This is a genomic window from Streptomyces sp. NPDC014991 (assembly GCF_043080665.1).
Classification (GTDB): Bacteria; Actinomycetota; Actinomycetes; order Streptomycetales; family Streptomycetaceae; genus Streptomyces.
On sequence record NZ_JBIBVY010000003.1, the window covers coordinates 114,642 to 338,356 of the forward strand.

Annotated in this window: 169 protein-coding genes and 11 pseudogenes (1 of these 180 only partly in view); 89 read left to right on the forward strand and 91 right to left on the reverse strand. The window is 74.3% G+C overall.

The window, feature by feature from the left end; all coding sequences use genetic code 11:
* A protein-coding gene (locus tag ACF1BE_RS06980; protein WP_392197935.1) for a GNAT family N-acetyltransferase crosses the window boundary here: on the forward strand, window positions 1-48 show its end. Its footprint begins 438 nt before the window's first position; the window shows 48 of its 486 coding nt (coding positions 439-486); the start codon falls outside the window, past its left edge; the stop codon is at window positions 46-48.
* 18 nt (window positions 49-66) lie between these two features.
* On the opposite strand, the gene ACF1BE_RS06985 is transcribed toward ACF1BE_RS06980, so the two are convergent.
* Window positions 67-1,464 (reverse strand): amidase, encoded by a 1,398-nt coding sequence (locus tag ACF1BE_RS06985; RefSeq protein WP_392197936.1) that lies wholly within the window; start codon window positions 1,462-1,464, stop codon window positions 67-69.
* Between the two features lie 296 nt (window positions 1,465-1,760).
* Between ACF1BE_RS06985 and ACF1BE_RS06990 the strand changes: the two genes are divergently transcribed.
* Entirely contained in the window at window positions 1,761-4,781 is a 3,021-nt protein-coding gene (locus tag ACF1BE_RS06990; RefSeq protein WP_392197937.1) for an alpha-mannosidase, read from the forward strand.
* Between the two features lie 69 nt (window positions 4,782-4,850).
* Here the strand turns inward: ACF1BE_RS06990 and ACF1BE_RS06995 are convergent, their stop codons facing one another.
* A complete protein-coding gene (locus tag ACF1BE_RS06995; RefSeq protein ID WP_392197938.1) occupies window positions 4,851-5,552 on the reverse strand; it encodes a FadR/GntR family transcriptional regulator in 702 nt (233 codons plus the stop codon).
* Between the two features lie 262 nt (window positions 5,553-5,814).
* Between ACF1BE_RS06995 and ACF1BE_RS07000 the strand changes: the two are divergent.
* Together ACF1BE_RS07000 and ACF1BE_RS07005 are read left to right on the forward strand one after the other, a co-directional pair.
* A pseudogene (locus ACF1BE_RS07000) lies at window positions 5,815-6,093 on the forward strand (aldo/keto reductase); the annotation flags it as partial.
* A 251-nt stretch (window positions 6,094-6,344) separates the two neighbouring features.
* A complete protein-coding gene (locus ACF1BE_RS07005; RefSeq protein WP_392197939.1) occupies window positions 6,345-6,587 on the forward strand; it encodes an amidohydrolase family protein in 243 nt (80 codons plus the stop codon).
* Here the strand turns inward: ACF1BE_RS07005 and ACF1BE_RS07010 are convergent.
* Window positions 6,479-7,900 (reverse strand): lipase maturation factor family protein, encoded by a 1,422-nt coding sequence (locus ACF1BE_RS07010; RefSeq protein WP_392197940.1) that lies wholly within the window; start codon window positions 7,898-7,900, stop codon window positions 6,479-6,481. The two genes, ACF1BE_RS07005 and ACF1BE_RS07010, sit on opposite strands and share 109 nt — an antisense overlap.
* Window positions 7,901-8,027: 127 nt before the next feature.
* Here ACF1BE_RS07010 and ACF1BE_RS07015 point away from each other — a divergent pair, with 127 nt between their 5' ends.
* From ACF1BE_RS07015 to ACF1BE_RS07025, 3 genes are all read left to right on the forward strand, one after another.
* Window positions 8,028-9,074 carry a DUF6777 domain-containing protein gene (locus ACF1BE_RS07015; protein ID WP_392197941.1) on the forward strand — a complete coding sequence of 349 codons (1,047 nt, stop codon included), beginning with the start codon at window positions 8,028-8,030 and terminating at the stop codon, window positions 9,072-9,074.
* 168 nt (window positions 9,075-9,242) lie between these two features.
* Window positions 9,243-11,312, forward strand: coding sequence for a SpoIIE family protein phosphatase (locus ACF1BE_RS07020; RefSeq protein ID WP_392197942.1), 2,070 nt, complete (start codon window positions 9,243-9,245; stop codon window positions 11,310-11,312).
* 55 nt (window positions 11,313-11,367) lie between these two features.
* Complete coding sequence (locus ACF1BE_RS07025; RefSeq protein ID WP_392197943.1) at window positions 11,368-12,231, forward strand: Fpg/Nei family DNA glycosylase; 864 nt, start codon at window positions 11,368-11,370, stop codon at window positions 12,229-12,231.
* 39 nt (window positions 12,232-12,270) lie between these two features.
* Here the strand turns inward: ACF1BE_RS07025 and ACF1BE_RS07030 are convergent, their stop codons facing one another.
* From ACF1BE_RS07030 to ACF1BE_RS07040, 3 genes are all read right to left on the reverse strand, one after another.
* Entirely contained in the window at window positions 12,271-12,924 is a 654-nt protein-coding gene (locus ACF1BE_RS07030; RefSeq protein WP_392197944.1) for a zf-HC2 domain-containing protein, read from the reverse strand.
* A 151-nt stretch (window positions 12,925-13,075) separates the two neighbouring features.
* On the reverse strand, window positions 13,076-13,591 hold the full coding sequence (locus ACF1BE_RS07035; protein WP_392197945.1) for a hypothetical protein: 516 nt from the start codon (window positions 13,589-13,591) through the stop codon (window positions 13,076-13,078).
* Between the two features lie 159 nt (window positions 13,592-13,750).
* Complete coding sequence (locus tag ACF1BE_RS07040; protein WP_392197946.1) at window positions 13,751-14,299, reverse strand: sigma-70 family RNA polymerase sigma factor; 549 nt, start codon at window positions 14,297-14,299, stop codon at window positions 13,751-13,753.
* Between the two features lie 214 nt (window positions 14,300-14,513).
* Between ACF1BE_RS07040 and ACF1BE_RS07045 the strand changes: the two genes are divergently transcribed.
* On the forward strand, window positions 14,514-15,668 hold the full coding sequence (locus tag ACF1BE_RS07045; protein WP_392197947.1) for a CapA family protein: 1,155 nt from the start codon (window positions 14,514-14,516) through the stop codon (window positions 15,666-15,668).
* On the opposite strand, the gene ACF1BE_RS07050 is transcribed toward ACF1BE_RS07045, so the two are convergent.
* Both ACF1BE_RS07050 and ACF1BE_RS07055 read right to left on the reverse strand, forming a co-directional pair.
* The gene (locus tag ACF1BE_RS07050) at window positions 15,669-17,093 is read right to left on the reverse strand and encodes an amino acid permease (protein WP_392197948.1); all 1,425 of its coding nucleotides are present in this window, start codon (window positions 17,091-17,093) and stop codon (window positions 15,669-15,671) included.
* 418 nt (window positions 17,094-17,511) lie between these two features.
* The gene (locus ACF1BE_RS07055; protein WP_392197949.1) at window positions 17,512-17,982 is read right to left on the reverse strand and encodes a universal stress protein; all 471 of its coding nucleotides are present in this window, start codon (window positions 17,980-17,982) and stop codon (window positions 17,512-17,514) included.
* A gap of 124 nt (window positions 17,983-18,106) precedes the next feature.
* On the opposite strand from ACF1BE_RS07055, the gene lysX reads away from it, so the two are divergent.
* Both lysX and ACF1BE_RS07065 read left to right on the forward strand, forming a co-directional pair.
* On the forward strand, window positions 18,107-21,385 hold the full coding sequence (lysX, locus tag ACF1BE_RS07060; protein ID WP_392197950.1) for a bifunctional lysylphosphatidylglycerol synthetase/lysine--tRNA ligase LysX: 3,279 nt from the start codon (window positions 18,107-18,109) through the stop codon (window positions 21,383-21,385).
* Window positions 21,386-21,477: 92 nt separating this feature from the next.
* Window positions 21,478-22,314, forward strand: coding sequence for a polysaccharide deacetylase family protein (locus tag ACF1BE_RS07065; protein WP_392197951.1), 837 nt, complete (start codon window positions 21,478-21,480; stop codon window positions 22,312-22,314).
* 53 nt (window positions 22,315-22,367) lie between these two features.
* Here the strand turns inward: ACF1BE_RS07065 and ACF1BE_RS07070 are convergent, their stop codons facing one another.
* A complete protein-coding gene (locus ACF1BE_RS07070) occupies window positions 22,368-23,039 on the reverse strand; it encodes a class F sortase (RefSeq protein WP_392197952.1) in 672 nt (223 codons plus the stop codon).
* A gap of 333 nt (window positions 23,040-23,372) precedes the next feature.
* On the opposite strand from ACF1BE_RS07070, the gene ACF1BE_RS07075 reads away from it, so the two are divergent.
* Window positions 23,373-24,419 carry a hypothetical protein gene (locus tag ACF1BE_RS07075; protein ID WP_392197953.1) on the forward strand — a complete coding sequence of 349 codons (1,047 nt, stop codon included), beginning with the start codon at window positions 23,373-23,375 and terminating at the stop codon, window positions 24,417-24,419.
* Between the two features lie 168 nt (window positions 24,420-24,587).
* On the opposite strand, the gene ACF1BE_RS07080 is transcribed toward ACF1BE_RS07075, so the two are convergent.
* Together ACF1BE_RS07080 and ACF1BE_RS07085 are read right to left on the reverse strand one after the other, a co-directional pair.
* The gene (locus ACF1BE_RS07080; RefSeq protein WP_392197954.1) at window positions 24,588-25,352 is read right to left on the reverse strand and encodes a hypothetical protein; all 765 of its coding nucleotides are present in this window, start codon (window positions 25,350-25,352) and stop codon (window positions 24,588-24,590) included.
* Between the two features lie 34 nt (window positions 25,353-25,386).
* Entirely contained in the window at window positions 25,387-25,515 is a 129-nt protein-coding gene (locus tag ACF1BE_RS07085; RefSeq protein ID WP_392197955.1) for a hypothetical protein, read from the reverse strand.
* Window positions 25,516-26,321: 806 nt separating this feature from the next.
* Between ACF1BE_RS07085 and ACF1BE_RS07090 the strand changes: the two genes are divergently transcribed.
* The 3 genes from ACF1BE_RS07090 (at window position 26,322) to ACF1BE_RS07100 (ending at window position 30,539) form a co-directional block, all read left to right on the forward strand.
* Window positions 26,322-27,287 (forward strand): SCO0930 family lipoprotein, encoded by a 966-nt coding sequence (locus tag ACF1BE_RS07090; protein ID WP_392197956.1) that lies wholly within the window; start codon window positions 26,322-26,324, stop codon window positions 27,285-27,287.
* Window positions 27,288-27,588: 301 nt separating this feature from the next.
* Window positions 27,589-28,401, forward strand: a complete 813-nt coding sequence (locus ACF1BE_RS07095) for an SAM-dependent methyltransferase (protein WP_392197957.1) — start codon at window positions 27,589-27,591, stop codon at window positions 28,399-28,401.
* Window positions 28,398-30,539, forward strand: coding sequence for a putative bifunctional diguanylate cyclase/phosphodiesterase (locus ACF1BE_RS07100; protein ID WP_392197958.1), 2,142 nt, complete (start codon window positions 28,398-28,400; stop codon window positions 30,537-30,539). The genes ACF1BE_RS07095 and ACF1BE_RS07100 overlap by 4 nt, the downstream gene beginning before the upstream one ends.
* 126 nt (window positions 30,540-30,665) lie before the next feature.
* On the opposite strand, the gene ACF1BE_RS07105 is transcribed toward ACF1BE_RS07100, so the two are convergent.
* Window positions 30,666-31,550: a LysR family transcriptional regulator gene (locus tag ACF1BE_RS07105; protein WP_392197959.1), complete on the reverse strand. Its 885-nt coding sequence runs from the start codon at window positions 31,548-31,550 to the stop codon at window positions 30,666-30,668.
* Window positions 31,551-31,669: 119 nt separating this feature from the next.
* Between ACF1BE_RS07105 and ACF1BE_RS07110 the strand changes: the two genes are divergently transcribed.
* From ACF1BE_RS07110 to ACF1BE_RS07130, 5 genes are all read left to right on the forward strand, one after another.
* The gene (locus ACF1BE_RS07110) at window positions 31,670-32,341 is read left to right on the forward strand and encodes a succinate dehydrogenase (protein ID WP_392198220.1); all 672 of its coding nucleotides are present in this window, start codon (window positions 31,670-31,672) and stop codon (window positions 32,339-32,341) included.
* A gap of 1 nt (window position 32,342) precedes the next feature.
* Window positions 32,343-34,301 carry a fumarate reductase/succinate dehydrogenase flavoprotein subunit gene (locus tag ACF1BE_RS07115; RefSeq protein ID WP_392197960.1) on the forward strand — a complete coding sequence of 653 codons (1,959 nt, stop codon included), beginning with the start codon at window positions 32,343-32,345 and terminating at the stop codon, window positions 34,299-34,301.
* A complete protein-coding gene (locus ACF1BE_RS07120) occupies window positions 34,298-35,044 on the forward strand; it encodes a succinate dehydrogenase/fumarate reductase iron-sulfur subunit (RefSeq protein WP_392197961.1) in 747 nt (248 codons plus the stop codon). Before ACF1BE_RS07115 ends, ACF1BE_RS07120 begins: the two co-directional genes overlap by 4 nt.
* Before the next feature lie 341 nt (window positions 35,045-35,385).
* Window positions 35,386-36,156 (forward strand): GNAT family N-acetyltransferase, encoded by a 771-nt coding sequence (locus tag ACF1BE_RS07125; RefSeq protein WP_392197962.1) that lies wholly within the window; start codon window positions 35,386-35,388, stop codon window positions 36,154-36,156.
* Window positions 36,156-37,070, forward strand: coding sequence for a lysophospholipid acyltransferase family protein (locus tag ACF1BE_RS07130; RefSeq protein ID WP_392197963.1), 915 nt, complete (start codon window positions 36,156-36,158; stop codon window positions 37,068-37,070). Before ACF1BE_RS07125 ends, ACF1BE_RS07130 begins: the two co-directional genes overlap by 1 nt.
* A 68-nt stretch (window positions 37,071-37,138) precedes the next feature.
* On the opposite strand, the gene ACF1BE_RS07135 is transcribed toward ACF1BE_RS07130, so the two are convergent.
* The 3 genes from ACF1BE_RS07135 to ACF1BE_RS07145 form a co-directional block, all read right to left on the reverse strand.
* Window positions 37,139-39,469: an ATP-binding cassette domain-containing protein gene (locus ACF1BE_RS07135; protein ID WP_392197964.1), complete on the reverse strand. Its 2,331-nt coding sequence runs from the start codon at window positions 39,467-39,469 to the stop codon at window positions 37,139-37,141.
* Window positions 39,470-39,498: 29 nt separating this feature from the next.
* Complete coding sequence (locus ACF1BE_RS07140; protein WP_392197965.1) at window positions 39,499-39,693, reverse strand: antitoxin; 195 nt, start codon at window positions 39,691-39,693, stop codon at window positions 39,499-39,501.
* Between the two features lie 75 nt (window positions 39,694-39,768).
* Window positions 39,769-40,776 carry an LLM class flavin-dependent oxidoreductase gene (locus ACF1BE_RS07145; protein WP_392197966.1) on the reverse strand — a complete coding sequence of 336 codons (1,008 nt, stop codon included), beginning with the start codon at window positions 40,774-40,776 and terminating at the stop codon, window positions 39,769-39,771.
* 133 nt (window positions 40,777-40,909) lie between these two features.
* Here ACF1BE_RS07145 and ACF1BE_RS07150 point away from each other — a divergent pair, with 133 nt between their 5' ends.
* Window positions 40,910-41,401 carry a hypothetical protein gene (locus ACF1BE_RS07150; RefSeq protein WP_392197967.1) on the forward strand — a complete coding sequence of 164 codons (492 nt, stop codon included), beginning with the start codon at window positions 40,910-40,912 and terminating at the stop codon, window positions 41,399-41,401.
* Between the two features lie 96 nt (window positions 41,402-41,497).
* On the opposite strand, the gene ACF1BE_RS07155 is transcribed toward ACF1BE_RS07150, so the two are convergent.
* The gene (locus ACF1BE_RS07155) at window positions 41,498-41,719 is read right to left on the reverse strand and encodes a dodecin (protein ID WP_392197968.1); all 222 of its coding nucleotides are present in this window, start codon (window positions 41,717-41,719) and stop codon (window positions 41,498-41,500) included.
* A gap of 210 nt (window positions 41,720-41,929) precedes the next feature.
* On the opposite strand from ACF1BE_RS07155, the gene ACF1BE_RS07160 reads away from it, so the two are divergent.
* A complete protein-coding gene (locus ACF1BE_RS07160; protein ID WP_392197969.1) occupies window positions 41,930-43,186 on the forward strand; it encodes an extracellular solute-binding protein in 1,257 nt (418 codons plus the stop codon).
* A gap of 1 nt (window position 43,187) precedes the next feature.
* On the opposite strand, the gene egtD is transcribed toward ACF1BE_RS07160, so the two are convergent.
* From egtD to ACF1BE_RS07190, 6 genes are all read right to left on the reverse strand, one after another.
* A complete protein-coding gene (gene egtD, locus ACF1BE_RS07165; RefSeq protein WP_392197970.1) occupies window positions 43,188-44,147 on the reverse strand; it encodes an L-histidine N(alpha)-methyltransferase in 960 nt (319 codons plus the stop codon).
* Window positions 44,144-44,923, reverse strand: coding sequence for an ergothioneine biosynthesis protein EgtC (gene egtC, locus ACF1BE_RS07170; RefSeq protein WP_392197971.1), 780 nt, complete (start codon window positions 44,921-44,923; stop codon window positions 44,144-44,146). Before egtC ends, egtD begins: the two co-directional genes overlap by 4 nt.
* Window positions 44,923-46,260: an ergothioneine biosynthesis protein EgtB gene (gene egtB / locus ACF1BE_RS07175; RefSeq protein WP_392197972.1), complete on the reverse strand. Its 1,338-nt coding sequence runs from the start codon at window positions 46,258-46,260 to the stop codon at window positions 44,923-44,925. Before egtB ends, egtC begins: the two co-directional genes overlap by 1 nt.
* Window positions 46,257-47,603: an ergothioneine biosynthesis glutamate--cysteine ligase EgtA gene (gene egtA / locus ACF1BE_RS07180; RefSeq protein WP_392197973.1), complete on the reverse strand. Its 1,347-nt coding sequence runs from the start codon at window positions 47,601-47,603 to the stop codon at window positions 46,257-46,259. Before egtA ends, egtB begins: the two co-directional genes overlap by 4 nt.
* 799 nt (window positions 47,604-48,402) lie before the next feature.
* On the reverse strand, window positions 48,403-48,849 hold the full coding sequence (locus ACF1BE_RS07185) for a type II toxin-antitoxin system PemK/MazF family toxin (protein ID WP_392197974.1): 447 nt from the start codon (window positions 48,847-48,849) through the stop codon (window positions 48,403-48,405).
* A gap of 55 nt (window positions 48,850-48,904) precedes the next feature.
* Window positions 48,905-49,339, reverse strand: coding sequence for a cupin domain-containing protein (locus ACF1BE_RS07190; protein WP_392197975.1), 435 nt, complete (start codon window positions 49,337-49,339; stop codon window positions 48,905-48,907).
* A 116-nt stretch (window positions 49,340-49,455) separates the two neighbouring features.
* Here ACF1BE_RS07190 and ACF1BE_RS07195 point away from each other — a divergent pair, with 116 nt between their 5' ends.
* Window positions 49,456-50,127, forward strand: coding sequence for a helix-turn-helix transcriptional regulator (locus ACF1BE_RS07195; protein ID WP_392197976.1), 672 nt, complete (start codon window positions 49,456-49,458; stop codon window positions 50,125-50,127).
* A gap of 106 nt (window positions 50,128-50,233) precedes the next feature.
* A complete protein-coding gene (locus ACF1BE_RS07200) occupies window positions 50,234-50,662 on the forward strand; it encodes a hypothetical protein (RefSeq protein ID WP_392197977.1) in 429 nt (142 codons plus the stop codon).
* A gap of 370 nt (window positions 50,663-51,032) precedes the next feature.
* Here ACF1BE_RS07200 and ACF1BE_RS07205 read toward each other — a convergent pair.
* Both ACF1BE_RS07205 and ACF1BE_RS07210 read right to left on the reverse strand, forming a co-directional pair.
* Window positions 51,033-51,237, reverse strand: a pseudogene (locus ACF1BE_RS07205) (hypothetical protein); the annotation flags it as partial.
* Window positions 51,238-51,264: 27 nt separating this feature from the next.
* A complete protein-coding gene (locus ACF1BE_RS07210; RefSeq protein WP_392197978.1) occupies window positions 51,265-52,689 on the reverse strand; it encodes an amidase in 1,425 nt (474 codons plus the stop codon).
* A gap of 280 nt (window positions 52,690-52,969) precedes the next feature.
* Between ACF1BE_RS07210 and ACF1BE_RS07215 the strand changes: the two genes are divergently transcribed.
* On the forward strand, window positions 52,970-55,000 hold the full coding sequence (locus ACF1BE_RS07215) for a TerD family protein (protein ID WP_392198221.1): 2,031 nt from the start codon (window positions 52,970-52,972) through the stop codon (window positions 54,998-55,000).
* 76 nt (window positions 55,001-55,076) lie between these two features.
* Here the strand turns inward: ACF1BE_RS07215 and ACF1BE_RS07220 are convergent, their stop codons facing one another.
* Both ACF1BE_RS07220 and ACF1BE_RS07225 read right to left on the reverse strand, forming a co-directional pair.
* The gene (locus ACF1BE_RS07220) at window positions 55,077-56,042 is read right to left on the reverse strand and encodes an alpha/beta hydrolase (RefSeq protein ID WP_392197979.1); all 966 of its coding nucleotides are present in this window, start codon (window positions 56,040-56,042) and stop codon (window positions 55,077-55,079) included.
* A 249-nt stretch (window positions 56,043-56,291) separates the two neighbouring features.
* Complete coding sequence (locus ACF1BE_RS07225) at window positions 56,292-56,855, reverse strand: NAD(P)H-dependent oxidoreductase (protein WP_392197980.1); 564 nt, start codon at window positions 56,853-56,855, stop codon at window positions 56,292-56,294.
* A gap of 99 nt (window positions 56,856-56,954) precedes the next feature.
* Here ACF1BE_RS07225 and ACF1BE_RS07230 point away from each other — a divergent pair, with 99 nt between their 5' ends.
* Window positions 56,955-57,635 (forward strand): TetR/AcrR family transcriptional regulator, encoded by a 681-nt coding sequence (locus ACF1BE_RS07230; RefSeq protein ID WP_392197981.1) that lies wholly within the window; start codon window positions 56,955-56,957, stop codon window positions 57,633-57,635.
* A gap of 125 nt (window positions 57,636-57,760) precedes the next feature.
* Here ACF1BE_RS07230 and ACF1BE_RS07235 read toward each other — a convergent pair whose 3' ends face one another.
* Entirely contained in the window at window positions 57,761-58,078 is a 318-nt protein-coding gene (locus ACF1BE_RS07235; RefSeq protein ID WP_392197982.1) for a hypothetical protein, read from the reverse strand.
* 151 nt (window positions 58,079-58,229) lie between these two features.
* Here ACF1BE_RS07235 and ACF1BE_RS07240 point away from each other — a divergent pair, with 151 nt between their 5' ends.
* Window positions 58,230-59,231, forward strand: a complete 1,002-nt coding sequence (locus ACF1BE_RS07240; protein WP_392197983.1) for a LacI family DNA-binding transcriptional regulator — start codon at window positions 58,230-58,232, stop codon at window positions 59,229-59,231.
* A gap of 23 nt (window positions 59,232-59,254) precedes the next feature.
* Here ACF1BE_RS07240 and ACF1BE_RS07245 read toward each other — a convergent pair whose 3' ends face one another.
* The gene (locus tag ACF1BE_RS07245; RefSeq protein ID WP_392197984.1) at window positions 59,255-59,632 is read right to left on the reverse strand and encodes a thioredoxin family protein; all 378 of its coding nucleotides are present in this window, start codon (window positions 59,630-59,632) and stop codon (window positions 59,255-59,257) included.
* 141 nt (window positions 59,633-59,773) lie between these two features.
* Between ACF1BE_RS07245 and ACF1BE_RS07250 the strand changes: the two genes are divergently transcribed.
* Window positions 59,774-61,204, forward strand: a complete 1,431-nt coding sequence (locus ACF1BE_RS07250; protein WP_392197985.1) for a dihydrolipoyl dehydrogenase family protein — start codon at window positions 59,774-59,776, stop codon at window positions 61,202-61,204.
* 8 nt (window positions 61,205-61,212) lie between these two features.
* Here the strand turns inward: ACF1BE_RS07250 and ACF1BE_RS07255 are convergent, their stop codons facing one another.
* From ACF1BE_RS07255 to ACF1BE_RS07275, 5 genes are all read right to left on the reverse strand, one after another.
* The gene (locus ACF1BE_RS07255; RefSeq protein WP_392197986.1) at window positions 61,213-61,857 is read right to left on the reverse strand and encodes a peptide deformylase; all 645 of its coding nucleotides are present in this window, start codon (window positions 61,855-61,857) and stop codon (window positions 61,213-61,215) included.
* A gap of 120 nt (window positions 61,858-61,977) precedes the next feature.
* Complete coding sequence (locus ACF1BE_RS07260) at window positions 61,978-62,325, reverse strand: tetratricopeptide repeat protein (protein ID WP_392198222.1); 348 nt, start codon at window positions 62,323-62,325, stop codon at window positions 61,978-61,980.
* Window positions 62,326-62,376: 51 nt separating this feature from the next.
* Window positions 62,377-63,231: a cytochrome c oxidase assembly protein gene (locus ACF1BE_RS07265; RefSeq protein WP_392197987.1), complete on the reverse strand. Its 855-nt coding sequence runs from the start codon at window positions 63,229-63,231 to the stop codon at window positions 62,377-62,379.
* A complete protein-coding gene (locus tag ACF1BE_RS07270; RefSeq protein ID WP_392197988.1) occupies window positions 63,231-63,791 on the reverse strand; it encodes a DUF2243 domain-containing protein in 561 nt (186 codons plus the stop codon). The genes ACF1BE_RS07265 and ACF1BE_RS07270 overlap by 1 nt, the downstream gene beginning before the upstream one ends.
* A 188-nt stretch (window positions 63,792-63,979) precedes the next feature.
* Window positions 63,980-64,849: an alpha/beta fold hydrolase gene (locus ACF1BE_RS07275; protein WP_392197989.1), complete on the reverse strand. Its 870-nt coding sequence runs from the start codon at window positions 64,847-64,849 to the stop codon at window positions 63,980-63,982.
* A gap of 162 nt (window positions 64,850-65,011) precedes the next feature.
* Here ACF1BE_RS07275 and ACF1BE_RS07280 point away from each other — a divergent pair, with 162 nt between their 5' ends.
* Window positions 65,012-65,869, forward strand: coding sequence for an MBL fold metallo-hydrolase (locus ACF1BE_RS07280; protein WP_392197990.1), 858 nt, complete (start codon window positions 65,012-65,014; stop codon window positions 65,867-65,869).
* A gap of 93 nt (window positions 65,870-65,962) precedes the next feature.
* On the opposite strand, the gene ACF1BE_RS07285 is transcribed toward ACF1BE_RS07280, so the two are convergent.
* A complete protein-coding gene (locus ACF1BE_RS07285; protein WP_392197991.1) occupies window positions 65,963-67,621 on the reverse strand; it encodes a catalase in 1,659 nt (552 codons plus the stop codon).
* Window positions 67,622-68,007: 386 nt separating this feature from the next.
* Between ACF1BE_RS07285 and ACF1BE_RS07290 the strand changes: the two genes are divergently transcribed.
* The 3 genes from ACF1BE_RS07290 to ACF1BE_RS07300 all read left to right on the forward strand — a co-directional run bounded on the left by ACF1BE_RS07290 (window position 68,008) and on the right by ACF1BE_RS07300 (window position 70,431).
* Entirely contained in the window at window positions 68,008-68,892 is an 885-nt protein-coding gene (locus ACF1BE_RS07290) for an SGNH/GDSL hydrolase family protein (protein WP_392197992.1), read from the forward strand.
* A gap of 222 nt (window positions 68,893-69,114) precedes the next feature.
* Complete coding sequence (locus tag ACF1BE_RS07295) at window positions 69,115-69,540, forward strand: DUF6003 family protein (RefSeq protein WP_392197993.1); 426 nt, start codon at window positions 69,115-69,117, stop codon at window positions 69,538-69,540.
* A 207-nt stretch (window positions 69,541-69,747) separates the two neighbouring features.
* Window positions 69,748-70,431 (forward strand): chaplin, encoded by a 684-nt coding sequence (locus ACF1BE_RS07300; RefSeq protein WP_392197994.1) that lies wholly within the window; start codon window positions 69,748-69,750, stop codon window positions 70,429-70,431.
* A 609-nt stretch (window positions 70,432-71,040) separates the two neighbouring features.
* Here ACF1BE_RS07300 and ACF1BE_RS07305 read toward each other — a convergent pair.
* Entirely contained in the window at window positions 71,041-71,577 is a 537-nt protein-coding gene (locus tag ACF1BE_RS07305; protein ID WP_392197995.1) for a GNAT family N-acetyltransferase, read from the reverse strand.
* A 297-nt stretch (window positions 71,578-71,874) separates the two neighbouring features.
* Between ACF1BE_RS07305 and ACF1BE_RS07310 the strand changes: the two genes are divergently transcribed.
* On the forward strand, window positions 71,875-73,812 hold the full coding sequence (locus ACF1BE_RS07310) for an acyltransferase family protein (RefSeq protein WP_392197996.1): 1,938 nt from the start codon (window positions 71,875-71,877) through the stop codon (window positions 73,810-73,812).
* Window positions 73,813-73,935: 123 nt separating this feature from the next.
* On the forward strand, window positions 73,936-74,091 hold the full coding sequence (locus ACF1BE_RS07315; RefSeq protein ID WP_392197997.1) for a DUF6131 family protein: 156 nt from the start codon (window positions 73,936-73,938) through the stop codon (window positions 74,089-74,091).
* Window positions 74,092-74,331: 240 nt separating this feature from the next.
* On the opposite strand, the gene ACF1BE_RS07320 is transcribed toward ACF1BE_RS07315, so the two are convergent.
* Window positions 74,332-74,634, reverse strand: a complete 303-nt coding sequence (locus ACF1BE_RS07320) for a helix-turn-helix domain-containing protein (protein WP_392197998.1) — start codon at window positions 74,632-74,634, stop codon at window positions 74,332-74,334.
* A gap of 66 nt (window positions 74,635-74,700) precedes the next feature.
* On the opposite strand from ACF1BE_RS07320, the gene map reads away from it, so the two are divergent.
* A complete protein-coding gene (gene map, locus ACF1BE_RS07325; protein ID WP_392197999.1) occupies window positions 74,701-75,483 on the forward strand; it encodes a type I methionyl aminopeptidase in 783 nt (260 codons plus the stop codon).
* 194 nt (window positions 75,484-75,677) lie between these two features.
* Here map and ACF1BE_RS07330 read toward each other — a convergent pair whose 3' ends face one another.
* The 4 genes and pseudogenes from ACF1BE_RS07330 to ACF1BE_RS07345 all read right to left on the reverse strand — a co-directional run bounded on the left by ACF1BE_RS07330 (window position 75,678) and on the right by ACF1BE_RS07345 (window position 79,398).
* Window positions 75,678-76,094: a (2Fe-2S) ferredoxin domain-containing protein gene (locus ACF1BE_RS07330; protein ID WP_392198000.1), complete on the reverse strand. Its 417-nt coding sequence runs from the start codon at window positions 76,092-76,094 to the stop codon at window positions 75,678-75,680.
* A 217-nt stretch (window positions 76,095-76,311) separates the two neighbouring features.
* Window positions 76,312-77,628: a N,N-dimethylformamidase beta subunit family domain-containing protein gene (locus ACF1BE_RS07335; RefSeq protein ID WP_392198001.1), complete on the reverse strand. Its 1,317-nt coding sequence runs from the start codon at window positions 77,626-77,628 to the stop codon at window positions 76,312-76,314.
* Between the two features lie 520 nt (window positions 77,629-78,148).
* Complete coding sequence (locus ACF1BE_RS07340) at window positions 78,149-78,496, reverse strand: MerR family transcriptional regulator (protein WP_392198002.1); 348 nt, start codon at window positions 78,494-78,496, stop codon at window positions 78,149-78,151.
* A 22-nt stretch (window positions 78,497-78,518) separates the two neighbouring features.
* Window positions 78,519-79,398 (reverse strand): annotated as a pseudogene (locus ACF1BE_RS07345) (aldo/keto reductase).
* A gap of 247 nt (window positions 79,399-79,645) precedes the next feature.
* Here ACF1BE_RS07345 and ACF1BE_RS07350 point away from each other — a divergent pair.
* Entirely contained in the window at window positions 79,646-80,131 is a 486-nt protein-coding gene (locus ACF1BE_RS07350) for a VOC family protein (protein WP_392198003.1), read from the forward strand.
* A 332-nt stretch (window positions 80,132-80,463) separates the two neighbouring features.
* Window positions 80,464-80,877, forward strand: coding sequence for an NAD(+)--rifampin ADP-ribosyltransferase (gene arr / locus ACF1BE_RS07355; protein ID WP_392198223.1), 414 nt, complete (start codon window positions 80,464-80,466; stop codon window positions 80,875-80,877).
* 100 nt (window positions 80,878-80,977) lie between these two features.
* Here the strand turns inward: arr and ACF1BE_RS07360 are convergent, their stop codons facing one another.
* Both ACF1BE_RS07360 and ACF1BE_RS07365 read right to left on the reverse strand, forming a co-directional pair.
* Window positions 80,978-81,943, reverse strand: coding sequence for a pirin family protein (locus tag ACF1BE_RS07360; RefSeq protein WP_392198004.1), 966 nt, complete (start codon window positions 81,941-81,943; stop codon window positions 80,978-80,980).
* Between the two features lie 129 nt (window positions 81,944-82,072).
* On the reverse strand, window positions 82,073-82,768 hold the full coding sequence (locus ACF1BE_RS07365; RefSeq protein ID WP_392198005.1) for a type 1 glutamine amidotransferase domain-containing protein: 696 nt from the start codon (window positions 82,766-82,768) through the stop codon (window positions 82,073-82,075).
* A gap of 148 nt (window positions 82,769-82,916) precedes the next feature.
* Between ACF1BE_RS07365 and ACF1BE_RS07370 the strand changes: the two genes are divergently transcribed.
* Entirely contained in the window at window positions 82,917-84,005 is a 1,089-nt protein-coding gene (locus tag ACF1BE_RS07370; RefSeq protein ID WP_392198006.1) for a LysR family transcriptional regulator, read from the forward strand.
* 220 nt (window positions 84,006-84,225) lie between these two features.
* Window positions 84,226-84,582: a cupin domain-containing protein gene (locus ACF1BE_RS07375; RefSeq protein WP_392198007.1), complete on the forward strand. Its 357-nt coding sequence runs from the start codon at window positions 84,226-84,228 to the stop codon at window positions 84,580-84,582.
* 206 nt (window positions 84,583-84,788) lie between these two features.
* Here ACF1BE_RS07375 and ACF1BE_RS07380 read toward each other — a convergent pair whose 3' ends face one another.
* From ACF1BE_RS07380 to ACF1BE_RS07390, 3 genes are all read right to left on the reverse strand, one after another.
* On the reverse strand, window positions 84,789-85,763 hold the full coding sequence (locus tag ACF1BE_RS07380) for a D-cysteine desulfhydrase family protein (protein ID WP_392198008.1): 975 nt from the start codon (window positions 85,761-85,763) through the stop codon (window positions 84,789-84,791).
* 121 nt (window positions 85,764-85,884) lie between these two features.
* The gene (locus ACF1BE_RS07385) at window positions 85,885-87,237 is read right to left on the reverse strand and encodes a VWA domain-containing protein (RefSeq protein WP_392198009.1); all 1,353 of its coding nucleotides are present in this window, start codon (window positions 87,235-87,237) and stop codon (window positions 85,885-85,887) included.
* Entirely contained in the window at window positions 87,234-88,091 is an 858-nt protein-coding gene (locus ACF1BE_RS07390; protein WP_392198010.1) for an AAA family ATPase, read from the reverse strand. Before ACF1BE_RS07390 ends, ACF1BE_RS07385 begins: the two co-directional genes overlap by 4 nt.
* Window positions 88,092-88,275: 184 nt before the next feature.
* Between ACF1BE_RS07390 and ACF1BE_RS07395 the strand changes: the two genes are divergently transcribed.
* The 4 genes and pseudogenes from ACF1BE_RS07395 to ACF1BE_RS07410 form a co-directional block, all read left to right on the forward strand.
* Window positions 88,276-88,863 (forward strand): TetR/AcrR family transcriptional regulator, encoded by a 588-nt coding sequence (locus ACF1BE_RS07395; RefSeq protein WP_392198011.1) that lies wholly within the window; start codon window positions 88,276-88,278, stop codon window positions 88,861-88,863.
* A 126-nt stretch (window positions 88,864-88,989) separates the two neighbouring features.
* Window positions 88,990-89,670, forward strand: a complete 681-nt coding sequence (locus ACF1BE_RS07400; RefSeq protein ID WP_392198012.1) for an ABC transporter permease — start codon at window positions 88,990-88,992, stop codon at window positions 89,668-89,670.
* A gap of 28 nt (window positions 89,671-89,698) precedes the next feature.
* On the forward strand, window positions 89,699-90,370 hold the full coding sequence (locus tag ACF1BE_RS07405; RefSeq protein ID WP_392198013.1) for an ABC transporter permease: 672 nt from the start codon (window positions 89,699-89,701) through the stop codon (window positions 90,368-90,370).
* Window positions 90,367-91,305, forward strand: a pseudogene (locus ACF1BE_RS07410) (ABC transporter substrate-binding protein); the annotation flags it as partial. The gene ACF1BE_RS07405 and the pseudogene ACF1BE_RS07410, both read left to right, overlap by 4 nt.
* An 11-nt stretch (window positions 91,306-91,316) precedes the next feature.
* Here the strand turns inward: ACF1BE_RS07410 and ACF1BE_RS07415 are convergent.
* Together ACF1BE_RS07415 and ACF1BE_RS07420 are read right to left on the reverse strand one after the other, a co-directional pair.
* Window positions 91,317-92,471 (reverse strand): ABC transporter ATP-binding protein, encoded by a 1,155-nt coding sequence (locus ACF1BE_RS07415; RefSeq protein WP_392198014.1) that lies wholly within the window; start codon window positions 92,469-92,471, stop codon window positions 91,317-91,319.
* A gap of 9 nt (window positions 92,472-92,480) precedes the next feature.
* Window positions 92,481-92,669 (reverse strand): hypothetical protein, encoded by a 189-nt coding sequence (locus ACF1BE_RS07420; RefSeq protein WP_392198015.1) that lies wholly within the window; start codon window positions 92,667-92,669, stop codon window positions 92,481-92,483.
* Between the two features lie 136 nt (window positions 92,670-92,805).
* Here ACF1BE_RS07420 and ACF1BE_RS07425 point away from each other — a divergent pair, with 136 nt between their 5' ends.
* The 4 genes from ACF1BE_RS07425 (at window position 92,806) to ACF1BE_RS07440 (ending at window position 98,389) form a co-directional block, all read left to right on the forward strand.
* Window positions 92,806-93,831 carry a LacI family DNA-binding transcriptional regulator gene (locus tag ACF1BE_RS07425; RefSeq protein WP_392198016.1) on the forward strand — a complete coding sequence of 342 codons (1,026 nt, stop codon included), beginning with the start codon at window positions 92,806-92,808 and terminating at the stop codon, window positions 93,829-93,831.
* A gap of 108 nt (window positions 93,832-93,939) precedes the next feature.
* Complete coding sequence (locus ACF1BE_RS07430; protein ID WP_392198017.1) at window positions 93,940-95,241, forward strand: alpha/beta fold hydrolase; 1,302 nt, start codon at window positions 93,940-93,942, stop codon at window positions 95,239-95,241.
* A gap of 181 nt (window positions 95,242-95,422) precedes the next feature.
* Window positions 95,423-97,420: a glycosyltransferase gene (locus ACF1BE_RS07435; RefSeq protein ID WP_392198018.1), complete on the forward strand. Its 1,998-nt coding sequence runs from the start codon at window positions 95,423-95,425 to the stop codon at window positions 97,418-97,420.
* 126 nt (window positions 97,421-97,546) lie between these two features.
* The gene (locus ACF1BE_RS07440; protein WP_392198019.1) at window positions 97,547-98,389 is read left to right on the forward strand and encodes a pentapeptide repeat-containing protein; all 843 of its coding nucleotides are present in this window, start codon (window positions 97,547-97,549) and stop codon (window positions 98,387-98,389) included.
* Here the strand turns inward: ACF1BE_RS07440 and ACF1BE_RS07445 are convergent.
* A complete protein-coding gene (locus ACF1BE_RS07445) occupies window positions 98,351-100,021 on the reverse strand; it encodes a cytochrome P450 (protein ID WP_392198020.1) in 1,671 nt (556 codons plus the stop codon). The genes ACF1BE_RS07440 and ACF1BE_RS07445 overlap by 39 nt on opposite strands.
* Window positions 100,022-100,141: 120 nt before the next feature.
* Between ACF1BE_RS07445 and ACF1BE_RS07450 the strand changes: the two genes are divergently transcribed.
* Window positions 100,142-100,750 carry a TetR/AcrR family transcriptional regulator gene (locus ACF1BE_RS07450; RefSeq protein WP_392198021.1) on the forward strand — a complete coding sequence of 203 codons (609 nt, stop codon included), beginning with the start codon at window positions 100,142-100,144 and terminating at the stop codon, window positions 100,748-100,750.
* A 71-nt stretch (window positions 100,751-100,821) separates the two neighbouring features.
* Window positions 100,822-101,090, forward strand: a pseudogene (locus ACF1BE_RS07455) (YciI family protein); the annotation flags it as partial.
* A gap of 44 nt (window positions 101,091-101,134) precedes the next feature.
* Here ACF1BE_RS07455 and ACF1BE_RS07460 read toward each other — a convergent pair.
* From ACF1BE_RS07460 to ACF1BE_RS07480, 5 genes and pseudogenes are all read right to left on the reverse strand, one after another.
* Window positions 101,135-102,370 carry a lactonase family protein gene (locus ACF1BE_RS07460; RefSeq protein ID WP_392198022.1) on the reverse strand — a complete coding sequence of 412 codons (1,236 nt, stop codon included), beginning with the start codon at window positions 102,368-102,370 and terminating at the stop codon, window positions 101,135-101,137.
* A gap of 157 nt (window positions 102,371-102,527) precedes the next feature.
* A complete protein-coding gene (locus ACF1BE_RS07465) occupies window positions 102,528-103,640 on the reverse strand; it encodes a hypothetical protein (RefSeq protein WP_392198023.1) in 1,113 nt (370 codons plus the stop codon).
* Window positions 103,641-103,683: 43 nt separating this feature from the next.
* Window positions 103,684-104,937 (reverse strand): aromatic acid exporter family protein, encoded by a 1,254-nt coding sequence (locus ACF1BE_RS07470; RefSeq protein ID WP_392198024.1) that lies wholly within the window; start codon window positions 104,935-104,937, stop codon window positions 103,684-103,686.
* 722 nt (window positions 104,938-105,659) lie between these two features.
* Window positions 105,660-106,154: an FBP domain-containing protein gene (locus ACF1BE_RS07475; protein ID WP_392198025.1), complete on the reverse strand. Its 495-nt coding sequence runs from the start codon at window positions 106,152-106,154 to the stop codon at window positions 105,660-105,662.
* 128 nt (window positions 106,155-106,282) lie between these two features.
* A pseudogene (locus ACF1BE_RS07480) lies at window positions 106,283-106,420 on the reverse strand (diguanylate cyclase); the annotation flags it as partial.
* On the opposite strand from ACF1BE_RS07480, the pseudogene ACF1BE_RS07485 reads away from it, so the two are divergent.
* Together ACF1BE_RS07485 and ACF1BE_RS07490 are read left to right on the forward strand one after the other, a co-directional pair.
* Window positions 106,414-106,981: pseudogene (locus ACF1BE_RS07485) on the forward strand (reductase); the annotation flags it as partial. The pseudogenes ACF1BE_RS07480 and ACF1BE_RS07485 overlap by 7 nt on opposite strands.
* A gap of 225 nt (window positions 106,982-107,206) precedes the next feature.
* Entirely contained in the window at window positions 107,207-108,496 is a 1,290-nt protein-coding gene (locus tag ACF1BE_RS07490) for an ROK family protein (RefSeq protein ID WP_392198026.1), read from the forward strand.
* 32 nt (window positions 108,497-108,528) lie between these two features.
* Here ACF1BE_RS07490 and ACF1BE_RS07495 read toward each other — a convergent pair whose 3' ends face one another.
* The gene (locus ACF1BE_RS07495; RefSeq protein WP_392198027.1) at window positions 108,529-108,792 is read right to left on the reverse strand and encodes a hypothetical protein; all 264 of its coding nucleotides are present in this window, start codon (window positions 108,790-108,792) and stop codon (window positions 108,529-108,531) included.
* A 49-nt stretch (window positions 108,793-108,841) separates the two neighbouring features.
* Window positions 108,842-109,873, reverse strand: coding sequence for an SDR family oxidoreductase (locus ACF1BE_RS07500; RefSeq protein ID WP_392198028.1), 1,032 nt, complete (start codon window positions 109,871-109,873; stop codon window positions 108,842-108,844).
* A 184-nt stretch (window positions 109,874-110,057) separates the two neighbouring features.
* On the opposite strand from ACF1BE_RS07500, the gene ACF1BE_RS07505 reads away from it, so the two are divergent.
* A complete protein-coding gene (locus ACF1BE_RS07505; RefSeq protein WP_392198029.1) occupies window positions 110,058-110,936 on the forward strand; it encodes an alpha/beta fold hydrolase in 879 nt (292 codons plus the stop codon).
* Window positions 110,937-111,168: 232 nt separating this feature from the next.
* On the opposite strand, the gene ACF1BE_RS07510 is transcribed toward ACF1BE_RS07505, so the two are convergent.
* Window positions 111,169-111,831 (reverse strand): HAD family hydrolase, encoded by a 663-nt coding sequence (locus tag ACF1BE_RS07510; protein ID WP_392198030.1) that lies wholly within the window; start codon window positions 111,829-111,831, stop codon window positions 111,169-111,171.
* 16 nt (window positions 111,832-111,847) lie between these two features.
* A complete protein-coding gene (locus ACF1BE_RS07515; RefSeq protein ID WP_392198031.1) occupies window positions 111,848-112,915 on the reverse strand; it encodes a PHP domain-containing protein in 1,068 nt (355 codons plus the stop codon).
* Window positions 112,916-113,050: 135 nt separating this feature from the next.
* Here ACF1BE_RS07515 and ACF1BE_RS07520 point away from each other — a divergent pair, with 135 nt between their 5' ends.
* The 3 genes and pseudogenes from ACF1BE_RS07520 to ACF1BE_RS07530 all read left to right on the forward strand — a co-directional run bounded on the left by ACF1BE_RS07520 (window position 113,051) and on the right by ACF1BE_RS07530 (window position 115,170).
* Entirely contained in the window at window positions 113,051-113,857 is an 807-nt protein-coding gene (locus ACF1BE_RS07520; protein ID WP_392198032.1) for an SDR family oxidoreductase, read from the forward strand.
* Window positions 113,858-113,864: 7 nt separating this feature from the next.
* Window positions 113,865-114,889, forward strand: a pseudogene (locus tag ACF1BE_RS07525) (DNA topoisomerase IB).
* A gap of 35 nt (window positions 114,890-114,924) precedes the next feature.
* Window positions 114,925-115,170, forward strand: a complete 246-nt coding sequence (locus ACF1BE_RS07530; RefSeq protein ID WP_121790868.1) for a hypothetical protein — start codon at window positions 114,925-114,927, stop codon at window positions 115,168-115,170.
* Between the two features lie 9 nt (window positions 115,171-115,179).
* Here ACF1BE_RS07530 and ACF1BE_RS07535 read toward each other — a convergent pair whose 3' ends face one another.
* The 5 genes from ACF1BE_RS07535 to ACF1BE_RS07555 all read right to left on the reverse strand — a co-directional run bounded on the left by ACF1BE_RS07535 (window position 115,180) and on the right by ACF1BE_RS07555 (window position 119,505).
* Entirely contained in the window at window positions 115,180-116,415 is a 1,236-nt protein-coding gene (locus tag ACF1BE_RS07535) for an RICIN domain-containing protein (RefSeq protein WP_392198033.1), read from the reverse strand.
* 99 nt (window positions 116,416-116,514) lie between these two features.
* Entirely contained in the window at window positions 116,515-117,078 is a 564-nt protein-coding gene (locus tag ACF1BE_RS07540) for a VanZ family protein (RefSeq protein ID WP_392198034.1), read from the reverse strand.
* Between the two features lie 148 nt (window positions 117,079-117,226).
* Window positions 117,227-117,877: a DUF4230 domain-containing protein gene (locus ACF1BE_RS07545; RefSeq protein WP_392198035.1), complete on the reverse strand. Its 651-nt coding sequence runs from the start codon at window positions 117,875-117,877 to the stop codon at window positions 117,227-117,229.
* 67 nt (window positions 117,878-117,944) lie between these two features.
* On the reverse strand, window positions 117,945-118,286 hold the full coding sequence (locus ACF1BE_RS07550) for an anti-sigma factor antagonist (protein ID WP_392198224.1): 342 nt from the start codon (window positions 118,284-118,286) through the stop codon (window positions 117,945-117,947).
* A gap of 268 nt (window positions 118,287-118,554) precedes the next feature.
* A complete protein-coding gene (locus ACF1BE_RS07555; protein WP_392198036.1) occupies window positions 118,555-119,505 on the reverse strand; it encodes an NADP-dependent oxidoreductase in 951 nt (316 codons plus the stop codon).
* Window positions 119,506-119,680: 175 nt separating this feature from the next.
* On the opposite strand from ACF1BE_RS07555, the gene ACF1BE_RS07560 reads away from it, so the two are divergent.
* Window positions 119,681-120,532 carry a hypothetical protein gene (locus ACF1BE_RS07560; RefSeq protein ID WP_392198037.1) on the forward strand — a complete coding sequence of 284 codons (852 nt, stop codon included), beginning with the start codon at window positions 119,681-119,683 and terminating at the stop codon, window positions 120,530-120,532.
* Between the two features lie 219 nt (window positions 120,533-120,751).
* Entirely contained in the window at window positions 120,752-121,144 is a 393-nt protein-coding gene (locus tag ACF1BE_RS07565) for a VOC family protein (protein ID WP_392198038.1), read from the forward strand.
* Between the two features lie 9 nt (window positions 121,145-121,153).
* Here ACF1BE_RS07565 and ACF1BE_RS07570 read toward each other — a convergent pair whose 3' ends face one another.
* Together ACF1BE_RS07570 and ACF1BE_RS07575 are read right to left on the reverse strand one after the other, a co-directional pair.
* Window positions 121,154-121,456 (reverse strand): DUF4235 domain-containing protein, encoded by a 303-nt coding sequence (locus tag ACF1BE_RS07570; RefSeq protein ID WP_392198039.1) that lies wholly within the window; start codon window positions 121,454-121,456, stop codon window positions 121,154-121,156.
* A 28-nt stretch (window positions 121,457-121,484) separates the two neighbouring features.
* The gene (locus ACF1BE_RS07575) at window positions 121,485-122,501 is read right to left on the reverse strand and encodes a glutathione S-transferase family protein (RefSeq protein ID WP_392198040.1); all 1,017 of its coding nucleotides are present in this window, start codon (window positions 122,499-122,501) and stop codon (window positions 121,485-121,487) included.
* Between the two features lie 327 nt (window positions 122,502-122,828).
* On the opposite strand from ACF1BE_RS07575, the gene ACF1BE_RS07580 reads away from it, so the two are divergent.
* Window positions 122,829-123,755 carry a cation diffusion facilitator family transporter gene (locus tag ACF1BE_RS07580; RefSeq protein WP_392198225.1) on the forward strand — a complete coding sequence of 309 codons (927 nt, stop codon included), beginning with the start codon at window positions 122,829-122,831 and terminating at the stop codon, window positions 123,753-123,755.
* A gap of 104 nt (window positions 123,756-123,859) precedes the next feature.
* On the opposite strand, the gene ACF1BE_RS07585 is transcribed toward ACF1BE_RS07580, so the two are convergent.
* The gene (locus ACF1BE_RS07585) at window positions 123,860-124,309 is read right to left on the reverse strand and encodes a nitroreductase family deazaflavin-dependent oxidoreductase (protein WP_392198041.1); all 450 of its coding nucleotides are present in this window, start codon (window positions 124,307-124,309) and stop codon (window positions 123,860-123,862) included.
* A 191-nt stretch (window positions 124,310-124,500) separates the two neighbouring features.
* Between ACF1BE_RS07585 and ACF1BE_RS07590 the strand changes: the two genes are divergently transcribed.
* The 3 genes from ACF1BE_RS07590 (at window position 124,501) to ACF1BE_RS07600 (ending at window position 126,577) form a co-directional block, all read left to right on the forward strand.
* Window positions 124,501-124,959: a nuclear transport factor 2 family protein gene (locus tag ACF1BE_RS07590; RefSeq protein WP_392198042.1), complete on the forward strand. Its 459-nt coding sequence runs from the start codon at window positions 124,501-124,503 to the stop codon at window positions 124,957-124,959.
* A gap of 184 nt (window positions 124,960-125,143) precedes the next feature.
* Window positions 125,144-126,373, forward strand: coding sequence for a cytochrome P450 (locus ACF1BE_RS07595; protein ID WP_392198043.1), 1,230 nt, complete (start codon window positions 125,144-125,146; stop codon window positions 126,371-126,373).
* Window positions 126,374-126,385: 12 nt separating this feature from the next.
* Window positions 126,386-126,577: a ferredoxin gene (locus tag ACF1BE_RS07600; RefSeq protein WP_392198044.1), complete on the forward strand. Its 192-nt coding sequence runs from the start codon at window positions 126,386-126,388 to the stop codon at window positions 126,575-126,577.
* 95 nt (window positions 126,578-126,672) lie between these two features.
* Here ACF1BE_RS07600 and ACF1BE_RS07605 read toward each other — a convergent pair whose 3' ends face one another.
* The gene (locus ACF1BE_RS07605) at window positions 126,673-127,479 is read right to left on the reverse strand and encodes an endo alpha-1,4 polygalactosaminidase (RefSeq protein WP_392198226.1); all 807 of its coding nucleotides are present in this window, start codon (window positions 127,477-127,479) and stop codon (window positions 126,673-126,675) included.
* A gap of 182 nt (window positions 127,480-127,661) precedes the next feature.
* Between ACF1BE_RS07605 and ACF1BE_RS07610 the strand changes: the two genes are divergently transcribed.
* Together ACF1BE_RS07610 and ACF1BE_RS07615 are read left to right on the forward strand one after the other, a co-directional pair.
* Entirely contained in the window at window positions 127,662-128,630 is a 969-nt protein-coding gene (locus ACF1BE_RS07610) for an aldo/keto reductase (RefSeq protein ID WP_392198045.1), read from the forward strand.
* A 275-nt stretch (window positions 128,631-128,905) separates the two neighbouring features.
* Window positions 128,906-131,095 carry a ricin-type beta-trefoil lectin domain protein gene (locus tag ACF1BE_RS07615; RefSeq protein WP_392198046.1) on the forward strand — a complete coding sequence of 730 codons (2,190 nt, stop codon included), beginning with the start codon at window positions 128,906-128,908 and terminating at the stop codon, window positions 131,093-131,095.
* A gap of 4 nt (window positions 131,096-131,099) precedes the next feature.
* Here the strand turns inward: ACF1BE_RS07615 and ACF1BE_RS07620 are convergent, their stop codons facing one another.
* The 5 genes from ACF1BE_RS07620 to ACF1BE_RS07640 all read right to left on the reverse strand — a co-directional run bounded on the left by ACF1BE_RS07620 (window position 131,100) and on the right by ACF1BE_RS07640 (window position 136,670).
* The gene (locus tag ACF1BE_RS07620) at window positions 131,100-131,624 is read right to left on the reverse strand and encodes a universal stress protein (protein ID WP_392198047.1); all 525 of its coding nucleotides are present in this window, start codon (window positions 131,622-131,624) and stop codon (window positions 131,100-131,102) included.
* 33 nt (window positions 131,625-131,657) lie between these two features.
* Window positions 131,658-132,911, reverse strand: coding sequence for an SLC13 family permease (locus ACF1BE_RS07625; protein WP_392198227.1), 1,254 nt, complete (start codon window positions 132,909-132,911; stop codon window positions 131,658-131,660).
* A 62-nt stretch (window positions 132,912-132,973) separates the two neighbouring features.
* Complete coding sequence (locus tag ACF1BE_RS07630; RefSeq protein ID WP_392198048.1) at window positions 132,974-134,212, reverse strand: hypothetical protein; 1,239 nt, start codon at window positions 134,210-134,212, stop codon at window positions 132,974-132,976.
* Window positions 134,213-134,401: 189 nt separating this feature from the next.
* The gene (locus tag ACF1BE_RS07635) at window positions 134,402-135,127 is read right to left on the reverse strand and encodes a DUF4232 domain-containing protein (protein ID WP_392198228.1); all 726 of its coding nucleotides are present in this window, start codon (window positions 135,125-135,127) and stop codon (window positions 134,402-134,404) included.
* A gap of 148 nt (window positions 135,128-135,275) precedes the next feature.
* A complete protein-coding gene (locus ACF1BE_RS07640; RefSeq protein WP_392198049.1) occupies window positions 135,276-136,670 on the reverse strand; it encodes a serine/threonine-protein kinase in 1,395 nt (464 codons plus the stop codon).
* A 47-nt stretch (window positions 136,671-136,717) separates the two neighbouring features.
* Here ACF1BE_RS07640 and ACF1BE_RS07645 point away from each other — a divergent pair, with 47 nt between their 5' ends.
* Window positions 136,718-137,266: an RNA polymerase sigma factor gene (locus ACF1BE_RS07645; protein WP_392198050.1), complete on the forward strand. Its 549-nt coding sequence runs from the start codon at window positions 136,718-136,720 to the stop codon at window positions 137,264-137,266.
* A 4-nt stretch (window positions 137,267-137,270) separates the two neighbouring features.
* Here the strand turns inward: ACF1BE_RS07645 and ACF1BE_RS07650 are convergent, their stop codons facing one another.
* Window positions 137,271-139,652, reverse strand: coding sequence for a SpoIIE family protein phosphatase (locus ACF1BE_RS07650; RefSeq protein ID WP_392198051.1), 2,382 nt, complete (start codon window positions 139,650-139,652; stop codon window positions 137,271-137,273).
* 342 nt (window positions 139,653-139,994) lie between these two features.
* Here ACF1BE_RS07650 and ACF1BE_RS07655 point away from each other — a divergent pair.
* A pseudogene (locus tag ACF1BE_RS07655) lies at window positions 139,995-141,231 on the forward strand (DUF4982 domain-containing protein); the annotation flags it as partial.
* A 41-nt stretch (window positions 141,232-141,272) separates the two neighbouring features.
* Here the strand turns inward: ACF1BE_RS07655 and ACF1BE_RS07660 are convergent.
* Window positions 141,273-141,791 (reverse strand): methylated-DNA--[protein]-cysteine S-methyltransferase, encoded by a 519-nt coding sequence (locus tag ACF1BE_RS07660; RefSeq protein ID WP_392198052.1) that lies wholly within the window; start codon window positions 141,789-141,791, stop codon window positions 141,273-141,275.
* A gap of 160 nt (window positions 141,792-141,951) precedes the next feature.
* On the opposite strand from ACF1BE_RS07660, the gene ACF1BE_RS07665 reads away from it, so the two are divergent.
* From ACF1BE_RS07665 to ACF1BE_RS07675, 3 genes are all read left to right on the forward strand, one after another.
* On the forward strand, window positions 141,952-142,191 hold the full coding sequence (locus ACF1BE_RS07665; protein WP_373912126.1) for a hypothetical protein: 240 nt from the start codon (window positions 141,952-141,954) through the stop codon (window positions 142,189-142,191).
* Window positions 142,192-142,194: 3 nt separating this feature from the next.
* Window positions 142,195-142,572 carry a toxin Doc gene (locus ACF1BE_RS07670; protein WP_121785572.1) on the forward strand — a complete coding sequence of 126 codons (378 nt, stop codon included), beginning with the start codon at window positions 142,195-142,197 and terminating at the stop codon, window positions 142,570-142,572.
* A gap of 390 nt (window positions 142,573-142,962) precedes the next feature.
* The gene (locus tag ACF1BE_RS07675) at window positions 142,963-144,693 is read left to right on the forward strand and encodes an RICIN domain-containing protein (RefSeq protein WP_392198053.1); all 1,731 of its coding nucleotides are present in this window, start codon (window positions 142,963-142,965) and stop codon (window positions 144,691-144,693) included.
* Between the two features lie 100 nt (window positions 144,694-144,793).
* Here the strand turns inward: ACF1BE_RS07675 and ACF1BE_RS07680 are convergent, their stop codons facing one another.
* Window positions 144,794-145,963 (reverse strand): lactate 2-monooxygenase, encoded by a 1,170-nt coding sequence (locus tag ACF1BE_RS07680; protein ID WP_392198054.1) that lies wholly within the window; start codon window positions 145,961-145,963, stop codon window positions 144,794-144,796.
* Window positions 145,964-146,381: 418 nt separating this feature from the next.
* Between ACF1BE_RS07680 and ACF1BE_RS07685 the strand changes: the two genes are divergently transcribed.
* Window positions 146,382-146,816, forward strand: a complete 435-nt coding sequence (locus ACF1BE_RS07685; RefSeq protein ID WP_392198055.1) for a protease inhibitor — start codon at window positions 146,382-146,384, stop codon at window positions 146,814-146,816.
* A 205-nt stretch (window positions 146,817-147,021) separates the two neighbouring features.
* On the opposite strand, the gene ACF1BE_RS07690 is transcribed toward ACF1BE_RS07685, so the two are convergent.
* The 4 genes from ACF1BE_RS07690 to ACF1BE_RS07705 all read right to left on the reverse strand — a co-directional run bounded on the left by ACF1BE_RS07690 (window position 147,022) and on the right by ACF1BE_RS07705 (window position 149,172).
* Window positions 147,022-147,219, reverse strand: a complete 198-nt coding sequence (locus ACF1BE_RS07690) for a CDGSH iron-sulfur domain-containing protein (RefSeq protein ID WP_392198056.1) — start codon at window positions 147,217-147,219, stop codon at window positions 147,022-147,024.
* The gene (locus tag ACF1BE_RS07695) at window positions 147,200-147,829 is read right to left on the reverse strand and encodes a HemK2/MTQ2 family protein methyltransferase (protein ID WP_392198229.1); all 630 of its coding nucleotides are present in this window, start codon (window positions 147,827-147,829) and stop codon (window positions 147,200-147,202) included. The genes ACF1BE_RS07690 and ACF1BE_RS07695 overlap by 20 nt, the downstream gene beginning before the upstream one ends.
* A gap of 45 nt (window positions 147,830-147,874) precedes the next feature.
* Entirely contained in the window at window positions 147,875-148,936 is a 1,062-nt protein-coding gene (locus ACF1BE_RS07700; RefSeq protein ID WP_392198057.1) for an iron-containing redox enzyme family protein, read from the reverse strand.
* A gap of 68 nt (window positions 148,937-149,004) precedes the next feature.
* Window positions 149,005-149,172, reverse strand: a complete 168-nt coding sequence (locus tag ACF1BE_RS07705; protein WP_392198058.1) for a hypothetical protein — start codon at window positions 149,170-149,172, stop codon at window positions 149,005-149,007.
* 242 nt (window positions 149,173-149,414) lie between these two features.
* On the opposite strand from ACF1BE_RS07705, the gene ACF1BE_RS07710 reads away from it, so the two are divergent.
* Genes ACF1BE_RS07710 through ACF1BE_RS07720 form a run of 3 tightly spaced genes read left to right on the forward strand, consistent with a single transcriptional unit; the run spans window position 149,415 to window position 152,008 of the window.
* Window positions 149,415-150,269 carry an SDR family NAD(P)-dependent oxidoreductase gene (locus tag ACF1BE_RS07710; protein WP_392198059.1) on the forward strand — a complete coding sequence of 285 codons (855 nt, stop codon included), beginning with the start codon at window positions 149,415-149,417 and terminating at the stop codon, window positions 150,267-150,269.
* A gap of 6 nt (window positions 150,270-150,275) precedes the next feature.
* Window positions 150,276-151,202 carry a DMT family transporter gene (locus tag ACF1BE_RS07715; protein WP_392198060.1) on the forward strand — a complete coding sequence of 309 codons (927 nt, stop codon included), beginning with the start codon at window positions 150,276-150,278 and terminating at the stop codon, window positions 151,200-151,202.
* Window positions 151,203-151,240: 38 nt separating this feature from the next.
* Complete coding sequence (locus ACF1BE_RS07720; protein ID WP_392198061.1) at window positions 151,241-152,008, forward strand: polysaccharide deacetylase family protein; 768 nt, start codon at window positions 151,241-151,243, stop codon at window positions 152,006-152,008.
* A gap of 84 nt (window positions 152,009-152,092) precedes the next feature.
* Here the strand turns inward: ACF1BE_RS07720 and ACF1BE_RS07725 are convergent, their stop codons facing one another.
* Window positions 152,093-153,139 (reverse strand): galactosyldiacylglycerol synthase, encoded by a 1,047-nt coding sequence (locus ACF1BE_RS07725; RefSeq protein WP_392198230.1) that lies wholly within the window; start codon window positions 153,137-153,139, stop codon window positions 152,093-152,095.
* A gap of 229 nt (window positions 153,140-153,368) precedes the next feature.
* Here ACF1BE_RS07725 and ACF1BE_RS07730 point away from each other — a divergent pair.
* A pseudogene (locus ACF1BE_RS07730) lies at window positions 153,369-154,148 on the forward strand (ribonuclease BN); the annotation flags it as partial.
* 184 nt (window positions 154,149-154,332) lie between these two features.
* Here ACF1BE_RS07730 and ACF1BE_RS07735 read toward each other — a convergent pair.
* The 4 genes from ACF1BE_RS07735 to ACF1BE_RS07750 form a co-directional block, all read right to left on the reverse strand.
* Window positions 154,333-157,149: an NHLP bacteriocin export ABC transporter permease/ATPase subunit gene (locus ACF1BE_RS07735; RefSeq protein WP_392198062.1), complete on the reverse strand. Its 2,817-nt coding sequence runs from the start codon at window positions 157,147-157,149 to the stop codon at window positions 154,333-154,335.
* Window position 157,150: 1 nt separating this feature from the next.
* Window positions 157,151-159,373, reverse strand: coding sequence for an NHLP family bacteriocin export ABC transporter peptidase/permease/ATPase subunit (locus ACF1BE_RS07740; RefSeq protein WP_392198063.1), 2,223 nt, complete (start codon window positions 159,371-159,373; stop codon window positions 157,151-157,153).
* Window positions 159,370-160,176: an HlyD family efflux transporter periplasmic adaptor subunit gene (locus ACF1BE_RS07745; protein ID WP_392198064.1), complete on the reverse strand. Its 807-nt coding sequence runs from the start codon at window positions 160,174-160,176 to the stop codon at window positions 159,370-159,372. The genes ACF1BE_RS07740 and ACF1BE_RS07745 overlap by 4 nt, the downstream gene beginning before the upstream one ends.
* Window positions 160,177-160,284: 108 nt before the next feature.
* Window positions 160,285-160,500: a type A2 lantipeptide gene (locus ACF1BE_RS07750; RefSeq protein WP_362152332.1), complete on the reverse strand. Its 216-nt coding sequence runs from the start codon at window positions 160,498-160,500 to the stop codon at window positions 160,285-160,287.
* A gap of 666 nt (window positions 160,501-161,166) precedes the next feature.
* Between ACF1BE_RS07750 and ACF1BE_RS07755 the strand changes: the two genes are divergently transcribed.
* On the forward strand, window positions 161,167-162,708 hold the full coding sequence (locus tag ACF1BE_RS07755) for a S1 family peptidase (protein WP_392198231.1): 1,542 nt from the start codon (window positions 161,167-161,169) through the stop codon (window positions 162,706-162,708).
* 105 nt (window positions 162,709-162,813) lie between these two features.
* Here the strand turns inward: ACF1BE_RS07755 and ACF1BE_RS07760 are convergent, their stop codons facing one another.
* A complete protein-coding gene (locus ACF1BE_RS07760; RefSeq protein WP_392198065.1) occupies window positions 162,814-164,964 on the reverse strand; it encodes a SpoIIE family protein phosphatase in 2,151 nt (716 codons plus the stop codon).
* Window positions 164,965-166,376: 1,412 nt separating this feature from the next.
* Here ACF1BE_RS07760 and ACF1BE_RS07765 point away from each other — a divergent pair.
* The 10 genes from ACF1BE_RS07765 to ACF1BE_RS07810 all read left to right on the forward strand — a co-directional run bounded on the left by ACF1BE_RS07765 (window position 166,377) and on the right by ACF1BE_RS07810 (window position 213,936).
* Window positions 166,377-167,585 (forward strand): cytochrome P450, encoded by a 1,209-nt coding sequence (locus tag ACF1BE_RS07765; protein ID WP_392198066.1) that lies wholly within the window; start codon window positions 166,377-166,379, stop codon window positions 167,583-167,585.
* A gap of 99 nt (window positions 167,586-167,684) precedes the next feature.
* Window positions 167,685-169,037, forward strand: a complete 1,353-nt coding sequence (locus ACF1BE_RS07770) for a serine hydrolase domain-containing protein (RefSeq protein WP_392198067.1) — start codon at window positions 167,685-167,687, stop codon at window positions 169,035-169,037.
* A gap of 325 nt (window positions 169,038-169,362) precedes the next feature.
* Complete coding sequence (locus ACF1BE_RS07775) at window positions 169,363-188,295, forward strand: non-ribosomal peptide synthase/polyketide synthase (RefSeq protein ID WP_392198068.1); 18,933 nt, start codon at window positions 169,363-169,365, stop codon at window positions 188,293-188,295.
* A 13-nt stretch (window positions 188,296-188,308) separates the two neighbouring features.
* Window positions 188,309-208,279, forward strand: coding sequence for a non-ribosomal peptide synthase/polyketide synthase (locus ACF1BE_RS07780; protein WP_392198069.1), 19,971 nt, complete (start codon window positions 188,309-188,311; stop codon window positions 208,277-208,279).
* A 131-nt stretch (window positions 208,280-208,410) separates the two neighbouring features.
* Window positions 208,411-208,614, forward strand: a complete 204-nt coding sequence (locus ACF1BE_RS07785; RefSeq protein WP_067045059.1) for an MbtH family NRPS accessory protein — start codon at window positions 208,411-208,413, stop codon at window positions 208,612-208,614.
* A 154-nt stretch (window positions 208,615-208,768) separates the two neighbouring features.
* On the forward strand, window positions 208,769-209,380 hold the full coding sequence (locus ACF1BE_RS07790) for a GNAT family N-acetyltransferase (RefSeq protein ID WP_392198070.1): 612 nt from the start codon (window positions 208,769-208,771) through the stop codon (window positions 209,378-209,380).
* Complete coding sequence (locus ACF1BE_RS07795; RefSeq protein ID WP_392198071.1) at window positions 209,377-210,624, forward strand: MFS transporter; 1,248 nt, start codon at window positions 209,377-209,379, stop codon at window positions 210,622-210,624. Before ACF1BE_RS07790 ends, ACF1BE_RS07795 begins: the two co-directional genes overlap by 4 nt.
* A 53-nt stretch (window positions 210,625-210,677) precedes the next feature.
* On the forward strand, window positions 210,678-213,125 hold the full coding sequence (locus ACF1BE_RS07800; RefSeq protein WP_392198072.1) for a SpoIIE family protein phosphatase: 2,448 nt from the start codon (window positions 210,678-210,680) through the stop codon (window positions 213,123-213,125).
* Between the two features lie 85 nt (window positions 213,126-213,210).
* Complete coding sequence (locus ACF1BE_RS07805; protein ID WP_392198073.1) at window positions 213,211-213,480, forward strand: hypothetical protein; 270 nt, start codon at window positions 213,211-213,213, stop codon at window positions 213,478-213,480.
* Window positions 213,481-213,582: 102 nt separating this feature from the next.
* On the forward strand, window positions 213,583-213,936 hold the full coding sequence (locus ACF1BE_RS07810; RefSeq protein ID WP_392198232.1) for a DUF6479 family protein: 354 nt from the start codon (window positions 213,583-213,585) through the stop codon (window positions 213,934-213,936).
* A 317-nt stretch (window positions 213,937-214,253) separates the two neighbouring features.
* Here the strand turns inward: ACF1BE_RS07810 and ACF1BE_RS07815 are convergent, their stop codons facing one another.
* From ACF1BE_RS07815 to ACF1BE_RS07825, 3 genes are all read right to left on the reverse strand, one after another.
* Window positions 214,254-214,838 (reverse strand): hydrolase, encoded by a 585-nt coding sequence (locus tag ACF1BE_RS07815; RefSeq protein WP_392198074.1) that lies wholly within the window; start codon window positions 214,836-214,838, stop codon window positions 214,254-214,256.
* 420 nt (window positions 214,839-215,258) lie between these two features.
* Complete coding sequence (locus tag ACF1BE_RS07820; protein WP_392198075.1) at window positions 215,259-215,696, reverse strand: MarR family winged helix-turn-helix transcriptional regulator; 438 nt, start codon at window positions 215,694-215,696, stop codon at window positions 215,259-215,261.
* 63 nt (window positions 215,697-215,759) lie between these two features.
* Window positions 215,760-215,948, reverse strand: coding sequence for a hypothetical protein (locus ACF1BE_RS07825; RefSeq protein WP_392198076.1), 189 nt, complete (start codon window positions 215,946-215,948; stop codon window positions 215,760-215,762).
* A gap of 183 nt (window positions 215,949-216,131) precedes the next feature.
* On the opposite strand from ACF1BE_RS07825, the gene ACF1BE_RS07830 reads away from it, so the two are divergent.
* The 3 genes from ACF1BE_RS07830 to ACF1BE_RS07840 all read left to right on the forward strand — a co-directional run bounded on the left by ACF1BE_RS07830 (window position 216,132) and on the right by ACF1BE_RS07840 (window position 218,334).
* Window positions 216,132-217,142, forward strand: a complete 1,011-nt coding sequence (locus ACF1BE_RS07830) for an SDR family oxidoreductase (RefSeq protein ID WP_392198077.1) — start codon at window positions 216,132-216,134, stop codon at window positions 217,140-217,142.
* A 9-nt stretch (window positions 217,143-217,151) separates the two neighbouring features.
* The gene (locus ACF1BE_RS07835; protein ID WP_392198078.1) at window positions 217,152-217,652 is read left to right on the forward strand and encodes a metallophosphoesterase family protein; all 501 of its coding nucleotides are present in this window, start codon (window positions 217,152-217,154) and stop codon (window positions 217,650-217,652) included.
* A gap of 67 nt (window positions 217,653-217,719) precedes the next feature.
* A complete protein-coding gene (locus ACF1BE_RS07840) occupies window positions 217,720-218,334 on the forward strand; it encodes a GNAT family N-acetyltransferase (RefSeq protein ID WP_392198079.1) in 615 nt (204 codons plus the stop codon).
* Between the two features lie 253 nt (window positions 218,335-218,587).
* Here the strand turns inward: ACF1BE_RS07840 and ACF1BE_RS07845 are convergent, their stop codons facing one another.
* Window positions 218,588-219,841: a YncE family protein gene (locus ACF1BE_RS07845; protein WP_392198080.1), complete on the reverse strand. Its 1,254-nt coding sequence runs from the start codon at window positions 219,839-219,841 to the stop codon at window positions 218,588-218,590.
* Window positions 219,842-219,985: 144 nt separating this feature from the next.
* Between ACF1BE_RS07845 and ACF1BE_RS07850 the strand changes: the two genes are divergently transcribed.
* Together ACF1BE_RS07850 and ACF1BE_RS07855 are read left to right on the forward strand one after the other, a co-directional pair.
* The gene (locus ACF1BE_RS07850; protein ID WP_392198081.1) at window positions 219,986-220,648 is read left to right on the forward strand and encodes a TetR/AcrR family transcriptional regulator; all 663 of its coding nucleotides are present in this window, start codon (window positions 219,986-219,988) and stop codon (window positions 220,646-220,648) included.
* A 97-nt stretch (window positions 220,649-220,745) separates the two neighbouring features.
* A complete protein-coding gene (locus ACF1BE_RS07855) occupies window positions 220,746-221,771 on the forward strand; it encodes an alcohol dehydrogenase (RefSeq protein ID WP_392198082.1) in 1,026 nt (341 codons plus the stop codon).
* 45 nt (window positions 221,772-221,816) lie between these two features.
* On the opposite strand, the gene ACF1BE_RS07860 is transcribed toward ACF1BE_RS07855, so the two are convergent.
* The 3 genes and pseudogenes from ACF1BE_RS07860 to ACF1BE_RS07870 all read right to left on the reverse strand — a co-directional run bounded on the left by ACF1BE_RS07860 (window position 221,817) and on the right by ACF1BE_RS07870 (window position 223,095).
* Window positions 221,817-222,044, reverse strand: coding sequence for a hypothetical protein (locus tag ACF1BE_RS07860; protein ID WP_392198241.1), 228 nt, complete (start codon window positions 222,042-222,044; stop codon window positions 221,817-221,819).
* Between the two features lie 7 nt (window positions 222,045-222,051).
* Window positions 222,052-222,481 (reverse strand): annotated as a pseudogene (locus ACF1BE_RS07865) (tetrahydrofolate dehydrogenase/cyclohydrolase catalytic domain-containing protein); the annotation flags it as partial.
* 248 nt (window positions 222,482-222,729) lie between these two features.
* A complete protein-coding gene (locus ACF1BE_RS07870; protein ID WP_392198083.1) occupies window positions 222,730-223,095 on the reverse strand; it encodes a nuclear transport factor 2 family protein in 366 nt (121 codons plus the stop codon).
* A 170-nt stretch (window positions 223,096-223,265) separates the two neighbouring features.
* Between ACF1BE_RS07870 and ACF1BE_RS07875 the strand changes: the two genes are divergently transcribed.
* Window positions 223,266-223,568, forward strand: a complete 303-nt coding sequence (locus tag ACF1BE_RS07875; protein WP_392198084.1) for a hypothetical protein — start codon at window positions 223,266-223,268, stop codon at window positions 223,566-223,568.
* The last annotated feature ends 147 nt before the right edge of the window (window positions 223,569-223,715 follow it).

Genomic DNA, 223,715 nt, shown 5'->3' on the forward strand with positions numbered 1-223,715 from the left:
CGGTACGGCCGGGTCGGGCTGCACATCATGTACCGGGCGCTGGACTGAACCCGCCGCACCACCCCCTCACCGCCCCTCCTCGACGGCCGCGGCCCCCGGTGCCGCCCTCCGCTCCGGCCGGTCCGGCACGGGGGCCGTCCGCTGCCACGGGCTCAGTTCCTCCAGCTCCTGCGCCAGCTCCAGCAGGACGCCCTCCGTGCCCGGGCGGCCCACCAGCTGGACGGCGCACGGGGCACCGGACGGCAGGGTGCCGAACGGGACGGACATCGCGGGCCAGCCCGTCAGGTTCCACGGCGGAGTGAACGGTGAACAGGCGGTGTTGACGAGGACGTTGCGCAGCCAGCCGCGTTCGTGCCACGGCCCGGCCTGCGGGGAGCGGCGGGCCAGCGCCGGGGTGAGCAGGACGTCGTACGCGGTGAGGAAGGGGGTCATCCGGGCGCGCAGCCGCTCGCGGGCGTCGCCGGTGCGGACCGGGCCGACGAAGCGGCGGCCCACGGTCGCGTGCACCCGGGTCCGGCGGGCCAGCCGCCCCCGGTCCAGGCCCTCGGCGTCCACCGCCGTCCCGGCCGTCCAGTGCTGGAGTGCCGTCACCCCCAGGGACAGCGGGTACGGCGGTTCGGCCCGCCGCACCTGGTGCCCGGCCCGCGCCAGCACGCCGGCGGCCTCCCGCACCGCGGTCGTGTACGGCCGGCCGACCCTCACCCCGGCGAGCGGGCTGCGCACGGCGGCGGCGATCCTCCGGGGTGTCCGCTCCTCCCGGCGCTCGAAGACCGCGTCCGCGAGGACGGCCAGCATCAGCCGCAGATCCCCGACCGTCGTGGCCAGCGGGCCGTTCTCCGACATGCCGAACCAGTCACCGTTGCCGATCCCCGCAGGCACCACGCCGAGCCCCGGCTTCAGCGTGACCAGCCCGCAGTTCGCGGCCGGGATGCGCAGCGAGCCCATACCGTCGTTGCCGAGTGCCAGCGGCACCAGGCCCGCGGCGACCGCCGCCGCGCTGCCGCCGGAGGAGCCGCCCGCGGTCCGGGAGAGGTCCCACGGATTGCGGGCGGTGCCGAACGGGCCCTCCGTGGTGCCGAACACGCACAGCTCCGGCACGTTCGTCAGGCCCACCACCACCGCGCCGGCCGCCCGCAGCCGGGCCACCGTGACATGGTCCTCGGGGGCCGGGGTGTCCGGGGTGGCGACGGAGCCGTCGCGGTGGGACTCGCCGCGCACCGCCAGGTTGTCCTTGACCGCCAGGGGCACGCCCGCGAGTGGCAGTCGGTCCAGGTCGTCGCGGGAGGCCACGGCGTCGGCCTCGGCGAGCGCCGCCTGCGCCCGGACCTTCCGGAACGCGCCGACCCGGCCGTCGAGCCGGTCGATCCGGGCGAGGTGATCGGCCACCACCTCGCGGGGCGTGACCCGCTTCTCGCGGACGGCGGCGGCGATCTCGACAGCGGTCCGGCCGGCCCAGCTGCTCACGGGCGCTCCTCGTTACTGATCGGTACGGAAGTCGGGCAGGGAGAACTCTGCCCGCTCGGGGTGCCGTGCGTCGAGAGGGCGGGGCGACCGTCCGCCGCGCGGGACCGGCCGGCGGTCCCGTTCCGCTTCGGCGCGGCCCGGTCCTCCCTCCGGCCGGGCGGTACGGGAGAACGGGCGGCACGGTTCGAAGGGCGCGCCGTAGGGGAGCTGTAGACCTCGTCGGCCCCCGCGGCCGTCACGCACCCCCGGTAACCCGCGCAGCCCCGGTATCCGACGCAGCAACGGAGTATCCCGCCATGCATGACGACCGCACTCTGGTGGAGGCCCGCCTCGGGCGTGTCCTCGCCGAACGCATCCGCCCTGCCGTGTATCCCGAATCCGTGCCGCTCCAGGTCGCGGTGTGGCACGCGCCCGACGAGCCCGTGCCGGTCGCGGAAGGCCTCGCCGCCGAACCCGAGCCGATCGAGGTGGGCGCCCGCTGGGGTGCGCCGTGGGGCACCAGCTGGTTCCGGGTGACCGGGACCGTGCCCATGGCGTGGGCCGGGAGGACCGTCGAGGCGCTGCTGGACCTGGGCTTCGACGAGAACATGCCCGGATTCCAGTGCGAGGGCCTGGTCCACCGGCCCGACGGCACCCCGGTCAAGGGCCTCAACCCGCGCAACCAGTGGGTGCGCGTCGGCACACCCGTCGCGGGCGGCGAGGAGGTGCGCCTGCACATCGAGGCCGCCTCCAACCCGGTCATCCTGGACCACCACCCTTTCCGGCCCACCCCGCTCGGTGACAAGGAAACGGCCGGGCACGAGCCGCAGTACACGCTCACCCGCATGGATCTCGCCGTGTTCGACGAGGACGTCTGGCAGCTGGTGCAGGACCTGGAGGTGCTCGGTGAGCTGATGGCCGAGCTGCCCGTGGACGCCGCGCGCCGCTGGGACATCCTGCGCGCGGTCGAACAGGCCCTGGACGCCGTCGACCTCCAGGACGTGAACGGCACCGCCGGCCGGGCGCGGGCGCGACTGACCGGGGTGCTGTCCGCTCCCGCCGTGCCGTCCGCGCACCGGATCAGCGCCGTCGGGCACGCGCACATCGACTCGGCCTGGCTGTGGCCGCTGCGGGAAACCGTCCGCAAGGTGGCCCGTACGACGGCGAACATGACCGCGCTCGTCGAGGACGAGCCGGAGTTCGTGTTCGCCATGTCGCAGGCGCAGCAGTGGGCCTGGGTGAAGGAGCACCGGCCCGAGGTGTGGGCGCGGGTGAGGAAGGCGGTGGCTCAGGGGCGGTTCGTGCCGGCCGGCGGGATGTGGGTGGAGTCGGACACCAACATGCCCGGCTCGGAGGCGATGGCCCGGCAGTTCGTGCACGGCAAGCGGTTCTTCCTCGAGGAGTTCGGCATCGAGAACCAGGAGGCCTGGCTGCCGGACACGTTCGGCTTCGCCGCGGGCCTGCCGCAGATCATCAGGGCGGCCGGCTCCCGGTGGCTGCTGACGCAGAAGATCTCCTGGTCGCAGACGAACAGCTTCCCCCATCACACGTTCTGGTGGGAGGGCATCGACGGCACCCGGATCTTCACCCACTTCCCGCCCGTCGACACCTACACCTGCTCGATGAAGGGCGGCGAGATCGCCCACGCGGCCCGCAACTTCAAGGAGAAGGGCAGGGCCCGGCACTCCCTCGCGCCCACGGGCTGGGGCGACGGTGGGGGCGGCACGACCCGCGAGATGGTCGCCAGGGCGGCCCGGCTGCGCGACCTCGAAGGCTCCGCGACCGTCGCGTGGGAGACCCCGCGCGCCTTCTTCGAGAAGGCCGAGGCCGAGTACCCCGCACCACCCGTCTGGGTGGGCGAGCTGTACCTCGAACTGCACCGCGCCACCCTCACCAGCCAGGCCCGCACCAAGCAGGGCAACCGGCGCAGCGAACACCTGCTGCGCGAAGCCGAACTGTGGGCCGCGACCGCCGCGGTGCGCGTCGGATTCCCCTACCCGTACGAGGAACTGGACCGCATCTGGAAGACGGTCCTGCTGCACCAGTTCCACGACATCCTGCCCGGCTCGTCCATCGCCTGGGTGCACCGCGAGGCCCGGGCGACGTACGAACGTCTGGCCGCCGAGCTGACCGCGGTCATCGAGTCCGCCCAGCGTGCGCTGGCCGGTGACGGCACCCTCCCGCTGCTCTTCAACGCGGCCCCGCACACCCGCCACGGCGTCCCGGCGGGCGGCGGCGCCACCCCGGCCGTCACCGGCGGCACGACGGCGGCAGCCCGCGAGGGCGGCGGGTTCGTCCTGGACAACGGCCTGCTGCGGATCGCCGTCGACGCCCGGGGGCTGATCGTCTCCGCCCACGACCCCGGAGCCGACCGCGAGTCGATCGCCCCCGGAGCCGCCGCGAACCTCCTCCAGCTGCACCCGGACTTCCCGAACATGTGGGACGCCTGGGACGTCGACGCCTTCTACCGCAACACCGTCACCGACCTCACCGACGCCGAGTCGGTCACGGCCGGCCCGGACGGGACGTCGGTGCGGGTCGTGCGGACCTTCGGCGCGTCCCGCGTCACCCAGGTGCTGTCCCTGCCACCGGGGGAGCGGCGGCTGCTCATCGACACCGAGGTCGACTGGCACGAGACGGAGAAGTTCCTCAAGCTGGCCTTCCCGCTGGACGTGCGTGCCGAACGCTACGCCGCCGAGACGCAGTTCGGGCACGTCCACCGTCCCACGCACACCAACACCTCCTGGGAGGCGGCGAGGTTCGAGGCCTGCAACCACCGCTTCGTGCACCTGGAGGAGCCCGGCTGGGGCGTGGCGGTCGTCAACGACTCGACGTACGGCCATGACGTGACCCGCACGGTCCGCACCGACGGTGACCGCGGTACGACGACGACGGTCCGGGTGTCGCTGCTGCGCGCCCCGCACTTCCCCGACCCGGAGACCGACCAGGGCGTCCACCGGTTCCGGCACGCCCTGGTCCCCGGCGCCTCGATCGCCGACGCGGTCCGCGAGGGCTGGCGGATCAACCTGCCGGAACGGCGCGCGACGGGCGCCCGCGCGGTCGCCCCACTGGTCACGGTGGATGACGACGCGGTGGTCGTCACGGCCGTGAAACTCGCCGACGACGGCAGCGGGGACGTCGTCGTCCGCTTCCACGAGGCCCACGGCGGCAGGGCCCGCGCCACCCTCACCGCGGGCTTCGGGGTCGCGGACGTCACGGTGACGGACCTGCTGGAACGGCCGGGCGGTGACGGACGGCCCCCGGTGCGCGAGGGTGAGCGGATCACCGTACGGCTGCGGCCGTTCGAGCTGATGACGCTGCGGCTGCGCAGGAGCTGACGGGAGACCGTGCGACGCCGGCCGTGCGAGCCGGGTTGCGGCCCGTTCGCGTCGGGGACCCGTGCGGGGTCAGCCGTCGAGCTGGGAGCGCAGCCACTGCTCCACCCCGCCGACGTGGGCCGTGGCCGCCGCCCGTGCCGCCTCCGGGTCGCGGGCGGCGAGGGCGCGGTGGATGGCGGCGTGCTCGCGGCGGGTGCGGGCGAGGGCGCCGTCCTCCTGGTGACCGCGCCGGACGCGGGCGCGGAAGGTGCGTGAGGACAGGCCGTCCAGGAGGGCGGCCATGGTCTCGTTGCCCGCGGCCGAGGCGATCTCGCGGTGGAAGGCGAGATCGTGGGTGAGGACCTCCTCGGGGTCCTCGGTGGCGTTCATCGCCGTCAAGTGCTGCTCCACCGCGATCAGTTGCTCGTCGGTGATCCGTGCGGCGGCCAGCGCGGTCGCCGTCGCCTCCAGGCTCCGGCGCACCTCCAGCAGCTCCACCAGCCGCGGCCCCCGGGACAGGCCCGCGACCACCCCGAAGGTCTCCAGCAGGTCACCGGCCTCCAGCGCGGTGACGTAGATCCCCGAGCCGTGGCGGGCCTGAAGGACGCCGAGGACCGTCAGGGCGCGGATCGCCTCCCGTGTCGAGCTGCGCGACATGCCCAGCCGGACGGCGAGTTCACGCTCGGTCGGCAGCCGCTGGCCCGGCTCCAGCCGGCCCTCGGCGATCATCGCCTTGATCTCGTCGATGGCGCGCTGGGTCACCGTGCCCTTCTGCGGGGCCGCCTCGTCCACGCCAGTCCTCCAGTCACCGGGTGCGTCGCAGTCTAGCCAGCCCAGTGGTCCGACCACTGCACGCCGACGCCGCGCTCTTTCCCCCGCAAGATGCTGTTCTGCCACCCCGGTGGTCTGATAAATCCGCTCGCCGTCGCCCCTACGGAGAACCGCAAGCCGCCACCACCGTCACCGGAAAGGGCCTCCGTGCCCCACGCCCCTGCCCGCGTCACCGCGGTCGACACCCACGACATCCGTTTTCCCACCTCGCGCGAGCGGGACGGGCCGCTACACCCGGCTCGACCAGAGCGCGGCGGCCGAGCTGCTGCCCGAGGCCGCCCGGCGCGGGGTGTCCGTCGTCATCGGCGGCCCCTTCAACTCCGGTCTGCTGGACGATCCCACCCCGAGGTCGACGTACAACTACACGCCGGCGTCACAGGACCTGCTGGACCGCGCCCTGCGGCTGAAGGCGGTGGCGGAGCGGCACGGCATCACCCTGCGCGGCGCCGCCCTGGCCTTCTGCGCCGCGCACCCGGCCGTGGCGAGCGTTCTGGCTCAGGCCGGCTTCGAACCGTCCGACGTCCGGGAGCCGCCGTCACCGTCGACGCGCACCACCACGTCCGGGATCTGCCCGTCCGCGACCAGGACTGGCTCCACATCCCGGACTCCGGCCGCTGCGGCGGAACTTCGGCGCCGCCGGCCTCGAACGCGAGGCCCGGGCCGCGGGAGTCGACCGTACCGTTCTCGTCCGGACGGTCACCGCTGCGCCCGTACACCGACACGGCCCTGGACGCCTTCGGCCCCGGCCGGCTGATGTCCGGCTCGGACTGCCCGGTGTGCACGCCGGTGCGGCCGTACGGCGAAGTGCACCGCCTCACCCGGGAGCTCACCGCCGAGCTGGGGGAGGCGGAGCGCACGGCGCTCTTCGGGGGCACCGCACGGCGCGTCTACGGGCTCCGCACCGCCCCGGCCAGCCGCGTGGGCGGCAGATACTCCCGCACGTACGTCCGCTCCCAGCACGCCCCCGTCTCCCGCCACTCCCGAAGGCTCGTGTAGCGGTACCGGAACAGCCGGGCGCGGACGTAGCGGGGCGGGGTGTCCGGCGGGAACGGGGAGCGGCGGAGCAGCCTGAGCGTGTCACGGTCGTTCTCCAGCAGGCGTTCCACCAGGCCGCCGAACCACTCCCCGGCGTAGCCGGGGGACAGCGCCGCGAACCACATCAGCCAGTCCAGGCGCAGATGGTACGGGGCGAACTGGCGCGGCCAGTGCCGCGGATCGCCGGGCTTGCCGCGGAACGCGTACTCCCGCCAGTCCGCGTCCTCGCGCGGGCTGCCGTCCAGCGTGCCCTCGACCACCACCTCGTAACGGACCCGGCTGACGCTGCCGAACGCCCCGTACGTGTTCACCAGGTGCAGCGGGTCGAATGAGCGGTTCATGACCTGGCGGCGGGAGACCATGTTCACCACCGGGCGGTGGCTCAGGAACAGCAGCAGCACGGCGACCGCGAGCACCAGCACCTCGTACCACAGCGGTGCCGGACTCACGGACGGCGCGGACGCCGGCAGCCACAGCGCGGACAGGGCCAGCACGATCGTGATCCAGTTCAGCCAGGAGAAGTTTCCGGACAGCACCAGCCACAGCTGGGTGACGATCATCAGGGCCGCCGCGGCCGAGGCCACCGGCTGCGGAGTGAAGAGCAGGAACGGTACGACCAGTTGGGTGACGTGGTTGGCGGCGGCCTCCGCCCGGTGCAGGGGCCCCGGCAGATGGTGGAAGAACCAGCTCAGCGGCCCCGGCATCGGCTGCGTCTCGTGGTGGTAGTACAGACAGGTCAGCTGCCGCCAGCACGCGTCGCCGCGCAGCTTGATCAGCCCGGCGCCGAACTCCACCCGGAACAGGATCCAGCGCAGCAGGAACAGCACGACGACGGGCGGCGCCACCTCGTCGTTGCCGAGGAACGCGGCCAGGAAGCCCGTCTCCAGCAGCAGCGACTCCCAGCCGAACGCGTACCACGTCTGGCCCACGTTGACGATCGACAGATACAGCGCCCACGGCACCAGCCACAGCAGGATCCCCGCCCACAGCGGCACCGCGGAGTCCGCCCCGGCGAGCAGGGCCACCGACACCGCACAGCCCGTCCACGCGCAGGCCGCGAAGAACCGGTCGGAGTAGTGCAGCTGGAACAGGCTCGGGGCGCGCCGGAAGCGGACCCGGGCCGTGAAGCGGGGGATCGGCAGCATGCCGCGCTCACCCAGCAGGGCCCGGAACTGGAGGGCCGCCGAAAGGAACGCGACCAGGTACACGGCGGCCAGAGCCCGCTGGAAGACCAGCCGGCTCAGCCAGTAGCCGGATGCGCTGAACCAGTCCACGGCTGTGCGCGCCCTCCCGTGCGGCGACACCGGTGCCGCTCTCACGACGATGTTCCCCGAGTTGCCAGTCGAACGCGGGCAATGCCAACAATAGGAAGGAACTACCCGGAGTGATGCGGAGTGTACGGTGCGGATACCTCCCCGATCCATCGTCACGGCCTGCGTGCTTCCGGCCGCACTCCTCGCCGCGGGCTGCGCGGGCATCGGCGTCAAGCAGGACCGGGTGGGCGAGGCGGTCTACCTCCAGGCCGCCACCGACCGCGGTCCCGAGCCCTTCACCGAGTCCGCGTCGGAGCCCACGGCCACCACCGCTTCCAGCCCCGCTGCCCGCACCGGCGCCCCGGCCACCGCCGCCACCGGCCCGGCACCCGACCGGCCCGGCACCATGATGCGGCTCCCGTCGGCGCCGGCCCCGTCCGCGCCGCTCTCCTCCGCGCCGCCCCCGTCCGCCGTGCCGACGGGCGGGCGGCCCCTGGTCCCGCTGCCCGCGGCGCACACCCTGTCCGGGGCGACACCCGGCCTGTACCGGGGCACCCCCCACGTCGCCGGCTGCGACGTCGAGCGGCACATCGGCTCCCTCACCGCGGACCGGGGCAGAGCGGGCGCCTTCGCCCACGCGGTGGGCGTCCCGGCGTCCGCCCTGCCCGGCTATCTGCGCGGCCTGACCCCGGTCGCGCTGCGCCGGGACACCCGGGTCACCAGTCACGCCTACCGCGACCGGCGGGCGGCCGGGTACCAGGCCGTGCTCCAGGCGGGCACCGCCGTCCTGGTCGACGACCGCGGCATGCCCCGGGTGCGCTGCGCCTGCGGCAACCCGCTGAAGGCGCCCACGGCGGCCCACGACGGTGTGGACGCCCGTGGTGCCGCCTGGCCCGGTTACCGGCCGAGCCAGGTCATCGCGGTGGCCCCGGCACCCCGGACCGTCACCAGCATCACGATCGTCGACGTCGACGCCCGCGTCTGGATCGAACGCCGGACCGGCCAGGACGTCGGCCGCGACCGGGTCGTGTCCCCGCCCCCGTCGGCCACGGTGAGCCCGACCGGACCCGACCCCGACCGCACCGGCTCCGCGAACCCAGGCCCCGACCGCACCGGCTTCCCGCCCACCGGCCGACCCCCGGGCTCAGGCGCCGCCGCCCGGCGGCTCGGGGGCGGCGCCGGGACGGTCCGGTGACACGGGTGCGGCAGCGGCAGGCGGCGTACGCGTGACGCCCCGGGCGGCAGCAGACGGCGCACCGGTGGCACCGCGGGCGGCGTCGCCCGAGGTGCTCCGGGCGCCCGGTGGCCGGACCGGACCTGGGCCGCAGTCGAAGAATCAGGCAAATGCTGACAAAGTGGGCCCATGGCTGATCGGGGAGCGAGCGCCTTGTCACTCCCGCAGGACTGGCCCGCCCACCCGGACCCGATCCTGGCGCTCAACCGCATGGGCAGCTTCGACTGGGACCTGGACGCCGGTCTGTTCCACATGGACGCCCAGGCCTTCAAGGTGTTCGACCTGCTGCCCGAGGAGTACGACGACCGCCCGGAGACCCTGGCCCTGCGGGTGCCGCCGCCGGAGGCCGCCCGGCTCGACGCGGTGGTCTCCCGGGCCATCAAGGACGGCAGCGAGAACTACGGCGTCTACTTCCGCATCCGCTGCCGCGACGGCACCTCGCGCTGGACACACACCCAGGGCTACATCCGGCGTGACGACTCGGGCCGCCCCCGCCGGGTCGTCGGGATCGTCCGGGACGCCACCGAGGAACTCGCCGACAGCGAGGCATGCAGTCACCGGGCCGCCCAGCACGAGGCCTTCCGGCAGCAGACCGGCGTCGTCCAGGTCATTTCCGCCGCCCTCGCCCACGCCCGCAGCATCCAGGACGTCATCGACGTCCTCAAGGACACCCACGGCGTCCGTCACCTCGGCGCGGCCAGCCTCGTGATGGGCCTGGTGGAGGCCGGCCGCATCCGGCTGGTCGCCGAGGGCCCCGCGGGCAGCTTCGTCCCCGGCACCCGCGTCACCCGGATCGACGAGCCGTACCCGATGAGCGAGGTCGTCCGCACACTCAGCCCCCGGTTCATCGAGTCGCCGGAGGAGTTCGCCGAGAGCTACCCGATCCTCTGGCCGCACCTCCACGACCTGCACATCACCTCGGCCGTCTACCTGCCCCTGATCGCCCAGGCCCGGCCGATCGGTGCGATGGGTCTGCTCTACGACGACCGGCGGGGCTTCTCCGCCGAGGAGCGCGCCGTCCTCGTCGCGCTCGGCAGCAGCATCGCGCAGAGCCTCATGCGGGCCAGGCTCTACGAGCAGGAGAAGGACCTCGCCCAGGGCCTCCAGCAGGCCATGCTGCCCCGCACCATCCCCCGCGTCCGCGGCGCCGACATCGCGGTCCGCTACCGCTCGGCCGCGCTCGGCCGGGACATCGGCGGCGACTGGTACGACGTCATCCCGCTGCCCGGGGGAGGCCGGGTCGGCGCGGTCATCGGTGACGTCCAGGGCCACGACACGCACGCCGCGGCCGTCATGGGCCAGCTGCGGATCGTGCTGCGCGCCTACGCCGCCGAGGGCCACACCCCGGCCACCGTGATGGCCCGCGCCTCCGTCTTCCTCCACGAACTCGACACCGACCGCTTCGCCACCTGCCTGTACGCCCAGGCCGACCTGGCCACCGGCGTCATCCAGATGGTCCGCGCCGGACACATCGACCCGCTGGTCCGGCGCAACGACGGCACCTGCGACCGGGTCCCCGTCGAGGGCGGACTGCCGCTCGGCCTGTCCGCCGAGTTCGGGCGGCTGGAGTACCCCGTCTCCACCCTCGAACTGGACCCCGGGCACACCCTGCTGCTGTGCACCGACGGACTCGTCGAGCAACCCGGCACCGATCTCGACGACAGCATGCGCGGCCTCGCCACGCTCATCGGGAACGGCCCGGACGAGGTACGCGACCTCGCCGACCGGCTGATCCGGCTGGCCGAGGAGCAGGCCGGCGACGACGACGTGGCCCTGCTCCTGCTGCGCCGCCGCGTCCCCGATGCCGCGCGCGCCTGCGGCCGGCTCCGGCAGCATGTGGCGCCCGGCGACGCGGAGGCCCTCATCCAGGCCCGGCACATGATCCGGGCCGCGGTCCGCGCCTGGGGCGCCCGCGACCGCGCCGACGAGATCGAGCTGGTCGCCGACGAGCTGATCACCAACGCGCTGATCCACACCGAGGGCTCCGCGATCGTCACCCTGCGGGCCCTGGACGGCAGCGACCACAGGCTGCGCATCGAGGTGGAGGACTCCTCCAGCGCCCTGCCGCGCCGCCGGGAGGCGGGGGAGCAGGGCGTCTCCGGCCGCGGTCTGCTGCTGGTGGACCGGCTCGCCGACGTGTGGGGCGTGGAGGCTCGCGGCGGCGGCAAGGCGGTGTGGTGCGAGTTCCGGATACCGTAGTGGCCGGCCCGGCGCAGCGCAGGGCGTTGTCGGCACCGGATGGCACTCTGGACGTATGCCGGAACTGCCCGAGGTAGAAGCGCTGACGGACTTCCTCACCGAGCACCTGGTCGGCCTGCGGATGGTGCGTGTGCTGCCGGTCGCCGTCAGCGTCCTGAAGACGTACGACCCTCCGGTCACCGCCGTCGAGGGTGCCCAGGTGACGGCCGTGCGCCGGCACGGCAAGTTCCTGGACATCGGGACGGACACCGGACTGCACCTGGTCACCCATCTGGCCCGCGCCGGCTGGCTGCACTGGAGGGACCGGATGCCGGACGGCCCGCCGAGGCCCGGCAAGGGCCCGCTCGCGCTGCGCGTCGCGCTGGAGACGGGTGAGGGCTTCGACCTCACCGAGGCCGGTACCCAAAAACGCCTCGCCGTGTACGTCGTCCGCGACCCGCGCGAGGTGGAGGGCATCGCCCGCCTCGGCCCGGACCCGCTCGCCGACGACTTCGACGAGGACCGCTTCGCCGCGCTGCTGGCGGACGAACGGCGGCAGCTGAAGGGCGCCCTGCGCGACCAGTCGCTGATCGCGGGCGTCGGCAACGCCTACAGCGACGAGGTCCTGCACGCCGCGCGGATGTCCCCGTTCAAGCTCGCCGCGTCCCTCACCCCGGAGGAGACCCACCGGCTGTACGAGGCCCTGCGCGGCACGCTCGCCGAAGCGGTCGAGCGCTCCAGGGGTGTGGCCGCCGGGCGCCTGAAGTCGGAGAAGAGGAGCGGTCTGCGCGTGCACGGCCGGACCGGCGAACCCTGCCCGGTGTGCGGCGACACCATCCGCGAGGTGTCCTTCAGCGACTCCTCGCTCCAGTACTGCCCCACCTGCCAGACGGGCGGCAAGCCCCTCGCCGACCGCCGGCTGTCCCGACTGCTGAAGTGAGGCCGCCCCGCCCGCACCGGCCGCCGGGGCCCGGCGCCGTCATCGCGCGGCGACGGTGACCAGCCGCTTGCCGTCGTCCGTGCGGACCTCGTACCGGGCGATCTGGCCGGGGTGCAGCGCGGCGGCGCCCATCGCGCTCGTGGGCCGGCTGCCGTCACCGGGATTCGTCCAGCCGGCGACGACCTGCTCGGTGCCGTCGCGGCCGACCGCGACCAGCCGGCAGGTGTGCCGCCCGGAGCCGTCCCTGATCTCGAGCCGCAGATCGCTGCCCCAGTCCGCGTCCGCCGAGGTGACCCGCGCCCACACCCCGGTGTCCGGATCGGTCGCCGCCATGATGTGCGCGGCCGGTTCCCCGTGGCCGGCGAAGGCCACGATCCCCGGGCCCGCCACGGCCAGCGCCACCGAGGCGGCCAGGCCGTACAGCAGCCGGCGCCGCCGCGCCCGGTGCCGCTGCGCCAGCTCGCCCAGCAGCCGCTCCAGCAGCCGCGGGCCGGGCCGCGTCATGGGGTGCACGAAGCGCGGTGTGGCTCGCCGGTACAGCAGCAGCTGCCGGGCCGTGGGCCCGAACCCGGTCACGTGTGCCGCGCACTGGGGGCACTCCATGAGGTGATCCTCGAAGCGGAAGGCCTCCGCCTCGTCCAGCACGCCGAGCGCGTACGCGCCGACGTCGCGATGCCTTTCCAGGGACCTCATGCCGAATCCTCGTGCCTATGGGTGCGGGTGGGGTTACTCCTTGCTCCCACCCGTACGCAGCCCACCGCCGAATCACTCAAGCCGCGCACAGAATCGCGGACAGGGGATTCGGAGCGGTCCGGCCCGCGGATTGGTGTGAATTCCGGTCGGTTCAGAAGAGGTGGATCGCGAGGTGCCCGAGGGGCAGTCCGAGCCGCCAGGCCGGCGTCCACACCTTGGGCCCGTCGTCCTCGCCGGACACCGCACCACCGCCCGGCACGGCGTCCAGATCGGGCGCGAGCAGCTCGGTCTCCTCCAGCCAGCGCCAGGCGTCCGCCGCCAGCGCCAGATCGGGGCAGGAGGCGTCGGAACCGGCCGCCCGCTCGGCCAGCTCGGCCATGCGGGCCCGCACCCACTCCTGCCACGGCTGGTCGTAGGCGGTCAGCGACAGCCAGTTCTCCAGCTGCGAGATCACCCGGATGCCGGAGAGCTCGCCGTCGGTGTCGGACAGGAACACGGTCAGCGCCAGCGCGTCCCGGCCGGCCCGGAACTCGAAGGACGTCGGCGGCATCAGATCGCCGGTGCGCAGCAGCTCGTCGGCGATGTACTCGGCGTACAACCAGGCCATGGGGACGGTCAGTTCACCGTCGTCGGTACCGTCCCTGCTCTCGTGACCCCTGTGCTGCATCCCTTCCTGCCCTTCCTCCGGTGCGTGCGCGCCGCCCGACCTCCGGGGCCCGGAACCTCCCCGGCCCGGCCCCCGCTCGGAACGCGGATGAGGACAGCCCATGCCCGAAGGGGGTCCGGCAGCAAGGCGCTTTGCCGAGCCTTGACCGGACTTCCGGTTTCACCGCAGGTCGGCCGTGTAACCGGGAAGGACCCGGCGCAGGGCGCGCAGTGCGTAAAAGGCGCGGGACTTCACGGTACCGGGTGGGATCCCCAGGGTCTGCGCCGCTTCCGCCACGCTGGCCCCGTGGAAGTACACGAGTACCAGGACGTCACGGTGCTCCGGCGTGAGTGTCTTCACAGCCTCCCGGACGTCGAGCATCGCGGCGGCCCGCTCGGCGTGGTCGGCGGTCACCCGCGCGTCCTCGGGGACCGCGTCGCCGACCTCGGGCGGCCGGGCCCGCCGGGCCCGCCGCGCGTCGATGGCGAGCCGCCGCGCGACGGTCAGCAGCCAGGGCCGTACGGAGTCGAAGCCCTCGGCGTGCAGCGCCTCGGGATGCTGCCAGGCGCGTACCAGGGTCTCCTGGACGAGGTCCTCGGCGCGCTGCCGGTCCCCGTCGCAGAGTCTGAGCAGCAGGGCGAACAGGGGACCGCCGTGCTCGCGCTGGAGCGCGGCCAGCTCGTGCCCGGCGGTCGTCGTCCCGTGGGTGAGTGAGGTTCCGGCCGTCATGGCCGTATGGCAGCGCAGGGCCCGGCCGGCGGACAGGGGGTGGACCCGATTGTGCGACGGACGGTCGATCGCGTCGGCGAACGGTCGGACGAGTGGTCCATGCGGCACCGGACGGGCTAATCAGAGGCCCCGGACTGTTTATCCGGTACATCAGATTCATACCCATATGCCGTCACGGCCTTGTCTGCATATACGACAATCCTGGGGTGAGTTGATGATCGGACGCAGACAGCAGGTGGCCCTGGCCCTGACCGCCGTTCTCACGGCGGCGGCCGCCTGCCAGAACCACAACCGGCAGGACCCCGGCCCGCAGCAGGGGCGCCCGGCGCCCTCCGCGGCCCGCGGGTTCACCCTCGTCGCCTCCGGAGACGTCCTGCCGCACACCTCCGTCATCGAGCGGGCCTCCTACGACGCCGGCGGCAACGGCCACGACTTCCGCCCGATGCTCTCCGGCGTCGCACCACTGGTGTCGCACGCCGACCTGGCGCTGTGCCACATGGAGACCGTCTACGGCGTCAAGGGCGCCTACACCGGCTACCCGGCCTTCAGGTCCCCGCCGCAGATCGCCAAGGGTCTCGCCGCCACCGGCTACGACGGCTGCTCCACCGCCTCCAACCACGCCCTGGACGACGGCACCGCCGGCATCCGGCGCACCCTGGACGCCCTGGACGCGGCCGGCCTGCGGCACGCCGGAACCGCCCGCAGCGAGGCCGAGGCCCGCTCTGTGACGCTCCTGCGGGCGGGTCCGGCCAAGGTCGCCCACCTGTCGTACACCCTCGGCACCAACGGCAAGGCACTGCCGCACGGCGCGCCCTGGGCGGTCAACATGATCGACGCGGACCGGATCATCGCCGACGCCCGCGCCGCCCGGCGGGCCGGCGCCGACGTGGTCGTGCTCTCCGTGAACTGGGGCACCGAATGGCAGGACGAACCCGACCGGCTCCAGCTCACCCTCGCCCAGCGGCTCACCGCCTCCGCCACCGCCGGCCGCCCGGACATCGACCTGATCCTCGGCACCCATGCCCACGTCCCGCAGGCGTACGAGAAGGTCAACGGCACCTGGGTGATCTACGGCATGGGCGACCAGATCGCCGGCGAGATGTACAACCGCGAGGGTGCCCAGGACCCGCGGGGCAACGAGTCCACGCTCGGCCGCTTCACCTTCGCCCCGCCCGACCGGCCGGGCGAGGCCTGGCGGGTCACCAAGGCCGAGTTCGTCCCGCAGCTCTACGACCTCGACGCCGGCCGGGTCGTCGACCTCGACCGGGCCGTCGCCCAGGGCGCCGACCTCGAAGGGGTGCGCGACCGGATCCGGGACGTGGTGCTCAGCCGCGGAGCCGGCCAGGACGGCCTGGTCATGGCCGAGTGATCACTCGGCGGACCGCCGCGCGGCGAGCGCCGAATGCCGGTAGGAGTAGCCGAAGTAGATCACGCAGCCGATCACGAACCACACCACGAACCGGACCCAGGTCTGCCACTGGAGGCGCGTGACCAGCCACACGGAGAAGAGGATGCCCAGGGCGGGCAGGAACGGCATCCACGGGGTGCGGAAGGCGCGCGGCAGCTCCGGCCGCCGGTAGCGCAGCACGATCACCGCCGCGCACACCACCACGAAGGCCAGCAGGATGCCGATGTTGGTCAGTTCGGCCACCTCGCTGATCGGGAGGAACCCGGCGATGACGGCCGAGGCCACCCCGACGATCCAGGTGACCCGGGTCGGCACGTGCCGGGTGGGGTGCGTCTTGGCGAACCAGCGCGGCAGCAGCCCGTCCCGGGACATGGAGAACCAGACGCGGGTCACGCCCAGCATGAAGGTGAACATCACGGTGAGGATGCCGATGATCGCCCCGACCGCGATCACGTCCGCGAGCGCGCCGAGGCCGACCGACTTGAACGCCGTCGAGAAACCGCTCTCCTTGTCGATCTGCTGGTAGTTCTGCATGCCCGTCAGCACCAGACAGGCCGCCACGTACAGCACCATCGAGATCGCCAGCGAGTAGATGATCGCCCTCGGCATGTGCCGCTGCGCGTCCTTCGACTCCTCGGCCGCCGTGGACATCGCGTCGTAACCGAACACCGCGAAGAACACGAGCGCCGCGCCGTCGAACGCGCCGCTGACGCCGTACGGGAAGAACGGGTGGTAGTTCTCGGTGTTGATGTGGAACGCTCCCACGCCGATCACCAGCAGCACCACCAGCACCTTCAGGGCCACCACGAAGGTCTCGAAGCGGGCCGCGCTGCGCATGCCCAGGTTCAGCAGCCAGGCGATGAGCAGGCACAGCACCGCCGCGAACAGGTCGACGCGGTGCCCCTGCCCGGTGCCGGGCGCGCCCAGCATCCAGTCCGGCAGCTGCGCGCCCATGTCCGTCACCAGGAAGCCGAAGTAACCGGAGATGCCGATGGCGACCACCGCCACGATCGCGGTGTACTCCAGCAGCAGGTCCCAGCCGATGAACCAGCCCGCGAACTCGCCGAGCACCGCGTAGCCGTACGTGTACGCCGAACCGGCCTTCGGGATCATCCCGGCGAACTCGGCGTACGACAGGGCCGCGCAGGCGCTCGCGAGACCGGCGATCAGGAAGGAGATCACCACCGCGGGCCCGGCCGTGCCGTTGGCCACCGTACCGGCGAGGGTGAAGATGCCCGCGCCGATGATGCCGCCGACCCCGATCGCGGTGAGCTGCCACAGCCCGAGCGTCCTCTCCAGCCGGGGGCCCTCGGTGACCTCGGTGTCCTCGATGTGTTCGATGGGTTTGCGGCGGAGAATGCCTTCACCCGCGCGGAGCTTGTCCATGCGCCTCACCTCTTCGCCGACAGCAAACGGCTGACGGCGGATCATGATGGCGCAGGGCCGCCCCGCAGGGAAGACGCCACGCTCGGCCCGGGCCGGAGTCCACGCACGGCCCAGTACCCACCCCGCGCGCGAGCCACCCGGCGGCCGGCGGCGGCTCGCGCGGGTGCGGCGGGTACGCCCCCGCCGACGGCCGGCGCGGCCCCGCGCGCGCCCGCCCCGCCGGCCGTGCGCCCCGGAAGCCTGGTGGCGGCGCTCGAGCTGGGCCCGATCACCTGCGGGGGCGTGTTCGACCCGTCGGCCGGAGTGCGGGCAGGCGCTCGGCGGCGAGCACCGGGCGAGTGCGGCGGTGGTGGCCTCGCCGGTCACCGGCCAGGCGGCGGGGGCGCCACCCCGTCGCCGCTGCCCCGCTCCCGCGCGGCTACGGTACGACCGTCACCGGCCAGCGTCCCGCCTTCACCAGCCGGACCGCCACCGAACCGATGATCCGGTGCCCGGCCTGCTCCGAGGCGCCCACCACCACCGCGTCCGCCTTCAGCTCGTCGGCCGCCGTCACCAGACCGTTGTACGGGTCGCCGCGGAAGGTGTGGAACTCCCAGCGCAGGTCGAATATCCCCTTGACCCGCTCGGCGGCCGCCCGGATCTGCGCCACCAGCTCGTCGGCGATCTCGTCGGTGGTGTCCGCCACCGGTGCCCCGAGCGCCGCGCCGGCCGCGAGCACCGGCTGCACGTACACCACCGCGAGCAGCGCGTGCTGGCGCCGGGCAAGTCCACCCGCGTACGCGGCGGCACGCATCGAGGACTCCGAGCCGTCCACCCCGACCAGGACGACCTTGGGACCGTCCGTGCCCCGCTCGAACTGGTGCGAACGCCGTTCGTGCTGTTCCGTCACGGCCGTGAGGCTATCGGAACCGCCCCCTCCCCCCGGGACGCGGGGCCCCGTGCCCGGTCCGCCCGCCGGGCACCGCCGGCCGCTCGACGCGCGGGCCGTGCCGCCCCTTCCTACAGTCGGAACCATGACCGCCAGCGCCGAGCCCGTCGCACGGAGGGGCGCCACGGCCCCGCCCCGCCCGCCCGCCGGCGGGCACCTCGGCCGGGTCCCGGAGGCCTTCGGGGCCCTCTTCGCCGCCCTCGGCCTGCTGTGCGCCCTGCTCGCGTTCATCCCGCCCCTGCGCCGCCTGCTCCGCCCGGTCGTCCGCACCCTCGACCTGCTCCTCGTCCCCATCAGCGCCAACCTGGCCTACGCCGTCTTCCTGTTCCTGCTGGCCGGCGCCACCGCCGCCCGCAAGAAGGTCGCCTGGTGGCTGGTCGTCGTCTACCTCGGACTGCTCGTCCTCACCGACGCGCTCGCCGCGGCCGCCGGCCTGTACGCCGAGTCACTGCCGTCCCTCGTGCTGTGCGCGCTGCTGCTGCTCCTGCTGCTGACGGCCCGCCGGGAGTTCTACGCCGCCTCCCGCCGCGGTGCCGTGCGTCAGGCGCTCACCGTGCTGCTGGCCGGGCTGGCCGTGGCGATCCTGCTCGGCTGGGGACTGGTGCTGCTGTTCCCGGGCACCCTCCCGGCGGGCCAGCACCTCGCCTGGGCGGCCGACCGGGTGTGCGGCGGGCTGGTCTCCAACAGCTCCTTCGACGGCCGGCCGCCGCGCCGGGTCACCTTCGCGCTCGGCCTGCTCGGTGCCCTGGCCCTGCTCAACGCGGCGGCCACGCTGTTCCGCTCCCAGCGTCTGGAAGCCGCCCTGCACGGCGACGAGGAGGCCCGCATCCGCGCCCTGCTCACCGCGTACGGCGACCGGGACTCCCTCGGCTACTTCGCCACCCGGCGCGACAAGGCCGTCGTCTTCTCGCCCAGCGGCAAGGCCGCCGTCACCTACCGCGTCGAGGCCGGCGTCTGCCTGGCCAGCGGCGACCCCGTCGGCGACCCGGAGGCCTGGCCGCCGGCCATCGCCGCCTGGCTGGACATGGCCCGCCGGTACGCCTGGGCGCCCGCCGTGATGGGAGCCTCCGAGGACGGCGCCCGCGCCTACGCCCGCGCCGGACTCGGCGCCCTCCAGCTGGGCGACGAGGCGATCCTGCACGTCCCGGGCTTCGACCTCGACGGCCGCGACATGCGGGTCACCCGGCAGGCCGTGCACCGGGTCCGCCGCACCGGCGCCACCTGCCGGGTCCGCCGCCACGCCGCCCTCACCCCGGGGGAGATGGAGGAGATCGTCCGCAAGGCCGACGCCTGGCGCGACACCGAGACCGAACGCGGCTTCTCCATGGCCCTGGACCGGCTCGGCGACCCGGCCGACGGCGACTGCCTGCTCGTGGAGGCCCTGGGCGACGACGGCCGGCTCCTCGCCCTGCTCTCCTTCGTCCCCTGGGGCCGTGACGGCGTCTCGCTGGACCTGATGCGCCGTGACCGGAGCGCACCCAACGGGGTGATGGAGTTCATGGTCGCCGAACTCTGCGCGGCCGCCCCGAAACCGGGCGTGCGCCGGATCTCGCTGAACTTCGCCGTCTTCCGGTCCGTCTTCGAGGAGGGCGCCCGCATCGGCGCCGGCCCCGTCCTCAGGCTGTGGCGCCGCCTGCTGCTGTTCTTCTCCCGCTGGTGGCAGCTGGAGGCGCTGTACCGCTCCAACGCCAAGTACCACCCCGAGTGGTACCCGCGCTTCATCTGCTACGCCGACACCGCCTCCCTCGCCCGCATCGGTCTCGCCTCCGGCATCGCCGAGGGTTTCGTGTCCGTACCTTCCCTGCGCAAACTCTGGGGCAAGGGGCACGCGAAGTCCGGACAGCGGCCCGCCACCACCGAGGGGCTGCCCTCCCTGACGGCGCCCGGCCGGGACGGAGGGGACCAGGCGGGGCCCCCAGCCCCGGACGCCGGCCTGCCCGACCAGGTCCGCGTCCGGCACCACACGCTCGACCGGCTGCGCGCCACCGGCACCGACCCCTACCCGGTCGCCACCGGCGCCCCGACCCACGCCCTCGCCGACGTACGGCCCGGCACGGACGTCACCGTCGCCGGACGCGTCATGCTGGTCCGGGACTTCGGAGGCATCGTCTTCGCCGTGCTGCGCGACTGGTCCGGCGACCACCAGATCGCCCTCACCCGCGACGGCTCCGGCCCGGAACTCGACCGCTTCACCGCTGACACCGATCTCGGCGACCACATCACCGCCACCGGCCACGCCCGGCCCAGCGACCGCGGTGAACCCACCGTCTTCGTCACCACCTGGCAGCTCACCGGCAAATGCCTGCGCCCGCTGCCCGACAAACGGCGCGGCCTCACCGACCCCGAGGCCAAGGTCCGCCGCCGTTACCTCGACCTCCTCACCAGCCCCGACGCCCGCGAGGTCGTCCGCGCCCGCTCCGCCGCCGTCCAGGCCCTGCGCCAGGGCCTGCTGGAGCGCGGGTACCTGGAGGTCGAGACCCCGATGCTCCAGCAGATCCACGGCGGCGCCAACGCCCGCCCCTTCACCACCCACATCAACGCCTACGACCTCGACCTGTACCTGCGCATCGCCCCCGAGCTGTATCTGAAACGGCTGTGCGTCGGCGGCCTGGAGAGGGTCTTCGAGCTGGGCCGCACCTTCCGCAACGAGGGCGTCTCCCACAAGCACAACCCCGAGTTCACGATGCTGGAGGCCTACCAGGCCCACGCCGACTACGACGTCATGCTCGACCTCACCCGCGAGCTGGTCCAGGGTGCCGCGACCGCCGTCTTCGGGTCCCCGGTGGCCCGCAGGGACGGCAGGGAGTACGACATCTCCGGGGCGTGGCCGGTGAAGACGGTGTTCGGGGCGCTCTCCGAGGCGCTCGGTGAGGACATCGGCCCCGGCACCGAACTGCTGCGGCTCCACCGGCTGTGCGACCGTGCCGGGGTGCCGTACACCCCCGACGACGGACCCGGTGACATCGTCCTGGAGATGTACGAGCGGCTGGTCGAACACCGGACCGAGCAGCCCACCTTCTACAAGGACTTCCCGACCGACGTCTCCCCGCTGACCCGGCAGCACCGCGCCGACCCGCGGCTCGCCGAACGCTGGGACCTCGTCGCCTTCGGCACCGAACTCGGCACCGCCTACTCGGAGCTGACCGACCCCGTCGAACAGCGCCGCCGGCTCACCGAGCAGTCCCTGCTGGCCGCAGGCGGCGACCCGGAGGCCATGGAACTGGACGAGGACTTCCTGCAGGCCCTGGAGTACGCGATGCCCCCGACCGGCGGCCTCGGCCTCGGCGTCGACCGGCTCGTCATGTTCCTCACCGGCCTGACCATCCGCGAGACGCTGCCCTTCCCGCTCGTCCGGCACCGCTGAGCGCGCCGCCCGCTCGGCTGTTCGGGTGCAATCGGGCCGCCGCACCGGTGTCGTTGGAGTGCGCCGGAGCCCGGCCGGGCGACTGATGAGTCATGCAGAAGGATCAGTTGCCCACACGGCGCCGGATGCTGTTCGCAGGCGCCGCCGCTCTGGGCGCCGCGGGCGCCGCGGGCGCCGCCGGCGCCGTGCTGGCGGGAGGCGGCGGGGAGGCGGCCCCGGCCCCCGTCGCCGGCCCGCAGGCCCGCCAGGTGCTCAAGCCCTCCGCCTTCCGGCTCCAGCCGCTCACCGGATACGGTCCGCCACGCGCCGCGCCCCGCAAGCTCAAGGTGCGCAGGGAGCCCTTCCTGCGGATCTCCGGACGCGGCCGGCGCATGATGCTGACCTTCGACGACGGCCCCAACCCGAACTACACCCCGCACATCCTGGACACCCTCGCCAAGTACGACGTCCGGGCGATGTTCTTCGTGTGCGGCGAGTGCGTCGTCGAGAACAGGGAACTGCTGGCCCGGATGGCCGACGAGGGCCATGTCGTCGGCAACCACACCTGGACGCATCCGCTGCTGACCAGCCTCGGCCGCCGGGAGATCCGCTCCGAGATGGAACGCACCAGCGACGTCATCGAGGACACCTACGGTGAACGCCCCCAGTGGTTCCGCGCGCCCTACGGTGCCTGGAACCGGGCCGCCTTCCAGCTGGGCGCGGAGATGGGCATGGAGCCGATGGCCTGGACCCTGGACACCACCGACTGGACCGTGCCCGGCACGGACGCCATCGTCGACCAGGTGGTGGAGGGTGCCGCTCCCGGTGTCGTGGTGCTCTCCCACGACGCCGGCGGCGACCGATCGCAGAGTGTCCGCGCGATCCGCGAGTACCTGCCCTATCTGCTGGACTCCGGATACCACCTCACGGTGCCTCCCCGGCGCGTGTGACGGACGCCCGGCAACGCCGTGACGCCCGCCTTCCGCCCGCCGGCCGCGGTGGTTCAGCCGACCGAGGCCAGGCGGGCGAAGACGACCACGTTGCCGTCGTAACCGTTCTGCTTGGAGAAACCGCCGCCGCAGGTGATGACGCGCAGCTCCGGCGTCCCCTTGGATCCGTACACGCGGTCGCCGGGGAAGTTGTTCTTCTCGAAGACCTCGACCCCGTAGACCTCGAAGACCGCGGTCCGCCCGTCCTGCCGCACGACCTCCACCCGGTTCCCCTTCTTCAGTGCCCCCAGACCGTAGAACACTGCGGGGCCCTGCTTGTTGTCGACATGGCCGACGATGACGGCGGTGCCCTTCTCCCCGGGGGAGACCGCGCCGGTGAACCAGCCGGCCGTGCCGGGGTTCTCCGGCGGCGGCGCGGCGACCCAGCCGTCCGCGTCGAGACCGACCGGCGTGACCGGCGCGTCCACCTGGATGGCGGGGATCCGGACCCGGTCGACGGCGGAGAACGGCAGCGTGACGGGCGCGGCGGCGAAGGTGTCCGGGGCGGTGCTGCTGTCCGGGGCCGCCGCGGACGCGGGCTGCGGAGGGCCCACGTCGAACTCGCCGGAACCGTTGCGCATGAGCGCCAGGCCGGTCAGCAGAACGAGCGCTATCACCCCCCAGGGTGCGCGCTTCCTGCGCCGTTCCTCCTCCTCGGCCAGCTCGGACAGCCTGGACGCAGACATTCGCCAACCCCTCTCCACGTTGCCGGCACCACGTCCCTCGCGCATGGGAAAACGCTAAGTCCCGGGCGCGCGACGGGCGACGGGGCAGGAGGCGAACGGGTGACCCGCGGGCTTTCGGGTGCGCCATCCGAGTTGCCGTCCTGAGGATTTTTCTGACGGTCCGTGACCTGCAGCAATATCAGATTGTGTGGATATCCGTCGGCGTGTCGGCTCACCAGGACGGACCATTCTCGACATGCGGGCGTGTTCCGCACGTCGGAGGGTCGGTCCGGGAGGTGCTTTCTCGCCGATCCACCGGGAACGGGACCCGGGGCGCCTTCCGCGGAGGATCACATGCGAAACCAACGTGCCCTCGCGGCGGCGTGCGCCGCGGTCGCCGCGCTCGGGCTCGCCGCCCCCGTGGCCGTCGCGGACGGCATGGGCAACGGGGGCGGGCCGAGCAGCACCGACACCACCGTCATCGTCCCGGGAACCGGCACCGGCACCGGCATCTGGAACGGCAACGGCAACGGCAACGGGAACGGGAACGGCAACGGAAATGGCCGTGGGGACGGCGGCTTCGGGAACGGCAACGGCAACGGGAACGGTAACGGCAACGGGAACGGTAACGGCCGTGGGGACGGCGGCTTCGGGAACGGCAACGGAAACGGGAACGGGAACGGCAACGGAAATGGCCGTGGGGACGGCGGCTTCGGGAACGGCAACGGCAACGGCCGTGGAGGCGATGGGTTCGGCAACGGGAACGGCAACGGGAACGGTAACGGCCGTGGGGACGGCGGCTTCGGGAACGGCAACGGCAACGGAAATGGCCGTGGGGACGGCGGCTTTGGCAACGGGAACGGAAATGGCAACGGCAACGGGAACGGCCGTGGGGACGGAGGCTTCGGGAACGGTAACGGTGGCTTCGGCAACGGGAACGGGAACGGGAACGGCCGTGGGGACGACTTCGGCCGCGGCGACGACTTCGGTGGCCGCGGGGACGACGGCGGTCCGCGCAACATCGTCGCCACACCCGGCGTCATCGCCGCCGGGGGCCGTCTCACCGTCACCGTGAACGGCTGCCGGGGCGGGACCATGACCTCCCGGGCCTTCGGCACCGCGCCGCTGACGTCGTTCCGCGACGACACCGCGCGCGGTGTCGCCACCATCGACCGCGACGCCCGTCCCGGCCGGTACGACGTCACCGTCCGCTGCGACGGCCGCACCCTGACCCGCCCGGCGGCCTTCAGCGTGCTCGGCGGCGTGCAGGGCGGTTTCGGCGGCAGCCGGTCCAGCGGCGCGACCCCTACCGACATGGCCATCGGCGGCGGTCTGGTGGCCACGGCACTGATCGGCGGCGGTGCCTTCTGGCTGCGCCGGCGGCACGAGAAGCGCGTCTGAGCCCCCGGTCCGCCGAGCCACGGGTCCGTCCCGGCGGCCGGGCACAGCGAACCTCGACATGCCCTCGCCCCGGTCCCTCGCGGGAGCGGGCGCGAAGGCCTGCCGTGCGGTGCCGGGGCCGTGACCGGCGACGGCGGCCGGAAGGCGGCCGTGCACGCGGCCGGCGGGCTATCCGGTGATGGTCGGGAAGAGGTTCAGGAACGGTTCCGCGGTCACCGCGATGCCCCGGCTGTACGGGGCGTCGAGGTCCCAGATGAGGAACAGCATGAAGGCGATGGTGGCCGAGAACAGTCCGGCCAGGACCAGCTCGCGCCCGGTCCGGCGGATCTGGAGCGCGAACACCATGCCGATGGTGATCAGACCCCCGGTGATCAGCCCCCACCACACGACCGACGGCATGGTGGCCCCGGTGGAGTCGGCACGCGCGTTGCGCGCCTGGTCGGCCGCGCCGAGCTGGTCCAGCAGCGGCTGGTAGGTCTGGGCCTCGAAGTCGTTCCCCGGCCGGTAGTCGGTGACATCCTCCCGGATCTTGTGCAGCAGGGCGGCGCCGCGGTCCGTCACCTGTTCGTCGTCGGCCATCGCCGTCCACTCGGTGTGCACGACGTAGCCGACGTAGGCGTCGATGTCACGGCGGACGCGGTCACGGACGTCCGGCGGGTAGACCCGGACCCGCTCCGAGATCTCGTGCAGTGCCTGGGCCTCGGACTGCACGTAGTCCTGGGCGGCGCTGCGGGCCTCCCAGACGCCCGCGATGGCCAGGCCCAGGACGATGGCGTAGATGACGCCGATCCACATCGTCATGTACTCGATGACGTCCGGGGTCTCGCTGGGGTCCTCGTCCTCGGCCGCGGCCCGGTGCCGTAGCAGCGTGATGACGACCACCACGGCGCAGGCCCCCAGGATCGCGAGGACGAGAACAAGCCAATCCGACAACTGGTGCCTCCACAGGGTGAGCGGGGCCGGCGCGTCAGCGCGGGCGCAGTGCCGCGACGGCGACGATCGCGGGAACGGTGATGAGCAGGACGTACGTGACGGGCGTGGTGCGGCCGCGCGCGTGGTGGCTGACGTGGTGCGGGTGGTACGCCGGGTAGGTCACCGGCTTCACCGGGGGCCGTGGCGTGGGCGTGGGCGCCGGCTTCGGTGCGGGCTTCGGTGCGGGCTTCGGCCGGGCCGGCGGTGGCGGAGCGGGCGCCGGTGCCGGTGGAGGCGCCGGGGGAGCGGGCCGGACGGGCGGTCGTGGCCTGGGCGGTGCCGGTGTCGGCGTGGGGCGCGGACGGGGCGTCGGCGGGGGTGGGGGCGTCGGCGTCGGCTCGGGCGGCGTCGGCTCGGGCGGCGTCGGCTCGGGCGGCGTCGGCTCGGGCGGAGGCGGAGGCGGCGGAGGTGGTGTGGGTGTGGGCGTCGGTGTGGGCGGGCACGGCGGCGGGGGCGGCTCGGGGCAGGGCGGGTCCGGCCAGTGCCGGCCGCCGGCGTGGGCGACCGCCACCGTGCCCCCCGGTCCGGTCGAGGCGGACGCGCAGGCATCGGCCGAGGCGCTGCCGGCCGGACAGCCCACCAGGGTCCAGGTCAGCGTCAACAGGGCCAACACCCTTGTGGTGGGTGCGCATCGGGTCGCTTCGAGTCCATGCACGACGAAGATCATGGAGGGTGAGAAGCCGTTGTGCGCCGTTGTGCGCCCACAATGCTCCGAAGGGGGGACATGGTGCGATCAATGGTTTGACGGCGGGATGGGCCCCACCGGGGCGATGCGCACGTCCGTACGACCCCGCTGAGGGCCGGACGCGTCGCAGGCCCGGAAAGAATTTCCGGCCGCCGTTGAACGCTGCGGCCCCCGTGCCGCGTACCCATGGCCGTGCGGCATCGCGGCAGGCGCTGCGATATCCAGGCGATATTGGGGAGTTACGGATGAAGACCTCCTGGCGGACCGCCTCACTGGTGGCCACGGCAGCCTCGGTGCTGGCCCTGACGACGGCGTGCGGTCAGGACAACAGCGCCGCTCCCGCGGCGGCGGCCCAGAACGTCGGGGCCACGGCCGCGGCCGGTGACTACGGCAGCCCGGGCGCCGGGACCGCGACCGCCGCGGGCAACGGGTACGGCGCCGACGGCAGCCAGAGTTCCAGCTCCCCGACCGCGGCGGCGCCCGCGGGGAAGCTGACCGTGGCCAGCAATCCCGATCTGGGCAGCGTGCTGACCGACGGCTCCGGTCTCACCCTCTACCGGTTCGACAAGGACACCGCCAACCCGCCCAGCTCGAACTGTGCCGGGGACTGCGCCACCACCTGGCCGCCGGTCCCCGCCGACGACGCCAGTGCCGGCGCCGGCATCGACAAGGCGCTGCTCGGCGAGGTCACCCGCGCCGACGGCACCAAGCAGCTCACCGTCGGCGGCTGGCCCGCCTACCGGTATGCCAAGGACGTCAACTCCGGTGACGTCAACGGCCAGGGCGTGGGTGGCAAGTGGTTCGCGCTGGCCCCCACGGGCAAGAAGGCCAAGGTGTCCGATCTGCCGGGCCTGTCCGTCCGCAAGGACCCCAAGCTCGGTGAGGTCGTCGTGGACAAGAACGGCATGACGGTCTACCGCTTCCTGAAGGACCAGGCCTGGCCGAAGTCCGTCTCCAACTGCACGGGCGCCTGCCTGGAGAAGTGGCCGGCCGTCGGTCCGGTGAACGCGGACGACACGGAGGGCGTCAAGAAGAAGGGCCTGATGCCTTTCACCCGCCCCGACGGCGTCCGGCAGATGTCGGTCAACTGCTGGCCGATCTACACCTTTTCCGGGGACAAGGCCCCCGGTGACACCAACGGTCAGGGCGTCGGCGGCACCTGGTACGCCGTCTCGCCCGACGGCAAGCCGGTCGGCGCGCCGGGCAAGTAGATCACCTCCCCAGGGTCGATCGTCCCGCCCGGCCCGGCGCTACGACCGAAGGTCCGCCCCCTCCGCACCGCACGGAGGGGGCGGACCCTTGTGCGTTGCGCCGCAGGCGCCGGTCGTGGCGACGGCCGTGCCGGCGGCTGCCGTGGGGCCGTCACACAGCGGGGCCGTACGGGCATTTGCCGCAGGCAGTGACCGGGAACGGATGGTCAATTTCCGTTTCAGGTCGCTCCTTTGGCGGGCGATCAGTAGCCTCAGCTCGAACACCGGATCGCCTACACCTGTCCACGCCTTGGAGACATACATGGAGCGTCCCGCCTGGGCCCCACGGAGCATCGACATCTCGGTGCCGAGCGTCTCACGGATCTACGACTACTACCTGGGCGGTTCGCACAACTTCGAGGTCGACCGGGAAGCGGCCCGCAAGGCCATGGAGTTCATGCCGGGCCTGCCGAAGATCATGCAGGCCAACCGGGCGTTCATGCGCCGGGCCGTGCGGTTCGCGGCCGGGGAGGGCATCACCCAGTTCCTCGACATCGGCTCCGGTATCCCCACGTTCGGCAGCGTCCACGAGGTGGCCGGGGCCGCCGTGCCGGGCGCCCGCGTGGTCTACGTCGACCACGACCCGGTCGCCGTCGCCCACAGCGAGGCGGTCCTCGCGGGTCACGAAGACGCCGGCGTCATCGCCGCCGACCTGCGCAAGCCGCAGGAGATCCTCTCGGCGCCCCGGCTGGAGCAGCTGATCGACCTGAATCGGCCAGTGGCCCTCCTCCTCGTTGCCATACTGCACTTCGTGGAAGACGCGGACGACCCGTACGGTGCGGCGGCCGAGTTGCGCGAGGCACTCGCGCCCGGCAGCCTGCTGATCCTCACGCACGCCTCGTACGAGGGGATCCCGGTGCCCGCCGAGCGGGCCGAGGGTGCCGTGGACGTGTACAAGGACATCCGCAACCCGCTGATCATGCGCTCGCGCGAGGAGATCGCGCGGTTCTTCGAGGGGTACGACATGGTGGAACCCGGACTGGTGCCGATGCCGCACTGGCGCCCGGACTCGGCTCCCGAGGACGAGGATCCGTATGCCTTCTCCGGCTTCGCCGGCGTGGGGCGTACGGCGTGACCGCGGAGCCGGACGGGCCGGAGGACAGACTGCGCCGGCTGACGACGATCTGGAGCCGGGCGGTCTTCCCCGTCACCTCCACCTCGCTGACCCGCCCCGAGTTCGAGGAGCGACTTCTGCCGCTGGCCCGCCGGTTGAGCCGACTGCTGCGGGCCCGCAGCTTCGACGCGGACGCGGCGAAGGCCGTCGGCGCCGCCCTGGTCGGGGCGCACTGCACCGACCCGGAGGCGCTCACCCGCACCCTGGACTGCGTCGACGCGTACCTGGTCCTGTACTGCGGCGAGGACGGCCCCCAGGACGAACTGCGCATGCGTTCCTCACGGTTGCAGCATGCGATGGCCGCCGGCTACGCCCAGGCACTGCGGGAACGCACCCTCGCCGAGCAGCAGGCCATCGCCCAGGCCGCGTTGCAGGCCCAGGGCCTGGTCGCGCAGGCGCTGCACGCCAGTGAGGCCCGTTTCCGCGCGGTCTTCGAGGGCGCCGCCATAGGGATCGGCATCGCCGCCCTCGACGGCACCGTCCTCCAGGTCAACGAGGCGCTGCTGCGGATGTTCGGGGCCTCTCCGCAGTCCCTGCGCGGCCGGCGCGTCCAGGACTGGGTGCACCCCGAGGACGCCCCGCAGACCTGGCGTCTCTACGACGAACTCGTGCGCGGCGAGCGCGAGCACTACCACATGGAGAAGGCGTTCAACCGCCCCGACGGCACCGTCCTGTGGACCAACCTGACGGTCTCGCTGCTGCGCGACGCCGACGGCAACCCGCAGTACCAGCTCGCCCTGATGGAGGACACCACCGAGCGCCGGCTGCTCAACCTCCGGCTGCGTTACGAGGCCACGCACGACGCCCTCACCGGCCTGCCCAACCGCACCCTGTTCTTCGAGCGGCTGGAGAAGGCCCTGAACGCGGGCGAGGGCCAGCGCTTCGGGCTGTGCTACCTCGACCTGGACGGCTTCAAGACCATCAACGACAGCCTCGGTCACGCGGCCGGCGACCGGCTGCTGGTGGAGGTCGCCGACCGGTTGCAGTCGTGCGCCACCGCGCCCGGCGAGATGGTCGCCCGGCTCGGCGGCGACGAGTTCGTGGCCCTGACCACCGGTCCCGGCACCGACCACGAGGTCGACGAACTCGCCGAGCGCATCATGAACGCGCTGGTCACACCGGTCAGCATCGACGGCCGTGACCTGCTGGTCCGCGGCAGCCTCGGCATCGTCGAGGGCCCGGCGGGCGAACGCACCGCGGCGGAGGTCCTGCGCAGCGCCGACATCACCATGTACCGGGCCAAGTCGGCGGGCGGCAACCGCTCGGAACTCGCCGACCCCGAGGCCGACGCCCGCGCCATCACCCGGCACGGACTGACCACGGCCCTGCCGACCGCCCTGGAACGCGGTGAGTTCTTCATCGAGTACCAGCCCCTGGTCCACCTCGGTGACGGCAGCGTGCGCGGCGCCGAGGCGCTGGTGCGCTGGCTGCATCCGCAGCACGGCGTCCTCGGCCCCGACCGGTTCATCCCGCTGGCCGAGCACACGGGCCTGATCGTGCCGCTGGGCCGCTGGGTGCTGGAGGAGTCGATCTGCCAGGCCCGCGCCTGGCGCGAGCGCCACGCCGGACAGGCCGCCGGCCCGCTGCGCATCAACGTCAACCTCTCGCCCTGCCAGCTCACCCATCCCGGGCTGGTCCAGGACACGGTCGACATCCTGGAACGCGCGGGCGTCACCCCGGACGCGCTGTGCCTGGAGGTCACCGAGTCCGCCCTGATCGGCGCCGACGACGACCTGCTCAAACCGCTGCGCCGGCTCGCGGAGATGGGCGTCGACATCGCCCTGGACGACTTCGGCACCGGCTATTCCAACCTGGCCAACCTGCGCCGTCTGCCGGTGAGCATCCTCAAACTGGACCGCTCCTTCACCCAGGGCATGCAGCAGTTCCCCGCCGACCCCGTCGACCTGAAGATCGTGGAGGGCATCGTCTCCCTCGCCCACAGCCTGGACCTCGCGGTCACGGTCGAGGGCGTGGAGACCGGCGCGCAGGCCGAGCAGCTGCGGATCCTGGGCTGCGACACGGCCCAGGGCTGGTACTACGCCCGCCCGGGCCCGCCCGAGCGTCTGCACGACCTGACCCTGGTGGACGCGACCGGCTGACCGTGCGGCGGGGACGCGCCGTGCCCTCCTACCAGCGTGAACCGCGCGGCGTGTCACGGCGGGGGAGGTCCCGGCGCGCCGGGCACCGGGCCGACGTGCCCCGGCCCGCGCCCCTTGCCGCCCGGGTCAGCGTTCGAGCAGCATCCGCTGAAGCTCCCGGGCGGCCCGGGGCGGCGCCACGTCGCTGCGGTGAGCCAGGGCGATGGTCCGGTGCAGTCCCGGCCGGGTCAGCGGGGTGACCCGTAGCCCCTGCCCCGCCCGGGCGGCCACCATCCGCGGTACCACGGCGATCCCCAGCCCCGCCCGCACGAAGCCCAGCACCGCGTCCATCTCGCCGCCCTCCACGGCGAAGTCCGGCTCGAACCCGGCGGAGCGGCACGCGGCGACGGTCAGCTCCCGCAGGTCGTACCCGTGCCGGAACATGACCAGCCGTTCCCCCTCCAGCTCGGCGATCTCCAGGACCCGACCGCCCCGGCCGGGCACCGGCGCCTCCGGTGAGGACACCACCACCAGGTCCTCCCGCAGCAGTTCCACGGTGGTCAGCGCGGGCGCCGGCGTCGGCAGCGGCAGGACCACGAGCGCCAGGTCGAGGGCGCCCCGCGCCAGCTCCCGCACCAGGTCGTGCGAGCCGCCCTCCTCGATCAGCAGGCGGATTCCCGGATACAGGTCGTGGAACGCGCGCAGCACGTCCGGCAGCAGGCCCGTGCACAGGCTCGGTGTCGCCCCGAGCCGCACCCGCCCGCGCCGCAGCTGCGCCAGCTCCTGCACCTCCTGCCGGGCGGTGTCCGCGTCGGCCAGGATGCGCCGGGCCAGCGGCAGCAGTGCCGCACCGGCGTCGGTGAGCGTGATGTTGCCCCGGGCGCGCAGGAACAGATCCGCGCCCAGCTCCCGCTCCAGCGCCTTGATCTGCTGGGACAGCGAGGGCTGGGCCACATGGACCAACTCGGCGGCCCGGGTGAAGTGCCGGGTCTCGGCGACGGCCACGAAGTACTGGAGCTGCTGGAACTGCATCCCACCAGCATAGCCACCGCCTATCGAAACGAGCCGGACCATGTCTTGGACCGATCGCGTGCGCCGGGCCTAGCGTCTGTCTCATGGCTCTGGCAACGCGGACGGACCGGCGACCGTCCATGGCACGCACGCTGTGGGACTCCACGGTCGGCAAGAAGACGGTGATGGCCGTCAGCGGCGTGATCATGCTGCTGTACCTGGTCGCCCACGTCATCGGCAACCTCAAGATCTTCTTCGGTCCGGCGGAGTTCAACCACTACGCCCACTGGCTGCGCACGGCCGGCGAACCCTTCATGCACTACGAGTGGACGCTCTGGCTCGTCCGGACCGTCCTCCTCGCCGCCGTGGCCGCCCACGCCACGTCCGCCTACCAGCTCAGCCGCCGCGACCTCAGGGCACGGCCCAGCGCGTACGTGCACAAGAAACCGAGGGCGAGCTACGCCACCCGCACCATGCGCTGGGGCGGTGTGATCCTCGGCCTGTTCATCGTCTGGCACGTGCTGGACCTGACCACCGGCACCGTGCACCCGGGAGGCTTCCAGCAGGGCCACCCGTACCAGAACGTCGTGGACACCTTCTCCACCTGGTACGGCAACGTCGTCTACATCGTCGCGATGCTCGCGCTCGGCCTGCACGTCCGGCACGGCTTCTGGAGCGCCGCCCAGACCCTCGGCGTCGGCAGCCGCACCCGCGACCGCGCCCTGAGGGCCGTCGCCGACATTCTCGCAGCCGCGCTCACGGCCGGCTTCATCGCCGTACCCGTGGGCGTCATGACCGGAGTGGTGAGCTGACATGACCGTTTCCCCGGAGTACACCGACTACGCGACCGGCGCGCCGGTGACCGACACCAAGGCCCCCTCCGGGCCCGTCCACGAGCGCTGGGACAGGCGCCGCTTCGAGGCGAAGCTGGTCAACCCCGCCAACCGGCGCAAGCACACGGTCATCGTCGTCGGCACCGGCCTCGCCGGCGGCTCCGCGGGCGCCACCCTCGCCGAACAGGGCTACCACGTCGTCCAGTTCTGCTACCAGGACTCCCCGCGCCGCGCCCACTCCATCGCCGCGCAGGGCGGCATCAACGCGGCGAAGAACTACCGCAACGACGGCGACTCGGTCCACCGGCTGTTCTACGACACCGTCAAGGGCGGCGACTTCCGCGCCCGGGAGTCCAACGTCCACCGGCTCGCGCAGATCTCCGTCGAGATCATCGACCAGTGCGTCGCGCAGGGCGTGCCCTTCGCCCGCGAGTACGGCGGCCTGCTCGACACCCGCTCCTTCGGCGGCGTCCAGGTCTCCCGCACGTTCTACGCCCGCGGCCAGACGGGCCAGCAGCTCCTGCTGGGCGCCTACCAGGCGCTCTCCAGGCAGATCGCCGCCGGGAACGTGGAGATGCACCCCCGCACCGAGATGCTGGACCTGATCGTCGTCGACGGCCGGGCCCGCGGGATCGTGGCGCGCGACCTCGTCACCGGCAGGATCGACACGTACTTCGCCGACGCCGTCGTGCTGGCCAGCGGCGGCTACGGCAACGTCTTCCACCTGTCGACCAACGCCATGAACTCCAACGCGACCGCCGTCTGGCGGGCGCACCGGCGCGGCGCGTACTTCGCCAACCCCTGTTTCACCCAGATCCATCCCACCTGCATCCCGCGCACCGGCGACCACCAGTCCAAGCTGACCCTGATGAGCGAGTCGCTGCGCAACGACGGCCGGATCTGGGTGCCCAGGGCGAAGGGCGACGACCGCCCGCCGCACCAGATCCCCGAGGACGAGCGCGACTACTACCTGGAGCGCATCTATCCCTCCTTCGGCAACCTCGTGCCCCGGGACATCGCCTCCCGCGCCGCGAAGAACGTCTGCGACGAGGGCAGGGGAGTGGGCCCCGGCGGCCAGGGCGTGTACCTGGACTTCGCCGACGCCGTCCGGCGGATGGGCCGGCAGGCCGTGAAGGACAGGTACGGCAACCTCTTCGACATGTACCAGCGGATCACCGACGAGGATCCGTACCAGGTGCCGATGCGGATCTACCCGGCCGTGCACTACACGATGGGCGGACTGTGGGTCGACTACGACCTCCAGACCACCGTCCCCGGCCTGTTCGCCGTCGGCGAGGCCAACTTCTCCGACCACGGCGCCAACCGGCTCGGCGCCTCCGCGCTGATGCAGGGCCTGGCCGACGGCTACTTCGTGCTCCCGGCCACCATCAACGACTACCTGGCCCGCACCCCGCACCAGGAGCCGGTCACCGGCGCACACCCCGTCGTCCAGGAGGTGCTCGCCGAGACCGAGGACCGGCTGAACCTGCTGCTGGCGGTGGACGGCGACCGAACCCCGGACTCCTTCCACCGTGAACTCGGCGAACTGCTCTGGGAGTTCTGCGGCATGGCCCGTACGGACAGTGGGCTGCGCAAGGCCCTGGAGCGCATCCCCCAGATCCGCGAGGAGTTCTGGCGGCGCATCAGGGTGCCCGGCACCGGCGCGGAGTTCAACCAGTCGTTGGAGAAGGCCAACCGCGTCGTCGACTACCTGGAACTCGCCGAGCTGATGTGCCTCGACGCGCTGCACCGCACCGAGTCCTGCGGCGGCCACTTCCGCGAGGAGTCCCAGACCCCGGACGGCGAGGCGGCCCGCAAGGACGACGTGTTCTCGTACGCCGCCGCCTGGGAGTTCACCGGCACCGGCCAGGCACCCGTCCTGCACCGGGAGGACCTGGTCTTCGAGTACGTCCACCCCACCCAGCGGAGCTACGCATGAAGCTCACCCTGCGCGTCTGGCGGCAGAAGAACGCCGACGCCGAAGGCGCCATGTCCACCTACGAGGTGGACGGCATCTCGCCCGACATGTCCTTCCTGGAGATGCTGGACGTCCTCAACGAACGGCTCATCCTCTCCGGCGAGGAGCCGGTCGCCTTCGACCACGACTGCCGCGAGGGCATCTGCGGCGCGTGCTCGCTCGTCATCAACGGCGACGCGCACGGGCCCCAACGCACCACCACCTGCCAACTGCACATGCGGTCCTTCCAGGACGGCGACACGATCGACGTCGAGCCCTGGCGGGCGTCCGCCTTCCCGGTGATCAAGGACCTGGTCGTGGACCGGTCGGCGTTCGACCGGATCATCCAGGCCGGCGGTTACGTCACCGTGCCCACCGGTTCCGCGCCGGAAGCGCACGCCACCCCGGTGCCGAAGGCCGATGCCGACCTCGCGTTCGAACACGCGGAGTGCATCGGCTGCGGCGCGTGCGTGGCCGCGTGCCCCAACGGGGCGGCGATGCTGTTCACCTCGGCGAAGGTCAACCACCTCAACGTCCTGCCGCAGGGCGCGCCCGAGCGGGAGACACGGGTGCTGGACATGGTGGCGCAGATGGACGCGGAGGGCTTCGGCGGGTGCACGCTGGCGGGGGAGTGCGCGACCGCCTGCCCGAAGGGCATCCCGCTCGTCTCCATCACGCGCATGAACAAGGAGTGGCTGCGGGCCACCCGGAAGGTCGGACGGTAGCGCCGTCAGGGGGAAGGGGAGGACCGGGGCCCGGCGGACGCCGGCCGCCCACGGCTCCCCGCGCCCCCGGGACGCTTGGTGAACGTTCGCCCACATACGGGCGGACGGGCGGGGCCGGGTAGGTGCTCACCCGGCCCCGTCTGATTACCCCGGCGGCACACCCGGCCCGCCGGACGGGCCCCCGAGGACGGCTGACCCTGCCGTTCAGCATCCCCACATGCGCTCTCCCGGCACCCGTCACACGTCCGCCAACCGGCATCGGAAGAACAGGGGACGGCGGGCCGCACGCACCAGGACCCGCCTCCGCTGTCGCCGACCCGGCCCGTGACCAGGAGAGTGCCATGACCGGCGTGTCCACCCTCGACCGTCCCCCGCAGCCCGCGGCACCCGCCCGCTACACCGTCACCCTCGCCCGCGACGAGGCCGGCGTGCGCGCCGCGCAGCGCCTGCGGCACGACGTCTTCGCCGGCGAGCTGGGCGCCCTGCTGACCAGCCCGGAGCCCGGCCTCGACGTCGACGCCTTCGACGCGTACTGCGACCACCTGCTCGTCCACGACATCGCCACCGGGCAGGTGGTCGGCACCTACCGGCTGCTGCCGCCGGAGCGGGCCGCGGTCGCCGGCCGCCTCTGCTCCGAGAGCGAGTTCGAGCTCGGCGCGCTCGACCCGATCCGGCCCGGCCTGGTCGAGGTCGGCCGCTCCTGCGTCCACCCCGACCACCGCGACGGCGCGGTCATCGGCCTGATCTGGGCCGGCATAGCCCGCTACATGACCGACCGGGGGCACGAGTGGCTGGCGGGCTGCTGCTCCGTGCCGCTCGCCGACGGCGGCGCCCTCGCCTCCGCCACCTGGGACCGGGTCCGTTCCCGGCACCTCGCCCCCGACGCGTTCCGGGTCCGGCCCCTGCTGCCGTGGGTCCCCGACGCCGGCCTCCCGGCCACCCGCGCCGAACTCCCCGCCCTGCTGCGCGGCTATCTCCGCCTCGGCGCCTGGGTCTGCGGCGAGCCCGCGCACGACCCCGGTTTCGGCGTCGCCGACCTGTACGTCCTGTTGTCGATGCGCCGGATCGACCCGCGCTACCTGCGGCACTTCCTCTCCCTCGTGCCGGCCTGATGGGCGGCTGGCTGCCCGGCGCGCCCTGCACCCCGGGCGCCTGCGTGGACCGGGCCGGGACCGTCGTGGCCGTGCCCCGCGCCCTGCTGCGGCTCGCCGCGCTCACGGCGCTCGTACTGGCCGGGGTGGTGCTGTCCCCGCTCGGCCGGCGGTGCCCAGGCCTGCGGGGCGGAATCCCCGCCGACTGGACCAGACGGTGGTGCCGGGCGATCGTGCGGGCCGCCGGAGTGCGCGTCGGCATCACCGGCACCGCCCCGCCGGCCGGCGGGCTGCTGCTGGTCGCCAACCACGTCTCCTGGCTGGACATCCCGCTGCTCACCGCCGTACGCCCCGCCCGGCTGCTGGCCAAGAGCGAGATCCGGCGGTGGCCCGTGGCCGGCGCCCTGGCCGGGCGCGGCGGGACCCTGTTCATCGAACGGGACCGGCTGCGCGCCCTGCCGGAGACCGTGGAACGGATCTCCGGCGCCCTCCGGACGGGCGCGGCCGTCACCGCCTTCCCCGAGGGCAGCACCTGGTGCGGGCGCGCCCACGGCCGCTTCCACCGCGCCGTCTTCCAGGCCGCGCTCGACGCGGGCGTGCCCGTCCAGCCGGTCCGCCTGCGCTACCGGCAGTGGGACGGCCGGTCCGGCACCGCGGCGGCCTTCGTCGGCGAGGACACCTTCCTCGCCTCGCTGTGGCGGGTGGCCCGCACCCGGGGCCTGGTCGCCGAGGTGGACGTCCGGCCGGTGATCCCGCCGGGCGCCCACCCCGACCGGCGGGCCCTCGCCCACGCCGCCCAGCCGGCCGGCCCCGAGCCCGCCTGGACCCACGCGACCCTGGTCGCCGGCGTCCGGCACGGGCCGTACACCGGCGCCGGCCCGCTCACCACACCGATGCCCCGGGTCCCGGCGGACCGCGCCCGGCGCGGGGCGTGACGTGTGCCGGGTACGGCGCTGCCGGGTCGACCACCGGTGCCCCAAGTTCCCGGGGGGCCGCTGGTGGCTCAGGGCATGACGCGCGCCAGGTACGGCGCCGTCGCACTGGTCCGGGTCCTGGCCACCCGCTCCGGCGGGCCGGCCGCCACGATCCGGCCGCCCCGGTCGCCGCCACCCGGACCGAGGTCGATCACCCAGTCGGCGCCGGCGACCACCGTCATGTCGTGCTCGACGACCACCACCGTGTGCCCGGCGTCGACCAGCCCGTGCAGCCGGTCGGTGAGCACCTCCACATCGGCCGGGTGCAGTCCGGTCGTCGGTTCGTCCAGCAGATACAGGGTGTGGCCGCGGCGCCCGCGCTGCAGTTCGCTCGCCAGCTTGATCCGCTGCGCCTCCCCGCCGGACAGTTCGGTCGCGGGCTGGCCCAGCCGCAGATAGCCGAGGCCCACGTCGAGCAGCGTGCCCAGACTGCGCGCGGCGGCCGGGATGTCCGCGAAGAACTCCGCCGCCGACTCCACCGTCAGATCGAGCACCTCGGCGATGGTCCGGCCCCGGTACGGCACCCGCAGGGTCTCGGGGTTGTAGCGGGCCCCGCCGCAGTCGGGGCACGGCGCGTACGTGCTCGGCAGGAACAGCAGCTCGACGCTGACGAACCCCTCGCCCTGACAGGTCTCGCAGCGCCCTCCCGCCACGTTGAAGGAGAACCGCCCGGCCCCGTAGCCGCGCGCCCGCGCCTCGTCCGTGCCGGCGAACACCTTGCGTACGACGTCGAACAGGCCCGTGTAGGTGGCCAGGTTGGAGCGCGGGGTGCGCCCGATGGGCTTCTGGTCGACCCGGACCAGCCGCTCGACGCCCGCCGGCCGCTCCGCCAGCTCGCCGACGAGCGTGGACTTCCCCGATCCGGAGACACCCGTCACAGCGGTGAACGCGCCGAGCGGGAACTCGGCCGTCACACCGCGCAGGTTGTGCCGGGTCACCGGGCCCACGGTGAGCCAGCCGCGCGGCCGGCGCACCTCGCGCACGGGTCCGGGGGACTCGTCGAAGAGGTACGCGGCGGTCGCCGACTCCTCGACCGAGGCCAGTTCGGCCACCGGCCCGCTGTACAGCACCCGCCCGCCGTGCTCGCCCGCGCCCGGACCCACGTCCACCAGCCAGTCGGCGCCGCGCACCACCTCAAGGTGGTGTTCCACCACGAACACCGAGTTGCCCGCGGCCTTCAGCCGCTCCAGTACGGTGATCAGCGCCTCGGTGTCAGCCGGGTGCAGTCCGGCGGACGGCTCGTCCAGCACGTACACCACGCCGAACAGTCCGGAGCGCAACTGGGTGGCGAGCCTGAGTCGTTGCAGCTCGCCGGCCGAGAGCGTGGGGGTGGCCCGGTCCAGGCTGAGATAGCCGAGGCCCAGTTCGGTCACCGGCTCGATCCTGGACGTCAGATCCGCGGTGAGGACCCGGGCCGTCTCCGTGTCGCCTTGGAGGAACCGGGCGAGGTCGGTCAACGGCAGCGCGGCCAGGTCGGCGATGGTCCGGCCGGCGAAGGTGACCGCGAGCGCCTCGGGCCGCAGCCGGCTGCCTCCGCAGTCGGGGCAGGGGGCGCTGGTGAGGAACCGCTCCGCCTTGGCCCGCAGGGTGGGTGAGCGGGTGTCCGAGAACGTCTTCAGCACATACCGGCGGGCGCTCATGTACGTGCCCTGGTAGGGCCGTTGGATGCGGTCGGCGTCCCGGACGGGGTGGACGGTGACGACCGGCTGTTCGTCCGTGAACAGGATCCACTCGCGCTGTGCGGCGGGCAGGTCGCGCCAGGGCCGGTCCACGTCGTACCCGAGCGTGTCGAGGATGTCCCGCAGGTTCTTGCCCTGCCAGGCGCCCGGCCAGGCCGCGACGGCGCCCTCTCGGACGGACAGCGACGGATCCGGGACCAGCAGCCCCTCCGTCGTCTCGTGCACCCGGCCGAGACCGTGGCACCCGGGGCAGGCGCCGGCCGCGGTGTTCGGCGAGAACGCGTCCGAGTCGAGCCGTTCGGCCCCGGGCGGGTACGTCCCGGCGCGGGAGAAGAGCATGCGCAGCGAGTTGGAGAGGTTGGTGACCGTGCCCACCGAGGAGCGCGAGGTGGGGGCCGAGCGGCGTTGTTGCAGCGAGACCGCGGGCGGCAGCCCGCTGATCTCTCCGACCGCCGGAGCCCCCACCTGGTGGATCAGCCTGCGCGCGTAGGGTGCGACCGACTCGAAGTACCGCCGCTGGGCCTCGGCGTAGATGGTGCCGAACGCCAGGGACGACTTCCCCGAGCCGGAGACGCCGGTGAACACGGCCAGCACGTCCCGGGGGATGTCCACGTCGACGCCCTTGAGGTTGTGCTCGCGGGCGCCGCGGACGCGGACGTACGGGTCATGGGGGCTGTGCATCGGGAGGAGACTCTAGCCGCCCCCGCGGGTCACCCCCGCGGCGGGTCGCCCTGGTCGCGTGGGGTGCCGAACTCGTCCCTCAGCTTGTCCTGCCCGGTGTCGACCTGCGACTGGTACTTGTTCCCGGTCCGCTGGTCGATCTGGTCGCCGCCCTTGTCGATGCCCTTGCCGGCCATGTCCTCGTGGCCCTTGAGCATGCCCTTGATCTTGTCCATGAAGGACATTGACAAGCCTCCTCGTCGTTCGGAATGTGCCCTCCCAGGGTCACCGGCCCCAGCCCGGTCCGCATCTCGGGCACCTCACCGCCGCGGCGCGAGGAGTGCGGCGAGCCGCCGGTGGGAGTCCAGCAGGGCCGTACGTTCGTAGGTGCTGGTGGTGACCAGCACCTCCTGCGCGTCCGTCTCCTTCAGGACCGCCTCCAGTTCGTGGGCGACCTGTTCCGCGGTGCCGGCGATGTGCCCGGCGAGAGCGGACTCGTAGAGGTTCCGTTCCCTCGCGGACATCGGCCGGGCCTCGACGGCCTCGGCTGGGGCGAGTGGCGGGAAGGTGCCGTGCGTGCGGGAGTACGCCATCGACCACGCCTCGGGGATCAGCAGCCGGCGTGCCTCCGCCTCGGTACCGGCGACCGCGACCGTGCCGGAGATCACCACGTACGGCTCGGCCGCCCAGGGGGAGGGGCGGAACAGGGAGCGGTACCGGTCGATGCCGCGGAGCATCCGCTCGCGGTCGCGCAGGTCCCCGATCACCATCGGCAGGCCCGCGCCGGCCGCGGTCCGGGCCCCCTCGCCCGTCGCCAGCACGAACGGCGGCACCGACAGTCCCTCCGCCGGGCGGGCATGCACCCCGGTGGGTGAACCGCCCGTGAACCAGTCCAGCAGCTCGCCGAGCTGCGCCCCGAAGTCCTCGGCGTCCCCCTTGTCCCGGCCGAGGGCCCGGCGCACCCCGTTCGTGAAGCCCACGGAACGGCCCAGCCCCATGTCGATCCGCCCGGGGAACAGTGACTCCAGCACGCCGAACTGTTCGGCGACGACCAGCGGCCGGTGGTTGGGCAGCATGACGCCACCGGTGCCGACCCGGATCGTGCGGGTGGCCGCGGCGACCGCGGCGGCGAGCACGGTGGGCGCGGAACCGGCGACGCCCGGCACGCCGTGGTGCTCGGACACCCAGAACCGGTGGAAGCCGAGCACCTCCGCCTCCCGGGCCAGCGCGACGGTGTCCCGCAGCGCCTCGGCGGGCGGGCGCCCCTCGCGGGTGCGGGAGCGGTCGAGGAGGGAGAAACGGGTCCGGGCGATCACTGAGCTGCTCACGCAGGGTTCAACGCCCCGGGGGGCCCAGGATTCCCGCGGTCACCGCGATCAGCGCGTACTCCGGCGAGCTGGGGTGGACGGTCGCCGGGTCGCCGGGGTTGCCGGGGCCCGGCGGCTGGCTAGGGTGTCCGGTGTGACCGACAGCAGCCGTCGCCCGCTCGCCGTGTTCGACCTCGACAACACGCTCGCCGACACCGCTCACCGGCAGCACTTCCTGGCCGGCCGGCCGCGCGACTGGGACGCGTTCTTCGCCGCCGCGCCCCAGGACCCGCCGCTCGCCGAGGGCGTGGCGCTGGCCGTGGAGAGCGCCCGCGAGTACGAGGTCGTCTACCTCACGGGCCGTCCCGAGCGGTGCCGCCGGGACACCCTGGAGTGGCTCGCGGACCACAATCTGCCCGAGGGGCGCGTGCACATGCGGAGCGACGCCGACCGCAGGCCCGCCCGGTTCACCAAGCTGCGGATCCTGCGGCGGCTCGCCCGGGACCGCGAGGTGCGCTTCCTGGTGGACGACGACGAGCTGGTGTGCGACGACGCCGAGCGTGCCGGGTTCACCGTCGTGCGGGCCCGCTGGGCCGCGAAGTCGGCCGCGCTGGAGGAGGCGCAGGAGCGGGACGGCCGCACCTGACACCGGGACGGCCGCACCTGACACCGGCCGGCTCCACCTGCCGCCGGCCGGATCGCGTCCGCCGCCGGGACGGCCGTGGCGCGTGCCGGCGGCGGCTCAGGAGCCGCCCTCGTCCTCGAGGCGGAAGCCGACCTTCATGCCCACCTGATAGTGCTCGATGCGGCCGTTCTCGATCTGGCCGCGGACCTGGGTCACCTCGAACCAGTCCAGGTTGCGCAGCGTCTGGTCGGCCCGGGCGATGCCGTTGCGGATGGCCTGGTCGACGCCCTCGTGCGAGGTGCCGACGATCTCGGTGACCCGGTAGGTGTGGTTCGACATGCGGTGCTCCTCTCGTCTCACGCGTACTCCACCGTGCCGTATCCGCGCCCCGGCCGCACGCGCGTCGCGGGCGTACCGCCGGGTAGCCCTTGACCTCCGTATTGGTCCATACCAAAATCCAGCACACCCGTACGAGCATCCGCGCTCGTCCCCCCACGCCGGGCCCCCACCCCTGTCCGCAGTACCGTGCCAGACAGAACAGGACCCTCCGTGAGACGTCGTCTGATCGCCCTACTCTGTGCCACCGGATCCCTCGTCAGCGGCTGCGGGATGCTGCCCGGCGGACACGACCGGAAGACCGTCACGGTGTGGCTGATGAAGGACAGCGCGTCCAGGGATTTCCTGCACCGGTTCACCGAGGACTTCGAACGCACCCACGAGGACCTGCGGTTGGACATCCGCATCCAGGAGTGGACCGGCATCGTGGCGAAGGTCCGCGCCGCGTCGAGACCGGGCGCGGACGACGGACCGGACGTCATCGAGGTGGGCAACACGCAGGTGCCGCTGTACGCGGACGACGGCCGGCTCGTGGACCTCACGCTGGAGTCGATGCGGGACTGGGGCAAGGAGAAGTGGCTGCCCGGCCTCGCCCAGCCCGGCAGGGACGGCAACAAGCAGTACGGCATCCCCTGGTACGCGGCCAACCGGGTCGTCATCTACCGCAAGGACACGTTCGAGCGAGCCGGCATCACCCGCCCGCCGAAGACCCGCGACGAGTGGCTCACCGACACGGAAAAGCTCAACTCCGGTGACACACAGGGCATCTACCTGGCCGGACAGGACTGGTACACGCTCTCCGGCTTCATCTGGGACGAGGGCGGTGAACTCGCCCGGGAGAAGGACTACGAGTGGCGGGGCACCCTGGACACGCCCGCCGCCCTGCGCGGCATGAACTTCTACCGGCGCCTGCAGGCACTGGGCGAGGGCCCCGCGGACGCCGACGAGGAACACCCGCCCCAGGCCGGTGTGTTCGCCGGTGGCAAGGTCGCGCAGATCATCGCCGTACCCGGTCTCGCCCAGTCCATCGTGCGGCAGAACCCGGACCTGAAGGACGAGCTCGGCTTCTTCCCGGTGCCCGGCCCGACCGCCGGCCGGCCCGGCACCGTCTTCACCGGCGGCTCCGACCTCGTCGTCCCGCAGAACACCGACGACCAGTTCGCCGCCACCACCGTCGTCGGGGCGCTCACCGGCGCCAAGTGGGACACCGAACTCGCCCGCACCATGAACTACGTTCCCAACAAGACCTCGCTGGCCGGTGCGGTCGCCGGTGAGGAGGGGGTCGCCGCCATGGCCGCGGGCGCGGCGCACGGCAGGGCGACCCCGAACACCCCTCAGTGGGCCGACGTCGAGGCCGACAACCCGATCAAGGAGTACATGACCCGGGTGCTGAACGGGGCCGACCCCGCGGCGGAGGCCCGCAGGGCCTCCCGCGCGATCAGCGGCAAACTCGCCCCGGACCTCGGCTGACTCACCGCGCCACGCTCAGCGACAGCGCGAACCGGCCCGGTTCGTCCGTCCACCAGTGAGTCAGCTCCAGTCCGGCGCCGGCCAGTTCGGCCGCCACCCCGTCCTTGCGGAACTTCGCCGACACCTCGGTGCGCAGGTCCTCGCCCGCCGCGAACTCCACGGCGAGGCCCAGCGCGGGCACCTTCACCGTCTGCGCGGTACGGGAGCGCAGCCGCATCTCGATCCACTCCCGCTCGGCGTCCCACAGGGCCACATGGTCGAAGGCGTCCGGATCGAAGTCGGCGCCCAGCTCCCGGTCGATGACGGCCAGCACGTTCTTGTTGAACGCGGCCGTCACCCCGGCCGCGTCGTCGTACGCCCGGACCAGCACCGCCTCGTCCTTGACCAGGTCGGTGCCGAGCAACAATCCGTCGCCCGGGGCGAGCAGGGCCCGCACGGAGGCCAGGAAGGCGGCGCGTTCGGCCGGCAGCAGGTTGCCGACCGTGCCGCCGAGAAAGGCCACCAGCCGGGGCCCGGGCGTGGCCGGCAGGGCCAGCGGGGCGGTGAAGTCGGCGATCAGCGCGTGGACCTGGAGGTCCGGACGCTCCTCGACGAGGGCCCGCCCCGCCTGGCTGAGGGCGCTCTCGCTGACGTCCACCGGGACGTACGCCGACAGGGGGAGCGCCTCGATCAGATAGCGGGTCTTCTCCGAGGAGCCCGAACCCAGCTCGACCAGCGTACGGGCACCGCTCGCGGCGGCGATCTCGCCCGACCGGGCCGCGAGGATCTCCCGCTCGGCGCGGGTCGGGTAGTACTCGGGCAGTTCGGTGATCTGCTCGAACAGCTCGCTGCCACGGGCGTCGTAGAACCACTTGGGCGGCAGCCGCTTGGGGGTGGAGGTGAGACCGAGCAGGACGTCGGCGCGCAGCGCGGCGCCCGTCGTGTCCTCGGGGAGGGTGCGGGTGATGTGCAGGGGACTCAACGGCAGGGCTCCTTCGGTGATTCGGATGCCGGATCCTCCAGCAGGGCGAGCAGAACACCGGCGCGGCTCCCGGTGAGCACGGTCCGGTCGGGAACCTCCTGCCAGAGCGGGTCGTCGTCGTACGGCTCCGACGCGACGACCGTGTTCCGGCCGGGCTCCGTGCGGTACCAGAGCGAGTCGCCCCAGGTGGTGGCGGCGATCGTGGCACCGTCCGTGAGCAGCAGGTTCAGCCGGGAGGCGGGGGCCGCCTCGGCGAGGGCGCGGACGGTTTCGCCGAGGGCCCGGGCGGGCTCGTCGCCGGTCCGCAGCCGGTGCAGCACCAGCGCCCAGACGAACGCCGAGTCGGTACGGGCCTGGAGGGACAGCAGGTCGACCGGGGGCAGTGCGGACGCCAGCGGCGCCGCCGCGTCGGGCCAGCCGGCGATCGCGCCGTTGTGGCTGAACAGCCACCGCCCGGCCGCGAAGGGCGCCGCCGCGGCCTCGGCGTCCGCGCCCGCGAGGGTCGCGTCCCGTACGGCCGCGAGCACGGCACCGGAGCGCACGACCCGCGCCAGGTCGGCGAAGGACAGGTCCGCCCAGACCGGTCCGGCCCGCCGGTAGCGCGCCGGCACGGGGTCTCCTGGGGCGTACCAGCCCACTCCGAACCCGTCGGCGTTGACCGTCCCGTACCGCTGCCGTCGCGGCGCCCAGGACTGACGCAGCAGGCTGTGCGGGGGCTCGACCAGGACCCGGCCCAGCGGTTCCGCCGCTCCCAGGTAGGCGAGGTGACGGCACATCAGACGGTTTCCGAGCGTGCGGTGCGGAACCCGGAGAAGATCTGCCGCCGGACGGGGTGGTCCCAGTTGCGGAACGTGCCCCGGCAGGCCACGGGGTCCACGGCGAACGAACCACCGCGCAGCACCTTGTAGTCGGAGCCGAAGAACACCAGTGAGTACTCGTCGTACGGGAAGGCCCTGAAGCCCGGGTAGGGCAGGAAGTCGCTGGCCGTCCACTCCCACACGTCACCGATCAGCTGTCGTACGCCGAGCGGCGACTCACCGGCCGGGTAGCTGCCGGCGGGGGCGGGCCCGAGATGCCGCTGGCCGAGGTTGGCGTGTTCGGGCGCGGGGTCGGCGTCGCCCCAGGGGTAGCGCATCGAGCGGCCCGTGTCCGGGTCGAAGCGGGCCGCCTTCTCCCACTCCGTCTCGCTGGGCAGCCGCCGTCCGGCCCAGCGGGCGTAGGCGTCGGCCTCGTACCAGCACACGTGCAGCACCGGCTCGTCCGGCGGCACCACCTCCGTGACCCCGAACCGGCGCCGCAGCCACTGGCCGCCGTCCCGCCGCCAGAACAGCGGGGCGGTGATGCCGTGCCCCTTGATGTGCGCCCAGCCCTCCGGCGACCACCAGCGTTCCGTGTCGTAACCGCCGTCCTCGACGAACGCCAGGTACGCCGCGTTGGTCACCGGTGTCGTGTCGATCCAGAACGGCGCCACCTGACGCGGATGCGCCGGACGTTCGTTGTCCAGGGCCCAGGGCTCGTCGGAGGTGCCCATGGTGAACGGGCCTCCGGGCACCAGGACTTCGGCCGGACCGGTGAACGGGGGCACCGGGTCCGGGTCCGGGGCGGTCAGGGCCCGGGGCCCCCGCCGGAGCTGATGGGTGATCAACATGGTCTCGTCGTGCTGCTGTTCGTGCTGCGCGACCATCCCGAAGGCGAAACCGGCCTCGGTCAGCCGGGAGCCGTGGAAGTCCGCCCCCGCCAGCAGGTCCAGGGCCCGGCCGCGCACGTCGGCCGCGTACCGGCGGGCCTCGGCGGGCGGCAGCAGCGGCAGCGAGGGCCGCTCGGCGCGCGGATGCTCGAAGGCGTCGTAGAGGGGGTCGATGTCGGGGCGTATCGCCTCCCGGCCGCCGACCGCCCGCAGCAGCCACAGCTCCTCCTGGTTGCCGATGTGCGCCAGATCCCACATCAGGGGCGACATCAGCGGGGAGTGCTGGGCGGTGAGGTCCGGTTCGTCGACGCACGTCGTCAGCAGGGTCGTGCGGTCACGGGCGGCGGTGAGGGAGGCCAGCGCCCGCTGACGCAGGGCCTCGCTGTCCGTCTCGGTGGTCGTGATGTCGGTCTCCGGGGCGGTCATGCGCGGATGTCCTTCCTCCCGTGCGCGGCGGGTGTGTCTCCGGCCGGGCCGGGCCCGGAGCGCGGCGGGCCGGCGGGCAGCCGGTCCAGCAGGTCGTCGGCCGGACAGCGGCCGCGGGCGACATAGCGGTCCCGGTACGCGGCCACGGCCTCGGTGACCCGGGCGGTGGCCCCGAGCCGGGGCAGCGCCTCCAGCGCCGCCTCGAAACAGACGGCGGCGGCGTCCCGCAGCTCCGGGTCGGCGAGCCCCCGCCGCGCCGCGTCGACCCACAGCGGGTTGTGCGGGGCCGGCCGGTTCAGGGTCCGTTCGGTGAGCGGCTTCACGGTGCGGTAGGCGGTCTCGGCGGCCTGCGGGTCGTCGAACAGCGCCGCCGTCACCGCGAGCGGCACAATCCAGCCGTGCTCGCCGGGCTGCGCGTCGATCATCCGCAGTTCCAGGTGGCCACGCGGCCGGACCGGTGGGAACAGTGTCGTCAGGTGGTAGTCGAGGTCCGCCCGGGTGGGCGGCCGGGGCGACCGGGAGCGGGTCCACTCCCGGAAGGTGAGATTTTCGGGCACCTCCCAGGGCCCCCTGTCCCGGCGGACGCACATCACCGGGGAGTCCAGTACATGCCGGGCCCAGGCGGCCCGGGGCTCGGCGTCCAGCGGGGGAGCGCCGGCCCGGCCGGCACCGATCTCCGTCCACACCAGCTGCCGGGTGGACATCCAGCCCGTGGGCCGTTGCCCGGCCAGGGGGGAGTTGGCGAACGCGGCGACCAGGACCGGGCCCAGCTGGTGCGCCAGCCACCAGCGCCGGATGTACCCCAGCGGGCCGGGCTCCTCGTGGCCGGCGTCCACGCAGACCTGGACGGAGGCCGAGGCGCACATCATGTGCCGGCCGGCCGGACCGGTACGATCCAGGCACGCCTCCATGGCGTCGTAGCGCGGCTCGCGCAGGAACCTGCGGGGTGGGTGCCACGGGTCGTGGCCGATGCCGACGAGACCGAGACCGTCCTCGTCCAGCACGGCCCGGACGGCGTCCAGGTCGGCGGCGACGGTGTCGATGCACTCCATCAGGGAGGCGGCGGGCGGCGAACTCAGTTCGAGCTGGCCGCCGGGTTCGACGGTGAGCGCCGATCCCAGGGGTACGGCACGCAGGGCGGCGTAGGCCGCTTCGAGCCGTTCGGGTGTGACGGGGAGCTGTGGCCGCTCCCGCTCGTGGACGAGCCACTCCAGCTCGACCCCGAGCACGCGGGGCGGTCCGGTCTTGAAGCAGATACCCCGGACCAGGGCCTCCACCTCGGCTTCGGTGACGGCGGTGCGGTGCTCGGTACAGTCACCACCGTCGTTCTTCGGTTCGGACATGTCGGGATCCTCCTGAGATTCCACCATGTCACCGGCCGTGGTCTGCCGTGGGGCGGGGCCGGTACTCGTTCCACCCAAGACCCTTGAGCCCGTTCGCACAAGGGCGCCCGGCAGGACGTTCCGGATCGGTCACTTCCGTTTCCTTCCTGGGTCCCGGGCCGTTTCCCGGGCGGGAAACTCCGTTGCACCGCTCACCAGCATCACCCAGGATGCGTGCGTGAGCACGACGGGGGAGACCCCGCAGGCGGCGGTCGCGGCACCCACGGGGGTGGCGCCGGGAGCGCGCGCCTGCGCGGGCTCGCCCCGCGGACGTGCGCGACGCATCGTGACGGTGGGGCGGTACGGCACACCGGACGGGCCTGCAGGCACCGGCCGCGGACGCGCTGCCCGCGGCGCGAGCGAGTGCGCGCAGCTCCGCGCCGGCGCCGGTGCCGAGCGCCGCGCAGGCCGGCCGTCTCCCGACGGCCCACAGGCACCGGGGGAGGCGCTTGTGCCCGCCGGTGGTCCCGTGACTTCCGCGACCACCGTCGCACGGGCGCGCTGACGACCGTCGCCGCCCTCGCGCGGGCTGCCGGCGGCCGTGGCCCACGGTTACCGGTGTGCGCCGTCCGGTGGCCGCGGCTGTGGCACCTCCCGGGCCTCGCCGGTGCCCGGCGGCCGGGTCGTGACGCTCCCCGGCGTACGGGGTGTCCGCGGGCTGAGCGGGACACCCGGACCGGCGGCACGGGAGGCGTCCGTGCGGGTGCCCCCCGAAGCCCGGGTGCGTCAGCCGCCTCCCCGCCTCGGGGGAGCGGAGCGGTCAGGTCCAGCCGTAGCGCTCGTGCAGCCGTCGCCGGACCAGGTCGAACCGCAACCGGTCCAGCGCGCACGCCTCCCGGCGCATGCCCTCCTCGTGCAGCCGCAGCACACGGTCCACGGCCACCCACGAGTCCCGGCCCGACCGGTCCCACGGGCCGCCGCCGATCGGAACCCACTCCCGGTCGCCGTCGTGCCGCTTGCTGGAGAGCCGTACGGCGAGGAGGGTGCCCGCCGCCTCCCGGGCCACGACCAGCACCGGCCGGTCCTTGCCCCGGCCGTCGTTCTCCTCGTACGGCACCCACGTCCACACGATCTCCCCGGGGTCCGGGTCGCCGTCGTGGGCCGGGGAGTACTCGGTGCGCACCCGGCCGACCTCGCGCGGGTCCGCCTCGGTGGTGGCGTGGGGGCCGTACCGGCCCGGGACGTTCTCTTCGGTGGACGTACTCACGCGGGCACCCTAGTGGTCCGCTCCCGGGACGCGACAAGCGCCCGTCACCGCGATGTCACTCCGGTGCCGCGTCCGTGCCCGGAGCCGGTGCGCCGCCGATCCACATGCCGGGGCGCCGGCGGTGCACGGTCAGATACGTCAGGCCGCCCGCACCTGCGGACAGGCCGCGAGGGGCACCGTGCGGCAACCAGACGAGGGAGCCCTCGGTGAGCGGCTCCTCCTCGTCGGACGGGCCCTTGCCGAGCACGCCGTCGCCGGCGACGACCAGGAGCAGGACGTCCAGCTGTGCCTCGGTGTGGACGGTGATCCGCTCGCCCGGAGCGAGCCGGACCACGTTGGCGTCGAGCTGGCGTCCGCTCTCGGCCAGCTTCCACAGCACGCCGGCCGGCACCAGCGGTGCCTCGGCCAGCGCACCCGTGTCGCACAGGACACGTGGGTCCGCCGCCGTGCGGCCGGCCGGCGCGGCGTCCATCGCGGACGGCGACGTCATGGAGTTCCCCTCGGCTCTTGCGTTCTCCTGTGCCCCCTGGGGCCCCGTCCAGCCTACATTTAATACAGGTAGGGTTCGTGAAAAAGAGGCCGGCAGGCAGGAAGAGGTGTCCGGGCGTGACCACGCGGGAGAGCCCACGGCGCCGGGAGGTACTGGACGTGCTGCGCGCCGCTCCCTCGCCGCTCGGTGTCGCCGGGACGGCCGAGCGGATGGGCCTCCATCCCAACACCGTCCGCTTCCACCTGGACGGTCTGGTGGCCGACGGCCTGGTCGAACGCCGTACGGAGGCACCCGTGGGGCGCGGCCGGCCCCGCACCGTCTACACCGCACGCCCCGGCATGGACCGCGGCGGCCCCCGCGACTACCGCCTCCTCGCCCGCATGCTGCTCAGCCGTTGGGCCACCGCCGACCCGGCCGAGGCGCGGGCGGAGGCGATGGAGACGGGCCGCGTCTGGGGCCGCTCGCTGGTGGATCCGCCGCCCCCGCACGAGTCGCCGGCGCCCGAGCGTTCGGTGACCCGGCTGCTCGCCCTGCTGGACGGCCTGGGCTTCGCGCCGCGGCCGGAAGGGGACGGCGAGCCCGGCCGGCCGGCCCGTCGGATCCGCCTGCGGCACTGCCCCTTCCTCGAACTCGCCGAGGAACGGAGCGACTTGGTGTGTCCGCTGCATCTCGGTCTGATGCAGGGCGCGTTGGCGACGCTGGGCGCGCCGCTGACGGCCACCGCACTGGAGCCGTTCGCCGAACCGGAGTCCTGCCTCGCCCACCTGACCCCGACAGCCCCGCTCTGAACCGACCGCCCCCGTCGAGCCACCGGAACCGGCCGGCCCCCGAGAGAGCCGTCCGGTCACCCGTCGTCCGAACCCGTCGGCCCCGGCGGAGAAAGGCCCCGCACAGATGAACGCCACGTCCGCCGCCACCGCGAGCGCGGTCACCTTCGTATGGCTCGGGATGGTGCTGGCGATCTCCTTCCTGGAGGCGCCGCTGAAGTTCCGTGCCCCGGGGGTGACGATCCCCGTCGGCCTGGGCATAGGGCGGCTGGTGTTCCGTGCGCTGAACGCCGTCGAGGCGGTCCTCGCGGTCGTCGTCCTCGCCCCGGTCGCCGTGGGGGACGCTCCCACCGAGGTCGTCGTGCCGGCCGTTGCGGTGGCGGCGCTGCTCCTCGGCCAGGTGGCCGTCGTCCGGCCCCGCCTGAACCGCAGGTCCGACCGGGTCCTCGCCGGGGAGGAACTGCCCCGCTCGCGCAGCCACCTGTGGTACGTGGCCCTGGAGGTCCTGAAGGCCGCGACCCTGGTGGTCCTGGGCGTCACCCTGCTCACCGTGTGATCCCGCGGCCGGGACACCGGGCGGACCCCGCCGCACGGATCACCGCCGTCCCAGCCCTCCCGCTCCACGGGCACCTTCTGCGAGGCCGGCGTCACCACGCCGTCGTGCGCGGGTGGAAGCCCGTCCACCTGCTGCCCGTTGACGCCTGTCCGAGGCCGGCAGTCCACGGGCGAGGCGCAGGCCCGCGCCGCCCAAGGCGAGGGCCTCGGCGAACAACTCGCGCATGCCGTCGGCGCGGTCGAGCAGCACCATGTTGTCCGCGTTGCCGAACGCGGACACGCCCGCCTGGACGATCTCCGGTCATCTCCCGGCGAGTTGCCGGGCGACGACGCCGGTCGCGCCGGCCGGGGGCCGAGCGGGCTCGACCGCCGTACGCGGCCGTGACGCAGACCGTTCCCGGCGGCAGGTACTCCACCGCCGTCACCACCGTGCCCGGGGTGAGCCGGCCCCGTGCCACCGGCCGGGTGGGCGAGGAAGTGCTCCGCGCCGCCGCGCACGACCACCTCGCCGACCGGACCGGGTCCGACCGCCCCCGTCACCCGGCCCATCGGCCCGGCCGTCGACGCGTCGCCCATGGCCGCAGCGTACGGGCGGGAACGCCGTCACACGGCCGGCCGGTCCGCGTCCGCCCGCTGCGGCGGCCACCGCTCGTGCCAGCGCAGCTCCGCCTCCAACTGGGCGGCCAGCGACACCAGAAGCGGCTCACTGTGCGCCGGGCCGAGCAGCTGTGCACCCACCGGTAGGCCGGGTCCCGCGAACCCGGCGGGCACGTTGACGCCCGGCCAGCCCAGCACGTTCCACGGCCACGCGTAGGGGCAGGCGGCGATGATCGCGCGGTCGGTGGCCAGCCCGCCGAGCCCGGCCAGCGCGCCGATCCGCGGCGGCGGAGCGGCCGTCGTGGGCGCGAGAATCACGTCGTACGACCGGAAGAACGCGCCGATCCGCCGGTGCAGCACCGCCTCGGCGCGCCGGGCCACCCGGAGCGGCGCCCCGGCCAGCAGCCGCCCGAGCCGGGCCGTGTCCCGGGTGCGCGGGTCGAGCAGCGCGGGGTCGGGGGCCTCGCTGACCCGCTCGGCGATCCCGGCGGTGGCCCGCGGCAGAAAGGTCAGCCCGATCTGCCCGTACGGCGGATCGGCCTCCTCGACCTCATGTCCCAGGTCGGCGAGTTTCCCGGCCAGTTCCACGACCCGGGCGCGGATCTGCGGGTGCAGACGGGCCGGTACGGCGGTGAACGGCGGCTTCAGGGAGAGGGCGACGCGCAGCCGGCCGGGGTCCCGGCCGACCGCGTCCGCCACGGTCAGCGGGGGCGGCCGGTGCGGGTCCCGGTCGTGGTTGCCGCTCGCCGCGTCCAGCAGCAGGGCAGCGTCGGCGACCGTCCGGGCGAGGGTGCCGTGGACCGTGATGCCGTGGAAGGACTCGCCGCGCGGCCAGGTCGAGATACGGCCGCGCTGCGGTTTGATGCCGATCAGGTGGGTCCAGGAGGCCGGGATCCGCACCGATCCCGCGCCGTCGGAGCCGAGCGCGGCCGGGACGAGCCCCGCGGCCACCGCGGCGGCGGAACCGCCGGAGGACCCGCCGGGAGTGTGCCCGGTGTGCCACGGGTTGCGGGTGTCGCCGAACGCCGGGCCCTCGGTGAACGGCCACTGCCCCAGCTCACACGTGTTGGTCTTGCCGACGATCACCGCGCCGGCCGCGCGCAGCCGCCGTACCGCCTCTCCGTCCGCCGCCGCCGGCGGGAAGTCGCCCCGGCAGCCGAACGCGGTCGGCTCGCCGGCCACGTCCATGTCGTCCTTCACCGCCACCGGCACGCCGAGCAGCGGGCGCCGCGCTCCGGCCGCCAGCTCCCGGTCGGCGGCGTCCGCCTCGGCGAGGGCGGCCTCGGCGCGCACGATCCGGAAGGCGTTCAGCGACGGCTGCGTGGCCTCGATCCGGGCCAGGGTCCGCTCCACCAGCGCGCGGGAGGACACCTCCCCGTCGGCGAGGGCGCGTCGGGTGTCCGCGAGACCCGCGGCGCGATCGGGCGTCATGGGGGAGCACCTCCGGGAGGCTCCGGGCACGATGTCTACCGCACGGTAACGTCGAAACGGTGGCCGGGGTGCGGATTTCGCGCGGGAGTCGCGCCACGCAAGCCCCGTGGCCCACGACCGCCACCCGGCCGCCCCATGATTCCGGTTCCGGGGCCGTCCCGGTGATGCTTGCACGCTACAGTTTCCGCTGTGGGCCACGTCACAGCGGCGGCGGGCGGGCTGGTGGTGACCCACGTCCACGCGTAACCGCAGCAGTCTGGGGGGATTGATCGTGCGTGAGATGGTGAAGGGTTCGAACGCGACACTGTCGGATCTGAGTGATCATGTCGCGTCGGTGATCGTCAGCCTCCGCTGGGCGAGCCCGAGCGGCGAGGGCGACGCGGACGTGTCGGTCCTGCTCCTGGGCCCGGACGGCAGGGTCCGCAGCGACGCCGACTTCTACTTCTACAACAACCCGGTCGCCGCCGACGGAAGCGTGCAACTGCTGGGCAAGGTCTCCGCGGAGCAGGGCGACGAGGACCGGATCGGGTTCGACCTGACGGCGGTGCCGGACGACGTCCACCGGATGCTGGTGGCCGCCAGCCGCTACGAGGGTGCCTCCTTCGGTGAACTGGAGGACCTGACGCTGACGTTGTCCGACGGGACCGGTGAGGGACTGCTCCGGTTCGCGGTCGACGACGTGGCGTCGGTGAGCGCGGTGATCTTCGGCGAACTGTACCGGCGCGACGGCGCGTGGAAGTTCCGCGCCGTCGGGCAGGGGTACGCCGACGGGCTGGCCGCCCTGGCGACGGACTTCGGGGTGGACATCGACGACGACGCGGCGCTGGAGTACGCCCCGGAGGAGGGCCCGGCCGGCACGGAGGGCCCGACGGTGGACAGGGGCGTCGGCACACCGGACGGCACGACGGCGCCGGCCGCCGTTCCCTCCCCGCGTCGGTCCGAGGAGGCGACCCGGGCGCCCAGGGCGACGACGCGGCCCCGCACGGCCAAGCGGAAGATCACGCTGCCCCGGGTGGCCGGGCCGTCGCTCGCCGAGAACGAGTCCTGGCGCGAGGCCAGGCTGTTCCCCGTCTCGGCGCTCAAGAGCGACCGGGACCGGGAGACGCGGGCCACCTCCGTCCTGCTGTCGGTGATGGCACAGGTGCCCGAGTTCGGCAGAAGGCTCATGGCGGCGTTCGGTGCGCCGGCGGGCCGCATGGAGACGTTCGCGGAGGTTTCCCTGCCGCACGGGGACACACCGCGGCGCCCGGACGGCGTCGTCCGCGTGGAGCGGGCGGGCAAGCTGTGGACCGCTCTGGTCGAGACGAAGACCAACGGCAACGCGCTCAGGAGCGACCAGGTGCAGGCGTACATGGACATCGCCGCGCGCCGGGGCTACGAGGCCGTGATCACGCTGTCGAACGACGTGGCCCTGGAGGGAAGTCCGCTGGTCGACGTCAAGGTCGACGGACGGCGCAAGCACAAGGTGGCCCTGTGGCACCTGTCCTGGGCGGAGGTCGCGTACCAGGCACAGGTGCTGATCCGCCATGAAGGCGTCGGCAACGCCGCGCACGCCTGGCTGCTCCAGGAACTGCTGCACTACCTCCAGCACGAGAACTCCGGCTGCCACGGATTCCAGAACATGGGCCCCGCCTGGGTCCCGGTCCGCAACGGAATCGACGACGAGACCCTGTGTCAGGGCGACGCGAGGGCGCTGGAGGTCGTGGAGAGCTGGGAGCGGCTCATCCGTCAGGTCTCCCTGGGGCTCGGAGGCGAACTCGGCCGCAAGGTGCTCCCGGTGCAGCGGGGCAGGCGCGGCGGCGATCCCCGCGAACGACGACAGGCGCAGGCCGACCGGCTCTGCCTGGAGGGGCGGCTCCAGGCAGAACTCCGCATCGACGGAGCGCCCGGTGTGCTCTCGGTGGGCGCCGACCTGCGCACCGGGAAACTCCGTGTGTCCACGGACCTCCCCGCGCCTGAGCAGGGCTACCCCCTCACCTGGGTGAAACGGCTCGTCCGGCGGCTGGCGGAGGCGCCGGCCGACCTGCACGTGGAGACCCTGGTCGACGGTGACACCGCAGGCCCGCGGGGCACGCTGGAGCGGCTGCGCCCCGAGCCGGCGGACCTCCTGCCCCGGGCCGACGGCGCCCGGATCACCGGCTTCCGCCTCTCGCTGTTCAAGGGCATGGGCAGTGGCCGGGGCAGTGCCGAGACCGGGTTCATCCGCAGCGTCGACCACGCCGTACAGCATTTCCTCGGCACCGTGGTGGTGCACCTCGACCGCACCCCGACGCGCCGGGCGGCCGGCAGGGAGGCCGTGGCATCCGGCTGAGCACCGGCCCCGCGAGCCGCGCCCCGGGGGCATCGGACGGGCGGTCGTCGGGCTGTCCGGGGGCGCGGTCGGCGGCTCAGTCCGCCAGCAGGCGCCGCAGCCATCCGATCCTGGCCGCGCGGGCCGCCCGGGACAGGGCCGCCTCGGGGGCCAGGGCGTCGAAGCCGTGGCAGCCGCCCGGCCAGACGTGCAGTTCGGCCACCCCGCCGGCCTGCCAGATCCGGGACGCGTAGGCGACCACCTCGTCCCGGAAGGTCTCCGCCGAGCCCACGTCGAGGAAGGCGGGGGGGAGCCCGGAGAGGTCGGTGGCGCGGGCCGGGGCGGCGTACGGGGAGACGTCCGGGCCGCCGCGCCGGTCGCCCAGCAGTGCCGTCCAGGCGGTGTCGTTGGCGGTGCGGTCCCAGACGCCCAGGCCGGCCATCTGGCGGCTGGACCCGCTGTCGTTGCGGTCGTCCAGCATCGGGCCCATCAGCAGCTGGCCGAGCGGGCGCGGGCCCTGCCGGTCCCGGGTGAGCAGGGCGAGCGCCGCGGTCAAACCGCCGCCCGCGCTGGCGCCCGCGACGACGATCCGGTCCGGGTCGCCGCCGATCTCCTTCGCGTGCCCCGCGGTCCACAGCAGCCCGGCGTACACGTCCTCGACCGGCGCGGGGTGCGGGTGTTCGGGCGCGAGCCGGTACTCCACCGACACGACCACCGCGCCCAGTTCGTCCGCCCACGCCAGGGCTTCGGTCACACCGGCCCGGTTGGAGCCGGCCACCAGGCCGCCGCCGTGCACGTGATAGACCACCGGCAGGGCCGCCGTGGTGGGGGCGGACGCGGGGCGGCACACGAGGAGGGAGACGTCGGGGGCGCCCGCGGGGCCGGGCACCGTACGGTCCTCCGTCTCGAAGGCGCCGTCCAGGGTGGGGTCGACCAGCTCGACGGCCGCGCTCTGCCGGGCGCCGTCGAGGTCGTCCAGCGTGAAACCGGGCGACAGCACCTCCCCGTACCCCTCCAGCACGGCGGCGAGTTCCGGGTCGAACGGCGGCGGAACCAGGGGCATGCCTTTTCCTCCCGTGAGACGTCCGGCGGCCGGAGGTCCGGTGCGGCGCCGGGTGATCGGTCGTACGCCGGCCCCCGGCACCCCCTGGAGCGGCGGTGCCGGAACCCGGCCGGCGTACGCGGTCACGACCCGCCTACCCCGCCGTGGCCGGGTCACCTGCGCCACAGGCCGCCCACCGCGCCGCCTCGCCCCGAGGACGGCGAAGGGCCGGAGCCGTGGCAGGCTCCGGCCCTTTCGCGGGTCGTACGGTCAGGCCGCGGCGGCCTCGCCCACGTTGCTGTGCAGACGGGCCACGACCTCGGTCAGCTGGGCGGCGACCTCGGCGTCGTCGGCCGGGTGGGTCGCGGCGAAGCGGGTCACGGAGCCGGGGATGGAGAGCTTGATGTCCTCGATCACCTTGCCGCCGGCGATGCCCACGGCCTTGCGGGTGTCGTCCTGCGCCCACACGCCGCCGTACTGGCCGAAGGCGGTGCCGATCACGGCGACGGGCTTGCCGCCGAAGGCGCCGGCGCCGTAGGGGCGGGACAGCCAGTCGATGGCGTTCTTCAGGACGGCCGGGATGGTGCCGTTGTACTCGGGGGAGAAGAAGAGGAAGGCGTCGGCGGCCTGGGCGGCCTCGCGGAGCTTCGCGGCGGCGGCCGGCACGCTGCCCTCGACGTCGATGTCCTCGTTGTAGAAGGGGACGTCGGCCAGGCCCTCGAACAGCTCGACCTCCGCGCCCTCGGGCGCGAGCTTGGCGGCCGCCTCGGCGAGCTGGCGGTTGTGCGAACCGGCGCGCAGGCTGCCGACGAGCGCGAGGATGCGAACGGACATGAGAACTCCAAGAGGCTGAAACGTCGCTGGCACGATCCGGACCGAAGTCCGTTTATGGTTCTATCACCTCAAACGGACCGCGGTCCAGTTTTCTTCCCGATGCTTTACGCTGTCGTCATGTCCCGCGCGCTGCCGCCTTTCCCGAACCCCGAGGAGCCCCTCGGCGAACCCAGGTTGCTGGACGTCGGCACCGCCCCCGACGAGCCGTGTCTGCGCGCCGACGCCGCCCGCAACCGGGCCCGGCTGCTGGAGGCCGCCGCCCGGCTGATCGCGGAGCACGGGGTCGCCGGGGTCACCATGGAGGCGGTCGCCGCCGCGGCCCAGGTCGGCAAGGGCACCGTCTTCCGGCGTTTCGGCGACCGCACCGGACTGCTCATGGCCCTCCTCGACCACTCCGCCCGGCAGCTGCAGGCCGACTTCGTGGGCGGCCCCCCGCCGCTCGGGCCCGGCGCGCCGCCCCTGGAGCGGCTGCGGGCGTTCGGTGTGGCGGTGCTGTACCGCTCGGCCGAGCAGCTGGACCTGCAACTGGCCGCGCAGGCCGAGCCGGCCCGCCGGTTCGCCCATCCCGCGGTCGAGGCGCTGCGCGTCCACGTCGCGATGCTGCTCCGGCAGATCGTGCCGGACGGCGACTGCGACCTGCTCGCCCAGACACTGATGGCCTCGCTGGACCCGGCACTGATCCACCACCTGACCCGGCAGTGCGGCATGCCCATGGAACGCCTGGAGGCCGGCTGGACCGACCTGGTCGCCCGGGTGACCCGCACGGGGCCGTATCGCTAGGGTTTTCGTTCGCATCAGGGCGAGCCCGCCTGATCCCGACGACAGGCCCTGAGCCGTGCCGCCGAAGGGGAGCGTCCGAGCGGGGCGGCGAGTGCCGGGGAGAGGTCCTGGCGTCGGGGCGGACGTCAGTTCGCGCCCGGTGTGTGGCGCGCCGCGGCGAGTGCGGCCATCCTCCGCAGTCTCGTGAAGCAGACCGTGCAGTAGTCGTCGTCGATCAGGGGCAGGACCCGGTCGAGCCCCGCGATGCACGCCCAGAGGTTCGCGACGACCTCATGGCCGAGCCCGCCGTCCAGCTCGAGCCGGGTGAGGCCGGCGACGTCCGCGTCGAGCAGGACCAGATCCACCCCGTCGAAGTCCACACCGCGGAAGCCCCCCGGGAACGGCGCGCGCATGTGCTCCTCCCACAGCAGGGAGAGCCGGCCGTGAGGGTGTTGTCCGCTCATACCCCTGATCATCCTCTCCGGCGCTACCCGGCGCGGAGGAGGACGTGCGCAACCGTGTCCGTCGGCGCACCGGTGCCGGTTCTGTGGAACGGTGAACCACCCTGCCCCGGCGGCCTCCCGCACCCTGGGCTCTGCCAGGATGCGGTCTGTCATGGTGCAGATACCGAACACGCCCACGAGTGCCGACGTGGCCCGCCTGGCAGGCGTCTCCCGGGCGACCGTCTCCTACGTCCTCAACAACACCGGCGCGGTCCGCATCAGCGAGCCGACGAGGAATCGCGTGCGCGAGGCCGCCCGCGAACTGGGGTACGTGCCGCACGCCGCCGCCCGCAGCCTGCGCGCCGGCCACAGCCGCATGGTCCTCATGCCCGCCCCGGCCGTCCCGGCCGGGCCCCTCTACAGCGCGTTCCTCAACGAGCTCCAGTGGGCGCTCGGCCACCTGGACTACACGGTCGTGCAGTACGGCAGCGTCGGCCTGGAGGGCGACGAGGCGGCCCGCGCCTGGGCGGAGCTGCGGCCGGTCGCCGTCCTGGTGCCCGGCACGGGCCTCGGCCCGCAGGGCGTCGCGGTGCTCAAGCGGTCCGGAGCCCGGGCCGTCGTCACCCTCGGCCCCGCGCGCGTCGACGGCGCGCACGCCCTGCTCATGGACCACGACGCCGTCGGCCGCTGCGCCGCGACCCACCTGTACGCCCGCGGCCGGCGCCGGATCGGTGTGGTCGTGCCCGCCGAGTCCGGGCTGGAGGCGTACGCGCGGCCCCGGCTCGCGGGCGTCCGCGAGGCACTGCGCGGCACGGACGCGACCGTGACCGAGCTGCCGCTCGCCCACACCGAGGAGGCCGCCGCCCGACTCGCCGCCCGCTGGCCGGGGTCGGGTCTGGACGCGGTGTTCGCCTACAACGACGAGTACGCCATGCTCCTGATGCGCGCGTTGCAGGACGAGGGCGTACGCATCCCCGAGGACGTCGCCGTGATCGGCGCCGACGATCTGATGCTGGGCCGGCTGCTGCGACCGCGGCTCAGCACGGTCCACATCGAGCTGCCCTCGGGCCGCGACCTCGCCGGACTGGTCGACCGCGCCGTGCGCGATCCCGGCGGCGAGCCCGAGGTGCACACCGTACTGGGGGCCTCGGTGGTGCGGCGCGAGTCGAGCTGACCCGGTACCGAGGCCCCGCAGAATTACTTCTGCGTCTCGCCCTGCTGGGCGGCGATGCTCTTGCGGACCTCGTCCATGTCCAGGCCGCGGGCCTGTCCGATGAGGTCCGCGAGGACCGGTGCGGGCAGGGCACCCGGCTGGGAGAAGACCGCCACCTGGTCGCGGACGATCATCAGCGTCGGGATCGACTGGATGTCGAAGGCCGCGGCCAGCTCCGGCTGGGCCTCCGTGTCCACCTTGCCGAACACCAGATCGGGATTCTCCGCCGCCGCCTTCTCGTACACGGGCGCGAACTGCCGGCACGGGGGGCACCAGGTGGCCCAGAAGTCGATGAGCACGAACGAGTTCTCGCTCATCGTCTGGTCGAAGTTCTCCTTGGTCAGCTCCACGGTGCTGCTCATGGCGTGATTCCCTCTTCCTGGTGTAGGGGTGTGCCGACGGCGGAAACACGGTCGCCGGTCCGCCTATTCCAGGCGCGCACGCCTGTGTTCCGCGCGCGTACCCCTGTGGCCACGGCGCACACCACCCACCAGACTGGCCCCATGACGGAAACGGAATCCATCGCGTACGACGTCGTGGTGCTCGGCGGCGGCCCCGTCGGCGAGAACGTCGCCGACCGCACCCGCGCGGCCGGCCTCACCACCGCGGTCGTGGAGAGCGAACTGCTCGGCGGCGAGTGCTCGTACTGGGCCTGCATGCCCAGCAAGGCCCTGCTCAGGCCGGTCATCGCCCAGGCCGACGCCCGCCGCCTGCCCGGGCTCGGCCAGGCCGTGCGGGGCCCCCTCGACACACCGGCCGTGCTGGCCCACCGGGACGAGTACGCCTCCCACTGGAAGGACGACGGCCAGGTCGCCTGGCTGGAGGGTACGGGCGCCGACCTGTACCGCGGCGACGGCCGCCTGGCCGGCCCCCGTACCGTCACCGTCACCGGACCCGACGGTACGGTCACCACCCTCACCGCCCGGCACGCCGTCGCCGTCTGCACCGGCACCCGCGCCCAGCTGCCCGACCTGCCGGGACTCGCCGGGGTCGGGCCGTGGACCAGCCGCGAGGCCACCAGCGCCAAGGCGGCACCCGGCCGGCTGATCGTCGTCGGCGGTGGTGTCGTCGCCGCCGAGATGGCCACGGCCTGGCGAGCCCTCGGCTCCCGGGTCACCCTGCTGGTCCGGGGCAAGGGCCTGCTGAACCGGATGGAGCCGTTCGCCGGCGAGCTGGTCGCCGACGCGCTCGCCGAGGCGGGCGTCGACATCCGCACCGGCACGTCCGTGGAGTCGGTCACCCGCGAGAACGGCACCGTCGTGGCCGTCACCTCCGCCGGCGACCGCGTCGAGGCCGACGAGATCCTCTTCGCCACCGGCCGCGTCCCGCGGACCGAGGACCTCGGCCTGGACAGCGTCGGCCTGGAACCCGGCTCCTGGCTGGACGTCGACGACAGCCTGCGGGTCACCGGCACCGACTGGCTGTACGCGGTCGGTGACGTCAACCACCGCGCCCTCCTCACCCACCAGGGCAAGTACCAGGCCCGCGTCGCCGGTGCCGCCATCGCCGCCCGCGCCGCCGGCGGCCCCCTGACGGACGAGCCCTGGGGTGCGCACGCGGCCACCGCCGACCACGGCGCCGTACCCCAGGTCGTCTTCACCGACCCCGAGGCCGCCGCGGTCGGCCTCTCCCTCGCCGAGGCGGAACAGGCCGGCCACCGTGTCCGCGCCGTCGACGTCGAGTTCTCCTCCGTCGCCGGGGCGGGCCTGTACGGCGACGGCTACAAGGGCCGCGCCCGCATGGTCGTGGACCTGGAGGACGAGACCCTGCGCGGAGTCACCTTCGTCGGCCCCGGCGTCGGCGAACTCATCCACTCGGCCACCGTCGCGGTCGTCGGCCGCGTACCGCTCAGCCGGCTGTGGCACGCGGTCCCGTCCTACCCGACGCTGAGCGAGGTGTGGCTGCGGCTGCTGGAGGCGTACCGGGACAACTGAGCCGCGGGCTACGGGAGTCGGAAGCCGAGGGCGTCGGCGGCGGCCTCCGGCGACGGCTGCGCCCACAGGGCCGCCACCGCCTCGTCGGTCGACAGGGACCGCGGTTCGGCGCGGTCCAGGTACAGCGTGCCGTCGAGATGGTCCGTCTCGTGCTGGACGATCCGGGCGGGCCAGCCGGTGAACACCTCGTCCAGGGGGCGGCCCCGCTCGTCCTCGCCGCGCAGCCGTACCTCGGCGTGCCGGGCCACCACCGCCTGCCAGCCCGGTACGCTCAGGCAGCCCTCGAAGAACGCGGCCCGGGCGCTGCCGGCCGGCTCGTACACCGGGTTGACCAGGACCCGGAACGGCTGCGGGACCCGGCCCCTGACCGCGGCGACCTCCTCCGGCACCGGCGCCGGATCCTCGATCACCGCGATCCGCAGCGGTACGCCGACCTGTGGCGCGGCCAGGCCCACGCCGGGCGCCGCGTGCATGGTCACGCGCAGGGCCTCGATGAACCGGGCCAGGAGGGCGGGGCCGAGCTGGCCGTCGTAGGGCTCGGTGCCGCGCCGCAGCACGGGCCGTCCGGCCGCGACGAGGGGCAGGGGACCGCCGGCGGCGAGGAGTTCCTCGACCCGCTCGGCGAGCGGTGCGTGTTCACGGTGAGGTGCCATCGCGTCAGGATGTCATGCCCGTGCACGGCTCCCCGTGGCGCGACCGGCCGCCCGGGGGACCCGGCCCGGGGCCGGACCCGGCAGCCGGGTCCGGCGTCCGGCCGGCCGGGTCCGGTCGTCTCACCGCCCCGGGAAGTCGCCCGCGAACGCCGAGGCGATCCGCAGGTGCCGGTCCGCCTCCTCGTGCCGGCCCTGCCGCTGGAGGGTGCGGCCGAGCATCAGCCGGGCGTAGTGCTCCACCGGGTCCCGCTCCACGACGGTACGCAGCTCCGCCTCCGCGCGGCGCAGCTGGGCCGAGTGGTAGTAGGCGCGGGCCAGCAGCAGCCGCGGCCCGGTCTGCTCCGGCGCCTCCTCGACCAGTCCGGCCAGCACCCGCGCCGCACCCGCGTAGTCCTTCGCGGTGAAGAACAGCCGCGCGCGCTCCCAGCGGTCGGCTGCGGTGCCGTGGTCGTAGTACGTGGTCTCCACTTGCGTCTCCACTCCGGCCTCCTTGTCGCGGCCATAACGGAGCGCAGTCGTTCAATATTCCACTACTTCGGCCGTCTGGCCGGGCCGGGGCCGCGGCAGTACGCGGCGTTCGGGGCGCCAGGTGGCGACAAGGGCCGCCGCCAGCAGCAGTTCGGCGATGTCACCGCCGTAGTACATGATCATCGCACCGCCCTGGACCTGGGGGACGGGAGCGTGGACGTCCACCCAGAAACCGCCGTACATCAGCTGCGCGACGACCGCGTGCACGGCGATGGCACACCCCAGGTACACCAGCCGGGTGCGCACACCGGGGCGGGCCGGGGCCGGGTCGGGGCCGGCGACGGCGTACGCGAACAGGCAGCCCGACAGCAGGAAGTGGGCGTGCAGCAGCCAGTGCCCGGCCGGGTGGGCCGTCGCGGTGGCGTAGAGCGGGGTGAAGTACAGGACCACGAGGCTGCCCGTGGACAGCAGCAGACCGGCCGCCGGATGGGCCGACAGGCGGGCCGGCCCGCTGTGCAGCAACGCGGTGAGACGGCGGGCACCCGGTGCCGGCAGGGCGCGCAGCAGCAGCGTGACCGGCGCTCCGAGCACCAGGGCGAGCGGCGCGTACATGCCGATGAGCATGTGCTGGGCCATGTGCCCCCGGAAGTCACGGTGGGCGAGGCCGGCGACGGGCGGCAGCAGCGCCGCCGCCAGCAGCACCGAACCGGTGCCGAAGGCGGCGGTACGCCAGGGATTCCAGCCCCGGACCGGGTTGCGGCGGCGTGCCCGGCGCACCAGCAGCAGATAGCCGCCCGCGCACACCAGCAGGGCCAGCACGGGCAGCACGATCTCCAGCGGGCCGCCGCCCTCATGGTGGTGCGGGGGGAGGGTGCCGTGGTGCGGATGACGGATGCCGTGGTCCATCAGACGGCGCGGTCCTCTCCGCCCGCGTGGGAGGCCGCCGGATCGACGGGCCGTCCACCGCGTTGCAGAAGCCACCCGCCGGCCAGCAGCAGCGCGCCCAGGAGCAGGAAGCCGATGTCCCACCACACCTGGTGGGGCCCGCCGTGGACGTGGTGGATGCCCAGGACCTGATGATCCAGGATGCCCTCGACCAGGTTGAACAGGCCCCAGCCGGCCAGGATCCAGCCCCACAGCACCCGTGAGGTCCACACCCGGCGCCGGCCGGTGGTCACCCGGGCGTACAGGACCGCGAGGCCGCCGAGCACGGCGAGCCAGCACACGGTGTGGAAGACGCCGTCCCACACGGTGTTCATCCGCAGCCCGGAGACGGTGTGCGGGTCGTAGTACCTGACACCGATGTGATCGTGATCGGTGCTGGTGAGCATGTGGTGCCATTGCAGGAGCTGGTGCAGCAGGATGCCGTCGACGAATCCGCCGAGCCCCACCCCCAGGAGTATCCCCGGCAGTTGAAGACCGGGCGGCGCGGTCTCGGTCCTGCTCTCGCGCACGGTGGTCGCCATCGCTCCTCGTCTCGGTCGGTTTCCGGGTCCGGTTCCCCCGGGGGTTCGGTTCCCCGTATCGGCTGCCCTACCGACAGCTACCAGTTCCCCGGCCCCACCGCTGCGGCACGCTCGGCCATCTGTGGCCGGCGCGTACCGCGGCACGGCCGGACCGGGCGGCTGCGCCGGTCCGGCCGTGGCACGGCCTCTCAGGCCGTCCGCCCCGCGAAGAAGTCGCCGAGCACGGACGCGAGCGCGTCGGGCGCCTGTTCGGCCACATGATGGCCGGAGTCGATGCCGTGGCCGCGCACGTCCACCGCCCATCGCCGCCAGACCCGCAGCGGATCCCCGTGCAGGTCCTCCAGGTCGTCCCTGAGGGACCACAGCACCAGCGCCGGGCACCGGATCAGGTTCCCGGCGGCACGGTCGGCCTCCTCGTGCCGCAGGTCGACGGTCAGCCCGGCCCGGTAGTCCTCCAGCATCGCCCGCACCACCTCGGGGTTCCTGGTGGCCTCCCGCCACTCGTCGTGGTTCTCCTGCCCCATGCTCCGCGGGTCGCCGCGGTACCAGCTGTCCGGATCGGCGTTGATGACCCGCTCCGGGACGTCCGGCTGGGCGAGGAAGAACCAGTGCCACCACCGGGTGGCGAACTCGGTCGTCAGCGGCGACAGGTGCTCGCTGATCGGGAGGCAGTCCAGCAGCGCCACCCGGGAGACGGCGTCGGGGTGGTCGAGCGTCAGCCGCAGTGCCACGGCGCCCCCGCGGTCGTGCCCGGCGACCGCGAACCGGTCGTGGCCGAGCGCGCGCATCACCTCGGCCACGTCACCGGCGACGGCCCGCTTGGAGTACCCGGCGTGGTCCGCCGTGGGCGCCGGACCACGCGAGCGGCCGTAGCCGCGCAGGTCGGGACAGACCACGGTGAAACCGCTGCGGACCAGCAGCGGGGCGACCCGGTGCCAGGTCGCGGAGGTGCGCGGATGACCGTGCAGCAACACCACCGGCGGACCCTCGCCGCCGTGGCGTACGAAGACCGACGCGCCGTCCGTCCGCACCGTGCGTACCTCGAAACCCTCGAACACGGTCCACCCCTCCGCTCCTCCCGCCGACAGATCGCGGAGCCGCTCCGGCCGGCTCGCCGGGGCTGTTCCGCCCGCCAGGGGTACCCGCTCGCCACGGGAGGAACCCGACACGCCCGCGGTACCGCGGACGTGCCCCGGATCGGACGGAAGGCGGCTGATCACATGCCCGGGACCACGGAAGGCCTCACCGACGACACGGTCGACCTCCACTTCATCGGCAACGCGACCGTGCTGCTGCGCTACGGACCGCTGACCCTGCTCACCGACCCGAACTTCCTGCACCGCGGCCAGTACGCCCACCTCGGCTACGGGCTGCTGACCCGGCGCCTGACCGAGCCCGCCGTGCAGCCGTGGGACCTGCCCCGCCTCGACGGGATCGTGCTCTCGCATCTGCACGGGGACCACTGGGACCGCCGGGCCCGACGGCACCTGGACCACGCGGTCCCGGTGATCAGCACACCGCACGCCGCACGCCGGCTGAGAGTGCTGCACGGATTCGAGCGGACGGCGGGACTGCGGACCTGGCGGGGACTCACCCTCCGGCAGGGCCGGGCGCAGGCCACGATCACGGCACTGCCCGGACGGCACGCCGGGCAGGCGGTGCTGCGCGGGCTGCTGCCGCCGGTGATGGGCAGCATGATCGAGTTCGGGCCGGTGGGCGGGCCGCCGCGGCTACGGCTGTACGTCTCCGGCGACACGCTGCCCTACGACGGCCTGGACGAGATCTCCCGCCGGTTCCCGGCCGCCGACCTGGCCGTCCTGCACCTGGGCGGTACCCGCCTCCCCGGCGGGTTCGTGGTCACCATGGACGGCGCGCAGGGCGCGGAGCTGGCCCGGCGACTGGACCCCCGGGCCGTCCTGCCCGTGCACTACGGGGACTACACGGTGATGCGCTCGCCGCTGTCCGCCTTCCTGGCCGAGGCCGGCCGGCTCGGCCTGGGCGACCGCGTCGTCCACTGTCCGCACGGCAGCCGCGCCCGCCTCTCCGCCGAGCACGGGGCGGCCCCCGTCGTCATCTGACCGGCGGCCTCGCGCCGTCCCGGCCCGCCTCCGTCCGGGCACTGGCCCCGACCGGCGGGCGCGGGACGGCTCGGGAATCCCGTCCGCTCGTGTTCAGCGGGTCACCACATGGCGCTCGTCGGGCACGCAGTGCGTCATGGTGAGGCCCTCCACGTCCCGCGGCGGGTTCTTGCCGAGGTTCGCCAGCCGCTCCTTGTCCTCCTCCGTGAAGTCCTGGCCGGCGAGCGGCTCCAGGTCCGCGACGTCCTCCGGGCGGATGCCGAGGCCCTCGCCGATCCGGAGCCCGAGGTCGTTCTCCACCAGCAGGAAGTGCCACACCATCCGCTCCTGGACGGGGCGGTCGCACCGCGAGAGCTGGCCCACCAGGTTGCGCACCAGGTCGTCGCGCTCCCACTGCTCCATGAGCAGGTACCGCTGGCCGGCCTGGAGGTAGTCGTTGGTGCGCGGGATCCGCCTGCGGGTGAGCCGGCCGCGGATCTCCGGGCCCTGCTCGTCGTGTGTCGGACACTCCGCCTCGCGCAGCCCGCCGCGGATCGACGGCTCGTAGTTGACGGTGGGGTTCTCCCCGCCGCCGTCCACGTGGTAGGTCATCTGCCCGTCGCGCTGGTTGGTGCGCACGTGGGCGTTCTTCGCCTGGTTGACGGGCAGCTGGAGGTAGTTCGGGCCGACCCGGTAGCGCTGGGTGTCACTGTAGGAGAAGGTGCGGCCGACCAGCATCTTGTCGTCGGAGAAGTCCAGTCCGTCGACGAGGACACCCGTGCCGAAGGAGATCTGCTCGTTCTCCGCGAAGAAGTTCTCCGGCATCCGGTCCAGCACCATCCGGCCCACCGGCTTCGGCGGGAACTCCTGCTCGGGCCATGTCTTGGTGTCGTCCAGCGGATCGAAGTCCAGTTCGGGGTGCTCCCCGTCGTCCATGATCTGCACGAGCAGCTCCCACTCGGGGTGCTCGCCGCGCCCGACGGCCTCGTACAGGTCCTTCGTGGCGTGCCCGAGGCCGTCGGCCTGCACGTGGGCGGCGTCCTCCTCGGTCATCGAGCGCACGCCCTGCTTCGGCATCCAGTGGTACTTGACGAGCACGGTGTTGCCGTCGGCGTTCACCCACTTGTACGTGTTCACGCCGAAGCCCTGCATATGGCGGTAGTCGGCGGGGATACCGCGCGGGCTGAACAGGTTGACCAGCATGTGCATGGCCTCGGGCGTCTGCGACATGAAGTCGAAGATCCGGTTCGGCTTCTGCTCGAAGTCCACCGGGTCCGGCTTCAGGGCGTGGATCACGTCGGGGAACTTGATGGCGTCCCGGATGAAGAAGACGCCCAGGTTGTTGCCGACCAGATCCCAGTTGCCGTCCTCGGTGTAGAACTTGACGGCGAAGCCCCGCGGGTCCCGGGCGGCCTCGGAGGAGTCACGGCCGCCGATCACGGTGGAGAACCGGACGGCGACGTCGGTGTGCCTGCCGCGCTCCTGGAACAGCTTCGCCCGCGTGTAACGGCCGACCGGCTCGTCCCCCCAGGCGCCGTACGCCTCGAAGAAGCCGTACGCCGTGACGCCGCGCGCGTGCACCACCCGCTCCGGGATGCGTTCCCGGTCGAAGTGGCTGATCTTCTCCAGGAACTGGTAGTTCTCCAGCGTCGCCGGCCCGCGGGCGCCGACGGTGCGCTGGTTCTGGTTGTCGTGGACGGGGTGGCCCTGCCGGTTGGTCAGGGTCCTGCGGTCGTCTCCGGAGGCGGGACCCGTGTTCGCTGCGTCCGTCATGATCGAGGGCTCCTTGGAACGGGGGAGGCGGTACGGCAAGCGTCGCCATAACCGGGGCCGGGTACCCGCAGGCGCGCGGCCATGCCCGTGCCGTCCCCCCGTACGGCTCCCGTGCACGGCGGCTTCGCCACGGCGACAGGTGAGTGTTCCAGGAAGTTCGGTCAGCACCGTTGACGCGGCGTACCGGCGCCCGCACATTACCTAACGGTAGTACCCGCGGTAATCCCGCGACCGGTACCTCACGGCCGTCGTCGTACGTACGCCTGCCCGGCCAGGCCCGACGGCCGGCGCTCCCCCCGGCTCGAGCCGCCGCACTCTCACGCACAGCACGTGCGGGCACCCCCGGCCCGCACGCCCGTGTTCCCCGCCACGAGAAGAGACAGCACATGCCCCTGCCTGCCCTGCGCCCTGCCCTGCGCCGCGTCCTCACCGCGGCCTCCGCAGTCACCGGCGCGCTGGCTCTCGGCCTCACCCCCACCCCCGCCCACGCCACGACACCCCTCAAGTACGCGGCCCTCGGCGACAGTTACAGCGCGGCCTCCGGCGTCCTGCCCGTCGACCCGACCAACCTGCTCTGCCTGCGCTCCACCGCCAACTACCCGCACGTCGTCGCCGCGCGCACCGGAGCGCGGCTGACGGACGTCACCTGCGGGGCCGCCCGGAGCAAGGACTTCACCGAGGCCCAGTACCCCGGGGTCGCCCCCCAGGCCGACGCCGTCGCCCCCGACACCGACCTCGTCACGCTCACGATCGGCGGCAACGACAACGGCACCTTCATCAACGCCGTGACCGCCTGCGGCACCGCGGGCGTGCTCAGCGGGGGCGCGGGCAGCCCCTGCAAGGACAAGTACGGCACCTCCTTCGAGGACGCGATCGAGGCGAACACCTACCCGGCGCTGAAGACCGCTCTGCGTGCCGTGCGGGCCAAGGCGCCCGACGCCCGCGTGGCCGTCCTCGGCTACCCGTGGATCACCCCCGCCACCGCCGACCCGTCCTGCTTCGCGGAACTGCCGATCGCCTCCGGTGACGTGCCCTACCTGCGTTCCCTGCAGACCCACCTCAACGCCGTCGTCCGGCGCGCCGCCGAGGAGACCGGGACGACCTACGTCGACTTCGCCCGGGCGTCCGAGGGGCACGACGCGTGCAAGGCCGTCGGCACACGGTGGATCGAGCCGCTCCTCTTCGGCAGCAACATCGTTCCGGTGCACCCCAACGCCCTCGGCGAGCAGCGGATGGCCGAACACGTCGTGAGCGCCCTCGGCCTCGGCTGAACGGCTGCGGGTCTGCGGGTCTGAAGGTCTGCGGGTCTGCCGGTTCGTCGGCTCGCGGGACCGACGGCCCGCCGGTCTCCCGGCCTCCGTGACCGCGCCGCCGTCGCTCTCGCACGACGGCGGCGCGGTCCTCCTCCGGATGGCGGATCCGCAGCGCTATGCGGACGCGAACGGGGTAAGGGGACGGCGACCGGCCGACGAGTCTGTGACGAGGAGTGAACCATGACCGACGACGCCTACCTGTTTCTCGCGGACGACCCGGCCGACACGCTCGGCGTGCCACCGGCCGCGACGGAGCCGCTCGCCTGCATGGACACATCAGCGGTGCGTGCGTGGCTCGACGCACAGGGCGTGTCGGCGACGTCCCCGCGGCTGCGGGTGGTGGCTCCGGAAGACACCGCGGCCATTCCCGCGGAGGCGGAGCGGCTGCCGGTTCCGCTGAGCGACGAGGAACTGAGCCGGCTGCGCCACCGCACGGCTCCGGAGACCCTGGCCGCGGTCGAGACCGACCTGCTCGCCTACCGCGACTGCGCGCACGGCCGCGACGAACTGCTCGCCCGCGCGGTGGCCGCGGGTGTCGCGCCCCACCGCATCGCCGAACTCACCGGTGAGGACCCGGCTGTGGTCAGGGCGGCGGCCATCCGCTGAGCGAACGCCCCGCCGGCCGGGGACCTCGGGACCTTCTCCGCGCGCCTTCGGGCCGCGTCTCGCCACCCGGCCGTGTCCCTCGTGCCGGGCAAATGGCTGAGCAGCCATAACCCTTCCGGTACCCCGTCCGTTTCATCGGGTGCGGGCGAGTGCCCGCGACCGTGTCTGAAGGGCTGGGAACCGATGAAACGGGCTACCCGTAACAGTGTGATCGCCGTCGCCGCCGTCTCCGGTGCGATGGCAGTGGCGGGGCCGGTGCACGCCGACTCCTCCGCGAACGGTTCCGCGGGCGGCTCGCCCGGGCTGATCTCCGGCAACGGAATCCAGTTGCCGGTGCACGTCCCGGTGAACGTGTGCGGGAACACCGTGAACGTGGTCGGGTTGCTCAACCCCGCGCTGGGCAACCGCTGCGCCAACGAGGGCGGCGGCACCGCCGGGAAGGAACGGTCCGCGCCGCAGGCCGAGGCCAGCGCTGAGGGCGTCACGCGGAACTCGCCGGGCGTGGTGAGCGGCAACGACATCCAACTCCCGGTCGATCTGCCCGTGAACGTCAGCGGCAACAGTGTGAACGTGGTGGGCATCGGCAACCCCGCCGTCGGCAACACGTCGGTGAACGGTTCGGCCGACCGGCCCGACGAGCCCCAGCGCAGCACACCGCCCCGCCACGAACCGCCGGTGCGCTCCGAACCCCCGCGCCGGTCGCACGAAACGCCCCCGGTCCGCTCGACGCCGAGGCCGGCCCCCGTCGTGCACGAGCGGGCGACCGGCACCCTCGCGCACACCGGAACGGACAGCACCTTGGCGGTGGCCGCCGCGAGCCTGGCCTCGCTGATGGGCGGAACGGTGCTGTACCGCCGCTCCCGCTCGAAGGCGTTCAGCCGGGAGGGATGACCGAGAACGCGGCGGGACGGTAGGGCCACGCGGTCTCCGACAGGGCCGACCGGCCGGACCCGGCTCGTGCGCACGTACCAAGCGGCCACGCCCACCAGCACCACGGGGCGTGGCCGCTTCGCGCCGCAGGTGGGACGTGAGGTCGGACTGCCGCCGGCGTCCGGCCGCGGTGCCCGCGAGGCTCGACGTCGCGAACCGTCGCGAAGGAACAGTGGCCTGGCGACCGGTGGCAGCCGGGGTAGCGGTGCTGCCGTCGCGCTACGGCCGGCCGGCGAGAGCGCGGACTTCGCCCTGACCTACCGGAACAGCGTGGAGCGTGCCACCGAGGGTCGTCGGACGGATCAAGGCCGGGGCCGCCGGGCCATGGCCGTCCGAGCCGACAGCGCCGTGCCCGGGCCCTGACCGCCGCGGTGGACGAGACCGCCACGACGCTCGGGCCTCGGACATCTTGGTCAACAGCGCGGAAGTCTTCCTTCGGCACGACCAAGGGCCTGGCCCGGGAGCGACCCGGTCTCCGTACCCCCGGCGGGCGAGGACACCCGTGATCCACGCCCGTCGGTGCCCGCCGCACCGGCAGCGAACACCCCTCCCAGCGGCTGCGGGTGCCCGTCACATCGGCAGCGAGCGCAGGCGGACCGGCCCCGGCGGCCAGTGGGCGTCGTCGCGCAGGGGGGTCACCATGGTCCGCAGCGGCATGGTCACCAGGCGGGCTCCGGGCTGTTCGACGCGTACGTCCGTGTCGAGCGGGTGCCATCCGAGGCGCCGGTAGAGCGGCACGAGGGGCGGCCGGCAGAACAGGAGTGCGTGCCGAGGCCCCATCGTGCGGGCGTGCTCCAGCGCGGCCGCGACGACGAGCCGCGCCAGCCCCTGACCGCGCAGGCCGGGCGCGACGGCCACCCCCCCGACGCCCACCACCTCCGTCTCGGCGTCACCGATCGCGACGGGCAGCCGCAGCAGACCGGCGTGTGCGACGAGCCGGTCGCCGTGTCTGACGCCGAAGTGCTCGTCCTTGGGCAGCCAGGACAGACCGGCCGAGGCGACGCCGAAGGGATCGTCGCCGTCGCCGAGGATCTCGTCCTGGTCCGCCCTCGTGTACCGGGGGAGCCGCACCACGGTCGGTGCCACGGATGTTCGGTTCTCCGACATGCCCTCATGATGATCTCTCCGCCGGGCACCGGCCAAGCCCGGGCCCGACCCGCCGCGGCCCGGACCCCTACGTCCTCCGTCTGCCGGGCCCGGCGCGCGAGGCGGGTGGGGTGGTGCCAGCGTGGAGGGGCAAGGAGCGGCGCACGCGTCCGCCGATGCGGCCGCGGCACGTGGCGGGGAGCGTGCCCCCGGGTGGTACGGACGGGACTGATCACATGTCGGCTGGCGATGAGCCGGGAACTCGGCGGTAGGCCGGCTCCGGCGGCCTCGCGCGACCGGGCCGCCGGTGCACCGAGGGTGCGCGCTCTCGACGGACTGCGCGGCCTTGCCGTGGCCGCGGTGCTCGCCTATCACGGCGGCCTCCCCTGGGCATCGGGCGGATTCCTGGGAGTCGACGCGTTCCTCGTGCTCAGCGGATACCTCATCACCACCCTGCTGCTCACCGAGTGGGAGAGGACGGGCGGGATCGCCCTCGGGCCCTTCTGGGCACGCCGGATGCGCCGGCTTCTGCCCGCCCTGATGGCGATGCTCCTCGTGGTGTGCCTGCTCGGCCCGCACCTGATGCCCGCCCAGGACCTGGAAGGCATGCGCGGTGACGCCCTGGCCGCCCTGGCGTACGTCGCCAACTGGCGGATGATCTTCCACGGCACGGACTACTTCGCGCAGACGGCGGCACCGCCGCTGTTGCAGCACACCTGGTCCCTGGGCATCGAGGAACAGTTCTACCTCCTGTGGCCGCTGCTGCTGGCCGGGGTGCTGCGGGCCCGCCGCGGCCGCGGCGCCGCGACCAGGGCGCTCCTGCTGCTCACCGCGGGTGGTGTGCTCGCATCGGCCGCCGTGTGCCTGGCGCTGGACAGGGGCCCGACCGGTCTGCCCCGGGTGTACTTCGGCAGCGACACACGGGCACTGGCGCTCCTGCTCGGCTGTGCCGTCGCGGTCCTGTCGGCCCGCTCACCGACGTCCACGGCGCACAGGACGCGTCAGCATGCTCCGGCGGGCACGGCAGCGCTGGGAGCGGTCGCCCTCGGCGTGCTGTGGTCGCACGCCGACGGCTCGGACCCCCGGTTGTATCCAGCCGGTCTCCTGGCGGGTTCGCTGGCGACGGCGGCCGTGCTGACGCACACGGTCACGGTGCCCGACTCGGTCACCGCGCGGCTCATGTCGCTGCCCCCGGTGGCTGCTCTGGGCCGCGTCTCCTACGGCGTGTACCTCTGGCACTGGCCGCTGTTCGCCTGGATCGACGCCGAACGCACCGGGCTGCGCGGGGCCGCGCTGTTCGGCGTACGTGTCGTCGTCACCCTCGTGGTCGCGGTGGTGTCGTTCGTCCTCATCGAACGGCCGGTGCAGCGCGGGCGTCCGCGGTTCCTCCGCCGGCGGCTTCCCGCCCTGGCGGCGACCGCGGCGTGCATGGCCGCAGTGGCCGCCACAGCCGTCGTCGCTCTTCCGTCCGGGCCGCCGCTCACTGCGTCCACGGTCGCCGCACCGGAAGAAGCCACCGCGCCCGCCGAGCCCGGTCACCGCTCCGATCAGGTCCCTGACCGCTCGACCGACCGCCACCGTCGTGCGGGCACGCCCGTCTCCGCTGTGATCATGGGCGATTCGATCGCCTGGACCCTGGTGAACCACCTGCCGCCGACACCGGGCGTCACCCTTCACGACAGCACCCGCCAGGGCTGTGGTCTGGCGCTGGACAGCCCCTACCGCTACTTCGGCACCGAGCATCGTGTGTCCCAGCAGTGCCGGCACTGGCCGAGCGACCTCCGCGAGGCGGTGACGCGCCATGATCCCGACACGGTCGTCCTCCTCTTCGGCCGCTGGGAAACCATGGACCGCATGCATGACGGGCGCTGGACCCACACCGGGGAGAAGACCTTCGACGCGTACCTGCTCGCGCAGCTCGACCGGGCGGTCGACATCGCATCGGCACAGGGTGCCAGGGTCCTGCTGGCCACGGAGCCCTACAACCACCGGGGAGAACGCCCCGACGGCGGCGTGTGGCCCGAGGACCAGCCGGAGCGCGTCGACCACTGGAACCAGTTGCTCCGGCGGGTGGCCGACGGGCATCGCGGCACGGCGGACATCCTCGACCTGGGGCGCCGGCTGTGCCCGCACGGCGCCTTCACGTGGCGGGTCGACGGCGTGCAGGTGCGCAGTGACGGGGTTCATCTCACCCCTGAAGGCGCACGCTGGCTGCGACCCTGGCTGGTCTCCCGGCTCAAGGCCGCGGCCCGCTGAGGTCCCGGCGGGTGGAGCCGCGGAAACGGGGGACACGGATACAGCGCGCCGACAGGCGTGCGGGCTCACCGGCAGGGCATACGCCTGATAGGGCCGTTGGCTCAATCCCGTTGGAGGGACATCATGATCGCTCTCGGCGTTGTGCTACTCATCATCGGGTTCCTCTTCCACCTCTCGATTCTGTGGACGATCGGAATCATCCTCCTGGTCATCGGCGCGATCCTCTGGCTCCTCGGATCCATGGGGCACGCTGTCGGAGGCCGACGCCACTACTGGTGAAGCAGCCGCTGCCACGGCCGGACGTGGCTCCGGCCGTGGCCGGCGCGCCTGTGTCCAGCCTTCCGTGGCGGTGCCGCCCAGCAGGCGGCGCACCGCCGTTCGGTCCGCCTCGCCCGTCGCGTCGGGGGGCGTTGAGACGGCCGACCAGGTACGGCGACAGGCGCCGGCGCGGATCGCGTGGAGGCATTCGGCGGCCCGTCACCGGCCGTGCCGCGGCGCCGAGGTATGACGGAGCAGGGCTTACGAGGTCAACTGCTTGCGTGCGGTGTCACCGGAGCCGGCCGGTCCGGCGCCACTTTCGGGCCGGCTGATCTCGGCCCACAGCGCGTCGAGGGAAAGGCCCAGGACGTCGGCGATCGCCGCGACGGTCGGGAAGGCAGGGGTGGCCACGCGGCCCGACTCGATCTTCCGGAGAGTCTCCGGTGAGACACGTGCGTCGAGCGCGGTATCGAGCATCGAGCGCTCTCCTCTGGCACGACGCAGGAGGGCGCCGAGGCGCTGTCCGCGTTCGACCTCTGCGGGAGTTAGCGGCAACCTGACCATGAATCCGATTCTAGTACCGGTATAGTATGGCCGGTATAGTTATTGGGTGTGTGAGAAGGGCGCCGCATGATCGAGATCTTGAACCCCACCCTGCTGGCCCGGGCGAAAGACACAGGCGCCCTGGTCGCGGACATCCTGCAGTCGCTGAGGAGCCGAAGCGCGGTCGGCACGAACCTTCTCGACATCGACCGGTGGGCCAAGGCCATGATCGTCGAGGCGGAAGCGCTGTCCTGTTACGTCGACTACGCGCCGTCGTTCGGACGCGGACCGTTCGGCCACCACATCTGCACGGCCGTCAACGACGCCGTGCTCCACGGGCGGCCGTACGACTACACGCTTGCCGACGGCGATCTGCTGACACTCGACCTCGCCGTCTCCCGAGGCGGAGTGGCCGCGGACGCCGCCATCAGTTTCGTCGTGGGCGACGCGAAGCCCGCGGAGAGCGTCGCGATGATCAGTGCGACCGAACGCGCGCTGGCCGCGGGGATAGCCGCTGCCGGACCCGGGGCTCGCATCGGCGACATCTCCCACGCCATCGGCACGGTCCTCAGCGAGGCGGGGTACCCGATCAACACCGAGTTCGGAGGTCATGGCATCGGATCGACGATGCACCAGGACCCGCACGTTCCGAACACCGGACGGCCCGGCCGTGGATACAAACTGCGCCCCGGGCTGCTGCTGGCACTGGAGCCGTGGGTCATGGCGGACACCGCTGAACTCATCACTGATGCCGACGGGTGGACGCTGCGCAGCGCGACAGGCTGCCGGACTGCGCACAGTGAGCACACGATCGCCATCACCGACGACGGAGCCGAGATCCTCACCTTGCCGAAGCAAGCGCGGCCTTGAGGCCCCAGCCCCGTGCGGCGCGGCCCTCGGCGCGACCAGGCTCGGTGCGGAGGCCGAGATCGTGGCGCCAGGCCCTGGCCGTACACGGCATGCCGCCGGCACGGACGGATGCGCGCGGGTCCGCGCAATCCCCGCACGCCGGGTAACCGTCGGCCGGCTTCTGGCAGCGGTTCGGGACGCCGCAAGCCGAGGGTCTACTCGTCGAGTTCGGCGCGTACGCGGCGCGATGGGCTGAAGGCGTAGAGGTCGAGGATGCCGGGTGGTTCGGTGAGGCCGGGGCCACCGCCCTCGATCCAGGTGGCGATGTCGGCGGTGGCGTCCGGGTCGTTGACCAGGCCGAGCCAGACCGGACGCCCGCCGGCCCTGCGGCCGGCAGGGGAGGGCTGGACGACGACCACGTTGGCGCGCTCGCATGCGTCGAGGCAGTCGGTGACCCGTACGGTCGCCGTCCCGTCCAGGGCCTCGCGCAGACCGCGGAGTTGGGCGGTGTGGTCGAGGCCGGGGACCTTGGGTGTGCCGCAGCAGCAGCCGCGGCAGACGGTGACCGTGGGTCGTGCTGTTCCCGCCCCGGCGGCCGGGGCGGAAGCGTTACGGCGGGAGCGCTTGCTCACGCGGTGCCTCCTCGGGCGGCGTTGTTCCAGGCCGTTCTACCACGTGGAGCACCTGCGGCTCGGGCCGCGACGGCCCTGCCGACGGTACCCGAGCCCGCCGCCGCCGACTGAGGGGTGCGACCACCCGTCTCTCGCGGCGACTTCGCAGCGCGCTCCGGGTGGGCGAAGGCAGGAGCGCCTCCACGCCGGAGTCCCGTCCGGCTCGTCGGACGCCGCCTCATGCCCTGGTCCTGTACACCTCGCTGACGTTCGGGCGTGCTGCCGGGCGGTGATGGGCGGCGGGGCCCTCCGCGAAGGCTCGCAGCGCGTTCTCCGTCGTGCGGGTCACGAAGGTGCGGGTTCGGGCGTCCATCCCGTGGTCACGGCCCCCGTCGGGGGTGCCGGCCATGAGGGCCTCCACCCAGCGCATGGTGCCGGTGGCGAACACGCCCGCGCCGCTCGGGGCCGTGTAGTAGGCCGAGTCGCTGTGGCTGCGGCGGCCACCGCACACCAGGGGAGAGTGAGCCGTTATCTCCAGCGGCTCGGGGACGGGCGCACCGGGTGTGACCCGGTCGTACTCGACGCCGACCAGGTGGTCGAAGCCGTCGCCGGGCCGTACGCCCGTTCCCTCGTACAGCCAGTGGTCCGCCGCGTGGACGACGTACGGCGCGTCCGTCGGGTAGCCCTCGTACAGCACTCCCGTGAGCGACGACTCGGGATCCGCCGCCGGAGCCCGGCGGAAGTCGGTGGTCACCAGGGCCGGCCGGGTGGTGTAGCAGGGGTCGGCCCGGACGGACGACTTGTAGCAGACCACCGTGCGGTCCGGCTGCGTCTCCCCCTGCTCGAGTCGGACCCGGCGGAAACAGGTGTTGGCGCCGAGGAGGACCACGTTGGTGCCGGCGTCGCGGGCCTCGGTGACATGCCGGCGCTGCTCCGAGGTCCAGTACTCGTCGTGCCCCAGACAGACGACCGCGGCCGCGCCGCGCAGGACCTCCGGGTCGCGGTGCACATCCGTCCCGGTGGTGTAGGCGAGGGGTATGCCGAGCCGTTCCGCCAGCACCACCGCCGCCCGTTCGTACACCATGAACTTCTCCGCGCCTTCGGCGTCGTAGGGCCGGTCGAAGCTGACGGCCAGGGAGCGGGTGGCGTACGCGCCGGAGGCGCCGGCGTAGAGGCTGTGGCCGCCCCACCGGTTGTAGGCCTGCCAGGTGGCCGGGGCGTGTATCAGGACCGTTCGGCCCGTGCCCTGCGTGGAGCGCACGACCAGCGGGATGTGGCGCTGGTGACCGCTGTCCGCCTCCAGCCGCAGCAGGTACGCGCCCTCCGGCCAGCCGGCCGTGCCGAACGTGAGCGTGCGCGGCCAGTCCGCGCGGACGGTGCGGGTGTCCGGCAGGAAGCGGGGTTCCGGCTGGACGCGGCCCGGTACGCGCTCCGACGACCACACGAGCCGGGCCTGGGCCCCGCCGTACCAGCCGACGCGGAAGGCCGAGACCCGGAAGGACGACGCGGTCGTCGAAACGTACAGGCCGCACTCCTCGCCCGGCGTCACGCTCACCCGGTCCGCGTAGCCGGCGACGGCCGGGGCGGGACCCCGGGAAGTGATACGCCAGTCGGGTGTCCCGGGCCGGTCCCGTTCCGTTTCCGGCCGGTGGGAAACAGCCGCCCGGTGATGCCCGCGCCGGGGAGCGGACGCGTCGCAGGCCGCGGCCGTCACCGAGGCGAACCCGAGGCCGGCGCACGTTCCGAGGAAGCGCCTGCGCACCAGCCGCCGTGCGGATGCCGTCCCGTGGTCCGGCACACCCTGCCGGGCAGGACCCATACCCATAGCGCCTCCCGTACCTGCGGCTCGCCCGTCACCCGCTCTCCGGGCCAAGGTGGCACAGCAATGCGGGCCGCGCGCCCTGCTCCCGGCCGCGGGTGTCATGGGGAGGGGCGCGCCGCAGCGCCTGTGGCACCGCCCGCGCCCTTCCCGGTCAGCAGGGACCTCGACACCGCGTCCTCGCCGCCGCTCCGCGCCCGGTCGTCCGCCCGGAGCCGCGAGGGACCGGGCGGGCTGTGTACGGGGCCCTCCGCGCTCAGCTGTAGTACGCGATCTTCTCGTCGAGGACCGCCATGGCGCGGGACAGCGCCGACACTCGCTGTTCCAGGGCGGCACGGCGTTCGCGGAGGAAGGCGACCCGGTCCTGCGCGGAGTGCTCGGCACGCAGGATGGCGACGAAGTCCCGCAGATGCGCGATCCCGAGACCGGCGTCACGGAAGCACGTCACCAGGCCGATCCAGAACAGATCTTCCTCGCTGTACTCCCTGCGCCCGCCGGCGGAGCGCCGGATCGGGCCGATGAGGCCTTCGCGCTCGTAGTAGCGCAGCGTGTCGATGGAGACGCCGGTGCGGTCGGCGGCCGCTGCCGGGGTGACGGTGGTCATGGGGCCCCTTTCGTGACCGGCGCTACCGCGCTTCGGCGAAGCGCGCCATGTGCTCGTCACCGAGCGGCAGTTGACGTGCGGCGAGTGCCTGCTCGATGTGCTCCACCCGGCTCGCGCCGACGATGGGGTCGATCCCCTGCCGCATCAGCCATGCGAGGACGACCTGGTTCCTCGTCGCCGAGAGCTCGCCGGCCACGTCGTCCAGGACCGAGAGCACTCGGGTGGTCCCGGGATGACCGTAGGCTGGCGGAAGCGGCTTGTCCGCGCGCACGTAGGAACCCCACAACAGCGAACTGTACGACCACACGGTGAGCCCTTCGGACCGCGCGAGGTCCAGATCCTCGGGGGTGAGCATGCGGTGGCCGGCCTCCGTGAGCGGGGTGAGCGGGCGCGGCTGGACGAGTGAGTGGCGCAGTTGCAGGGCCGTCCACGGTTCCACGCGCTGCTGCCGTGCGAGCGACCGAGCGCGCTCGACACGCCAGGCGGCATGGTTGGCCGCCCCGACCCGCAGGGCCACCCCCTTCGTGACCAGCTCGCCGAAGGCGCCGACCGTCTCTTCCAACGGCACCGTGCGGTCCTCGGCGTGGGCCCAGAGCATATCGACGTGATCGACTCCGAGACGCCCCAGGCTCTCCTCGACGCCGGCGTGGACGGCGGGGGCGGAGAGGCCTTCGGCGCTCTGCGGCCAGGAGTGCGGGACGAGCGGGTTCTGCCGGACCTTCGTCGCGATCCGAACCGCGTCGCGCGCGCCCGGACGGCCTCGGAGCCACGCGCCGATGAGACGCTCGCTGGCGCCGCCGACGCCGCTGGGGTCGGCCCAGAAGGAGTAGCAGTTGGCGGTGTCGAGCCCGGGTGCCGAATTCCATCGTCCCGAGGACGATCCGGGGGTCGGTGATGTTCATGCCCCCATGCTCGGATCTGGAGCGCGCTCCAGGTCAAGTGCGGTTGTGGGAACGGTCCGGGAGCCGGCTGCGCGGCCCGCCGGGCAGGTCGCACCGGGCTGCCGGCCACCGTGTCCACATGCCGGTGGTGACGACGACCGTGCTTCGGACGGTGCTGGTGGCACTTGACCTGAACCGCACTTGAGTTCCTAGGTTCCTTCTCAGTGCCGCGGGAACCGACCGGCGGTGCTTCTCAAGGAGGTTCACCATGGCCGAGCGCACAGCCCGCATCGAGATCCCCGACCGCTACCGCTATGCCGTGGTCCCGCACATCATGGTCGACGACGCCGCCGCGGCGATCGGTTTCTACCAGCGAGCGTTCGGCGCCCGTGAGGACTTCAGGATCGACGCTCCGGGCGGCGGGATCCTGCACGCCGAGATCACCATCGGGCGGTCGGCCCTGATGCTGGGCGACGCCAGTGTGGGCGAGGCGGAGGGCGCGTCCTTCGCGGCGCCGACCTCGCTCGGCGGAGGCACGTCCGTCACGCTGCATGTCTTCGTGCCGGACGTCGACAGCCTGGCGGAGCGCGCGAAGGCCGCCGGCGCCGAGATCCTCCAGCCGCCGACGGACATGTTCCACGGTGACCGCACCGTCATCCTCAAGGACCCTTCAGGTCACATATGGGTGTTCCTGACTCACATGGAAGACGTCTCGGAGGAGGAGCTTCGGCGCCGTCTGGCCGCCGCCGGGTGACCGGTCGTCGTGCGTGCGGTGGTCCGGACCGTACCGAGCGCCGTACCTGACGGAACCCGCCGACCGAGGCGATCGGTCATGCCTGGGCGGCTTGCCGCCGGTAGGCAGGTGAGGGGGATGAGGTGGTCCGGGGCCTGCGAGCAGCAGCGGTGGTGGGCGAGTTCTGGTCGTGCGGTTGCGGCGGATCAGCGGCTGACGGCTGCCAGGCGCGGTGTCGGCCAGGCCGACGGCGGCCTGTTCGCAGAAGGAGCAACTCCCGGTGCAGCTCACATCACTGGAGATACGATGGCCCGGACTGTCGAGTCGCGAGGGGGCGCAGGGTGAGCGAGCCGATCCGGTGGGGTGGCGAGGATCCCGGTCCTTTCTTCCACGGCACCAAGGCCGACGTGGCCGTCGGGGGGCTGCTGGAGCCGGGTTACGGCTCCAACTACGGCAAGGGCAGCAGGGCGAACTTCGTCTACCTGGCCGCCACGCTGGACGCCGCTGTCTGGGGGGCCGAACTGGCAGCGGGCGAGGGACGCGAACGGATCTACCTCGTCGAACCCACCGGCTCCTTCGAGGACGACCCGAACCTGACGGACAAGAGGTTCCCTGGCAACCCGACCCGCTCCTACCGCACACGCGAGCCCCTGCGCGTCGTCGCGGAAGTCCAAGGCTGGCAGGGACACTCGCCCGAGGTCCTCCAGCACATGCGGGACCACCTCGAAACACTCAAGGCCCAGGGCGTCGAGGCCATCAACGACTGATCAGACGGCCGTGGGGCCGCCCGGCCGGCCCGGAGGGCGGTAGCGCTGGGCAGGCGGAGGTGCTCAGGACCTCGGCCGGCGCGGCCCGTGTTCCAGCCGTTCAGCGAACCCTTCCGCGCGGTTTCAGCGGTACCGGCGGTAGCTCGGGGGCGGGCAACGGATCTCCGTCGTAGCCCCTCACCTCGCCGAAACGAGACCCTTCCGTCCAGTCCGCGCGGGCCTGTTCGATCTCCGCCTGGGTGCGGGCCACGAAATTCCACCACATCAGGAGTTCCTCGGCGAACGGCTCGCCGCCCAGGAGCATGACCCCGGCGTCCGACTCGGCGCGCAGCGGGAGTTCGGACCGTCCGCAGCCCAGGTAGAGCATCGAGCCGGGCAGCACCGGCACCCCGTCCACGCGCACCTCTCCGGACATCGCCAGCACGCCGTACTCGAAATCCGGTTCCAGCGGCAGACGTACGTCGGTGCCCCCGGCGAGGGCGAGATCGGCGCCGACGATCGGGGTGAACGTCGTACCGGGCGACCGGGAGCCGTCCAGCTCGCCCAGGATCACCGTGGCGGTCAGCCCGGGCGCCGTGACCTCGGGCAGCTCGGGGTGGTACTCGAACCGCGGGTCGGTGTGCCGGTGTTCGTCGGGCAGGGCGACCCACAGCTGGGCCCCGTGCAGGAAGCGGGCATGCGGGCGCGGGGTCTCCTCGGAGTGGCTGATCGCGCGGCCCGAGGTCATCAGGCCCAGCTGCCGGGGCCCGATCGTCTGCCGGCTGCCCGTGGAGTCCCGGTGCAGCACCTCGCCCTCGTGCAGCCAGCTGACCGTCTGGAGTCCGATGTGCGGGTGGGGCGGCACCTGCATGCCCGGCTCGTCGGCGATGTCGTCGGGGCCGTAGTGGTCGACGAAGGCCCACGCGCCGATCATGCGCCGCCCGAGGTTCGGCAGCAGCCGGCGTACCTCGGTCGACTCGCCCAGCTTCACGTGCCGGGGGCTCAGCAGCTCACGCACGGGCTCGGCGACGACGAAGCCGCGGCCACCGCAGACGCTGGGCACGGGGGCGCGGTCAAGATTGCTCATGCCGCCCAACTTAGCGGTGCGCGGGCTGGACGGTGCGTGCGGTATCCGGGATGTCGCTCCGTGTGCCCCGGCAACCCCTCCCGGGGCTCCGCTGCGCCGCCCGGCCCCGTACCCCTCGGCCCAACCGCATCAGCCCAGCCGCTTCAGCAGCTCCTCGGCCACCGGAGCGGAGGAGGCCGGGTTCTGGCCGGTGACCAGGGTGCGGTCGACCACCACGTGCGGCGCCCACGGCTCGCCCGCCCGCACCTCGACGCCCGCCTCGGTCAGCCGGTCCTGGAGCAGCCACCTGGCCTGCCCGGCGAGACCGCCCTGGGTCTCCTCCTCGTTGGTGAAGGCCGCCACGCGGTAGCCGGCGAACCCGTTGACGCCGTCCGGTCGGACCGCGGCGAGCAGGGCGGCCGGACCGTGGCAGACCACGGCCAGCGGCTTGCCCGAGTCCAGGACCGCCAGCAGCAGCCTGCCGGAGTCGGCGTCCACGGCCAGGTCCTCCATGGGGCCGTGCCCGCCCGGATAGAAGACGGCGGCGAAGTCGGCGAGGTCCACCTCCGCGAGCTTCACCGGCGTGCGCAGCTCGGCCATCTCCTCCACGGCGCGGGCGATCTCGTCGGCCTTCTCCTGTCCGCCGTTGACCTCGGCGGCCAGGCTCGCCCGGTCGACCGGCGGGACCACGCCGCCCGGGGTGGCGACGACGACCTCGTGACCGGCGGACCTGAGGGCGCGGTAGGGGACGACGGCCTCCTCGGCCCAGAAACCGGTCGGGTGCGCGGTGCCGTCGGCAAGCGTCCAGTGGTCGGCACCGGTCATCACGAACAGGATCTTCGACATGGGATCTCCTGGGTTCTGTCTTCGAAGCGGTCGGGTCTGTGAAAGAGAACGTAGGCGACCGTACCCATAGACATCCAATGCGGTAACGAATGAGAGGCATTGGATATCCTATGGCTCTCAGGGAATACCGGGCGGTGATACTCGGTCCGTGGACACCCCCGCACTCGACCTCAACCTGCTGCGCACCTTCCTCGCGGTCTACCGCTCCGGCTCCTTCACCGGCGCCGCCCGTCTGCTCGGACTGTCGCAGCCGACGGTCACGACGCAGATGCGCGCGCTGGAACGGCAGACCGGCCGCGAGCTGTTCGAACGGCTGCCGCGCGGGGTCACACCCACCCCGGTGGCCGACGAGCTGGCGGCCCGGATCGCCGCGCCCCTGGACGACCTGGCCGTCGTCGCCGGCCCCACCCCGCCGGCCGGCGCCCGCGCCGAGCCCGTCCACCTGGCCGGCCCGGCGGAGTTCCTCTGCACCACCGTGCTGCCGGCTCTTGCCCCGCTGGTCGCCGAGGGCCTGCGGCTGCGGGTGTCGACGGGGCTGACCGATCCGCTGCTGGAGGAACTGCGCGCCGGCCGCCACGACCTGGTGATCGCCACGACCCGCCCGCGCGGCCGTACACTGCACGCCGTGCCCCTCGCGGACGAGGAGTTCGTCCTGGTCGCCGCCCCGGCCTGGGCCGAGCGGCTGCCTGCACGGCAGGGCGAACGGAAGGCCGCCGCCGGGGAGTCCGTCGCCGTGGACTCCGCCACGCGTGACGCCGTCACCCCGGGCTCCGCCGCGTGGGACTCCGGCCCCCGGGGTTCCGCCACCCCGCTGCCCGCCTCCCCGGAGGCTTCCGCCCCAAGGACGCCGGCCCCGGATACTCCCACCCAGGGCTCCTCCGTCCTCCTGGACCCCGCCGTCCTGCACGCTGTCCCGCTCGTCACCTACGCCGAGGACCTGCCGATCGCCCGCCGGTACTGGCGGCACGTCTTCGGCCGGCGGCTGTCCCGTACGGCCGCCGTGACCGTGCCGGATCTGCGCGGCGTTCTCGCGGCCGTGGCCGGTGGCGCCGGGTTCAGCGTGCTGCCCCGCTACCTGTGCCAGGACCTGCTGTCCTCCGGCGCGCTGGTGGCGCTGCTGGAACCGGAGGATCCGCCGATCAACACCAGCTTCCTGGTCCAGCGTCCCGGCGCCTCGGACAACCCGGCCGTGGCCCGCGTCCGCGAGCTGCTGCTGCGGGCGGCCCGCAGCTGGTAGCCGGCCCGCCCGGTCCTCCGCGGGACCGTGCCCGAACCCACCGGAACAACCTGTCGGCCGACATCGATGTCCTGTACACCCTGAATGGCGCGGGCGAATTGCGGGACCGACGATGGAGCCGTGGGGTACGGCCGCCGCCGCAGCGCCGGTGCCGTCCGAGGCCGCCGGGGGACGGAGGCCGGCCCCGGCCGCGGTCCGCGGCCGGAAGGAGGACACCGTCATGCTGGAAGTGAAGACGGTCGAGAAGCCGGACGAGCGGCGAGACTTCCCCCGTGGGCACATCGAAGCGCTCCATCTGACCGGGCTCGACTTCGCGGTGGGCACGTTCGAACCGGGCTGGCGCTGGTCGGAGTCCGTGGCGCCGATCGCGGGCACCGGGAGCTGCATGGTCCCCCACAACGGATACGTGGTGCAGGGACGGATGCGCATCCGCATGGACGACGGCGGCGAGGCCGAGGTCGGTCCGGGCGACGTCTTCGTGTGCGCGCCCGGTCACGACGCCTGGGTGGTCGGTGACGAGCCGGTCGTCGTCCACGACTTCGCCGGGACGATGGCGAACGAGTACGCGAAGGGCTGACCCGACGGCGGGTCCGCCGCCAGTCCCCGGCCGGGCCGCCCCACGCGCGACCCGGCCGGCCCGTGCCCCCGTCCCGGCCCTGACCTGATGTCGGCCCTGACCGACCCCGGTCCGGCCCCGCACCCCGGCTCAGCCCCAGCTCGCCCCCGCCCCGACCCGCCCCCACCCCGGCAGCCGGCAGACAGGGACCCCCTCGCCCACAGCCGTCAGCCGCCGAACGTCTCCACCCCGCCCTCCGCGTAGGCGAGCGCGTCCGCGTGGCCGAACAGGCCCGGCAGGCCGCCGGTGTGGACGAGTACCGTCTTCTCGCCCGGCCGGACGGTGCCGTCCCGCACGGCCGCGTGGAGGCCGGCCAGAGCACGGCCCGTGTACGTCGGGTCCAGGACCAGTCCCTCCGTGCGGGCGGCCAGCCGGAGTGCTTCGCGCACCGGGCCGGTCAGCACCGCGTACCCGTCGCCCACCTGGTCCCGGCGCACCCGCAGCCCCTGCGCCGTGACCGTCTCCGGAGTGAGCGGAGCCGCGAACTCCGCCACCGCCGCGGCCGGGTCGGGCAGCGCGCCGACGTCGACGCCGAGCACCGACGCGGCGCCCAGGGCCGCGACCAGCCCGGCCATGGTGCCGCCCGAGCCGAGGGCGACCACGGCCGTCCGCAGGTCCGGCACCTGCTCGCGCAGCTCCTCGCCGCAGCGGACGTAGCCCCGGGCGCCCAGCGTGCCGGAGCCGCCGAACGGGATGAGCGCCGGTCGGGCACCGGCCGCCCGCAACCGCACGCACACCTCGGCCGCCGCCGCGTCCAGCCCGGCCCGGTCCACCTCGCCGGCCCAGGCGAGCCGTGCCCCGAACAGGCCGTCCAGGGCGAGGTTCCCGGAGCGTGAGGAGCCGGGCGAGCCGCGCAGCACGAGGACGACGTCCAGGCCGAGCCGGGCGCCCGCGGCGGCGGTCAGCCTGGCGTGGTTGCTCTGCGGGGCGCCCGTGGTCACGAGGGTGTCGGCGCCCTCGGCCAGGGCCGCCCCCGCCGTCCACTCCAGTTTGCGGATCTTGTTCCCACCGGCGCCGAGGCCGGTCAGGTCGTCGCGTTTCACCCAGAGGTCGCCGGGTCCGAGCCCGAGCGCGGCGGCCAGCCGAGGTGCCGGTTCGACGGGGGTGGGGAAGGTGCCGAGCGGCACGGGTGGGTGGCTCATGGCGGCGTCCTTGGATGAGTGGTCGGCGTGGCGGCCAGTCGATCACGGCCGCTGAGGACCTCGATCAGCAGCCCCTCCGTTTCGGCCTCCCCGACGTCGGCTCTTTCCGGGCTGCCCGGCATCAGACCGGCAGCAGGCGGGCGATCAGTGTGCCGAGCTGCCGGGCCGTGCGGCACTCGTGCATCTCCACCAGGTCCGCGTAGGCGGGTGCGGCCGAGTCGCCGGTGCCCCACCGGTCGCGTGGCTCGGGGTTCAGCCAGTAGACGCGCCGGGCCCGTCGGGCCAGGTCCCGGACGGCGGGGAGGTTGGGGTCGCTCATGTTCGTCCGGGCGTCTCCGAGGACGAACACCGTGGTGCGGGGGCCGGCCGCGCCGCCGTACCGCTCGCTGAACTCGCCCAGCGCCACGCCGTAGTCGCTGCTGCCGTGCCAGCCGGTGAGCGTGGCCTCGGCGCGGATCCGGGCGCCGAGCCCGGCCGGGTCGGCGCGGCCGTGGCCGAGCAGGCCGGTCACCTCGTCGAGCCGGTTGACGAACGCGAACACCCGCACCTTGCTGAACTGGTCGTGCAGCGCCTGCACCAGCAGCATCGTGAAGTCGGAGAAGCCGGACACCGAGCCGGAGACGTCGCACAGCAGCACCAGTTCGGGCCGGGCCGGGCGGCGTCCGCGCAGCACCGGCCGGATCGGCACCCCGCCCGTGGACAGCGAGGAGCGCAGCGTGCGGCGCAGGTCGATCGTGCCGCGCGCGGCCCGGCGGCGGCGGGCGGCGAGCCGGGTGGCCAGCTTGCGGGCGAGCGGCCGTACGACCCGGCGCAGCTCGGCGAGCTGGTCCTGGTTCGCGAACAGGAAGTCCACCCGGTCGGCGGTCGGACGGACAGCGCGCCGTGCGATCTCGTCCCGTCCGCGCCGTTCGGCCACCCGGCGCCGCGCCTCCGCGCCGACCATCCGCCGGAACTCCTCGATGCGGCGCCGGATCTCGTCGTCGAGCAGCCGGTCCGCGAACCCCGTGCCGCCGCCGTCCCGGCCCCGCGCGTCGGCCCGTACCCGCGCCAGGAGGGTCTGGGGGCGCAGCCGATCCAGGGTCTGGTACGCCGACCAGCCGTCCGAGCCCGCCGAACTCCCGTAGGTGCCCAGGGCGTCGACCGCCTCCGCCGCCAGCCGGGCCAGCAGCGCCCGGTCGTCCTCGGCCAGTGCCTGCGCGAGCCGGTCGCGCAGCGTCTCCCGGTCCGGCGCAGTGCCGTCGGGTCCGCCGACGCCGCGCGGGAAGTACAGGTCGAACACCGAGTCGAACAGCGCCCGTTGGCCCGGTCCGTGCAGCAGCGTCGCGGCCAGCCCCTCCCGCAGCAGCTCCCGGTCCGTCAGTCCCAGTGCCTCCACCGCGCGGGCCGCGTCCACGGTCTCCCCGGTGCCGATCCGCGCCCCGTGCGCGCGCAGCGCCCCGACCAGGCCGGTGATCCGGCCGGCCACGGCGCTCACAGCGCGTCCAGGTCGAGCTTGGCCGCCGCCTTCCGGATGTCGTCCTCGTGCTTGAGGATCACCCCGAGGGTGTCCAGGACGACCGTCTCGTCCAGCGTGCCGGCGCCCAGGGCCAGCAGGGTGCGCGCCCAGTCGATGGTCTCGGCGACGGAGGGGACCTTGCGCAGGTCCATCGCGCGCAGCGCCCCGACCACCCGGACCACCGACTCGGTCAGCGCCTCGCCGAGGCCCGGCACCTTCAGCCGTACGATCCGCCGCTCCAGTTCCTCCTCCGGGAAGCCGATGTGCAGGAACAGGCAGCGGCGGCGCAGCGCCTCGGACAGCTCCCGGGCGGCGTTGGAGGTGAGGACGACGAAGGGGCGGCGGGTCGCGGCGACCGTGCCCAGCTCGGGGACGGTGATCTGGAAGTCGCTGAGCACCTCCAGCAGCAGTCCCTCCATCTCGACGTCGGCCTTGTCGGTCTCGTCGATCAGCAGCACGGTCGGTTCGTCACCGCGGATGGCGGTCAGCAGCGGGCGGGGGAGGAGGAACTCCTCGCTGAAGATGTCGGTGCGGGTATCGTCCCAGCTCTCGTCGCGGGCCGCGCTGATGCGCAGCAGCTGCTTGGCGTGGTTCCACTCGTACAGGGCGCGGGACTCGTCCACGCCCTCGTAGCACTGGAGCCTCACCAGCCGGGCCCCGGCCACCTGGGCGACGGCCTTGGCCAGCTCGGTCTTGCCCACCCCCGCGGGCCCCTCGACCAGCAGCGGCTTGCCCAGCCGGTCCGCCAGGAACACGGTGGTGGCGACGGCGGGGGAGGCGAGGTAGCCGGTCTCGGCCAGGCGGGCGGAGACGTCGTCGACGGATGTGAACAACGGGGCCTCCGGCGGGTCGGGGTGCGATGCGTCCTTCGGCGGCCTATCCAAGCGCTTGTTCAGCGTTCCTGTCACGCGGTCCGGTCGGGGGCGGGCGCGGACACGGATGAGCGGCACCGACCACCTGCGCCGACGTATACACCGATCGGTTTCCATCCCGCCCTGGCGCGGCAACCTTCCCCGTATGGCCACATCGGAGAGGGCGTCCCCCCGCGACCGGCTGCTCGACGCCGCCGCCCGGCTCTCCTACCGCGACGGCGTCTCCGTCGGCATCGAGGCCCTGTGCCGGGCGGCGGGCGTGTCCAAGCGGTCGATGTACCAGCTGTTCGACAGCAAGGACGCCATGCTCGCCGCGAGCCTGGAGCGCGGCGTCCCGTGGTACGAGGCCCGGTTCACCCATCCCGCCCCGGAGACCGCGACCCCCCGCGAGCGCATCCTGTACGTCTTCGAACGGCTGGAGCAGGCCTCGTCGGACGCCGGCTACCACGGCTGCCCCTACCTGGCCGTGCTGGTCGAGCTGAAGGACCCGGAGCACCCGGCGAGCAAGGTCGCCCGCGAGGTCAAGGAACGCCTGGCCGCGGTCCTCCGCACCGAGGCCGACCGGGGCGGCGCCCGCGATCCCGACCTGCTCGCCCGCCAGCTCCTGCTGGTCTTCGACGGCGCCGGCGCCCGGGCCAGCGCCGGAGTGGAGCAGCTGGCCGACGGCCTCGCCACGGCCACGGCGACCGCCCTGCTGGACGCGGCCGGCGTGCGCGGGGCCGACCCGGCCTGAGGTCCGCTCCCGGATCAGGCCGGCTCCCGGCCGGCCGCGTCACCCACCTGTGCGAACAGCCCACCGGGCCCCCGTACGGGCCACCACAACGCGCGCGCCCGATGCTCCGCCCGGTCCAATGGACCCGTGACCGCGCCCCCGGACGACTGCCTCACACGCAACGAGTGGATCTGCGGCCTCTATCTGACCACCCGCCGCCAGATCCTCCTCGACGCGGTCCTCCAGCACCTGAGGCTGACCACGCTGTCCGTCCTCATCGCCGTGGCCGTCGCCCTGCCGCTCGCGCTCCTGGCCCGCCGCCGGGGCTGGGCGGCCGGCCCGCTCCTCGCCGTCACGACGGTGCTCTACACGATTCCGTCGCTGGCCATGTTCTCCCTGCTCCTGCCCCTCTACGGCCTGTCGGCCGCCCTCGTCGTCGCCGGGCTCGTGCTGTACTCGCTCACCCTGCTGGTACGGAACATCCTCGCGGGCCTGCGCGCGGTCCCGGAGGAGACGCGGCAGGCCGCGCGCGGCCTCGGCTACGGCCCCCTCCGCCTGCTCCTCACGGTCGAACTGCCCCTCGCGCTGCCCGCCGCGATGGCCGGCCTGCGCATCGCCACGGTCTCGGCGGTCTCCCTGGTCACGGTCGGCGCGATCGTGGGCTTCGGCGGCCTCGGCAACCTCCTCTACGCGGGCATGAACACCTACTTCAAGGCCCAGGTGCTCACCGCGTCCGTCCTGTGCGTGCTGATCGCCGTCGCCGCCGACCTGCTCCTGCTCGGCGTGCAGTGGCTGATCACCCCGTGGACCAGGGCCGGCCGCCCATGAGCCCGGCCGGGACGCGGACGGCCTCCGCATGAGCACCCTCACCGCCACCTGGGACTGGCTCACCGACCCCGCGCACTGGTCGGGCGACGACGGCATCCGGCACCGGCTGCTCCAGCACCTGCTGCTCACCGTCGTCTGCCTGTTCGTCAGCTGCCTGATCGCGCTGCCCGTCGCACTCGTCCTCGGTCACCTCGGCAAGGGCGGCGCGCTCGCCGTCAACCTCGCCAACGCCGGACGGGCCGTGCCCACCTTCGCCGTCCTCGTCCTGCTGCTCCTGACCCCGGTCGGCCGGTGGGGCGAGGGCCCCACGGTGGTCGCCCTCGTCCTGTTCGCCGCGCCGCCGCTGCTCACCAACGCCTACGTCGGCGTGCGCGAGGTCGACCGGAGTGTGGTGCGGGCCGCCCGGGGCATGGGGATGACCGGCCGGCAGCTGCTGTTCCGCGTGGAACTGCCCCTGTCGCTCCCCATGATCCTGACCGGGGTGCGGATCGCCGCCGTCCAGCTCGTCGCCACCGCCACCATCGCCGCGCTCGCGGGCGGCGGCGGCCTCGGCCGGATCATCACGGCCGGCTTCAACCTCGCGAGCACGCCCCAGGTCGTCGCGGGCGCCCTGCTCGTCGCGGTGTTCGCCCTCCTCGTCGAGGGCGTCTTCGAGATCGCCGGACGGCTGGCGCCGGCGTGGATCCGGGGCGGCCGATGACAGCCCGTACGACACTCGCCGCCCTCGCCCTGCTCCTCCTCCTGAGCGCCTGCGACACCGGCCCGTCACTGGAGAAGCGCGGACAGGTCACCGCGCCGCCCGGCGACCGCCGTCACCTGGTGATCGGCTCCGCCGGCTTCACCGAGAGCGACCTGCTCGCCCAGATGTACGCACAGCTGCTGAACCAGGCCGGCTACCACACGTCCCTGCTCACCGTCGCCAACCGCGAGCTGTACGAACCCGCCCTGGAGTCCGGCCGGATCGACGTGGTGCCCGAGTACGCGGCCACCTTCGCCGACTGGCTCGACGCCAGGACCCACGGCCCCGGGGCACCCCCGGCCGGCTCACCCGACCCCGGCGCCACCCTGCGGGCCCTGCGCGCCCTCGCCGCGCCCCGCGGCCTCACCGTGCTCCCGCCCGGCCGGGCCGTCGACCAGAACGCCTTCGCCGTGAGCGCGTCCTACGCCCGCCGGTACGGCCTGCGCACCCTCAGCGACCTGGGCGCCTCGCGGCTCGGCGTGCGGCTCGCCGCCGGGGACGAGTGCGTCCAGCGGCCGTACTGCGCGCCCGGCCTGAGAAAGGTGTACGGCATCCACCTCACCGGCATCGATCCCAAGGGGGTCGGCACCACCCAGGCCAAGCGGGCCGTGCAGGACGGCCGGGACCAGATGGTGCTGACCACCACCACCGACGCCACCCTGGACTCCTTCGGCCTGGTCCTGCTCGCCGACGACAGGCACCTTCAGAACGCCGACCTGATCGTCCCCGTCGTCAACCGCTCCCGCGCGGGCGGCGCCGGTGTGACGAAGGCCCTCGGCACCCTGAACGGCGTCCTCACCACCGGCGACCTGGCCGCCCTGAACCGGCAGGTCGACAACTGGCGCCGGCTGCCGGCAGACGTGGCCCGCGCCTACCTGACGGACAAAGGGCTGCTGAACGGCCCGGCTCAGGCATCCGACACCGAGTCGAACGGCACCTGCCCGCGCGCCACCCCGCGGGCGTCCGCGTCCACCGAGCGGCGCAGCGCCTCGTGCAACCGCGCCGGGGTCAGCACGCCGAGGAACCGCGCCCCGTCCAGCACGGCCACCCACCCGGCGTCGTACTGGAGCATCACCCCGAACGCCTGTTTCAGCGGCGCGCCCACCGGCACCCAGGCGGTCATCCGGTGGGCCAGGGCCGCGACCGTGCCGCCCGCCGCCAGCTCCTCGATGCCGACCCAGCCGTGCAGGTCACCGTTCGTGTCCAGGACCACCGCCCAGCGCGCGCCCTCGGTCCGCAGCCGCTCCAGCGCCCGGCCGGCGGGCTCGTCCACGCAGGCCACGGGCGGCTGCTCCAGGTCCCCCGGCTCGATGGCGGTGACCGACAGCCGTTTCAGCCCCCGGTCCGCGCCCACGAACCCGGCGACGTACGGCGACGCGGGCGCCCCGAGCACCGCGCCCGGCGTGTCGAACTGCTCGATACGGCCCTGCCCGTACACGGCGATCCGGTCGCCGAGCCGGACCGCCTCCTCGATGTCATGGGTGACCAGCAGCACCGTCTTGCGCACGGCGGCCTGCATCCGCAGGAACTCGTCCTGCAACTGCTCGCGCACCACCGGGTCGACCGCGCCGAACGGCTCGTCCATCAGCAGCACCGGCGGATCCGCCGCCAGGGCCCGCGCCACGCCCACCCGCTGCCGCTGCCCGCCGGACAGCTGCTCCGGGTAGCGGGACCCGTACGTCCGCGGGTCGAGTCCCACCAGATCCAGCAGTTCGGCCGCCCGCGCCCGTGCCTTCGCCCGCTTCCAGCCCAGCAGTGCGGGCACGGTCGCCGTGTTGTCCAGGACCGTGCGGTGCGGGAAGAGGCCGACCTGCTGGATGACGTAGCCGATGCGGCGGCGCAGCCGCACCGGGTCGACGGTCGCGATGTCGTCGCCGTCCACGAAGATCCGGCCGGAGGTCGGCTCGACGAGCCGGTTCACCATCATCATGGTCGTCGTCTTGCCGCACCCGGACGGGCCGACGAGTGTGACGAGTTCACCCTCGGACACCTCGAACGAGAGGTCGTCCACGGCCGTCGTACCGTCCCGGTACCGCTTGCCGACCTGCTCGAACCGGATCATTCCCTCACGCTACGGCAGGGCGCCGGACACCTCGCCCCAGCCTGCTCCGACCGGCGGACGGCCGAGCACCGCGCCGGCCGGCGCCGCGCCGGGTCGGCTCAGCAGCGTCACCTCCGGCGTCCGCGGGCCACCGTGGTCGACGCCCGCCGGCAGCGGGAGGCGGACGGCACCCGCCCGACCGGGCCAGGAACCGCTCACCGAGGTGTTCCACCCCCCCCTGAGCCCCTGGGGACCCCGCGGGCGGCCCCCCGCACACGCCCGGCTCCGCCCTGCCGGCGTGCCGGTAATGTGAAGGTCGTCCCGCCGTCCTCACCCCGATGGAGGTCCCCGCCCGATGGCCCAGCCGGTGGGAATCAAGGACGTCGCCCGTGCCGCCGGAGTGTCGGTGGGCACGGTGTCCAACGTCATCAACCGTCCGGACAGCGTCGCCGGCGAGACCCGGGCCCGGGTGCTGTCCGCGATCGACCGGCTCGGCTACGTCCGCAGCGAGTCCGCGCGCCAGCTGCGGGCGGGCCGCAGCCGGATCATGGGGCTGCTCGTGCTGGACATGGGCAACCCGTTCTTCGTGGACGTGGCGCGCGGCGCCGAACGGGCGGCCCGGAAGGCGGGGCTCGGCGTGATGGTCTGCAACAGCGCGCAGAACGCGGCCGAGGAGGCGGACTACCTGTCCCTCTTCGCCGAACAGCGGGTGCGGGGCGTGCTGCTCACCCCGGCCGACGCCACCGGCCGCAACATCGCGGCCTTCCGCCGGCACGGCATCCCGTTCGTCCTGGTGGACCGGGTCGCCGAGGGCACCGCCGAGTGCTCGGTCTCCGTGGACGACATCGTGGGCGGGGCGCTCGCGGTGCGGCATCTGGTGGACGCCGGGCACCGCTCGATCGCCTACGTCAGCGGGCCGCCCGGGCTCAACCAGGTCCGCGACCGCCGCACCGGCGCGTCGCGCGCCCTCGCCGAGGCGGGGCTCGGTCCCGAGGCGCTGCGTGAACTGCCCACCGAGCGGCTCGACGTCGCCGCCGGCCGGGACGCGGGCGCCCGGCTGCTCGGCCTCGCCGACCGGCCCACCGCCGTGTTCTGCGCCAACGACCTGCTCGCCCTCGGCGTGCTCCAGGCCGTGTACGCGGCGGGTGTCACCGTCCCGGACGACCTCGCGATCGTCGGCTACGACGACATCGAGTTCGCCGCCGCCGCGGCCGTACCCCTCACCTCCGTACGACAGCCCGCCGTCACCCTGGGCGCCCTCGCCGCCGGACTGCTGCTGGAGGAGACCGGGCAGAGCGAGGGGACAGGGGCCCACGAACACCGGCGGGTGGTGCTCCAGCCGGAGCTGGTGGTGCGCCGTTCCAGCCTCCCCGCACGCTGACCCGCGCTGACCGGCCGTTCAGTGACGAACCGTGATCCCGGGGGTCGGCTCCGGCGCGGTCATGTGCTGAAGTGGGACCCGTCCGTCCCATCCGTCCCGGGAGATTCGTTGAGCCTCAGCTACCGCCAGCCCGGTGTCGTCCTCACCGACCGTCACTTCACCGTGCCCCTCGACCACGCCGACCCGGACGGCGAGACCATCGAGCTGTACGCCCGCGAGGTGGTGGCGAGTGAGAAGGCCGGGCAGGAGCTGCCCTGGATGCTCTACCTCCAGGGCGGCCCCGGCTTCGGGGCGAATCGTTTCGTCGGACGTCAGGCCTGGCTCGGCCGGGCGCTGGAGGAATACCGCGTCCTCCTGCTCGACCAGCGCGGCACCGGCCGCTCCACGCCCGCCACCCGGCAGACGCTGCCGCTGCGCGGCGGCCCCGCCGAGCAGGCCGATCACCTCGCCCGCTTCCGCGCCGACTCGATCGTGCGCGACTGCGAGGCCGTCCGCCCCCAGGTCACCGGCGGCGCCCCCTGGACCGTGCTCGGCCAGAGCTTCGGCGGCTTCTGCACGGTGACGTACCTCTCGCTGGCCCCCGAGGGCATCGACACCGCGCTCGTCACCGGCGGCCTGCCCTCCCTGCACGCCCACGCCGACGACGTCTACCGGGCCGCCTATCCGCGCGTCGAACGCAAGGTCGCCGCGCACTACGCCCGCTACCCGCAGGACGTCGAGCGGGCCCGCCGGATCGCCGACCACCTCCTCGGCCACGACGTGGTCCTGCCGAACGGCTACCGCCTCACCGTGGAGGCCTTCCAGTCCCTCGGCCTGATGCTCGGCGCGAGCGACGGCAGCCACCGTCTGCACCACCTACTGGAGGACGCCTTCGTGCGTACCCCGGCGGGCCTCGAGCTGTCCGACGCCTTCCAGGAGCAGGCGCAAGCGCTGCTGTCGTACGCCGCGCACCCCCTGTACGCCCTCGTCCACGAGGCGATCTACGGCCAGGACACCCGCCCCACCGCCTGGGCCGCCGAGCGCGTCCGTGCGGAGTTCCCGCAGTTCGACGCCGCCAAGGCGCTCGCCGGCGACGCGCCCGTCCTCTTCACCGGCGAGACGGTCCACCCCTGGATGTTCGACACCGACCCGGCGCTGCGCCCCCTGCGCGAGACCGCCGAGCTGCTCGCCGCCCGCACCGACTGGCGCCCGCTGTACGACCCCGCCCGCCTCGCCGCGAACGAGGTCCCGGCCGCCGCCGCCTTCTACCACGACGACATGTACGTCGACACGGCGCACTCGCTGGAGACGGCCGCCGCGATCCGCGGCCTGCGCCCCTGGGTCACCAACGAGTACGAGCACGACGGCCTGCGCGCGGGCGCCCCGCACGTCCTGGACCGGCTGCTGGCGCTCGTCCGCGACGAGGCGTGACGCGGACGCCGGCCATCGGACGAAGCTCGCGGGAATTCCGCGTGCGGAATCGGGTATTCGCTTCGAGGAGCCGCCCCAGTAGTTATTTCACTGCGCAACCAATCAGTGCCGATTCCGGTCCGTGGTAGGTTCACAGAAACCCGAAATCTCCCGCTGAGCAGTGAATTTGGAGCGCATTCCCATGTCGGGCGCAACCGTCTCGGTCATCATCGCCGCATACAACGCGATGCCGTATCTGACGCGTTGCGTCACCTCGGTGGCCGAGCAGAGCATCGGCCGCGACCGGCTCGAGGTCATCGTCGTCGACGACGGCTCGACGGACGGCACCGCCGCTGAGCTGGACCGGCTGAACGCCCTCTACCCGGGCCTGCTGCGCGTCTTCCACCAGGCGAACTCGGGCGGTCCGTCCGCGCCGCGCAACACCGGACTCGACCACGCCACCGGCACGTTCGTGTTCTTCCTGGACGCCGACGACCATCTCGGCCCGGAGGCACTCGAACGCATGGTGGCGATGGCCGAGGAGAACGGCACCGACATCGTGCTCGGCAAGATGGTGGGACTCGGCGGACGCGGGGCGCCCACGTCGATGTTCCGGCGGAACCAGCCGCGCACGGACGTCTTCTCCTCCCGCGTGTACTGGACGCTGAATCCGATGAAACTGTTCCGGCGGGACCTGCTGGAGCGGCTCGGACTGCGTTTCCCCACCGACCTGGCGATCGGCGAGGACCAGCTGTTCGTCGGCGCCGCCTATCTGCACGCCTCCGGTGTCTCCGTGGTCGCCGACTACGACTGCCTGTACTGGGTGCTGCGCGAGGACGAGGGCAACATCACCCGCCGGCTCAAGGGCTCCGGACTCCGGCTCCGGTTCCTGCCCCGCATGGTCGACCTGATCCTGGACAACGTGCCGCCCGGCCCCGGCCGCGATCACCTGGCACACCGGCATCTGACCGTGGAAGTCCAGCAGATGCTCGCCGACCAGCTCGTCCACGAGCCCCGCGAGACCCAGGAAAAAATGCTGGACCAGCTCGCCGGAACCATCGAGCCGCTGTGGCACGAAGGGCTGAACGGACGGCTCTCGGCCATGGCCCGGCTGCGGCTGCACCTCGTACGCCACCGCATGCTCGACGAACTGCTGGAACTCGTGGAATTCGAGAAGGGGCTCGCCCGGTCCGGGGTCGCCACCCCCGTCCTCGTCGACGGCGGCCGGGCCCTCGCCCGCTATCCCTTCCTGCGCGACCCCGCCCGCGCGATCCCCGACCTCTGCTACGACGTCACCGCTCAGCTCGGGATCCGGCACCTCGTCACCCGTGCCGGGATGGACGGCGGCACGCTCCACCTGGCCGGCCACGGCTACGTCCACCGCGTGGAGACCCGCGACGTCACCACCGCCCTGGTCCTGCGCGAGCGCGACAGCGGCACCGAGTACCGGCTGCCCGTCACGCACACGCCCACCCCCGGGCTCGGCGCCCAGGACGACGAGGGCCGGTACAGCTACGACCTCGCCGGGTTCGAGGCCACCGTCGACCTCGCCACCGCCGCCGACGGCAAGCCGCTCGCCGACGGGCTGTGGGACATCTCCCTCGCGATCGGCGCCCAGGGGCTCACCAAGGAGGTCCGGATCGGCAGCAAGCGCGCCGACGGCGTCTCCGGCGCGGCCACCACGCGGGTGCTCGCCACACCCGAGGGGCTGCGCGCCGTCACCCTCTACACCACCAGGCCCCACGGCAACTTCACGCTCGACCTGGGCGAGACCAGACACCGGGTGCCGCCTCTTCTCCACCCCGGCGCCGACATCCGGTGGAGCGAGGAGACGCCCCCCGCGCTGCGGTTCGGCGGACGCTGCGAGCTGGCCGAGTACCCGCCGGACGCCCTCGTCCTGGCGCTGTCGAGCGACAGCGGCACGACCGCCGAGTTCCCGGTCCGCCGGGCGTCCGGGACCGGGGCCTTCCACGCCACCGTGCCCGTCGGCACGCTCCCGGCCGGCGTCTGGTCGGGCGAACTGCGGCTGGGACCGTGGGCGGTACCGCTGCCGGCGCTCCCCGCGGACCTGCCGCCCGCAAAGTGGCGACGCCGGGCCCTGCCCTGGTATGCCCGCCCGGCCGGCGGATCCCCGGAGCACTTCGCACTCCGGGTCGCGCGGACCGAGCTCGTCAAGGCACTCGCCCAGCGCCTCCGGTAGACCGGCCCCGCCTTCCGCCTCGCCGTGCGACCTCGGTGCCGGACGGCTCGCCGCCCCGCCCGCCCGCGCAGGTGAGCGGGAGCGGTGGGGGACAGGGCGGCTCCGCAGGTCAGTAGGCTGGTCGCCATGTCGGATCAGATAGCCGGTCTTCCGGAGCTGCGCGGAGACTGCGCACGCTGTTTCGGGCTGTGCTGCGTCGCCCTTCCCTTCGCCCGCTCAGCCGACTTCGCGCTGGACAAGCCGGCCGGCAAGCCCTGCCCGAACCTCGGCGGGGACCACCGCTGCGGCGTCCACGCCGAGCTGCGCCCCCGGGGCTTCACCGGCTGCACGGTCTACGACTGCTTCGGTGCCGGGCAGAAGGTCTCGCAGGTCACCTTCGGCGGGCAGGACTGGCGGAGCGGCCCCCCGGAGCACGCCCGCCGGATGTTCGACGCCTTCCCGGTCGTACGGCAGCTGCACGAACTGCTGTGGTACCTGACGGAGGCGCTCGGCCTGCCCGCCGCCGGCCCCGTCCACCCCGGGCTGCGCCGGGCCCTGGAGCAGACCGAGCGGCTCACCCGGCTGCGCCCCGAGGAGCTGGCCGCGCTGGACGTGGCCGCACACCGGCAGGAGGTCAACACCCTCCTGCTGCGCACCAGCGAGCTGGTACGGGCCGACGCGCGGGCGAGGACCAAGGGCAAGGGCAAGGACCGGCGGGGCGCGGACCTCATCGGTGCCCGGCTCAGGGGCGCCGACCTGCGCGGGGCGAGTCTGCGCGGCGCCTGCCTCATCGCCGCCGACCTCACCGGCGCGGACCTGCGCGCCGCCGACATGATCGGTGCCGACCTGCGCGACGCCGACCTGACCGACGCGGACCTCACCGGCGCCTTCTTCCTCACCCAGCCACAGGTCGACGCGGCCCGGGGCGGCGCCGTCACCCGTCTGCCGGCGTCAGTCACCCGCCCGGCGCACTGGACACCGGCCACCTGATCCCGAAGCCTCGGGAGCCGTGACCGGCACCGCCGCTCCGTGGACCGGGCACTGGGCGGCCGCCTCGGGGGAGTCCCCGGGCGGCTGCGGGTGACTCCCCGCGGCCCCGCGCCCGGGCGCCGTCACGCTGCCCTGCGCGCGCCGGGCCGCCGACGCCCCAGCCTCGTCGCGCGCGGCTCCGGGCGCGGATTGCGGGCGCCGCCGTTCCAGCCGTAGCCGCAGCCCCTCCGGCATCAGGGTCAGGCGCTCGGCGACGGTCAGCCGGTAGGCGGGGTCGATACGCAGGTCGTAGCGGCGCAGCAGCAGGCCGAGGACGAGGGTCGCCTCGTGCAGGGCGAACTGGCGGCCGATGCAGGCACGCGCGCCGGTGCCGAACGGCTTGAAGGTGTGCGGCGGCCGGGCCCGTACGGCGGCGGCGTCGAAGCGGTCCGGGTCGAACCGCTCCGCGTCCTCGCCCCACACCTCCGGTTCGCGGTGCAGCATCGGCGTCAGCACCAGAGCCCACGCGCCCCGGCGCATGGGGTGCTCCCCGGCGAGGACCGTGTCCTGGCGGGCCTCACGGGCGAAGGCCGGCGCGGTCGGCCACAGCCGCAGCGACTCGTCCAGCACCCGGCGGACGTAGCGCAGCTTGGCCACCTGGTCGTAGCGGGGCCGGCAGGTGTCGCCCCAGACGCGGTCGACCTCGGCGCGGGCCCGGGCGGCGACCTCCGGGTGCCGGGCGAGGTAGTACAGGGCGAAGGAGAGCGCGCCCGAGGTGGTCTCGTGGCCCGCCACCAGGAACGTGATCACCTGCCGGCGGACGTTCTCGGCGGACAGTTTCTCCCCGGTCACCGGGTGCGCGGTCGCGAGCATGCGGTCCAGCAGGTCCCCCTCGCCGCCCCCGTCCCGGCGGCGGGCGGCGACCAAGGCGTCGACCGTGCGGTCGAGGTAGGCCATGTCGGCCGCGTTGCGCCGGGTGGCGGCGCGCAGCAGCAGCGGGGCCAGCGGCCCGGGCACGCTGTTCAGCCGCTGTGCGTGGCTGAGGGTGCCGACCATCGCCGTGACGAAGGGGTGCGGCCGGTCCCGTTCGAAGGAGCCGAAGTCGTGCCCGAAGCCGGTCCGCGCGATCGTCTCCAGGGTCAGCCGGGTCATGTCGCCGGGCGCGTCCACCGTGCGCCCGGCCGCGAGCTGCCGGTCCCAGTGGTCGGTGAGCCGCCCGGCGACGGCCAGCATCATGCCGTGGTAGCCCTCCATGGCCTCCCGGCCGAAGCCGGGTGCCAGGACGTCGTGCGCCAGCTGCCAGTTGGGCTCGTGGTTGTAGGCGGTGAACAGGCCGTCACCGGCCACCGGCCGCAGATTGGCGACCCCGAGGCCGACGTGCTTGGCGAACCGGGCCTCGTCGGCGAGGTCGGCGACGAGCCGCGCCCCCCACACGAACACGAACTCCTTGCCGAAGGCCCGGCGCCGGAAGACGGGGCCCAGCTCGCGCGCGAAGCGCATCGAGTCCTGGACCGGACGGCGCCGGTCGGCGCCGAGCACATCGCCGAGCAGCGGCAGCCGGCGCGGTGGGTGCGGTATGCGGTGCAGCTCGGGCCAGCCCTGCCCGGCGCTCCGGAAACCCTTCGGCAGCCCGGTCCCCGTCGTCTCCGCCATGACGCGATCCCCCTTGATCCAGCGGATGGTTGAAGCTCTGGCGCACGCGTGTTGTACGTGGGTTCAATAGCGGTTCCAGTGTGGTCCCCTCGTTGAATCGGCGTCAAGTAAAGTGACGCCATGCCCGCGAACCAGGGGGAACGCGCCCGGCGCAGACTCAGCACCGAGGAGCGCCGTGAGCAGCTGCTGTCGGTCGGCGCGAGGCTGTTCTCGGAGAGCCCCTACGACGAGGTGCGGATCGAGCGGGTCGCCGAGATCGCCGGGGTCTCCCGCGGGCTGCTCTACCACTACTTCCCGAACAAGCGGGACTTCTTCGCCGCGGTCGTGGAGCGGGAGAGCGCCCGCATGCTGCGTATGACGGCGGCCGTACCCGGCGTGCCGGTGCGCGAACAGCTCGCCGCCGGCCTTGACACCTATCTCGGCTACGTGGAGGCCCACGCCCACGGCTTCCGCGCCTTCCACCGTGCCGACGCGGCCGGCGACCAGGCCGTACGCCGCGTCTACCGGCGGGCGCTGGCCGCTCAGGAGAAACAGATCCTGGCCGCGCTCGCCGCCGATCCCGAGTTCGGGCCCGCACGCGAGGCGGGGCCGCAGGTGCGGCTGGCCGTGCGCGGCTGGCTGGCCTTCACCACCGCCGTCTGTCTCGAATGGCTGCGCGGCGAGGGAGAACCGACCCGGGAACAGGTACGCGACCTGTGCGCCCGTGCCCTGCTGGGCGTCCTCGCGTAACCGGCAGACACCCGCTCCTGGCGCCGTTCGTCGGACGGCTCACCCGGACTCGTCCGCGAGAGGGCAAGAAGACCGGTGAGCTCGTCGGCAGGCAGGCGCTGGCGCCCCAAGGGACGTGGGCCCGGTACGACGGTGAGGGGCGCCCGCCGGTCACCGACGGTCCGTTCGCCGAGACCAAGGACCTCGTCGCCGGCTGGATGGTGATCGACGTCGACAGCCACGAGCGCGCCGTCGAGCCGGCCGGGGAACTGCTCGGCCGCCCCCGGGGGCGGACGGGAAGCCGATCCACGAGTGGCTCGAGCCGCGCCCCTTCCTGGCCGCGCCGCCCGCCGTCACGGAACGACCTCTCCGGTGGACGAGGCCTGCTGGGGAGCCGTGGACGCGCTACAGCGGCAGCGCGCAGACGGCGACGGGTGAGGCGAACGGCGCGCCCGCGGAGCGCAGCCCGCCGCCGTCCGAGTCGACGTGGAAGACGGTGACCGTTCCGGAGCGCTGGTTCGCCGCGAACAGCAGCCGGCCGTCCGGGGAGAACGCGATCTGCCGCGGGAAGTCCCCGCCCACCGGCACCGTGCCGAGCAGCCGCAGCCGGGCCCCGTCGTCCTCGACGGCGTACCGGGCGAGGCTGTTGTGGCCCCGGTTCGCGAGGAACGCGTACCGGCCGTTCGCCGTCACGAGGACCTGCGCCGGGTAGTTGGTGCCGCCCTCGGCACCCGTCGGCTGCGGCTCTCCGACGCTCAGCCGGCCCGACCCCGGGTCGTAGGCACAGACGGCGACGGTGTCGTCCAGCTCGTTGGCCAGGTAGGCGTACCGGCCGCCGGGGTGGAACGTCAGGTGGCGCGGTCCCGCGCCGGGCCGGGTGTGCGCCTGCGCCACCTCCGTGAGCGTGCCCCTCGCCAGGTCGAGGCGGTAGGTGTAGACGGTGTCGGTGCCGAGGTCGACGGCAAGGACGTGCCCGCCGTCCGGGCTCGTGAGGAACTGGTGGGCGTGCGGGCCTGTCCGGCCGGGGCCGGGGCGAGGGGAGGAGTGCGTGACCAGACCGGTCCGCCCGCCCAGGGCGCCCGAGGCGTCGACCGGGTGCACGGCCACACTTCCCGAACCGTAGTTGGCGCTGAGCAGCCAGCGGCCGGTGGGATGCACCGACAGGTGGCAGGGGCCCGCGCCGCCCGTGCTCTGGGTGCCGAGCACCCGCCGGTCCCGGAGGCGTACGGCCGTGACGCCGCCGTCCTGCCGCTCGTCCACCGCGTACAGCGTGCGGCCGTCCGGGTGCACGGCGAGGTAGGACGGGTCGGGGACCCCGGTGAGCGTGTCCGAACCGGTGATCCGCCCCGACTCCGGGTCGTAAGAGGCGAGCACGATGCCGGTGCCGCCGCCCTCGGCGGAGGTGTAGGTGCCCACGTACAGCGGGCGGGGCCCGGACGGTTCGCGGGGCGCCGCGGCGGCGGCCCGCTCGGGCGATGCGGTCCGGCCGTCCGCCGGTGGCGCCGCCGGTGAGGGCACCGCCACCACGGCCGCCGCACCCGCCACGGCCCCGACGAACCGGCGCCTGCTCCAGCCGTCACGCTCCCCACCGTCCCGGACCGGGGGAGATGCCCGTCGTGCCGCCCGTGCCTCCGTGTCCATGCCGCACCTCAGGTCGTCGGTCACCCCGCTCGTGACAGCCACCTTGGCCCGCGCCCACCCGCAAAGGCAAGCCCGGCAACGGGTGTTGCGTATCGTGCAACGCGAGGGCCGGCCGGGAGACGCAACTGACCACTCCTCGGCAGTCGGCGGCGGCCGGTCACCACTTGCCGTCCTCCACCGGATCGCCCGGGGCGTCCTTCAGAGGGGTGATCTGGCCGGGGGACGGGGACTGCCACGGGTCCAGGTCGGTGCCGAGCCAGTCGCCGACCGGCTTGACCGCCTCCAGGGCGTCCGTGGGGGCGAGGTCCTCGGCGTCCGTGTCGTAGTAGTCGTACCAGGGCAGGCCCGCCCGGGTGTACGCCGCCCGGTCCACCGGCGACGGCGGCGGCGCCTCACCGGTGATCCGGCGCCACTCCGGGGGCGTGACCAGGTGCACGAACACCCGCCCGGCCGGTTCCTCGCACCAGTCCATGAGCGGCCGGTCGTCCTGGTAGACCTCCTGCCGCATCGAACCGCCGACGCCCAGGCCCATGGCCGCGGCACGCCGCGGGGCGGCGGCGGCCGGAGCCGGCGGCACGGCACCGCCCGGCGCGGGCGCCATCATCGGCCCCGCCGCCCCGGGAGCTCCTCCCCCCATGGGCGGCGGGGCCGCGCCGTACCCACCGGTCACGCCGAATGTGCCGTACCCGCCGGCCGCGCCGAGCGTCCGCTCCCGCTCCAGCCGTTCCCGCTCCCGGCGCCGCCACTCGCCGAGGACGTCGTCCCGGAGCGGGAACGACTGCAGCTGGATCCCACCCCACACCTCCTCGCCGGTGACCTGGCCCTCGACCGTCGCGCCCAGCCCGAGGGGTACGGCCACGAACTGGCGGACGGTGCCCTTGCCGGAGTTGATGCCGTCCAGCCAGGGCTGTCGGGGCAGCACCAGGTAGTTCTGCGGACGCCGGGACAGCCGGTCGCTCCACCGCTTCCCGGACACCGCGCACACCTTGCCCGCACCGACCTGGAGGGCGGCCGGCTCCGTCGTACCGGCGAAACTCAGCCACATCGCCTCGCGCAGATACACCGGCAGCATCACGCCCCCGCGCGCCCGCCACTGCTCCGGTACCCGGTCGGCGAAGTCGGCCACCCGCCGGACGGGGAACTCGCCCAGCCCCGGCGGCAGCGGATGCGTGCCCGTCTCCGGCAGCCGCAGTGTGCGCACGAACCGCACCGCCACCCCGCCGGGCAGCCGCACGGTGTTCCCGTCGATCCGGACCCCAGAACCGCTCATCCGCCCGCCCCTCGCTTCCCGCACCAGCCCGCCCGGCGCCCTCTCACCCAGAACGTTCGCCGAACCCCGCACGGTTCCGCCACAGCTCCTCCTGGACTCCGAGCCGCTCGCGCAGCCGGGAGATCCGGGGCAGCCTGGTCCGCTGCTCCCGGGAGACGCGGTCCAGCTCCTCCAGCAATCGGCGGGTGCGGTGCTCGGTGTCCAGTTCGTCGATGATCCGGGTCGTCTCGGTCAGTACGGCGCCCAGCAGCTGCCAGTGCTCCCAGTCCTTGCGGATCTCCTCCTGGAGCAGCTCGGCCAGCCGGTCCCGGGTGCCGGCCGCGGTGTGCAGCTCGGCCGTCAGCCGCGACTCCGCCGACTCGGCGTTCTCGCTCAGATGGGTGGTCACCAGCACGGCGAAGCTGACCACCGCGTCGGCGATCTCCGACAGGAGCTGTTCCACTGTGGCCCCCACCCGCGGCGGGAACAGCTCCTCGGACGCGCGGGCCTTCGCCAGGTCGGTGAACGAGCGGGCCAGCACCCGCAGCACGACCGTGCAGATCTCCAGCGTGTCCAGACCGGTGCGCAGCACCACCCGGTGCAGCAACCCCTCCTTGACGCGCGGATTGAGCCGCAGACTGTCCTCCGCCTGCCGCAGCGCCGCGTCGACCTGCACGATGTCGTGGTCGAGCCGGCGTGCCTCGTGCAGCCGCTCGGCCGCCTGCTCCCAGGGCGTCCGGCCCGAAGCCTCCTCGCCCATCCGCAGCATCAGCTGCCGCACCCGGCGCGCCAGGTCCTCGATCGACCGGCCGGCCTCGTCCACCCAGACGGGGGGCGGCAGCAGCAGGTTGCAGGCCGTGCCGACGACCGCGCCGATCAGCGTCTCCACGATCCGCGCCCACGCGGTGAAGCCGACCGTGGTGACCCCGAGCACCAGCATGGCGCTGATCGCCACCTCGGCCACGTACTCGTCGACGCGCACCAGATGCCCCACGCCCAGGGCGGCCACGATCACCAGCGCCAGGCTCCACCAGGTCAGGCCGACCAGCACGCTGAAGGCGATGGCCACCAGCACGCCCGCGACCACCGCGTTCACCCGGCGGATGCCGTTGGTCAGGGTGGCGTAGAAGGTCACCTGGACGACCAGCAGGGCGGTCAGCGGCGCGGTGAGCGGTGCCGGCTCGGGACTCAGCCGCAGCGCGATGACGTAGGCGATCGTCGCGGCCGTCGCCGACCGCAGCGTCTGGACGACCACCGGCTCCCGGTGGCGTCGCACCAGTCGCAGCAGTCCTGGGATCCACTTCCGTACGTCGAGCATCCCTTGGCCTGTTCCCGTTCATCGGGCGCATCGAACATGATCGTTTCGCCGACTGTTCCTGTCCGCAAAGCTTCAGGTGTGCTCACGGGTCCTCGTCGTCCGCACGGGGCGCTCCCGACCGGGCTCGCCCGACCTCCGGAACGGTGTCCGGCCTCATGGCCGCGCGCGGGGCGGGCCACGCGGCCCGGAGCCGGGGCACGGCGCCGGATCGGCTCGGTCCCCCCCTGCTGGGTCCGGGCGGGGCCACGCACGGCTCGCACGACTTCTTCGCCCCCGGGAACAGGGTGTTCCGCCATCTGGTCGCGGAGAAGGACCTGCGCACCTTCGTCCCGGAGGCGCCCCGCACCGCCGGGCGGCGCCCGGGCGACCACGTGGTGGACGGTACGGGCGACCCGCGGTGGATCTCCGGGGAGGAGTTGCAGCGGGACTGCCTGTGGTGGGGCGACACCGGCCGGCCGCGGGTCGCGGCATCGCCCGGGCGGCGTACGACGAGGCCCCGCGGAAACACCACCGCGGTGCGCACCGACCGTCCCGGCGGCCCCCGCGCTGTCGCCCTCGCCCGCGATCACGGCGTGCTGATCCGCCTCCACCGGGTGGACGCGGCCCGGTCGCGCGACCGGGAGCCGGCCGGCCGCCGAGCACGCCGCGCTCCTCGAACCGCTCCGGCGGAGGGACGGCGGCCGACGGTACGGCGTTCGTGCCCGGCGTGGGCCGGGCGCAGGTCAGGCGTACAGCTTGTCGAGGAACGCCGACAGGTTGCCCGTCGTGCGGGCGATCTGCTCCTCCAGGGTCAGGCTCTCCTCGAACCGGGCGCCGGAATCCGGGACCTTCTTGCCCCGCACGTACAGCGAACACGCCAGGTCCGTACACATGTACAGCCCGACCGAGTTGCCCTCGCGGCCCGCCGTCCCCGCCTTCCGCGCGGTCATCAGGGACACCCCGCCGCCGGGATGCGTGGTCAGGCACAGCGAGCACATGCTGCGGTGCAGGAAGCCGCGCTGCGAGGCGGGGTAGCGCAGGGTGACACCGACGAGTCGGCCGTCCCGCTCGGTCACCAGGAAGCTGCGGTCGGGGGCCCCGGGATCGCGCCAGCCGAGGAAGTCGAGGTCGTCCCAGGGGCGTTCATCGAGATCGCGCGGGACCGCCAGCCGCTTGGCCTCGCCCTTGGAGCAGTTGACGAAGGAGGCGCGGATGTCCTGCTCGGTGACGGGTTTCATGGGGGAGTCCTCCGGATTCGGTGTGCCCTGAACCTAAGGGGTCTAGGTTCAGGGTCAGCCTAGGCAGCCCACGGAACGGTGGGCCAATGGATTTCCGCTGCCGCCGCCGTTCCCTTCGCCTGCCCGGTCTACGCCGGCCCCGTCCCGGGTGGCCACACTCCCGGGGTGAGCGCGCCCAGGGCGTAGGCGCGGGCCACCAGTTCGGTGCGGTTGGCCGCGCCCCACCGTGCCGACAGGCGGCGCAGGTGATAGGTGACGCCGGGGCGTCTGCTCCCACCACCTCGCCTCCCTGCGGCCCGGCGACACCGTGTACGCCCGCGTCCAGCCCTGCCGCGAGGCGTTCCGGGTCGACGGCTCGGCACCGGCCGTGCTGGTCGCCGCGGGCACCGGACTCGCCCCGTTCCGCGGCGCCGTCGCCGACCGTCTGGCAGCGCGCCGCGCGGGCACCGAACTGCCCCCGGCCCTGCTCTACTTCGGCTGCGACGCCCCCGACGCCGACTTCCTGCACGCCGGTGAACTGCGGGCCGCCGAGGCCGCCGGCGCCGTCTCGCTGCGCCCCGCCTTCAGCGCCGCCCCCCGAGAACGGCGCGGCTTTCGTCCAGCACCGCATCGCCGCCGAGGCCGACGAGGTCTGGGCGTTCCTGACCGCGGGCGCCCGGGTGTACGTCTGCGGCGACGGTGCCCGGATGGCGCCCGGCGTCCGCGAGGCCTTCCGGACCCTGTACCGGGAACGCACCCCCGGCGCCGACGCGACGGCGGCCGAACGCCGGCTCGACACCCTGGTGGCGGACGGGCGCTACGTGGAGGACGTGTACGCGGCCGGCTGAGCCGTGGGGGAGGGGCGCGCCGGACGAACCGCCGGAGCAGCGCCCCCGGCGGACTCCTGCCGGCGGGGCGAGCCACGGCCCGCCCCGCCCCCCAGGCCCCGCTCCCTCCGGGCCACCGCCCGGCACCCGCTTCGCTCACAGTTTGAAATAAGGGTTGGCGTGAAGTCGCGTCCGGTCCTCCCGGGAGGTATGTTGCAGGTCGGGCAGGGGATGGGAAGGAACCACATGGCGGGGCGGAACGGACGCACGGTACGTGATCTCCGGCGCGGCAACCGCACGGCGGTGCTGCAACGGCTGTACTTCGACGGCCCGCTCAGCCGCTTCGAACTGGGTCCCGCCACCGGGCTGAGTTCCGGCTCGGTCAGCAACGTGGTCGCGGACCTGGTCGCCGACGGCCTGGTCGAGGAGGCCGGCAGCGTCGACTCCGACGGCGGCCGGCCCCGCACCCTGCTGCGCGTCGCCCCGCACAGCGGCCAGATGATCGGCGTGGACGTCGGCGAGACCCGCGTCCGTGTGGAGCTGTTCGACCTCGCCCTCACCGAACTTGCCCGCACGGAAAGGCCGTTGAGCCCACAGGGCTACGACGTCGATGTCATCGCCGGCCACATCCGCGACGGCGTCGCCGAGGTCCTCACCGTCCGGCAGGCCGACCCGGACCGGCTGCTCGGCGTCGGCGTCGGTGTCCCCGGCATCGTCGAGCAGTCCCCGGACCGGGGTGCCGTGGTCCACGGGCAGACCATCGGCTGGGACGCGGTCCCGCTGGAGGGGCTGCTCCGCTCGGCCTCACCGCTCCCCGAGGAGGTGCCGTACTTCATCGACAACGGCGCCAAGACCCTCGGCCAGGCCGAGATGTGGTTCGGTGCCGGTCGCGGGGCCCGCAACGCCGTGGTCGTGCTGTTCGGTTCCGGCGTCGGTGCCTGCCTGGTCACCCCCGAGGCGGAGCACGGGCGGGCCCTGGAGTGGGGGCATCTGACGGTGCGGGTGCGCGGGCGCCGCTGCCGCTGCGGCGCGCCCGGCTGCCTGGAGGCGTACGCGGGCGCCGAGTCACTGCTCGCCCGCTGGCGCGAGGAGGGCGGCCGGCCGCCGGCGGACACCGACGAGGAGACCGCGCTCACCGCGATGCTCGCCGCCGCCTACCCGGCCGAGGGCGACCCGGCCGACCCGGTCGCGCTGGCCGTCCTGGAGGAGACCGCCGAGTACCTCGGGGCCGGCCTCTCCGACCTGATCAACCTGTTCCAGCCCGAGCGCATCCTCATCGGCGGCTGGGCCGGGCTCCAGCTCGGCACCCGCTTCCTGCCCGCCGTACGCCGGCACGCCGCGACGTACGCCCTGCGTCACCCGGCCGACAAGGTGACCATCGACCTCGGCCGGCTGGGGCCCGACGCGGTGACGGTCGGCGCCGCGATCCTGCCGCTGGCCGGTTTCTTCGCCAGCGGCGGACGGCGCCCGGAACCGGCCGGCGAGGCCCGGCTGCCCGCCTGGCGCACCGCGCTCCAGGAACGCGCCCCGCACTGAACCGGCCCGCGCACGGGTCCCGAAGGGCGATCTCAGTCCGACGGTTCCTGTGCCCCGGGATGCTCCGGATGCACCGTGCCCTGCCGTGGCGCGCCCTGGGGGCCGCTGCCGGCTTCGTCCGTGTCCGGCACGGCGTCCTCGGCCGGCGTGGTGTCCTCGTCCGGCGCGTCGCCGAGCGCGTCCCCCGGCACGACGTCCAACGGGTCATCGCCGGGACCGGCCTGCTGATCAGGCATGTCCCTGGGCACCGGTCGCTCCTCGGCTCCGGACGTGGCACCGGGTTCCTGCACCGCCATGGCGTTCTCCGCTCCTCTTCGGCTCGAACTGTGGGTCTCGGTGATGTGCTCAGCCGACCTTGCGTCCCCGCATCGGCTCGGTCTCCATGCCGGCGCCCTTCCGCAGGCCGTCCAGGAACTCCTGGATGACCTCGGTCGCCGTGTACCGCGGCTGCCAGCCCAGCTCGGCGCGCGCCCGGCCGCTGTCCATCATCGGCAGCCGCAGCACGGCGTCGAACAGGTGCGGTGAGGCGGGCAGCAGGTGCAGCCCCCACGCGGCGGCGATCACCGACCGGACCGCCGTACGCGGCAGCCGCACCGGCCGCGAGCCGAGCAGTCCGGCGAGCACACCCGCATCGAGCGGGGGATCGGCGGCAAGGTTGAAGGGGCCGCGGGCGGTGTCCGTGTGCACCGCGAGCCGGTAGGCCTCGGCGGCGTCGTCCGTGTGCAGCGCCTGCATCCGCAGGCCGGGGACGTCCGGCAGGAACGGCAGCAGCTCGGGCCGGGCGAGCGGACCGGGCAGGAACCGCCCGCCGAAGATCCGCCGCTGCTCGCTCGCCGACTGCCGCTTGAACAGGAACGCGGGGCGCATGCGCACCACCCGCACCTCGGGGTGGTCACGCTCGAACACGTCCAGGGTGCGTTCGAGGTAGGCCTTCTCCCGGCAGTACGCGGCGTCCGGCCAGCCGTGGGTCGGCCAGGTCTCGTCCACCGCGTGGTCCTTCGGCCCCGGCGAGTACGCCCCGACGGAGGAGGCGTGCACCAGCACCGGCACCCGGGCCGCGGCGACCGCCTCGAACACCCGGATGCTGCCGAGCACGTTGGTCCGCCAGGTGGTGGCCGGGTCGTGCGTCGGCTGGAACGCCCAGGCCAGATGGATCACGGCGTCCGCGCCCTCGAAGCGCTCCGCGAGGTTCGCCCGGTCCGAGGCCAGGTCGACGGTGGACCACTCGGTCTTCGCCGGCGACCACTCGGGTGTCCGCCGGGCCAGTCCCCGCACCGACTTGACGGCGGGATCCTCCGAGAGCAGGCGCACGACACTCGTCCCGACATTGCCGGTGGCGCCGGTCACGACGACCCTGCTGCCCACTGAGCTGCTCACCTTCGGCTCCTCTCGTCGTCACGGCGGGGGCCGGGACGAGCGGCCGGGTACCCGGGCACCGTGCCCGCACACGCGGCATGACGTGACGGGTAATCGACCGCGAGGCCCTCTCCGCGGAACCATCGGATCACCGGGCACGGACGTCCCGTCCCGCCGGATCCGCACCGGAACCCAGGAGGCCCCCATGCCGTACTTCACGAGCCCCGTCGACGGCGCCCGTCTGCACTACGCCGACCACGGCCCCGCCACCGGGCCGGTCGCCGTCTTCGCCGCCAGTGCCTACCTCGGCCACGACATGTGGGAGCACCAGATGCTGCCGCTCGCGGAGGCCGGCTACCGCTGTGTCGGGCTGGACCGGCGGGGCCACGGCCGGTCCGAGGACACCTGGACGGGGTACGACCTGGACACCCTCGCCGACGACCTGCACGGCCTGCTCGACCATCTGGACCTGCGCGAGGTCACCCTGATCGGGCACTCGGTCGGCACCGCCGAGGTGGTCCGCTGCCTGACCCGGCACGGCACCGCGCGCGTGGCCCGGGCCGCCCTGGTCGCCGGAGTCACCCCGGGCCTGGTCCGCTCGGCGGGCCTGCCGGGGGGCCTGGACCCGGCGGTCGTCCGGGCCGACGACGAGGTGTTCCGGCGTGACCGGGCGGCGTACTTCGCCGCTTCGGCCGACGACTTCTTCGCCGCCCACCGGCCCGGCAACGAGGTGTCGCCGGAGTACGTCCGCCATCTGATCGACCGCTGCCTCACCGCCACGCCGCGCGCCTCGAACGGCGTCCGGGCCGTGGTCGCCGGCCTGGACCTCACCGCGGAGCTGCCCACGGTCGGTGTCCCGGTGCTGGTCGTGCACGGCACCCACGACACCTCGGCGCCGGTGGCCCTCACCGGTGAGCGGGCGGCACGCCTGGTGCCGGACGGCACGCTGAAGGTCTACGAGAACGGCGGCCACGGCCTGTTCACCACGCACGCGGAGCTGCTCACGGCGGACCTGCGGGAGTTCCTCGGTTCCGTGCCCGGACGGACGGCCGTACCGGTCCCGGTCGACTCCACCGGCCGGTGAACGCGCCGCCGGACAGAGAGGAGCCCCGACCGTGACGGGGGAATCACGGCCGGGGCGGTCGGAGGTGGGCGCCGACGGCGGTCGCCTCGCGGCGGGACGCTCCACAGGGCTTCAGCCGGACGATCGTCCCTGTGGGCAGATGGTGAGGCCCGGGGACACTGTCCCGTCCGCACCCACGGCTAGTTCAACGGGCAACAACTCCCGGGTGTTCCACCCGCCGGCATGACGTGCGTCACTCCCCGCCGAACGGGCTCTCCGCCAGATGGTCCAGCAGGTCGGCCGGGTCGGCGTACACGGCCTCGGCGCCCGCCTCCTCCAGGTCGGCCCGGGGCAGTCCACCGCACAGCACCCCCACACAGCGGACGCCGGCCTTGCTGCCCGCCCGCATGTCCCAGACGGTGTCCCCGACGAACACCGCCCGCGAGGCAGGGGCCCCGGCCAGCTCCAGCGCGTGCTCCACGGGCTCCGGGGCCGGCTTGCCCTCCCGCACGTCGTCGGCGCTCGCCGTGTCCGTGATGACGTCGTCCGCGCCGATCGCCCGGCGCAGCGCGCCCAGCTCGGCACCGCTCGCCGAGGTCGCGAGGACCACCGTCCAGCCGTCCGCGCGCAGCCGTCGCAGCAGCTCCGCGGCCCCCGGCAGGGCGGGCAGCCGGTCGAAGTACTGGCCGTACAGCGCCTTGTGCGCGGCGCTCAGCGCGGCGTCCTGCTCCTTGTCCCGGTCCTCGCCGAGCAGATGGGCGACGAGGTCCTCGGAACCCAGCCCGACGGCCCGGTGCACGGCGTGCATGGGCACGTCGTGTCCCGCCTGCCGGAACGCCTCCCACCAGGTCACGACGTGCAGGTGATTGGTGTCGACGAGCGTTCCGTCGACGTCGAACACGGCGGCGCGGTCCATGGGGTTCCTTTCCTCTTCAGCTCTCCGACCGGGTACCACGTCCGGACCCGGTCACGCGTGCCGGCAGCCGGCCTTCGCGCGTCCAGCCCAGCAGCTCCCCGGCCGACCAGGTCGTCACCACCCGCTCGGGCGGCACCCCGCACTCCTCGGCCCGCGCGCAGCCGAGGATCTGCCAGTCCAGCTGGCCGGGCGCGTGCGCGTCGGTGTCGACCGCGAACAGCGCCCCCGCCCCGACCGCCGCGCGCAGCAGCCGCCGGGGCGGGTCCAGGCGCTCCGGACGGCTGTTGATCTCCACGGCCGTGCCCGACTCGGCGCACGCGGCGAACACCTCCGCCGCGTCGAACTCCGACTCCGGCCGCCCCCGGCCCGTCACCAGACGTCCGGTGCAGTGCCCGAGGACGTCGGCGTGCGGACTGCGGACGGCGGCCACCATCCGGCGCGTCATCGACCGGGCGTCCATCCGCAGCTTGGAGTGGACCGACACCACGACCACGTCCAGCCGCTCCAGCAGCTCCGGCTCCTGGTCCAGCGAGCCGTCCTCCAGGATGTCGCACTCGATGCCGGTGAGCAGCCGGAACGGCGCCCAGCCCGCGTTCAGCCCCGCCACCACCTCCAGCTGCTCCCGCAGCCGGTCCGGCGACAGCCCGCGGGCCACGGTCAGCCGCGGCGAGTGGTCGGTGAGCACGGTCCACTCGTGCCCCAGCCCGGCCGCCGCCCGCCCCATCTCCTCGATCGGGCTGCCCCCGTCGGACCAGTCCGAGTGGGTGTGGCAGTCCCCGCGGATCAGCGCCCGCAGCGCGGCACCGGGCCCGTCCGCCGCGGCCGGCGCACCGGCCTCCGCCTCCAGCGTGCGCAGATAGCCGGGCACCTCACCGGCCAGCGCCTCGCGCACCACCTGGGCGGTCTTCGGCCCGACGCCCTTCAGCGTCTCCAGTGTCCCGCCCGCCGCCCGCTGGGCCACCTCCTCCCCGGGCAGCGCGGCGAGCACCCGGGCGGCGGTGCGGAAGGCCCGTACCCGGTAGGTGGGCGCGAGGGCGCGCTCCAGCAGGAAGGCGATCCGGTCCAGAGCGGCGACGGGTTCCATGCACACCAGGTTCACACCAGGCACCCCGCGGGGGCGCGGCGAACCGCACGACACGCCCCACGCGGCCCCCCGGCGCCGGTTTGCCCGCACCGCACCCGGGTACTGCGGTGATCACCCGTAGGTGAGGAGGCCGTCATGCCCAGCCCAGCCGCACCGTGCCGCACGGCGGTCGTCACCGGCGCAGACAGCGGCATCGGCCGCGCCACCGCCGTACGGCTGGCCGAGGCGGGCCTGGACGTGGGTTTCACCTGGCACTCCGACGAGAAGGGCGCCGAGGAGACCGCGAAGGAGATCCGCGCGCACGGCCGCCGGGCCGTCGTCGCCCGGCTCGACCTCACCCGGCCGCCCGAGGCCGCCGACACCGTGGACGGGCTCTGCGAGGAGCTGGGCCGCGTGGACGTGCTGGTCAACAACGCCGGTACGGGCACCATGACACCCTTCCTCGACATCGACCCGGCGGAGGTGCGCCGGGTGCTGGACGTCGACCTCGTCGGACCGTTCCTGCTCGGGCAGCGGGCCGCCCGGCGCATGATCCGGCAGGGTGACGGCGGGCGGATCGTGAACGTCACCTCCGTCCACGAGCACCAGCCCCGGGTCGGCGCGGCGCCGTACTGCGCGGCCAAGGGCGGGCTCGGCCTGCTCACCCAGGTGATGGCCCTGGAGCTGGCCGAGTACGGCATCACCGTGAACGCGGTCGCGCCGGGCGAGATCGCCACCCCGATGACCGGCCAGGAGGACGCCGACGTGCACACCGTGCGCCGCCCCGGCGTGCCGCTCGGCCGGCCCGGTGACGCCCGCGAGGTCGCCGCCGTCATCGCCTTCCTGGCGAGCCCGGACGCCTCCTACGTCACCGGCGCGTCATGGAGCGTGGACGGCGGCATGCTGCGCATGGGTCCGCAGGCCGGCTCGCATCTGACCAGCGACGACTGGCGCCGTCCCTGAGACGCCGATGAGACTGCGCACCAGCTCCCGCGACGGCCCCGGCTACCGACGCATCCGCTGCGGCCGGGGCTTCCGCTACGTCGACAGCACCGGCGAGCGCCTCACCGACCCCGAGCGGCTCGCTCGCGTCCGGGCCCTGACCATCCCGCCCGCCTGGCGTGACGTGTGGATCTGCCCGTGGCCCGACGGCCACCTCCAGGCCGTCGGCACGGACGCCGCCGGACGCCGCCAGTACTCTGTACCACGAGCAGTTCCGCGCGGAGCGGGACCGGAGCAAGCACGAGCACGTACGGCAGGTCGCGCGGGCCCTGCCCGAGCTGCGCGCCGAGGTGGCCGCGGACCTGGACGGGCGCGGGCTGAGCCGGGCCCGGGTCACCGCCTGCGCGGTCCGCCTGCTCGACCTGGGCTTCATCCGCATCGGCAGCGACCGGCACGCGCACGAGTGAGACCTACGGCCTGACGACGATGCTCCGGGAGCACGTCGCCTGCGGACGGGGCGAGATCCCCTTCGACTTCCCGGCGAAGGGTGGCGTCGAGATGGTGCGCGCCCTCGTCGACGACCAGGTGCGCACCGTCGCCCTCGCGCTGCTGCGCCGTCCGCGCGGCGGCGACCGCTTCCTCGCCTTCCACGAGGGCGGCACCTGGCACGACCTGCACGGCGACGACCTCAACGAGGCACTGCGCGGACTGACCGGCACGGACGTCACCGCCAAGGACTTCCGCACCTGGCACGCCACCGTACTGGCCTCCGTCGCGGTCGCCGTGACCACGCGCCGGACCCGGGACACCGAGGCGGCGCGGCGCCGGCAGATCGCCCGGGCCGTCCGCGAGGTCAGCCACTACCTGGGCAACACCCCGGCCGTGTGCCGGGCGTCGTACATCGATCCGAGGGTCCTCGAGCTGTTCGAACAGGGGGTGACCATCGCCCCCGCGCTCACCCGGCTGGGCGAACACGGGGACTTCGGGCGTCCGGCCACGCAGGGGCCTGTCGAGGCGGCGGTCCTCGATCTCCTGGACGGCTCCGGTGGATGACACGCCCGTGCGGGTTGCGTTCTACCCTCGATGACATGACCGAACAAGCAGTTCCCCACATGTCCCGTCCGCGGATCCTGGTCCTCGGTGTGTGCCCGGGCAGGCCGGGCGAGCCGCCGTTCAGGATCATGGAGATCGACGGTGAGGTGATCGGCGAGGCGCGGACCGTCACGGACGTGCTGGAGGCCGCCGCCGCCCACGGCCTTCCCATCCACGATCTGGACGACCCGGACGTGGTCCGCTTCGTGGGCGGCGACAAGTACACCTGGCGGCTGCACTGACCGGACGGCTCAGCCGACCGTCCACTTCTGGTTGGCGCCGCCCGAGCACGTCCAGATCTGCAGCCGGGTGCCGTTCGCCGAGTTGTTCCCGGTGACGTCGAGGCACTTGTTCGCCTGCGGGTTGACGATGTCGTGCGCCGCGGTGACGGTCCACTTCTGGTTCGGGCCGCCGGTGCAGTCCCACAGCTGGACGGCCGCACCGTCGGCCGTGCCGTTGCCCGTCACGTCCAGGCACTTGCCGAGCGCCCGGAGCGTACCGTCCGAGCCGACGGTCCACTGCTGCGCGGGGGTGCCGTTGCAGTCGTAGAGCTGGACCGGCGTGCCGTTGGCGCTGTTCGCGCCGGCGACGTCGGCGCACTTGCCGGCGAGGCCCCGGACCGGTACGCCGGACGGGTTGTTCGCGGTCGTCACCGACACCGAGTCCACCAGCAGCTGCTGCGGGAACTGGGTGGAGCCGTCCGGGTCACCGGGCCAGTAGCCGCCGACCGCGAGGTTCAGGATCAGGAAGAACGGCTTGTTGTCGTACACCCAGGTCTTCCCGCCCAGGTCGGCGGGGGTGCGCCGCTCGTAGACGGTGCCGTCCACCGACCAGGTGATCGAGCCGGGTGCCCAGTCGACGGCGAAGGTGTGGAAGGCGTCCGCGAAGGCCTGCCCGCCCGGCAGGGTGTAGCCGGCGCCTATGCCGCCCGAGCCGGAGTAGCCGGGGCCGTGGATGGTGCCGTGCACGGTCGAGGGTTCGAAGCCGACGTTCTCCATCACGTCGATCTCGCCCGAGTCCGGCCAGTTGACCGGCGTGCCGAGCATCCAGAACGCGGGCCACATGCCCTGCCCGCGCGGGATCTTCATACGGGCCTCGACATGGCCGTAGGTCGCCTGGAACTTGCCGGCCGTGTTCAGCCGGGCCGAGGTGTACTGGCAGCTGCCGTACCAGCACTGGTAGCCGGCCGGGTTCTCCTTCCGGGCCGTGATCACCAGGTGGCCCTGGCCGTCCAGGGCCGCGTTCCTCGTGCCCGACGTGTAGTACTGCCGTTCGTGGTTGTTGACGTTGTCACCGGTCTCCAGGGTCCACTTCGAGGAGTCGACCGCGGCGCCCGCGGGCCCGTCGAAGGTGTCCGAGAAGGTGGTGGCGGCGGCTGCCGCGGGCGCGGCGGTCTGCGCCCGCGCGGGGCCGACGGCCGCGGAGCCGATCAGCGCGGCGGACAGGGCGGCGAGGAGACATCTGCGGAGCAGGCGCGGGGAGGCCATGGCTCTCCGTTCGGTGTGGGGGGAGCGGATGTGCTGCCTCTTGATTTAAGGAGTGAGGTAAGGGGCCGTCAATACTCTGGTACGGACCTGTTGCCGCCGTCACTCGGCCGCCGAGGGCTCGGGCACGCGCCGGTGCACCCCGCGCCCGAGCCGCCGCCCGAGCAGCAGCCAACCCAGCAGCGCGCCCGTCGTGTTGAGGATGACGTCGTCGATGTCGAAGGCCCGACCGGTGACCAGCGCCCCCTGCACCAGCTCCACCATGAGCATCACGAGCGCCGTCAGCACCAGGACGTGGAGCATCCCCCGGGCGCGCGGCGCGAGAACGGGCACCAGCACCCCGAACGGCACGCCGAGCAGTATGTTCCCGCCGACCTGCCGGACCGCGTCCCGTATCGGCGCATGCTCCAGATAGGCCCGCAGCGAGCTGCCCGGGTGCAGGTTGCTGTGCGTCAGGGACACCGATGCGGGGGACGGCTGGAGTGTGATCCGGGCCAGCACCACGGCGAACGCCACCATGAACGCGAACGCCGCCAGGACCGCCAGCAGCCGGACGGGCAGCGGCAGCGCGTGCCGCCGCGCGGTCTGTGGACGGGGTTCCTCGGCCTCGGGCCGCTTCCTCGTGGTGCGCAGCACCGCGGGCAGGCGCAGGGCGGTACGGGTCATCGGGTCCTCCAGTCGTCAACCTCCGCGTTCCGTAAGCCGCTTACCCGCACCTCGCCCCGGGATGCCGGCGGGCGGTGACCTGGCGGTGAACGGCTGGACAACGCGGCGACGGCCGCGCTGCCGGGGTGCTGGGCGGCTGACCGGCCGGTCAGCCGCCGTAGGAGACGCGCACCTCCTCGAAGCCGAGGGAGCGCAGCAGGCCTTGGAGCATGCCGGTGGTGTTGTGCTCGGCGCGGGTGGTCAGCCCGCTGCTCCTGGCCGCGTCGCCGATGTGCCGGACGGCGAGTTTCTGCACGGCCTGCTCGCTGTTGGGGTTGTCCGAGAACAGGTCGCCGAACCGGTCCAACAGCCCGCGCTGCTTGGACACGGCGTAGGAGTGGCGGGGGTCGAGGGCGGGGGTGCCGAGCCGTGCGTGCGGCAGCCGGAGGGTGGCGGACGTACGGTCGCCGTTGACCGTGACGTCGTGCTCGCCGATCCGGCCGAGGTCGACGTAGGCGTCCACGGTGCCCGCGCCGACGTAGAGGGTGCGGGTGCCGCGGATCGCGTCCGGCAGGAACTTCGTGTCCTTCTCCAGGTCCACGACGACCTGGAAGGTGCCGGACGCCGCGTCGTAACGGCTCATGTCCCGGACGGACTTCAGGAGCGCGGGTCCGGAACGGTCATGGGTCTCGGTGCCGAACAGATCCTTGATGCCCGGCAGTACGGCCAGCCGGATCCCGGCGAACAGCACCGCGAGCACCAGTACGAGCGCGGCCACGGCCTTGGCCCAGCCGGGCAGGCGTCTGACGGAAGTCGTCATCGCGACGGTCCTCCTTCCTGCTGACCGGATTCCCGCCAACAGCCGGATCAGACGCCCGCGTTGCCCCTCACAGCGAGCCGGAGGCGGCCTCCGAGCGGGCCAGGGCCGCCGCCAGGTCCGGATGTGCGGGCAGCAGCCGGGTGAGACCGGTGACCCTGAGGACACGCAGGGTCAGTGGGTGCGTGCACACCAGGTGCAGCTGTCCGCCGCGTTCCAGCACCCGCACGCGCGCCCGGTAGAGCAGCCGCAGCCCCGAGCAGTCGAAGAACTCCACCGGCCTGAGGTCGATCACGACCCGCGCGCCGGGCCGGCCGGTCACGCGGTCGAGAAACGGACCGATCTCCGTCGCCGCGACGATGTCGATCTCGCCCCGGAACTCCAGCACCGTGTGCCCACGGTAGGTGTACATGCCCAGTTGCCGGGTGAGGGGTTCGGGTTCGTGTCGCACCTCGGCACCACCTCCCACCCGCGCCCGGACGTCGGTTCCCGATCGTCAAGTTACCCTCGTTGCACGGAATTTGAGCATGTTCGATTGACATATGTCTTCGGGTTTGGCGTGCGCGTGCCCGCGGACCGGGGCGGGCCGGGCTCGGGCGGGCCGGTGGGCCGGTGGGCCGGGTGGGCACGGCGCGGGGCACGTACCGGCTGATCCGGCCCGTGCCGGCCACCGGGTCCGCTCAGTCCGCCAGCAGCACCAGCTTGCCCGTGGTCCGCCCGGTGTCGCCCAGCTCGTGCGCCTTCGCGGCGTCGGACAGCGGGAACGTCCCGGCGATCGTCGCCGTCAGCTTCCCGGACTCCGCCAGTTCCGCGACCGCCCGCATCCCGGCCCGGTCGGCGTCGACCAGCATCCGCACCCCCCGCACGCCGAGCCGCTCGGCCTCGTCGTAGAACTCCCGGGAGCCTCCCGGCAGGATCGACACCACGACCCCGCCCGGCCGCAGCGTACGCAGCGAGCGTACGGCCGTCTCCCCGCCGAGCGTGTCCAGGACGACGTCCACGTCCCGCACCGCCTCGGTGACGTCGGTGGAGTGGTAGTCGACGGGCTCGTCCACGCCGATCTGCCGCAGGAAGTCGTGCTTGCCCGCGCTCGCCGTGCCGATCACGTACGCGCCGCGCTCCTTGGCGATCTGCACCGCCACGTGCCCGACCCCGCCGGCCGCCGCGTGGATCAGCACCCGCTGCCCTGGCCGCACGTCCGCGTGCTCGGTCAGCGCCTGCCAGGCGGTCAGGGAGACCAGCGGCAGCGCGCCCGCCTGGACGTGGTCGATCGAGGCCGGCTTGCGGGTCAGGGCGCGGACCGGGGCGAGCACGTACTCGGCGTGCGAGCCGTGGCCGAAGGGGTAGGGCAGCATGCCGAAGACCTCGTCGCCGGGTTCGAAGGCGGCGGCACCGATCCCGTTCTCGACGACCTCGCCGGACACGTCCCAGCCGAGGACGAACGGGGGCTCGCCCAGGAACCCGCCGGTGGCCCGGTGCTTCCAGTCGGTGGGGTTCAGCCCGGCCGCCCGCACCCGGACCAGTACCTGGTTCGGGCCCGGCTTCGGCCGCTCGACCTGCACGTACTTCAGGACCTCGGGACCGCCGAGGACGTCCTGGCTGATGGCTCGCATCGTGTTCACATCGCTCATGGTGACCCAGCCTGCCGGAGTCCGCCTGTCCGGAAACACGGCACGACGGCCACCTTTCGACAGGATCCCGCCAAGCCCGGCGACCACCCGCTCCGGCGCCGGCGAACCCGCTGAACGTTCCGGCCCGCCCCGGCGTCGGAGGAGCGCACGGAGCACGGGAGAACAAGGGGTGGGCATGCGCAGAAGGATCACGGCGGTGGTGGTGGCGGCGCTGACGGCGGTGTCGGCGGCGGGGTGCGACGACGGGCCCCCGCCCCTCCTGGCGGTGAAGGGCACCCCGCCGGCGTCCCCGTACAGCGGCCCGCTGTACGTGCCCACCAGGAACACCGACGGCACCGGACCGCACGCCCTGCGCCTGGCCTCCGGCGCGGCCGGCCGGGCGCTGGAGTGCGACGGCGAGATCTTCGACGGCTCCGGCCCGGACGCGTGGAGCGCCGCCGACGGCGGTGACACCCCGGAGGAGGGGCTGGCCCGCTACTTCGACATGGCCCAACCGCAGGATCCCGACGGCGGCTACCGGGTGGAGCGCCGGTCCGCGGACCGGGTCCTGTACTCCTACGACGTGGCCGGCCGTACGAAGGTGGCGGTCGTGGTGGCCCGGGACCAGAAGGACCGTCCCGGCTGGGGCCCGGAGACGAACGCCTCCTGCGACCCGGCCGAACTGCCCGCCCGGTACGCCGCCGCCTGGGGCTGGGAGGTGTGGACCGACGGACACGGCAGGCGGCTGCCCGTGACCCGGATCAGCGGCTCCGCCGGCTCAGGGCACTGCGGCTGGCAGTCGGCCCACTTCCTCCGGCTCGACGACCGTACGTACGTCCGCGACCCCGGCGGCGTCCTCGGCCGGGACGGTCTGCTCCGGGCGCCGTACCGCGGGGATGTGCGCATGCCCGCCACCGCCCACGACACCGGATACCACCACCGGGACCGGCGACTGTGGCTCACGGACGACCGGAACACCGCCTACGTGAGCACCTCCCACGGCGTGGAGGCCTGGCCGCGCGCGAAGGAACGCACCGGCTGCGACTGACAGCCCGCCGGCCGCGCCGCGGATGACCCGCATCCGCCGCGTCCGGGCGGCCACTTCCGTCTGGCCGGCACGGCCGGCCCCCGGGCGAACGCAGTGTGTCCGCCCGCCGGACACGGCATGCCCGCCGGCCCGACACGCCGCGCCCGCCGACTGATTCCCGCGGCCCGGGATATCCGCAGGGACGAGGAGACAACCGCAGGGAACCCACCGGGAGGAAGCATGGCACTGGTCAAAGCGGGCGTCGTGGTGCTCGACTGCGCCGAGCCCGAGAAACTCGCCGAGTTCTACCGGGAGTTGCTGGAAGGCGAACGGACCGCCGCGTCCGCCAACCTCGTGGAGATCCGGGGTGCCGACGGGGTCCGACTGGCCTTCCGCCGGGACGTCAACGCGACACCGCCCAGCTGGCCGCGCCCGGAGAACTCCCTCCAGGCCCATCTCGACTTCCTGGTCGAGGACCTGGACGAGGCCGAGCGCCGGGTGGTGGGGCTGGGCGGGCGGCCGATCGAGACGAGGGACGCGGCGGGGCCGTACGAGGAACGCGGGTACTCCGACCCCGCCGGGCACTCCTTCACCCTGCGCCTGCAATCCTCGACGGCCCCGAAGCAGGGCTGACCGACCGGCTCAGTCCCGGCCGCCCTTGTCGGTCGCCGGCCACACGCCCGTCGACCGTTCGATGGCCTTCGCGCCGGTGCGGTCGACGGCACTGCGCACCACCGCGAAGATGGCGCCCTGGACCGCCGCGGCCAGCAGGACCTCACCCCAGCCGCGGTCGGGGTCCAGGGCGTCGGGCGCGTTGTCCTCGTGCCGGATCGCCATCCACGCCTTGCGGAAGGCCATACCGGCCAGCGCACCGCCTGCCCAGCTGAGCACGAATCCGACCGGCTGATAGGCGAGAGGGAGCTTCTTCTTCTTGTTCTTGGCCATGGGTGACTACTTCCTCGTCAGGCGATCCTCATGCAGGCCGTCCTCGCCGGGCCACCCGTTCGCTCGCGGGGACCGGTCCCGGCGGCGTACCGTCCCCGAACGGCCGGCCGCCCAGCTCCGCACGGTGGTGGGGCCCCAGCCAGCCCCCGGAGTCCGGGCCGAGCGGCACGATGCCGGTGGGATTGATACCGGAGTGCACCTGGTAGTAGTGGCGCTTGATGTGGTCGAAGTCGACCGTGTCGCCGAAGCCCGGCGTCTGGAACAGGTCCCGGGCGTACGCCCACAGCACCGGGTGCTCCGCCAGCTTCCAGCGGTTGCACTTGAAGTGGCCGTGGTAGACGGCGTCGAACCGGACCAGCGTGGTGAACAGCCGGATGTCCGCTTCCGTCAGGGTGTCACCGACCAGATACCGCTGTCCGGCCAGCCGCTCACCGAGCAGTTCCAGCCGCCGGAACACGGCCGCGCAGGCCTCCTCGTACTGCCTCTGGTGCGTGGCGAAGCCGGCCCGGTACACGCCGTTGTTCACGTCCTCGTAGACCTCGGCCATCACCTCGTCGATCTGTGCGCGCAGGGCGGCCGGGTACAGGTCGGGCGCGCCGCCGCGGTGCAGAGCCGTCCACTCGGTGGCCAGGTCCAGCGTGATCCGCTGGTAGTCGTTGGTGACCAGCCGCCCGCTGGGGACGTCCACCACCGCGGGCACGCTCACCCCGCCCGGGTAGCCCGACTCCCGGCGGTCGTACGCCTCGGCGAGGAACCGGATGCCGAGCACCGGGTCCCGGCCGTCCGGGTCCAGGGTGAACCGCCAGCTGCGGTCGTCCTGTACCGGATCGGCGATCGCCATCGACAGCGCCTCCTCCAGCCCCAGCAGCCGGCGCGCGATCACCGCCCGGCTCGCCCAGGGGCAGGCGCGGGAGACCACCAGCCGGTACCGGCCCGCCTCGACCGGCCAGCCGTCCCGGCCGTCGGCGGTGATCCGGTCCGCGAAGTGACTCCTGGACCGGTGGAACGTGCTGTGGCCGTACGCACGGTTGCCGTCGCCGCCCATGTCTCCTCCTCGCCGCCCGAACTCTCCGGGCCACCCGCGTTCCCCGTTCCGCGCGTCCCGCACGGTGTGAGCCGCCCGCTCCGGGGCAGTCGGCGATAGGTGACTGGGACATCCTCGGAACGGGAGACGGCCGCACGTACGGCCGGGGACAGCGAAACGGCACCGGCGCGCGCCGCGGACGGCGGCGCGCGACCCGGACGCGAACAGGACGCCGGCCGACCCGGCGGCCGGTCCGGCGATCCGCCGGAGGACCGCGCGGACGGCGGCGAGTCACAGGCCGACCACGCGGACGGCGGCGGCGAGTCCGAGGCCGACCGGCACACGAAGATCACCGTCCTGGTGGCGCTCGCCGCCAACCTGGTCATAGCCGTCGCCAAGGCGGTCGGTGGTGTCCTCGCGGGCTCGCCCGCGCTGCTGTCGGAGGCCGCGCACTCCGTCGCCGACAGCCTCAACGAGGTCTTCCTGCTGGCCGCGCTGCGTCGCAGCCGCCGGCCCGCCGACACCCGGCACCCCTTCGGCTACGGCAAGGAACGCTTCTTCTGGTCGCTCCTCGCCGCCGTGGGCATCTTCGTCATGGGCGGCTGCTTCTCCTTCTTCCAGGGCGTCGAGGCCCTGCGCGACGGCGCCGACGAGACGTTCAGCGGCTATGTGGTCGGCCTCGCCGTCCTGGGCGTGGCCCTGATCGCCGAGGGAGTCTCCCTGTTGCGCGCGCTGCACCAGGTCCGCGGACAGGGCGGCGGCCTGGCCGGGCTGCGCGATCCCGCACTGCGCACGGTGGTCGCCGAGGACGCCACGGCGGTCCTCGGCGTCACCCTCGCGCTGGTCGGGATGGCCCTGCACATGGTGACCGGGCAGGTCGTCTGGGAGGCGTCCGCCTCGCTGGCGATCGGCGTACTGCTGGTCTACGTCGCCTACCGGCTCGGCCGCGACGCCCGCGACCAGCTGATCGGCGAGGCCGCCGACCCGGAACTGAGCGGCAGGATCCGGGCGCTGCTGCGGGCCCAGCCGGAGATCGACAGTGTGGAGGGGCTGTTCACCATGAAGATGGGCCTCGACTCGACCCTGGTCGCCGCCCGTATCGACCTGGTGCCGGGCCTGGACAGCGAACGCGTCGAGGAGGTCTCCGTACGCATCAAGCGATCCCTCGCCCACACGTTCCCGGACGCCGACCAGATCTTCCTCGACGTCACCGACCGGCCGGCGGGCCAGGCACACGAAAGCCCCGCCGCGACGGGGGAGCGCGGCGGGGCCTGACGAGCGGGTGCCCGGCGGGGAACGGGTCCACACCTCGCTGAAACAGATTTTTCTGGAACCAACCGCTTCCCGGCCGGAACCAGCACCCCGCCGGCGCCTCCGCGTCAGCTGCCGTCGACCGGCTCCAGCACGAACACCGGGATCTCCCGCGACGTCTTCTCCTGGTACTCGGCGTACGGCGGGAACGCGGCCACCGCCCGCTCCCACCACTCGGCCTTCTCCGCCCCGGTGACCTCACGTGCCCGCATGTCCCGCTTGACCGGGCCGTCCTGGAGCTCGACGTGCGGGTCCGACGTCACGTTGAAGTACCAGACCGGGTGCTGGGGCGCGCCGCCGAGCGAGGCGACCGCCGCGTACCGGCCCTCGTGCTCCACCCGCATCAGCGGCGTCTTGCGGATCTTCCCGCTCTTCGCACCCCGGGTGGTCAGCACGACCACCGGCATACCGGTGTCGCGCAGGGTCGTGCCCTCGGTCCCGCCGGACCTCTCGTACAGCTCGACCTGCTCGCGCACCCACTGCGTCGGGCTGGGCTCGTACTCGCCCTCAAGTGGCATGTGGTTCCGTCCCCTTCGTCGGTCCAACGGATGTCTGTCACCGGCGTAACACCGGTGGTCGCACGATTCATCCTTACCTCGTGCCGCGTCCGCCGACGCGGTGATTACCTCAGAGGTCATCGCGTCGCCGCGCCCCCCGCGGCACAGTTGTCCCCGTCCCGATCACCACCCGCCCGGGGAGGCAGCCGCCCATGTCCGACGACCGCACCGCCGCGACCCGCTCCGTCGTCCAGGAACTCCTGCGCAGGATCGGCCAGGGCGACCCGCAGTCGATCGCCGAGCTGTACGCCGACGACTGCGACTGGCGGCTGGACTGGCCGGAGGAGGAGCACGGCCGCGCCGACACGCCGTGGATCCGGCACCGTTCCAGCCGCGCCGACGCCGCCGCGCACTACCGGGAACTGGCCGCCCACCACGTCCCGGAGGAGGCCGGCACCACCGTCGGGCACATCCTGGCCGACGGCGAGGACGCGGTCGTGCTGGGCGTCATCCGGCAGACCGCCGCACCGACCGGCCGCGCCTACAGCGCCCGCTTCGCCCTGCACCTGACCGTCCGGGACGGCCTCGTCGTACGCCACCACGTGTACGAGGACAGCCTCGCCGTCGCCCGCGCCTTCGCCCCGGAAGCGGGCGCCGCACAGCTGCCCTGACCCACCGGCGGGCGACACCTCGGGGGGCGTGGGACCGCGGCCGGTTTCCGCCCCCCTGACCCCTCGCACACCGGCCAGATGACGCCCCGAGCCCAACTGGCCGAACTTGGCGTCGACCTATAGATGCCCCGGGCATCTAATGAAGATCGGCACGACGCACCCCTTCGTCTGCGAGGTCTCTTCCATGACGGAACTGACGGACACCACCGGCCCGGCTGCCCCGGCCGAACCCGTCGCCTTCCCCCAGGACCGCACCTGCCCCTACCACCCGCCCACCGGATACGACCCGCTGCGCGACGGGCGCCCCCTGTCCCGCGTCACCCTCTACGACGGCCGCGAGGTCTGGGTGGTCACCGCGCACGCCACCGCCCGTACCCTGCTCGCCGACCCCCGCCTGTCCGCCGACCGCCGCCGCGCCGGCTTCCCCGCGGTCACCGCCCGCTTCGAGGCCGCCCGCACACGCAGGGTGGCCCTGCTCGGCGAGGACGACCCCGAGCACCAGCGGCAGCGGCGGATGATGATCCCGTCGTTCACCGTCAGGCGCGCGACCGAGCTGCGCCCCTGGATCCAGCGGATCGTGGACGGGCTGCTCGATGCGATGATCCAGCAGGGGCCGCCCGCCGAACTGGTCTCCGCCTTCGCGCTGCCCGTACCGTCGATGGTGATCTGCGGCCTGCTCGGGGTGCCCTACGCCGACCACGAGTACTTCGAGGAACAGTCCCGCAGACTGCTGCGCGGTCCGACCGGTGAGGACACCGAGGAGGCCCGCCGGCGGCTGGAGGAGTACCTCGGCGGGCTGATCGACGCCAAGGCGAAGGAGACCGAGCCCGGCGACGGCATCCTCGACGAGCTGGTCCACCGGCGGCTGCGCACGGGCGAGCTGGAGCGCGCCGAAGCCGTCTCGCTGGCCATCATCCTGCTGGTCGCCGGCCACGAGACGACCGCCAACATGATCTCCCTGGGCACCTACACGCTGCTCCGGCAGCCAGGCCGGGCAGCCGAGCTGGGCGCCGACCCCGCGCTGCTGCCCGGCGCCGTGGAGGAACTGCTGCGGATGCTGTCCATCGCCGAGGGGCTGCAGCGGGTGGCGGTCGAGGACATAGAGGTCGCCGGCACCACGATCCGGGCCGGCGAGGCGGTGCTCTTCGCCACCTCGGTGATCAACCGGGACCCGGCCGTGTACGACGACCCCGACGCCCTGGACCTCCACCGCTCGGCCCGCCACCACATGGCGTTCGGCTTCGGCATCCACCAGTGCCTGGGCCAGAACCTGGCCCGCGCGGAACTGGAGATCGCCCTCGGCAGCCTGTTCGCGCGGCTGCCCGGCCTGCGGCTGGCCGCCCCGGCCGAGGAGATCCCCTTCAAACCCGGCGACACGATCCAGGGGATGCTGGAACTCCCCGTGACCTGGTAAGAGGCTCTCCTCATGCACATCGACATCGACAAGGACACCTGTATCGGCGCCGGACAGTGCGCGCTGGCCGCGCCGGGCGTCTTCACCCAGGACGACGACGGCTACAGCACCCTCGTCCCGGGCCGTGAGGACGGCTCGGGCGACGCGATGGTCCGGGAGGCGGCCCGCGCCTGCCCGGTGAGCGCGATCACCCTGACACCCTGACAACCGGGGCATCAAGGCGGCTGACGGCCCGCCAGGGACCGTCGGCCGCTCTGCGGCTCCGGCCTCACAGGACGGCACGACCAGGCCGTGTCGTCCTAGCGCACCCTGCGGACGTACGCGGCGCTGCCCGGGGTGGACACCTCCCGGTCACGGCGGACGATGCTCAGCCGGCCGCCCCACCGGGCACGGGCCGTGCGCAGCCCGGCGTCGGTGTACTCGATGTCCACCACCCGGTCGTCGAACGCCTTCGCGTACACCTCGCACTCGTCGTACTGCCCGCACTCCTCCGTCACCGCGAAGTCCAGCCCGGCCCGTCGGCGCCGCCCCGCCAGTTCCGCGGTGTTCTTCTGCGCGACGGCCAGGTGCCGGGCGTGCGCGTGCCGGGACAGGAGAGTCATGAACGCGGTCGCGTCCGCCGCGGTGAGCAGCCGGTGGGAGCGGGTGTAGCTGTCGTAGTTGTCGGGCTCCACGGCGTCGAAGCCCTTGCGCGCGCAGCCGTCGATCCACGTGTTCACCCGCCGCGCCACCCGCTCCCGCCGGGCCGGCGTGCGGAGATCGAGCAGCGGCTCGTTCCAGTCCTCGTCGATGACGAGGCCACCGTGCGCGTCGCGCAGCAGCAGGTCGGCCGGCCACGCGGAGCGCTCGGCGGGCTGGGCCTGGAAGGCGTTGACGTAGCAGATGTTGTACAGGCCGGGCGCGGGGGAGTCGGACCGGTCGCGGCTGACGATCCGCACGCCCTTCGGCGGGGGATAGGCGCCCCCGATCTGGTAGTCGAACCCGGCCCCGCGCGGGGGCAGCCGCGGCGCGGCCCGCTTCGCCGCACCGTCCCCGCCCCCGTGGCCGGAGGCGCAGCCGGCCAGAGCCGTCACCGCGACGATCACGGCCGCTGACACGGCGCCCAGGGCCGGCAGGGGCCCAGCGGCGCGGAGAACACCCGTGGGCAAGTCCGCTCCATCCTGCCCACGCCGGACGGCGCGGCACGGTCAGGATCAAATCGTCCGCACACCGGCGCCGTCAAGTCCGCCCGGGGGCCACCGTCGTAGGCTCTGCCGTGACCATCGATCCGACGGCAGGAGCAGCAACGATGCAGTATGTGAAGCTCGGTTCGACGGGCCTGGACGTGTCGCGGATCTGTCTGGGCTGCATGACCTACGGGCTGCCGGACCGCGGCACGCACGAGTGGACCCTCGACGAGGAGGCGTCCCGCCCGCTCATCCGGCAGGCGCTGGAGGCGGGCATCAACTTCTTCGACACCGCCAACGTCTACTCCGACGGCACCAGCGAGGAGATCGTCGGCAAGGCCCTGCGCGACTTCGCCGACCGGGACGAGATCGTGCTGGCCACCAAGCTCAACGGCCGGATGCGGCCGGGCCCCAACGGAGCCGGCCTGTCCCGCAAGGCGGTCATGAGCGAGATCGACCACAGCCTGCGCCGCCTCGGCACCGACTACGTCGACCTCTACCAGATCCACCGCTACGACCACTCCACTCCGATCGAGGAGACGATGGAGGCGCTGCACGACCTGGTGAAGGCCGGCAAGGTGCGCTACATCGGCGCCAGTTCGATGTACGCGTGGGAGTTCTCCAAGGCGCAGTACACCGCAGAGCGGCACGGGTGGACGAAGTTCGTGTCCATGCAGAACCACTACAACCTCCTCTACCGCGAGGAGGAGCGGGAGATGCTGCCCCTGTGCGCGGACCAGGGGGTCGGCGTGCTGCCGTGGAGCCCGCTCGCCCGCGGCCGGCTCACCCGCGACTGGGGCACGGTCACCGGGCGCAGCGCCACCGACGACTTCGGCAGCAGGCTGTACCTGGAGAGCGACCGCGCGATCGTCGAGGCCGTCACCCGCATCGCGGCCGGCCGCGGCGTGCCGCGCGCCCAGGTGGCCCTCGCCTGGCTCCTGCGCCAGGACACGGTCGCGGCCCCCATCGTCGGCGCGTCCAGGGCCCAGCACATCGAGGACGCGGTGGCGGCCGTCGAACTGGAGCTGAGCGACAAGGAGACCGAGGAACTGGAACAGCCCTACACCGCGCGCGCCGTCAGTGGTCACTGACCGTTCCGGCAGCCCGTGCGACGCGCTCCGCGCCGCACGGACAGGGCGGCAAAAGGAAGGAGAAGGCTTTCTTCGACGGTGCGTCAACAAGGGAATGCGGGAAAGGAAATACCGTTAATCGGAAGATCTCTTGTTCGGGTGTGTTCGGCCGTGTAAAGGTGTGGGCTGTCGGCGCGCAGGTACACACATTCCCTGTGTATTTCGAGCTGCCCCGGCCTCTCCCCGTACGCATTGGTACGGACTAATTCCCGTTTCGTGTCTGGAGGAATGCAGCCGTGCATGAGGCAGGCCCGTCGGACGAGCAGCTCGGTGCCGCACTGAGGAAATGGACGGGAACGTCACCCGCGCTGCATCCGGTCGGTGAACTCCTCGACCGGCACTGGACGGCCGCCTTCGCCTACGCCCGGCTGTGCACCGACGGCCCGCGTGCCGCCGGGATGCTCACCACCGCCGCGTTCACCCGGCTGTTCGGAGCCTCCCTCCGGCAGGCCGGGCCGACCGCCGCCTGGCGGCCCCACGTGCTGGTCGCGGTCCGCCGGATCGCGGCGGAGTGGGACACCGACGAGCGACGGGAACTCCTCCACCCCGCCCTGCGTTCGGACGACGGCACCGGCGAGCGCGTCGCGGCCCGGCTGCTGCCGCCGCCCGGCCGGCGGCTGCTGTCCCGGGCGTTCCAGCGGGTGCCCGAGACCTCGCGTGCCGTGCTGTGGCACACCGAGGTCGAGGCCGAACCCCTGTCCGTGCCCGCCGCGCTGCTCGGCCTGGACGAGGACGGCGCCGGCGTCGAACTCCGCCGGGCCCGCGAACGGCTCCGCGACGAATGCCTCCAGGCCCACCGCGAACTCGCCCCCGAGGACGAGTGTCGGCGCTACCTGCGCATGCTCGACGTGACCTTCCGGCGCGGAGGCACGGACATCGACCCCGACCTGGGGCAGCACCTGGCCCGCTGCCCCCACTGCACCCGCACCGCCGACCAACTGGACCGGTTCAACGCGGGACTGGGCACCGCACTGGCCGAGGCCGTCCTCGGCTGGGGCGCCCACGGCTACCTGGAGTCCCGGACGACCCGCGCCGCAGTGCCGCCTCCGGCCGCCGCCGTCACCCCTGCGGACGAGGCCGCCCTCCCGCACGGCGGAAGCGCCGTCACCCCGCCGGCCGGCGAATCCTTCACCGGCGCGGAGCCGCCCGGAGCGACGGGCCCGGCGGGGTCCGCGGCACCGACAGGGCCCGCGGCACCCGCCGGGTCGGCCGACCCGGCCACGTCGGGCACGGCGGCCGGCCGCGGCGGGGCCGCAGGCCGCCGGATACCGGGCGCCCTCAGGCGAGCGGCCGGGTCCCGCGCCTCCACGGCTCCCTCCGGGACCACCGACCCCGGCGGTCCCGCCGCCCCCTCCGGCCGCCGGGCACCGGGTGCCCCCGGACGAGCGGCCGGGTTCCGTGCCTCCAGCGCTCCCCCGGGGACTGCGGACACCGGCGGAACCGGCGACAGCGCCGACCTCGCCGGTCCCCCCGCCCGCCGGGCACCGGGTGCCCGCAGGCGGGGGGTCGGGTCCCGTTCCTCCTCCGCTCCTCCCGGTTCCGCCGACACCGGCGGGCGCGGCGGCACCGGCCGGCCCGGGGGCAGCGCCGACCCTGCCGGATCCGCCGTTCCCGCAACACCCGCCCGTCCCACGGGGCCCCCTGGACATGCCGCCGTCGCGGGAGCCACCGGCCGCACCAGCCCCGCCGCCCCCGGCTCCCCCCGTTCTCTTCACCGGGCCGTCCGGCGTGCGCGGCGCCGCCAGCTCGCGGTGGCCGTGCTCGCCGTCGGCGGGCTGGTCGCGCTTCCGCTGGTGCTGTGGGCGGTCCACGGTTCCGGTGACGCCCCGGGGACCGGTGCCGCGGCCACGCCGTCCCGGACGCCGGGCCGGAACGTCCCCTCGCCGGGCGCGTCGTGGGTCGGCGGGAGCGGTGCCGGACAGGGCGCGCTGCACGGCAGGCTGCACAACCTCACCTCCGGTCTGTGTGTCGGAGTCGTCGGCAAGAAGGCCGTACGGGGCGCCGAGACGGAACTCACCGGCTGCTCCGCGGCCCCGGCCCAGCAGTGGACGTACGAGACCGACGGGCTGCTGCGCAACGCCGCCGCCCCCGACCTGTGCCTGGACTCCCGCCTCGGCTACTCCGTCCGTCTCGCCCCCTGCGCGGCCACCGGCCGGGCCGCCCGCACCATCCGCTACGACTTCACCCTCCAGGGCGCCCTGGTGCCCCGCTCGGACCAGGAGCTGGCCCTCACCCCGGCCGCCACCGACGGCTCCGGTGCCCTCGTGCTCAAGACCCGCGCCGCCGCGGGCGCCGGCCAGCGCTGGACCGTCGACACGGCCAAGCCGGATCTCCGGATGGAGAACGTCAACTGGGACGGTGACACCGTACCGGTACCGGTCGCACCGCCCGCCGTACCCGCGACGACGCCCGGTCCGACGCCCTGAGCGCCTACGGCCCGGGCGGCGGGGGCGGCGGGGGCGGGATCGTCCCCAGCTCCGGGGCCGGTTCCGGCCACACCAGCAGGACCGGGCAGGGCGCGTGGTCGACGGCGAACCGGACGGCCGGGCCGATGCTTCCCGGCCCGAGCCGGGACCGGTCCCCGTCCCGGGCCAGTACCAGCAGGCCGGCTCCCTCGGCGGCGGCCACCACCTCCCGCTCGACCCGGCCCGACCGCTCCGACCGCGTACACGGCCGGCCCAGCCGCTCGGCCGCCGCGTCGAGGAGCGCCGCCGCCGACGTGCCGCCCAGTGCCTCCAGCCGGTCACCGGGATCACTCTCCCACCCCTCGGCCGGGTGGTGCCCCCGCCGCCCGCCGCGTCCGAGCAGCCCGGCGAAGGCGCCGTGCGCCACCGCCGGCACGTCGGGACCGCTGACGTGGAGCAGCACCACCTCGCAGTCGTCCGGCGCATGGGCGCGGACGGCGTCCACGCAGGCGGGCCAGGTGCCCTCGACGAGCCAGGCGATCACACGCATCCGGTCGGCCTCCCTCGGCTCGGTCCGCGCCCCTCAGAGAACCCGGAGCGACCCCCACAGTGCCACCACCGCGACGGCGAGGGAGGACGGCACGGCGATGAGCCCGAGCCGGGTGAACTCCCCCAGGTCCACGTCGTGCTCGTGCTGGTGGACGATCCGCCGCCACAGCAGAGTGGCCAGCGACCCGGCGTAGGTGAGGTTCGGGCCGATGTTCACGCCGAGCAGTACGGCGAGGACCGCACCCGGCCCGGCGGGCGCCGCCAGCGGCAGCAGGACCAGCACCGCGGGCAGGTTGTTGATCACGTTCGCCAGTACGGCGGCCAGCGCGGCGGTCCCGAGCAGCGCCGGCAGCCCGGTGCCGTCCGGCAGTACGCGCCCGAGCACGTCGGCGAGCCCGCTGTCGACGACCGCCCGCACCACGATGCCGAGTGCCAGGACGAACACGAGGAAGGCGGGGGCCGCCGCCCGTACGACGCTCGCTACGGTCGCCTGCCGCCGCAGGAGCGACCGCCCGGCCAGCATCAGCGCGCCCGCCGCGGCCACCCAGGCAGGCTCCACGCCGAACGCCGACGCCACCACGAACCCGGCCAGCGTGCCGCCCACGGTCACCAGCGCGAACAGCGGCAGTGCAGGTGCCTCGCCGGAGTCCCGGTCCGCCGGGGCCGCCGCCGCGAGGTCCCGGGCGAAGAACCGCCGGAACACCAGGTACTCGACGCCGATCGCCGCCAGCCACGGCAGCGCCATCAGCGCCGCGAACCGGGTGAAGCCGAGCCCGCTCGCCGCGAACGCCAGCAGGTTCGTCAGGTTGGACACCGGCAGCAGCAGCGACGCCGTGTTGGACAGATGGGTGCAGGCGTAGACGTGCGGTTTGGGCCGTACGCCCGTGCGCGCGGCCGTGGCGAACACCACCGGGGTCAGCAGCACGACGGTCGCGTCCAGGCTCAGGACGGCGGTGATGGCGGACGCCAGCGCGAACACCGCCGTCAGCAGCCGCACCGGGCGGCCCGCCGCCCACCGGGCCGTCCACGCCCCGCACGCCTGGAACAACCCCTCCACGTCACAGAAGTGGGCGAGGACCAGCACCGCCGCCAGGAACCCCACCACCGGGCCGAGTCGTTCGGCCTCGGCCCGGGCGTGGTCGAGGGAGATCGCACCGGTCGCGACGGCGATCGCGGCGGCGGGCACGGCCATGACCGCCTCCGTGCGGCCGAAGGGCCGTACGACCGCCCAGGCGAGCACGGCGACGAGGAGGACGGCGGACAGGGCCTCGGCGAGCGCGGTGTTCAGAGCGGGTCCTTCCAGCAGGGATCACGGGGTGCCCGCCCATGAAAACAGACGGTTCCGGCCGGCTATGACGGCCGGGTGCCCGCCGCGCCCAGGAACTCCGCCCAGCCGCCCGCCGGTGCCTGCCCGGGCGGCAGCGTGCGCAGGAGGCGCAGCACCGCCGGGTCCTGCGCCTCCAGCCAGGCCACGAGCTGCTTGAACGAGACGAACCGCACGTCGTCGTACGCCGCCATCGTCCCGATCGCCTCCTCGACGGCGTCCATGTAGACGCCGCCGTTCCAGCGCTCGAAGTGGTTCCCGATGAAGAGGGGCGCGCGGTTGCTCTCGTACGCCCGCCGGAAACCGGCCAGATAGGTGTCGCGGGCCTGGGCGCGCCAGAGGGCGTATCGCGTGCGGTCACCGAGCGGGTTTCCGCCGGACTGGTTGAACATCAGGTTGTAGTCCATCGAGAGGACCTGGGAGGAGTGACCGGCGAACGGTACGGACTGGAGCGGGAAGTCCCAGATCCGGCCGCCCTGGACCTTGCCGGGCCAGATCTGCAGCCCGCCGGGGGAGCTGGCGTCGTACGTCCAGCCGAGCGCGGCGGCGGTGGGCAGCAGGGCCGCCTGGCCCTCCAGGCAGGGGGTGCGGCCGCCGGTCAGCTCCTTGCGGTAGTCGAAGGGCAGCGGGTCGAGGTCGGTGAAGCCGGTGTTGGTCCGCCAGGTGGTCACGAAGTCGATGGCCTGTTCTATCTCGCTGCGCCACTCGGCCGGGGACCAGCGGCGCACGCCGGTGGCGCCGCAGAAGTGCCCGTTGAAGTGGGTGCCGATCTCGTGGCCCTCCAGCCAGGCCGCGCGGATCTGCTGGAGGGTGGCGTGGATGTGCCGGTCGGCGAGGTACCCGATGGCGGAGGCGCCGACCGGGTGCTGCGGCGGCCGGTAGAGGTTCTTCCGGGACTCGGGGAGCGTGTAGATGCCGCTGAGGAAGAAGGTCATCCGGGCGCCGTGGCCGGCGGCCACGCTGCGGAACCGGGAGAAGAGGCGGTTGCTCAGCTCGCCCGCGCCGTCCCAGGAGAACACCACGAACTGCGGGGGCCGCCGGCCCGGCCGCAGCCGCACCGGCTCCGGCTGGTGCGGCTGGGCGCCGGTGTCGGCGGTGGAACCGTCGCCGATCGGCTTCACGGGCCGGGCCCGCGCGGTGCCCCGGCCGTCCGCCGGGTCCGGTCCGTCGACCCGGCGGCCGGTGCCGGAGGAACAGGCGGCCAGTGCCCCGAGTGCGCCCGCCGCCCCCGCCGTCAGTACCCGCCTGCGTGGGATCTCGCTCATCTTCGTCCCCGATTCCCTGGTCAGGGCCCCGAAGAGCCCGTTCGCCGTGTGGTCGACCGGGTTCGATGACGAGCGGGGGAGGAAAGATCGCGACGGGCGGCGGCTGTTGCCGTCCTGTGACAGTTGTGGCGCGGCCATGACGAACCCCGCTGCTCGGGGGAGACAGCGGGGCGCGGGGAGCGGGGTCGGTCAGGGGCCGGTGCCGGGGCTGAGCACGGTCAGACGGACGGACGAGGAGTTCCCGGAGACCGGCACCGGCCCGCCCGACCAGGCGGCCTTCAGCGGGTCGTGCTCGTCCGGCGGAGTGACCAGCAGCGCGGCCGGCGTGGCCGTCTTCGCCTCGCTGATGCCCGGGTTGGAGAAGGTCAGCCCGGCCCAGGCGCTCTGCCCGGGCCTGAGCGTGACGGTGGCGGCTGAGCCCGGTGCACGGCGGGGGTCGGGGCCGAGCTGGGCGCCGGAGGCGCTCACGAAGGCGGCGCCCGGATAGCCGTGCAGGGTACAGATCCGGGCGGACGTGTTGGTGAGCACCACCGGGAAGTTCTCCTGGCCGGCGCCCGGATCGCCGCGGCCCACGGAGGCACGCAGTTCGCCGGTGTGGCAGCGCTTGCCCGCCGCGGCCGCGGTGGCCGTGCCCGGCGCCGCCGTGGCCGTGCTCCGGGGCGCCGCGGTCGCGGCGCCGCCCGGGGACGCGGTCGCCTTCGGCGGGGCCGGCGCGGCGGTCCCGGTCCCGGAGGAGGCCGCGGCGGACGCCGGGCCCTTCGTGGCCTCCCGCGCGGGCGCGGCCGTACCGGAGGCGGTGACCGGCGGGTCGCTGTGGACGTCGGTGCCGTCGCCGCAGGAGGTCAGGAGGCCCAGCACGGCGACCGTGCCCAGGAGCAGGGCGCCGTGCCGCGCGGACCGGGGGGTGTTCACCATGTCGCTCACCACTCCAGGATCGTCCCGGCACGCGCGGGACGCGCGCCGTCGGCGCCGGATGCGCCGTCATCACAGTCCGATGCACGGGTCGCCGGAAAAGTTCGGGGCACACCGGCATCTTTTCCCCGACTTGACCGTGGCGGTGCTTTCAGGCCACCCGGAGGGAGCGCAGTATGCCGTCGGTCGCGTCACCGGTCCCGCGCTGGCGCACCTGCACGTACACCTGCGGCTGAGCGGAGCCGCCCGCCGGGGCCAGCGCGGACTCGGTGACCGAGCCGCCGTCCGGGCAGCCGGTCCAGGCCCGGACCACGCCGTGCCACGCGCTGCCGGTGAACGCGCGGGCGCCGGCGTAGCGGCAGCCGGAGTGCGCGAGCGCCCGCACCCCGGCGGTGACGTCGCCGTGCGCGCTGACCCCGACGAACACCCCGTCCACGGCGTCCTTCAGGTCGGACCAGCGGGCCAGGTCGTCGGCCACCACCAGGCCCGGCTCGTGTCCCGCTGCCAGCCCCAGCGCGTGCGGATCCCAGCCGGAGCCGCGCAGCTCCCAGCCCCAGCCGGCGGGCACCCGCAGGGTCACCCGCCCGGTGGCGTCGGCGACCCGCACCCCGTCGTCCGCCGGGCCGCCGCGGTGGTGGAGGGCCACGGTCACCGTGACCGCCGCGGCCGTGGCGGCGAGGACCGCGGCGAGCGCCAGGGTCACCGTGCCGAGCCGGCCGCGGACCCGGTCCAGTCGCCGTGCGGGCCGCCCCGGCGGGTCCGCCGCCAGCCGGTCCAGCTCGTCCGCGAACGCCAGGGCGCCCGGCCAGCGCCGGGCCCGGTCCGGCTCCAGCGCCCGCAGCACCGCCCGCTCCACGTCCGCACGCAGCTCCGGCCGCGACCGGCCCGGCGGTACGACCTTCCCCGGCGGTCCCGGCACGGTCCCGGTGAGCAGTTCGTAGCCGACCGCGCCGAGGCTGTAGACGTCGGCCCGCTCGTCGATGCCCTCGCCGGGTGCGGCCTGTTCCGGCGGCTGGTAGCCCGCCGAGCCCGCGGCCAGGGTCAGCACGGAGGCCTGCGCCAGGCTCTTGGCGAGCCCCAGGTCGGCCAGCAGCACCCGCCGGGTGCCGTCCGGGGCGGTGTGCAGCAGCACGTTGGTCGGTTTGATGTCGCGGTGCACGATGCCCGCCTCGTGCAGCGCGGCGGCACCGCGCGCGGCCTCGGCCGTGAGCGCGAGCGCGTCCCGCACCGGCAGCGGGCCGCCCGCCACCAGGTCGGCGAGGGTGCCGCCGTCGGCGTACTCCATCACGAAGTACGGCCTGCCGTCAGGGAGTTCACCGATGTCGTAGACCTGCACCACCCGGCTGGAGCCGGCCTGTCGCAACAACCGTGCCTCGGACAGGAAACGCTCCCTGATGTCGAGCCGGTGCGCCCAGTTCTCGGCGAGGACCTTCACCGCCACCGGGGCCTGCAGCTCCGGGTCGTGGGCGAGCCACACCGTGGCGAAAGCGCCGCTGCCCAGCGGCCGTTCGAGGCGGTGACGGCCGATCCGCTCCAGGGGGTGCATACGACTATCATGCCTGCCCTGAGATCGACTTCCAGGGGGAGGCCTTCGTGCAGGACCAGGCGCCGATGGAGGAGTCCGCCCGGCGTGCCGCCGCCGGCGACGAAGCGGCCCTGGACCGGCTGCTGGCGGAGATCCGGCCCGAGGTCGTGCGCCGCTGCGCGCGTTTCCTGCCCTGCCGGGAGGACGCCGAGGAGGCCGCCCAGGACGTGCTGCTCCAGGTGGCCCGGCACATCTCCGCGTTCGAGGGCCGCAGCCGCTTCGGCACCTGGCTGTACACGGTGGTCGCCAACTGCTGCCGGCAGAAGTACCGCGAGCTGAAGCGGCGGTCCGTCGAACAGCCGGCCGCCATCGAGCCCGCGCACGTCGTCGACCCGCGTACGACCAGCGTCATCGCCGGTTCCCGGGTCGACCTGCTGGAGGCCCTGGACCGCCTGGAACGCGAACACCCGCACCTGGTCGCGCCGCTGGTCTACCGGGACATCTGCCAGCTGGAGTACGCCGAGGCGGCCGAGCGCGTCGGCATCCCACTCGGCACCCTCAAGTCCCGGCTGCACGAGGCCCGTAAGCACGTACGGCCCTGGCTGTCGGCGTCCTGAAGAGCTAGCGGTCCACCTCGAACAGGGGCAGCTCCGCCCAGATGGTCTTGCCGTCCGTGGTGTGCCGGCTGCCCCAGCGCTGGGTGAGCTGGGCGACCAGCAGCAGGCCCCGGCCGCCCTCGTCGAGGATCTTGGCCCGGCGCAGGTGCGGGGCGGTGTGGCTGGTGTCGGAGACCTCGCAGATCAACGTGGTCGCGTCGTGGATCAGCCGCAGCCGGATCGGGTGGGAGCCGTACCGGATGGCGTTGGTGACCAGCTCGCTGACCACCAGTTCCGCCGTGAACGACGCCTCGCTCAGCGACCAGGCGGCCAGCTGCTCCACGACCTGTTTGCGGACCGGCGCGACCAGCGCCGGGTCGGCGGGGATGTCCCAGGTCGCCACCTGCGAGGCGGGCAGGCCGCGGGTGCGGGCGAGCAGCAGCGCCACGTCGTCGGGGGCGCCGCCGGGGGGCAGCAGGACGTGCAGGATGCGGTCGCAGGTGCTGTCCAAGGAGTCCGCGTCCTGGCCGAGCGCTTCCAGCAGCAGCTCACGGCTGGCGTCCAGGTCCCGCTCCCGGGACTGCACCAGGCCGTCCGTGTACAGCGCGAGGACGGTGTCCTCGGGCAGTTCCACCTCGGCCGACTCGAAGGGCAGCCCGCCCAGGCCCAGCGGGGGACCGGCGGGCAGGTCGAGCACCGCGGGCCGGCCGCCGGGTCTGAGCAGCACGGGCGGCGGATGCCCGGCCCGGGCCATCGTGCAGCGGCGGGACACCGGGTCGTAGACGGCGTACAGGCAGGTCGCGCCGACCTCGCCCGGGCTGCCCTCGAGACCGGACTCCTCCGACAGCCGTAGCACCAGGTCGTCCAGATGCGTGAGCAGCTCGTCCGGGGCCAGGTCGATGTCGGCGAGCGTGCGGACCGCGGTGCGCAGCCGGCCCATCGTGGCCGAGGCCTGGATACCGTGCCCGACGACGTCCCCGACGACCATCGCGACGCGCAGCCCGGAGAGCGGGATCACGTCGAACCAGTCCCCGCCCACCCCGGCCCGCGCGGCCGGCAGGTAGCGGGAGGACGCGTCCAGCGCGGCCGTGCGCGGCAGCGAACGGGGCAGCAGGCTGCGCTGGAGGGCGAGCGCGGTCTCCCGCTCCCGGGAGTAGCGGCGGGCGTTGTCGATGCAGACGGCGGCCCGGGCGGTGATCTCCTCGGCCAGCAGCACGTCGTCCGGGGTGAACGCGTCCGGACGCCGGTGCCGGGTGAGCACCGCCACCCCGAGGGTGAGCCCGCGGGCCTGGATGGGCACCGACATCGAGGAGTGGATGCCGAACGCGCGCACCCGCTCACCGCGCGCCCTGTGCCAGGAGTGCCATCTGTCCAGGTCGCCGCCGGCCACGGAGGTGGTGATCGTGCGGCCGGCGGTCAGCGCGTCGGCCTGCGGGGAGAAGTCCGGGTAGGCGTCCGCGTGCCCGGGCTCGATCACCGCCTCCGGCACGTCCGCCAGCACCGACTGGTGGGCGGTGCGGCGCAGGAGGACCGGCGCGGTGATGCGGGCCGGCGGTTCGCTGCCGTGCTCCCGCAGGTCCAGCAGGTCGACGGTGACGAAGTCGGCGAGCGCGGGCACGCACATGTCCGCCAGTTCCTGCGCCGTGCGGGTCACGTCGAGTGTGGTCCCGATACGCACGCTCGCCTCGTTGACCAGCTGGAGCCGCTGCCGCGCCCGCTGGTTGTCGGTGATGTCGTGCGCGGCCAGGCACACGCCCCGCACCCGGCCCCCGGCGTCCCGCACCGGTGCCATGCGGGCGAGCCAGGCGTGCGCCCGGTCCTCGCCGCCGGTGCGCAGGAAGGTCTGCACGTCCAGCTGCCGGCCCGAGGTGAGCACCCGGAGCATGCCCTGTTCCAGTTCGTCGCTCTGCGGCTTGCCGCCGATCTCCGGGATCCGGAGCCCCCGTACCCGTTCCTCCGGCAGCCCGATGATGGCGGCCATCGCCGCGTTCATGTGGCGCAGCCGCAGCGCGTCGTCGTACAGGGCGACCGGGCACGGCGACTGGATCAGGGCCGCCCCGACGAGCGGATCGTCCGCGGCGGGCGGTTCCGGGTCGGCGAGCGGGGTGACCACGAGCCAGTCGCCCGGCCGGCCGTCGTCCGGTGGCCGGCGGTGGGCGAGCAGCCACACCGAGACGGTACGGCCGTCCAGGTGGCGCAGTCCGACCATGCCTTCCCAGCGCGGACCCGGGGGCAGCGCCCCGTGGCCGGCGGCCGCCAGCAACCGGGCAGCGGGACGGCCCACGACGTCGTCGGCGTGGTGGCCGAGCAGACGCCGCGCGCCCTCGTTCCACTCCACCAGCGTTCCGTCGTCATCGATGACAGCCCGGGCCGTCGCCGCGTCGTCGAACGGATAGACCCGGCTCATCGTCGCCGCTCCCAAGCGCACACTCACAGTGAACAGGTGGCACCACTCGTGTTCCAGCGTAGTGCTTCCGGCACGCCCGTGGACGCCGATCGCGGCCACCTGGCCGACCGGTCGAACGCGGCCGGGGGCGCGGGACAGGCGGAATTCCGGCCGAAACGCGGCCGGAGGCAGCCGTGGGGCGCCGCACCCTTGACGATCGAGTGTGGCCGGCCATCAGAATCTGTTTGTTCACGATCAGTTGTGAGTACTTCTGGGGCCTGATGAGGGAGAGCCGCCCATGACGGTCACGCGCAGATCGGTCCTGGCCGCCGCCACGGCAGCGCCCACGGCCGGAGCGCTGCCGGACATCTCGACACGGCGGGTTTCCCCAAGGGCATGTACCACCTGTTCCGCAGCCAGTGGACGGACGAGCCCATGGTCCACCTGCTGCCGATGACCTGGAACCACGAGGAGGGGGACACCGTCGAGGTGCGGGCGTACGCCAACGTGCCCTCCGTCGAGCTGTTCCTGAACGGACAGTCCCTCGGGGTACGGGAGTTCGCCGTGAAGAGGACCACCGACGGCCGCACCTACCTGGAGACGACCGAGGCCACCGGCGACGACAGGACGTTCACCGACGGCCCCTACCCGGGCAGTTACACCAGCCCCAACGGCAGCGCGGGCAAGCTGCACCTGACCTGGCACGTGCCGTACCGGCCCGGCGAACTGGGGGCGGTGGCCCGGCGGGACGGCGAGGCGGTCGCCACCGACGTGCTGCGCACCGCCGGCGCCCCGCACGCCGTACGCCTCACCGCCGACCGCGACTCCCTGGCCGCCGACGGCCGTTCGCTCGCCTTCGTCACCGCCGACATGGTCGACGCGCACGGCGTGGTCGTGCCCGGCGCCGAGCACCTCATCTCCTTCGACGTCACCGGCGGGTCCCTGGCCGGCGTCGACAACGGACGCCAGGAGAGCGCCGAGCGCTACCAGGCCGGTACCCGCAGCGCCTTCCACGGCAAGGCCCTCGCCATCGTCCGCTCCGGCACGGGGCCGGGCACGCTTATGGTCACCGCGCGGGTGGACGGCCTGCGCCCGGACACGGCACGGGTGCACACGACCCCGGCCCGCCGGACGGCGGCCACCGCGCCCGCCCTCTTCCGGCCCGACCACCCCGCGCCCCCGGACCGCCCGCGAGCGGACGCCGGTTACAGCGGACGATGCTGGACGGCGATCCGGCCACCGGCTGGTCCAACGCCTTCACCAAACCGGCCACCGCGCTGCTGCCCGCGTTCGACGGGGCCCGCGCCGAGGACTGGGGTCTCGGTCGACTTCGGACGCCGCCGGACCCTCGACCACCTGGCAGTCTCCTTCACGGTCGACGCCACCCACACGCTGCCCGCGCGGGCCGAGGCGGCGGTGTGGGACGGCCGCGCCCACGTTCCGGTGACCGGCGCGCGGACGCAGTGGGCCACCGCCTCGGACAGCCCGAAGGGTCATCACCTTCGACGCGGTACGCGGCTCACGGCTGCGGCTGACGCTCACCAGCGCCCACCCGGGCCGGCCGGACGGGGCCGTGCGGATCAGCCGGCTGGACTTCTGACCGGCGTGGCGCGGCCTCCGCGAGCGGCAGGCCCCGGCCGGTCACAGCAGCGTCGGCTGGAGCGCGCCCTCGTGCGTGAGCAGCCACCGCTTCTTCTCCAGCCCGCCCGCGTAGCCACGCAGCGAACCGTCCGCGCCGATCACCCGGTGACAGGGCCGGACCAGGAGCAGCGGGTTGGCGCCGAGGGCCTGGCCCACCGAGCGGACCTCGGCACGGGACAGACCGAGTCGGGCGGCCAGCTCGCCGTACGTGGTCGTCCTGCCGTAGGGGACCTCGTCCAGGGCCTGCCACACCGCGTGCCGGAACGCGTTGCCGGTGGGGGAGAAGGGCAGGTCGAAGCGGGTCAGCCGGCCCGCGAAATACGCGTCCAGCTGCCGGAGCGCCTCGGCGAACAGCCGGTCGTCGCGGTCCTCCGGGCGGACGACCGGGGTGCCGCGCTGCCCCGGCATCGAGAGGGAGGTGAGAGTGAGGCCGGCCGGCGTGACGGTCCCGGTCAGCAGCAGGTCGCCCAGGGGGCTCGGGTGGACGGTGTGGACCGGGTGGGCGGTGTGCGTGGTCATGGGACTCCTCCGGGTCGTTGCCTCCTGCCCAGTCTGTCGTACCGCGCGTCGTCCGACCGGCGGGAATCGGACATGGCTCTTGACCCTGCCGGTACCCTGGCGCAGGGGCCCCCACCTGCGGGAATTTACGCGTGAGTACCCGCGCGGTACCGTGAGGGGCATGCCAGCTCTCAACGTGGAGTTCAGCGAACGGGAACTCGAGGACCTGCGGCAGATCGCCAAGGAGCGCGGTACGTCGATGAAGGCCCTGGTGCGCGAGGCCGCCGCCGCCGACATCGCCCGCCACCGGGCGCTGCAGGAGGGCGCGGAGGCCTTCCGGCGCTTCTTCGCCACCCACGCCGAGGAGTTCGCGGCCGCCTTCCCGGACGACGAACTCCCCGTCCGGGGCGAGGCCGCCTGACCGATGCCCTCCCTCATCCATGTCGACGTCCCCTGGCTCCTCCAGCGACACGAGGAGGTCCTGCCCGACCAGCCCGCCGTGGACGACTTCTCCGCGCTGGTCGCCGCCGTCGCCCGGCACCGGGTGGACCCGCCCCGGCTCGGCGTGGACTCCGACGCCGCCTGGCGCGCCGCCGCGTTGCTGCACACCCTCGCCGTGCTCAAGCCACTGCCCGCGGCCAACGCGCGCTTCGCCTGCGCGACCGCCGTGGCCTACATGTTCGTCAGCGGCGTCGGCATCGACCCGCCCTACGGCGCCCTCGTCGACCTCGCCCGCGACCTGATCTCCGGCAAGACCGACGTGTACGGCGCCGCCGACCGGCTGCGCTCCTGGCAGATCTGACTCCGCCACGCGGGGGGCCGCCGGCCGGGGCGGCAGGAACAGGGCCGGCGGCCGGTCGCGCGCGGGGGAGCCGCCGTCCCGCGCGGGGCGCCTGCGAACAGGCCGGTTCACCGTCCGGCACCGGGTCGCACGCTCCGGAAGCGTGCGCGTCACAGGACCGGGTGCGCCCTTCGCACGGGGCGCACGCACGGGGGATCCACCGGGCGCTCCGGCACGTCGCCGACGGCTTGATTCCGGCTTCCCCGCCCACCCGTCGATGTCGTACGCGCGCCTTGTTGCCCCTGTGGGAGTTGTGCAAGGGTGCGGAACGCGGTGCATCTCCCGCTTCTTCCGCCCCCGTGAGCGCGCAAGCCACGCACCAACGCACCACGCACCGAAGGAATCCGCTCCGTGCACACCCCCCACCCCCCTCGGCCTGCCTGTCCGCCGCCCGGCGGCCCTCCCGGGGAATCCGACGAGTCGCTCGCCGGCCCGCTGCGGGCCGGCTCCGACGCGGAGGCCGCCCGGTCCGCCGCCCTCCTGATGACCCGGCACTGGCAGCCCGCCCAGGACTACGCGGTCATCTGCCTGGCCGCCTCCGGGCCGCCGGCCCACATGGTCACCGCCACCGCCTTCCACCAGGTCCTCGGCCGGCTGGCGCTCGGCGAGCCCGCCGAGGCGCTGCGGCCACGCCTGCTGGTGGCCGTCCGGGACACCGTCGTCAACTGGTCCGGCACCGACCGGATCACCGCCGTGCTGCCCGCTCTCACCAGGCCCGCCGGGGGCCGAGGTATGCGCGCCGCGCCGACGCTGACACCGGAGAACCGCGTGCTCTCCGACCGGTCGTTCCACGGCCTTCCCCGGCTGGAACAGACCCTGTTGTGGCACACCGAGGTCGAGGCCGAGCCGGTGCACGTGCCCGCCGGCCTGCTCGGCATGGACACCGAGAACGCGGCGGCCGCCCTGGAAGGGGTCCGGGAGAAGTTCCGGGAAGGTCTCGTGCGCGCCCACCGGGAACTCGCGCCCGGCAACGAGTGCCGCCACCACAACCGCCTGCTCGACATCCCGATCCGCCGGGGCGGCGCGCTGCTGCCCGACGTCCAGGAGCACCTGGCCGGCTGCGCCCACTGCCGGCACGCCGCCGGACAACTGGGCCAGGCAGAAGCGGCCCTGGGCGTGCTGCTCGCCGAGGCCGTCCTCGGCTGGGGCGCCCGCCGCTACCTCGACACGCGCCCCGGCCGCCTCCAGGGCACCACCGGCACCCGTGGTGGCTCCCGGCGCTCCGGCGGGCGCCGGCGCGGCGACGGGCGGCCGGGATTCCTCGCGAGGACCGCCGCACCCGGCGGACGCCGCCGCGCCGACGACGGCGGATCCGGCCGGTCCGGGGGACCGGACCGGCCGCTCCGCGCCGTCCGCCGTGCGGGCGCACGGCCGGCCGGGAGTGCCGCGGCCTCGCGCCGCGCCCCCACGGCCCCCGCCTGGTCGTCCAGGAGGCTGCTGACCGGAGTCGGTGTGGCCTCGGCCGGGCTGCTCGCGACGGTCCTGGCGATCACCGTGTGGCCGGACGGCGGCGGGGGCACCGGCCCGGTCGCCTCCACCGGCACGGCTCCCGGCACCCGGTCCCCGTCGGGCTCCGCCACCGCACCCGGCACCGCGGGCCGGCCCGCCGCCGGCCGCCCGGCCCGCTGGCGCGACGCCGCCGGCCGGTGCCTGGACGTCAGGGGCAGGCTCCGGGCCGGGGCGAGCGCCGTCCTCGCCGTCTGCTCCGGCGCGGCCACGCAGCGGTGGACGTACGACTCCGACGGCCTGCTGCGCAGCGCGGCCGGCCCGGGTCTGTGCCTCGACTCCCACGCCGACGCCGGAGTGGTGATCCTCGGCAGCTGCGCCGGCGCCGGCTCGCGGCGGGGCGACGACGTGCGCTACGACCGCACCGCCCAGGGCGAGTTGCTGCCCCGCTGGGACCGGACGCTCGCCCTCGCCGCGGCCGGCGACCAGCCCGGGGCCGACCTCGTCGTCAAGGTCCGGGACGGCTCCGCCGGCCGGCGCTGGCGGACCGACACGCCGACGCCGAACCCCGCTTCGCTGCCGAACGCCGCCACCCCCGGCGCACCCGCCCGGCCACCGGCAGCGCGACGCGCCTGATCGGCCGTCCCGGTAACCTGGCGCGCCGCCGGCGGGCAACAGCCGTCGAGGCGCGGCACCCGGCGGCCCGGGGGGCTCCCCGGAGCGGGCCGCCGGTGCCTCAGGGGCGGGCTTCGGTCAGGTCGGCCGTTGTCACCGTCGTCGGGCCGGCGTGTCCGGACAGGGCGAGGGTGAGGTCGAACTCCGCCAGCACACAGCGGATGACGTGCTCCACGCCCGCCTGGCCGTCCAGGCCGAGCCCGTAGACGTACGGGCGGCCCAGGAGCACCGCCCGCGCGCCCAGGGCGAGCGCCTTGAAGACGTCGGCACCGGTGCGCACCCCGCTGTCGAACAGCACCGTCAGCCGGTCGCCGACGGCGTCCACGACCCCGGGCAGGGCGTCGGCCGCGGCGACCGAGCCGGCCACCTGCCGGCCGCCGTGGTTGGAGACCACCACACCGTCCATTCCGGCGTCCGCGGCCAGCCGGGCGTCGTCCGGGTGCAGGACGCCCTTGAGGACTATCGGCCCCTCCCAGTGCTCGCGCAGGAAGGCCAGGTCCGGCCAGGTGTGGCCGGGATCCCCGAACAGGCCGAGGAAGTGCAGCACCGCCGCGTTCGGGTCCTCGTGCACCGGCTTGTCCAGGCCCGCCAGGAACGCCGGGTCGGTGAACCAGTTGGCGGTGCCCACGCCGTGCAGGAACGGCAGGTACGCCTGGTCCAGGTCGCGGGGACGCCACGCCAGCAGCGGGGTGTCCAGCGTGACGACCAGCACCGAGAACCCGGCCGCCCGGGCCCGGGTGAGGAAACTCCGGTTCACCTCCCGGTCCCGGCCCCAGTACAGCTGGAACCACCGCTCGGCGTCCCCCATCGCCTCCGCCACCTGCTCCAGGGGCGTGCTCGACGCCGACGACAGGACGTACGGCACGCCCTGCGCGGCGGCGGCCCGGGCGGCGGCGGACTCGGCGTCCGGATGCATGATCGACAACACCCCGACGGGCGCCAGGGCGAGCGGCGCCGGCAGGGTCCGGCCCAGTACCTCGGTGGTCAGGTCCCGCTCGCGCACGTCCCGGAGCATGCGCGGCACGATGCGGCGCCGGTCGAGGGCCGCCCGGTTGGCGCGGGCCGTGCCGCCGTCGCCCGCGCTGCCCGCCACGTAGCCCACCGGGCCCGGCCCGAGCCGGTGTTCGGCCAGGTCCTCCAGCCGGGTGAGGTCGGTGGGAAGCCGGGGCACCACCCCGGTCGTTCCGTTCAGATAGATCTCGTACTGGAAGTCCGCCCAGTGCTTCGCCATCGCCCCTCCCGCGTCGTCGGCCGCCTGCGTACCGGACGATACCGACCGGTGAGTCGGTGGCGGGGTCGGTGCCGACGGCGCGGAATGACGGAGGCACCGGCTCCTGGTGATCACTTCATGAACACAACGAGTCATGAAGAGGCGCGCAGAGGTCTGGGCCGGAATGTTTCAGGACGATTAACAAACAGCTGATTTTCAGCCATCTGGCCGCTTCGGAAGCGGGGGAACCGCTCAGTTCCGGGGTCACAGCGGTCGAGTTCCGTGACTTCACGCCACTGATTCAACACGAAAGGTTACTGAAACCCATGGGTCCGATGTGTATTTCGCTGGCGGACTCGGCAGAGTGGCGCTCGCCGCTCCGGTGCCCGACCGGATCCGGAGCCGGCTCCCTGTCATCTCGAGCGGAAGGATGCACACAATGCGGAACACCGCGCGCTGGGCAGCGGCCCTCGGCCTCACGGCCGCCGCCGTTTGCGGACCCCTGACCGGGGCCGCCGTCGCTGCACCGGGCGCCGCCCCGTCGTCGCTCTACGCCCCCTCGGCCCTGGTGCTCACCACGGGCCACGGCAACGACGCGGCCACGGCCACTCCGGAGCGCGCCGTCACCCTGAACTGCGCCCCCTCGGCGTCGGGCACCCACCCGGCCGCGGCCCAGGCCTGCGCCGAGCTGCGCGGCGTCGGCGGTGACTTCGACGCCCTGAAGCCGGCGGACGACGTCATGTGCACCAAGCTCTACGACCCCGTGGTCGTGACCGTCCAGGGCGTCTGGCAGGGCAAGCGCGTCGCGTACGAGCGGACCTTCGGCAACATGTGTATGAAGGACGCCGTCGGCGGCAGCCTCTTCGCCTTCTGAGACCGGGATCGTGAGTCCCCGTGAACGCCGGATCAGGCCCGCAACTGGGGAGTGCGGCCTCTGGAGCGGGGAACCCGCGATCTCGTACCGGGGCAGGCGGGCGGAGTGGGGCCGCCCGCCGGCACCGGGAACACAGCCGCTCCCCGGCCGGCCCGTGGGGGGCCGTCCGGGGAGCGGCGAAAAACAACCTGTTTCAACCAGAGACTCAGGCCTTGGGCCGGTGGCTCGTGTCGCACCACGGGTAGCGGCGACTGCGCCGGCAGGTACACAGAGCGACGCGGAAGCGGTCCGAGGAGACCGTGGTCCCGTCCTCCAGCTCGATCTCCACCGGCCCCTCCACCAGCAGCGGCCCACGCCGCCGCATGGTGATCCTGCGGGCCTCGTCAGCAGGGTCGTTCGGCACGGATGACCACCAGCTCTTCCCTGTCGTCGGCCGACGCGAGCAACCCGCGCCGGCGCAGCCAGTCCTCCCGGGAGCGCAGCACCGGACCGAAGGCGATCCAGCGGCGCCGGACGACCGTGGCCTTCAGCCCCGCCGCCCGCAGCAGCTCCAGGGTCCGTTCGGGACCGCTCAGCGCGGAGTGCACCAGCAGCAGCACCCCGCCGGGGCGCAGCAGCGGCGGTGCGTCCCGGCAGATCCGGTCCAGCAGCAGCCGCCCGTCGAGCCCCGCGTCCCAGGCCCGGGCCCGGCCGCGTGGCCGGGGCCCGGCGTCGGGCGCCGGCACGTAGGGCGGGTTGGCCAGGATGACGTCGTACGTCCTGCCGCTGACCGGCGTGAAGAGGTTCCCGCGCCGGATGTGCACCGGCAGCCGGGTCAGCCAGGCGTTGAGCCGGGCCGTCCACACCGCCCGCCGGGACACGTCCACCGCGGTCACCCGGGCGCCTCGCCGGGCCGCCTCCAGAGCCAGCGCACCGCTGCCGGTGCCCACGTCCAGCACCTGGGCGCCGGGCGGGGGATCCTCCTCGCGGAGCACCTCGGCCAGCAGCTCCGTGTCGTCCTGCGGGGCGTACACACCCGGAAGTACCAAAGCGATCACACCGCGCGGGTACCCCGGGGATCAGGATGTATGAGACATCTCCTGTTTCCGGGGAGTCCGCCGGTCCGGTTCCGGGGCTGCCGGCCCGTCCTGGTCCAGGGGTGTGCGCAGGGACGACCGTCCCGCCCGCCAGTCGGCGAGCAGCCGCCGGCCCAGCCGGTCCTCCAGGAACTCGGTCGCGTCGATCCCGAAGGCCACGTCCGGCGCCAGCTCCGGCTCCTCCTCCAGCAGTCCGCCGATGACCTCCTGCCGGACGACCTGCTCGTGCACGGCGTCCGCCTCCACGTGCTCGTCGTAGAAGAACTCGGCGGCCGGGCCGGCGCCGGTGCGGCGCATCGCCTCGGCGAGCCGGCGGGAGGCGGGCGAGGACGTGATCTCCACCTCGGCGAAGTGGCCCACGAGCGCGCCGCGCAGCCGGCGGTGCAGGCCGAACAGGGACATCAGGTTGACCACGGCCAGCATCTCGGCGGGGGCCGCGTCCAGATAGCGGCCGTACGCGGTGTCCAGACCCAGGTCCGTCATCAGGTCCGCGAACAGGCGCGCGTGCACCCGGTCGGCGCGGCCGCCGCCGAACTCGTCGAACTCCACGGCGGCCATCCCCGCCTTGGCCCGGCCCCACAGCCGCGGCAGCACCCAGGCGTGCGGGTCGGCCTCCTTCAGGTGGTACAGGGAACGCTGGGCCGCGTACTCGCGCACCTGCCACGGCTCGCCCTCGTCGCGCAGGAAGTGGCTGACCCCGGTGCCCTCGACCGGTTCGACGAGCAGGGCGCCCAGCGCGTCGTCCAGGCTGTCGTGGGCGGGCGCGTCGGCGCGCACCGCGGACAGGAAGCGCTGCTCCAGCGCCGCCCGGACCCGCAGCAGGTCCGGGTCCCACTCGGCTTCCGGGGGGACGCCGGCGAAACCGCGGTAGTGCAGCTCGTAGCACAGGTACAGGGCGAGCTGGAGATCGTCGCCGTAGGGATCCGCCGCCGCGGCGTCCGCGGGGCCGGGGAGGGTGCCCGCGCCGCGCAGGTACGCGCCGACCGCGGCGGAGAGCGGGCCCCGGGGCGGGGGCAGGTGGGGTCCTCGCTGGTGGTGGTTCATGAGACCCGGGTACCCGGCGCGCGGCGAAGCACGACCGCGCGCCGGGCAGGCCGCGCCCGGGAGCCGCGCTACTCGCCCCGCGCCTGTTCCTGCGCTCCCGTGTTCGGGGTGACGGCGTCCCCGGCCTCACCCGAGGCATCCTCGTCCCCCGGGCGCTTCTCGGCCTCCTCGACCTCCCGGAGCACCTCCTCCACCGCCGTCTCGGGCTGCTTCTCGCGGTGTTCGCCGCCGGACATCGTGTCCCCTTCCGTCGTCCTGCCGATCTCCCCTGCGAGTTACCCGCCGACGCCGTCCCAAGCGTCGTGCCGGGGTGGGGGTGCGGCCGTCGCCGGTGGTGGGTGATCAGCCGGCCACGGACATACGGCGCGCGGAACTCCGTCGTGCGCGGCGTTTCAAGGTGTGGCGCCCTGGATACACCGCGAGGACTCGGTACCGGAGCCCGCGCGCCCGTGCACACCGTCGCAGTGAGGTCGTCATCATGTCCCACGCCCCGCCCCCCGCAGGACCGTCGGACCGTGCCCGGCCGGGGCGGGGCCCCGCCCCGGGGACCGGCTCCGCGCCGCGCCCCGTGCGGAGCCCGGCCGGCCGTGGCGGTGCCGCCCTGGTGACGGGCGCCTCCTCCGGCATCGGTGCCGCCGTGGCCCGCCGGCTGGCCGCCGAGGGAGGCTGGCGGCTGGTGCTGAGCGGGCGTGACGTCACCCGACTGGAGCAGGAGGCCGCCCGGGCCGGTGCCGTGGCCCTGCCCGCCGACCTGACCCGGCCCGGCGCCCACCGCCGGCTCACCGACCTCGCCCTGGACCGCCTCGGCCGCGTCGACCTGCTCGTGGCGGGCGCCGGCGTGGGCTGGGCCGGAGACTTCGCCGGCATGCCCGCCGCGCGCATCGACGAGATCGTCGGCGTCGACCTGCTGGCCACCGTCCACCTCGTGCGCGCCCTGCTGCCCCACATGGTCGCGGCCGGCTCGGGGCGTGTCGTCCTGGTCGGCTCCTTCGCCGGCAGCGTGGGCGTACGCGGCGAGGCCGTCTACTCCGCGGCGAAGGCGGCCCTCGCCGTCTTCGCCGACGCCCTGCGGTACGAGCTGCGCGGCACCGGAGTGGGCGTCAGCCATGTCATCCCCGGCGTGGTCGACACGCCGTTCTTCGACCGGCGGGGCACCCCGTACACGCGGTCGTGGCCGCGGCCGGTACCCGCCGAACGCGTGGCGGACGCGGTGTGGTCCGCCGTGACCCACGACAGGGACGAGGTGTACGTCCCCGGGTGGCTGCGGCTGCCCGCCCGGGTGCGCGGCGCCGCGCCCGGACTCTACCGGCGGCTCGCCGCCCGCTTCGGGTGAGCGGTCATGACCGTCGTCACGGTGCTGCTCGCCCTGCTCGCCGCCCTGTCCAACGCGTCCGCCTCGGTGCTTCAGCGCCGGGCCGCCGTGCAGGAGCCGGGCGAGGGCGGCGGGGCGGGATCCGTCGTACGCCGGTTCAACCATGTGCTGCGGCGCCGCTCCTGGCTGGCGGGCGCCGGGCTGCTCGCCCTGTCCGGCCTGCTCCAGGCCGGGGCGCTGGCCGTCGGCAGCCTGTCCCTCGTCCAGCCGCTGCTCGCCGCCGAACTGCTGTTCACGCTGGCCGTGGGCAGCGTCGTCTTCCGGCGCCGGCCGGACGGCCGGACGTGGCTGGCGTTCGCCGCGCTCGCCGGGGGACTGGCCCTGTTCCTCCTCGCGGCGGCGCCGACAGCGGGCCGGTCCGGCGCACCGCCCCGGGCCTGGCTGCTGGGCGGGGGCGGGGTGCTCGGTGCCGTCGTCCTGCTCGCCGTCGCCGCCCGCCCGGCGAAGGGCGCGTCGCGGGCGGCGCTGCTCGGCCTCGCCTCCGCCGTGTCCTTCGCCGCCACCGCGGCGCTGCTCAAGGAGGCCGTGGGGCTGCTCGGGGAGGGGCCCGGGGCGATGTTCGGGCACTGGTCGCCGTACGCCACCGGGGTCGCCGGCCTCGTCGCCTTCCTGCTGCTGCAGGGCGCGCTCGGCGCCGGCTCGCTGACGGCCTCGCAGCCGGCCCTCACCCTCGGCGACGCGCTCACCAGCGTGGTCCTGGGCTGGGTCCTGTTCGCCGAGACGATCCACCTGGGCCTGAGTCTGCTGCCGGAGGCGATCGGCGTCGCCCTGATCGGCGCGGGCAGCATCGGCCTGGCCCACGCCCAGATCGTCGGCGGGGAGTGGGACACGGCCGCGCCGGCCCGGCCGCGGGAACGGGACGGGACCCGGGCGCCGACGCCGCGCGGACACTGACCCGCCGCCGCCCGCCACGCCGAAGGAGGTGGTCACCGATGTCCCTGGGGTCCGGCCGCGCGTGGCGGGCGGCGACCGTCCTGCTGCCGGTGGGCGCCGCCGCCGCGCACATCGGACCGGCGGCCACCTGGCTCCCCGGAGTGCGGCTGCCGTTCTTCCCCGGGCTCTCCGGTACCGGAGACCGCCACCACATCGCGCTCACCTTCGACGACGGACCGGACCCCGACTCGACCCCGCGTTTCCTGGACACGCTGGACGGGCTCGGGGTCCGGGCGACGTTCTTCGTGCTCGGCGAGCACGTGGTGCGCCATCCCGCGCTGGCCCGGGAGACGGTACGGCGCGGACACGAACTGGGGGTGCACGGCTGGAGGCACGACCGCCCGTGGTGCCCCGCGTACACCCGGACCGCCGAGGAGGTCGACCGGAGCGTCCGGGCGGTGTACGCCACCACCGGCTGCCGCCCGCGCTGGTACCGCCCCCCGTACGGCATCCTCACCACGAGCCGCTGCCGGGCCGCCCGGCGGGCCGGGTTGCGCACGGTGCTGTGGTCCGCGTGGGGCAGGGACTGGACCGCCGACGCCACACCGGCGTCCGTACGGGCCCGGGTCGCGGCGGACCTGCGCGGCGGCGGCACCGTCCTGCTGCACGACTCCGACCGGCACTCCGCCCCCGGCTGCTGGCACGCGGCCCTGGGCGCGCTGCCGGCCCTCGTCCAGGACTGCCGGGAAGCAGGCCTCTCGGTCGGCCCCCTCCACGAACACGCCCCGCCCCGGCCGACGGCACTGCCCGGCGTCCGCACGGAGTGACCGGGCCACGGCGGGGCCCGCCGGGTCGCGTGCGGGTGGTCCGGTTCCCGCGTCGGTGGGGGCTGTTCGTGGACGGGGGCGGGGTCAGAGGTCGGTCAGGTGGCGCAGGGGGTCGTGCCGGAAGAGGGCGTGGCCGCGGGTCACCCGTTCGGTGCGTTCGCGGGCGCCGTCCGTGAGCCGGGCGAGTGCCGTCAGCAGGGCGGGACCGTCCATGGCGAGTTCGGACAGGCCGAGGCCGGCCATGCGGCGTACCCCCTCCGCGCCGTGGCCGGGCAGTGGGCGGTAACCGACCACGGGCAGCCCCGCGGCGAGGGCCTGGACGGCGGTCTGGCCGGCGGCGTTGTCCACCAGGGCGTAGGACGCCGCCAGCAGCCCGGGCATGTCGTCGACCCAGTCCAGGGCGAGTGCCATGGGCTCCCGGGAGACCCGCGCGCGCAGCCGGTCGTTGCGCCCGCACAGCACCACCGGGAGGTAGCCGGCCGCGCCCAGCAGCGCGGCGGTGGCGGCCGGGCGGGACGCCGCGCCCCAGGCGCCGGCGGACAGCAGCACCGGCCGCCGGCCGGGCGCACGGCCGGCGAAGCGCTCCCGCCACCGCGCCACACCGGGGGCCGGCGCGCGGAAGGCGGGCGCCACCACCGGTCCGGTGGTGACCACGGGAACGGCGAGGGAGCGGCGCACGTCGGCCGCCGCCGCGTCCGTGAGACACAGGTACCGGTCGTTGCCCGGATGCAGCCACTGCCGGTGCACCGCGAAGTCGAGCAGGAAGACGGCGCTGGGCACCCGCAGCCGGCCCCGGGCCCGCAGATGGCCGGTCAGCTGCGCGGCCAGATGGAAGACCGACACCACCACGTCGGCGCCCGTGCGGTCCACGAGGTCCGTCAGCCGGTCCCCGGCGAGCCGCGCCAGCGGGACCCCGCTCGGGCGCCGGCCGGGTCCCTCGCGCAGGAACGCGCCGTAGAGACCGGCGTACACCCAGGGCAGGTGCCGTACCGACGTCCGGTAGCCGCGGCACAGGCCAGTGCCGAGCCCGTACGGCAGGAGCCGCAGGACGTCCACGACGCACGCCTCGTGACCTGCCGCGGTGGCCCGCCGCGCGAGTTCGGCGGCCACGGTGTCGTGGCCGGCGCCCATGCTCGCGCTCACGATCAGCGTCCGCCGCCGGCCGTCCGGCGCATCATGGTCCGTGGTACGCACGGCTTCCGATTCTCCGGCGGCCCGGCGCGGAAACGGCGGACGTCCCGGCCGTGTCGCCGCGGCGCCGTGCGGGTGCGCCGGTACGGCCGCGAGTTGCCCGGTGCGGGCCGGGGTGGATGAATCGGCACAGGGAAGCGTGTGGGCGGCGAGCACGGGAGGAGCCGTGATGCGGTGGCGGCGCGGCCTGCACCGCGCGTGGGAGTGGCTCGGTGTCCGGGCGCTGTTCGCGCACGGGCGCGAGCTGGAGCTGATGCACCGGGCCATGGGGTTCGCCACACTGGCCCTGGTGACGCTGGCGCCGCTGCTGATCGTGGTGGCCGCCGCGGATCCCCTGGTGCGGGGCGGGTTCGCCTCGTGGCTCACCGACGGCATGGGACTGTCCGGTCCTTCCGCCCGGGTGCTCACCGACGTGATCAGCCCCCCGCGCAAGGTCATCGGCACCACCAGCGTCTGGAGCGCGGTCCTGCTCGCCGTCTTCGGCGTGTCCTTCGGCGGCAGCGTGCAGAACGCCTACGAGCGGATCTGGGGGCTGACGGCGGGCCCCTGGCACCGGGTCTGGCGGCAGGCGACCTGGCTGGTGGCGCTGACGGCGTACCTCTACCAGGAGGTGACGACGAAGGCGGCGCTGCACGGCAGTGAGCGGATCGCGCTGTCCACGGCGAGCGGTGTGCTGTTCTTCTGGTGGGGGCAGCGGTTCCTGCTGGGCGGCCAGATCCGCTGGCGCGCCCTGCTGCCGGGGGCGCTGGCCACGGTGATCGGCCTGGCCGGCCTGCGGGTGTTCTCCTCTCTCGTGTTCACCCCGCTCATCGTGACCAACGCGCTCAGCTACGGCGCCGTGGGCACCGTGCTCGTGGTCGAGTCGTGGCTCATCGGGGTGGGGTTCGTCATCTACGGCGGTGCCCTGTTCGGCCGCTGGTTCTGCCGGCACCACTGGATGCCGTCCCACTGGGACGGGCCGGAGTACGGGGACGACCGGCCGGAGCCGCTGGTCCGGTTGCCGGAGTCACCGGACCACGTGCCGGACCCGCTGGGCGACCTGCCGGAGCCACTGGACGGCCTGCCCGAGCCGCCGGACGGCCGGCCGGGGACCCCGGGGGAGCCCGGCTAGACCCGGCCTCCCCGGGCGATCCCTAGGCGAGCTGGCGGCGCACCAGCTCGTGCAGGCGGCCCGTGGTGTCGGCGAGGAGGTCGGCCGGGGCGCCCTGCTGGACGACCTTGCCGTCCTCCATCACGATCACCCGGTCGGCGTCCAGGACGGTCGACAGGCGGTGGGCGATGACGATCCGGGTGGCGTTCAGCTTGCGGGTGCTGTCGATGACGATGCGCTGGGTGTCGTTGTCCAGGGCGCTGGTCGCCTCGTCGAAGAAGAGGATCCGCGGGCGCCGGACGAGGGCCTGCGCGATCATCAGGCGCTGGCGCTGCCCGCCGGAGATCGCCCCGTTGCCCGCGACGATCGTGTGCAGCCCCATCGGCATCCGCTGGATGTCCTGCGCGAGCCCCGCCAGCTCGGCCGCCGCCATCGCCTCCTCGGGCGTGTACGGCCCGGTGCCGCAGATGACGTCCAGGATGGAACCGCTGAACGGCTGCGCGTGCTGGAGGACCACACCGCACTGGCGGCGCACCGCGGACTGGTCGAGGGCCGCGAGGTCCTGACCGTCGTACAGGACGCTGCCCGAGACCGGCCGGTCGAAGCCGATGAGCAGGCGCAGCAGCGTGGACTTCCCGCAGCCGCTCGGCCCGACGATCGCGACGAACTCGCCCGGCCGTACGGCGAACGACACGTCGTCCAGGACGAGCGGGCCGTCGTCGGCGTACCGGAACGACAGCCTGCGGGCCTCCAGCGCGCCCGACAGCGGGCCCGGGCGGGTACTCGCCGTGCGCACCTCGGGGGTGGCCCGAAGCACCGGCTTGATCTCCTCGAACAGCGGCAGCGCCGAGACTGCCGACACGAACGCGCCGGTCAGCTGGGTGACCGAGGTCAGCAGCATGGTGACCGAGGTGTTGAAGGCCAGGAAGTCCGCCGCCGACATGGCACCCTTCGCCGGGCCCGCCAGCAGCATGAACATCAGCAGCGTGCAGACCGGCAGGTACACGGCGCCGAGGACCGTGGTGAGGTTCTTGATCCGGCCGGCCTTCTGCTGGAGTTCCCGGCTGCGCGCGAACTCCCGCGCCCACGCCGCGTACGCGTAGTTCTCGGCCGCGGCCACGCGCAGCTTGGGCAGGCCGCGCAGGGTCTGGAACGCCTGGTTGTTCAGCTTGTTGCCGAGCACCACGAGCCGCCGCTGCCAGCGCACCTGCCACAGCCCGAGCCCCAGGAACACCACCGCGATGACGACGAGCATGCCGAGCGCGGCCATCGCCATCGGCACGCTGTACCAGAGGAGCAGACCGAGGTTCATCGCGCCGACCGTCACCGACTGGGCGACCACCGGGCCGACGCCCGCGAGCATGCGCCGGACCGCGCTGATGCCCATGGCCGCACTGGCCAGTTCGCCCGTGGAGCGCTGCGTGAAGAAGCGGGTGGGCAGCCGCAGCAGCCGGTCCCAGACGGCCGGCTGGAGCGCCGCCTCGATTCGGCCCTCCAGCCGCAGGATGGACAGGTTCTCCAGCAGCGTGAACGCCGCCGCGACGACGCCGCTGACCATCACCGCCAGGGACACCTGCACGATCAGCCCCGTCTGGGCCTTCGGCACGTACTCGCCGAGCACCTTGCCGGTGGCGATCGGCACCAGCGCGCCGATCGCCACCGTCACCAGCCCGGCGAGGAGCAGCCGGAGGAGGTCGCCCCGGGTGCCGCGCAGGCTGAACCGCAGGAGCCCGAGCGGCCCGAGCTCCCGGTCGGGCAGCGGCCGGTAGAACATCACCGCACGCGGTTCGAACTCCGCCGCGTTGGCCTTCTCCACCGGCGTCTCACGCCCCGTCCCGGGGTGGACGGCCACATAACCGCCGCGCCGCCACAGCAGGGCGACCGGCGCCCCGGACAGCGCCCGGTGGCCGACCAGCGGGCCGACGTCCTCCCGCCACCAGCGCCCGTCCAGGCGGACCGCCCGGGTGCGCACCCGGGACGCCAGCGCGACGCGTTCCACCGGGTCCAGCCGGTCGCTGCCGGCACCGCTCTGCGCGGGCTCGGCGAGGGTGATCCCGGCCGCCTCGGCGACCAGCCTGCACGCCGCGTGGGTGGCGTCGGTGTCGGCGGTGGTCGTACGGCGGGAGGCGTGCCCGCCGATCGAGGCCAGCAGCGTCCGGTCGGCCTGGGCGCGCACGGCCTCACCGGCCTTGATCCCGGCCGCGGTGCGGCTCTCGTGGGTGCGCTCCAGCTGCTCGATCCACCGGTCGAGCGCGGTCAGCAGCCGGTACTGCTGGTCGACCATGCTCTGCCACAGCGCCGGGTCCATCAGCAGGTCGGCGGCGGCCTCCGCGCCGTACAGCGAGCCGTACTGCACGCTGCCCGGCGGCACCTGCATCCAGAAGACGTCGTCGTCCGCGGGTGCCGCGGCCCGTTCCTCGGCCATCGGCGCCTGGAACAGGACCGACAGGCCCCGGCCGACGCCGAGGGCGACCGCGTACTCCAGCGGGCTCGACGCCGGCGGGACGTACTGCGGGTTGCCGTCCGCGTCGTAGGACCAGGTCTGCGTGTGCGCGGGCTGGTACAGCTCGCGCAGGCCGACACGGTGCACCACACAGTCGCGGACCGGGCGGGCCACCAGGGTGTGCTGGGGCCCGGTGACCGGGCCGAGCAGCAGCGTGCCCGCCTCCAGCCGGCCGAGGTGGTGCCAGTGGCCCTGTTCGGCGGCGTCCACCGCGAACAGGTCCAGGGCACCGGACGTGACCAGCCACAGCACCTGTGGGCCAGCCAGGTCCAGGCGGCCGAGGCCGGCACAGTCCAGCCGGGTGCCCAGCGCGCCGAGCGCCCCGAGGACGAGGTCGTCTTCGTGCACGGACGTCATCTCACCGCTCCCTGACCAGTGCCGCGTACGCGCCGCCGCGTGCCACCAGCTCCTCGTGCCGCCCGCGCTCGACCACCGTGCCGTGCTGGAGCACGACGATCTCGTCGCTGTCGCGGACCGTGCTCAGCCGGTGCGCGATCACCACGCAGGCGCAGCCGCGCCGCCGCAGGTTGTCCATCACGACCAGTTCGGTCTCCGCGTCCAGCGCGCTGGTCACCTCGTCCAGCACGAGGATGCTCGGCCGGCGCACCAGCGCCCGCGCGATCTCCAGGCGCTGGCGCTGTCCGCCGGAGAAGTTCCGGCCGTCCTGCTCGACCCTGCTGTGGATGCCGCCGGGCCGGCGCGTCACCACGTCGTACAGGGCCGCGTCCTTCAGCGCCTCCACCACGGCCTCGTCGGGGATCGACGGATCCCACAGGGCCACGTTGTCGCGGACCGAGCCCTCGAAGAGGAACACGTCCTGGTCGACGAAGGAGACGGAGGCGGCGAGCGCCCCGCGCGGGATGTCCTCCAGCCGGCGGCCGTCGATGCGGATGACCCCGTCCCACGGCGTGTAGAGGCCCGAGATCAGCCGGGAGACCGTGGACTTGCCGCTGCCGGAGCCGCCGACCAGTGCCACCTGCCGCCCGGGGCCGACCGTCAGGTCGAAGCCGGTCAGCAGCGGCTTGTCCAGCGGGCTGTAGCCGAAGGTGATGTTCTCCAGCTCGACGTGCCCGTGCAGCCGGCGGGTGGAGTCGGCGCCGCCGGGGCGGGCGTACAGCGGGTCGGCCTGGAAGTTCTCCACGTCCTTCAGCCGCGCCACGTCGGCCGCGAAGTCCTGGATGCGGCCCGCCACGCCGTTGAGCCGGGTCAGCGGCGCGGTGAAGCGGGTGACCAGCGCCTGGAAGGCGACCAGCAGGCCGATCGAGAGGTGCCCCTCGACCGCGCGCAGACCGCCGATCCACAGGATCAGCGCGCTGTTGACGGTGGCGAGCGTGGGCGCGACCACGCCCAGCCAGGCACTCGGCACGCCGAGCCGCTGCTGCTCCTCCAGGGTGGTGGCGTGCTGCCCCGCCCACTTGCGGAAGTACCCGTCCTCACCGCCGGTCGCCTTCATCGTCTCGATCAGCTGGAGCCCGGTGTAGGCGGTGTTGGTGAGCCGTGCGGAGTCCGCGCGCAGCTTCGCCGTACGGGTCGCGCGCAGCCGTACGACCAGCCGCATGGCGACCACGTTCAGCAGGGCCACGCCGATGCCGACGCAGGTCAGCTGCGGGTCGTAGGTGTACAGGAGCACGGCGTACAGCACGACCACGACCGCGTCCACACCCGCCGCCGCGAGATCGCGGGCCAGGGTCTCGGCGACCTGGTCGTTGGACTGGAGGCGCTGCACCAGGTCGGCGGGGGAGCGCTGGGCGAAGAAGGTGACCGGCAGGCGCAGCAGATGGCGCAGGAAGCGGGCGCTGGAGAGGGTGGAGGAGATGATCCGGCCGTGCAGCAGGTTGGCCTGCTGGAGCCAGGTCAGCACCACGGTGAGCAGGACGCAGGCGCCCATGGAGGTGAACAGGACGCCCAGCAGCGAGGTCTGCCCGCCGATCAGGAACGTGTCGATGTAGGTGCGGCCGAGCGCGGGGACGGCGGCGCCGACGGCGACCAGCATGAGGCTGGCCAGGACCGCGGCGGGCAGCGTGCCCGCGGTGCCGCGCAGCCGGGCCGGCATCGCGCCGAGCACGCCCGGCCGGCGCCCGCCCCGGGTGAAGCCGTCACCCGGCTCCAGCACCAGCACCACACCGGTGAAGCCGCTGTCGAACTCCTCCATGGGCACGAAACGGCGGCCCTTGGCGGGGTCGTTGACGTAGACGCCGCGGCGGCCGAAGCGGCGGCCCATGCCGTCGTAGACGACGTAGTGGTTGAACTCCCAGAAGAGGATGGCAGGCGCCCGCACCTCGGCGAGGGCGGCCAGGTCCATCTGCATGCCCTTGGCCGTCAGGCCGTAAGCGCGGGCCGCCTTCAGCAGGTTGGAGGCGCGCGAGCCGTCGCGGGAGACACCGCAGGCGATGCGCAGTTCCTCCAGCGGGACGTGCCGGCCGTAGTGGCCGAGGACCATCGCGAGAGAGGCGGCGCCGCATTCGACGGCCTCCATCTGGAGGACCGTGGGGGTGCGGACCGTGCCCGTACGGGAGGCGGGAGCCGGACGCTTCGCGGGCGCCGCCCGTCTGCGGCCGCGGGTTTCCTGGGCGGTGGTCACGGGAGCAGCCAATCGACGGGGTGCTGGTCGGCGAGCCGGACGGAGGCGGTGGCGAGGGTCATGGAGTCCGGCCGGAACGGCGGGCCGTCGGCGGTGGACCACCGGTAACCGCTCTTCGTGGACCGGGACGTGTCCAGCTCGACCAGGACGGCCACCGGGCGGCCGGCGCGGGTGAACTGCTCACCCAGCTGGCTGTCACCGAGGAACGCGGAGATGGACTGGGCGGACTGCGCGCTGCGGTCCACCGACCGCACCTCGCCGCGCAGCACCCCGTACCGCTGTGCCGGTACGGAGGACACGGTCAGGTCGACCGAGGCGTGTGCCGGGATGGCGGCGGCGTTCTCCGCGGGCACGTACACGGTCGCGTACAGGGGGTCTGAGGCGTGGGCGGTCCTCTCGACCGCGGCGACCGCGGTACCGGTCCGGATGATCTGGCCGATGGTGGCGGCGAGCGTGGTGACGCGGCCGGCGGCGACGGTGCGGACCACCGCGTCGCCCCGGTCGGTACGGACCCTCACGACGGGCGCGCCGGCGGGCAGGCGCCGGCCCTGCCGGGCGAGGACGGCCGTCACCTGGCCGGCGATCGGGCTCTGGAGCAGGTAACTGCCCTGCCCGTGCGTGAGGATGGCGGGTGCGCGCACCGTGGAGGCGACCGAACCTGTCACGGCCCAGACGGAGGCCGCCGCCAGGACGAGGACGGTGACGCCGAGCGCGAGCCATCCCTGCGGGCGGGCGAGCCGCACCGGTAGGTCCAGCTCCTCCGGTGACTGGAGCTTGGCGAGGGCCTGTTGGCGGAACTGCACGGGACTTCCCTCACCCGGGGGGAGACATCGGAACGGCGGTGTACCGGGGCATCCGAGAGTCCCGGAGCCGAGGGACGGCTCCGGGACGTCGGTGACACCGGGGTGCGGTCAGAGACCGGCGACCAGGTTGGTGACCGGCTGGGTGTGCAGGCCGGTGACACCCTCGACGGTGCCGACGACCGTGTCGACCAGGCCGGAGACCGGGGCGATGCCGTTGACGGTGCCGGTCACGGTGTTCAGGGCGTTCACGGACAGGCCGCCGGAGACGTTGTCCAGCTCGGCGTCCGAGATCTCGACGGTCTCAACCTGGGGGGTGGAGTTCATGGTGGAACTTCCCTTCGTATGGGTATTTCACAAGGGGGAGAGCGGCCCCCTCTGGGGACAGACGGACGGCCGCGTCCGCGGGCGCCGGGCACCCGTCTCCGGGGGCCCGCCGGACCCCCGCGGTGGGTTGGATCAAAGCACGCACGGCGGATGCGCTTCCAATCAACCAGGGCTCTCACCTGCGCACTTGCCGCGCCGGGGGGCGTAACCGTGCAGGCGTGCGCACGGCTTGTCGGCGACTCCTTCACATGCCGCACGGCATCGCCGCACCGGGCGCCCCGCCCGCCGGACCGCGAAACCGGCACTCCGCACCAAAGGTGTGCCGTGGGGCGCGCGGATGTGCAGATCTCCCGGTATCGGTGATGCGCCTGCGCATTCGATGTGCAGATTTCCTGAAGGGGAGATTCCGCTTCCTGTTCGATACCTGCGGTAACCGGCCACTGACGCAGTGTGCCGGTCCGGGTCCGGTGCTGTTCCTGGCCGATGTCACCCGCGGCGTGGCCGAATCGCCGCATCCGTACGGCCGTTGGGAAACGGAATTGAACGCGCCGCGCGGCCGGTGCGTACCTACGGCCATCCAGGCGCCCCGGTCCCCCCCCCGAACCAACTGCCCGTCAGAGGCAGATCCCCGTCCCCAGGAGGTCGAGAAGGTTGAGTCACAAGCGAATGCCCAAGCGCAAGGCCGCGATAGCGGTGGGCGGTGTCGCGGCACTCGGAGCGGCGGCCCTCCTGCTCCCCAACGCCAACGCCTCCCAGGACAAGGACCAGGCGTCGAGCGCAGCCGGCACCGCGAAGACCCTGAAGGCCTCGGACGCCTCGGACCTCAGCGCCCAGGTGCGGAAGATCCTCGGCGACGCCTTCGCCGGGTCGTACTACGACAACGCGAAGCAGCAGCTCGTCGTCAACGTGGTCAGCGGCGACGACAACGTGATCGTGCAGGCGAAGAAGGCGGGCGCGATCGTCCGCGAGGTGGAGAACAGCACCGCCGAACTCACGGCCGCCGCCCGGACGCTGAAGGCCAAGGCGACCATTCCCGGCACCTCCTGGGCCGTCGACCCGCGCACCGACAAGGTGCTCGTCACCGCCGATCGCACCGTCACCGGCGCCCAGTGGAACCGGCTGCGGTCCACCGTGCGGAGTCTCGGTCCCGGCATGGCGACCGTGAAGAGGTCCTCCGGCACCTTCAAGACCTTCCTCTCCGGCGGCGACGCCATCTTCTCCCAGGTGCAGGGCGGCAACGTCCGCTGCTCCCTCGGCTTCAACGTCACCGCGTCCGACGGCAGCCCCGCCTTCCTGACGGCAGGTCACTGCGGCGTGGCCGCCAAGGAGTGGTCCGACTCCCAGACCGGCCAGCCGCTCGCCACCGTCGACCAGGCCACCTTCCCCGGCGCCGGCGACTTCTCCCTCGTCAAGTACAACGACCCCGCCACGCAGGCGCCCAGCGAGGTCAACGTCGGCAACGGGAAGACCGTGCAGATCAACCAGGCCGCCGACGCCACCGTCGGCGAGACCGTGTTCCGGATGGGCTCCACCACCGGGCTGCACGACGGCCGGGTCACCGGCCTGGACGCCACCGTCAACTTCCAGAGCGAGACCGACCCGAACGGCGTCGACACCGTCACCGGACTCATCCAGACGGACGTCTGCGCCGAAGCGGGCGACAGCGGCGGCTCCCTGTTCACCCAGGACGGCAGCGCCCTCGGTCTCACCTCCGGCGGCAGCGGCGACTGCACCAACGGCGGCGAGACCTTCTTCCAGCCCGTCACCACCGCCCTCCAGGCCACCGGTGCCACCCTCGGCAACGGCGGCAACGGGGCGGGTGACCAGGCGGGTGCGGGTGATCAGTCCGGTGCCGGTGCGGGCGATCAGGCGGGTGCGGGTGACCAGTCCGGTGCCGGTGCCGGTGACCAGGCGGGAGCCGGTGACCAGTCCGGTGCCGGTGCCGGTGCCGGCGACCAGGCAGGAGCCGGTGACCAGTCCGGTGCGGGTGATCAGTCCGGTGCCGGTGCGGGCGATCAGGCGGGTGCCGGTGACCAGTCCGGTGCCGGTGCGGGTGACCAGGCGGGTGCGGGTGACCAGTCCGGTGCCGGTGCGGGTGACCAGGCGGGAGCCGGCGACCAGTCCGGTGCGGGTGACCGGTCCGGTGCCGACCAGTCCGGGAACGGTACGGCCGGCCACGGGGCGACGTCCCTGACCGGCACGCGCTGAGCGGACCTGCGGTCCCCTGACTCCCCGCCCGGCTCCACCCACGGTTCCGGCGGGCGGGGAGCGGTCCGGCCCTCCGGCGGGAGGGCCGGACCGCGGCCGTCCGCGTCAGCCGTCGTCGCGTGCCCGCAGCAGCAGCACCGCCACGTCGTCCACCCGCTCCCGTGCCGCCGCACTGTGCCGAAGCACCTCGTCCGCGAGATCCTCCAGCGGCCGATCGCCGGCCTCGGCGAGCAGGCCGCCCAGATCCACCAGCGAGTCCTCGATGTCGATACCCGGTGCCTCCACCAGGCCGTCGGTGTACAGCACGAGCACCGAACCGGGAGTCAGGGACACCTCGGTCGTCGGGTACACCGCCGAAGCGTCGATCCCCAGCAGGGGGCCGCCGGCCAGGTCCAGCACCCGCACCCGCCCGTCCGGCCGTCTCAGCAGCGGGGGCGGATGCCCCGCCCGCGCCATGACGGCCCGTCCGCGCGCCGGATCGAGCCGCAGGTACAGACAGCTGGCGAACAGTTCCGTCCCGAGGTCGATCAGCAGCCGGTTGGTGCTGCTCATCACCTCGTGCGGCGCCTGCCCCACCGTGGTGTACGCCCGGACCCCCGTACGGACCTGCCCCATCAGGCCCGCCGCCGTCACGTTGTGCCCCTGGACGTCCCCGATCACCGCCGCCGCCAGCGGCCGGGTCGGCACCAGGTCGTAGAAGTCACCGCCGATGTCCATGCCGTGCGTGGCCGGAAGGTAGCGCGCCGCCGCCTCGATGCCCGGCGGTGGCATCAGCGAGCTGGGCAGCAGGGCCTGCTGGAGGCCGTGCGCCAGCCCGAGCTTGGCGTCGTAGAGCAGGGCCCGCTCCAGTGCCTGTGCGATCAGCCCGCCCAACGAGGTCAGCACCGCCCGCTCGTCGGCGGGGAAGGGGTGCGGCTCGGCGTAGGCCAGCACGCAGGTGCCGACCGGCCGTCCGGACGCGATGAGCGGCAGGTACGCCCAGGCCGCGAAGCCGTCCGGGGTCTCGTGGCGGTCCGGATGCAGTCGCTCCAGCTCCTCCCGGGACTCGAAGAACGCCGGTACCCCGCTGTTCAGCGCCTGGGTCTCCGCGGTGCGCTCGGACAGCGGCAGCCTGCCGGACCGCTCCGCGACGCGCTGATCCGGGTAGCCGCGGTGCCCCAGCACGTGCAGCCGGCCGCCCTGTGCCCGCAGGAGCGCCAGGGCCTGGCTGCCGACGGCCGGGGCCACCTCGTCCCAGACCAACTGCACCACGTCCTGCACTCCCACGGCCTCGGTCAGCGCGCCCGCCAGACTCAGCAGCTGGGAGATCGTCACCAGCCGGGACGGGCCCGGGTCCGTCTGCGGAGCCGCGCGCGCCAGCTCCGCCACCGCCCGGGCCCGGTTGATGCGCACGCTCAGCCCGGTGGTGCTCGGGTAGAGCCGGAACGACAGCCACTCGCCCGGCGGGCGCAGCGCCACGAACGACGTCACCTGCTGGCTGAGCAGCGCCGCCCGGTACCGGTCCTCGTACACCGGGTCCTTCAGCCACGGCACCGACACCCAGGGCAGCGTGCCGAGCAGCTCCCCGGCCGGTCTGCCGAGCAGCTCGGTGGCGGCCGTGTTCACGAATCCGATCCGGCCGTGCAGATCCAGCGACACCAGCCCGTACGGCAGCCGGGACACCATCCGCGCCGCCTCCATCGAGCCCAGCGTGCCCGCCACGACCGAGAACGGCGCCGCCAGCACGTCCGGCTCGTGGCCCAGCGGCCGGTTCTCCTGAGCGGCCCCCTCCAGCCGCAGCGCCAGCCGGTCGCAGGCCGCCGTCAGCCGGTCCCGCTCCCAGTCCGACAGCTCCGGCGGGTGCGCGCCCGGCCAGGTCACGAACACCGCGCCGTACACCGCGCGCCCGGTCGCCAGGGGTGCCGCGGCCAGCGCGAACGGGTACGGCAGCACCACCGAGATCCGTGGATAGCGGCGGGCCATCTGATCATCGCTGCCCACCCACACCAGCCGCCGCTCGCGCACCGCGTCCGCGACCGGGATCGGCGCGCTCAGCCCGACCCGCTCCCAGGGCGCCGCGAACGCCCGCGGCATGCCGGCCATCACCGCCATCTCCAGGACCGGTTCGTCGGGCCTGAGCAGGTACACCGCGCCGGAGTGCGCCTGGACCTCCTCCAGCATCGCGGCCAGCGCGACCGACAGCACCGGCCGGCCGACCGTTGCCCCGCGGGCCGCCGGCGCCCGTCCCGGTTCCGGTCCGTCGGACACGCCGACCACCTCCTCGTACGGCCGCGCGTCGCGTCCCGGGGACCAGACTCCCTCGCGGCGGCGCCCCGCGCACGGCGAGCGCCCGGCGTACCCGGACGCGCCCCCGTGGCAGATGGCTCCGCATACCCCGCGAGGGCGCTTCCCATGCCTGGAAGCGGCCGGGGGAGTCGCGGGCGAGCGCGAGGGACGGTCCGGCGGCGTAAAAGGGCCACCCCGCGGTGGCGACGCGCCGGGCGCCCCGGGGACGCCCCGAGGGACCCGCGCGGCGGTGGGCGCGCGGGCGGTACCCGGGTCAGCCGCGCTGGTCCGGCACGCGGCGCGGCGTGTCCCCTTTCCTCGATGCCGAGGGCGCGGACCGGGGGCGCGGGCCGCCGCGGCGGGAGCACGAGGTGGTGTACGTGGCCGGTGTGTGCGCCCCTGCCGCGCCTCAATGGCTGATTCCTTTCGGCGTGGCCTGCGTCGGCCCCGGCGCGCCGAGGGGCGGCCGGTGTCGGGCGGAAGGGGGCGCGCCGGGGCGGCCGAATCGCGCCGGTGCCCGGCCGGAGCCGGCCGTGGCGTGTTCCGGTCCCGCTCCGGGCGCCGGTCCGTACCCTTCCCGCTGGCTGAATCGTTCTCCCTGATCAGAGGGCAGGTCCGGCAGACCGCCGGGGGTGGCGGGACCTGCGGTCCCTCGCGGTGGGCGGGCCGGCGTCCGAGGGCCCGGATGAACGTTCAGCGGCATCTTTTTCCGGCGTGTGGGGTTTGTGGGGAGGAGGTGCGGGCACACGCGCCAGCGGCGATCCGGCCGCAGTGCGCACTGCGAGGCGGTCCCGCCGAAGTCGCCGAACAGTGACGCAAATGCATCTCCTGAATACTCTGCGTTCAACTTCAGGGGGTTGCTTACGGGTGACTCACCGTGAAGACTGTGGCCGAGTTCCATCGAAACGAAGGTGATGCGGAGTGCGCATCATGCCAATCGTGGGGCGGCATGGGCTGAAGCTGCGTATTCTCACACCGCGTTTCGGGCAGTCGGAGCCAAGTGTTCCGTTGTCCGTTCACGAGCCGGGAGGGCCCGTGCGCTTGCCGCGCGGGAGGTATCGCTGAGGGGGATGAGTCATGCCGGGTTGGTCTGCCGCACGCCGGTCTTCGCCGCGGGGCCGTGGCCGGCCGCGAAGCCGCCGCGTCCTGCACCGGACCTGCTAAGGGACCTTCGGTCCCGCTGAGGGCCCCCGGTCCGTCCCGGCACCGGGCCGGCGCGGCTGACCGCCGGGCCGCCCACGAGGGAAGCCACGTGGGTCGCGCTCTTTCCGCCCGGAACACGTTCCCGTGGGGGTGGTCGAGCCGTGCCCGGGCCGCCCCGGGCCCCCGTGCCGCAGGCCTCACGCACCACCCCTGTCCGCGCGACTCCTCCGTGCCGCGCACGCCCCTACCAAGGAGACAAGGTGATAGGTAAGCAAGCGACGGACGAGCGCCTCCTGCTGGAGGTGTTACCCGACCGCTGGCGAGGCTTACGCGAGACGGGGCCGGTGCGCTACGACGAGGCGCAGGGAGTGTGGCAGGTCCTCGACCACGCGAGCGTCGCCACCGTGCTCGCCGATTCGGCGACGTACTCCTCGGATCTCTCCGCCCTCGCCCCCACCCAGGCGGACTTCGAGACCTTCCGGCAGGGCAACTTCGTCGGTATGGACCCTCCGGAACACCGCAAGCTGCGCACCCTGGTGAGCCAGGCGTTCACCCCGCGGGTCGTACAGGGGCTCGGGCCCCGTATCGAGGCCGTCTGCGCGCGGCTGCTGGACGCCGTCGCGGACCAGGACCGCTTCGACCTGGTCGACGCGCTGGCCTATCCGCTCCCCATCATCGTGATCGCCGAACTGCTCGGCATTCCGGCCGAGGAACACCGGCTCTTCCAGGAGTGGGCGAGCGTCCTGTTCGGCGGCGACCAGCTCGGCGAAGCCCCCGACATGGCCGATCTGGAACGGGCCCTGGAGGCCATCGCCCCCACGGTGCGCGAGATGAACGGCTACATGCTGGACCACATCCGCGCCCGCCGCGCCGACCCGGGTGACGACCTCACCAGCAGGCTCATCGCCGCCGAGGTCGACGGTGTCCGCCTCGCCGACCAGGAGATGGTCGGATTCGTGGCCCTCCTGCTGGTCGCCGGGCACATCACCACCACCGCACTGCTCGGCAACGCCATCGTCACCTTCGACCTGCACCCCGGCGCGGACGCCGCGCTGCGCGCCGATCCCGCGGGGATCCCGGCCGCCGTCGAGGAGGTGCTGCGCTGGCTGCCCCCCTTCCCGGAACTGGGCCGCCGGGTCACCCGCCCGGTCGTCCTCGGCGGTCACGAGATCCCGGCGGACGCCATGCTGATGACGCATCTGGGGGCCGCGAACCGGGACCCCGCCCGCTTCGACGACCCGGACGTCCTCGACCTGACCCGGGACCCCAACCCGCATCTGACCTTCGGGCACGGCATCCACTTCTGTTTCGGCGCGCCGCTGGCCCGGCTGGAAGCGCGGATCGCTCTTCACATGTTGCATAAACGATTCCGCATCCTGACGGTCCCCTCCTACGAGGACATCGCCTTCCAGAACCCGGCCGTCATCATCGGCGTACGGCATCTGCCCGTCGAGGTGCGCAGGCCGTAACCCGAGCGCGCACGCCTCCCCGGCCGGCCCCCGCTCCGCTCTCCAGGGCCGCACCGGCACACCCGCACATGAGACCCACCCAACGGGAGTCCCCTTCTCATGCCCTACACCAGCCACACCGCTCCGGCCGCACCCCTGACGCCCGCGCTGTTACGGGCGGAGCTGCAGGACCGCCTCGACACGCTCGCCCGGACCCACCGGGTACCCGGCGCCCAGCTCGTCCTGGACACCGGTACCGACCTCGTCGCCGTGCACACCGGCGTCGCCGACGCGGCGTCCGGCACGCCCTTCACCGCGGACACGGCCGTCCCCCTGGGGTCGCTCACCAAGCCCTACACCGCCGCCCTCGTCATGCTGCTGGCCGACGACGGCGACCTCGACCTCGACGAGTCCGCCGCCGGGCAGCTCCCGGAACTGCGAGACACGCCCGGGGTGACGGTCCGCCACCTGCTCAGCCACACCGGCGGCCTGCCCACCGGGCCCGACTCCGACACCGCCGCCGAGACCACCGCCGCCCGCTGCCTCGCGGCCGTCTGCACCGCCCGCGACCTGCTGTTCGCGCCGGGCACCGACTTCTCCTACTCCAACGCCGGCTACGTCGCCGCCGGCCGGCTGGCCGAGACCGTCACCGGCATGCCGTGGCACGAGGCGGTGAGCGCACTGCTCCTCGAACCGCTCGGCACGGCACCCGCGTTCGTCGGCGACAGAGCGCCCCGCCGCCCCGTGGCCGCCGGACACGCCGTCAACACCGCGACGGGCCGGGCCCGTCCGGCCCGGCAGACCCTGGCACCGCTGGAGGCGCCGGCCGGTGCCCTCCTGGCGAGCGCCCTGGACCTGGCCGCGTTCGGCAACGCGCTGATCGGACGCTCCGACGTCCTGCCGCCCGCCGTCAGCAAGGAGATGCGCCGCGCCGAGACCGCCGCCCGCCCCGGCGCGCTGGCCGACGGCTGGGGCCCCGGCCTCGCCCTGTACCGGCAGGACGACCGCGTGTGGTGCGGCCACGACGGCAACGCCCAGGGCACCTCCTGCCATCTGCGGGCCGACCCGGAGAGCGGGATCGTGGTCGCCTTCACGGGCAACTCCGCGAGCGCCACCGCTCTCTGGCGCGACCTCACCGGCGAACTGGCCCGGCTCACCGGCATCCGGGTGCCCGCCGCCGCCCAGGACACGGACCGGGGCCGGCCCGTGGCCCTGCCCGAGTGCCTGGGCGCCTACCGCAACGGCACCACGACGTACCGCGTCGCAGCCGGGCCGGACGGCACGCCGGCCCTGTCCGTGGACGGTGACCTGGCCCTCCCGCTGGTCTGCTATGCCGACCTCTCGTGCGACCTGGTCGACCCGGCCACCGGCCGCCTCGAACCCGGCGGCCGTTTCCACCGCGACCCCGCCACCGGCCGGATCGACCGGGTCCAGATATCCGGGCGCACGGCACGCCGTACCGACGACGGCTGAGTCACGCACACCGCCGGACCCGGCGGCCGGTCACCGGCCAGGTGGGCCCGCGCCCCCGGACCGCGCGGTCCGGCCACCGGCCCCGGCACCGGCACCGACCGGGCCGGCGGCACCACCGGCGGCCGGCACGCACGGCCGCCGGACCAGCGCCGGCCCGCACCCACGGATACCGGATCACCGCTCCCGCCCGCAGTTCCCCGCACCGTCGCGCACGCCCGCCGTGCCGCCGTGACCCACCGCACCGCCCCGCGGCGGGACGCGGCGCTGCCCGCGTCCGCCTCCGCAGCCCGCGCCGTACCGCCCCGCCCTCCTAAGGACTTCACCCATGACGGACCTGCACGACAAGCCCGCGCCGGCGTCCTCCCTGCCGCGGGCCGGCGACACCGCCGGGGCGCCGGAGAGCGCCGCGGCCGCGGCGTACCCGACGCTCGGCGAGCTGTTCACCGCGTGGGTGACCCGCACCCCGGACGCACCGGCCCTCACCGACGGCCGGCGGACCTGGACCTACCGCGAACTGGCCGACCGCGCCGACCGGCTGGCCGGGTACCTGACGCGGCACGGAGCGGGCCCCGACCGGGTGGTAGCGCTCGTGCTGCCGCGCTCCATGGAGCTGATCGCGGCCGAACTGGCCGTCGCCCGGGCCGGCGCGGCCTTCCTGCCCGTGGACCCCGCCTATCCCGCGGACCGCCGGGCGCTGATGCTCGCCGACGCGGCGCCCGCGGTCGTCCTCGACGACCCGCGGCGGACCGGCGAGCTGCTCGACACCGCGGACGGCACGGGGCACGCGGCCGAGGCCGACGGCACGGCCGGAACCGGCGCCGACCACGCCGCCTACGTCATCTACACCTCCGGTTCCACCGGCACCCCCAAGGGCGTGACGGTCACCCACCGCGGCATCGGCGGCTTCACGGCCGCCGCCGCCGAGCAGTACGCCGTCGGCCCCGGCGACCGCGTGCTCCAGTTCTCCTCGCCCAGCTTCGACGCCTCCGTCCTGGAGCTGTGCGTCTCCGTCCTGTCCGGTGCCACGCTCGTCGTACCGCCGCACGGGCCCTGGCTCGGCGACGAACTCGCCGCCGTCCTGGACGAGCACCGCATCACCCACGCCCTCATCCCGCCGGCCGCGCTGGCCACCCTCCCCGACCCGGGGGAGGGCACCGCGAGATCACTGCGCACCCTGATCGTGGGTGCCGAGGCATGCCCGGCCGGGCTCGTCGACCGCTGGGCCCCCGGCCGCCGCATGATCAACTCCTACGGCCCGACCGAGGCCACCATCGTCGCCACCTGGACCGGGCCGCTCACCGCCGGCCGGGGCACCCCGACCATCGGCGACGCCCTGCCGCACACCCGGGTGTACGTCCTCGACACCGCGATGCGGCCCGTGCCGCCCGGCACGGACGGCGAGTTGTTCGTGGGCGGCGACGCGGTCGCCCGCGGCTACCTGGGCCGGCCGGGCCTGACCGCCGCCCGCTTCGTCGCGGACCCCTTCGGCCCGCCCGGAGCCCGCGTGTACCGCACCGGCGACCGGGTGCGCCGGACCGCCGACGGCGAGCTGGAGTACCTGGGCCGGCTGGACCGGCAGGTGAAGATCCGCGGCTTCCGGATCGAACCGGGCGAGATCGAGGCGGCCCTGCGCCGGCTGGCCGGGGGCGCCGTCGGCGAGGCCGTGGTCGTGGTCCGCGAGGACGAACCGGGCCATCGCCGCCTGGTCGCCTACGTCACCCCGACCGACCCGCGGGGGGCGGCCGGGTCCGGGGATGCGGTGGTGCCCGCCGGGGCGGTCCGCTCCGCGGACGCGGTGGCCACCTCGGCCGGGGCCGGCGGGGAGGCGCTTTCCGGCCAGGCGGCCGAGTCCGATGGCACAGACGCTCCCGACGGGGCGACCGGGGCCGGGAGAAGAACCGGCGCCACGGGCGAAGACCGCCCCTCCGGTGCGCCGGCCGCCGGCCACCCGCCCGTCCCCTCCGTCCCCTTCACCTCCGCTCAGCACCTCGGCACGGCCGGTGCCGCCACCCCCGCCCGCCCCCTCGACCCGGCCGCGTTGCGGGCCGAGCTGGCCGCTGTGCTGCCCGGGCACATGGTGCCTGCCGCTGTCGTGGTGCTGGAGCAGATGCCGCTCACCCCGCAGCACAAGATCGACCGGCGGGCCCTGCCCGCTCCGGAGCGGGTGTCCACGGCGGGCCGCGTGCCGCCCCGCTCGCCCCGTGAGCGCTCCCTCGCCGCGATCTGGGCCGACGTCCTGGGCGTCGACGAGATCGGCGTGACGGACGACTTCCTGGACCTGGGCGGCGACTCGGTCCTCGCCGCACGCGCCCTGTCGCGCATCCGCGACGAGCTGGGAGTGCGGCTGAGCGTACGGGACGTCTTCACCGCCCGTACGGTCGCCGCTCTGGCGCCCCTGCTCGGTGACCCCTCCGCCGCCGCCCCGCCGGAACCGATCCCGCCGGCCCCCGGCGAGGGCGTCCTGCCGCTGTCCAGCGCGCAGCGCCGGCTGTGGTTCCTGGACGACCTGACCGACGGCGGCACCGAGTACAACACCGGCGTGTCCCTGCGGCTGCGCGGCGCGCTGGACACGGACGCGCTGCACCGGTCCCTGCACCGCCTCGCCGCCCGGCACGCCTCGCTGCGCACCACGTTCACCACCCTCGACGGACAGGGCGCCCAGCGTGTCGCCGCCGACCCCGCCCTGCCGCTGCGGACGGCCGACCTCACCGACGTACCCGGAGCGCGCCGGGCCGAGGCGGCCGAGGACCTGCTCACCGGGGAGCTGTGCCGCCCCTTCGACCTGGCGGCCGGCCCGCTCACCCGCGCGCTGCTCGTCCGGCTCGCCGAGGACGACCACCTGCTGCTGCTGGCACAGCACCACATCGTCACCGACGGCTGGTCGGTGGGCGTCCTCACCCGGGAACTCGCCGCCCTCTACCGCGCCGAGGCCACCGGCGAACCCGACGGGCTGCCCCGGCCCGCCGTGCAGTACCCGGACTTCGCCGTGTGGGAGCAGCGGCAGCGGGCCGGGGACAAGGACAGCGCCGACCTGGCCTACTGGAGACGGCACCTGTCGGACATCCAGCATCTGGAGCTGCCCACCGACCGGCCGCGTCCGGCGGTGCGCACCACTTCCGGAGCGGCCCACCACCACCGCCTCCCCGCGGAGCTGACGGCCCGGCTGCGCCACCTGGCGACGGGCCGCGGCACCACCGTGTTCACCCTGTTCGCGGGGGCCGCGGCCCTGTTGTTCGCCCGCTACTCCGGGCAGCGGGACGTGGCGTTCGGCACCGTCACCAACGGGCGGGACCGCCGGGAGCTGGAGGACGTGCCGGGCTTCTTCGCCAACACGGTGGTGCTGCGCACGGAGGTGGACGAGCGGGCGACCGTCGACCGGTTCGTGGAGAGCATGCGGACCACGGTGCTGGACGCCTTCGCCCACGACGGCGTGCCGTTCGACCGGGTGGTGGAGGAGCTGGCGCCCACCCGGGACCCCAGCCGCACCCCGCTGGTGCAGGCGCTCGTCGTCCAGCAGACCCCCCTCGGCGTGCCGCCCCTCGCCGGCGGCCTGCGCCTGGAGGAGCATCCGCTGCCCCGCCCGGCCGCCCGCTTCGACCTGGTCCTGGAGTTCACCCCGGACGCCGAGGGCGGCTGCGCGCTGACCGTCGAGTACAACACCGACCTGTTCGAGGCCGCGACCGTGGCCCGCCTGACCGGTCATCTGCACCGTCTGCTCGAGGGCATGGCGGACGGCCCGGGCCGCACGCTGGCGGAGCTGTCCATGCTGTCGGCCGCGGAGCAGCACACCCTGGTGGACGTCTGGAACCCGCCCGCGCGCCGGAGCCGGGACACCGGTGACGTCACGCTGCCCGGGCTGTTCGGCGCCCAGGTCGCCCGGACCCCCGGCCGGACCGCCGTCGTCTGCGGTTCCGACCGGCTCGACTACGCCGAGACCGACCGGCGCGCCAACCGGCTGGCGCGGCTGCTCGTCGCGCGCGGCGCCGGCCCGGAGACCCTGGTAGCGCTGTGCCTGCCGCGCTCCGTCGACCTCGTGCCCGTGCTGTGGGCGGTGCTGAAATCGGGCGCGGGCTACCTGCCCGTGGACCCCGCCTACCCCGCCGAGCGGATCCGCTTCATGCTCGACGACGCCCGGCCCGCCCTCGTCCTCGCCACCCGCGACACCGCGTCCGCGCTGCCCGAGGACTGCGTCCCGCTGCTCCTGGAGGACTGCGCGGGCCAGGACGCGCCCGGCCCGGACCTGACCGACGCCGACCTGACCGACGCCGACCGGATCCGGCCGCTGCTGCCGGACCATCCCGCCTACGTCATCTACACCTCGGGCTCCACCGGGCGCCCCAAGGGGGTCGTGGTCACCCACCGCAGCGTCGCCGCGCTGGCCGCCTGGGCGGGGGAGCGGTTCGGACCTGACGGGCTCGCCCATGTGATCGCCTCCACCTCCCTCAACTTCGACGTCTCGGTCTTCGAGCTGCTGTGCCCGCTGCTGGCCGGCGGCTCCGTGGAGGTGGTCGCCGACCTGCCGGCCCTCGCCGACACGCCGGCCCCGCGCAGCGCCGGGCTGCTCAGCGGAGTGCCCTCCGTCGTCTCCCGGCTGGTCGCGGGCGGTACGGCACCCGTGTCGGCGGACACCGTCGTCCTGGCCGGTGAGGCACTGCCCGCGCAGACGGTGCACGACGTGCGCGCCGCCATGCCCGCGGCCCGGATCGCCAACATCTACGGCCCCACCGAGGCCACCGTGTACGCCACCGCCTGGTTCGCCGACGGCCGGCTGCCGGAGCAGGCCCCGCCCATCGGCGAACCCGTGGCCGTCACCCGGGCCTACGTCCTGGACGGCGCCCTGCGGCCCCAGCCGCCCGGTGTCACGGGGGAGCTGTATCTCGGGGGCGGCGGCCTGGCGCGCGGCTACCTGAACCGTCCCGGGCTGTCCGCCGCCCGCTTCGTCGCCGATCCGTTCGGCGCGCCGGGCGAGCGGATGTACCGCACCGGCGACCTGGTGCGCCGCCGGGCCGACGGCCGGCTGGAGTACCTCGGCCGGATCGACCAGCAGGTCAAGGTCCGCGGCTTCCGGATCGAACTGGGCGAGGTGGAGGAGGCGTTGCGCCGCTGCGCCGGTGTGGCCGAGGCGGCGGCCACCGCGGCGGCCACCGACGGCCACCGGCGCCTCGTCGGCTATGTCGTCCCGGCCCCCGGAGCGCGGGTCGACCCCGAGGCCGTACGCCGGGAACTCGGCCGTACGCTGCCCGACTACATGGTCCCGGCGATTGTCGTCGTGCTGGACGGCCTGCCGCTCAACCCCAACGGCAAGATCGACCGCGGACGCCTGCCCGACCCGGGCCCCGCCGTGCGGGCCGTACGCCACGTCGCCCCCCGCACCCCCACCGAGCACGCCCTCGCCGCGATCTGGGCGGACGTGCTGCACGTGGAGCGGATCGGCGTCGACGACAACTTCTTCGAACTCGGCGGCGACTCCATCCTCAGCATCCAGGTGGTGGCCCGGGCCCGGCAGGAGGGCCTGATGCTGACCTCCCGGGACCTCTACCAGCACCAGACGGTCGCCGCCCTCGCCCGCTGCGCGGACGCCGCCGGAAGCCCGCGCGCGTCGGTCCCGGTGCCGGAGGCGGCCACCGGAGCGGCCCCCCTGACGCCGATCCAGCACTGGTTGTTCGGCACGGCCGCCGAGCGGGCCGGCCACTTCGCGCAGGCGCTGTCCGTGCAGGTTCCCGACGACCTGGACGCGGCGGCACTCCAGGACGCGCTGAACGACCTGGCCGCCCACCACGACGCCCTGCGCTCCCGCTTCACCGCCGGTGACGGCGATGCGCGGGTCAGCTGGTCCATCGCGGACCGGGCGCCCCGGATCGTCCTGGGCAGGCACACGGGCCCGGACCCGGACACCCCCCACTTCGGCCCCTTCGACCTCGCCGGCGGGCCGCTGCTGCGGGCCGTGCTGCACGACCGCGGCCCCGGCCTGCCGCGGGTCCTGCACCTCGCCGTGCACCACCTGGTGGTCGACGGGGTCTCCTGGCGCATCCTGCTGGACGACCTGGACCGCGCCTACCGGGCCCGCCGCTCGGGCGACGACGGCACGGCGGCCCTGCCCGCGAAGTCCACCCCCGTACGGCAGTGGGCCCGCCGGCTGCACGCGCACGCGGCGGACGGCGGCTTCGACGACGAGCGGGAGTACTGGGCCCGGGAGGTCCCGGACACGGCTCCCGCCGTGCCCGAGCAGGCGGACGGCGCCAACACCTACGCCTCCCAGCGCGCGGTCACCGTCCGCCTGAGCCCCGAGGACACCGCGGTCCTGCTGCGCACCCTGCCCGAGACCTACCGCACCCAGGTCAACGACGTACTGCTCAGCGCCCTCGGCCGCGCCCTGTGCGCCGGGACCGGGCGGGAACGGGTGGTGGTCGACGTCGAGGGTCACGGCCGCGAGGAACTCTTCCCCGACCTGGACCTCAGCCGCACGGTCGGCTGGTTCACCACCCGCTACCCCGTCGCCCTGGCCGTCCCCGGGGACGCCGGCTGGGACACTGTCCTGAAGCGGGTCAAGGAGCAGCTGCGCGCCGTGCCCCGGCACGGCCTCGGCCACGACGCGCTGCGCCACCTGGCCGCTCCGGGCGCCGCGCCCGGCACCCCGCACGCGCAGATCAGCTTCAACTACCTGGGCCGGATGGGGCTGCCGGACGGCGGCGACGGCCTGTACCGGGGCACCGTCCGGCCGCTGGAGCTGGACGCCGACCCGGCCGCCGAGCGCCCGCACGCCCTGGAGGTCGTCGGCCTGCTCGACGGCGACCACCTGGAGTTCACCTGGTTCTACTCCGACCGGCTGCACCGGCAGGACACGGTCGAGGCCCTCGCGGAACGCTTCGCGGACGCGCTGGCGGACCTCGCCCGGTACGCCGCGTCGCCGGGCGCCGCCGGACGCACCCCGTCCGACTTCCCGCTGGCCCGGCTCGACCAGGCCGCCGTGGACCGTGTCACCGGCGCGGACCCGGCCGCCGTGGCGGACGTCCTGCCCCTCACGCCGACGCAGGCGGGCATGCTCTTCCACGGGCTCTCCCAGGACGACCGCGGCGTCTACTTCCAGCAGCTGACCTTCGTCCTGGACGGCGTACCGGACCCGGGGGCACTCGCCGCGGCCTGGCAGCACGTGACCGACCGCACCGAGGTGCTGCGCGGCCGGGTCGTCTGGCAGGACATACCCGAGCCGGTGCTGGTGGTGCAGCGCCACGCGGACCTGCCGGTCACCCACCTGGACTGGCGCGACCTGACCGAGGACGAGCGCCGCGCCCGCCTGGACGACGTCCTGGCCCGCGACCGCGCGGACGGCATCGACCTGACCCGGGCCCCGCTCCAGCGCCTGCTGCTCGCCCGGGTGTCCGGCACCGCCGTGCGCGTGGTGTGGTCCTTCCACCACCTGCTCCTGGACGGCTGGAGCCTGTTCCAGGTGCTCACGGACGTCTTCACCCGGCACTCCGGCACCGCACCGGAGACCGGCCGGGAGCGCCCGCCCTACCGCGACTACCTGGCCTGGCTGCGCGGACGTGACACGGCCGAGGCCGAACGGCACTGGCGGCACCGTCTGTCCGGCCTGACCGAGGCCACCCCCCTGCCGTACGACCGCGAGCCGCGCGAGAGCCACCGCGCCGAGTCCACGCACGAGGTCCGGGCCACCGTGCCCGCCGCCGCGACCCGGGCGCTGGAGGAGCTGGCGCGGACCTCGGGCCTGACCCTCAACACCCTCGTGCAGGGCGCCTGGGCGCTGCTGCTGGGCCGCCAGGCGGGCCGCGACGAGGTGGTGTTCGGCACCACCGTGTCCGGACGGCCGCCCGAGCTGCCCGGCTCCGACGCCATGACCGGCCTGTTCATCACCACCCTGCCCACCCGGGTCACCGTCCCGGCCCACGGCACCCTCGTGGACTGGCTGCGCGCACTCCAGCGCGACCAGAGCGAGGACCGGCGCTTCGACCACGTACCGCTCACCCGGATCAGGACGTTCACCGGACTCCCGGAGCGGGTCGGCCTGTTCGACAGCATCGTCGTCTTCGAGAACTACCCGGTGGACGACGGTCTCGCCGCCGCCCACGGGCTGCGCCTGAGCGGCCTGGAGGGCATCGAGACGACCAACTACCCGCTGAGCCTGACCGCCTACCCGGGCCCGGAGCTGACCCTGCGCCTCGGATACGACCCGGAGCTGTTCGACACCGGCACCGCCGAGCGGCTGGCCGAGTACCTGACCGTGCTGCTCACGGGCATGCCCGGCGCATCCCCCCGCCCGCCGGCCCGGCTGCCGCTGCTCAGCGCGGACCGCCGCGCACAGGTGCTGCGCACCTGGAACGACACCGCCACCGACCTGCCCGACACCACGGTCGCCGCTCTCTTCGCCGCGCAGGCGCGCCGCACCCCCGACGCGGTGGCGCTGGAGGCCGGAGCCGAGCGCGTCACCTACCGCGAACTCGACGCGCGGTCGGCGCGCCGGGCGGCCCGGCTGGCCGCGCTCGGCGTACGGCCGGAACGCCCGGTGGGCGTGCTCGTGGACCGCTCCGTGGAACTGGTCGTCGCCCAGCTGGCCCTCGCCCGCACCGGCGGGGTGTACGTCCCGCTGGACGGCCGGGCCCCGCGCGAGCGGCTGCGCCGGATGCTGGCCGAGGCCGGAGCGGACCTGCTGCTCACCGACGCCGCGTGGGAGGAGACCGCCCGGGAGCTGCTGCCGGGCGACCGCGTCCTGCGGGTCGACGGCCCGGCCGGGGCGGACCACCCCGCGCCCGCCCACGCCGTCCACCCCGACAACGTCCAGTACCTGATGTTCACCTCGGGCTCCACCGGCGTCCCCAAGGGGGTCGCCGTGCGCCAGCGGGACGTCGTCGCGCTGGCCCTGGACCGGGCGTTCGCCGGGCACGACCGGGTCCTCGTGCACTCGCCGCACGCCTTCGACGCCGCCACCTACGAGGTGTGGGTGCCGCTGCTGCGCGGCGGCACGGCCGTCCTCGCCCCGCCGGCCGACCTGGACGCCGCCGCGGTCCGCCGTGCCGTCGCCGAGCAGGGCGTCAGCTGCCTGTGGCTCACCGCGGGGCTGTTCCGCCTCCTCGCCCAGGAGGACCCGGGCTGCCTGCGCGGCGCCCGGGAGGTGTGGACGGGCGGCGAGGCCGTGCCGGGCGCGGTCGTGCGCCGGGTGCTGGACGCCTGCCCCGGCCTGACCGTCGTGGACGGTTACGGCCCCACCGAGACCACCACGTTCGCCACCCGCCGCGTCTTCCGCGCCGGCGACCCGCTGCCCGCGGTGCTGCCCATCGGACGCCCGCTGGACAACACCCGCGTGTACGTCCTGGACGGCGCCCTCCAGCCCCAGCCGCCGGGTGTCCCCGGCGAGCTGTACATCGCCGGCGCGGGACTCGCCCGCGGCTACGCCGGCCGTCCCGGCGCGACCGCCGCCCGCTACCTCGCCGACCCCTTCGGACCGGCCGGCGCGCGCATGTACCGCACGGGAGACATCGTGCGCTGGAGCGCCGACGGCGAACTGCACTTCGTCGGCCGCGCCGACGACCAGATCAAGATCCGCGGCTTCCGTGTCGAACCCGCCGAGATCGAGGCCCGGCTCACCGCCCACCCCGACATCACCGAGGCCGTCGTCTCCCTGTACGAGGACGCGGGCCGCAAGCGGCTCGCCGCCCACCTCGTGCCGGCCGAGGGCGCCGCGGCGCCCTCCGCCGCCGCGCTGCGCGACCACCTCGCGGCCGGGCTGCCCGACTACATGCTGCCGGCCGCGTTCGTCACCGTGTCCGCGCTGCCGCTGACCGGCAACGGCAAGGTCGACCGGCGGCGGCTGCCCGCCCCCGACTGGTCGGCGGGCGCCGAGGACGCCTACCGGGCCCCGAGCACCGAGGCCGAGCGGCTGCTCGCCGGGATCTGGGCCGACCTGCTCGGCGTGGAACGGGTCGGCGTGGACGACAACTTCTTCATGCTGGGCGGCGACTCCATCCTCAGCATCCAGGTCGTCTCCCGCGCCCGGGCCGCCGGCCTCACCCTCACCCCGCGCGACCTGTTCCGGCGCCCCACGGTGGCCGGGCTGGCCGCCGGCGGCGCCGCCGCGCCCGCCGTCGCCGGAACCGGACCGGTCAGCGGCGAGGCGGACCTCACCCCGATCCAGCACTGGTTCCTCGACCCGCGGCCGGCGCACGCCGCGTTCTTCAACCAGTCCGTCGTCATCGAGGCCGCCGGCCCGGTCGACGAGGACGCCCTGCGCCGCGCCCTCACCGCCCTGTGGGCCCACCACGACGCCCTGCGCGCCCGGTTCCACCTCGACGACGACGGCACCTGGCGCCAGCACATACCCGCCACCGACGGCCCGGTCCCCGAACTGCTCCAGGTCCACGACCCGGAGACCGAGGAACGGGTGACGGCGGCGGCCCACGCCGGACTGCGTCTCGACACCGGACCCCTGTGCGCCGCCCGCCTGTTCACCGCCGGCGGCACCCGGCCCGCCCGGCTGCTGCTCGTCGTCCACCACCTGGTCGTCGACGGCGTCTCCTGGCGGATCCTGCTGGAGGACCTGGAGACCGCCTACCGGCAGGCCACGGCGGGAGAACCCGTACGGCTGCCCGCCCGCACCACCTCCGTGCGCGAGTGGGCGCACCGGCTGCGCGAGCGTGCCGGGACCGGCTTCGCCGCCCGGCGCGACCACTGGGCGGAGACCGCCCGGCACTGCGCCGCCCCGCTGCCCGTCGACGGCGACGGCGAGGCCACCATGGCCGGCGTCCGCGAGGTCAGCGTGCGCCTGGACCGCGGGCGCACCGACGACCTGCTGCGCCGCGTCCCCGGCGCCTACCGCACCCGGATCGACGACGTCCTGCTCACCGCGCTGGGCCGGGTCCTCGCCGACTGGACCGGACGCGCCACCGTCGCCGTCGGCCTGGAGGGGCACGGCCGCGAGGACCAGCTGTTCGAGGACGTCGACCTGTCCCGCACGGTCGGCTGGTTCACCTCCCTGTACCCGGTCGCCCTCACCGTCCCCGAGGGCGACTGGGGAGCCGCGCTGAAGTCGGTCAAGGAGCAGCTGCGGGCCGTCCCCGACCGGGGCCTCGGCTACGGCGTCCTGCGCCACCTCGCCCGCGACGCGGCCCTCACCGGCACCCCGATGCCCGGCATCAGCTTCAACTACCTCGGGCGCTTCGACTGGTCCGCCGGCGGCGGCACCCTGATCGGCGCGGTGCCCGGCGGACTCGGCGGCGCGGAGGCACCCGGCGCCGAACGGCCGCACCTGCTGGACGTGATCGCCCGCGTGGAGGAAGACGAGCTGGAGATCACCTGGCACTACAGCCCCGGACGGCACCACGAGGACACCGTCACCGCGCTCGCCGAGGGCATGCTGCGGGCGCTGGAGGAGCTCGTGGCGCACTGCGCCCACCCCGACGCGGGCGGCCGTACCCCCTCGGACTTCCCGCTGGCCCGGCTCGACCAGGCGGCCGTGGACCGGATCGCCGGCGACGGACGCGAGGTCGCGGACGTGTACCCGCTGACGCCGATGCAGGCGGGCATGCTCTTCCACAGCCTGCTGGACCCCGACGGCCGGACCTACGTCAACCAGGTGCAGCTGGTGCTGTCCGGTGTCACCGACCCGCAGGCCCTCGCCACGGCCTGGCAGCACACCGCGGACGCCAACCCGGTCCTGCGCACCGGCCTCGTATGGCAGGAGACCCCCGAACCGCTCCAGGTCGTCCGGCACCGGGCCACCGTGCCCGTCACCCACCACGACTGGTCCGGACGCCCCGCCGACCACGGCGCCCGCGACCTGGACCGGCTGCTGGCCGAGGACCGGCAGGCCGGCATCGACCTGGGCACAGCGCCCCTGATGCGGCTGATGCTGATCCGGCTGGCGCCGGACCGGGTGCGCCTGGTGTGGACCTTCCATCACGTGCTGCTCGACGGCTGGAGCGCGGCCCAGGTCTTCGACGAGGTCTGCGAGCGGTACGCGGCCCTGACCTCCGGGCGCCGCCCGCGGCCGGTCGAGCGCAGGCCCTTCGCCGACTACCTGCACTGGCTGGCCGGGCAGGACACCGGCCAGGCCGAACGGTACTGGCGCGAGACCCTCGCCGGTTTCCAGGCCCCCACCGAGCTGCCCCGCGACCGGCGGCCCGCCCAGGCCCACCGCGACGCCTCCTCCGGGACGGTGCGGGTGACCCTCGGCCGGGACGTCTCGGCGCGGCTGCGGGAGACCGCCCAGCGGGCGGGGCTCACCCTCAACACCGTCCTCCAGGGCGCGTGGGCGCTGCTGCTGGCCCGCTACGGCGGCGGTGACGACGTGGTGTTCGGCACCACCGTCTCCGGCCGGCCCGCCGGCCTGCCGGGGGTCACCTCGATGGTCGGCCTGTTCATCAACACCCTGCCCACCCGGGCCCGCGTCGACGGACGGCGCCTGCTGCCGGACTGGCTGAGCGAGCTCCAGACCGCCCAGTCGGAGGCCCGGCGCCACGACTTCGTCTCGCTGGCCCAGGTGCAGTCCTGGAGCGAGGTGCCCGGCGGTACCAGCCTGTTCGACTCCATCGTGGTGTTCGAGAACTACCCGTTCGACGAGGGCTCGCTCGCCCGGCACGGCCTGGCCATGGAGCAGGAACGGGACCTGGAGCCGACGAACTACCCGCTGAGCGTGGTCGTCGCGCCCGGGGACAACCTGGCCGTGAACCTCGACTACGACCCGGACGCGTTCGACCCCGCGACGGTCGAGGCGCTCGGGGAGGCCCTGCGCACCCTGCTGACCGGGATGGCCGACGACCCGGACCGCCGCCTCGCCGACCTGCCCCTCCTGGATCCGGCCGGCGGCCGTGACCTCGTCGGCCGGTTCGGCGGGCCGGTGCGTCAGGCACCGCGGGACACCCTGCCCGAGGCGTTCCGGCGGCAGGCGGAGCGCACGCCGCACGCCCCGGCCGTCCGTCACGGCGACACCTGCCTGACCTACCGCGAACTCGACGCCCGCTCCAGCCGACTGGCCCGGCGGCTCGTCGCCGCCGGCGCGGGACCCGAGCGCTTCGTCGCCCTCTGCCTGCCCCGCACCGCCGACCTGGTCGTGGCGCTCCTGGCCGTGCTCAAGAGCGGCGCCGCCTATCTGCCGGTCGACCCGCAGTACCCGGCCGAGCGCGTCGCGTTCCTCTTCGAGGACGTACGGCCCGACGCCGTGATCACCAGCGCGGAGACCGCCGGACGGCTGCCCGAGGGCCCGTTCACCCGGATCCTGCTGGACCGGGACCAGGACCCGGGCGCGGCCGTCCCCGACACGCCCGTCGGCGACGACGAGCGGCACGGCCCCCTGCTGCCCGGCCACCCGGCCTACGTCATCCACACCTCCGGCTCGACCGGCCGCCCCAAGGGCGTCGTCGTCACCCACGCGTCGGTGCTGGCCCTGACCGACTGGGCCGCGGCCGAGTTCACCGGCCGTGGACTGGCCCACGTGGTGGCGTCCACCTCGCTCAACTTCGACGTGTCGGTCTTCGAGATCTTCTCCCCGCTGCTGTCCGGCGGCTGCGTCGAGATCGTCCGCGACCTGCTGGCGCTGGCCGAACGCACCGGACCCTGGCGGGCCGGACTGCTCAGCGCGGTGCCCTCCGCCCTGGACCGGCTGCTCGCGGAGGACGCCGTACAGGTCACCGCGGACACGGTCGTCCTCGCGGGGGAGGGGCTGCCCGCCCGCACCGTGCGCCGGGTCCGCGAGGCCGTCCCCGGCTGCCGGGTCCTGAACATCTACGGCCCCACCGAGGCCACCGTCTACGCCACCGCCTTCACCTGCGACCCGGCCGACCCCGACCGCGACCCGCCGATCGGCCGCCCCGTGGGCGGCGCCCGCGCCTACGTCCTGGACGAGCAGATGCGCCCGGTGCCCGCCGGCGCGCCCGGTGAACTGTTCCTCGCCGGCACCGGCGTCGCCCGCGGCTACCTGGGCCGCCCCGGCCTGACTGCGTCGCGCTTCCTGCCCGACCCGTTCGGCCCGCCCGGCGCCCGCATGTACCGCACCGGCGACCTCGTCCGCTGGACGTCCGACGGCGACCTGCGTTACCTCGGCCGCGGCGACGACCAGGTCAAGGTGCGCGGCTTCCGCATCGAACTCGGCGAGCTGGAGGCCGCGCTGACCCGGCACCCGGCCGTCGCCGCCGCGGCGGCCCGGGTGGTCGAGCACGCCGGCCACCGCCGGCTGGTCGGCTACGCGGTACCCCGCGGGGCCGCCCTGCCGGACCCCGCCGAGCTGCGCGCCTTCCTCGCCCACAGCCTCCCCGACCACCTGGTCCCCGCCCTCGTCGTGCCGCTGGACCGGCTGCCGCTCGGCGCCACCGGCAAGCTGGACCGGCGGGCGCTGCCCGCACCCCAGTGGGCCGCCCCGGCCACCGGCGGCACCGCCCGGCCGCCGCGCACCGAGGCGGAACAGACCCTCGCCGCGATCTGGTGCGAGGTGCTCGGCGTGCCCGAAGTCGGCGCCGACGACAACTACTTCACGCTGGGCGGCGACTCCATCCTCGGCATCCAGATCGTCTCGGCCGCCCGCCGAGCCGGTCTCGCCCTGACCCCCCGGCACCTGTTCACCCACCAGACCCTCGCCGAACTCGCGGCAGCGGCAACGGAGTTCCATGGCCCCGCCGTCACCGCCGAGCAGGGACCCGTCGTCGGCGACGCGCCGCTCACCCCCGTACAGCACTGGCTGTTCGACACCCTGACCGGCGACCCCGCCCACTTCAGCCAGACGGTCTCCTTCGAGCTGGCCGAGGACCCCGGCGAGACGCTGCTGCGCGCCGCGCTGGCAGCCGTGCTGGAGCACCACGACGCGCTGCGGATGCGCTTCGAACCGGCCGGGGACGGGCGGTGGCGGCAGTACGGCACACCGCCCGGCGACGGCGCCCCGCACCTGGAGGTGCACCACCGCGCGGCCGTCCCCGAGGTGGCCGCCGCCCTCGCCGCCGGGTTCGACCTGGCCGCCGGACCGCTGCTGCGGGCCGCGCTGTGCCGTCCCGGGGACGGCGGCCGGCCGGTGCTGGTCCTCGCCGCGCACCACCTGGTCGTGGACGCCGTGTCCTGGCGGCTGGTCCTGGAGGACCTGGACACCGCCTACCGCGCCCTGCGGGACGGCGAACGGCCCGCCCTCGGCGCCAAGAGCACCTCGTTCGCGGCCTGGGCCCGGCAGCTCGCCGCCCACACCGCGGCGGGCGGCTTCGACGGCGAACTCGCCCACTGGCGCGACCTGGACACCGGCACCGCCCTGCCCACCGACCACCCCGGCGGCGCGAACACCGCCGCCGTCGAGGAGAGCGTGACCACCGCACTCGGCGCCGAGGACACCCGCCGGCTGCTCCAGGACGTGCCGGAGGCGTACCGCACCCGCGTCAATGACGTCCTGCTGTGCGCGCTGGGCCGCGTCCTGGCCCGCTGGACCGGCCGGGACCGGGTCGCGGTGACCCTCGAGGGCCACGGCCGCGAGGAGCTGTTCGACGCCACCGACCTCGCCCGCACCGCCGGCTGGTTCACCGCGATGTACCCGGTCGCCCTGGACGTGCCCCGGGACGCCGACACCGGCGCCGTCCTGAAGTCCGTCAAGGAGAACCTGCGCGCCGTCCCGCACGGCGGACTCGGCTACGGCGCGCTGCGCCACCTGCACCCCACGGCCGGCCCCGGCCTGCCCGGCCTGCCCCAGGTCTGCTTCAACTACCTGGGCCAGCAGGGCTGGACGCCCGCCCCCGGCGGCCTGCTGCACGCGCCCCACGGCGCACTCGGCGGCGGCATGGACACCTCCGCCGAACGCCCGCACCTCCTCGACGTGCTGGGCCGGGTGACCGACGGCCGGCTGGAGTTCACCTGGTCGTACTCCCGCGAGGTGCACCGGCACGAGACCGTCGCCCGGCTGGCGGCCGAACTGACCGTCGAACTGGAGGAGATCGTCCGGCACTGCGCCGAGCCCGGCGCCGGCGGCCGTACCCCGTCCGACTTCCCGCTGGCCCCGCTCGACCAGGCCGCCGTGGACCGTCTCGTGGGCGACGGGGCGGACGTGGTGGACGTGTACCCGCTCACGCCCACCCAGACCGGCATGGTGGTGCACGGCCTGGACGAGGCCGGACACGGCCTGTACGTCGAGCAGATCACGTTCGTCGCGGACGGCGCCCGGGACCCGGGACAGCTGGCCGCCGCCTGGCGGCACGTCGTCGACCGCACCCCCGTGCTGCGGACCTCCGTCGCCCTGCACGGCGTACCCGTGCCCCTCCAGATCGTCCACCGCGGCGTGACCCTGCCGGTCACCGAACACGACTGGAGCGGTGTGCCGGCGGACCGGCAGGAGACGGAACTGGAGCGGCTGCTCGCCGCCGAACGGGCCCGGGGCCTCGCCCTGGACCGGGCCCCGCTGCTCCGGCTCGCCCTGGTCCGGCTCGGCCCGGACGCCGTGCGGGTGGTGTGGACCTTCCACCACGTCCTGCTGGACGGCTGGAGCGTCTTCCACGTCCTGTCCGACGTCATGGCCGCGCACGCCGCCCTGGCCCGCGGCGAGCGGCCCCGGCTGCCCGACCGCAGGCCGTTCGCGGACTACGCCGGCTGGCTGGCCGCCCGCGACACCGGCCGGGCGGCGGAGCACTGGCGCGGCGTCCTCGCCGGCCTGAGCAGCCCGACCCCACTGCCGTACGACCGCAGGCCCGCGCCGGGCACCACGGCCCGCTCCGGCACCTGGCTGTCCCAGCGGCTCGGCACCGAGGAGACGCGCCGGCTCCAGGAGTTCGCCCGCCGGCACCGCCTCACCCTCAACACCCTGGTGCAGGGCGCCTGGGCGCTGCTGCTGGCGCGCTGGAGCGGGGAACGGGAGGTGTGCTTCGGCACCACCGTCTCCGGCCGGCCCGCCGACCTGCCCGGCGCCGACACCATCACCGGCCTGTTCATCACCACCCTGCCCGCCCGGACCGCCGTCGACGGCGGCGCGTCCTGCGCCGCCTGGCTGCGCGCCGTGCAGGAGGCCCGGGCCGAGGACCGCCGCCACGACCACATGCCCCTCAACGAGCTGCACGGACTCACCGCGCTGCCGTCCGGCACCGAGCTGTTCGACAGCCTGGTCGTCTTCGAGAACTACCCCGTCGGTGACGCGACTGCCGGCGCACACGGTCTGACCCTGCGGGACCTGGACGCCCGGGAGGCCACCAACTACCCGCTCACCGTCGTCGTCTCGCCCGGCGACCGGCTCGCCGTCGAACTCGGCTACGACCCGCGCTGCTTCGACCCGGCCACCGCCGGCTCCCTGGCCGGCCAGCTGCTGCACACCCTGCACGCCCTGGCCGCCACGGACGGCACCACCCGCCTCGACGACATCGACGTGCTCCCGCCCGCCGAACGGGACCGTCTGCTGCGCACACCGGCCCGCCCGGCGCACCCCCCGGTACCCGCCGCCACGCTGCCCGCCCTCGTGGAGGCCGCCGTCGACAGGTGGCCGACCGCCCCAGCCCTCGCCGCCCCCGGCACCCTGCTCACGTTCGCGCAGGCCGAGGCGGAGGCCAACCGGCTGGCACACGCGCTCATCGCCCGCGGCGCGGGCCCAGGTGACCTCGTCGCACTGCTGCTGCCGCGCTCGGCGGACATGGTGCTGGCCCAGCTGGCGGTGGCGAAGGCGGGCGCCGCGTTCCTGCCCGTCGACCCCGCCTACCCCGAGGAGCGGATCGCCCTCATGCTGCGCGACGCGGCCCCCGCCCTCACCCTCGACGCCAAGGAGATCGCCGGCCTGCTCGCCGCACCGTCGCCCGACACGCCCGGGCACCGGCCCACCGACGCCGACCGGACCCGCCCGCTCGACCTGGACGATCCGGCCTACGTCATCTACACCTCGGGCTCCACGGGCACCCCCAAGGGGGTCGTCGTCACCCACCGTGGGCTCGCCGCGTTCTCCGCCGCCGAGGCCGCCCACTACCAGGTGGCCCCCGGCGACCGGGTGCTGGCCTTCGCCACGCCCAGCTTCGACGCCTCCGTGCTGGAGCTGTGCATGTCCCTGCCGCACGGCGCCCGTCTGGTCGTACCCCCGCCCGGCCCGCTGCTCGGCGCCCAGCTGGCCGACGTGCTGCGCACCGAACGCGTCACACAGACCCTGCTGCCGCCGGCCGCGCTCGGCACCCTGCCGCCCGACACCCCCGGCACCCTGCCGGACCTGAAGACGCTGATCGTCGGCGCCGACGCGTGCAGCGCCGAACTCGTCGGCCGCTGGGCCCCGCACCACCGCATGGTCAACTCCTACGGGCCCACCGAGGCCACCGTCGTCGCCACCTGGTCCGCGCCCCTGCGCCCGGACGGCGCCGCCCCGCCCATCGGCCGCCCGCTGCCCGCCACCGGCGCCTACGTCCTCGACGCCCGGCTGCGGCCGGTCCCCGACGGCGTCACCGGCGAACTGTGGCTGTCCGGGCCCGCGCTGGCCCGCGGCTACCTGGGCCGCCCCGGCCTGACCGCCGCCCGGTTCACCGCCGACCCGTTCGGGCCGCCCGGCACCCGCATGTACCGCACCGGCGACCTGGTGCGCCGCGACGCCCACGGCGAACTGCACTACCTGGGCCGCACCGACCACCAGCTCAAGCTGCGCGGCCACCGCATCGAGGCGGGCGAGGTCGAGGCCGTCCTGGTCCGGGATCCGGGCGTGCTGGACGCCGTGGTGACCGTACGGGAGGACGAACCGGGCCTGCCGCGCCTGGTCGCCCACCTGCTCACGGCCCCCGGCGCCGAACCGCCCACCACCGCCGCACTGCGGACGCTGGCCGCCCGCTTCCTGCCGGGCCACATGATCCCCACGGCGTTCGTGGTGCTCGACCGCTTCCCGCTCACCGAGAACGGCAAGACCGACCGCGCCGCACTGCCCGCCCCGGCCCCGGCCGAGGAGCAGGAACGGGCCGGGCACGTGGCACCGCGCACGCCCACCGAGGAGGCCGTGGCGGCCATCTGGGAGGAGACGCTCGGGACGACGGTGGGCGCGGAGGACGACTACTACCTGCTGGGCGGCGACTCCATGCGCGCCCTGCTGATCGCCTCCCGCGCCAACGACGCGTTCGGCGTCACCCTCACCCCCCGCGACATCCTCGTCTCCCGCACCGTCGCCGCCCTGGCGGAACTCGTGGAGGACCAGGTGCTGAGCGAACTCGAAGCCGCCGCGTACGGCCACGACGGCGAGGACGGCGCGCACGACGGCCAGGACGGCCCACCCGCGGGGTACGGCCACCCCGCCCCCGACGACGAAGACGCCGCGTACGGCGGCCCCGACCACGACGAACGCTGAGGAACCGACGACCATGACGTCTTCGACCCCGTCGAACCCCGACCACCGCCCCGGCTCCCCGGCGTCCGCCCGGCAGGACCGCGCCGAGGCCCTCCCCGCCGACCTCCGCGAGGCACTGCGCCGGCGCCTCGCCGGACGGGCCGGGGCCGCCGCCCCGGGCACGAGGCAGGGCATCCCGCGCGCCGACCGGGACCGCCCGCTGCCCCTGTCCTTCGCCCAGCAGCGCCTGTGGTTCCTGGACCGCCTGCGCCCCGGCGACGCGCGCTACAACAGCGCGGTCGCGGTCCGTCTCACCGGCACCCCGGACCACGAGGCGCTGCGCGAGGCCCTGACCGTCGTGGTGGCCCGGCACGAGGCGCTGCGCACCACGTTCACGGAGACCGACGGCCGGCCCGTACAGACCGTGCACCCGGCGGCCCCGGTGCCGCTGCCCCTCCGCGACGCCGGCGACCTGGACGCGGCCCTGCGCCAGGAGTACTCCCGCCCCTTCGACCTGCGGCAGGGCCCCCTGCTGCGGGCGCTGCTGCTGCGCGAGTCCGCCACCTCGCACGTGCTGCTGCTGACCGCCCATCACATCGTCACCGACGGCTGGTCGATGGGCCTGGTCCTGGACGAACTGTGCACCGCCTACGACGCCCTCGTCCGGGGCGCCGCACCGGACCTGCCGCCGGTGGCCACGCAGTACCCGGACTTCGCGGTGTGGCAGCGCGAGCAGCTCTCCGGGACCCGCCTGGAGAAGCACCTCGCCCACTGGAAGGACCGGCTGACCGGCGCGGTGGCCCCCGAACTGCCCCTGGACCGGCCGCGGCGCGGGGAGGAGGCGGGTGCGGGCGCCGTCCACACCTTCACCGTCCCCGCCCGTCTCACGGCCCGGCTGCGCGACCTCGCCAGAGACCACCGCACCACCCTGCACACCGCGCTGGTCGCAGCCACCCAGGCCCTGCTGGCCCGCTGGTCCGGCCAGGACGACATCACCGTCGGTTCCCTCACTCCCGGCCGGTCCCGCACCGACCTGGAACGGACCGTCGGCTTCTTCGTGAACACGGTCGTGCTGCGCACCACGGTGGACCCGTCCGCCACCTTCCGTGACCTGCTCGCCCGGACGGCCGACACGGTCAACGCCGCCTTCGCCCACGGCGACACGCCGTTCGAGCGGATCGTGGAAGCCGTGGGCGCACGCCGTGAGGCGGGCCGCAACCCGCTGTTCGACGTGCTCGTCCTGCTGCACCCCGACCCCCCGGCCGCGACCGCCCCGCACGGACTCGGCACCGCGCCGGTCACCGTGCCCCGGCAGGCGGCCACCTTCGACCTCAGCGTGGAGTTCGTACCGGACGGCGAGCACCTCACCGGTCTGCTGGAGTACCGCACCGACCTGTTCGACCCGGCCACCGCCGAGCGGATGACCGGACAGCTGCTGCGCCTCCTGGACGGCGCCGCCGGCGCGCCCGACCGGCCCCTGGGCAGCCTGCCCCTGCTGTCCGAGGAGGAGACCCGGCAGGTCGTCCACGACTGGAACCCCGCCGCGCCGCCGGTGGCCGACACCACCTACCCCGCCCTCTTCGAGCGGCGGGCCGCCCGCACACCCGGCGCCCTCGCCCTCGTCGCCGGCGGCGAACGGCTCGACTACGCCACCCTCAACGCCCGCGCCAACCGGCTCGCCCACCACCTCATCGCCCTGGGCGCCGGCCCCGAACAGCTGGTCGCGCTGCGGCTGCCGCGCACCGCCGACATGATCGTGGCGATCCTCGCGACCTGGAAGTCCGGCGCCGGCTACCTGCCCCTGGACCCGGCCCTGCCCGAGGAACGCGTCCGGTACCTCCTCGACGACGCCCGCCCCGCCCTGGTCCTGGACGAGGCCGCCCTGCGCGCGGTGCCCGCCACCGCCCCGGACACCGACCCCACCGACGCCGACCGGCGCGCCCCGCTGCACCCGCAGAACATCGCCTACGTCATCCACACCTCCGGCTCCACCGGCCGCCCCAAGGGCGTCGCCGTGGCCCACCGTTCGGCCGTGCGCCTGCTGGCCGCCCACCGCGAGGGCTTCGTCGCCGACGCGGGCGGCGGCCCGCTGAGGGTCGCCCTCACCGCGTCGTTCTCCTTCGACACCTCCCTGGAGGGCGTGCTGCTGATGGCCGACGGCCACCCGCTGCACCTGGTCGACGAGGTCACCCGGATGGACCCGGCCGCCCTGGTCGAGTACGTGGTCGAACACCGCGTCGACTTCCTCGACGTCACCCCGTCCTACCTGCGGCAGCTGCTGCCCGCCGGGCTGCTCACCGACCCCCGGCACCACCCCCGCGTCCTCATGCTCGGCGGCGAGGCCGTCGGCCCCGCGCTGTGGCGCGAGCTGGCCGCCCACCCGGACGTGACGGCCCACAACTTCTACGGCCCCACCGAGTGCACGGTCGACGCGCTGTCCTGCCGTATCGACGGCGGTGACCGCCCCCTGGTGGGCCGCCCCCTGCCCGGGGTCCGCGCCTACGTCCTGGACGACCGGCTCCAGCCGGTCCCGCCCGGCGTCGGCGGCGAGCTGTACCTCGCCGGCGCCCAGCTGGCCCGCGGCTACACCGGCCGCCCCGGCCTGACCGCCGCCCGCTTCCCCGCCGACCCCTACGGACCGCCCGGCACCCGCATGTACCGCACCGGCGACCTGGCCCGCTGGACCGCCGACGGCCGCCTGGACTACCTCGGCCGCGCCGACGACCAGGTCAAGGTGCGCGGCCACCGCATCGAGCCCGGGGAGATCGAGGCCGCCCTGCTCGCCCTGCCGGGAATCGGCGCCGCCGCGGTCGTCGCCGCACCCGACGCGCACGGCCACACCCGCCTCGCCGCCTACGTCGTCCCCGCGCCCGGCGCGCCCCGGCCCGTCCCCGCCGACCTGCGGGCGGCCCTGCGCCGCACCCTGCCGGACCCCCTGGTCCCGTCCTCCTTCACCCCGCTCGACGCGCTGCCGCTGACCACCAGCGGAAAGCTGGACCGCCGCGCCCTGCCCGCCCCCGCGCCCACCGAGGGGCAGCGCGAGTTCGCCGCCCCCCGCACCCCCGACGAAGAGACCCTGGCCGGCATCTGGGCCGAGGTGCTCGGCGTGCCCCGGGTCGGCGTCACGGACAACTTCTTCGAGCTGGGCGGCGACTCGATCCTCAGCATCCAGGCCGTCGCCCGGGCCCGCGCCGCGGGCCTGCGGATCGGCTCCCAGGACGTCTTCCGCCACCAGACCGTCGCCGACCTGGCCGCCGCCGCGTCCCACCGCACCGCGCCCCTGCCCGCGCCCCGGCGCCCGCACGAGGACGGGCCCGCCCCGCTCACCCCGGTCCAGGAGTGGTTCCTCGCCACTCACGGCCCGCTGCGGCACTTCAGCATGTCGATGCTGCTCGACCTGCCCCACGACCTCGACCGGCACGCACTGGAACGGGCGCTGGAAGCCGTCGTGGCCCACCACCCGTCCCTGCGCGCCCGGTTCACCCGCACCGAGCGGACCTGGCGGCAGCACCCCGGCACCGGACCGGCCACCGCCCTGCTGACCCGTCCCGACCCCGCGACCCCGCCCGCCGAGGCCGCCGACGCCGCCCGCGCCGCCCTGGACCCGGCCACCGGAGCCCTGCTGCGCGCCGCCCTGCTGACCGGCGGCGAACGGCCCCAGCTGTTCCTCACCGCCCACCACCTGGCGGTGGACAGCGTCTCCTGGCGGGTACTGCTCGCCGACCTCGAACTGGCCTACCGGCAGGCCGTGGCGGGCGGGGAGATCCGGCTCGAACCCGAACACACCCCGTTCGCCGACTGGGCGCGCCGGCTCGCCGAACGGGTGCGCGCCGGTGACCTGGACGACGACCTGCCGTACTGGACCGAGGAGGCCGCCCAGCCCCGCACCCCGCTGCCCGTGGATCTCCCCGGCACCCCGCTCGCCGGGTCCGTGCGCACCGTACGCACCCGCGTGGACCGCGCCACCACCGACGCGCTGCTGCGCCGCGTGCCGGGCGTGTACCGCACCCAGGTCAACGACGTGCTGCTGAGCGCGCTGGGCCGGGTCCTCGCCGACTGGACGGGCACGGACCGGGTGACCGTCGCCCTGGAGGGCCACGGACGCGAGGAGGACCTGGCCGAGGGCACCGACCTGTCCCGCACGGTCGGCTGGTTCACCACCCAGTACCCGGTGACCCTCACCCCGGCGGACCCGGCAGACTGGGGCGCCACCCTCAAGGCCGTCAAGGAGCGGCTGCGGGCCGTACCCCGCCGTGGGCTGACCTACCAGGCCCTCGGCCACCTCGGCTCACCCCGGCCGGAGGCCCGCGCCCTCGGCCCGCTCCCGCTGCCCGCCGTCTGCTTCACCTACCACGGCCAGTGGGAGGCCGCCCCCGGAGGGGACTTCGCGCCCACCGCCGGCGTACCCGGCCGCGACGTGGACCCCGCCCGGCCGCTGGACCACCTGCTGGACGTCTCCGCCGTGGTCTCCGACGGCGAGCTGGAGATCACCTGGCACTACAGCGACCAGGTGCACCGGCCCGGCACCGTGCGGCGGCTGGCCGACGGCATGGTGGGCGCGCTCGCCGCCATCGCCGAGCACTGCGCCCGCCCCGGCGCGGGCGGCCGTACCCCCTCCGACTTCCCGCTCGCCCGCCTTGACCAGGCCGGCGTGGACCGGCTCGCCGGCGACGGCCGGGACGTGGAGGACCTGCTGCCGCTCACCCCGCTCCAGGAGGGCATGCTCTTCCACCGGCTCGTCGGCGGACCGGACGACGTGTACGTCGACCAGGCCGCGCTGCTGCTGGAGGGCGTCAGCGACCCCGACGCCCTGGCCGTCGCCTGGCAGCGGGTCACCGACCGCACCCCCGCGCTGCGCACCCGGGTGGTGTGGGAGGACGTGCCGGTGCCGCTCCAGGTCGTGCACCGCCGCGTCACCGTACCGGTGGAGCGGTTCGACTGGCGTGAGCTGGACGCGGCGGAGCGGGCCGGCCGGCTCGCCCGGCTGCGCGCCGACGACCTCGCGCGCGGCATCGACCTCGACACCGCGCCCCTGATGCGGCTGACGCTCGTCCGGCTGCCCGACGCCCGGCTGCAGCTGCTGTGGACCTCCCACCATCTGATCCTGGACGGCTGGAGCCTCGCCCAGGTGCTCACCGACGTGTTCGAGGAGTACGCGGCGCTCACCGCCGGCACCGAGCCGCGGCCCCCGGTACGGCGGCCGTTCGGCGACTACGTGCGCTGGCTGGCCGGCCAGGACACCGACGCCGCCCACGCGCACTGGCGTACCGTCCTCGACGGCTTCGCCACCCCCACCCCGCTGCCCGCCGACCGCGTCCGGCGTCCCGGGCACGAGACCCGCTCCGCCGACGTGCACACGGCCGGACTGTCCGAGGAGGTCTCCGCACGGCTGGCCCGCACCGCCCGGTCCGCCGGACTCACCCTCGGCACCGTGGTGCAGGGCGCCTGGGCGCTGCTGCTGTCCCGCTACAGCGCCGAACCGGACGTGCTGTTCGGCACCACCGTCTCCGGGCGCCCCGACGACCTGCCCGGTGCCGAGTCGATGGTGGGCATGTTCATCAACACCCTGCCCACCCGCGTCCGGGTGGACGGCGGTCGTACCGCCACCGCCTGGCTCAGGGAACTCCAGGAGGCCCAGGCCGAGGCCCGGCGGTTCGCCGCGGTGTCCCTCGCCGAACTGACCGGCCTGAGCGACGTGCCCGCCGGCAGTCCGCTGTTCGACAGCATGGTCGCCTTCGAGAACTACCCCTTCGACGAGGCGGGTGCGGCCGGTTCCGGGATACGCCTGACGGACGTCTCCTCCCGGGACGCCACCAACTACCCCCTCGTCCTGCGGGCCTACCAGGGCGAGCGGTTCGGCTTCGACCTCGCCTACGACCCCGCTCTGTTCGACGCCACGACCGTCCGGGCGCTCGCCGGCCGGCTGTGCCTGCTCCTCACCGAGCTGGCCGACGACCCGGACCGCCCGCTGCACGCCCTCGCCTGGACCACCGCCGAGGAACGGCAGCGGCTGCTCACCGAGTGGAACGGCACCGCCGAGGGCCGGCCCGCCGAGACGCTGGCCGAACTGTTCGCGGCACAGGCCGCCCGTACGCCCGACGCCGAGGCCGTCAGCTGCGGTGACGACCGCCTCGACTACGCCACCCTGGACGCGCGGGCGAACCGCCTCGCCCACCGGCTCGCCGAACTCGGCGCCGGACCCGAGACGTTCGTGGCCCTGGCGCTGCCCCGCTCCACCGACCTCGTCGTGGCCGTCCTCGCCGTGCTGAAGGCCGGCGCCGCCTACCTGCCCGTCGACCCCGCGCTGCCCGCCGAACGCGTCCGGAGCATCCTCGCCGACGCCCGGCCGGTGGCACTGGTGACCACCGCCGGGACCGAGGCCGGAACCACCGTCCCCGTCCTGCTGCTCGACGACCCCGCCGTACGGCAGGACCTGGCCCGGCGTCCGGCCACCGGCCCGGCGGACCCGGCCCGCCGCCCGCTGCCCGACAGCCCCGCCTACGCCATCTACACCTCCGGCTCCACCGGCCGCCCCAAGGGCGTCGTCGTCCCGCACGCCAACGTGGTCCGGCTGTTCACGCGCACCCGGCAGTGGTTCGGCTTCGGACCCGACGACGTGTGGACCCTGTTCCACTCCTACGCCTTCGACTTCTCGGTGTGGGAGCTGTGGGGCCCGCTGCTGCACGGCGGCCGGCTCGTCGTCGTCCCCGAGGACATCGCGCGCTCCCCGGAGGACTTCCTGCGGCTGCTCGCCGACGAACAGGTCACCGTTCTCAACCAGACCCCCTCCGCGTTCTACCCGCTGATCCGCGCGGACGCCGAACTCCCCGCCACCGGCGACCGGCTGGCGCTGCGCACCGTGATATTCGGCGGTGAGGCGCTGGACGTCACCCGCCTCGCCGACTGGTACGGCCGCCACCCGGACACCGCGCCCCGCCTGGTCAACATGTACGGCATCACCGAGACCACCGTGCACGTCACCTACGCGCCCCTGGACCGCGACGCCGCCCGGGGCGGCACCGCGAGCCCCATCGGCACCGGCATACCCGACCTGCGGGTCCACGTCCTCGACGACACCCTCAGGCCCGTACCGCCCGGCGCGGTGGGGGAGTTGTTCGTCGCCGGCGAAGGCCTGGCGCGCGGCTACCTGAACCGGCCCGGCCTCACCGCGGCCCGTTTCCCCGCCGACCCGTTCGGGCGGCCCGGCACCCGCATGTACCGCACCGGCGACCGGGCCCGCCGGCGGGCCGACGGCACCCTGGAGTACCTGGGCCGCGCCGACCAGCAGGTCAAGATCCGCGGCTACCGCATCGAACCCGGCGAGATCGAGGCCGCCCTGCACACCCACCGGGGCGTGGGCGCGGCGGCCGTCGGCGTGTACGAGGACACCGCCGGGACCCGCCGGCTCGTGGCCCACGTCGTCGGCACCGGCACCGGCGACCGCGCCGTGCCGCCCCCCTCCGCCACGGAACTCCGCGCCCACCTGGAGCGGCTGCTGCCCGCGCACATGGTGCCCGCGGCCTACGTGCCGATGACCGCCCTGCCGCTCACCGTCAACGGAAAGCTCGACCGGCGCGCCCTGCCCGCCCCCGGCCCCGACGGCTTCGCCGCCGGCGCCGCGCGGACCGCGCCGCGCACCCCCGCCGAACGGCTCGTCGCCGCCGCGTGGACCGACGTCCTGGACACCGACGAGGTCGGAGCCGACGACGACTTCTTCGCCCTCGGCGGTGACTCCATCCTCGCCGTCCGCGTCACCTCCCGGCTGCGGTCCGCCTTCGGCACCGACGTCTCGCCCCGGCTGCTGTTCACCCACCCCACGCTGTCCGGACTCGCGGCGGCGCTGGGCGACCCCGGGACCGGGAGCACCGACGACGCCATCCCGGCCGCCGGCGAGGACGCCCCGGCCCCCCTGTCGTACGCCCAGCAACGGCTGTGGTTCCTCGATCGGTTCGAGCCGGGCAGCACCGAGTACACGACCCTGTCGGTGCTGCGCCTGCGCGGCCCGCTGGACCCCGGCGCGCTGCGCACCGCCCTGGACGGCCTGGTCGCCCGGCACGGGACGCTGCGCACCACGTTCGCCGAACACGACGGCCAGGCACGGCAGATCGTCCACCCGCCGCGGCCCGTCGGCCTCCCCGTGGAGGACCTCGCGGACCCCGCCGCACTGGACGCCCTCATCGAGCACGAGGCCGCCACCCCGTTCGACCTGGCCACCGGACCGCTGCTGCGCGCCCGCCTGGCCCGGCTCGCCGCCGACGAGCACGTCCTCGTCCTCGCCGTGCACCACATCGCCACCGACGGCTGGTCCGTGGGCGTCCTCGGCCGGGACCTGGGCGAGCTGTACGCGGCGGCCCTGGACGGCCGCCGCCCCGCCCTGCCCGCCCTGCCGGTCCGCTACACCGACTACGCCGCCTGGCAGCGCGGACGCGCCGGCCACGCCGACGCCGACCTCGCGCACTGGCGCCGGGCCCTCGACGGGGTGACCCCGCTGGAACTGCCCACCGACCGGCCCCGCCCGGCCGTCCGCACCCGCGACGGCGCCCTGGTGACCTTCACCCTGCCCGCCGCGCTGACCGGACGGCTGCGCGAACGCGGCCGGGAGGCCGACGCCACCCTCTACATGACCCTGGTGACGGCCTGCCAGGTGCTGCTCGCCCGTTGGGCCGGCCAGGAGGACGTCACCGTCGGCACCGTCACCGCCGGCCGCGAGAGGCCCGAACTGCACGACATGGTCGGCATGTTCGTCACGACTCTCGTGCTGCGCGCCCGCGTCCGCCCCGACCTGCCCTTCCGGGAGCTGCTCACCGAGGTGCGCGCCACGGTGCTGGAGGCGTTCGCCCACCAGGACGTCCCCTTCGAGCGCGTCGTGGACGCACTCCAGCCCGAACGCGACACCAGCCGCACCCCGCTGTTCCAGGTGATGGTCGCGCTGCACAACCTGGGTGCCGAGACGCCCCGGCTGCCCGGCCTCACGGTGGAACCGGTGACCCCACCGGTCCGCAACGCCACCTTCGACCTCGCCTTCGACTTCGTGGAGAGCGACGGCGGCCTCACCGGCTACCTTGAGTACAACACCGGGCTCTTCGACGCCGGCACCGCCGAGCGGCTCGCCGACCGGCTGCGGATCCTGCTGGAGGCCGCCGCCGAGGACCCGGAGCGGGCCGTGGGCGCCCTGCCGCTGATGACCGCCGACGAACGGCAGCAGGTGCTCCGGTACGGCACGGGCGCCCGCCTGTCCGAGCCGGACACCACCTTCCCGGCCCTGTTCGAGGCCCAGGCCGCCCGCACCCCGCACCACACCGCCCTGGTGGCCCGGGACGCCACCCTGGACTTCGCCGCGCTGAACCAGCGGGCCAACCGGCTCGCTCACCACCTCATCGCCGGCGGCGCCGGCCCCGAGGACGTGGTCGCGGTACGGCTCCCACGCACCTCCGACCTGGTGGTGGCGGTGCTCGCGGTCCTCAAGGCGGGAGCCACCCTGGTCTGCCTCGACCCCGCGCTCCCGGAGGACCGTGTCGCGTTCCTCCTCGACGACGTCCGCCCGCACACCCTGCTCACCGGCCTCGGCGCGGTGCCCTGGGACCGGCTGCCCGCCCACGACCCGGCCGACGCGGACCGCGTCCGGCCGCTGCTGCCCGGGCACACCGCCTACGTCATCCACACCTCCGGCTCCACCGGCCGCCCCAAGGGCGTCGCCGTCGAACACCGGCAGCTGGTCAACCTCTGCCACGACCACCGCGAGAACCTGCTCGCCCCGCACACCGCCGGCGGGCGGCGGCTGCGGGGCGCGCTCAGCGCCTCCTTCTCCTTCGACACCTCCTGGGAAGGGCCGCTGCTGCTCGCCCTCGGCCACGAGCTCCACCTCGTCGACGAGGACGTACGCCTGGACCCGGAGGCGTTCTGCGCCCAGGTCGCCGCACACCGCCTCGACCTGGTCAACGTCACCCCCTCCTTCCTGCGCGAACTGACCTCCGCCGGTCTGCTCGCCCCCGGCCGCCACCACCCGAGGCTGCTGCTCGTCGGCGGCGAGGCCGTCACCACGGCCACCTGGCAGGACCTCGTGCGCGCCGAACGCGAGCTGGGCGTGGCCGTGTACAACATGTACGGGCCCACCGAGTGCACCGTCGACGCCGTCTACGGCCGCTGCGCCGACCGGCCCGGCCGGCCGGTCCTCGGCCGCCCCGGCGGCAACCTGCGGGCCTACGTCCTCGACGGGGCGCTGCGCCCGGTGCCGCCCGGGACACCCGGCGAGCTGTACCTGGCCGGGGCGCAGGTCGCCCGCGGCTACCTGGGCCGGCCCGGACTGACCGCCGCCCGCTTCCTCGCCGACCCGTTCGGCGCGCCGGGCGAGCGCATGTACCGCACCGGGGACCGGGCCCGCTGGGACCGGGACGGACTCCTCGAGTTCCTCGGCCGCGCCGACGAACAGGTCAAGATCCGCGGGTTCCGTATCGAGCCCGGCGAGGTGGAGGCCGCCCTCCTCGGCCACCCCGATGTCACCGACGCGGCGGTGACCGCCCGGGAGCACGCCGGCCGTCTCATGCTGGTCGCCTACGTGGTGCCCACCGCCGGCCGGACCCCCTCCGCCGACGGACTGCGGGTCGCCCTGCGCCGTGTCCTGCCCGACCACATGGTGCCCGCCGCGTTCGTCACGCTCACCCGCATCCCGCGCACCACCAGCGGCAAGACCGACCGGCGTGCCCTGCCCGCCCCGCCCGCGCAGCCCGACAGCGCCACCCCGTACACCGCCCCCCGCACCGGCACCGAGGAGCGCCTCGCCGCGATCTGGGCCGACGTCCTCGGCGTCGAACGGGTCGGCACCCGGGACAACTTCTTCGCGCTCGGCGGCGACTCGATCCTCAGCATCCAGATCGTCTCCCGCGCCCGGCAGGCCGGCCTCGCCCTCACCACCAAGGACGTCTTCCGCCACCAGACGGTCGCCGAACTCGCCCTGCGCACCAGCGAGTCGGCGCCCCGGACGACGGCAGGCGACGACACCCCGGCCGAGGCGCCGCTCACCCCCATCCAGCACTGGTACCTGGACGGGCGCGACCCCGGGCAGACGCTGCGCTTCACCATGACCCAGCGCCTCGAACTCGCCCCGGCCGCGGACCCCCTGGCCCTGCGGCAGGCCACCGACACCCTCGTACGCCACCACGCTGCCCTGCGGACCCGGTTCCGCCGCACCGGTGACGGCTGGCGTCAGGAGGTGCTGGACGAGGCACCGGACGCCGTCTTCACCCGGCACGACCTGACCGGCCTGGACGACGGGGCGGTGGAGAGGGAGGCGCAGCGGCTCACGGACGAGGCACAGGCCGCCCTCGACCCCGCCGAGGGCCGGGTCGTCCGCGTCCTGTTCCTCGACCTCGGCCCCCGACGGCCGGGGCAACTCGTCATCACCGCCCACCACCTGGTGATCGACGGCGTCTCCTGGCGCATCCTGCTGGCGGACCTGGAGACCGCCCACCGGGCCGCCGCGGCCGGGCACCCGGCCGCACTGCCCGCCCCGGGCACGTCCTACGGCCACTGGGCCGCCCGCCTGGACCGGCACACCCGCTCCGGCGGCCTGGACGCGGACCTGCCCTACTGGACACGGACCTGCGCCGCCCCGGTCGCGCTGCCCGCCGGACGGCCCGGCACCAACACCCACGGCACCGCCGACACCGTCACCGTCACCCTGGACGCCGAGACCACCGACGCCCTGCTGCGGCAGGTCCCCGAGGTCTACCGCACCCAGGTCAACGACGTGCTGCTCAGCGCCCTCGGCCGCACCCTGGCCCGCTGGTGCGGGCGCGACACCGTGCTGCTCGGCGTGGAGGGCCACGGCCGGGAGGACCTGTTCGACGACGTCGACCTGTCGCGGACCGTGGGCTGGTTCACCGCCGAGTTCCCCCTCGCCCTGCGCGTCGACCCCGACGCCGGCTGGCACGACACCCTTCGCTCCGTCAAGGAGCAGCTGCGCGCCGTACCGCTGCACGGCCTGAGCCACGGCGCCCTGCGCCACCTCCGGCCCGACAGCCCGCTCACCTCCGCCCCGGCCCCCCAGGTCGGCTTCAACTACCACGGCCAGTGGGATGCCGGCGGCTCCACCGCCGACGGCCTGGTCCGCGGCTCCCTGCCCCCGGCCGGCCGGGACACCGACCCCGACGAACCCCGCCCCTACCTCCTGGACGTCACCGGAGTGGTCCAGGAGGGCCGCCTCGAACTCGGCTGGACCTACCCGGCGGAGATCTACGACCGGGCCACCGTCGGCCGGCTCGCCGAGGAGACCACCGCGGCCCTGCGCGACCTCGTGGCACACTGCGCCCGGCCCGGCGCGGGCGGCCGCACCCCCTCCGACTTCCCCCTCGCCGGCCTCACCCAGGACCGGCTGGACCGGCTCGTCGGCGACGGCCGGCACGTCGAGGACGTCCTGCCGCTCACCCCGCTCCAGTCGGGCATGCTCTTCCACGGCCTCGTCGACACCGAGCACGCCTACTTCGACCGCACCGCCGTACGGCTGTCCGGCGTGGCCGACCCGGACGCCTTCGCCGCGGCCTGGCAGCAGGTCGCCGACCGCACCCCGGCCCTGCGCACGAGCGTCCACTGGCAGGGCCTGCCCCACCCCGTCCAGATCGTCCACCGGCACGCCGCACTGCCCGTCACCCACCTCGACTGGCGCACCCTCACCCCCGGACAGCGCACCGAGGCCACCGACCGGCTGCTGGCCGAGGACCGCGCGGCGGGCATGGACCTCACCGCCGCACCGCTGACCCGCCTCACCCTGGCCGCCCTGCCCGGCGACGAGGTGCTGCTGCTGTGGTCCACCCACCACATCGTCCTCGACGGCTGGAGCACCGGACAGCTGCTCACCGAGGTCTGCGCACGCTACGCCGAGCTGACCGGCGGCCCGCACACACCACCCCCGGTACGGCGGCCCTTCGCGGACTTCCTGCACTGGCTGCGCGAGCAGGACGAGACGGCGGCCGAGCGGCACTGGGCCGACGCCCTGGCCGGGTTCACCGCCCGCACCCCGCTGCCGTACGACCGCACGCCCGCCGAGGCGCACCGGGCCCGGTCCGCCGCGGCCGTCCACCACGAGCTGGACACCGGCGTCTCGCAGCGGCTGCGGGAGACCGCCGCCCGCGCCGGGCTCACCGTCAACACCGTGGTGGAGGGCGCCTGGGCGCTGCTGCTGGCCCGGTACAGCGGCCGGGACGACGTGGTGTTCGGCACCACCGTCTCCGGCCGCCCGGCCGAACTGCCCGGCGTCGAAGGCATGATCGGCATGTTCATCAACACGGTGCCGACCCGCGTCCGCGTACCGTCCGGGCCCGTACTGCCGTGGCTGCGCGGCCTCCAGGAGCGGCAGAGCGACGCCCGCCGCTTCGACTACCTCGCCCTGCCCCGCATCCAGGCCGCCACCGGGATCCCCGCCGGGGAACCGCTCTTCGACAGCATGGTGGTCTTCGAGAACTACCCCGTGGACGAGGCGGCCACGGCCCGCACGGGCGTCCGTGTCGAGGAGGTGCGCGCCGACGACGCCACCACCTTCCCCTGGTGCCTGCGCGCCCACCTGGCCGAGCGGCTCGGCTTCGACCTCTCCTACGACCCCGCCCTGTTCGACGCAGGCACCGCCGAGCGCGCCGCGGACCGGCTCGCCGCCCTGCTCACCGCCCTCGCCGACAAGGACGGCATCGGCCTCGACGACCCGGACCTGCTCACCGACGACCTGGACCTGCTCACCCCGGCCGACCGCGGCCTGCTGGCCGCCTGGAACACCACCGCCCGCCGGGCCGCCCCGCGCAGCCCGGTGGACCTGTTCGCCGAGCAGGCCCGCCGCGCCCCGGACACGACAGCGGTGTCCGACGGCGACCGTTCGGTGACCTACCGGGAACTGGCCGAGTGGTCCGGCGCCCTGTCCGCCCGGCTGCTGGCCGGCGGGCTGGCCCCCGAGGACCGGGTGGCGCTGCTGATGGACCGCTCCGCCGAACTCGTCGTCGCCCAGCTCGCGGTGCTCATGGCGGGCGGCGCCTACGTGCCCGTCGACACCCGGGCCCCCGAGGAGCGCCGCCGCACCCTCCTCGCCCAGGCGGGCGCGACCGTCCGGCTCACCGCCGCCGAGGTGGCCGCCGCCCGCCCCGGGACCCGGGACGAGCCGACACCGCAAGCCGGTCCCGACCGGCCGGCGCACGGCACCGGCGCGGGGGAGCAGGCGCCGCCCGCCGATCCCGACCGGCTGGCGTACGTGATGTTCACCTCCGGCTCGACCGGCCGGCCCAAGGCGGTCGCCGTACGCCACCGTGACGTCGCGGCGCTCGCCACCGACAGCCGGTTCGCCGGCGGTGTGTCCGCCCGGGTGCTGCTGCACTCGCCGGTGGCCTTCGACGCGGCCACCTTCGAGGTGTGGGCGCCCCTCCTCAACGGCGGCTGCGTCGTCGTGGCCCCCGGCGACGGGGTGGACGCGGCCCTGATCCGCCGGCTGACCGCCGGTGACGGGCTGAGCGCGCTGTGGCTGACCGCAGGTCTGTTCCGGCTGCTCGCACAGGACGCGCCGGACTGCTTCCGCGGCCTCGGCCAGGTCTGGACCGGCGGCGATGTCGTCCCCGCCCAGGCCGTGCGCCGCGTCCTGGCCGCCTGCCCCGGACTGACCGTCGTGGACGGCTACGGGCCCACCGAGACCACCACCTTCGCGACCTCGTACGCGCTCACGGACCCGGCGGCGGTGCCCGACACCGTTCCCGTCGGCCACCCCCTGGACGACATGCGCGTCCACGTCCTCGACGCCCGGCTGCGGCCCGTACCGCCGGGCTGTGCGGGCGAGCTGTACGTGGCCGGAGAGGGCGTCGCCCGCGGCTACCTCGGCCGTCCCGGCGACACCGCGGCCCGCTTCCTCGCCGACCCCTGCGGTCCGCCCGGGGCCCGGATGTACCGCACGGGCGACCTGGCCCGGCGTCGGCCGGACGGCACCGTCGAGTTCCTGGGCCGCGCCGACGACCAGGTCAAGATCCGCGGTTTCCGGGTGGAGCCCGGCGAGGTCGAGGCGGCGCTCGCCGCCCACCCCGGTGTCGTGGACGTGGCCGTGCTGGCCCGCGAGGACCGGCCGGGCGCCAGGCGGCTCGTGGCCTACGTCGTCGGCCCGGCCGGCCGGGACACCGAGGAACTGCGGGACTTCGCCGCCCGCGCCCTGCCCGAGTACCTCGTCCCCGGTGCCTTCGTCCCCCTCGACGCCCTCCCGCTGAGCGGCAACGGCAAGGTGGACCGGACGGCGCTGCCCGCCCCGCGGGCCTCGGCACAGGCCGGGCGGGTGGAGCCGCGCACCGCGGCCGAGCGCCGCACGGCGGACGTCTTCGGCGAGGTGCTGGGCATCGAACCGCCCGGCGTCGAGGACGACTTCTTCCGGCTCGGCGGCGACTCGATCCTGTCCATCCGGCTCGCCTCCCGCCTCGCCGAGGACTTCGACACCGACCTCACCCCCCGGGCGGTGTTCAGCCATCCCACGCCCGCCGGCCTGGCCCGGCTGCTCGGCACCCGGCAGGGCAGCGGCCGGCCGGAGATCGTCCCGGCCGCCCGCGAGGGGGCCGCGCCGATGTCGTACGCCCAGCAACGCCTGTGGTTCCTGGAGGAGTTCGCCCCCGGCGGCGCCGAGTACGTGACCGCGCTCGCCCTGCGCCTGCAGGGCACCCTGGACACCGGCGCGCTCCATGCGGCCCTCGGTGCCCTGGTGGCCCGGCACGAGTCGCTGCGCACCACCTTCGACAGCGTCGACGGACACGGCGTACAGCGCGTCCACCCGCCGCAGGAGGTACCGCTGCCGGTGCGCGACCTGTCCCGCCTCACCGACGGCGAACGGGAGCCCGCGCTGCGGGCCCTGCTCGCCGGGGAACGCTCCCGACCCTTCGACCTGCGTCAGGGACCACTGCTGCGTGCCGGGCTGGTCCGGCTCGCCGACCACGACCACGTACTCACCCTCACGCTGCACCACATCGTCACCGACGGCTGGTCCACCTCCGTCCTGCTCGGCGACCTCGCCCACCTCTACCGGGCCGAACTGGGCCTGGCGCACGAGGAGCTGCCGCCGCTGCCGGTGCAGTACGCCGACTACGCGCACTGGCAGCGCACGGCCGGCGCCGCCGACGCGGACGGGCAGCTCGCCTACTGGAAGCAGCACCTGGCGGGCACCGCACCGCTGGACCTGCCCACCGACCGGCCCCGGCCGCCGGTGCGCACCAGCGCCGGCGCCACCACCCCCCTGGTGGTGTCCGCCCGGACGGCCCGGCGGCTGACCGGGCTCGCCCGGGACCGGGGAACCACCCTGTTCACCACGCTCGTCGCCGCCGCGCAGGCCTATCTGGCCCGGCTCTCCGGTGCGGACGACATCGCCGTCGGCACCGTCACCTCCGGCCGCGACCGGGCCGAGACCCAGGCCCTGGTCGGGTTCTTCGTCAACACCCTGGTGCTGCGGTCCCGGGCCGACGCCGAACAGCCGTTCACCACCTTCCTGGGCGCGGTGCGGCAGACCGTCCTCGACGCCTTCGCCCACCAGGACGTGCCCTTCGAGCGGGTCGTGGACGAGGTGCAGCCGGTCCGCGACACCAGCCGCAGCCCGCTCTTCCAGGTCATGGTCGTCCTCCAGAACACCCCGGCGGCCGACCTCCACCTGCCCGGGCTGGACGTCACCGACGTCGAACCGGAGTCGGAGCAGGCCGCGTTCGACCTCACCCTGGAGTTCGCCGAGACCGGTTCCGGAGCCCTGCACGGCCTGCTCACCTACAACACCGACCTGTTCGACGCCGCCACCGCCGAGCGGATGGCCGGCCAGCTCGGCACCCTGCTGGACGCCGTCGCCGAGAACCCGGACCGCCCGCTCGGCGCCCTGCCGCTGACCTCCGACGACGACCTGAAGACCCTGCTGGACCAGGGCCGCGGCACCTTCCGCCCGGTGCCCGAGGCGACCCTGCCCGACCTGTTCGAACGGCAGGCGGCCCGCACCCCGGACGCGGTGGCACTCGTGGACGGCGACCGGGAGCTGACCTACGCCGACGTCGACCGGGCGGCCAACCGGCTGGCCCACCGGCTGCTGCGGGACGGCGTCGGACCGGAGCGGGTGGTGGCCCTGGCCCTGCCCCGCTCCGCGGCGACGGTGGTGGCCCAGCTCGCCGTCGCCAAGGCCGGCGGCGCGTTCCTGCCCGTCGACCCCGACTACCCGCCGCAGCGACGCGAGTTCATGATCCGGGACGCGAACACCCACCTGGTCCTCGGCGACCCCGCCGAGGTGTGGACCGCCGACGGGCCACAGACCGCGCCCACGGACGCCGACCGCCCCACCGCGCTCACCCCCGCGCACCCCGCCTACGTCATCTACACCTCGGGATCCACCGGCACCCCCAAGGGCGTGGCGGTCACCCACCGGGGACTGGCCGCCTTCGCCGCGTCCGCCGCCGAACAGTACGCGGCGGGCCCCGGCGACCGGGTGCTCCAGTTCGCCTCGCCCAGCTTCGACGCCTCCGTCCTGGAACTGTGCGTCTCCCTGCTCAGCGGGGCCGCCCTGGTCACCGGTGAGGAGGGGCCGCTGGTCGGGGAACGGCTGGCGGAGGTGCTCGCCGAGCGGCGCATCACCCACACCCTGATCCCGCCGGCCGCGCTGGCCACCGTGGCGCCCGAGACCGCCGCCGCCCTGCCCGCCCTGCGCACACTGATCGTGGGCGCCGAGGCCTGCCCCGCCGACCTGGTGGAGACCTGGGCGCCCGGCCGTCGGATGATCAACTCCTACGGGCCCACCGAGGCCACGGTCGTCGCCACCTGGACCGGCCCGCTGACCCCCGGCACCGGCGCCCCGCCGATCGGCCGCCCCGCCGGCAGCACCCGCGTCCACGTGCTGGACGCCGCCCTGCGGCCCGTCCCGCCCGGCGTGACCGGCGAGCTGTACATCGCGGGGCCCGGACTCGCCCGCGGCTACCCGGGCCGGCCCGGGCTCACCGCCCAGCGGTTCGTCGCCGACCCGTTCGGTGCGCCGGGGGAGCGGATGTACCGCACCGGGGACCTGGTCCGCTGGACCGCCGACGGCCTGCTCCGCTTCGCCGGACGCGCCGACGACCAGGTCAAACTGCGCGGCTTCCGCATCGAACCCGGGGAGATCGAGAGCGCGCTGCGCCGCAGCCCCCTGGTGCGGGACGCGGTCGTGGCCGTACGCGAGGCGGACACGCCCGGCGCCCCCGCCCGGCTCGTGGCCTACGTCGTCCAGGCCGAGCCGTCCGCCGCGCTGCCCGTCGGCGAGCTGCGGCTGCACCTGGGCGGGCTGCTGCCGCCGCACATGGTGCCGTCGGCCTTCGTGCCGCTCGACCGGCTGCCGCTCACCCCGAACGGCAAGACCGACCGGCGGGCCCTGCCCGCACCCGGGCCCGCCCGCGCCGGTGACGGGCCACGGACCGCGCCGCGCACCGCCACCGAACGCCGCATCGCCCGAATCTGGGCCGACGTGCTGGGCATCGACGAGGTCGGCGCGGACGACAACTTCTTCGCGCTCGGCGGCGACTCGGTCCTGAGCATGCAGGTCGTCTCCCGGCTGCGCCGCGACGGCCTGCACATCGCCACCCGGGACCTGTTCACCCACCAGACCGTCGCCGACCTCGCCACGGTCGTCCGCAGCGCGCCGCAGCGGTCCGGGGAGGGTCCCGTGACCGGCGAGGTGCCGCTCACCCCGATCCAGCACTGGTTCCTGACCAGCCCGCGCGCCGCCCACCAGCACTTCAACCAGTCGGCGCTGCTGGAACTCGACGGCACCCCCGACCCGCGGGCGCTGCGGGCCGCCCTCGACGCGCTGCTGGAGCACCACGACGCCCTGCGCATGCGGTTCACCCGGGAGGCGGACGGCTGGCGGCAGTTCAACCCGCCGCCCGCCGGCGGCCACGACATCCTCACCCGCCACGACCTCACCGGGCTGTCCGCCGAGGACGCCGACGCGGCCATGGCCAAGGCCGCCGACGAGCTGCACGCGGGCTTCGACCTGGCCCACGGCCCGCAACTGCGCGCGGCGCTGTTCACCGGCGAACCGGGCCGGCCCGTATTCCTCCTCCTCGTCGCCCACCACCTGGTCGTGGACGCCGTCTCCTGGCGCATCCTCCGCGACGACCTGGAGACCGCCTACCGGCAGGCGCTCCAGGGCGCCCCGGTCACGCTGGGGGAGCGCGGCACCAGCTTCCGCGCGTGGTCGCGGGGACTGGCCGCGTTCGTCGCCGACGGCGGTCTCGACCACGAACTGCCGCACTGGGAACAGGCGGTACGCGCCGAACCCGCCCCGGCGGACCCGGCTCCGGCGCCCCGGCCGGGACCGGCGGCCGTGGTGAGCGTGGAACTCGGCGAGGAGGACACCGAGGCCCTGCTGCGCTCCGCGCCCACCGCCTACCGCACGCGGGTCAACGACGTCCTGCTCGCCGCCCTCGCCCTGGCGCTGGCCCGCTGGACCGGACACGACCGGGTCCGCCTGGACCTGGAGGGCCACGGCCGCGAGGACCTCCTCGACGGCGTCGACCTCTCCCGCACCGTCGGCTGGTTCACCACCGTCTACCCGGTCGCCCTCCAGGTGTCCGACCCCGGCCACCTCGGCCCGGACCGCGACTGGCGGTCCCTGGTGAAGTCCGTGCGCCGCCAGCTGCGGGCCGTGCCCGGCAACGGCATCGGCTTCGGCGCCCTGCGCACCTTCGGACCGCCCCAGGTCCGCGAGCGCCTCGGCGGCAGCGCACACAGCCAGGTGGTCTTCAACTACCTCGGCCAGTGGGACGCCCGCCCCGACACCGGGGACGGCGGCCTGGTCCGCGCCGAACACGGCTCCTTCGGGCAGGACCACGACCCCCGGGACCCCGGCTCGCACCTGGTGGAGGTGGTGGGCGCCGTACAGCACGGCCGTCTCGCCTTCACCTGGCACCACCGGCCCGGCGTCCACGACACGGAGACCGTCCGCCGCGTGGCCGAGGAGTTCGCCGAGGCCCTGCGCCACCTCGCCCGGCACGCCAGGGGAGGCCGGTGACGACCCTCCGCCCCCGCGGGGCGCCCCGCCGGCGAACCGACCGGCACGGCCCCCGCTCACCCCGCGCCCCGACCCGCCCGCACGACCCTCCCGAGCCGACCATCCCGACCACACGACCTGAGGAATCCGACATGGACGAGAACACCCGCTACCAGGTGCTGCGCAACGACGAGGAGCAGTACTCCCTCTGGCCCGCCGACATCGAGGTCCCCGCCGGCTGGCAGCCCGTCGGCAAGGAGGGCACCGAGGCCGAGTGCTCCGCCTACGTCGACGAGGTCTGGACCGACATGCGTCCGAAGAGCCTGCGCGAGCGCATGGAGAACGCCGGGGCCTGACCCGGCCGCGACACCGGCACGCCGGGCCGGCCGCACCAGGCCGGCCCGGCACCCCAGCCCCCACGTCCCACGCTCCCCCACGCCTTCCCGCCCCGGCGCCCCACCGCCCTCGGCCCGCACGGCACCGCACCACATCACTTCCGAGGAGCCCGCCATGACCCCCGTCCTGCGCACCGAACGCCTGGAGTTCCTGCCGTACCGGCCCGAGCACGAGGACGCCTTCGTCGGCCTGCTGCGCGACGAGGAGGTGTGCCGCTGGATGGGCCAGGACCTCGTACCCGAACCGGAGGTCCGCGAGCTGTTCCGCGCCATCCTCACCGAGGTGTACCCGCAACGCCGCTTCGACGTGTGGGGCCTGTGGCTGGCCGGCACGTACGTCGGTCACGCCGAGGTGAAGCGGACCGGCAACGTGGACGGCCACGAACTCGTCACCGCGCTCGCCCCGGGCTACTGGGGGCGTGGACTGGGCGGCGAGGTGGTGCGCGGCCTGCTCCGGCACGCCGCCGACAACCTGGGAGTCACCGAGGCGTACGGCATGGTGGGCGCCGGGAACACCGCCAGCCTCGCCATGTGCCGCCGGCTGGGCTTCCGGCACGTCCGGGACGTCGTCGACGACGACGGCAACGTCACCAAGCTGCTCGTCATCCCGACCACGCCCGTCCAGGAGTCGGTGGCCCCCCCGACACCGCCGCTCACCGCGCCACCCGCACCCGCCCCACCCCGCGACGCTCCCCTGGAGTCCTCGGACACCAAGGACCCCGTGTGACCCGGCCGCCGCTCACCGAGGATGCCGCCGGGCGCGCGACCGGCCGGCCGCCGAGCCTGTGGCGCAACCGCGACTTCAACCTGCTGTGGACCGGTCAGTGCCTGTCCGACCTGGGCGGCGCCATGGTGGACCTGGCCCTGCCCCTGCTGGTCCTGCAGTGGACCGGGTCCCCGGCGCAGGCCGGACTCGTCGGCACCGCCGGCCTCGTCACCACGATGGTGTGCCGGCTGCCGGCCGGTGTCCTCGCCGACCGCTTCGACCGGCGCCGGCTCATGATCGTCTGCGATGTCCTGCGGATCGCCGTGTACGCCCTCCTCGGATGCGCGGTCGTCACGGACACGGCGTCGCTCCCGTTGATCCTCGCGGCGGTCGTGGCCGGCGCCGCCGCCACCGCCGTCTTCAGCACCGCCGAGCACGCCTCGGTCCGCAACCTGGTCCGCACCGACCAGCTGACCACCGCGGTCGCCCGCAACGAGGCGCGGGCCTACGGCGTCTCGCTGGCCGGCCCGCCGCTGGGCGGTCTGCTGTTCGGGCTGGGCCGGGCGCTGCCCTTCCTCGGCAACGCGCTCAGCTTCCTGCTGTCCCTGGCGGCCGTCCTGTTCATCCGCCGGCCCCTCCAGCAGGCCCGGCAGGAGGCGCCCCCGGCCGCCGTCGCGTCGGCCACGCAGGGCGTGCGGTTCCTGCTGGGCCATCCGTTCCTGCGGGCCCTGCTGCTGGTCGCCGCCCCGCTCAACATGGCCTTCACCGGCATGATCTTCGCGATGACCCTCTCGCTCCGGCGCGCCGGCCTGTCGCCGTTCCTCGTCGGCCTCGCCGGCACGATCTTCGCGCTGGGCGGGTTCCTCGGCGCCTTCGCCGCCCCGGCGCTCCAGCGCCGGCTGCGCCTGCCCGTCCTGATCACGCTGCTGTGCTGGGTGACCGCCGCGCTCATGACGGTCGGCACCCTGCTGGCCACCACCGTCTGGGCCGCCGTACCGCTGGCCGCCGCCGTGTTCCTCGGGCCCACCGCGAACGCCGCCCTCTTCGGACACCAGGCCGCCGTCACCCCGGACCATCTCCAGGGCCGCGTCGTCGGCGGGCTCCTGCTCGCCGCCGGCTCGGCCAGCGCCCTCGCCCCCGCCCTCGCCGGAGCACTGCTGGCCCGGTGGGAGCCGAGGACGGCCCTGCTGGTCTTCCCGGTGCTGGTGGCCGTCGCCGCGTTGACGGCCACCTTCAGCAGGGGCATCCGGACGACAGCCGCCTGAGCCACGTCACCGGGGCTGCGCGGACGGCCGATACGCGCTGTAATGGCGAAGTGGTGAGTGAGGGCGCTGCGATCAGCGCAACCAGAACGGTGCCGGAGCGGGCCGGAGCCGCCCTCGCGTCGCTGCTGGCGTCACCGGCCACCCCCGACCGGCTCCGCCGGGTCCTGGAACAGGCCCTCGTGTTCGGGGGGGCGTCCTTCGCCGGGGTGTACACACCCGGCGGCGATCCCGCGCAGCTGCTCCTCGCCGAGTCGGCCGGCCTGCCCCGCACCCTCTACGGCCTCCGGGACGGCTACGCGGCCACCGGCGCGTCCCCGGTCGCCGAGGCCCACCGCACCGGCCGGCCGCAGTGGCTCGGCCCCGCCGAACTGGCCGGCTGCGCCGACGCGCGCCGCACCCCGTCCGCCGACTTCTCCGTGGCCGCCCTGCCGCTCGGCCCGGCCGGTGGCGGCTGCCTGCTGGCCGTCGGCGAGCACCCCGGCGGCTTCCACGGCGACGAACGCGCCTGCCTGGAGCTGATCGCCCACACCGTCGCCGTACCCGCACCGGACGTCGTGTGCGACACCGGCGAGCTGCCCGAGGACGCCTTCAGCCTGGCCATGGACACCGGCCGGGTGGAGGTCGGCGACGCGATCCTGCGGCTGTTCGCCATCAGCCGGGAGGACTTCGACGGCCGGGTGGAGTCCCTGCTCGGCCGCACGGTGCCCGAGGACCTGCCCGCGCTGATGTCCGTGGTCGAGGCCGACCACATGGCCATCGGCGACCGCGAGCTGGAGTTCCGCATCCTCCAGCCCACCGGGCCGCCCAGGTGGCTGCGGCTGCGCGGCCGGCTGCTGCTCAGCGGGAAGGGCCGCTCCGCCCGGCTCGTCGGCACCGTCACCGACGCCTCCACGGAGCGTTCCGGCGTCACCGACGTGGCCCGCGTGCAGCGCCTGGCCGCCTCGCTCACCACCGCCGGCACCGTCAAGGACGTCGGCCGGGCCGTCGTCGCCGCACTGCGCAAGCCGCTCCGGGCCGACCGGATCGCGCTCGCCGAACTGGAGAACGACCGGCTCGTGGTCACCGTCCTCGACCCGCCCCAGCCCGAGGCGTGGCCCGACGTGTGGCGCAGCGAATGGCGCAGCGAATGGCCCGACGCACCGGTGCGGTCCATGCCCACCCTGGCCGCCGCGCTGCGCGAGGGCCGTACCCGGATCTGGTCCGAGGGCCCCGAGCTGGAACCCGCCCTCGCCGACGTCGGCCGCGGCGGCCTCGCCGTACTGCCCCTGCCCGCCGGCGGCCGCATGGCCGGCGCCTGCCTGATCGGCTGGGACCGCCCGCACGACTTCACCCCCGACGAACGCGCCCTGCTCACCGCCTGCGCCGCCCTGACCGGCCAGGCCCTGTTGCGAGCCCACGCCTTCGACGCCGAGCACGAGCTCGTCGGCATGCTCCAGCGCACCCTGCTGCCGCGCCGCCTGCCCCGGCTGCCCGGCGCGGTCGCCGTCGCCCGCTACCTGCCGACCACGGCGGGCCTGGAGGTCGGCGGCGACTGGTACGACGTGATCCCGCTCGCCGACAACCACGTCGCCCTGGTCATCGGCGACGTCCAGGGCCACAACGCGGGCGCCGCCACCCTGATGGGCCAGATGCGCACCGCGCTGCGCGCCTACGCCGTCGAGGGCCACACCCCCGACGTCGTCGTCGCCCACGCCAACCGGCTGCTGCTGGACATGGAGACCGACCTGTTCGCCACCTGCGCCTATGTCGACATCGACATCGAGCAGGGCACCGCCTGGTGCGTACGCGCCGGTCACGTGCAGCCCGTGCTGCGCCACCCGGACGGCACCCCGGAAGTGGTGCAGGCCGAGGGCGGCCCGCCGCTCGGCGTGCTCGGACAGGCCGAGTTTCCGATGACCCCGCTCCGGCTGCAACCCGGCACGGTGATCGCGCTGACCACCGACGGCCTGGTGGAGTCCGCCGCCACCGACCTCGACGCCGGCATGGACCGCCTCGCCCGCGAACTGGCCGCCGCCGACCCCGCCCACCTCGGACTGGTCGCCGACGCCCTGCTCACCGGTGCGCACCGCGGGGACGACGTGGCCCTGCTGCTGATGCGTTACGACGGCATGGCCGTACGGCCGCTGCGGGAGAGCTGGACGGTGTGGCGGGTGCCGGAGGCGGTGCGGCACGCCCGCCGTTTCACCCGGCGCACCCTGCGGACCTGGAGCGTGCCCCAGGACACGGTCGACGCCGCCCTGCTGGTCGTCTCCGAGCTGGTCACCAACGCCCTGGTGCACACCGGCGGCCCGGTCCGGCTCGACCTCGGTCTGGTCAACCACCGGCTGCGGCTCGCCGTGGCCGACTCCTCGCCGCGCAGCCCCGTCCAGCCGGCCAGCATCGGCTGGGAGGCCACCGGCGGCCGGGGCATCCTGCTGGTGGAGGCCGTGTCCGCGACCTGGGGCACCATCCCGGTCAGCGGTGGGAAACAGGTCTGGGCGGACCTGGTGCTCGACGGCTGATCCGCCGGCCGGGCAGCGGCGCGGGGGAGCCGTTCGGACAGTTTGGGGAGGCGCGCTCCGCGACCCTTGCCTAGGGTCGGTTGGTGTGGCACACACCTTTGAGGAACTGGTGCAGAAGCAGTGCGCGGCCGACGCGGCCCGCGCCATGGTCGCGGAACTGCGGGACGCCTACGGCCCGCCGGCCGAGCGGGGGATGACGGGCGTCCAGTCGGGCACCTACGAAACCGCCCTGCGCGCCTGGCGGGATCTGGCGCGCGAGGTGCAGACCGCGGTCAGCGAGTACGCCAAGGATACGGGCCGGCCGCGCCGTGAGATCGAGGCGGAGGTGGAGCAGGCGGCGGCGGAGCGTACCTGACCCCGCCGGGCGGTGCGCGGTGCGGGGAGCCGACCGGCTGACCGGTGCCGGTCCGCGCATTCCGCGCGTCTCGCCGGGTACCCGCCGTCCATGAACACTGCCATGTACGAAGCAGCCTCGGGCCCTCAGGTCTTCGGGTACATCCTCATCCTCGTCGCCGGGGTGGCCGTGGTGGCGGGCATCATCTGGGCCTTCCGGATGGGCGCCAAGGTGCGCGAGCGCGAGCCGGCACCGCCGCGCCCCGACGAGCAGCCGAAGATGCCGCCGTCCGGGCCGGTCCACGAGACCCGGGAGGTCCGCGAGCCCGACGAGGTGCCCCGCTCCGAGGGCGGCGAACGGCTCACCCCGCACCAGCTCGGCAACTCCGGCACCCGGCGTGCCGACGACCAGAGCCGCTCGCGCTGGTCGTCCGGTTCCAGCGGATCGTTCGGCGGCGGTGGCGGTGGCCGGACCTGAGCCGGCGCCGGGCCCGCCGGTGTTTGCGCGCTGCCCCGTCCGGGGACCCGGTCGGGTACGCGACGCACCCGGGCCCGGGCGGGTCCGGCGGACCGGTCCCGCGAGCGGAGACGAGTGAGAAACCGGCCGTAGCCGACGCGGAGACGGGCTGGGCGACCGCCCACCGCCGACGGGAGCGGGGCGTGCGCACCTGCCGCCCCGCCGTCCTGGACCGGACCTCGGCCCAGCCGGTGGGCGCGGACACCGAGGACAACATCGTGCGCGGCGAGGACTGAACCCCGGCCCCCTCGACCCCGGACGCGCCCCGGGACGGTGGGTCAGGCGCGGGTCCTGTCGAGCAGTTCGAGGATCTCGGCGCTCGTGCCGCTCTCGCCGAGCCGCGGGAAGATCCGCTCCACGCTGTTCTCGTGCGCGCCCGGGTCGGCGTCGGCCATGGCGTCCGTGGCGAGCGTGACGTGGTAACCGTGGGCGTAGGCGTCCCGGGCGGTCGACTCGACGCCGATGCTGGTGGCGATGCCGGCCAGCACGATCTGGGTGATGCCCCGCCGGCGCAGCTGGACGTCCAGGTCGGTGCCGTGGAAGGCGCTCCAGTTGTGCTTGGTGACCCGGATGTCCCCGGGGTGCCCGGACAGCTCGTCGACGACGAGGTCCCAGCCCTCCGGGAAGGCGAGGCCGCGCGGCTGGTGCTCGGTGCGGCCGGGGACGGCGTCCGCCCAGTCGGCCGCGAAGGAGACCCGGACCAGGACCACGGGCAGCCCGTGGGCGCGGAAGGCGTCGGCGAGTCCGGCCGTGCGGGAGACGACGTCGGCGCCCGGGTAGGGCTGGGTGGGCATGGCCACGATGCCGTTCTGGAGGTCGATCGCGACGAGGGCGGTACGGGGGTCGAGCGTGGTGAGCGACATGGGTCGGTCAGGCCTTTCGGAGGTGGGGGAGGCGAGCCGGCCGAGGGAACGGCCGGGCAGGGTCGTCACCGGCAGCAGTGCTGGTCCGGTGGGCATGAACAGGGCCGGGCCGTGCAGCCCGGCCCGTGTCGGCGCGGTGCGGGTGGAACGCCGCGGTGGCGGCGGACGCGCTGAGCGCGCCGAGGTGCGGGAAGGCCGGCGGGCCGGCCGGCGGTGGTCGCCGGACGGAGCGCGGGGACCGGCCACGCCGTCCGCGCCGGCGGGGCCCCGAGGGCGACGCCGATCGTACCGGCGCCACGGCGATCTTCGAGGAGCTGACGGGGTTCAGGACCGATCCCAGGACCAGCGGCGCGAACGGCCGCCGGCGGTCGACTCCGGCGGGGGAGCCGGTGGTCCGGGCGCGGGCGCTGGGCCTCGGTGTCACGGCCGTGACAGTCGTTCCATCAGCTCCAGCGCGGTGAGGACCGTCTGCCGCTCCTCCTCGGTGTAGCGGTCCTGGAAGGCGCGGGCGAGCCACTCCTCCCGCACCTGCCTGTTGCCCTCGACACGGGCCCGGCCGGTGTCGGTCAGGGTGACCAGCTGGCGGCGCCCGTCGTCGGGGTCGGGGGCGCGGCGGACCAGCCCGTGCTGCTCCAGGGCGGCCAGCGTGGTGGCCATGGACTGCGGGCGCACCCCCTCGGCGGCGGCGAGCGCGCTGGCCGTGGCCGCGCCGTGCTTGCCGGCCAGGGTGAGCGCCGACTCCTGGGAGGGACTGAGGTCGGCGTCCCGCGCCACCTCGCGGATGCGGCGCCGCAGCCTGCTGAAGACCACGCGCAGGTCACGTGCGGCCCGGGCGGCGGAATCGGAGATGTCGACCATGACGCCAGGCTAGGACCGACAGGACCAACTGTCCAGTCCCAGCTGTTCAGTCTTACCTGTCTATTACCCGGGTGCTCGCCCGTCCGGACAGGGCGGCACATCGGCGAACCCAGGGAGCACGGACACCCGCCTGGCCGGGCCGGGTTCGACCACGCAGGCGCGCCCCTCCGGGCCGACGCCCGGCAGCTCGGTGCAGTACTTGCTCCAGTCGATCACCACGGCGGTGTTGGTGGTCCGCGAGCACGTCCGCATCGGACGGACCCTGTTCGACGGGGTCCTCGGCCCCGGCGGCGGCAGGTCACCCCGGGAGCCGGCGGGCCACCCGGACTGGGCCTGGCCCTGGTCGAGGAGGGGGCGGCACCCTACCGGGTGGAGTGACGGGCCCCTCGCCGGGGAACCCCTGCCGGCAGACACCCGTCGAAAGAGGAGAGGACCATGCCCCCCACCGTCGTCATCACGGGTGCCAGCGCCGGCATCGGCCGTGCCACCGCCCGCCTGTACGCCCGGCGCGGCGCCGACGTCGTCCTGGTCGCGCGCGGTGAGGGCGGCCTGAAGGAGGCGGCCGACGAGGTCGCCGCGCTCGGCGGGCGGCCTCTGGTGCAGGTGGCCGACGTCGCCGACCCGGCGCAGCTGGAGGCCGCCGCCGACGCCGCGGAGAAGGCGCTCGGCCCCATCGACGTGTGGATCAACTGCGCGTTCTCCACCGTGTTCGCGCCGTTCGCGGAGATCACCGCCGAGGAGTTCGAGCGGGTCACCGACGTGACCTACCTCGGCTTCGTCAACGGCACCCGCACGGCCCTGAAGCGCATGCTGCCCCGCGACAGGGGCACGATCGTGCAGGTCGGCTCCGCGCTCGGGGAGCGCTCGATCCCGCTGCAGTCGGCGTACTGCGGCGCCAAGCACGCCATCAACGGCTTCACGTCCGCCCTGCGCACGGAACTGCTGCACCGGGGCAGCAACGTGCACGTCACCGTCGCCCAGATGCCCGCCGTGAACACACCCCAGTTCCAGTGGGTACGCTCCCGGCTGCCCCGGCACCCCATGCCGGTCGCGCCGATCTACCAGCCCGAGGTCGCCGCGCGGAGCGTGCTGTACGCGGCCGAGCACCCGCGCCGCAAGCAGTACTACGTCGGCGCCTCCACCGCCGCCACCATCTGGGCCAACCGGCTCGTCCCGGCCCTGCTCGACCGTTACCTGGCCCGCACCGGCTTCGACTCCCAGCAGACCGACCGCATCCCGCCCGCCGGCCTGGACAACCTCTTCGAGCCGGTGGACCGTGAGCGCGCCGACGACCGGGGCGCCCACGGCGCCTTCGACGACAGCTCCCACGCCCGCTCGTGGCAGGAGACCCTGGTCCGGCACCCGGCCGCCACCGTCCTCGGCGCGGGTGCCGTCCTGCTCGGTACCGTGCGCGGCTTCCGCCGTCTCACCGCGCGACCCGCCTAGGCCGACGACGTGCGCCTCCTCATCATGTCCGACACGCACCTGCCCAAGCGGGCCAAGCGGCTCCCGGAGCCGCTGCTCGCCGAACTCCCGCACGCGGACGTCGTCCTGCACGCCGGCGACTGGGTCGACGCCGCCACCCTCGACCTGCTGGAGAGCCGCAGCCGCCGGCTGATCGGCGTGTACGGCAACAACGACGGCCCGGACCTGCGCGCCCGGCTGCCCGAGGTGGCCCGCGCCGAGCTGGGCGGGCTGCGCTTCGCCGTCGTGCACGAGACCGGCCCCGCCCAGGGCCGCGAGGCCCGCTGCGCCGCCCGCTTCCCCGGCGTGGACGTCCTGGTCTTCGGGCACAGTCACATCCCCTGGGACACCACCGCCCCCGGCGGCCTGCGCCTCCTCAACCCCGGCTCCCCGACCGACCGCCGCCGCCAACCGCACTGCACCTACCTCACGGCGACGGTCACGGACGCAACCCTGACCGAGGTCACCCTGCACCGGCTTCCCCCGCGATGACCGAGGCCACCACGGTCTGCCCCGCGGCCCGGTGAGGGCGCCGGGCCGCCCGTGCGAGGATGCCGGGATGATCGACACTGCCGGCAGGTCCGACGTCGTCCCGGCGGGCCGCATGGCCGGCCGCGGCCAGCCCGTGCTCGGACTGTCCGCCGGCCTGGAGCTGCGCCCCTGGCGGGCGGACGACGCCGGGGCGCTGCTGTGCGCCGCACGGGATCCGGCGATCCGGCAGTGGAACCTGTTCACCGTCGCCGACCCCGCGGACGCCCGTACCCGGATCGCCCGCATGCACGAGCGGTGGCGGGCCGAGACCGGTGCCGTGTGGGCCGTCGCCCCGCCCGACGGCCCGGCCGCCGGTCTCATCGGCCTGAACGACGTCGACCTCGCGGGCGGCGCCGCCGAGATCGTCTACTGGCTGCTGCCGGAGGCCCGCGGCGCCGGGGTCGCCGTGCGGGCCACCCGCCGGCTCGCCCGGTGGGCCCTGGACGACCTGGGCCTGCACCGGCTGCGGCTGTGCCACTCCACGGCCAACCCCGCGTCCTGCCGGGTGGCCCACAAGGCCGGTTTCACCTACGAGGGCACCCAGCGCAGCGCCCTGCTGCACGCCGACGGCTGGCACGACCAGCACCTGCACGCGCGCGTGGCCGGCGACCCGGACCAGTGCGCCGGTACGGTCCCCGGCTGAGCCGTCCCCGGCCACCGGGCGCGCCGGCTCACCCGGCCGTTCTGGTCGTCGTCCGCGGGTTCCTGACGGTGGCGGGCGTGCCGCCCGCCACCCCTGCCGGCTCCCTCTGGTTCGACGGCGCGGCCCTGTCCGAGCCGGCCGCGTGGGCGGCGGCACGGTTCCGACGCACGGCGAGGTGGCCTCCGGGTGAGTGGGGCATCCCGGAGGCCACCGCCTGAGAACCACCGCCCGAGCGCTCGGGACCGATGGCCGGTCAACTGCCGCCGGTGCCTGTCCAGTCGGTCCGGACGTGGCCCAGGCGGACGCGCTGCGGGTGGTCGCCGACCGGGACCGACGTCACCTTCCTGCCGGTGGCGAAGTCGATCGCCGTCACCTGGTCCGCGCCGCTCTCGGAGACGATGCAGTCGTTGCCGTCACCGCTGACCGTCGCCCAGTACGGCTTGGACGCCGCCACCAGCGGGCCCTCCTGGAGAGTGGCGCGGTCGACCACGGTCGCGTAGTCGTCCATGGTGCCCGCGACGCACAGCTTGGTGCCCGCCGGGTTCATCGAGATGCCGTGGTGCCGCGAGTCGTTGACCCAGGTCGTGCGGTCCTCGCTGGTCGCCGGGTTCTTCGGCAGGGCCTTCACCCGGGTGATCCTGTCGGTGGCGAGGTCGTACTCCAGGAAGCCGTTGAAGAACGACACCTGGAAGTACAGTTCGGACTCGTCGGGGGAGAAGACCGCCGGGCGCACCGCGTCGGAGAAGTCCTTCAGCCCGAACGCGTCCAGCCGCTGGCGCATGTCGACGACCTTGACCTGCTTGTACGTCGTCGCGTCCACGACCGTGATGTGCCGGTCGCCCTTCGTCCAGTCCCAGCCGGGGTCGTCCAGCGCCGTGTTGACGTCGCCGATGGCCATGTTCCAGATGTACCTGCCGTCCCGGGTGAAGACGTTCTCGTGCGGCTTGTCGCCGGTGGCGAAGGAGCCGAGCTGCCTGCCGGTGGTGATGTCCAGTACGTGCACGGTGTTCGCGGTGGAGGCGGAGACGGCGACCCGGGTGCCGTCCGGGGAGACCGCCATGTGGTCGGCCCGGTAACCCGAGACGGGGAAGCGCCAGTTGACCTTGCCGGTGGCCAGGTCGATCGAGACGACGTCCGCGAAACTGGGCCGGGACACCACGACCGACCTGCCGTCCGGGGTGGAGTACATGTCGTCGGCGTACTGGTCGTGGCCCTCGCCGACGCTGTTGCGGATCGCCTGGAAGTAGATCCACTTGATGGGGTCGGCGTTGATCTCCTTCATCCGCGCGTCCTTGTCGGGGATGACGTCGACGCGGCCGACCTTTCCGAAGTCGCCGGTGGACCTGATGACGTCGGCGGTGCCGTCCCAGTTGTTGCCGACGAACAGCACCTCGCGCAGGTTGTCGGGGGCGGCGGGTGCCGCGGAGGCGGCGGTCGCGGGGCCGGCCGCGGCCAGGACGAGGGCGGCGGCCACGGAGCACAGGTGCCTGGTTCTCGAAGCAGGCATGACGGCTCTCTTTCCTCGGGTGGGGGAATCTGAACACGCACGCTTTCACAGTCAACTTACTGAAAAGTAAGGACGGGATCGCCTTCTCGACAAGAGGTGTGCACGACAAGATTGCGTGAGCGGTGGGATGACGGAGGTGGACACGTGGAGGGCAGGCTCAGGGCGCCGACGGGACGCTACGGCGGCCGGTCCGCCGAGGAGCGGCAGGCCGAACGCCGCCGCCGGTTCCTCGACGCGGCGCTGCGGCTGTTCGGCGGCACCCCCGGCTACCGGGGGACGACGGTCGCCGCGCTGAGCCAGGCCGCCGGCCTGTCCACGCGCCAGTTCTACGAGGAGTTCCGCAGCCTGGAGGACGTCCTCGCCGCCCTGCACCTCCAGGTCAACGGCTGGGCCGAACAGGCCGTCCTCGACGCCCTGGCCACCGCCGAGGGCCTGCCGCTGGCCGAGCGCGCCACCACGCTCTTCCGGGCCTATGCCCGCGGCGTCACCTGCGACCCGCACCGCGTCCGCATCACCTTCGTGGAGATCGTCGGCGTCAGCCCCCGCCTGGAGGAGCAGCGGCTGGCCCGCCGGGCCCGCTGGATCGACCTCATCCGCGCCGAGGCGGACGCGGCCGTGGCCCGCGGGGAGGCGGCACCCCGCGACTACCGCCTCGCTGCCACCGCCTTCATCGGCAGCGTCAACGGCCTGCTGCACGACTGGACCGCCGGCTGGGTGGACGCCACCCTCGACGAGATGGTGGACGAGCTGGTCCGGCTGCTGCTGGGCATGCTCCGGCCGGAGGACTGGCGGCCCCGCGACACGTGACGCGCGGCGGCCGTTACCCAGCCGGTTCGGCGCGCGGGATCGGCCCGGAGCTGGTGTGCTGGTGCGGGGGGCCGTCGCACGTTCTCCGGAGGGACGCATGAGTACCTACCGAGTCGCGCAGGTGACCACCGAGGGCGGCGCGTTCGAGCTGACCGAGCGGGAGGTCCCGCAGCCGGGCCCGGGCCAGGTGCGGATCGCCGTCGAGGCGTGCGGCATCTGTCACAGCGACGCCTTCTTCGTGACCGGCGGACTGCCGGGCATCACGTTCCCCGAGGTCCCGGGGCACGAGATCGCCGGGCGGATCGAAGCGCTCGGCGAGGGCACGCGTAACCGGGGATGGCAGGCCGGCGACCGGGTCGCGGTCGGCTGGTTCGGCGGCAGCTGCGGCCACTGCCGGGCCTGCCGCCGAGGTGACTTCATCCTCTGCGCCGAGCTCGCGGTCCCCGGCTGGGCCTACGACGGCGGCTTCGCCGAGCAGGTCGTCGCACCCGTCGACGCCCTGGCCCGGATTCCCGACGCGCTCGCGGCGAGCGACGCCGGGCCCATGGCCTGCGCGGGCGTCACCACGTACAACGGGCTGCGGCGCAGCTCCGCCCGGCCGGGGGACCTGGTCGCCGTTCTCGGCGTCGGCGGCCTCGGCCACCTCGGCGTGCAGTACGCGGTCGCGATGGGCTTCGAGACCGTGGCCATCGCCCGCGGCGCGGAGAAAGCCGGCTTCGTCGGGCAGCTGGGCGCCCACCACTACGTCGACAGCACCGCCGGGACCCCGGTGGCCGAGGCGCTCCAGTCCCTCGGCGGGGCGCAGGTCGTCCTGGCCACCGCCGGCAACTCCGAGGCCATCACGGCCACCGTGGACGGACTCGCGCCGCGCGGCGAGCTGGTGGTCATCGGCGCCACCCCCGAGCCGCTCGGCATCAGCCCGGTCCAGCTGATCGGAGCCGGCCGTGTCATCCGCGGACACCCCTCCGGCACCGCCCAGGACGTCGAGGACACCATGGCGTTCAGCGCCCTGCACGGCATCCGCCCGATGACCGAGACGGTGCCGCTGGAGCAGGCCGGGGAGGCGTACGACCGCATGCTCTCCGGCGCCGCGCGGTTCCGGATGGTCCTGACCATGCGGTGACCGCGGGGCGGGGCCGTCCGCGGCTCTGCGCGGTGGCGGCCGGCGTCAGCAGGACCGGAGCCGCCGACGCCGCGCAGCCGGCACGCAGCAGGCCGGCAGCCGCCCGCGCAGCGCCCCGTACCGGACCGCCTCGTACGCTCCTCGCGGCTCCTCCGCCCGCTCGGCCGTGCGGAGCCACGAGAGCCGGACCGGCGTCAGGTACTCCGCCTCGAACTGCCGCTCCACGTCGCCACGTCGGGTGTCGGTGAGCCAGCTGTGGCCCGCGTCGGTCACGACCGCCCTGGCCGAGGACCGCGCCGCGGCCCACCACCACGGCCCGCTTCAAGGCCGGGCCGACACCGTACTCGTCCAGCAGCCGCAGAATGCCGCCGGGCGTGCGGGAGACGAATCCCGTCGGGCCGGAGCCCATCGTGGCCAACGAGGCGAGGACGACACCGTGGACGTCCTTCTCCCGTGGCGATCGCCTCGAACACGGCCCGCTCGTCGACGTGGTCACCCACCGCGTGCCGGAGCAGGACTCCCCGCACCCCCGGCTCCGCCGACAGCGCGCGCAACTCCGCCACGAGTCCGGCAGTGGTCGTGGCGGCGGGCAGCGCGACGTGGCGGGACTGCGCGCCGGCCTCACGGCAGCGGTTCCGCTTCACGCGGACGCACGTCACGGACGCCGGGTCCGCGCCGACCGGCACGGTCGCGAGGCACGGCGCGGTGCCGGGAGCGGTCCGTGACGGTTGCCGCGTGCCTGGGCGAAAGAGCCGATCCCGGCCCGGCAGCGGGCAGCATGACCCGGGCCCGTCTCCTGGACGGCACCGCACTCGCCCGCCGCATCGGCGGGGAGGCCGCGCAGACCGGGCTCGTCGAACGCACCGTCTCCGGACCCGCTCACCGGGTCCGGGCCGGCCGGGAGGCGGCCCGGATTCGCGCGGTCCTCCTCGGGATGCCTGCCGTTCCCGGCCGGGTCCTACTCGTCCCAGGCCTGGACGATGAGCTGATCGGCGATCTTGCCGTCCCGCAGGGTGACCATCGACTCGGAGAGGACGCGGGTGCCGTCCGCGTACTCGCAGGCCTCGCTGTAGGCGGCGTGGTCACCCTCCACGACGCACCGTTCCAGCTTGTGCGTCATGTCGCGGCTGTAGACGTCGTCCAGCAACTCGGCGATCTGGCCCCGGCCGTGCAGGACCGTGGGGCTGCTGGGCTGGTGATTGTGGTCGACGATGCGGATCTCCGCGTCGTCCGTGTAGAGCGACAGAAGGGTGTTGCCGGTATTCCCTTCTATGGCCCGGCGCAGTGTGTCGGAGTCGAACGAGGACCCCGTCGCGGTGCCCATGGTGACCTCCTTCAGGCGCCCGCGGCCCGACGAGGGGCGGGCCGCACGGACCCCACCTCCGAGACTCCTCCGCCCGGACGGTCACGGCAAGCGCAGCGGCCGTGTCCGCCTCACGGGTGAGCGCGGGCCGCCGCCCGTGTCCGGCCGGGGCCTGCCCCGTTGGTGAGGGCATGATCTCAACACGACGTATCGCCGCCGCCGTCGGTCTCGCCGCCGGAATCGCCGGTCTCGCCCTGCCGTCGGCGAACGCGGCCGACGCCGGCTCACCGCTCGCCGGGAAGCTCGGCGCGCTCTCCACGCCGGACTCGCTCGCCGACGCCGGCATCCCCGCACCGGAGCAGGACCGGGGGCCAGGGGTCACCGACCAGATGCAGGGACTGAAGCACCTCCGGGACCTGGAGCAGCTCAACCGGGTGGGGCAGGTCCTCGCCCCCGCCGCTCCCGTGCTCGGCCTGGTCGCCGCCATCCAGTGAGCCTGCCCCGGCGCGGGGGGGGGGCCCCCCCCCCGGGGGGGCCCCCCCCCCCCGGGGCCCCCCCGGCGCCCCCCCCCCCCCCCCCCCCGAAGACGCACACCACCCCCCCCGCCCCCACCAACAGGTGGGCGGCCCAAACCCCCCCCC

Coding starts and splice junctions, on each gene's coding strand:
- ACF1BE_RS06990 (WP_392197937.1), top strand. CDS start 1,761: ATGCATGACGACCGCACTCTGGTGGAGGCCCGCCTCGGGCGTGTCCTC.
- ACF1BE_RS07005 (WP_392197939.1), top strand. CDS start 6,345: ATGTCCGGCTCGGACTGCCCGGTGTGCACGCCGGTGCGGCCGTACGGC.
- ACF1BE_RS07020 (WP_392197942.1), top strand. CDS start 9,243: ATGGCTGATCGGGGAGCGAGCGCCTTGTCACTCCCGCAGGACTGGCCC.
- ACF1BE_RS07025 (WP_392197943.1), top strand. CDS start 11,368: ATGCCGGAACTGCCCGAGGTAGAAGCGCTGACGGACTTCCTCACCGAG.
- ACF1BE_RS07030 (WP_392197944.1), bottom strand. CDS start 12,924: ATGAGGTCCCTGGAAAGGCATCGCGACGTCGGCGCGTACGCGCTCGGC.
- ACF1BE_RS07035 (WP_392197945.1), bottom strand. CDS start 13,591: ATGCAGCACAGGGGTCACGAGAGCAGGGACGGTACCGACGACGGTGAA.
- ACF1BE_RS07040 (WP_392197946.1), bottom strand. CDS start 14,299: ATGACGGCCGGAACCTCACTCACCCACGGGACGACGACCGCCGGGCAC.
- ACF1BE_RS07045 (WP_392197947.1), top strand. CDS start 14,514: ATGATCGGACGCAGACAGCAGGTGGCCCTGGCCCTGACCGCCGTTCTC.
- ACF1BE_RS07050 (WP_392197948.1), bottom strand. CDS start 17,093: ATGGACAAGCTCCGCGCGGGTGAAGGCATTCTCCGCCGCAAACCCATC.
- lysX (WP_392197950.1), top strand. CDS start 18,107: ATGACCGCCAGCGCCGAGCCCGTCGCACGGAGGGGCGCCACGGCCCCG.
- ACF1BE_RS07065 (WP_392197951.1), top strand. CDS start 21,478: ATGCAGAAGGATCAGTTGCCCACACGGCGCCGGATGCTGTTCGCAGGC.
- ACF1BE_RS07070 (WP_392197952.1), bottom strand. CDS start 23,039: ATGTCTGCGTCCAGGCTGTCCGAGCTGGCCGAGGAGGAGGAACGGCGC.
- ACF1BE_RS07075 (WP_392197953.1), top strand. CDS start 23,373: ATGCGAAACCAACGTGCCCTCGCGGCGGCGTGCGCCGCGGTCGCCGCG.
- ACF1BE_RS07090 (WP_392197956.1), top strand. CDS start 26,322: ATGAAGACCTCCTGGCGGACCGCCTCACTGGTGGCCACGGCAGCCTCG.
- ACF1BE_RS07095 (WP_392197957.1), top strand. CDS start 27,589: ATGGAGCGTCCCGCCTGGGCCCCACGGAGCATCGACATCTCGGTGCCG.
- ACF1BE_RS07105 (WP_392197959.1), bottom strand. CDS start 31,550: ATGCAGTTCCAGCAGCTCCAGTACTTCGTGGCCGTCGCCGAGACCCGG.
- ACF1BE_RS07110 (WP_392198220.1), top strand. CDS start 31,670: ATGGCACGCACGCTGTGGGACTCCACGGTCGGCAAGAAGACGGTGATG.
- ACF1BE_RS07115 (WP_392197960.1), top strand. CDS start 32,343: ATGACCGTTTCCCCGGAGTACACCGACTACGCGACCGGCGCGCCGGTG.
- ACF1BE_RS07120 (WP_392197961.1), top strand. CDS start 34,298: ATGAAGCTCACCCTGCGCGTCTGGCGGCAGAAGAACGCCGACGCCGAA.
- ACF1BE_RS07125 (WP_392197962.1), top strand. CDS start 35,386: ATGACCGGCGTGTCCACCCTCGACCGTCCCCCGCAGCCCGCGGCACCC.
- ACF1BE_RS07130 (WP_392197963.1), top strand. CDS start 36,156: ATGGGCGGCTGGCTGCCCGGCGCGCCCTGCACCCCGGGCGCCTGCGTG.
- ACF1BE_RS07135 (WP_392197964.1), bottom strand. CDS start 39,469: ATGCACAGCCCCCATGACCCGTACGTCCGCGTCCGCGGCGCCCGCGAG.
- ACF1BE_RS07140 (WP_392197965.1), bottom strand. CDS start 39,693: ATGTCCTTCATGGACAAGATCAAGGGCATGCTCAAGGGCCACGAGGAC.
- ACF1BE_RS07155 (WP_392197968.1), bottom strand. CDS start 41,719: ATGTCGAACCACACCTACCGGGTCACCGAGATCGTCGGCACCTCGCAC.
- egtC (WP_392197971.1), bottom strand. CDS start 44,923: ATGTGCCGTCACCTCGCCTACCTGGGAGCGGCGGAACCGCTGGGCCGG.
- egtB (WP_392197972.1), bottom strand. CDS start 46,260: ATGACCGCCCCGGAGACCGACATCACGACCACCGAGACGGACAGCGAG.
- egtA (WP_392197973.1), bottom strand. CDS start 47,603: ATGTCCGAACCGAAGAACGACGGTGGTGACTGTACCGAGCACCGCACC.
- ACF1BE_RS07190 (WP_392197975.1), bottom strand. CDS start 49,339: ATGACGTCGCCGTCCGCGATGGACGCCGCGCCGGCCGGCCGCACGGCG.
- ACF1BE_RS07200 (WP_392197977.1), top strand. CDS start 50,234: ATGAACGCCACGTCCGCCGCCACCGCGAGCGCGGTCACCTTCGTATGG.
- ACF1BE_RS07210 (WP_392197978.1), bottom strand. CDS start 52,689: ATGACGCCCGATCGCGCCGCGGGTCTCGCGGACACCCGACGCGCCCTC.
- ACF1BE_RS07215 (WP_392198221.1), top strand. CDS start 52,970: ATGGTGAAGGGTTCGAACGCGACACTGTCGGATCTGAGTGATCATGTC.
- ACF1BE_RS07220 (WP_392197979.1), bottom strand. CDS start 56,042: ATGCCCCTGGTTCCGCCGCCGTTCGACCCGGAACTCGCCGCCGTGCTG.
- ACF1BE_RS07225 (WP_392197980.1), bottom strand. CDS start 56,855: ATGTCCGTTCGCATCCTCGCGCTCGTCGGCAGCCTGCGCGCCGGTTCG.
- ACF1BE_RS07230 (WP_392197981.1), top strand. CDS start 56,955: ATGCTTTACGCTGTCGTCATGTCCCGCGCGCTGCCGCCTTTCCCGAAC.
- ACF1BE_RS07235 (WP_392197982.1), bottom strand. CDS start 58,078: ATGAGCGGACAACACCCTCACGGCCGGCTCTCCCTGCTGTGGGAGGAG.
- ACF1BE_RS07240 (WP_392197983.1), top strand. CDS start 58,230: ATGGTGCAGATACCGAACACGCCCACGAGTGCCGACGTGGCCCGCCTG.
- ACF1BE_RS07245 (WP_392197984.1), bottom strand. CDS start 59,632: ATGAGCAGCACCGTGGAGCTGACCAAGGAGAACTTCGACCAGACGATG.
- ACF1BE_RS07250 (WP_392197985.1), top strand. CDS start 59,774: ATGACGGAAACGGAATCCATCGCGTACGACGTCGTGGTGCTCGGCGGC.
- ACF1BE_RS07255 (WP_392197986.1), bottom strand. CDS start 61,857: ATGGCACCTCACCGTGAACACGCACCGCTCGCCGAGCGGGTCGAGGAA.
- ACF1BE_RS07265 (WP_392197987.1), bottom strand. CDS start 63,231: ATGGACCACGGCATCCGTCATCCGCACCACGGCACCCTCCCCCCGCAC.
- ACF1BE_RS07270 (WP_392197988.1), bottom strand. CDS start 63,791: ATGGCGACCACCGTGCGCGAGAGCAGGACCGAGACCGCGCCGCCCGGT.
- ACF1BE_RS07280 (WP_392197990.1), top strand. CDS start 65,012: ATGCCCGGGACCACGGAAGGCCTCACCGACGACACGGTCGACCTCCAC.
- ACF1BE_RS07285 (WP_392197991.1), bottom strand. CDS start 67,621: ATGACGGACGCAGCGAACACGGGTCCCGCCTCCGGAGACGACCGCAGG.
- ACF1BE_RS07290 (WP_392197992.1), top strand. CDS start 68,008: ATGCCCCTGCCTGCCCTGCGCCCTGCCCTGCGCCGCGTCCTCACCGCG.
- ACF1BE_RS07295 (WP_392197993.1), top strand. CDS start 69,115: ATGACCGACGACGCCTACCTGTTTCTCGCGGACGACCCGGCCGACACG.
- ACF1BE_RS07305 (WP_392197995.1), bottom strand. CDS start 71,577: ATGTCGGAGAACCGAACATCCGTGGCACCGACCGTGGTGCGGCTCCCC.
- ACF1BE_RS07315 (WP_392197997.1), top strand. CDS start 73,936: ATGATCGCTCTCGGCGTTGTGCTACTCATCATCGGGTTCCTCTTCCAC.
- ACF1BE_RS07320 (WP_392197998.1), bottom strand. CDS start 74,634: ATGGTCAGGTTGCCGCTAACTCCCGCAGAGGTCGAACGCGGACAGCGC.
- map (WP_392197999.1), top strand. CDS start 74,701: ATGATCGAGATCTTGAACCCCACCCTGCTGGCCCGGGCGAAAGACACA.
- ACF1BE_RS07340 (WP_392198002.1), bottom strand. CDS start 78,496: ATGACCACCGTCACCCCGGCAGCGGCCGCCGACCGCACCGGCGTCTCC.
- ACF1BE_RS07350 (WP_392198003.1), top strand. CDS start 79,646: ATGGCCGAGCGCACAGCCCGCATCGAGATCCCCGACCGCTACCGCTAT.
- ACF1BE_RS07360 (WP_392198004.1), bottom strand. CDS start 81,943: ATGAGCAATCTTGACCGCGCCCCCGTGCCCAGCGTCTGCGGTGGCCGC.
- ACF1BE_RS07365 (WP_392198005.1), bottom strand. CDS start 82,768: ATGTCGAAGATCCTGTTCGTGATGACCGGTGCCGACCACTGGACGCTT.
- ACF1BE_RS07375 (WP_392198007.1), top strand. CDS start 84,226: ATGCTGGAAGTGAAGACGGTCGAGAAGCCGGACGAGCGGCGAGACTTC.
- ACF1BE_RS07380 (WP_392198008.1), bottom strand. CDS start 85,763: ATGAGCCACCCACCCGTGCCGCTCGGCACCTTCCCCACCCCCGTCGAA.
- ACF1BE_RS07395 (WP_392198011.1), top strand. CDS start 88,276: ATGGCCACATCGGAGAGGGCGTCCCCCCGCGACCGGCTGCTCGACGCC.
- ACF1BE_RS07405 (WP_392198013.1), top strand. CDS start 89,699: ATGAGCACCCTCACCGCCACCTGGGACTGGCTCACCGACCCCGCGCAC.
- ACF1BE_RS07415 (WP_392198014.1), bottom strand. CDS start 92,471: ATGATCCGGTTCGAGCAGGTCGGCAAGCGGTACCGGGACGGTACGACG.
- ACF1BE_RS07425 (WP_392198016.1), top strand. CDS start 92,806: ATGGCCCAGCCGGTGGGAATCAAGGACGTCGCCCGTGCCGCCGGAGTG.
- ACF1BE_RS07435 (WP_392198018.1), top strand. CDS start 95,423: ATGTCGGGCGCAACCGTCTCGGTCATCATCGCCGCATACAACGCGATG.
- ACF1BE_RS07440 (WP_392198019.1), top strand. CDS start 97,547: ATGTCGGATCAGATAGCCGGTCTTCCGGAGCTGCGCGGAGACTGCGCA.
- ACF1BE_RS07445 (WP_392198020.1), bottom strand. CDS start 100,021: ATGGCGGAGACGACGGGGACCGGGCTGCCGAAGGGTTTCCGGAGCGCC.
- ACF1BE_RS07450 (WP_392198021.1), top strand. CDS start 100,142: ATGCCCGCGAACCAGGGGGAACGCGCCCGGCGCAGACTCAGCACCGAG.
- ACF1BE_RS07460 (WP_392198022.1), bottom strand. CDS start 102,370: ATGGACACGGAGGCACGGGCGGCACGACGGGCATCTCCCCCGGTCCGG.
- ACF1BE_RS07465 (WP_392198023.1), bottom strand. CDS start 103,640: ATGAGCGGTTCTGGGGTCCGGATCGACGGGAACACCGTGCGGCTGCCC.
- ACF1BE_RS07470 (WP_392198024.1), bottom strand. CDS start 104,937: ATGCTCGACGTACGGAAGTGGATCCCAGGACTGCTGCGACTGGTGCGA.
- ACF1BE_RS07475 (WP_392198025.1), bottom strand. CDS start 106,154: ATGAAACCCGTCACCGAGCAGGACATCCGCGCCTCCTTCGTCAACTGC.
- ACF1BE_RS07490 (WP_392198026.1), top strand. CDS start 107,207: ATGGCGGGGCGGAACGGACGCACGGTACGTGATCTCCGGCGCGGCAAC.
- ACF1BE_RS07495 (WP_392198027.1), bottom strand. CDS start 108,792: ATGGCGGTGCAGGAACCCGGTGCCACGTCCGGAGCCGAGGAGCGACCG.
- ACF1BE_RS07505 (WP_392198029.1), top strand. CDS start 110,058: ATGCCGTACTTCACGAGCCCCGTCGACGGCGCCCGTCTGCACTACGCC.
- ACF1BE_RS07510 (WP_392198030.1), bottom strand. CDS start 111,831: ATGGACCGCGCCGCCGTGTTCGACGTCGACGGAACGCTCGTCGACACC.
- ACF1BE_RS07515 (WP_392198031.1), bottom strand. CDS start 112,915: ATGGAACCCGTCGCCGCTCTGGACCGGATCGCCTTCCTGCTGGAGCGC.
- ACF1BE_RS07520 (WP_392198032.1), top strand. CDS start 113,051: ATGCCCAGCCCAGCCGCACCGTGCCGCACGGCGGTCGTCACCGGCGCA.
- ACF1BE_RS07530 (WP_121790868.1), top strand. CDS start 114,925: ATGACCGAACAAGCAGTTCCCCACATGTCCCGTCCGCGGATCCTGGTC.
- ACF1BE_RS07535 (WP_392198033.1), bottom strand. CDS start 116,415: ATGGCCTCCCCGCGCCTGCTCCGCAGATGTCTCCTCGCCGCCCTGTCC.
- ACF1BE_RS07540 (WP_392198034.1), bottom strand. CDS start 117,078: ATGACCCGTACCGCCCTGCGCCTGCCCGCGGTGCTGCGCACCACGAGG.
- ACF1BE_RS07545 (WP_392198035.1), bottom strand. CDS start 117,877: ATGACGACTTCCGTCAGACGCCTGCCCGGCTGGGCCAAGGCCGTGGCC.
- ACF1BE_RS07550 (WP_392198224.1), bottom strand. CDS start 118,286: ATGTACACCTACCGTGGGCACACGGTGCTGGAGTTCCGGGGCGAGATC.
- ACF1BE_RS07555 (WP_392198036.1), bottom strand. CDS start 119,505: ATGAGCGATGTGAACACGATGCGAGCCATCAGCCAGGACGTCCTCGGC.
- ACF1BE_RS07560 (WP_392198037.1), top strand. CDS start 119,681: ATGCGCAGAAGGATCACGGCGGTGGTGGTGGCGGCGCTGACGGCGGTG.
- ACF1BE_RS07565 (WP_392198038.1), top strand. CDS start 120,752: ATGGCACTGGTCAAAGCGGGCGTCGTGGTGCTCGACTGCGCCGAGCCC.
- ACF1BE_RS07570 (WP_392198039.1), bottom strand. CDS start 121,456: ATGGCCAAGAACAAGAAGAAGAAGCTCCCTCTCGCCTATCAGCCGGTC.
- ACF1BE_RS07575 (WP_392198040.1), bottom strand. CDS start 122,501: ATGGGCGGCGACGGCAACCGTGCGTACGGCCACAGCACGTTCCACCGG.
- ACF1BE_RS07585 (WP_392198041.1), bottom strand. CDS start 124,309: ATGCCACTTGAGGGCGAGTACGAGCCCAGCCCGACGCAGTGGGTGCGC.
- ACF1BE_RS07590 (WP_392198042.1), top strand. CDS start 124,501: ATGTCCGACGACCGCACCGCCGCGACCCGCTCCGTCGTCCAGGAACTC.
- ACF1BE_RS07595 (WP_392198043.1), top strand. CDS start 125,144: ATGACGGAACTGACGGACACCACCGGCCCGGCTGCCCCGGCCGAACCC.
- ACF1BE_RS07600 (WP_392198044.1), top strand. CDS start 126,386: ATGCACATCGACATCGACAAGGACACCTGTATCGGCGCCGGACAGTGC.
- ACF1BE_RS07610 (WP_392198045.1), top strand. CDS start 127,662: ATGCAGTATGTGAAGCTCGGTTCGACGGGCCTGGACGTGTCGCGGATC.
- ACF1BE_RS07620 (WP_392198047.1), bottom strand. CDS start 131,624: ATGCGTGTGATCGCCTGGCTCGTCGAGGGCACCTGGCCCGCCTGCGTG.
- ACF1BE_RS07630 (WP_392198048.1), bottom strand. CDS start 134,212: ATGAGCGAGATCCCACGCAGGCGGGTACTGACGGCGGGGGCGGCGGGC.
- ACF1BE_RS07635 (WP_392198228.1), bottom strand. CDS start 135,127: ATGGTGAACACCCCCCGGTCCGCGCGGCACGGCGCCCTGCTCCTGGGC.
- ACF1BE_RS07640 (WP_392198049.1), bottom strand. CDS start 136,670: ATGCACCCCCTGGAGCGGATCGGCCGTCACCGCCTCGAACGGCCGCTG.
- ACF1BE_RS07650 (WP_392198051.1), bottom strand. CDS start 139,652: ATGAGCCGGGTCTATCCGTTCGACGACGCGGCGACGGCCCGGGCTGTC.
- ACF1BE_RS07660 (WP_392198052.1), bottom strand. CDS start 141,791: ATGACCACGCACACCGCCCACCCGGTCCACACCGTCCACCCGAGCCCC.
- ACF1BE_RS07665 (WP_373912126.1), top strand. CDS start 141,952: ATGCCAGCTCTCAACGTGGAGTTCAGCGAACGGGAACTCGAGGACCTG.
- ACF1BE_RS07670 (WP_121785572.1), top strand. CDS start 142,195: ATGCCCTCCCTCATCCATGTCGACGTCCCCTGGCTCCTCCAGCGACAC.
- ACF1BE_RS07680 (WP_392198054.1), bottom strand. CDS start 145,963: ATGGCGAAGCACTGGGCGGACTTCCAGTACGAGATCTATCTGAACGGA.
- ACF1BE_RS07685 (WP_392198055.1), top strand. CDS start 146,382: ATGCGGAACACCGCGCGCTGGGCAGCGGCCCTCGGCCTCACGGCCGCC.
- ACF1BE_RS07700 (WP_392198057.1), bottom strand. CDS start 148,936: ATGAACCACCACCAGCGAGGACCCCACCTGCCCCCGCCCCGGGGCCCG.
- ACF1BE_RS07705 (WP_392198058.1), bottom strand. CDS start 149,172: ATGTCCGGCGGCGAACACCGCGAGAAGCAGCCCGAGACGGCGGTGGAG.
- ACF1BE_RS07710 (WP_392198059.1), top strand. CDS start 149,415: ATGTCCCACGCCCCGCCCCCCGCAGGACCGTCGGACCGTGCCCGGCCG.
- ACF1BE_RS07715 (WP_392198060.1), top strand. CDS start 150,276: ATGACCGTCGTCACGGTGCTGCTCGCCCTGCTCGCCGCCCTGTCCAAC.
- ACF1BE_RS07720 (WP_392198061.1), top strand. CDS start 151,241: ATGTCCCTGGGGTCCGGCCGCGCGTGGCGGGCGGCGACCGTCCTGCTG.
- ACF1BE_RS07725 (WP_392198230.1), bottom strand. CDS start 153,139: ATGGGCGCCGGCCACGACACCGTGGCCGCCGAACTCGCGCGGCGGGCC.
- ACF1BE_RS07735 (WP_392198062.1), bottom strand. CDS start 157,149: ATGACGTCCGTGCACGAAGACGACCTCGTCCTCGGGGCGCTCGGCGCG.
- ACF1BE_RS07750 (WP_362152332.1), bottom strand. CDS start 160,500: ATGAACTCCACCCCCCAGGTTGAGACCGTCGAGATCTCGGACGCCGAG.
- ACF1BE_RS07755 (WP_392198231.1), top strand. CDS start 161,167: ATGCCCAAGCGCAAGGCCGCGATAGCGGTGGGCGGTGTCGCGGCACTC.
- ACF1BE_RS07770 (WP_392198067.1), top strand. CDS start 167,685: ATGCCCTACACCAGCCACACCGCTCCGGCCGCACCCCTGACGCCCGCG.
- ACF1BE_RS07775 (WP_392198068.1), top strand. CDS start 169,363: ATGACGGACCTGCACGACAAGCCCGCGCCGGCGTCCTCCCTGCCGCGG.
- ACF1BE_RS07780 (WP_392198069.1), top strand. CDS start 188,309: ATGACGTCTTCGACCCCGTCGAACCCCGACCACCGCCCCGGCTCCCCG.
- ACF1BE_RS07785 (WP_067045059.1), top strand. CDS start 208,411: ATGGACGAGAACACCCGCTACCAGGTGCTGCGCAACGACGAGGAGCAG.
- ACF1BE_RS07790 (WP_392198070.1), top strand. CDS start 208,769: ATGACCCCCGTCCTGCGCACCGAACGCCTGGAGTTCCTGCCGTACCGG.
- ACF1BE_RS07810 (WP_392198232.1), top strand. CDS start 213,583: ATGTACGAAGCAGCCTCGGGCCCTCAGGTCTTCGGGTACATCCTCATC.
- ACF1BE_RS07815 (WP_392198074.1), bottom strand. CDS start 214,838: ATGTCGCTCACCACGCTCGACCCCCGTACCGCCCTCGTCGCGATCGAC.
- ACF1BE_RS07820 (WP_392198075.1), bottom strand. CDS start 215,696: ATGGTCGACATCTCCGATTCCGCCGCCCGGGCCGCACGTGACCTGCGC.
- ACF1BE_RS07825 (WP_392198076.1), bottom strand. CDS start 215,948: ATGCGGACGTGCTCGCGGACCACCAACACCGCCGTGGTGATCGACTGG.
- ACF1BE_RS07830 (WP_392198077.1), top strand. CDS start 216,132: ATGCCCCCCACCGTCGTCATCACGGGTGCCAGCGCCGGCATCGGCCGT.
- ACF1BE_RS07840 (WP_392198079.1), top strand. CDS start 217,720: ATGATCGACACTGCCGGCAGGTCCGACGTCGTCCCGGCGGGCCGCATG.
- ACF1BE_RS07845 (WP_392198080.1), bottom strand. CDS start 219,841: ATGCCTGCTTCGAGAACCAGGCACCTGTGCTCCGTGGCCGCCGCCCTC.
- ACF1BE_RS07855 (WP_392198082.1), top strand. CDS start 220,746: ATGAGTACCTACCGAGTCGCGCAGGTGACCACCGAGGGCGGCGCGTTC.
- ACF1BE_RS07870 (WP_392198083.1), bottom strand. CDS start 223,095: ATGGGCACCGCGACGGGGTCCTCGTTCGACTCCGACACACTGCGCCGG.
- ACF1BE_RS07875 (WP_392198084.1), top strand. CDS start 223,266: ATGATCTCAACACGACGTATCGCCGCCGCCGTCGGTCTCGCCGCCGGA.